The organism is Symmachiella dynata (assembly GCF_007747995.1).
GTDB classification, from domain to species: domain Bacteria; phylum Planctomycetota; class Planctomycetia; order Planctomycetales; family Planctomycetaceae; genus Symmachiella; species Symmachiella dynata.
Window position 1 is genome coordinate 4792837 of the sequence record NZ_CP036276.1, and the last position, 230686, is coordinate 5023522.

Below are 230686 nucleotides of genomic sequence, written 5' to 3' on the forward strand. Positions count from 1 at the left end.
ATCGCTTGGAAGTTCGGTAGACATGCTTTGTTTCTAGTAAGCGGTGGACAGTAACCAGTAGGCAGTAGGCAGTAGGCAGTAGGCAGTAGGCAGTAGGCAGTAGGCAGTAGGCAGTAGGCAGTAGGCAGTAGGCAGTAGGCAGTAGGCAGTAGGCAGTGGGCAGAAAATCTGGGTGCCGCTGGCGGCTTGTCCGCCAGTGCGGTTGCAAACAGTTAAGAAGTGTGATGTTAGCGTTTTATTTCAACGACCGGTTCATCCTCCGCCGACGAGGGTGACGATTTCTAGTTGATCGTTCGGCTCAAGCGTGCAGGTTGCGTGATCGCCGCGGGGGATGAGTTGCAGGTTGCGTTCCACAGCCAGATACTTCGGCTGTAATTCCAATTCGCGTAACAGGTCCGCAACCGTGATCCCGGCGGCGATTTCACGCGTTTCGCCATTGATGCTAATTTCCACTGTTGCGAATTCCCACAGGACGTCTCGACTTCAAGCGATAATCAACGAACGGGGCTGCAAAGCCCGTTTTCGAATGCGGCAGCGTATGCAGACGCGCCGACAAGCGCAGTTTAGAGACCGATGCCTTGAAGCGTCAACCAATTCGCATTCCCGCTGTTGTTTGCCCCACATGCTTCAAGGTTGCTGGTTTACCCAGCCTGGGCTGCGGCAATGTAACATCAATATTCGCATTCGCTGTCGCAGCAATTCATGCAGTAGCTAGAATCAGCGCTGCGGATTCGCTAATTTGTGTTCCTGAATCGCATTCTCTCCGGCCTCATTCGTGAAGGAGTCACGCCGCATGACCAGTACAACTGTCGAACAAATTCTGGTGGTTCCCACGTCGTTGTTTCGCGAAATCGGATATTTCGAGGGACTCTCCACCAACCTTCAGCCGTATTTGGAAACGTTGCTCGACCCGATTCACACCAGCTATCAGCCGCGGGATGTGATGGAAGCGGACCCGGAATTTAAGCAGTTGATTCCGTACTGCATTTTCCAGCATGCGGGGGAGATTTTTTACTACACCCGTGGCGGCGGACAGGGGGAGAAGCGGTTGCACGCCAAACGCTCCATCGGCGTCGGCGGGCATGTTTCTTCCGTCGATGAAAACCAAGCGGATTCGCCTTACCTGGAAGGGATGCGGCGGGAGATTGAGGAAGAGGTGCATGTCGAGGCCCCCTATACGGATCGTTGTGTGGGCATGCTCAACGATGACAGCAACGATGTCGGCAAAGTCCACCTGGGAATCGTGCACGTTTTTGACCTCGAAGAACCAAAAATCCGCCCGCGTGAAAAAGACATGCTGGAAACCGGTTTCGCCTCACCGGAACAACTGTTGGCGGAGATTGATCAATTCGAGACCTGGTCCCAAATCTGTCTCAAAGCACTGTTTTCGTAGTTCCGCCTGCTGGATCCCGACAAAGTCACCCCATGCTTCACGCCAGCCAAACTCCAAAGCGCTGTGAAATCTCCACCGAGCAAATCCGTTTGGTGTGCGAACTGACTGCCGACCGCTGGCAACACACGTTCTCGGTCTCCACGGGGGGGAAATGGGTGGACGTTTTGTCCTCCCTCGAAGGGTCGCCTGAAGACGAATCGCCGGCCAGTCCGGTGTTTCAGGAACTTTTGCTGGATGAGAAAAACGCGCAGTTGACCGAAGTCCAAATGTTCGGCCGCTCCGGCAAATGCCTGTATGCCGTGGCTGTGGGCATGAATACCGAGACAAAAATCCTCGATTTCGATGTCTCGGCGCGGTTTGTGGGAGCTGAGATGCCCAAGCGGGTCACCAGTTCCTACGCTGGGGGGGATTGGGCCGTTGCGGAAACATCGCCCCCTGTTGCGACCGAGGCACAATCCGGCTTGCAGTTAGCGATTCTGGACGTTCCGGGCATGCCGCCCTGTGAAGCCCATTGGTTCCCAACAACAGGCCTGAAAATAGGTTACGGGGACCTTTCCGGCGTTCCGACAACAACAGGCGGAACAACGATCCGCTGGCAATACCAGGTTTCCTGGGCCGCGCTCTCTTGATTTCAGGCGGCCGATACTTCAAAATTCCCGCACGCGTGTTGAAAACCTAATATCGCGACACAGGTTTCGACTGATCGCCGCCAAGGGATGGCGCCACATCAGTCCGACAGAACATATTGAAGGCAGACAATGACTATTGAAGCGGCCGAGCAACTCAAACGGGAATTCACCGACAAGTACGTTGTTGTCGAAGCAGGCGTGCCGGAATTATTGCGGTTCGCGTCACGGACAGGTCTCGTCAAAACGGTCAACATGAGTGGCCGCGCACTGGTCGAATTCGACGGCGGCGAGGATATCACCTGGTACGATATCGACCCCAGCTATCTGAAGGTCGTGGACAAGCCCGAACCCAAAAAAGCCGCTGCCCCTGCGAAAAAAGCAGCTCCGGCCGGCAAAGCCGCTGCGGCGAAACCAGCCGCCAAGAAGGGCATGAGCCCCTTGGAAATGGCACGCGCCCAAGGCGCTGGTGGAAAAGCTGCTGCTCCGAAGGGTGACAAACCGCTCTCACCGCTGGAACGCGCCCGCATGGAAGGTGCCGCGGGCGGGGGAAGCAAGACGGCCGAGAAAAAGCCGGCTGCAAAACCAGCAGCCGCTGGCAGCGACAAACCGCTTTCCCCATTGGAGCGTGCCCGCATGGAGGGCGCAGCTGGTTCGGGTGGAAAAGCTGCTCCGGCCAAAAAACCAGCTCCGGCCGGCGACGGTGGGAAACCGCTCTCCCCGTTGGAACGGGCACGGATGGAAGGGGCCGCTGGATCGAAATCCAGCGAACCGGTCGCGGAGGAAGCCCCGGCTGCTGAAGCAGAAGAAGTCAAAGCCCCCGCCGCCAAAGCCCCCACAACAGGTGCGGACGGTAAACCGCTCTCCAAAATCGAACTCGCCCGCCAACAAGGCGCGTTTAAGGGTTAGGTCCGCGCCACAGCTTGATTTGGGGAGTTGTGTGACATTTGGCTTTGCCGGTGCAAATCCAAATCTGGATACCACCGACAAAACAATGGCAAAGCCAGTGGCACCCCACGGCGAGCCCTCACGCAACCAATGCACGCGGCGCTCCGCAGAGTCTCGTGGGCAAGGACAGCTGAAATTGCTGCGTCTTGTGCCTACGGCACACCGATTGCCGTTGGCAATCGCTGCCACCCTGTGATTGTTTCCCCACGGCGGCGAAATGCAATTTATTGCTCCGGGAACGAGGCCGGGGGTGAGGGCCCGCTAACCCAAACGGGGCCCCACCAATAGCTCGTCATGCACGGAACGACTATTTCGTTGTCGTCGTTTTTTCAGCGGAGACTTGTCGCAGTTTTTGGTGCATGCGCAAGGCGGTCCGCAAGTTTTTCGCATAGCTTTCCGATTTTTGGTAGCCGACGATGTTGGCCAGCATATCGGCGTCGGAATTGACGACGATTGTTGCCGGCAGCGATTTCACCTTGAGGATTTTAGCGGCCTCCTCGTCCTTTTCCAGATCCAGCTTCACCGCGATAAAGTTGCTGTTGATGAACTTCGCCATATTGGCTTCGTTCAGCGTCTCTCGTTCCAACTTGTGGCAGAAGAAACACCAATCGGCACCGAAGACCAACAGGATCGGTTTGCCGGTTTTGAGAGATTGCTTGTGCGCTGCCGTGAGGTTGGGTTGCCAATCCACTTTTTTGGCCGCTGCTTTATCAGCGGCTGTAACGGCGGTGGTCGCGGTCAAGCAGACGAGTAGTGCCAAACAGAATTTGGCCAGTGGGCGTCGATCCATGACAGTCATCCCCTGGGTAGGTCTCAACGAAGAATAAATATCGGTAAGCGCCCCTCGGCCCGCGCGGCATCTCATTTCGCGACAGTGGTGGGGACATGCATTCCGGTTATGCACTCTATATCGGTGCGCACGGTGGCAAGGCTGTGTGAGAATCTTCACCAAGAGGGTGGGAAATGCGGAAACAGGGCGAAAAGCTGGTGATCTTTGGAGAAATCACCTCGGTTGCCAACGTTTTAGGAGGGAGCGGCGATCGCGTGCGCTTATCCTAAAATGTGAGGGTGCATGCGCATCTGTCCTCTAGCGGAGTCGGAAGTTGCGAGGGTAGGCGCGGGGTAGCGTTTGCCCGACGGAATGTGCCAGCCTAAACCTCAATCCCCAAATCCTCAATCTTGCGATACAAGCTCGACAGTCCCAGCCGCAGTCGTTTGGCGGCTTCGCGTTTGTCGGGGCATTGGCGTAGGACTCGGGAGATGTGGAGGCGTTCGTAGTGTTCGCGGGCCGAGCGGAGGTCGTCGGTGGCGGGCAATAGTTGGCCCACGCCCAAGAGATCCGGCGGCAGGTCCTGCGGGCGGATTTGGGTCCCTTCGCACATGATCACGGCTCGTTCGATGGCGTTGTCGAGTTGCCGGACATTGCCTTTCCAGCGGGCCGACATCAGTAGCCGCATGGTTTCGCTGTCGACGCCGCTGACCCGTTTGCCCATTTTGGCCGTATGTTTGCCGAGAAACGAATCGACCAGTTCGGGGATATCGTCCAGGCGTTCGTGGAGCGGCGGGATCCGCATTTTTACGCCATTGAGTCGGTAGAACAAATCTTCCTGAAAGCGCCCCTCGGAAACTTCCTGGGCCAAGTCGCGGGTTGTGGAAGCGACGATGCGGGCGGAGATGGATTGCGGTTCGACGCCGCCGAGCGGAACGACTTCTTGATGTTCGATCACGCGCAACAATTTGGCCTGCGTCCCTAAAGGAAGTTGGGCGACATCATCGAGAAAGACGGTCCCTTCGCCGGCGTGGTGGAACACGCCTTGTTGGTCGGACTCCGCTCCGGCAAAGGCGCCTTTGCGATGGCCGAAGAGTTGGCTTTCCAGCAACTCAACCGGCATGGTTGCGCAGTTGGCAGCCAGGAAACGTTCCGAGGCATTCGGTCCGGCGCGATGGATGGCGCGGGCAAAGAGTTCCTTACCCGTGCCGCTTTCTCCCTCCAACAGCACGTTGGAGCGCGTGACCGCGATTTTACGGATTGATGCCTGGGCTTCGCGGATGGGGATGCTGCTGCCGACGATTTCGCCAAAGGAGTCTTGCCGTGATAATTCGCGGCGCAAGGCTTGGTTCTCAACGTACAACTGCCTGAACCGAAACAGCCGGTCGATTTTGTGACGCAAGTCCTCGAATAAGACCGGTTTGACGAGGTAGTCGGCTGCCCCGGCGTGAAACGCCTCGACCGCATTTTCGACGGTGGCGTAAGAGGTGATCACCAGCACAAACAGGTTGGGATCGAGTTGTTGCAACCGCCTGAGCAACGCGATGCCGTCGCCGTCGGGGAGCTGCACGTCGCACAGCGCCACTTGAAAGTCGCGTTGCTGCGCCAGGGCGAGTGCCTCGCCGACGTTGGCCGCCTCAGCTACGTCGAATCCTTCGCTGGTGAGAAACTCGCTGAGTGTCGTGCGAATCACGACCTCGTCTTCGACGATCAAAATTGCGGGTAATTTTTTCACGGTGTTGTCATTTCCGTTCTAACGGCTTCTGATTCCAAGACATCAGGATGCGCGCGGACGACTTCGCAGGTCACATACACGACGAATGTCGTTCCCGCCGAAGAACTCTCGCGCAGTTCAATCCGTCCCTCGCCGGCCTGCTCAATGATTCCGCGGCAAACAAATAATCCCAAACCGGTGCCGGTCTCTTTGGTCGTAAAATACGGTTGAAAAATCCGCTGTTGGTTCTCCGCGGAAATTCCATGACCGTCGTCGCTGATGGCAACTTCGATTGTGCCATCCTTCAGTTGTGTGGAGATTTCGATCGTCCCGCCCTCGTCGGTGGCATCCATCGCGTTGAGGATCAAATTCAACAGGATTTGCACCAATTGATCCCGCGCTGCCCGCAACAAGGGGATCCCCTCAGCGTAGCGAGTAACGATCTTTTTTCCTTTTTTGCGTTTGTAGTACTTGGCGATATTTAAAGCGGCATCAATGATTTCGTGGATGTCGCATTTCGATTTTTGTGTGGTGGCCGGGCGGCTGAAATCGACCAATTCCCGCAAAGTGCGTTGGATCCGTCGCAATTGATCATCGACCAGGCTCAGTTTTTCGCGGGTGTATTCATCGGTCGGTCGACGATTGAGCATTTGCACTAACGAACTGATGGCCGCCAATGGGTTGCCGACTTCGTGCGCGATGCCCGCTGCCAACAGGCCGAAAGCGGCATGCTTCTCCTGCTGGACTAATTGGGCCTGCGACTCCTGGAGTTCCTGTGTCCGCTCGGCGATCCGTTGCTCCAGCAGCAATTGATTTTGCGTCAATTTGTCGTTCATCTGCCGGAGCCGGCCGCCGGCGTTTTGCAATAATCCCCCCAACGAGGTTCCCGCCCAAGTCACCCACCCCATGAAAATCAACATCAACAACAACGTTTCGCCAGACCCAGCCACCAGATGCATGCCCCCATCGGGACCGGGAACGCGATTGACCAGGACCAGCGTCGCAAAACTCAAACTGTGTAGCGTAAAGGTTGAATAGGTCAGCCACCGCGAATAACGCAGGGCGAAAACCAGCAAGGACAAAAAGTAGTAATACCGGAAGGGACTTTCGGCCCCTTGATCAAAATAACACAGCAGGCCAATAAAAACGGCTTCCATCACCGCCACGATCAAGGGCGCCCTGCTGAGAAAGACTCTTCCGCGAATGCTCCAGACGGTATCCAACAGCGCATAGACGGCCCCCAGCGTGAGGATGGCGTTCATGACCGCGTGATTGTGGATATCCCGTTCCAGCACGTTCACCAGCGCGTACCCCACACACAAACCGAACCAGCGAATGCGGACGGTGATCGTCTCGGCGGCTAGATCCCACCGGGGAGTATCGTTGGATGTGCGGCCCAAGGCCTCGTCGTGACTCAAAACAGCTCCAGATTTGTGCGGACAAACTCTCCTATTTTTTTATTATAGATGAGTCGCCATCGGTTGGTAGCGTTAAAAGAGGGTAGTTTTAGGCTTCAACTGGCAGTCCCGGCAGAATAGTCGGCGCTGCGACGTTCTGGTAAACTCCCGCTCGCACGATGCTACCGTTTCACTTCTCCGAGAAATTGATCGATGAATATCGTAATCGCTACGTCAGAGGCCGTTCCCTTTGCCAAAACGGGTGGATTGGCCGATGTGACCACGGCACTGGCCAAGGCGTTGCAGGAATTGGGGCATGATGTCTCGCTGTTCTTGCCCTATTATCAACAAAAACAATCCACCGGCGCCGCTGCGGACTTTCCGATGACCTCGACAGGATTCGACTTGTCGGTCCCGATTGGCGGAAAAACTCGGGGCGGACGGGTGCTCCGCACAGAGCTGCCCGACTCCGACGTCGGTGTGTACCTCATCGATCAACCGCTCTATTTCGACCGTCCAGAACTGTACACCGAAAATAATGCCGACTATCAGGACAATTGCGAACGGTTCGTCTTCTTTTCTCGTGCGGTCCTGGAAGCAGCACGCATGCTCGATTTGCGGCCCGATGTCGTGCATGCCAACGATTGGCAGACGGGACTGATCCCAGCGCTGCTCAAATTGGAATACTCCAAGACTGCGGAGTTCGCACAAACCGGCTCGGTGCTCACGATTCACAATTTGGCCTTTCAAGGGCAGTTTTGGCATTGGGACATGCTGCTGACCGGATTGGACTGGAAGCATTTCAATTGGAAGGAAATGGAATTCTACGGCCATCTGAATCTGCTAAAAACCGGCATCGCCTTTAGTGACTACATCACCACCGTCAGTCCCACGTACGCGCAGGAGATTCAAGGGGAAGCCAACGGCGCGGGGTTGGATTCGGTTCTCACGCATTGCGCCGACCGATTGGTGGGGATCCTCAACGGGGTAGATATGTCGCAATGGAATCCCAAAATCGATCCGCATCTCGCGCAGAATTACGATGCCGCAACCGTCGCCGACGGGAAACCCGCCTGCAAAGCCGCTTTGCAAGAACGGATGGGACTGCCGCAGCGGGCCGAGACACCGGTCTTGGGCATGGTGTCGCGGATGGCGGACCAAAAAGGATTCGATATCATCGCCGGTTGCATCGATGACATCTTGGCCCAGGATCTGCAATTGGTATTTTTGGGCACCGGCGATGCGAAATACGAGGAGTATCTCACGCAACTGGCCGCGAAGTCTCCCGACAAGGTCGCCGTGACGGTTGGCTTCAACGAAGCACTGGCGCACCAGATCGAAGCGGGCAGTGATATGTACCTGATGCCGAGTCGGTTTGAACCGTGTGGGCTGAATCAGATGTATAGCTTAGTGTACGGCACGGTCCCGATTGTTCGGGCTGTGGGGGGGTTAGCGGATTCGGTCGTGGATGCGACGCCGGAGAACGTGCGGTCCGGCACCGCCAACGGGTTTTCGTTTGTGGACTATCGCCCGGAGGCGCTCGCATCGGCGCTGCAACGTGCATTAGCCGCCTACCAGGATCGACAACAATGGCGGCAATTGGTCGCTACTGGGATGTCGGCCGATTGGTCTTGGCAAAACAGTGCTCGTCGCTATGTCGACGTCTATCAACAAGCAATCCAACGTCAGGGGATCATGGCTGCGACAACGGCTGAATAGTCGACAGGCCCCACCGATTCGGGTATCGTGATATATTGATTCCCCCCGAAGGGCTACCACGGCCTTCGACACGATAATCCCCCGATTGAGGACTCTCATGAGACACAGCCAAACCTCGCGCCGCGATTTTCTGAAAACTTCTGCTCTGGGAACCGCCCTATGGGTCAGCGGGACTCAAGGGCTGCAAGCTGCCAAGTCTCCGAACGAAAAGCTCAATCTTGGTGTGATCGGCGTGGGCGGTCGTGGCCGAGCGAATTTGAACAACGTGGCCACTGAAAACATTGTCGCCCTGTGCGACGTCGACGACACACGGTTGGGGCAGGCGGCGGAAAACCACAAGTCGGCCAAGAAATATGCCGACTACCGCGAATTGTTGCAGCAGGAAGATCTGGACGGCGTGGTGATCGCCACGCCGGACCATCACCACGCTCCGGCCGCCATTCGTGCGTTACGACGGGGGCTTCCCGTCTATTGCGAAAAACCGCTGACGCACACCGTCCGCGAAGCCCGTTTGCTGACCGAAACCGCACGCAAGATGGGTGTCGCCACGCAAATGGGGACGCAAAATCACGAACATCCCGGCTACGTGAAGATGATCGATTTGGTGAAGCAAGGCACCATCGGCCCGGTCCGCGAAGCCCACGTCATCACCGACCGTCCGGGCCGATGGTGGAAACAAGGACAAACCGTCCCGCAAGATCAGCCGGCGGTTCCCAAGGACCTGCATTGGGATCTGTGGTTGGGACCGGCAGCGGAACGGGCTTACAGTCCCGCCTACGTCCCCTTCGCTTGGCGGGGTTGGTGGGATTTTGGTTGCGGTGCGATTGGCGACATGGCCATCCACCTGATGGATCCGGTCTTCATGGCACTCAATCTGGGCGGACCGGTCAAGGTGACGTCGACGGGTCCCGCGGTGTTGCCTGCCAGCGGTCCGACGGAAATGATCACCAAGTTTGAATTTGCCGCCCGGGGTGATCTGCCCCCCTGCACCATCTATTGGTACGAAGGTGAAGCCCGGCCGACCGGTGAGGTCGCAGAACGGTTGCCGATGAATGGCAGTTTGCTGATCGGCGACGACGGACAAATTGCCTGCCCGCATGGGAAATATCCGACGTTGTTCACAGGGGATGAGAAGAAAGACCTCACTCCGGAGAATGCCGAGACGTTCTCCCAGACGCACCATCATCAACAATGGATTACCGCCTGCAAAACCGGCAGCCCGACCGGCAGCAACTTTGACTACGCCGGCCCGTTCACCGAAATCGTGCTGTTGGGTAACGTGGCTTACCGCACCGGGGAAATGGTTCACTATGACCCGCAGAGCATGAAGATCACCAACAACGCGCAGGCGAACGATTTGTTGGACAAGGAATATCGTGCGGGGTGGGAAGTGTGATTTAGTAGGCAGTAGATTATTGCTTTTATCATCAAATACCTAGGGATTAATTATTATGTTCAATCGCCGTGAGATGTTGGCTGCTACGGCGGCTGCTGCTTCGACTTATGGGTTGGGATCGTTTCCCGCTGGATGGGCGGATGACAAAACAGGCAAGCGCCGCAAAGTTTTGATGTATACCCGTAGCGAGGGTTACCAACATGCATCGGTCAGCCGCGACAAAGCGGAGTATGGACCGGCGGAATTGGTGTTGATGGATCTGGGCCAAAAACATGGCTTTGATGTTTATGCCACCAAGGATGGTTCGATTTTCACCCCCGAGAATATCGCCAAGTACGACGCGTTTTTCTTCTACACGCAAGGGGACTTGAGCCAATCCAAAAGCCGCGACGAGTCCCCGCCCGTATCGGCGGAAGGCAAAGCGGCGTTTTTGCAGGCGATCAAGGATGGCAAAGGCTTTGTTGCCACGCATAGCGCGTCCGACACGTATCATTCGCCGGAGCACTACGGCAAAAACCAGTTCGTCAACCAGCCGAATCGCGATCCGTATATCGAAATGATCGGCGGCGAGTTCATCAAGCATGGTCCGCAACAAGTCGCCAAAATGGTCATCGCTGACCCCAAGTTCCCGGGACTGGAAGACCGCAGCAAATCGTTCGAGATGCATGACGAATGGTATAGCCTGAAGAATTTCGCTGATGACCTGCATGTGGTCTTGATTCAAGAAACAGCAGGCATGAAGGGCAGCGATTACGACCGGCCGAACTTCCCCGCCACCTGGGCGCGGAAACATGGCAAGGGCCGCGTATTTTATTCTTCGATGGGACACCGCGCCGACGTCTGGACGAATCCGATTTTCCAGAATTTGATACTCGGCGCACTCTCCTGGGCCACGGGGAACGTCAATGCGGACATCACCCCGAATCTCCGCCAAGTCACGCCGGAATTTGCCACGATGCCTCCGGCCCCGGCGAAAAAATCGTAACGACGGCGCAACAGTCGCCGCCGAGAATTCAACCGCACTCCAAGCCGATGGTGACAACCGTCGGCTTTTTTTCCATGAGGTAGCTCAAGTGGGCATTTATGAAGACTTAGGAGTCACCCCCGTCATCAACGTGACCGGCGCTGTCACACGACTGGGAGGTGCTCCGATGCCGCAACCGGTGCTTGACGCATTTGTCGCAGCGGCCGGTGATTGCGTGTCGTTGGAGGAACTGCAAGCAGCCGCTTCCCGGCGAATTGCTGCTGCAACCGGCGCGGAGGCGGGGATCGTTACCGCCGGCGCCGCAGCAGCATTAACCTTGGGTAGCGCAGCCATGATCACCGGCGACGATCTGGGCAAAATGGAACGTCTGCCGCACTGCGATGATTTTGCCTGCGCTGTTCTCATCGCCCGCGAACAGCGCAGCGGCTACGACCATGCCGTTCGCGCTTCGGGGGCGCGCTTGGTTGAGGTGGGCTTCAATGAAATCGTCGCCAATGCCGGTGTACGGCGGACCGAGGTTTGGGAGTACGAAGCGGCGATCACGCCGCAAACGGTGGGGATCATCTATTCCTTTTCGCCGACGTCGCGTCCCGATTTGAGCGAACTGGCTGCGATGGCGCATCGCCACAAATTACCGGTACTCGTCGATGCTGCTGGCGAATTGCCGCCGCGCGTGCACCTCACCTCGTTGATTGCCACGGGCGCGGATTTGGTTGCCTTTAGCGGCGGCAAGGCGATTCGTGGGCCGCAGTCGACGGGCATCCTGGCTGGACGGGGTGATTTGATTCGTGCGGCGGCGCTGCAGTTTCTCGACATGGACGACCATCCCGAATTGTGGGACCCGCCTCCGGAGTTGATCGACCGCGACAAACTTCCCGGCGTACCGCGGCATGGATTTGGCCGTGGGTACAAAGTCTCCAAAGAGGAAATCGTCGCCCTGCTCACCGCACTGGAACTCTTCACCAGTGGGGCGTACGACCGATGGCTAGAAGACGACCACCGCCGTCTACAAATCATCGCCGACTCCCTCGCCAACGCACCATGTGCCTGCCGATTGCATACAAGCAGCAACGGCGAATCTGCACCGCAGTTGGAAATCGAAATCGACGAATCGACGCTCGGCAAAACCGCCTTCGATGTTTGCCGTGAATTGCGAGCCGGCAGCCCACGGGTCTTCGTGGGGCATGGGAAACTTCGCGAAGGGGTGTTGGTGATTCAGCCGCTGCATCTGACGGATGATACGGCGACAGCGGTTGGAGCGGCGATTATACATTGTTTGGGCGGGCATTAGATTTACCGCAGAGTTCGCAGAGGGCCGCAGAGAATGATTTCAACACGTGATCTGACGGGATTACCTGATGTGTCGAGTTTGCGGCGACTACTTCAATCGCTGGCAATGCTAGATGCGATACTAAGTCCTGATTGGCAATACCGTTACTATTCTTTCAATTGCCATTGGGCTTTCGGTGAGGAATGGGGTTCGATGCGCAACGGTTCTGGAGACGAATTCTATGCATTGTTTAACCAACACGGCTGTTTCTTAAAGGGTTTCGCTCACGAAGCTTTAATGACGCCGTGCCGTGACAATCCGCCTAAGCTCTGGCCGGGATTGTTCTCGAACGTCCCACCCGAGTTCTCGGAATGCTTAAATGAACCTGCGTTTGATATTGCCAGCACGACGTTCTGTATTTGGAGATACCACGACGGCCGTGAATGGCAACTTGACGACTTGAAGTTCCCCGCTGGCAGCGACCCCGATGGTTCGGGAGATTTACTTTCCATTCTCGATGGTACTCCCGAGACATACTATGTATGGGCGGAAGAATATTACCAAGAGGCGTGGAATGACACGTCCGGCTTGACCCGCGACGCGGTAGCGGCGGTCTATCGCCATCAGCCGTTATCAAATGAATTAGTTTCGGCGATCAATTCAAACTTGAGGCTCGAAGATTTGGCCGATGATTTGCGCGACATCGGATATCCTAATCAAAAAAAGCCGGCGTAGGGCTATTTTTACGGGCCGCGGTTTTCCTCGGTGGTGAAAATTAACAACGCGCAATTGGAGCCAGAATTCGCACTGTCATGCACAGCATGACCTACGAGTTTCGGCTTATTTTTTTGAGTCTGGCTTCGCGGTTTTTGCGTTTGCGTCTTTCGAGAGGCTGCGGGTGTAGGCTCTTAGTCGCTGGCGGTAGGTCAGCGGGACTTTCTTGCGGGTCTTGGCGTCGAATTGTTTTACGCGTTGTTCGTTTTCGGTGGTACTCGATCGCTTCTTGATTTGCGTTTCTGGATTTAAGTCCTTGAGCATCTCTTCGAATTGCCGCCGTTCGGCAATCGCAGCGGGGGTGTCGCTTGGTTTTTCTTCCAGTCGCTGCAACTTGTTTTGCATCCGGTCGGAGAATTCTTGCAACTGTTCTTCGGTCCAGCCGAGTTCTTCCAGCAGTTTCTCGTCGACTTCGCCCCGCTCAATATCTCCTTGGATTTTGTCGAGCACCAATTCCGTGGCCTTTTTGGTGTAATCCAAATTCGCCTGTTCGCCAGAAGCAGGAGGTTTGGATTTTTTTCCTTCGCCTTCCCCTTTTCCGTTAGCTTGATCTCCATCAGCTTCGCCATCGGCACCGGCATTGGCATTGGGTGCGTCTTCGTCCGATGCAGCGTCTCCCTGGGGTGCAGATGAGGCACCGCCGCCGGTTTCGCCGGACGGGGATTCGGATGCCTTTCCTGGTTTTGAACCACTTTCTTGTCCCGATTGGTCGGACTCCCCATCCGGTTTCTTGGACGACGACTCACCCGGTTTGGCCGATTGATCGCCGCCTTTCTCTCCCTCGGCTCCACCATCGGATTCGGAACCGGGTTGGCCTTCACTGTCAGAGGGTTTCCCCGCTTTGTCACCCGGTTTATCTCCCGGGTTGTCTCCCGGTTTACCATCTGGACTTTCTCCCGATTCCCCTCCCGGTTGATCACCACCCTGTCCTTCGGGTTTGTCGCTTGGTGGAGTCTCGGGGGTTTCGGCCGGTGGGTCTTGAGGTTGTTTACCCGGTTGGGGTTGGTCGCTCGGTGGGGCTTCGTTGGGTTGTTCCGCTTTCTGCGCATCGTCAGCTTTCTGCGCATCGTCAGCGCTGTTCGGCTGCGGTTTTTCGGGGGCTTTGGCGTTCGGTTCGGTGGGTTCGCCCTTTTTCCCAGTGTTTCCGTTTTCGGCTTCCGGCACATGCTCCTTCTTCTCACCTTGGCCTTTGGGGTCTTCTCCTATGGCGTCCGATTTTTGTTCCGGTGGCGACTCCGTGCCTTCGCCAGGCTTGGCCTCCGGTTCATCATTGTTATCCTTTGGCTCTGAGGATTTGGAGTCGCCCGGTTTCGGTTTCGCCTGATCAGCAGCGGGGTCGTCGGGATCCCCCTGTTCATCGGCCTGGGGTTTGGCATTGGGATCGCCCGGTTTGCGGCCGGCGTCGTTTTTCTCTCCTTCGCGATCGAGTTTTTTCTGGGCCTCTACGGCATCTTGGTCCTCGACCGCTTTGCCTTTTCCAGTTTCTTCTCCGGTGGCATCGGTTTTCTTGGCATTACTGTCTTCAGCGGCAGTTTCTTCAGTCCCCTCGACATTGTCGACTTGTTGGCCGGGATTCTTGGGATCAGGCTCATCGTCGGTTTGAGTTCCGTCGCCCGAATCCGCATCCGGTTTGGGCTGATCGGTTCCCTTGCCGGGAGAGTTGCTGTTGGAATTCGGATCGTTCTCGGGTTGCGTGTTGTCGCCGGGATTCTCATCCGTGTCGCCGTTTTCGCCACCGGGATCGCCTGCTTGCGGCTGGTCTCCTTGGGGCTTGCCTTGGTCCTGGGAGGAGTCAGAGTTTTGGCTCGGATCACCCGTTTGCGAGGAATCCCCATCCTGCTGATTGGATTGGTCGCCCTCAGACTGTTCGCCAGGCTGCGGCTGTTTTTCGCCCTCTTGTTTTTCGCCCTTCTCGTTGGGTTTTGGGTTCGACTGTTTTTCTTGTTGTTCTTTTTCCTTTTGGCGATCGAAGATCCTCTTCAGGGCTTCTTCTTGGTCTTGTTGATTTTCCGGATCCAAGGGACGTTTCTGTTCCCCTTCTCCCGAGTCTCCGGAATCGCCGGAATCTCCAGATTGAGTATCTGAGGATTGATCCCCAGAGTCGTCTGCGTCCGACTTTGCGTCTCCCCCCTGGCCCGATTCGGATTGCTCGTCCGAGGGTTTCCCGTCTTCGCTCTGTTCATCACCGGGATCGCCTTCTCCCGACTCCCCTTCCTCCGGATCGCCTTGTTCCGCTGCGTCTTGGCCCTGTTCTCCCTCTTCGGGCTGCCCCTCTTGCTTGGGCTGCTCTTCTTGTTGTTGGTCTTGCTGTTGTTCCGCCTCTTCTTGCTTTTGCTCCTGCTCCTGCTGTTTTTGTTTTTCTTCTTCGAGTTGTTGTTGCGCTTCTTCCTCGGTGACCGGCTCGATAATATCGACGTTCAATCGGGTGGTCTGATTCGTGTTCGCCAATGGCGTGCGGTTATCCTTAGCCTGCAGATAAAACGTCAACCGCTCTCCGGGGGTGAGCTTGAGCGGCTCCAATTTCCAATCAAACCGGCCTTGCAGGGTCTTGCGGGGATTGTCTTCGTCCATCAGCGGATCAGAGACAATCACGCTGCCATCTTTCATTGCGATCAGTCGGACCGAACGCAGGCGGAAATCGGGATCGGCAGCGCGAAATGAGAGCGGAATAATCCCATTGGCCGGCATCTGCAAGTCGCGTTGCGGCGCCAACAATTCCACCAACGGTTCGAGGTCGGGTTTGATGACGACGTTGTAGCGTGTCGGATCGGGATCGGCGCGGCCGTCTTCGGTTTTGCATTCAATCCAATAATGGGGGGCGAAACTCCCGTCGTTGCGGAATTCTAATTTCCACTCCGCCGACAATTGCGTACCGTCGGTAATCGTCACGCGGACTTCTTCGCCGGTCGGCTGGTCGCCCTCGACGAAGACGACTTTTGCGGTCGACACCGGGATTGTGGCTTCAGCCTTGATGCGCACCAGCGTTCCCTCATGCGCGCTGATATGCCCTGTTGGCTCGGTGCGGTTTTCCATTTCCATATAGGAGGGAAATTCATACGCAACCGAATTGACCGTCGCTGAGGGTGGTTTGACCACCGTGATTTGGAAATCCTCGGTTTCCGCGTCGCCGGCGACGATGCGGTAGGTCATGTTCTCCAGCAGTCCGCGTCCGTTTTCGCCGGACAATTCTGCGACGAATGCGGGCAACTCTGCATCGGGTTGTTCCATCGGCACCGGTTCGTCGACGTACTTGCGGTCGCTGGTCGAATAATAGAGCGTCACATGCTCCGGCGTGCGGCCGCCGATGTTGGCCTTCACCGTCACGCTTTCGCGGGCGACGACGGTGACGTTCCCCGGTTCGACATCGGTTATGCGCGTTTGCGTAGGGGGAGCCGTCGCCGAAGTCGGTAACAGGGCTCGCTTCACCGAGGCGAGGATATCCTTCGGAGAGAGCAAGGCATACAAACAGCATGCGAACACGATCACCAGCAACAAGTAGGAGACCCGCATCAAGGGGCGACGATCGACCGCTTGATCGATGTCGACATGCGACAATTCCAAAGCGGCATGTTTTTCGATGGCGATTCGCACATGTTCGGGAATCGGCTTATTGGTATTTTGTAGGTCGACCAGATTCACAAGCCCCCCTTTGAGCGAGGGGGTCGACTGTTCGATCTGTCGGGCTGCGTAAAGCGAATTGATGCTCCGCATGTACGGAACGACGACCCGCCAGACAAACCAGCCGACTCCCACCGTAACTGCGGTGAGCAAGAGACTAATGCGGGCGAATCGGCTGAAACCACCATCAATGAACCAATGGTCCAGGACGGTAAAGATCAGCAGATAGCCCAATCCCAGCGTCCCAATCCAACCCAATGTCGTGAGGATTTCGGTGGATTTGATCCCGGATTGCGTGCGCGACACGTGGAATCCGACATATTCGTCAAAATCGACATACTGCTGAGGTTTGTCGACCGTTGAATGTTCTGTCGTCGCCATAGTTCACCCGGTTGAGATGTGCGAGCGTGGCCCAGGTCACATGACGGGAGCCCCGTGATGTGCCTCACAATGTATTATATCGTACCTGATGGGACGACAATCAAGCCCAGAGAGTTCCCGCCGTCTCAATCGTTACCGGGAAACCCCGAAATTGGCACAAGCAGGCGAATTCCGAAATCGGCCCAAACTGCCCACAATCATGCTCATGCTTGCGCTCAATCCTGGCCGGGAATCCACAATTTCGACTTTTCCTCGCCGGACTGGTCGCCTGATTGGGCGCCCGGCGTCCAGACCTCTCCGCCAGCTGTGCCACTGCCATCGGGCGATTGAATGATTCCGCTCTCCCAGGGAGGTTGAATTCCGGTCGTTTCGACCAGTGTCTGCAGGACATTCTTTAAGTAGGGCAATTTGACGGATGTTTCTTCCCACAAACGCTTGAGGATTTGCGGGCCCCGGGAATCTTCGAGATCCCACAATCGTACCGTGGCTTCCCGCAGGTCCCACATGGCGAGTGTTTCGATCGATTCATTGCGGTTACGATCAAAGTCCCGTCCTTTTTCGATCCATTCCAACGCTTCTTCACGGTTGAATTTTGTGCGTGCCAAACCAACCAACTCAGAATAGACGGCACTGGTATCAGCTTCGCTGAGTAATTCCGGCCGGGTGAGTATCTCCGTAAAGACCTTGTAGGATAGCGAGCAAAGTTTCGTCACAATGGCCCGCCGCAACACGTGGGTCAATTGCGTGTCGGTCAACTCGGAAATCGTCAGTCGCCGCAACTCAGCAAGTGTGAGTGTCGACAACACGGTCTCTTCGCCGATCACCAACGGAGTCGGTTCGGGGACCTGCAGTCGTTCCCGCAATGGTTGCGGGTCAAAAAAGTATTCCTGTTGATCGCAAATGGCTTCGAGCGAGTTGATGGCGGCCGTCAATTCGAGCTTCGATTCGTCATCGCCGACCGTTTCCAGCGGAGTTTTTCCATCCAGCGCGGACAACGGCAGATTCGGCCACACCTCAGCCAAAATCCGCTCCCAGCGTTCGCGCGATAAGCGGTGCAATGCATGCAACGGGGTGGCCGGGGCGACGTACCAGTTGTGGTGCAGGTCATGGATTTCTGTCGGCATCGTGGCGACGATTTCCGTTTTCCCGTCAAGCTCCAATTCGCCCTGAGCCGCTTCGGTCAATAACGAGATCTGGGAATCGAGTTTAGCCTTGCCGTAATATTCAAACAGCACTTGAGCCGGGCTGTCGGTGTCCGCATCGGCGTCGATGACGGTGATGTCGCCAATCAAGTTGGGCACCTCCTCGACACTCATGTTCTCCAACTCAGCCTGCGGCACCTGCGGGCGGTCGATGAGTTGCAGTTTGGCTGCGTAGTTCTCTTTCTCTTCGGGAGATAATTCACCCGGGACAATGTAGGGACATTCCTGCCAATGGGTGAGCAATTTGGAGACGGACTTCACTCGAAACAGCGTTCGTGAAACCTCGATCCCCTCTTCGGGATCAAGCAGTTCCAACATTTGGCAGATGGTTTCGCAGGCGACCGCATCGTCGAAATTCGTTTCGGTACGGGCAGCTTCGCCGAAGGCTTCGATCGCTCCCGGTTCGTCGCCAGACCAGGCCAAACAGAGTGCGGTGTTGTACCACAGACCGGAATTTTCCGGATCCTTGTTGGCGATTGCTTCAAATGCAGTGGCGGCCAATTGGTAACACCCACAGCTCTCCAGCTCCGCCGCGGCTTGGTATTCCTCTTTCAATTCTTCTGCGACATCGACCGATTTCATAAAGTAATCGGAGCGAAACCAAAATGGCAGCGACTGGTTGCCGTCAAACGCAGAGAGTTGTTCGACAACCGGCGCTGGATCGACTGACATTCTCAGCGACAATGTCAAATGCTGCCGGGCCGCCATGACTTTGTTGGCTTCCATGAAATGCTGCGCCAGCAAGGATGCCAAATTGGCGATGAGGTTTCGCTGTTCGACGGCTGACTGCTGCAAGGCGCGGTTCACGATGTCCTGGGAGGCTTGGTACCCGTCGGCCAGGACTGAGGTGATCGCCGAAAGTGCCAACAATTGTGGATTGTCCGGCAGCGACTCGAGCGCTTCGGCGACGGCGGTTTTGGCCAGATCCAACTGATTGTCTTCCAGCAGGATGGTGGCCTCGGTCGTGCGGACCCAGACCTCGCCCGGATGCCCCGCTTTGAGCGACTTCCGCAAACGGCTGAGTGATTGCAGCGCCATGTGCAATTGGTTGTTTTGCCGCATGGACAAGATTTTTTGCATGTCCTCGACGATGTCGTTGCAGCAGAACTTAATTTTCTTGCCGCTGCCGCAAGGACAGAGTGCATAAGGGTCAATGGCCATGTGAGACATCCTTTTCGCCGGCGGTGACCGGCGTGTATTCCGTGCGAGATCGCAGTCCCGCTCTAACGACGGCATAAACGCTCAAAATCGAGATCGACGATCTTGATTCGCTAATGTTTCTAAGAAGCTGTGCTGTGGATATTAGCAAAACCGTGCGCAATTGGCAGGCAACTGGAGTAATCGCTGGCAAAAATGACCTGGCCGTCAAATTGTCCCAAACTTTCCTACGCGTCACAGGCAGCACAAATCGGAGATTGACTGCTCGCCGGAAAATCCGACTCTCACCAGTCGATAACGAATGAGCACAGGCAGGCGCCTGAATGCGTGCTGTCCCCTCCCCTCTAATCCCCTTGAGTACCCCCCGATGTGCGGAATCCTGGGAATCGTTGCCCAGCCGGGTGAACAGGTCGACATTGACCGCAGCGCATTGACAGCCATGCGGGACGAAATGCTGTCTCGCGGTCCCGATGGCGCGGGCATCTTTGAGAACCGCAATCTGGCATTCGCGCATCGCCGCTTGGCGATTCGTGATCTGACCGGCGGCCATCAACCCTGGGTCTCCGACGACGGCAATTGCGTGTTGGTTTACAACGGCGAAATCTACAACGACGACGCATTACGAGACGAATTATCGGCTGCCGGGCATCGCTTCAAGTCGCGGTGTGACACCGAAGTGGTTATGGAGGCATATCGTCGCTGGGGGATAGAGTGCGTGCAGCATCTTCGCGGGATGTTTGCGCTGGGGATCTATGATTTCCAGACGGACCGTTTGTTTTTGGCGCGCGACCGATTCGGTATCAAACCGCTCTATTTTTCCATGCTCGGACGGGACTTGGTCTTCGCCAGCAGTGTCTCAGCAATTCTCCGGCACCCCCGCGTCTCGCCGATGCCCAACCTCAAAGTTGCCAGTCACTACCTGACGACGTTTCGCGTGACATTGGGCCGCGAAACAATGTACGACGGCATCCAGCAATTGCAACCGGCGGAGTATTTGATTGCCGAAGCGGGGCGTAAGGAGATTGTTCGGTATTGGCAGCCGCCGCAAAAATCGCAAGACCCGATCGACTATGAGTCAGCCGCCGCGGAATTAGACTCCACGCTGCAAGAATCGGTACGCTGCCATTTGGCGAGCGATGTGCCGGTGGGGGCATTTGTCAGCGGGGGCGTTGATTCCAATACCATCCTGTCGATGATGCAAACTTCGCAAACGAGCGGGCTCAAAGCATTTTGTGGAGGAGGCGATGAGGCTTCGCCCGATTTCACATACGCCCGCCGCTGCGCCAGCCATTTCGACTGTGACTACGACGAAGTCCATGTGGATGCGGGGGACTACTTGGAGAGTTGGCAACATCTGGTCGCACAACAACGCCTGCCCCTCTCGACCCCCACGGACGTGATCATCAATCGTCTCGCCGAGCGGATGAAACAACATGTCGGTGTCGCTCTGGGGGGTGAAGGCGCTGATGAACTGCTCTGTGGCTATGCCGTGCAACATTGGTCGGGCCGCGATTTCACAGCGGGGCAATCGCTGCAGGCGGGAAGTTACAAAGGGACGCCGCTTGAGGCCGACCAATGCCGTGAGTCGTTGATGCAGCAGTACGGACGATTGCAGTTTGGTTCAGAAGGGGACCATTATTTGGCGCTCAACAGCCTGATCCCCACCACGGTCAAACCTCAACTCCTGCAACCCTGGGCCTGGAAGCTTGCCGAAGACGATCATTGTATGCGCGGACATTACGACCAGATGTTTGGGGATCGGGATGGGGAACATTCGCACCGCAAACAGGCAGCGGTGATTCATCAGGTCAATTTAGAAGCTTTGCTCTCGCGTCTGGACCGTTCGACGATGGCGGCTGGGTTGGAGGCACGTGTCCCGTACGCCGATCACGTCTTGGTGGACAAAATGTTCCGGTTGCCGATGCGCTACAAAATCGATGTCGCCGAACACGAACGCGCGCCGCACCTCTCCTCAGCGTCGCTGCAACAACGCGGGAGCCTCCGCTCGAAACGCCTGCTACGGACGATTGCGCAGCGCCGCTTGCCAACAGAATTGGCCAGCCGCAAAAAAGCGAGTTTCCCCACGCCGGTGGCCAACTGGTTCGCAGGAGCGTGGCAACCATGGGTGCAACAAAAACTCATGACCAGCCCCTTTGCGCGAAACCTGTTTCAGGCCGAACCACTGGCCGAATTGGCCTCGAACCCAGCAGCGGCGGGAATGTGGTTGTGGCCGATCGTCAATCTGTCGGTGTGGGGCGATCAGGAATTCGCCGCTGCATAGCGTGTGATGATTCCGTCGATATTCCGCCGCGAGGCCTTGGATTTTGCTGATCCATGGTTGAACAATCGCCCGACGGTCTATAATCGATTGTCCCTGCCGATGATTCGATGTCCTACGCGAGAAAGGTGCGTCGCGACGCACCCTACGACTGGGGAAAAGGCCTCACGCAAAGTCGCTAAGATCGCAAAGGAGTTTGCAATGTCAATAAGGAAGGCATCGACCTGCGTAGGTTACGTTGAATGTAATCAAAGAAAACTGACTTCAAAAAGATATCCCCAACGATCCACCACCATTCATAAATTCATTTGTCCCGGTGCCCCCTTTGCGGTCTTTGCGACTTTGCGTGAGGCTTTTTTTAACTACGTGAGACCTGAATCCCCGAGTTGCACAAAACCTGAGAGCGAGTACGCGTTGAGTGCCACACAGCAGCCATTACCTAGCAAGGAAATAGTCCCTCGTGACGGATGAATACCAAGCCATTTTAGTTGTGTCGTTCGGCGGTCCCGAGAAAATGGAGGACGTGATCCCGTTTCTCGAGAATGTGCTGCGGGGCCGCAATGTGCCGCGTGAACGTTTGCTTGAAGTGGCGGAGCATTACGCACATTTTGATGGGTACAGCCCGATCAACGATCAGTGCCGCGATTTGATTGCCGCTCTGGATCAGGAATTACAACGTCACGATATTGAGTTGCCGATCTTTTGGGGCAATCGCAATTGGCATCCGATGTTGGCCGACACGATGCAAAAAATGGCCGATGCAGGAATCCAGCGGGTGTTGGCTTATGTCACAGCGGGTTACGGTGGATACTCCGGCTGTCGGCAATATTTAGACGACATCGAACAGGCACGACAAACCGTGGGAGAGGCAGCGCCGGTCGTCGATAAAATCCGGCTGTTTTATAACCATCCGCTGTTCGTCGCAGCCAACGCCGAAAATCTGCGCGCCGCCTTGGCCGAGATACCGGCCGCGGAGCGTGACGTCTGCCCCATTGCCTTTACCGCACACAGTATTCCCCAAACCATGGCTGATACATCGAATTATGTGCAGCAATTGGAGGAGAACTGCCGGTTGGTGGCGGAAGAGTGCGGTGTTGATGCGGCGCGGTGGCAATTAGTCTATCAAAGCCGTAGCGGCCGCCCGCAAGACCCGTGGTTGGAGCCGGACATTTGCGATCACCTGCGGACGCTGCATGCAGACGGCGCGAAACAGGTCGTCGTGATGCCGCTGGGATTTTTGTCCGATCACATGGAAGTAATTTACGACCTGGACGACGAAGCGGCCGGAGTGTGTGCGGAGATCGGATTGAATATGGTGCGTGCCAAAACAGTCGGCACGCACCCGTTGTTTATTCAGATGATCCGCGAACTGATTGAAGAGCGGATCGATCCTAACAGCGAACGTCGCGCGGTGGGGCAATTCGGCCCGGCTGTCGATCAGTGCCCGGCGGATTGTTGTCCCCGCCCGCAACGGCGTCCGACGAAATAGCTGTTCGCAATCCCCGCACCGATGCCGAATCAAACACGCCACCACTGTGTCATGCCGGCCCAGAGTTGGCCGAACCAGCCCAGGCAAACGTGCGTGGATCCGCTGATCGTATATCGCCAGACGGTCTCCTCATCGTCGACCCATCGCGCGCGGCCTTTTTCAATCAACCGCTCGGCGCGTTCGCGCTGAATGTTCAGTGCTGCCTCGTCGCCGGTTGATTCCTCGAAGGGTAGGACCATATCGACTTGGGTGTCCAATCGCTTGCGATGCGCCGCGATCAGCTTTGCCAACCTGACTTTGACGACCCGTTTGGTCTTATACAAACCGGAGGGGTCTCCCTCGTCAAACCCGTCGGTCGTGACGAGTACGTCTCCATTTTGCAATCGGGAGTGAATCCACGTCTGTTTGGTTGTGGCTCCGGCGACTTTGCCGTGTCCGCAGGAAACGAGAAAATCGCGATCCGGTGAAAACCAAAATGCAACGACAATGTCGAAACGCGTATGTTTGTGAAGACTCAATTCCCGCAAACCGCACTCCACCGCATCGGTTCGAGCAGCCACCAAATAGCTGCGGCCTTGCGGAAATTTTCCTTCGAGCGGTGGGCCGTAGGCGATGATTGGATGCTTCTCCCACATCGACACGCTAAACAACAGCAACATTACCCCGGACACCCACGCGAGCGCTATCCACGGATCAAACATGTTTGGCGAGCCCTTTTTGCTGTGACATCATTCCAGGTGCAAATCTAAAACAACTCGCGCACCGCCGTCCCCGTGCTCAACGGCAGCGGGCGGCCTTGGGCGTCGTGCATGAGTTGCTGTGGGTCCAGTCCCAGAGCGTGATAGATCGTCGCTACGACATCGGGCGGACTGGTGGGGCGAAGTGTGGGATAGGCGCCGATTTTGTCCGAAGCGCCGACGATGTTGCCGCCGCGGACGCCGCCGCCGGCAAACAATACCGAGCCGCAATGGCCCCAGTGATCGCGTCCGCCGTTGCGATTCACCTTCGGTGTCCGACCGAATTCGCCCATCGTGACCACCAGCGTTTCCTCCAGCAAACCGCGCTGTGCAAGGTCGGCCAGTAACGCCGCCAAGCCACGATCCAGCGTGGGAAGTAATTCATCCTTCAAACAGCCGAAGTTGTTTTTGTGCGTGTCCCAACCGTCGCACTTAGTCATGTGATTGAAGTGGACTCCCACGAATGACACGCCTCGTTCGACCATCCGTCGCGCTAACAGTAGACTTTGCCCGAAGCGGTCGCGGCCGTAGGCATCGCGCACAGTAGCGGGTTCGGCCTCCAGGTCGGTGAGACTGCCGCCTGCTGTTGTGCGGCTCACTTGGAATGCAGTTTCGCGACTGGTTAGGTACTCCCGGGTCCGCAACGATTTGGGAGGTTGACCGTCGAGAATCGCCAACAGTTGTTGCCGTTGCTGAGAACGTGATGCGGAGACGCCCTGTGGAAGATCCAGTCCCGGCAACGGTTGCCGGGGATCGTCATTGATCGCCAGCGGATCGAACCGCGGCCCTAAAAATCCCGAGCGGCCGCCGCCGGAGACCAAAGCGGGCGCCATGCGGACTTGGACTTCGGGAATCGCCACATAGGCCGGAATGTGCGGCGCGGTGTGTTTGAACTTAGCAACAACCGCTCCCATGTGTGGATAATCACTGCGAGACGGGGGCAGGACAGTATTGGCTCCCAACGGCACCGGCGAAATGCGACCGGTCAGCGTGTGGTAGATCATGTAAGGATGATCGTGATTGGGATAGGTCAGCGACCGCAAGACCGCCAGTTTGTCCGCCTGTTGGGCCAAGCGGGGGAGGTGTTCGCATAATGTCAGCCCGGGCACGTTGCTGTCGATTCCGGTAAATGGCCCGCGCACCTCAGCGGGGGCTTGGGGTTTCAGGTCGCACATATCTTGATGCGGCGGCCCGCCGAGCAGATAGACCAAGATGCAGTTTTTCGCGCGGCCGAGCATTGATGTCCCACCGGCCGCCTCTCCCCGCGCTAAGGCAGCGCCGCTGAATAGCGACATCGTCCCCGCTTGCAGCATCGCTCTGCGGGAAACGCGCGACGGATGGGAAATGGTCATAACCGGACACCGGTGGTTTGCGAAATGGGCAGTCCCCCCTATGATCCTCGGAGAGCCGGCGCAGTTCAAGGAGGAAATGCGAAATTCGGCCGTCGCGAGTTGAAGCGTATTCTAGCGAGGCGGGGATGAGTTTTTCGATTTGGGATTTGGCCATCGTGACCACCGCGGCAGCGGCGATTGGAGGCGTGTCCGGTTTCTTTGGAGTCGGGGGCGCTTTTCTGTTAGTGCCTGTACTGAACATCGCATTGGGTATCCCGGTGGAACTGGCCGTGGGCGTGTGCGCGTGTCAGATATTGGGGTTGGCCACCACGTCGATCCTGGCGCGACGAATCGACATTTCGCAATTGAAATTGCCGTTGATCCTTTCCGGAGGATTGTTCTGCGGTGTTTTAGCGGGCGCACGTGGATTGCACTGGGCCGATTCGCTAGGACGGGCGACATGGTGGGGGCGCGACTTTGAAGTTTCCGCTGCGCTGGTCCTGTCGCTGTATTGCCTGTTGCTGACCAGTTTGGGTTTTTTGTGCCTGAAGTTGAGCCGTCGCACCGACCTCTCCTCCCGGACCGGAGACCGTGTCTTCTGGTTGTCGATTCCTCCTTACACGGAAATCGACGAATCTGGACCGGTTTCGATTGTGGGACTGACTTGGCTGGGATTGGTGATTGGCGGACTCTCGGGATTGTTAGGGATCAGTGGCGGGTTGATCTTGTTGCCCACCTTGACCTATCTCGTGGGGATGAGGACACACGAAGCGGTGGTTGCCTCGCTGGTGATTGTGTGGATCACGACTGCTCAAGCAACGGCGGTGCACGCGTGGAACGGCAATGTCGATCTGGCGCTCGCGGCTGCTTTATTGTTGGGCGGAACGTTCGGCGCACGAATCGGGTCGGAAATTGGACTGCGTGCGCGGGGCGCGCAGTTTCGTCGCTGGTTCGCCTACCTGTTGTTATTGACCGCGGCTTTGTGCGCTTCGCGACTGGTATGGATGTTCCGGGCGGACGCCTAAAAAACCTTTGATAAAGGGTGCCACGGGCTTTGCCAGTGCAATTTCAGATGTGCCATTTCCTACAAAACACTGGCAAAGCCCAATACTGTCCGGGAAATTATTAACGAGATCTTAACTTGCGCCAAGTGTGATGATTTGTTATTTGTTTTCGTATGGCAAACGAGCGAAGCAATCATCAATCGGCGGTGGACCGGGAATGGCCGGTGCAGGTGATTGGTGGAAAGTACGTCCGATTGCTCGCTCGGTACCTGCAAAAATTGCGAGATGAAGACGCACACGGGAATCGACGATTGTATCTGGACGATGTGTTTGTCGCCTACCTGTTGGCCTTTTTCAATCCGTCTATCCGTTCGCTTCGAACCGTGGAAGATTTTAGTCAGACGCGGCAAGCCCAACAGCACTTGTCGGTCCGGAAAATCTGCAAAAGCACTCTATCCGATTTCAACAAAATCGCTGACCCGCAGCGGCTGGAGCCAATTTTACAAGCACTGCGTTGTCAGCTGACTCGCAAGCACCACAGTCGCTCGAATTCCGCGGACGGTCTTTCCGAGATGCTTGAGCGGACGGTCGCGGTTGACGGAACATTTATTCCCGCAGTCGCTGAGGTCGCCTGGGCGATTGCCAACTCGAACAATCATGGAACAACACGTCATCGAGCGCGGTTGGATGCTCGTTTGAACGTAGCAACCTGGCTTCCCGAAGCACTTGTGGTTCCCGCTGTGGGCCAAAGTGAATCGGACTCGGCGATTGAGCATTTACAGGAAGGTTGCATTTATCTCTACGATCGCGGCTACATGAGTTTTGCGTTGCTTGCGGCGCATTATCACAAGCCGCATACCGAAAAGGCCGTAGTGAAATCCTCGTTCGTTGTGCGTTTCAAACCAGCGGCAGGTAATTCTCCGGACTTGAAAGACGCGACCGATTGTCCGCTCAGCGATGCCGACCGTGCTGCGGGAGTCGTCAGCGATCGTGTCGGCAATTTCATCTCGGCCACTGCGCGTCGCACCGGTATCTCGCGACTCAGGCTGCGCGAAGTGATCGTTACCTATGAAGAACAAGGACAGCCAAAAACACTGCGTTTGATCACCAATTTGCACGACGTTTCTGCAAAGACCATTGGACTTCTCTACCGGCATCGCTGGCAAGTGGAATTATTTTTCCGCTGGTTCAAATCGTTCGGCAACTTCGGCCACTTGATCAGCCACCAGCGCGAAGGCGTCTTGGCTCACCTGTACGTGACGATCATCGCTGTGCTGCTGATGTATCTGCACACAGGGTATCGCCCTAGCAAATACCTATTCGCATTGGTCAGCCAAGTGGCGGTCGGCGGCGCCACACTCGAAGAAATCCTGCCGATTCTCCAAGAGCGCGAACGCCAAAATGAACTGGCTCGCCAATCAGCCGCACGAAGGCGTGCGAAAAAAGGGCGGTGATTAAATCCAGGGCCGCAGTGCAAGCATTGCGACGCCCGCGCCCCCACATGCGCCGGCAACCCCCCCGAGTAGCCGGTAAAGCCGCGCCCCCCTATCCCAGCCCCCCCGCCAACACAAACACATATCAACAACTTGCCCCCAACCCATTTCCCGGACAGTATTGGGCAAAGCCAGTGGCACCCTCGTGCTTTTCAATTGATGATGCACTTGATCATCGTGATGTCATCGTCACGTTCGTGCAATCGCCTTTTGCGGTGCAAAAGGACGCCTCTTTTGAAAGCCGGCTTCAGGAACCGCGGCTGACCAACAGCCAGCAGCACTCAGCGATGCGCGTGCAAACAGCCATAACGGCAACCACAGATGCTGTTTGCGGGGGACGATCGTCGTGGATTGGGTTCGCAGCGGCATCCTGCTCGGCGCGAACGCAGACCTCTTCCATCACAGCGGGGTCGGGAATGTCGAATACCATGGCGCAAATCCAGGCGTGGGAACTGTTCAATCTGCAAAGTATTCAGCACGGACACTACCATTTCCCGCTGGGTTCACTACAAATCCACCGATTTCGGGGTGAAATTGGCCGAGTATTTGCGTTCTAGGACTAAGACGTCCATAATCATCCCTCACATTGAACTCTGCGGAATCGGGATACGACTGCATGAAATTGTCGCTATCGGTGCGGATTGCTGAAGCGCCCTGTAAAACGAAACTGAACGTTCCTTTTGCTGACGTGGTGGGATTGGCCCGTGAATTGGGCTATCGCGCTGTCTGTTTGCGGGCCAGTGCCGGAGGGGTACAAAGTCCCCCTGTGCAATTGGCGGCCATGCGCAAAGAGGTTCAGGACGCCGGATTGACCGTATCGATGGTCACGGCCGATTTTGATGTCCCGCTCAATAACGAGCAAGGCCCCAATAGTCTCCGCGATATCAGGCCGAGTCTCGACGTGGCCGAGGCGTTTGAATGTGATCTGATTCGCGTCTGCATGAAAACCCCCGAGGATATTCGGCACGCCCGAAACGCGGCCGACTTGGCGGCGGAGCGTGGCATCCGTTTGGCGCATCAATGTCATACCACATCGATCTTTGAGCAAGTCGAGCCGATGCTGTCGGTATTGCGTGAAATCGACCGTGAGAATTTCGGTTTGATCTACGAGCCGGCCAATCTATTGCTCACTGGTGAACCGTACGGGACCGAGACGCTGCAAAAATTGAAGCCGCACCTGTTCAACGTCTATGTGCAAAACCACAAATTGGATCCCAACGGTCCGGTGGAATTAGAAACGTGGTGTCGTGGGATGCAGCGGTTTCACCACATTCCGATTTGGGAAACCGGTGGGGTGGACTTTGCTGAGGTCATGGCGGGATTGCAGGCGGTTGGTTATGACGGATATTTCACTGTCCACCAAGCTTATGCGGAAATCATGGGACCTCGCGAAGCGGCGGTGGAAAGCTACCACTATCTCACCAGCATCGCCGAATTCAAATAGTCTATGAATGCCGTCATCGTCAGCTTTGAGCGTTTGCCGTTGGGATTGCTGGGTTGTTATGGCAGTCAGCATGTTCAAACGCCGAGTTTCGATCAGTTGGCGACCGAGTCGATTGTGTTTGACCAGCATTTTGGCGAAAACTTCGATCCCCAAGCGGCCCAGCAGGCGTGGTGGACAGGCCAATACCACTTTCCCCGCAGCGACGACCAGCAGTCAGCCTCGACGAACATTTTCGAAACGTTTCGCAGCCGCGGCATTGAAATGCACTTGCTCGATTTCGATGCAAGCCATTCGGCTGAGGACGGACTCCGCGCGGCGCAAACAATTTTCGACGGTTGGAACGCCTCGGGGGATGCGCAGCACCTCCTGTGGATTCAATGCACCGGAACGCAGCTTGCGGGATCCACTGAGTGGGATGTAGGCGTCGAGCAGTGTGCCGAACAAGTTGTTGCCTGTGATGCTGTGTTGCAAGCAATCCTCGCACAGGTCGCCGCATTGCCTGGCGAGCCGCCGTTACTGATCCTGACGGCCGCCGCTGGGGAAATTCTCTTCACGCGCGATTCCGTAACCGAGGCGGACCATGATTCTCTGTTACACGAAGAACGCGTCCACGTTCCGCTGATTGTTCGTGTCCCAGACTCCGACCAACAGGGCAGCCGACGGCAGACGTTGACGCAAGCGATTGATATCGCTCCCACGTTGGCTGATTGGTTCGACATTCAATTCGAGGAGTCGGAACGTACAGGAAAAAGTCTGCTGCCGTTGATCGATGGCCGAACCACGGCGCTGCGTGAGCGGGTCTTTATGGGACATGCGGCGACACAGGCGGTCCGCGACGCTGATTTTTGTTTGATTCGCTCCGAGACGGCGCCGCCGCAGTTGTTTCTCAAGCCGGAAGACCGCTACGAGCAGGCCGATGCTGCGCGGGAATATCCCGATGTTGTCGACGCGATGGAGTCAGCATTGGATGAATTCCTGGTCGGTTTCGGGTCCGTGTAAGAGCGTTCCGTGAAAAATCTGGGGGACGGAAAACAAAATCCGACTTGCGTAAACCCATGCGCTATAATAGTTTTTGTTCTACCAGTCAGGGATGTACGGTCGAACGGACTCGAGGCTTGGGGAGAAGTGAAGATCTGATGAACCCACCAATGCTTGGCAATCCGCGCTGCCGACAGACCTGTGAACATCGTAATCCCGGTCGACTTTGTCAAGATTTCCGGTCGCTCCCACCTTACCGGCTGCGTAAGATGGTAAGAGGCGTGACGCAGTTTGTCATTCCGACGCTCGAGTTGTCCGTCCGGCAATTTCGACGAACTTCAACACTTACCGACTTCAAAAGAACGGCGCAATAATGGCAGAACCCACCTCGGGCGGCGATGGAACCGCCGCGGTCGCCCAGATTCAGGCGGCCTACCAGCGAATACGCGAACAGATGTCGCAAGTCATCGTGGGGCAGGAGCATGTGATTGACCAACTGCTCATCGCCCTGTTCAGCCGCGGACACTGCATTTTGGAAGGTGTTCCCGGGCTGGCCAAAACCTTGATGATCAGCACGCTGTCGCGTTGTTTGTCCATGAGTTTCAGCCGCATCCAATTCACCCCCGACTTGATGCCGGCCGATATCACCGGCACCGAAGTGCTGGAAGAAAACCGCACGACCGGCAAACGGGAGTTTCGGTTTTTGGAAGGTCCGCTGTTTTACAACGTGGTCCTGGCGGACGAAATCAACCGGACGCCCCCCAAAACACAGGCGGCACTGTTGGAAGCGATGCAGGAACGGCAAGTGACCGTTGGTCGGGTGCGGCATGAATTGAGCGACCCGTTTTTTGTGTTGGCGACGCAAAACCCGATTGAACAAGAAGGGACCTACGCACTTCCCGAAGCGCAACAGGACCGGTTCATGTTCAAGGTGAATGTCGATTACCCGAACTTCCGCGACGAGTTTTCGATTGCCAAGCAAACGACCGCTCTGCAAACCGATAGCATTCAGCCGGTGCTGAGCAGCGAAGAGATTATCGCACTACAAAAAGTTGTGCGTGAAGTCCCGGCCTCGGATCACGTGATCGAATATGCGTTGGCACTCGTCCGGCAAACGCGCGTTGGAGAAGAAGGTGTTCCCGATTTTGTGACCGACTGGCTCAGTTGGGGAGCGGGACCGCGGGCCGTTCAATATCTGCTATTGGGAGGCAAGGCTCGTGCGCTGCTCAATGACCGCAGCTACGTTGCCACCGAAGACATTGCCGCCTTGGCAAAGCCAGTCTTGCGGCATCGGATCGTGACCAACTTTTCGGCCGAGAGTGACGGAATCACCCCCGACCGTGTCATCGACCGGCTCCTTGAAGAAACTCCGTCTAAGGAAGGTGCACTGACGAGTGACCCAAGATTCCAGAAGATTTTTGCAGCCTGAGGCGATTTCGCGCATCGCCCGCCTCGATTTGCAAGCCCGCCACATCGTGGAAGGGTTTCTTTCGGGTTTGCACCGTAGCCCCTATTTCGGCCAATCGATCGAATTCGTGCAACATCGCGAATACGTCTCCGGAGACGATCCGCGCAACATCGACTGGAAAGTCTGGTCCAAAACCGACAAGTACTACATCAAGCAGTTCGAAGAAGACACGAATCTGCGATGCACGCTGTTGGTCGATGCCAGCGAATCGATGCAATTCGGCAACGGGCCTTTGAATAAATACGAATACGCTTGCGCCGTCGCTGCCAGTTTGGCGTATTTGTTATTGAAGCAACAGGACTCGGTCGGCTTGGTGGCGTTTGACGGACAGATCCGCGCGCAGACTCCGATGCGGAGTTCCAACAAACACCTGCATGCGATCATCGCCGGTTTGGATGCCGGAGAACCTTCCCGCAAAACCGAGATGTACGACGTATTACGACGTGTGGCGGACGAACGGTATCGCAAAGGGATGATCATTCTGATTTCCGATTTGTTCGCCGACCGAGACAGTTTGTTTCGCGGCTTAAAGCTACTCAGGCATCGCGGGCATGATGTCATGGTGATTCATATTCTGGACGATGAGGAACTCGATTTTAACTTCACCGGCACGACACGTTTTGAAGGACTCGAAGAGACGGGTGACCTGGTCTGCGACCCCCGCTCGCTTCGCGAAGGTTACTTGCAAGCGATGGGAGATTTTCTTGATGACATTCGCCGCAGATGCGCTAAAAACGTGATTGACTACCAAACGATCCGCACTAGCGAGCACCTGGATGCGGCGCTGGCGCATTATTTAAACCATCGGTTGGGGATGGGGCAGTCGGTGCGGAATTAGGTAATAAGTGGCCGGTTGCCGGATTTAGTAGGCAGTAGGCAGTAGGCAGAAAAAACGATACTTGGGTTGGTTGGTTTATTCATTTGGTTTTTGAAGTGATTTGACGATGGAAGCTTGGCTTTCACAACATTTTATAAACTCTTCGCTGATCGCGGGCGGCGCCCTGTTGGTTGGTGTGCCGATCATCATCCATCTCATCAATCGGATGCGGTTTCGCCGCGTGAAGTTTGCGGCGATGGAGTTTCTGCTCAACAGTCAGAAGAAAAACCGGCGACGGGTGCTCCTGGAACAGCTGTTACTGCTGCTGTTGCGAATCTGTGCGGTCGCAGCTGTGGTGGCATTGATTGCTCGACCGATTCTTCCCAAAGACCTCCCCTTGTTCGGTGAACAGGAAATTCAACACGTGGTCCTCATCGACGACAGCGGTTCGATGCGCGATATGCTGGGGGAGACCACCGCGTTTGATGCTGCGAAAAAGATTGCCAAGGAGATTGCCTCCGAGGGGGAGCGGCGCCCGGAAATTCACAAGCTCACACTGATCCTGGCTTCACAGCCATCGCAACCGGTGTTCACGCTGCAAAACCTGGATTCAGAATTTCTGGCGGAGATGCAGTCCCGCTTAGAAACGATCCAATGTTCCCACCGACGATTTAATCTGGTCGATGCGGTCAAGGCGGCTCAAGAGATTCTGGTTGAACAAAAAGGTTCGGTGCTGAATTTCCATTTCATTTCCGATTTCCGCGATCCCGAATGGACCGAGGATGCGGCCTTGGCGACCACCGTGCATGACATGGCTGCGGCAGGTATCTCGACCAATCTGGCCCGTACCGTGCCGGAACGACATGCGAATTTGGCCGTGACCGAATTGACTGGTCAACTGCAAATTGCCGCCGCCGAAATCCCGCTCAGGTTGCGTGTGAAAGTGGAAAGTTTTTCTGACCGCGTGGTAGAAAACGTGCGTGTAGCCCTGACCGTCGACGGAACCAAGCTGCCGCGGAATCTTGTGATTCCTAAGTTAGAGGCAGGCCAGACAGCCACGCAGGAATTTGACGTCACCTTTCTCACCGCTGGTCCGCACGACGTAAGTGCACGCGTTATTGGAGCGGAGGACTCGTTGGAGGAGGACAACACGCGGTTCCTAGCGGTCGATGTTGCCGCCCAACACCGCGTGCTGGTGATCGACGGACATGTCAATCGTTCATCAGCTGAGTATCTCGAGGATGCGTTAGAACCGGCTCCGGGGATTACCGGATTCGATGTGCTGTCTGAAGATGTGGAATACTTACGGCGGAATCCTCTCAATGGATTTCGCAATATCGTGTTGCTCAACGTGGGACAACTGCCGGCCGACTCCGTGCGGTTTTTGGAGGAGTACGTTGCCGCCGGTGGCGGACTGGCATGGTTCATGGGGGATCAAGTGCGTCCCGCGTTTTATGACGATGTGCTTTACAATCAAGGCGAAGGACTCTTTCCGGTGCCGATTACGTTCATTAAGGATTTGCCTGAAGACCTGGGCGAATCGACGGAAGACTTTCGGTTTGAGAAACATCCGCTGTTCACCAATTTCGAGGGGCAGGACAATCCTTTTTTGGCTGATGTCCGCGTCAATAAATATTTCGCCATCGATGAAGAGTTCGAGCCGGGACCGAACACCCGCATCATCGGCCGCTTCCGCGACGGAGCCCCGGCGTTTATTGAGCATCGTTTTGGCCGTGGCCGAATCATCACGTTTTTGTCGTCAGGCGGCCCAGACTGGACCAACTGGCCGAGAAATCCTAGTTACGTAATTTTTCAATTGGAACTTCAGAAGTATCTCGCCGAATCGGCCGCAGCCGAAGCGAACTATATCACCGGCGAACCAATCACAATCCCCATCGACCCTACGTTACACACAGGTGAAGCGGAGATCCGACTTCCCTCGGCCGGCGGAGCGGATGTGATTCGACTACGGGGCGGCGAGGCACGGGCTGCGGACGACCAGGCTGAGAACACGACTGCTCAGAACGGTACCATCACTTATACCGATACCGATCTGCCGGGGATTTATGAGATCACCCGAACGCATCGGGACCAAACCACTGATGTGCGACGAAAGACGTATAATTTCCCGACCAGTGAGGAAAGCCCACTGGCGCTCGCGGAGACCGACGTGATGAAATCTCGGATCGGCAATGATGTCGAAGTCCACGTGCACGACGTCGGCGCATCGGGTTGGATTGATGGCGAGGAGGCGGGGCAGGAAATGCGCAACTGGCTGTTGCGGATTTTGGTGTTTGTCTTGTTGGCCGAACAACTGTTGGCCAAACGGCTCAGCTTTCATTCGACGCAATCTGGCGTCGCTCCACTGCGTGGCAATCGCCCGACACCCACAAGCCGACCGCAACGAACTGCCGCGGAACCCGCGCCAACGACGGGAGCCTCCGCATGAACGAAAACTTGCTCAATTGGTTCAACCAAGCGACCAACTACTGGAATCGATTGGAATTCGGCCGCGAAAACAAATTCGCCTGGGTCGCCGCATTCGCCGCTGCCCTGCTAGTGGCTGTCTGGATCTACCGGCGCGACGCGCAGGAAGTGGGTCGCATTACGAAAATCTGGTTGATGTCATTGCGACTCTCGGTGCTCGCCATTTTGCTCGTGATCGCGCTGCAACCAGAAATCCCGGACAACAAGATGTTGGTCAATCCTTCGCACGTGGCGGTGGTGATCGACACATCACTCTCGATGAGCATTCCCGACAAGGTCGTCCCCGATCCTGTGGAGGCGCCCACAACCACAGTCCGTCGCCCGCGTGAAGAACTCGTCAACGAATTGTTCGCCAATTCTGATTTGATCGAAGACCTACGCGCCCAACACGATCTAACGATTTACACGTTTGACTCCAAACTGACCGAGCAACAACGGCTAGCACGGATTCCGGCAACACAACCCGAGACGACAGCGACCGATCCTACGATTGCCGAAGGCGAAGTCGCCGAGCCGATTTCGATTGACTGGCCGGCGATTTTGAAGCCGCGCGGGTTGGAAACGCGGATGGGTGAAGCGTTGCTCGAAGCGATCCGCCGTGAAGCGGGACCGACGCTTTCGGGATTGGTCATCGTGACCGATGGAGTTTCCAACACAGGCGTGGAACCGCCCAACGCGATCAAATCGGCCGCTGCTGCGGAAGTCAAACTGTTTTCTATCGGCGTGGGCAGCACGGAAAAACCGGTGAATCTGCAAGTGGCTGACGTGCAAAGCCCCACGACTGTGCATGTGCGTGACGGTTTTTCTATTACGGCGCACATTCGTGGCGAAGGGTTGGACGGCAAAGATGTCCGCGTGGAGTTACTGTCCAAACCCGAAGGTGCCGAAGGGGATCCGGTGTTGGTTGAGGAGGATGTGCAACCGCTTCCCGAAGACGGCCAACCGATTACGTTCACATTCGACTACACGCCCAGCGATTCGGGTCGCCGCGAATTTTTCATTCGCGCTCGCCCGGTCGAACCGGTTGAAGAGATCATAGCCGAAGACAATGAATCGAAGGTGACCGTCGAAATCAATGAACGCAAGGTGAAAGTCCTACTCGTAGCCGGCGGTCCTATGCGGGATTATCGCTTCGTCCGCAATTTGCTGTTCCGCGATTCTTCGATAGATTTACACGTCTGGCTACAAACTGGTGAAATCGGCATCAGTCAGGAATCGGATGAGTTGCTGTTTCAATTCCCGGAAACGCGCGAAGCTCTGTTTGGTTACGATGTGATCATTGCCTTCGACCCCGATTGGAGCAAAATCCCGCCACCGCAGATCGACAACCTGATGGATTGGGTGTTTGAACATGCGGGGGGGCTCATGATTGTCGCTGGTGAGGTCTATACCCCGACCGTCGCCTCTCTGGAATCGGACGACCCGCTGGCCAAGCTCAAGGATTTGTATCCGGTCGAATTGGAACCACGGGTGTTCAATTCTCCATTGGCCGGCGAAGAGTTCACCCAGGCCTGGCCCCTGAGTTTTACTCCCGAAGGACTGTCGGCCGGGTTCTTGCAATTGGACGACAACCCCGCCTCGTCGGCGAATCTGTGGAATGAATTTTCCGGTGTGTTTCGCACCTATATGACCCGCGGACCAAAGGCCGGCGCGACTGTGTTTGCGTATTTCTCCGATCCCCGCTACGGCGAAGGAAACGATCGCCCGATTGTGCTGGCTTCTCAGTTTTATGGGGCGGGTCGCGTAATCTATTTGGGTAGTCCCGAAATGTGGCGGCTGCGGGCTTCGGATGAAGATTTTTATGAACGCTTCTGGGTCCAAGCGGTCCGTGAAGTCGGCCAAGGCCGCTTGTTGCGGGGGACGACGCGCGGCGTGTTGCTCCTGGAACGGGACCGTTATCCCCTGGGAAGCACGGTGCAGGTCAGTGCCCGCGTGTTGGACGCTCAACTCAACAAACTGACCGCAGACAGCGTGGCGCTGGAAGTCTTCGATCCCGATGGCAAACCGCTCACCCCGGTCGTGCGGCTCAATGGCGAACCGTCGATGCCCGGTTATTTCAAAGGGGGCTTTCCCGTGACCCGTGCGGGAACATATCGCATGGAATTGCAAGTTCCCGAATCCAAGGAACAGATCGTCAAACGGATCGAAGTCAAATTCCCCAACCTCGAACGGCAGCGACCGCAACAGGACGTGCAACTGCTGCGATCGATGGCCCGCGACACAGGAGGGGAATACCTGCCGATCGCTGAGGCGGCCGAGCAGTTGCCTCAATTGCTCAAAGACCAAAGTATCACCACCGTGCAAACCGGCTTCCCCGATCCTCAATGGGACGAAGCTTGGGTGATGTATTTGCTCGTTGGTTTACTCGGCTTGGAATGGCTCACACGAAAATTGTTCAAACTGGCATAGTGACAACTTTTTGCATCCTAAGATTTCATAAAAACTGCGTTGATTGATGGCTGACAAAACATCTCACGAATCACTGAGACCGGAAATCCCCGCCGTGCTGACGCGGCTGCAGGGACGAATCCGCCGCTACGTCTTTTGGGAAGGCATGGCGACGGTGTTGGTGGTGTTGAGCCTGTTTTTCTGGGTCAGTTTGGCTTTGGATTACGGGTTTTCCGTGATTTTCAAAATGGAATTCTCGCGCGATTTTCGGGTTGTCATCGCACTGATTGCCATTGGATTGGCGGTGGCAGCGCTGGTGACGCGCGTGCTGGCCCGCATGTTCCGCGACTTTCACTACGAGGCGTTGGCGCTGGTCCTCGAACGCCGTTTTCCACAACTGAATGACCGACTGATTACCAGTGTGCAACTGGCCAAACCGACGGCAGATCGTTCGCCGCTAACCGATGACATGCTGCATCGTGCGGTCGATGAAGTCGGCGACATGGCCGATGGGTTGCCGCTGCGTGATGTGTTTGATTTTAGTCCCCTGAAAAAAGTAATGGCAGCGGTCGTGCTGCTGGCGGCCTCAATCATCGGATTTGCGATTGTTTTTCCCGGCGCGTTTACAACGTGGTACCACCGCAACGTGCTATTCGCCGATGAATTTTGGCCCCGCGCATCGGAGTTGGAATTGGTCGTCCTGGCCACCCCCGGCGAACGGGTGCGTCCGTTCCGCGATGGCGTTTACAAACATCCCCGCGGCGCGGATTTGACGTTACTGGCCAGCGTGCCGACGGGCAAAACCACTCCCGAGCGCGTGCGGATGAATTACCGATTCAAAAACCGTAGTGGCGGCGGGGACGGTTACTTTTCACAGTTGGGCGAATCGCAATTTCGCATGACCGTCAAAGGGCTACAACACTCCTCGGAGCTAACGATCACCGGTGGCGACTACTACAATCGCCGTCCCTATGTGATCGAAGTCGTCGATGCGCCTGTCGTGGATCGCATTGTCTTGGACAGCCTTTACCCTCCGTATACGCGATTGAACGAGGTCAATGCCGATGGCACGGACTTTGTCCGCACGCCGGTCGCTGTTCAAGCAACGCGGCACGCATTGCCGGTGGGGACCGATGTGATCTTTCGGGCCGATAGCAACAAGCCGTTGACCGCCGCCCGCATCCAAACCGCATCATTCACGCTCGACATCAATCCCGAGCAAGCCACGCTGATGATTCCATCCACCACCGAACAAGCTGATCAAGTGATCCCCATCGCGGCGGACCTTGCGAGCACATTTATTGACTCAGAGGGCCAACGCATCGCCATTCCGTTGATCATCACCGGAGAAGCTGCGCCGCAGTTATTGACGGCGGAGGGGGAAGTCCGCTGGCCGTTGCCACTGCCGGTCGAATCGTCGCTGCTGATTGAACTGACCGACCAAGATGAAGTTGTCAGCCAGCAGCCAACGCGATTGGATCTAAGCGGCATCGTCGACGAGCCGCCGGTGGTGGAGACACGTCCTAAAGGAATCCGCAATGCGATCACCCGCCAAGCCGTGATTCCCATCGAAGGCAAAATCACCGACGACTACGGAATTGCCGAAACCAGGTTTGAGTACACGATCAACCAAGAGGCAGAATTTCGCCAACACCCCTTCAATTCCTCAGCCAATATGGACCGCGAGTTCGACGTCGACGAATCGTTTGACGTGCTGAATCTGGATTTGGCCTTGGGACAAAAACTAACGTTATCCGTGGTGGCGACCGATGGGGACAATTTGAATGGCCCCCACGAAAAACGGAGCGAAGCGACGGTCTTTGAAATCGTCAGCCCTGACGAATTGCTATCGCTGATCAGCGCCCGAGAATTGAATCTGCGGAATCGTTTTGAACAAATTTTGCGAGAAGTCCAAGCACGGCGAACCGATCTGAGTGCTCACCGGGCAAAACTGCTCGCTGCCGAACCGTTGCGGGGAACGACTCCGCCGCCGGAACAGGCTGACGAGGTCCGCAAGCAACTCCGCGAACTAGACATTTCGGTGGAAACTGTCGCACAGCGTTCTCTGTTGGACATTCGAAAAAACGCCAACGAAACAGCTTCGATCGAAGAGGCTTTTGCGGATATCCATGCGGAATTGATCAATAACCGGGTCAAAGCCCAACGAATGCTGGACCGTATCGAAGAAGGCATCTTAAAACCTCTTAACCTGTTGAACACATTCCACTATAATAACGTGGACGAGTCGTTGGGCCTGTTCAAGCTCGCATTGGAACGCCAGCAAAGTCCTTACGAACCGTTGGATAAGTGCATCGCCGATTTGGACAGCACGATCGCTCAGATTGAAAAGATCTTGGCGGCAATGCTCAAATTGGCGACAATCAACGAAGCCCGAGAACTGCTGCGGGCTATACTTGAAAAACAAGAAGAACTGAAAAAGCAAACCGAACAAGAACGAAAACGTAAGTTGATTGAAAGTCTGAAATAAAACTCTCGGTGTGCCGCGACGAACTAATTTCCCCGCCTCGGCCACTTTCACGTGATGGCGACACTTTACGTTTAAAGGAAGTGTCGAACGCACCTGACGCATTAGAGCGGAGCAATTCCCATGCGATTTCGCCACTTCGTGCTGATCGTGGCGGTCATCGCCGCTTTCCAGGGAACGTTCCTGGCCAAGGAGGGTCGGCAGGCCCGCGTCCACGCTCAGGAAGCCGCCTCAGAGCCGGCCAGCGATGAAACAACGCAGAACAACGCCGGCAGCAGTTTAGATTCGACCCAGCAAGCCATTTCTCGGCGCTACAAGCGCTTTGAAGAAACGTTGCTGAAGATGGCCGAGTTGATGCGCAAGACCGATCCCGAACGCGCCGAGTTACTGAGGCGGGTGATCGGCAAAAGCAAAGAGCAATTCATCGCCATCCGGATGGATAAACTGGTCGAGCTTTTGGAAAAAGAAAGCTTCGGCAATGCGATCGAACAACAAGACGAACTGGTGCTCGAATTGACCGCCCTGTTGGACTTGCTGGGCAGCGAAGATCGGGCCAAAGAGATTGAAGAGGAAAAAAAGCGTCTGCAGGACTTAATCCGCAATGTCGATGCACTCTTGGGCAAACAAAAAGGCCTCCGCGCCGACACCGAACGGGGCGCGGGCGAAAAAGGGTTGCAAGAACGCCAGCGCGATCTGGAAGAACGGACCCAAAAGTTGGGCGAGAAAATTGATCGGCAAGATCAGAAAAAAGCTCAGGACTTACAGGGAGACCAGGAGCCCGGCGGAGAAAAGTCCGACGGCCAGAAAACGGATGCAGAAAAATCCGATGGGAAAAAACCCGACGGTGAAAAACCTGACGGTGAAAAGTCGGACGGTCAAAAATCCGATGGGCAAAAATCCGATGGGCAAAAGTCCGATGGGCAAAAGTCGGACGGTCAGAAGTCGGACGGCCAGAAATCCGACGGTCAAAAGTCAGATGGACAACAACAACAACAACAACAACAACCTTCCACGCCGGGTCGCCAAGAGGTCGAACAGGCGCGGAAGGCTATGCAGGATGCTTTGGACAAGCTCAAAGAGGGTCAGCGCGACGATGCCTCGCAAGACCAGACGGATGCCATTGCCAAATTGCAGCAAGCCAAAGAGCGGCTTGAGGAAATTCTTCGCCAATTGCGGGAAGAAGAACGCGAGCGGATGTTGACGAAACTGGAAGATCGTTTCCAGCAAATGCTAGCGGTGCAGATCCTGATTTATGACAACACGGTCCCCTTGGGAAAAATCCCCGAGGATCAACGCGAAACGCGGCATATCTCCAAGGCCAAGGAACTTGCCCGCAAAGAAGCGGAACTTGCTCTGGAAGCCGAAAAGGCGTTGACGCTTCTCAAAGACGAGGGCTCTTCCGTCGCTTTCCCCGAAGCGGTCGAGCAGATGCGCGACGATATGCGAACCGTGACGACGCGGCTCGAAGCGGCTCAGGTGGGCGAACTGACACAGGGGATTGAACAGGACATTATCGAAACGCTGGAAGAATTGGTTGAAGCACTTCAGCGAGAAATTGAGCAAGGCAAAACCAAACCGCAGGATCAAAAGAAACAGCAGCAACAAAAACGAAAAGAGGAGTTGCTGAATAAACTGGCTGAACTCAAAATGCTGCGTTCGCTGCAATTACGCATCAATCGCGGCACCAAACGACTGGGACGGCTGTTCGATGGGGAACAGGCCGAACAGCAGGATATTCTCGACCAACTGCGGATTCTCGGCGAACGTCAACGTCGTGTCCAAAAAGCGACGAACGACATCGCCACCGGAAAGAATCAATAGTTTTCTGTTTTTCTTGGAAATGCATATGAAATCACGAATCGCGACATACTGCATCGCATTGACTGCCGTATGGGTTCTCGTACCGCGGCCGGTTATCGCAGTCGAAACGCCGAGCGTTGCCGTCTTAGCCGCTCCCGCAGCTGACGTGGTTCAGCAACGCGTGCAAGATTGGCTGAGCACAGTCAAAGACCTGCCACCGGAAACGCAGCAGCAGATCGATGCCTTGTGGCGAGTTGAAGGCGAACTCCCCGCGGAAAAATTATTAGAGCGGGTCATCGCCACCTTTAGTCTCGTCGACGCGCCGACGAAAGCGCTCGTCGAGGCCTGCCGCTTTCAGGATGTGGGCGTCCATCCTCCCGACGCGGAGTTGTTGGACACTGAGAACCTCGATTCGTTTTACACCAATAACCTGCGGTTGTTCTACGGTCGTTACCTCACACAGCGGCGGATGTACGAAGAAGGCTTGGCCGTTTTCGACAACATTGCCGTGACAGAGGTTGTCGATCCGGCGACCTATTTGTTTTTCAAAGCCGTCTGCCAACATCATCTGCTGATGAAGCAAGACGGACTAAAAACCATCGAACAATTGACAACGCGCACTGAGGGCGTCCCCTCGCGTTACAGCACCGTTGCGACGCTGATGCAGTACGACCTGGAAGGGCTGAAAGAGAAATCGCTCGACGAAATCTCTCGTAAAATGCTCGACGTGGAGCGGCGTCTTGACCTGGGACGGTCGGGGCAGAAGGTTCAAAAAGTCGAAGAGGAAATCATCGCCGGCCTGGATGAGATCATCAAGAAAATCGAACAGCAATCCGGCGGGGGCGGAGGTGGTGGCGGCCAGGGTGGCAACAGCAACAACCCCGCAAACGGGGCTGACGATAGCAGCGTGAAGGGCGCAACCGCACCGGGCACCGTCGATCCCAAGGACATTAAAAAAGGGGGCAAATGGGGCGGCCTGGATGACAAGGCTCGTTCCCGGATCAAGCAACTGATTGGCCGCGATTTCCCCAACCATTACCGCCGCGCAGTGGAAGAGTATTTTCGCAATGCCGCCAAACGGACGGTGCCGACCAATAATTGATGCCTCGTCCCCGCCCCTACCGCCCTTGACCCTGATGCCCCTGTGATTGAACTCCCCCCTCGTTCCATTAGTGTATTGAAGAGATTATGAGCGTTTGGTTCCTGCTTACGGCTGCAGTCCTGCTACAACAACCCCAGGTGGAATTGCAAACACTTGAGGGCGCTCCCCAGATCGGGAGCTTGTCGCAACTCACTGCCGATGGAGCAGTTATCACGACCGGTGAGGGAGGAGCAACCGTTAGTGCAGAGGACCTGTTGGAAATCCGTTTTCCGGGACGAAAACCGATACTCCCCTCGCGGGATTCCATTCATGTCACATTGACCGATGGATCGCATTTCGCATGCAAGTCGTTCGCACTGGCCTCCCAAAGAGCACAGCCAACAATCGAAGGCCTTGAGCCGTTCAGCTTTTCGTCGCGGTCATTAGCAACGATCCGCTTAGCGCCGGCCGAGGGTGCGATTGCTGAACTGTGGAGCGACATGCAAAAACGCGATTTCGAGACCGATGCGCTCATCATCCGCAAAGGAGATATTCTGGACTACTTGACCGGTGTCATTGGCGACATCGATGACAAGACCGTGAAGTTTCTCATCGACAATGACGAATTGGAACTTCCCCGCGAAAAAGTATTCGGCCTCATTTTTTATCACCGGACGCCGCGTAAAACGAGATCTGCCTGCGGGATTTCCCTGACGGATGGCGGATTGTTATTGGCCCGTTCGGTCGAATTGATGGAATCAAAACTGAACGCGCGGCTCTCGGTCGGCGGCTCACTGGAGCTGCCGCTCAGCAAGATTACCAGCCTGGATTTCAGCAACGGCAAAGTGGTTTATCTCGCCAACATGGAACCGCGCGACGTGCAATACGTCCCCTATTTCGACATCACTTGGACCTACCGTCGCAACAGCAACCTGGATGGGGGACCGATTCGCCTGGACGGAAAGACCTACTCCAAGGGGCTTTCGATTCACAGCCGCACGACATTGAAATATCGACTGCGCGGCGACTACCGGCGATTTCGCGCTGTGATGGGAATCGACCAAATCGTCGAAGGTCGCGGAAATGTGAAGGTAGTCATTTCGGCTGACGACAACGTTCTATTGGAAACAACAGTCAAAGGAACCGATAAACCGCAACCGCTGGACCTGGACGTGAGCGGCGCGCGGGACCTGACGATTCTCGTCGATTTTGGCGAGGACCTGGATATCGCCGATCATCTCGACCTTGCGGACGCCCGGGTTACGAAATAACGTTGAAGAGAGGGGGGTGGCACGATCGCGCCGCCCGACAATTCATCCTACACGGAAACAGAGATGCCCATATTTTTCACCTCGCTGATTGCGGCCCTGTTGCTGATTGCGCAAATCCCGGCAGTCCCGGCCCATGCTGTTGAGCCGGCAGTCGCGCAAGCGGAACAACAACGCATCGAGGTAATGGCCCGTGCCGCTTCGACGGTGGTTGCCGTATTCGGCGCCGAAGGGGCTGGCGGCGGCTCAGGAGTCTTGATCACGCCCGATGGTTATGCGCTGACGAATTTCCACGTAGTGCAAGGCGCCGGCAATTTCATGAAATGCGGTTTGGCCGATGGAATCCTGTATGACGCCGTGATTGTCAGCATCGATCCCACAGGCGACGTGGCCTTGATCAAACTGCTGGGGCGGGACGATTTCCCTGCTGCCCCAATGGGCAACAGCGATTTGCTCCATCAAGGAGACCCCGTGTTCGCCATGGGCAATCCCTTCCTGTTGGCGACCGATTTTCACCCGACGGCCACGTTTGGCATCGTTTCAGGCATTCACCGCTACCAATATCCCTCGGGCACGATTTTGGAGTACACCGACTGCATTCAAACCGACGCTTCGATCAATCCGGGCAACTCCGGCGGCCCGTTGTTCAACATGGCTGGTGAAGTGGTGGGAATCAACGGACGTATCTCTCTCGACAAACGCGGCCGCGTCAATGTGGGGGCGGGCTACGCCATCTCGATCAATCAAATCAAACATTTCATGGACCACCTCCGCAGCGGACGCATCGTAGACCATGCCACGTTGGGCGCGATCGTCTCCACAAATCAGGATGGAGCGGTCATGGTTGATAACATCTTGGAGGAGACACCGGTCTATCGTCGGGGCTTGCGATTGGATGATGAAATCGTTTCGTTTGCCGGGCGACCAATTCGTAGTGTGAATCAATTCAAAAACATCCTGGGGATCTACCCCAAAGGGTGGAAGTTGCCGCTCGCGTTTCGTCGGGAAGTCGACGGCAATATCGAAACCCACGAGATCATCGTCCGCTTAGAGGCATTGCACCGTAGCAGTGAATTGACGCTCGACAAACCTGCTAAAAAACCGCGTGGCCCCCAACTGCCTAAAAATGAACGAAAGGAACCACGACCGGACCCGGCAAAGACATCGCCGGAACTGGCAAAATACTATCAGAAAAAACCGGGGTTCCTGAATTACTATTTCAATGAACTCGAACGCGACCGCGCGCTGCGAGGGCTGGCCGATCTGGGTGATTTTTCCGAGACAAGCAGTCGCTGGATCGTCACCGGCAAGACGGAAACCAGTGAAGATTTCCGCATTGTCTTCGCCTCCACGGGAATGGGAATGCTCCTGGGCGAGAACGCCTACTTACAGCCGTTGGGCGAAGATGCCGCGACCATCGATGAACCGCCGGGGAGCGGCGGGTTGTTGGCCGGTTTGAACCACTATCGTCGACTACTGACGATGGGAGCTGCCGGTTTTTCTGAGTTCTATTACGTCGGCAGCACCCCGCTGGATGGTGTGGGTGAGCGTGTTGATATTGTCGAAGCAGAATTGAATGCCGGGCGTTCGCTGTGGTATTTCCACAAGGGGACGGGCGAATTGATGGGGTTTGACTTTTGGATCCATGACCAAGCCGATCCTTGCGAAGTTCGTTTTTCGGGCAGGCGAGACTTCCAGGGACGAATCTTACCCGCACGGTGGACCGTCAATCACGCCGACAAAACTTTCGTCACATTGAATATCGAAAACTGTGAGTTTCCAACGTCCGACGATGAGACTGTCAAGGAGGTGGGCCGATGAAACATCTCTTGCGTAGCTGCATAATGATTTTGCTGGTTTGTGGGAGCATGCCTCTCGCAAACGCCCAAGACGAGTTGTCACCCATCCAGGAAGTTCAAACACGACTTGTGAAAATCTTCGGTGCCGGCGGCATTGGCGGACTGCATTCCTATAGCACCGGTTTCATCATCTCACCCGACGGATATATCGCCACGGTCTGGAGTCACGTGTTGGATCCCGACGTGGTCACGGTCGTGCTGGGCAACGGACTCAAACTGGATGGCCGCATTGTCGGGGCCGAGCCGCAATTGCATTTGGCGATTCTCAAAGTCGATGCCGATGACCTGCCTTATTTTGATTTAGACGATGCTGCCTCCGCCGGGACCGGACAGCGCGTCCTGGCCTTTGGCAATATGTACAAAGTGGCCACCGGCGATGAACCGGTCTCGGTCATGCAAGGCGTGATTGCCGCCAAGACGCGGTTGCGTGCGCGGCGGGGCGCGTTTGAGGTCCCCTTTGACGGGCCCGTTTATGTCGTCGACGCCATCACCAACAATCCCGGTATGGGGGGCGGCGTGTTGACAACCCGCGACGGCCGGTTGCTGGCGATGATCGGCAAGGAACTGCGTAATGCCGAAACCAATACCTGGATCAACTATGCCATCCCGGTGGATGAGTTGGCTGATGTCGCCCATCAAATCAAATCCGGAACATTTCGCCGCAGCGATACCCCCAAAAGCCGAACTGCTCCTCCGCAAAACTACCGCGCGATCGACTTTGGCATCGTGCTAATTCCCGACGTGCTGAACCGCACGCCGGCCTATATTGATAGCCTCCTTCCCGGCAGCGATGCCGCCCAACAAGACCTACGCCCCGATGATCTGTTGCTGTTCATCAACGGCGAACTCATTCAGTCCTGTAAGGAGTTGGAGGCAGAATTGGGTCGGCTGGAAGAGTCGGATATTGTCCAATTGGTCGTCCGCCGCGGAGACAGTTTAGTCTCTGTGGAGTTAGAAGCCCCTGAAAAAGACGAACCGTAGTCCAACGAATTTGGGTGGCGCTGAAGGATCGTCCCGCATTGCATACTGCTATTCACGCCACCAACAGTTCGTGCCTCATTAACAATCGCTGAACCACACAATCATGCCGAATCATAAACCACGGCTGACCATTCTCGCGCTATTGAGCAGCGCCCTCCTAATAAGCGTGGCGTCGACAGCCGCAGCGCAAGCGGACGGTAAATTGGCTGTCTTGGAAGAACGCGCGCTCAAACAAGCTGCGGCGATTGTTGCTCCGTCGATCGTGCGGATTGAAACCGTCGGGGGTTTAGAGCGCGTCGATGAAATCCTGGCTGGAACGGGACCGACCACAGGTGTGGTGGTTTCGGCCGACGGGTATATCATTACGAGTTCCTTCAATTTCGCTGCCAAACCATCGTCCATCTTGGTATCGTTGCCCGATGGTCGCCGCTTTGCCGCGCGACAGGTCGCATCCGACAATCTCAAGATGCTGACCTTGATCAAAATCGACGCCGAGAATTTGACGCCGGCCCCTGCCGCCCCGCGCGACAGCGTCCGTGTCGGACAATGGGCCATCGCCCTGGGGCGAACTTATGAAACTCCGTTTCCCAGCATGTCGGTGGGCATCGTCAGCGCGCTCAATCGGATCTGGGGCAAGGCGATTCAAACCGACGCTAAAGTCTCGCCGGTGAATTACGGAGGCCCGTTGGTCGACATCGAAGGCCGCGTGCTGGGCGTGTTGGTTCCACTCTCACCGCAAGGAAAATCTGACGCCGCAGGTGTCGAATGGTACGATGCCGGGATCGGCTTTGCGATTCCCATGTCCGACATCTATGACGTTCTCGATCAACTCAAAGCCGAGAAAGATCTGCACAGTGGTTTGTTGGGCATTACGTTTCAAACCAAAGATCTCTACAGCACGCCCCCGATGGTCGACCACGTCTGGTATAACTCCCCCGCACAGAAAGCCGGGATCAAATCAGGTGACACGATCGTCGAGGTCAATGGTGCGGCGACGACACGAATTTCCCAAGTTCGACACGCACTAGGCAACGCCTACGCCGGAGATAAGATTGCCTTAAGCGTCGATCGCGACGGTGAAACGATCAAGGTGGACTTCGAGTTGGCCGCGAAATTAGAGCCCTACGAATCCGCCTTTTTAGGAATCTTGCCCGAACGTCTTTCGACCGTCGAACCGGCCGAAGCCGCAGCGCCCGCTGGCGTGGGAGTACGTTACGTCTATGCCAACAGCCCGGCAGCTGCCGCAGGACTACAGCGTGGCGATCGCATTACGAAATTCAATGACGCACCGCAAAACTCCGCGATCGAGTTACGCGACGCGCTCAGCCGCACGCGTCCGGGCGAGAAAGCGGTTCTCACTTTTCTGCGCAACGGGGAACCTCAAACAGCTGAGGTGGAATTACAAAAGATCACCGCTGAGATTCCGGCAGACTTACCACGCTCTCCCATTCCTTTGCCGGCAGAGAAAAACGATGATTCTGAAAAAACAGGACGGTTGGCCGAGACGCTGGAAACGCATGCGCACGATTTGTGGGCCTTCGTTCCGGATGATTACAACCCTGACTACCAGTACGCACTCTTGGTGTGGATTCATCCGTCGCGAAACACTATGGAAGCTGAGATGCTTAAACGTTGGAAGCAGATTTGCCGAGAGCGGGGTGTGATTCTGTTGGCCCCCAAGGCGGGTACGGCTGAGACATGGACGCCTAACGAAATCGGCTTCATCAAAGCGGCCGTCGAATCGTTTGTTGAGCGATATTCCATTGACCCACAGCGGATCGTATTGCACGGTTTCGAAACGGGTGCAGCCTTAGCCCAACAGTTGGCCTTTAAAGAACGCGAACTGTTCCCGGCCCTCTGTCTCGCCGGAGCCCCGCTAGCCATCCAGCCACCTGAGAATCGACCCGACTTCCCCTTGCAGTGGGATTTCGTGTATGGCGAAGACGACCCGCAGGGCCGCAAAATCGAGGCCTCAATCAAGGCCCTGGAGAAAATGCGGTATCCGGTCAGCCATCGCGCTGTGCCGGGATTGGGTCAAGACTATCCGCCGGAACCAGCCATTGAAGAGGTCGGACGCTGGATCGACGCGCTGGACCGCATCTGAAAGAGCACCCCGACCAGCGGTTGACTGAGTGCCGAGACGGCCAAATGCGCTCTGGGCTGGTTTTCTTCGCAGAACCGCTTTGCTAAACTTTGGACCACCGTGGAATCTGTGATTCCCCAGTCCCCTGGTTCTAATCTTTATCTCGAAAAGCATTTCATTCCATGAGTAATAATTCCCTGCTGCAAAGTTCCATTCCCGGTATGAAAGCCCACCAAGGCAAAGTCCGTGATGTGTACGAATTTGGCGATAAACTGTTATTCGTTGCCACCGACCGCATTTCTGCCTTCGACTGGGTTCTGCCCACCGGCATCCCGGACAAAGGCCGCGTGCTGACACAAATGAGCAAGGTCTGGTTCGACCGATTGGACGTACGCAACCATCTGATCAGCATGGACATGGGGGACTTGGATCTGCCCGATGGCGTTGACGTCGAGTCACTCGACGGACGAAGCATGGTCGTGCTCAAGACCGAGGTATTTCCGGTCGAATGTGTCGTGCGGGGCTATCTGTCAGGCTCGGGCTGGAAGGAATATCAAGAAACCGGTCGTGTCTGCGGCATCCAACTTCCGTCGGGAATGAAGGAAAGCGACAAACTCGCCGAGCCGATCTTTACCCCCGCCACCAAGGAGACCAGCGGACACGACATCAACATCTCCTTCGAACAGATGTGCGAAATCATCCCAGCCGAGACAGCAAAGAAGCTCCGTGATTTGAGCTTCCAGGTGTATCAATCGGGTGCGGACTACGCGGCGAAGGAAGGGATCATTATCGCCGATACAAAATTCGAGTTCGGGCATCTGGATGGTGAGATCATTCTCATCGACGAAGTCCTCACCCCCGACAGCTCACGGTTTTGGCCGGTCGATCAGTACGAACCGGGCAAGTCGCAACCCTCCTTCGATAAACAATTCGTGCGGGATCACTTGGTGGCGTGTGGCTGGGACCGCAACAGCGAACCCCCGGCTCTGCCCGATGACATTGTCGCCAAGACGCGTGCGAAATACGTCGAGGCCTATGAAACATTGGCAAAATCTGAGTTCCCGTGGAAGTAATTCTCCGCATGAAGCTTTCCGCGAGGGCGAGGCTCCTGCCGAGCTGCATTTGACCAAAACGCTTGCCCTGGTTCACAACCACAGGCTGCGTGCGGACATCGCCCCGCGGCGCTTCGTGTTGTTGCTGAATATGGTACAATGCCGTATTCGTGCAAATTCGCAGGGTGCCACTGGCGGCTTGTTCGCCAGTGCGGTGACAGGGCGAGCCTTTCATTCTAAACGCCGCCAAGCGATGTGCGCACTGCTGGACAAGCCAGCAGTGGCACCCGACCTCCGCACGTCAGGCAAATTAATTTCGCGTGGACGTATTCAGCCATATCACAATTCAGGGCGCACATGACGGGCAATTCTTTTGGACAGGCATTTCGGATCACCACCGCAGGCGAAAGCCACGGGCCGGGGAATGTCGTGATTATTGACGGTGTTCCACCGGGGTTGGAGTTGTCGGTTGAGGACCTGATGGTCGATCTCGATCGACGTCGTCCCGGGCAAAGTAAAATCGTCACACAGCGCAATGAAGCCGATCTGCCGGAAATTCTCGCGGGCGTCTTTGAGGGGCACACCACTGGTACCAGCTTGGCGATCCTCATCCGCAATACCGATCAACGCAGCCGGGATTACAGCGACATCCAGGACAAATACCGTCCCGGCCACGCGGACTATACCTACGACGCCAAATACGGTTTTCGCGATTATCGCGGCGGAGGGCGTTCCAGCGCCCGTGAAACAACGGCCCGCGTCGCTGCCGGTGTTGTTGCCAAAAAACTAATCGCTGCTGCATTCGGCGGACAGGTCGTCGGTTATGTTTCACAGGTCGGCGACATCCGCGCCGAAATTCCCGACCCGGCGGCGGTCACGCTCGATGCAGTAGAAAAACTGCCCGACGGGGAACCGAATATCGTCCGCTGCCCCGACATTGCGGCAGCGACGAGGATGATCGAGCTGATCGAATCGATCCGCAAGGACGGGGATTCGATCGGCGGCGCGGGGGAAATTGTCGCTTCGGGCGTTCCGGCAGGATTGGGAGAACCGGTGTTTGACAAAATCAAAGCCGATCTTGCCAAGGCACTCTTCAGTTTGCCGGCCGTACTCGGAGTAGAATACGGAATCGGCTTTGGATGCGTCGGAATGCGGGGAAGCGAGAACAACGATCTGTTCACCGCAGGCCCAGCGGGCCACGAAGCGGAAATCACAACCTCGTCGAATCGTCATGGCGGAATGTTGGGCGGGATCACCAGTGGACTGCCCATCGTGTTACGCGCCGCTGTGAAACCGACCAGCAGTTTGCCGATCGCACAAGAGACCGTCACGCGTGACGGCCAACCGACCACGATTCAAACCAAGGGCCGCCACGACCCGTGTCTACTACCGCGGTTCATTCCTATGGCTGAGGCAATGGTGGCAATCGTACTCGCCGACCACTGGCTGCGGCACGCCGGGCAAAACTCGCTCGACCTCTAGCTAGTTGCCGTCGGGTGCATCGCGACGCACCTTTCTGGGTAGGACGGCTGATTCACCCAACCAAACCGACTCGGCATAACTTCACCCATGCGCGATGGGATATCGCTTGGTGTGCGGAAACCCTCACCCCTGCCCCTCTCCCAGAGGGAGAGGGAGTTGGTTTTGGAGTGTCTTGATGACGGGAGGGTTTAGTTTTGCTCGCCGAAGATCACGGTGGCGGTTTCGCGACTGAGTGGCTTTTTCATTTGGTCGCTTTGCACTTGGACGTGCAGACGCGTGTCGCCGGGGGCCGTTGCCTCTAGCAAGAGGTCGACGGCGATATGCTTGTTGGGGGCCAAATCGGCGATCGGACTGAAGTCGATTTGCTGCTCAGTTTGCTGGTGCTCCAAAGGTCCTTTGATGCTGATCATCTTCATTTCCTCCGGCAACAACGTCGAGACCAGCACCCCTGTCGCCGCTTCGGTGCCGCGGTTTTGGATTTCAATGCGGTAAGAAACACGCTCACCAATCACCACAGGTTGATCGGCCTGTGAGATTTTGATGTCCAACAGTGCGAATCCACGGATCGCTGTCTCAGTGGTCGTCGATCCAATCTGTCCCGACTCGCCGAAAACACGAATCAAGCTTTCTTTAGTTCCGGGAACCTCAGGCAGCAGCATCACACTGACATCTTCGGATTCTTCTCCGGCAATCTGTCGAATATTCCAGGTCACGGTTTTCTTCCGGGGATCAAACGTTCCACCCTGCGAGGCTTTGAGGAACTTCATGCCTTCGGGAATTTGTTCAACAACCACAATGTTCTGAACGGGCGATTTGGATTTATTGCGGATGGAGTTGGTGAACGAAGTTGCGCGGCGCAGTAGGCGACTTTTCGGGCCCACGCGACTGATTGAAACCCCTTGGTCCAGGATTTTCACTTCGGCTTCAGCTTTGATGGAAATGTCCCCATCGGCTGTGACAATCGCTTGATTGACCCCTGCACCGACCTCGGCGGCTGTGAGCGTGAGTTGCACGTCGCGTGTTTGCCCACCCGCCAGATCGCCAATTTCGTATTCCAAATCCTTTCCGCCGGGATGCGTGAAGTGGCTCGGCAGAATGTCTCGCAACACGACCTTTTTAGCGACCATCGTCCCCAAGTTGGAGACTTTGAATTGAAACACAACCGGTTTGCCCAGCGGTGCCTCTTTGGGGGCATTGATGGAGACTTTCAGTTCCGGTTTTTGCACCACGGTCTGGGCGGCGACTTCCGCCACGAAATTGACGGTTGCGACGCTGCCAATCGGCCCTTCGGCAATCGGGATCACGCGGATCGAAATCTTACGTTCCTGATTCGGCTGCAGCGTACCGAACTTCCAGATCAGTTTTTTACCAACCAACTCAGCTTGGGGAATCGTGCCGGTCAGTTTGGCGCCGCGGGGAATTTCATCTTCCACGGTCACGTGGCCCGCGGGACTTGACCCCACGTTTTTAATCAAAATCGAATAGATAAACGGTTTGCCCAACACCGCTGTGGGGGGCGATTGTTTATCAATGGTCAGTTGCGGCCGTTGCTCGCCCCGCGGGGAATCTGCGTCGATCGTCCCGTCGCCGATGACATCCTCGCTGACGACATCCTCATCGGCCGCGGGCTGAGATTCGACCGTCTCGGAATCGGTTGCTGGAACGTCCTCGTTCGGTGCACGCGCCGGTACCGGTTCGGCGGGTAATAACTCCGGTTCTGGTTCAGCGACCAATTCCGTCGTCAAATCTTCAACAGGCTCTTCGGCCGGTTCTTCAAGAGTTTCCGTGAAGGTCTCTTCAACCTCGGGTACGAGGGTCGGCTCAGTGTCGGGAGCAGCAACAGGTCCTTCTTCGCTGTCGGTCGATTCCGTAGCGACTGGCTCGGTTTCGTCGGTGAGCATTGCCTCAGGTTCAAGGACGTCTGTCTCGGGAAAACTCGGCAGCGGCGGCGTTTCGTTGACAACCTCTTCCGTGGCCAGTTCGCGTGCCTCAAACGGTTCTTCGACAATGACGGCAGGTTCTTCCACTGCCGGAAGAGTTTCGCTGAAATCGTCGGCCAACATCTCCTCCGGTTCAATAGCCTCAATAGCCGGAGGGTCTTCGTTGTATTCAAGCGTTGTGTCGCCAGCTGGTTCTTCCAGTGCCGGCTCTTCGATGAGCGGTTCTTCGGCAACAATTTTATCAACGGCTTCTTCAAGTGGAAGCTCAGTCAGTTCCGGCGACTCTGGAGCGGCCTCTGCAGCTTCGATCTCTTCTGGAGGCGTCAAAGCCTCCGGCTGGAACGGCTCAATCACCTCGATGGCGTTGTCTTCTGCAAAATCGTCACCCAGCGGAAGCAATTCTTCTGTTTGTTCTTCAAACTCCGTTGCATCAAGCTGCACCTCGTCGAGCGGGGCATCCTCGTCCCCGGCGGTTGGCAGGCTGACATCGCCTGCAAACGGATCCGTTTCTTCAGATGTAAAATCAAACAACTCTGTTTCAACAGCCGGTTCCGTTTCAACTGCCGGTTCCTCAACTGAAGAGGCTTCGAACGGGTCGATTTCGGTGATCGCTGTCTCGGTTTCAGCTTCAGCCGGCATCGCCAATGGCTCGGTCGACTCGTCCAGAAAAAAATCGTCATCCGTGGCCGGTAATTCCTCCGGCACGATTTCTACAATCTCTTCTTCGTTGGAGAATTCGTCGGCGGCAGATTCCTCAGTGGCAGCTTCCTCCGTGGCAATTTCTTCCGTAGATGCCGCGGCGGCCGCATCAAAAATACCGATGGAGCTTTCCACTTCGGTATCGTCAAACGCAGGGATTTCTTCCAGTGGTTCTACCACCTCGGTATCGACTGCGACTTCCGCCTCAGACGGGTCGTCCCACAACTCAGGGACGGCATTTTCTGCTTCGACGGCGGTCCCGGCAACCGGTTCGTCTTGTCCCGACAGTGGCAGCCCTTCGTCGCCCAGTGGTCGCGGTTCGACTGCCTCATTCTCTCCGAAAGGATCTTCCACAGGTACCGCTGCTCCCGTTTGAGCCAGATGCGGATATTCTGTGGAATCATCGTGGACGTGCGGCACACGCGCGACCGTATTGCCGGTATTCTCATGCGGAGTCGCCGCGGGTTGAGCATCCCCAAGGATCACTTGATTAGATTCGCCCTCTGAAGGGTCTTCTACTTTCGTGTCCTCATTTTCCGCAACGCCTTGAGACGAATTGGTCATGTCCTCGCGAGCATGATCGATGACCAATAGGCAGAGCGCGACGACGCCGGTAATAACGGCGAGTTTCCACAAGGAACTTTGCATGGGATTCCTTTCCCGGTCGACAACGACGCTCTCAGAGTAGAGAGCGGGGGGAATTTGAACGATAACTTTCAGCGCATCGCGACCCAGAATCCCGTCTTGGGGAACTCGATGACGATGCACGCTACGTTTCTTAGCAAATTCCGCCGAACCGGGAAAGGGGAGTTTGAGATAAGTACGCGAAACCTACAGCGATTCACGGCATCTCAAAATGAACATAGGGTTTCCATTCACTTTTTTTCATCCTTCTGCTTCTTCACAGGAATCAATTGCACCGCATCGATCACAACATATCCGTTGGTTCCCTGATTTGAGATGGTTACGCTTCCCGCTTCCCCCGCTTTGAACTCAAAACGGCCGAGCGAATTAAATGCGCCGCTCCGGGGCGGTTTTCTCTGATTCAATGTCAGGGATTTTTCCCCGGCGGCACTTTTGACGACAACAGGGACGTTGCTGGCGCGGTTGGAATTGGGTGTATAGGCAATGCGGACTTCATACGTTCCGCTGCGAGGAATCATCGGGCGAAACACTGCCGACATTTCGCCGTTCCGCTGATCTTGGTCATGCCGATAACCAGTCCCCACAAATTCGCTGACCGATCGACTCGGCTTCCAAACGCCCGTCACCTGAGCATCCAAGTCGTCGACGACGATTCCCGGCAGCGTACTGGGATCAATCGGCGGTTTGCGACGCGGACCGGTCCAGACGAGAACCTGTCCATCGGCCAACAGTTTTTCTTTCAGCTTCGCATAATCGACTTTCTGCACACTCACTCCTTGATCGATCGCCTGACAAGCCGCCGTTGCCGCCGACTGCCCTAAAACCATGAACACCGGTTCCATACGAATCGAACCATAGGCGATGTGCGAAGCGGAGAGCGCGACCGGGGCCAACAGATTGTCGCACTCGGCTTCTCGGGGGCGAATCGAACGATAGGAAATCGGATAGGGGGAAAATCCGCCGACTTGCACATCCCCTTCATTGACCACCTGGCCTTCGCGCACATACCGCTGAATGTTGTGCGAATCCATCGTATAGGCGGCCAATCCAACGGCATCGTCGACAGTGCGCGTGCCAATACAATTATTTTCGGTCATCACATAATCAGAAATCATGCGGCGGGCTTCACGGATGTAAAGTTGATGCGGCCAATGCTCGGTCTCCACAAATTCATCCTTGGCCAATCCCCACGTTTGAAATTCCTGGCGAATTTCCGCAGGTACGCGGGGGTTGTTGGCCAGCGTCCACATCAGACCTTTTTGATAGTCGAGATGTGCTTGAATGATCTCCGCCCGCCGTTGGTAATCCCCATCGGGATAGTCGTAATTGGCGCCGATGTAGTCGGTCGAAATGGCGAAGTTGTTATTCACATCGGTTTTGCGATTGGGCATCGGCGTCGGATGCCAGGGGACGCGATGATCACCCGCTTCGAAATTGCGCAACAGCAACTCATAATCCAGCGGATCGTACCCGTCCGGCTTGGTCCACGGCACGCGGTTTTCTGGAATATCGGTGGTACACATCCGGAAGCAGTAGGCCTGCACGCCACGATCTCCCGCCCCTTCTTGGCCGGGACCATCGCTGGGAATTCCCGGCAATAACCCACTGGAAGGGTCACCTGGTTTGATGTAGGGGTCGACCGGTTTGACAAATTGATGATGGACCGCATTGCGGGTCTGCACGCCGTTGATCGTCTCGCCGTAGGTCGCATTGCTTTCGCGTCCGACGTGATAGGAGACGCCGGCGACGGCCAACAGGTCGCCTTCATAAGTCGCATCAATGAACATGTCAGCAGCAACTTGCAGTCCGCTTTCCATCACGATGGTATCAATGTGCGAGTCGGTTTTGTTTACGCCGTTTTTCAAATCCAACCGCTCTTCGAATCGCACGGGGATTTTGTATTCCGCCAGCCAATCGCGAAACGTTTGCTCGGCAACGTGCGGCTCAAACGTCCACATTTCGGTTTTATTTCCCTTGCGACGGCTACGAAACTCTTCCCGCTTTTGCCAATTCCAAGACTCCGGCTGTGCGTAGTGCGCCCCCAGCTTGCGATAGAAATCGCGTGACAACCCGCCGATGGCCGCTTTATTGCCAATGTCGGTCGCTCCCAGTCCGCCGGCGGTCAATCCGCCCAGATGTCGGCCCGGTTCAATGAGCAGCACCGATTTGCCCATCCGCGCCGCCTGCACCGCAGCAACCACACCCCCCGACGTTCCGCCATAGACGATAACATCGTACTTCTCCACCGGTGCCTCCACCGGCGCGTTCGCCCCAACGAGCAATATCGCAGCGAATAATAATCCAACAATCCCTAGACCAGTTTTCATGTTGTGTCTCTTTTCGTGTTTTTCCGTGCTACTAACGTTTCAATGTTTTGCATGTTGCGCAAATTTTTGTGTGGCGAGGCCTTTTGATGTTCCGGTGCATAGCGGTCATTTGAAAAATCGATGCTGAACGATCCGACAGGTTGTTTTGCGTCGGAAACATTCGGCCACCGTGCTCGACAAGGAGCGCCGTGCACGACGGCAAGCTGTCGGTTTGGGACTTAGCAGTTTCACGCCCGCGAATCTGTGTTTGATCTGTGTTTGATCTGTGGCTAAAAATATCGTCGTTTGGGTTGCGGCTCCGCTGCGCTGGGTTCATCCGTGGCTATTTTTTTGTTTTCGGTAGGGGCCACTTTAGAATCTGGGCATCGGCGAGCAATCGTTTTTTCAATTTTGCATAGTCGACTTGCCCAACGGTTACATCGTCGTCGATGGCGATGCAGGCGGCGGTGGCTGCGGACTGGCTGGTGACCATCAATACCGGTTCCATGCGGATACTGCTAAAGGCGGTGTGGCTGGCGGAGAGTGCGAAGGTGACCAGCAGGTTATTGCATTCCGCGGCTTTGGGAATGATGGCGGCATAGCCGATCTGGTACGGCCCAAAGCCACCGCGGCCGGTGGCGGTCTTGCCTTCGCGGGTGACGACGCCATCTTTGACGATCCGGCGAATCTCGTGCGTGTCGGTCCCGTATGATCCTAGTCCAATCGATTGCGAAGCGATCTTTCGCCCGAAGGTGTGATGTTCGGTCATCACAAAATCGCTGACCATGCGCCGGCCTTCACGAATATAAATCTGGTGCGGCCAGCCGCCGTTGTCCGTAAATTCATCCGACGGCAAACCGAACCGCCGCATGTCGTCGCGGACTTTCTTCGGTACGCGCGGATCGTTTGCCAGAAAATAGAGTAGTCCGCGGTGATAGTGTTCAATCTGGCTGGCGATCACGGCTCGCTCGTCGTAGCTGGCCTCGGGCCAACCCCAGCTGGCGCCGGGTAGATTGCCGCCAAACGTCGCTGTATTGAAATCCCATTTATCATTGGGGAGTGGGTCGTGTTTGCTAAACCAGCGGAGGTCCATGTCGTCGCCGTTGGCCAAACAAGCTTTGATGAATCGCACGACCAACTCATATTGTTTCGCGTCGTAGTTTGGTGGCGGTTCGATCGGCAGGCGGTCGGCGGCGGTCGTTAAGCAGAGCCGAAAACAATAGGCCTGGATGCCGGGCGCCGGGTCTCCCGGCACGCCCGGTTCACCAGCTTGCACCAACGGGAGCAGCCCGCTCGACGGATCGCCGGGGACGACATAGGGATCGAGCGGAAAATCACGGTCCCACGCCCCTTGCCCACCCGCAACACGTCCATTGGCTCCAGGCACTTTATGGTTCAAGCGCGGTTTGTACCCAGGGCTATAGTAAATGCCGTTGAATTTTTCACCGTACTTGGCATTCCCTTCGCGCAGCAGCGTATATTCCACACCCGCAGCCGCCATCAAGTCGCCTTCATACGTTGTATCTATAAAGACTTTCCCACTGATCGTGCTGCCATCCTCGAAGCTCAGTTCGTCGATCCGCGCGCCGCTTTTGTGCACGGCTTTGAGTCGCAAATTGCGCAGAACAGTTACCCCGGCTTCCCGCGCCATGTCATCGAAGACGCGTTCGCCGACGTGCGGTTCGATCGAATACGCCCCTCCGGTGGCGGGGCCTGAACCTTTTTTAAATGGTTGGTCCCAGTTGAGTTCTTTTCCATAACGGGCAACCAGCCGGGTGAAATACTCACGGGTTACGCCGCCGATACTCCGTGGATCACCAATGTCGACGGCGCTCAGACCGCCGGAGGTCATGCCGCCTAGGTGCGCGCCCGGTTCGATCAACGCGACGGACTTACCCATCCGCGCCGCCTGCACCGCCGCCATCACGCCCCCCGATGTCCCGCCATAAACGACAACATCGTAGCGCGCCGGCGGGGCTTCCGCAGCACAGAGCTGTGTGGCCACCAACAACAATCCGACAAACCAACCGCAGAGTTTCATGCTGCGAGCTTTCCTCAATGCGAACCGAAATTTTCTGCGAACGCTTCCCCACACTTTGCGTTCGCTTCCGATCACATTGTATCAGCCGTAGGTTGAGCGCGGCTACCAAGCGGGGGGAATGGCGTGCGCGAGCGGCGCAATTTGCCATTCAGTCCGGCAGCAATGTGCGGTCGGACTGAATCGGAAAGCCTGTTGCGTCAGTTTGGCTTTTGGTCGCCATCAGCTTGTGGAGACAAAGACGTTTACAGCGCCATAGTCATGGGCGGAGTCTTTTGTCCTATGCGAGCAAGGTGCGTCGCGACGCATCCAACGTTCTACGGATTCATCAATACCAGGTGGCTGGTGGATTTTCCGTTGGTTTGGCGGCGGACTTTTAGCAACAGTGGTTTTGATTCGCTTGTTTGCAGTGCTGTTTGAAAGGCGTCGACCGAATCGACTGACTTGCGGGAGACCTCTTCGATGACGTCATACAACTGCAGGTCAGCGGCGGCCAACGGGCTGTCGGCATCGACGTTGAGGACCAGCAAACCGGCCGTCCCCGTGCCATAGCCCAATTGGTCGGCCAACGAATCGTCCAGCGGTTGCAGCGACAATCCGAGGTCAACTTTCGGAGCTTCTTGGCCGGGAATCACGGGAGTCGACATTTCGGCGCTCCGATGCGAGCGGTCCAGGTCGATTACTTTCAACTCCGCACGCACCCGTTTGCCCTCGCGAAAAACGACGAGGTTTACCGAGGTGCCAATTTCTTTGAGGCTGATCAAATTGATCAGGTGATTCAGGTCATGCACGTCGACGTCATCCACACTAAGGATCACGTCCTCACGCTGCAAATTAGCATCCGAAGCGGGCGTATTGGGATAGACGATCAACACATGCGCGCCGCGGACACGGTCCAATTTCAACTTGCGGGCGACGTCGATATCGAAATCCTCGTTCAGCCGGACACCGATGTAGGCGCGACGGACTTGTCCATATTCCAACAGATGCGTCACTACGCGGCGGACCAAACTGCTGGGAATGCTAAAACCGATTCCTTCGTTTCCACCACTGCTAGAAGCAATCGCCGTATTGATCCCCACGATTTCGCCGCGGAGATTCACCAACGGGCCGCCGCTATTTCCCGGATTGATGGCAGCGTCGGTTTGCAAAAAGTTTTGATTCAAAATGCGGGATTCTTTGCCAAGATTCAACGACCGGCGCGACTTCGCGCTAACAATACCGAAGGTCACCGACTGGCTGAGTCCAAACGGACTTCCCAGGGCTAAGACCATGTGCCCGATATCCAAGACTTCGCTGTTGCCCCAACGCGCGGTTTGCAGGTTGTCGGCTTCGACTTTCATTACGGCAATATCAGACCGTTCATCGCTCCAAACTTGCAAGGGCTGCAATTCGCGACCGTCGAACAGACGGATGTGAATTTCGTTGCGAGGCGTTCCACGAATCACGTGTAGGTTGGTGACCACAAAAGTCCCCCGCGCCTTGGTCGTGTCATTGCGGATAATGACACCCGATCCGGTTTCCTCAACGGTGCGACCGCTGACGTGCCGCACGCATTGAATGTGCACCACGCTGGGCATCGTCAATCGGGAGACCTCGGCGATCCGTTCGCTACCCTGTAGAATCGGGCTGTCGGTTTGGCTCAATTTTGCGTAGGTCTCATCCGCCGTCAGATAAATCGGCGATTTGGCCTGCAGCGAATTCGAGGGTGCCCAACCGTTGAAAGAAGCGCCCACAATGATGCCGCTCAACAGGCAACCGATGCTCGCGATGATACAGGTGGATCGTTTCATAATACCTCGCCCGAACTCTAACCGGAAAAGTGACCGCGTTGTTTTTGAATTGCTTGTCGGTTCGCTGCGCAAGTCGCAAACGACGTGACCAACCGTCATGCACAACAGATCGAAAAGGTGTCTCACTTGGCGAACAATCATTCGCTGCTGTCAGACAAGCTGTCCTCAAACGCCGATGTCGTACTAAAAATCAGATGCAGGATTCTTAACAACTGCAGTATACATTCTGACGTGCGACGGGCGAGAATAACAGAGGAATCTTGCGGAGACTACCACGATCTGTGCGAGAATGGACGTTATGACCAAGGTAATCGGCAAGCGACCGTAACATATCCACGACCGGCACAGTCGCCCGTTTCGCCAAAAATTCGCTGCAACTCAAGGCCGTTTGAGTCACCATCCAATCAGTCCGTTTATCGCGCAGCCTCGTTACGACTTCGCTAGTGTGCATGCTCCTCAATGTTTGACAGATTCACGGCGATTCGCAAAACCCGCCCAACCGACAGCTTTCCACGATACGTCCATCCGAGCTGCATTTATTCTACAAGTAGTTTCAAAACCCTCTGACGCATTCCACTGACACTGCTCTGTAAGTTCCTGTAACAAGCGCAACCGGGTTTTGAAACTGGTTCTAGTCAACGTGAACAATCGGAGGCGTCGCGTCGGAGACTCTCCAAACGCGAGCGCGGACTCTCCACGCAATGCAGAACCGGTTTGCCGCATCATTTCAAATCTAAGTCGCTGATCGACAAATCACGATCTTTGTTCGAACCCTCGAGTTCAAACACGGATTCCCAATCAGCGTCGAAATCATCGAAATCGGTGCCGAGCAATTCGCGTTTACGTTGACAATCTATACACAACGGTGTGTACGGCAATGCTTTGAGGCGTGCGACAGGAATCTTCGTTTCGCAATCCTCACACATCCCATAGCGTCCCAAGCGAATGAGCTTGATCGCGGTTTCGATTTGCGTCAATTCGCGACTTTCTAACGCAGCCAGTTGGGAATCGATTTCTTTTTTCGATCCCTCCGAAGCTTCGTCACAGATGTCGCCCGGCGACGTCGAGGGCCCCAGCGAACTGAGATCCTCGGCTAACTTTTCGCGGAGGTCATCCCGTTTCTGCATCAAGTTTTCGTGCAATCTAAGTAGTGCGTCTTTGCGAGTCATGTCTAGTCTCTCCCAATGTGGAGAACAAGGTAGCGCGGATACGTTCCTACTATGCATACGTCCGGCCACCCCAAAACGTTAGTTTCCTGTTCAAGGTGTATATCTTCGCAAACTATAGCTCCGATTTATGCAGCCGTGGGGAACGACATGAAACAATTTAAAACGTGTGCTATGTTGCGCGGGCGCGCAGGGGGAAACGCCAACCTCTCTGCGCACGCAAACGCATTGGCAGCAAAGAGTTGCGACTGAAGCTCATTGCAGGAGTTGCAGAGCGTCGAAAACCGCAATCAAATCCGCACGACCGGAATCGCTAATACATAGCGAACAGGACACACCCAGAAATTACGGCCCTGTGTAGCGAAATTGAGCGTTATTCAGAAACCTGTTTTACCAACCGACGGATGCCCCCCATCACGGTCTCTTCCACCGATGGAGTGAAGGGAGTCGGCGTGAGTTGATGCACAATCCCCGTCCGCCCCTCATAGCCCCCTTCGAGCAGCACACGCTGCGAAGGCAGATACGCGAACACATCGGTGCAATAACCGGCGACCCAGACCATCGGTCCGGCGAACTCCAGCTTCGAAGTGCGGGAATAGTCCACAACCGTTTCGCCGCTGATGGCAACGAACAGCAACTGATCGCCGAACCGCGCCACGGTCAATGGACAGGGCTGTTCGGTCATCACCTTCCCGTGGGTATCAAGTTCGTTGAGCAGGTATTTTGCCTTGCGCTGCTTATAGGCATTTGCGGAGGTCGCCTCGCGTTCGAGTTGTGCTCGCGGCGGCAACGGCTCTAAAGCCAACGGCACCGTTTCATGCGCCACCCGCAACGGACCGTGCACTTCGATCGGCTCGGCTTGAATGGCGCGTTCCACAGCATCGGCAAGTTCCCGTCCGTGTTGCCGACAATACTCCAGCCCTTTCGGTCCATGGCGGGGATAGGGATTTTGATCTCCGCCGCAGCCCATCATGAACAATCCAATCGCCCCGGGGTGCGCCGCCTCGACATCGTACTGAGCAAAGCCCGCATAGTCGCCGCAATACTTGTAAAAATCGAGCGTCGTATTGTGGCAAGCATAGCCGAACATCACGGCCCGCAACTTGCCATCCGGGGCGACAACTTGCATGACCGGGACATCATCGTCGGTCACTCCCTCGTCGTTCTGGCGGTTGACGAAGCCATCTTCGGTTGGAAATCGCCGGGATTTGCCAAAGCTCGCGGTCGATTGGCTGACCAAGATCTTTGCCGGGCTGAGGTCGTCGAGCGCTTGGCCAACCAGAGTCGTCAACTTGGGAACCAATTGCTGTTCGATGTAGTCCACAATTGCCGCTTCGGATTCGTCGGAGAGGCTATAAAACACAGGGCGTTCGGCGGCGATTTCCGGCGCGCAGTGCGTATGCGATACATTGATGATTAGATTGGCTTGCGGAAGTTGATGTTGCTTTTCGATCGCCGCAGCCACCGGACGCACGATCCCGTAATGCATGGAACCCAAGTCGCACGTCACCAACACCAACCGCGTCCCGTCACTCGATTCAAAGGCCAACGCCTTGGCGTACAAATCATGCACCTTCCCTTGTGCCGGTTTATAGCGACTGCCATAGCCCGACAACCATGTCGGCGATTCGGGGGTAATTACGATTTTAGAAACGCCCACGTTCCACTCAGCCGCCTCGGCCGAGCAAGTTGTCGTGACAAGTACCAATAAACCCAACATCAATGAACGATACATCGCGTTTCCCTTACAGTCTCGTGGGTGAGATTTCCAATTGCTTTACCAGTTACCAGCACACAGTGGCGAGCGACACGGGTCGTCTACGTTCCCAGTCGCGCCGTCGGATCAGAGAGCAGGTTGGGATGCGGGGCGTGTGGGTAATCGACCGGTTGATAACTGATCGCTAACTCGGGCGTCTGCAGCCGTTGATGATCCTGAGCCATCGACGTTAATGCTCGGTCAAGAATTCCGCTGGCCAGCAACGTCCGCTCGACTGGGTAACTGGGACGGCCGGTGTGCATCATCCGCTCGATTCCTTTGAGCAAATACGCAAAGTGCGGATGCCGCGGCTGCAGCCGTTCTTCGAAATTCGTCGCTAGCGGTTTGGCTTGCCCTTTGAGTTTGACCGCTGCGGAAATCCCGCCTAGATAGTCGGGCAGCATGAACACCGCGCCTTGAAAACCATCGGTATAATGAAACAAGAACAATGCCGCGCGCTCGCTATTGCGCAGCTTGGGCGACGATTGTTTTGGCGTGACCTGCATTGCGGCCTCCAGCACCTCTTTTGAGACCGTGCCGTCATCGACCGCCTGCCACATCGCCGGCCCCTGCAGGCATTGCACCCACTCCACACCAACTCCGCCTCCGCGGCGGCGTTCGACCAACGACTGTAAGCAGTCCAAGGTGTGGCTGCCGTAGATGTCATTTCCCGAATACCCGACGGCGACAGCGGCCTCGATTTCACAATCCATGGGAATAGAAATATCCGGCCGACGATAACTGACCGGCAATGACGAACCGGCCATGAAGGGGATTTTCATTTGCCGGGCGCGATCGTACATCCACTTCGCATCGTCCCATTGCGGCCCGAGATGTTTGTCGTTGAAGACCGGAACGACACGGTCATGTTTTTCAAACGTATCGCTGATCTCTTTGAAGAATCGCCGACGCGGATAGAGGTGCTGTCCTTTGTCGTTCCACGGATAATCACCATGTTCGCCAATGCTAATCACGCCATCGACCGTGATTTCATCGCCGCCGGTGGTGACTGCTTGCTCAATCGTGTCGAAAATCGGGATGTTGTATTTCTCAGCCATGGGCCGCGCGAGATCGCCGGCGGGGAATTGATCGACATACATCCCGGCAAGTTTCAGCGCCGGTCCCGGACCGCCATCCTGCTTCCAACCTTCCAGAATTTTTCCGATCAACACATCGGCGTGCAGTCCTTTGCTATAGGCAGTGAGAACCGCGACGACCGACTTGGGTGGGATGGCCTCGGATGACGTAGCGGCACGGGAACCATAACTCAGACTCCCGACCATTGTTCCTGCGGCGAAGGCTTTGAGGCAATCGCGTCGCGTAATCCGTCCGTTGTTCGTCATTCCAATCCTCGCCGATTGTTTTACAGTCACCTTAGGTCGCGCATGCCTCCCGAATCCGCCAGCAGAAACAGGCGGGTTCGAAAGGTCCCTGCATTCTAAACAGCGAAGCCGCGGATTTCATACCGTCTCTGCGAAACGAAAGCCTCCTCCGCGCATGCAGAGAGGCCGCCCGATTTGATCCGGGCGGCCTCTATTTATGATGAACAGCTTGAGCTGGTTATTGTGACCGTTCCTGTCAGTCGCGTTTTAGAAACGAATGTTGAATACCGGACGCGGCGGTACGATGGCTCTGTTGCGAAACTTACGTTGGCGATATTCATAGAAAACCGGGGTCGGCACCATGTGCAGGTCCTCTTGCAAGTGATGCAACGTAGAATTGATCCGGCGTAACGTCCGACGCAGGTGGCGAGTTTCCGCACGTCCTAAGGTGTACGCATTGCCGCGGTATCCGTGGCGGGCCCGGTATTTGGCGACACGGTCCATCTCGTCGACAAGTCCTTCGACGTGGTGGTAGATTTTATCCAGTTGAGCCAAGTCCAAGATAATGTGTCGCCGAGCAGACGTGTGGTGTGCAACAGTGTGAATGTGACGAGCCAGTCGTTGCATTTTACGAGCATCGTTGGCTAAGTGGCGATAACTTGGGGTCGAACGGAAGTGATGCTCAATTTCGTCCCCGAATTCGGCCGTTTCACGCTGCAGCTGAGCTGCCAAATCATCGATATGTAAATCGGAAGCAGCACTGGCCGTCCCGGTGAATAGGCCCAAGGTCGCGATTGCAAAGGCAAAGGTAAGAGTTGTTTTCATTTCAAAAGTCTCCTGGGCAAGTGGATATTCGTGGGATAAGTTTCATTCGCATCTGCAGTGAGTAAACGCACTTCGCGTGCCAAACCGTGAACCAAACCAGTAAAAATCCACACAAACACTTACACACAAAAACTTTACAAATCCAACCAATCCCCGTGGGCCCTTAGATGTATTGAGCATCCACAAGCCAGGGTGTCCACATATTGACACACCGTAAATCACAACGACGACACCCAGTCCAGCACGGCATTTGTGGAATTTGGGTTTGCAAGAACGTTCCACGTTCGGCAAAATCTAAGCTGTGCTTAGGAATTATCCATTTGTCGATTGACCGCCAAGGAATCTGTGATGCGCTTTGCCTGGGGAGTGGTGATCGTCCTCGTCGTCTCTTGTACGGCCAGCCCGTGCCTCGCACAACGTGGCGGGCCTTCGCCTGAACGATTCTTTCGTATGCTCGACAACGATGGAGACGGCACGATTCGTGGCAGCGAATGGGATCGCATACCGCGGCTGCGGGGCATGCTGGAAGATATGGAGATCGACCCCGAACGCGGCGTGAAACTGGAGGAATTTGAAAGCCTCTCCGGCGAAATGATGCAACGTATGCGCGACCAGGGAGGTTTTCGTGGTCGCGGTCGGCGTGGGGACCGTGATGGCGACGAGGGACGCGATCGTGGCTATTCCCGAGGACGCTCGGGAGAATCAGATTCGGACGGAGACAGACGCGACTATGGACGTCGCGGAAGATCGCGTTTTGATCGGTCGTCGCGTGATAGCGATTCGAATGACGAGGAGGACAGGGACTCGGGACGACGTGGTTTTGGTCGCCGTCGCTCAGACGGCGGCGATTCCAGCGATGACAACAGACGCTCGCGAGGCTCTCGACGTCAGGAAAGACAAGACCGTAACGCAACGAATCGCAGTAGCAGCAATCAGCGCAATTCCGGGGACGAACCAAGACCGCGTGTGACCCTGTCGCTTCCAGCCGAGTATGCCTCCCGAGACCAAAACCGCGACGGTCAACTCGGTTTGTATGAATGGCCGCAAACGGATTTTTCGGCATTCGCCCGCTTAGATCACAATGGCGACGGATTTTTAACGCCGCGGGAATTGCAACGGTCTGACCGGCCAACCAGCAATCCCTCTGTCGTGAGCGTCGCCGCTCCACCGGCCCGCCCAAGCCGCACCGTAGCAAAGCCAGCTAGCGCATCGAGTTCGGACCAAGATGGTTCGAAATACCAAAAGTCAGCAGAATATGCGTTCCGCGCGCTGGATCGCGACAAGGATGGTGTGGTCGCGGTCGAGGAATGGAAACGGAGCCGATCCACACGGCCGCTGTTTGAGAAGGGGGGCGTGGACATTTCGCAAACCATGTCCCGCGAAGACTTTATCGCAAATTACATCCGTTTGCGTTCTCAGTAAGACGCCTTCTCAACGACTCGCTCGGCTTGGCCCAGAAAACGCTGCTTTTCGCAGCTGCTGCGCGGTATTATCGCCTGTACACAGCTAAATCGAAAAAAAACGATGTCAGGGCGACTTATTCTTGGTTTTTGCCGACCGGATTACCCCGTTGCGGTGTTGAATCTTAGTGACGTCCGAGAAAAATCGGAAAATGCGTCATAAGTTATTCGGAGGCAACGAAGTAGGGCTCACGGCCACACACCCTCTCTTGTGCCTGCTTTTATGCTCCCGGTAAAATTCCAGTAGTCCATGATTAGTCATTCCGAGCAACACACGCCGAAAGGCGACAGCCGTCGTTCGACTCGCCCTTTGTCCGAAGGCAATATTTTAATGCGCGAATTTTCAACACGACTCACGATCCTGATGGTGCTGGCGTTGTTCCAGGTACTGGCGTCCCAAACGATCGAGGCTCAGGAACGGGGCGGGCGGCGCGGGGGCGGATTCAATCGCGGCGGCGGAATGGGCCGCGGAGGCTTTGGCGGCGGCCGGAGTGGATTACTCGGCGCATTGTCGCGGGAAGAAATCCAGACCGAAATCAATCTCACCGCCGAGCAATCTGAAAAGTTCGAAGCACTCCGGGACAAGGTGAGCGAGCAGAGTCGAGAACTGTTTTCCGGTATGCGTGACGCTTCACCCGAAGAACGACAAGAACTCTTTGAGAAAGCACGGACCGCAGGGCAAAAACTGCAGGCAGAGGCCGATGCCGAATTAAAAACGATTCTGACAGCTGACCAAGCGACGCGGCTGCAACAAGTCTCGTGGCAATTGCAAGGGGCACGGGCGCTCGACAACGAGGAAGTGAATTCCCAATTGAAATTGTCGGCGGAACAACTCAAGCAGATCTCCGCCATTGTCGAGGAAGCCAACGAATCGCGCCGCGGCTCATTCGGTGGTCGGCGGCGTGGTACGGGCGGAGACCGTCCCAGTCGCGAAGAACAGCGTGCTGAGTTGGACGCCAAATTGGTGGCCGTCTTGACGCCAGAACAGCAACAACAATGGACGGCGATGCTCGGACCGACAGTCGAGGGTTTGAACGAATCCCGCAGGCGCGGTGGCAACTCCAGGAGAAACCGATCTGATCGGGACCGGTCCGAGGAGAAACCGGACAAGCCGAAACGGACTCAGACAGAAGCCGCAACACCTTCGAATCTCGCGCCCACAGACGGGACCGTCGTGGCCGACCTCTCCGCTGCCCCGAAGACACCGGAAGTGACGGAATCGGCCCAGCCTGCGGACGACGAGAATTTGCTGTCGTTTAATTTCCGCTACGCGCCGTGGGAAATGGTGCTGCGACGATTTGCCGAAGAAGCACAACTGAACCTCCAGATGGATGTCGTGCCGCCGGGGACGCTCAACTATTTTGACAAGGGGCGTTATACGCCGACTCAAGCGCTGGACGTGCTGAATGGATACCTGTTGCAAAAGGGGTACTTGCTCGTCAGACGGGATCGCTTTCTGGTGGTCGTCAACATCGACGACGGTATTCCACCGAATCTGGTGCCGCAAGTGACGGTCGAAGAGTTGCAAAACCGCGGCAACAATGAGTTGGTCTCGATCGTGGTTTCCCTGCCGGGGACCGATACGGAAACCGTGTCTGAAGAAGTCACTGCCATGCTGGGACCGCAAGGCAAAGTGGTTCCCATGGCGAATCTGTCGCGGTTAGTCATCACCGATACGGGTGGAAATCTGCGACGTATCCACCGCTTGTTGGTGGGAGACAATGACGGGCCGAAAAAATCGCAGAAGTTCCGCGCATTTCCGTTGAAATACGTCTCTGCCATCGATGCGGATAAGATTGTGCGAGATTTGTTTGGCTTGCCCGCAAGGGGATCGGCCAATAACGTCAGTGCGGCAAGTTCCTCAAACTCCGCCAGCGATCGTTACAGCCGTTTTCGTGGCTCACGGGATCGCGGGCGCGACGATCGTCGTGAATCCTCCCGAACGCCACCAGCGCCGGCATCAACAACCGGCGATGCCGTCCGCTTGGCGATTGACGAACGAACCAATAGCCTGTTGGTCACCGCATCGCCTGAGAACTTGCTGATCGTTGAAGAGGCACTGCAATCGGTCGACGTTGGAGAAGGTCCGGGGGGCGTGGCCATCGGCGGCAGCTCGAACCGGCCCCAATTAGAAGTTTACGAAGTCCAATCGGCCGACCCGCGTGAAGTCACGAAAACACTCGATGCACTGTTGCCGGGTGTGGTGGTGAATGAAGATGGCCGCGCGCGTCGCATTCATATTCTGGCCACTCCAGATGAGCATCGGCAAATTCGCGCGATCATCGATCAACTCGATGGAGCGGGGAGCGGACAAGGTGTCACGGTTGTCAACCTGACTCAGTTGGATCCCTTGGCGGCTGCTGGAACGTTGCGGTCGTTGTTTGAAGGAGATGGGGACAGCATCCCGACCATTGAACCGGATCTTGCCGGTCGCCGGCTGTTGATCCGCGGGACGACGGAGCAATTGGCGCAAATCAAAACGTTGTTGGCACAATTGGGCGAGGATGGGACGCGACAAGTTGGTACTGGCTCACCGGATCGCGGACCGATCCGCACGATTTCTCTTGGCGGCCGAGACGGCGGGGAATTGATCAAGCTGTTGCAACAGGTTTGGGGAGAATCCAGCAAGAATCCGATTCGCGTGGTCGTTCCCTCGGCAGTCGCACCGACGATGCGTTCAGAATCACCTGAGCAATCGAAACGGAAGCCGGTGCAACCAGTTGATGTGGAACCGGCAGTCTTGCGTCGAGAAAGCACTGAGGCCGACGTGGATGAGTCGTTGGAAAATGAATCGTCAGAGAGTGACTTGGACGAGGACCTCGATGCCTTTCTCGACGAACTGGAAGAAGGCGTGGATGCCGAGTTCAATGATGCCGAGACCAATGACGAAGTCGCTGTCGCACCGACCATGGAAGAATCAACAACCCAAACGGGCGCCCCCATCGTGATCGCCCCTAACGGCGGGAATTTGATCATTGCTTCGGAAGATGCCGAAGCCCTCAATCGCGTGGAGAATTTGATCGAAGCCTTGGCGCGTGCAGCTCCTCGCAAACGACAGTGGACGGTGTTCTATCTCCGTTCATCAGATGCACTCGAGACTGCCAGTACATTGGCTGAGTTATTCCCGGCTGGCTCGGTGGCGGCTCCCGCCGCTGGTGGGGGGACGAGTCTGGTGGGCTCGCTTTCATCGCTGGGTGGAAGTTTGATGGATATGTCCGGTCTATCCTCGCTGGGAGCGGGAACCGAATCGTTGCGAATCATTCCTGAACCGCGACTGAATGCCCTGTTTGTCAGCGGGCCGGCTGCGCAAATTGATGAAATTGAAAACGTGCTTAAAATTCTCGATGGGGGCGACTTGCCCGAATCGCTACGGGAGCGTCTGCCCCGACGGATCGCGCTGGAACACGCCGACGTCAATGAAGTCGCTGCGATTGTCCGTGAAGTCTACAAGGACTACATGGAAGAACCGGATCGTGGCAGACGAGGGGGTGGCGGTGGCAATCCGCTGGCCATGATGCTCGGGGGTGGTCAACAACAAGCCTCCGCACCGGGGGCAGGAATCAAACTCACGCTGGGTGTGGATGCCCGGACGAATACTTTGATTGTGGCTGCCAGCAACGCGTTGTTTGAGCAAATCGCAGAGATGGTGGAATCGATTGATCAATCGGCCGCCGATGCGCAGCAGACGGTGCGTGTGGTCCCGATCGACGCCAATAGTGCACCGTTGATTGAGCAATCATTGGGATCGCTGTTTGGGAAAATCAAAGTCAGTACAACCACCGGCAGCGCTCGCGCCTCCAAACCGGCGGAATCGACGAAAAGCTCGTCGTCAGGCTCTGCCGATGAGCAGCGCAGCAACGAAATTCGCCAATTTTTCGAGCGGCGCATGCGGGAACGCATGCAGGGTGGAGGCGACCGTGGGCGAGGAGGTCGCGGGCGGCGATCTGAAAGAAGCGGAGGCAGGGGTGGTTTTTCTGGCGCACGTGGCGAACGAAGTCGTTAGAATATATTGATCCGGCCGACGAATTCCAAACAAAAGTCGCCGTTCAGGAGATCTTATTCCTGTGGGCCAACGTGCCCAAGGCGATTCGAGTCAGCCGTTAAAATGCGTTCTCATTATCTCAGTCGAAGTTGAAAGTCATTCATACCGTCATTCCTCCGCGACCTTGCCAGCGTATCGGCGTTCTCTGCTCCGCCGAGCCTCAGGCTGGTGATCACGTCACGGAAAAGTTTCCCTACAAGTCGTTTCAAAACCCTCTGACGCGTCTCACTGACACTGATCTGAACGTTTCGAAAACAAACACAACCGGGTTTTGAAACTGGTTTTAGACAATCAAATCGCGATGTCACCGCGGAAGTCCGCTCGATGTCGTCCAACAAATCGGGGTTTGTGTTGCCACCATGGATATTGGAAACATTCTAGTCGGTCACGGATTGCTCAGCGACAGCCAACTCGAAACCGCCACAGCACAAGGGGCGGGCCAGCGCGTGGACCGCGTCGCCGTCGAGATGGGATTTGTCAGCGAAGAAGATGCGCTCAAAGCGTTCGGCGACGAGTTGGGCATGCGTTTTGTTGACCTAAAAAAGGTCGAGGTCGATCCCGAGTTCTTGGCCGGGTTTCCCGCTCGCGAAATTTTCCGGCACACCGTCCTGCCGTTGGAACGCGAAAATGGGCACGTGTTGGTCGCCACCAGCGATCCGTTCGACTTGGAAGCGATTGACGAATTCAGTTCGGCCTCGGGTTGCCGTATCGAACCGGTCTTGGCCCGTCATGCGGACTTGTTGGAATTGATCAAAAGCAACCTGGGAGTCGGCGGCGATACGATTGGTCAGTTGGTCGCGCAGCGCAGCACCGAAGAAGTGGAACTGCTGGAAGGTATCGAGGAGGACGACAGCGAACTCGCGCAAATGGCCCAACAGGCCTCGGTGATCAAGTTGGTCAATGACCTGCTCATCGATGCGCTGGATCAGCACGCCAGTGACGTGCATCTGGAACCGACCGAACAGGGGTTCATCATCCGTTGCCGTGTCGACGGCATGTTGCGGGTGCAACCTGTTCCGCCGGAGATCAATCAATTTCAAGCCGCCATCATCAGCCGTTTGAAAATCATGGCGCGGATGAACATTGCCGAGAAACGTTTGCCCCAAGATGGTCGGATCAAGTTGCGGATTCGCGGACGCGAAATCGACGTGCGGGTTTCGATCATTCCCATGATGCATGGCGAGGGGGTCGTGTTGCGGTTGTTGGACAAACAGGCGATGACCTTCGACTTGGGTCACGTCGGTTTTCCGGAAGATTTGCACGCGATTTTCAAAGACATGATCAAACTGCCGTACGGGATTATTCTCGTGACAGGCCCAACCGGGAGTGGTAAAACGACCACGCTGTACTGTGGACTCAACGAGTTGCGTAGTACAGCGACCAAAATCATTACAGTCGAGGATCCGGTGGAGTACCACCTGCCCGGCGTGAATCAAATCCAGGTGCATGCCAAAATTGGTATGACGTTCGCTGCGGGATTGCGGAGTATTTTGCGACACGATCCGGACGTGATTCTCATCGGCGAAATCCGCGACGGCGAAACGGCCAACAGCGCAATTCAAGCGTCGTTGACGGGGCACGTTGTGTTCAGCACGCTACACACCAACGACGCTGCCAGCGCCTTTACGCGATTGGTCGACATGGGCGTCGAACCGTATCTGGTCGCGAGTACAGTCGAGGGTGTGTTGGCCCAACGTTTGATTCGCAAGTTGTGTCCGCTGTGCAAAGTCGCCTATCGACCGGACCCGGAGGAGATCCCCAGGGATATGGCGGCGGGGATGCCGGAAGAGATCTACAAACCTGCCGGTTGCCGCGAATGTCGCGACACGGGATATTCGGGCCGGACAGGTATTTTTGAATTGCTCCGCAGTGACGTGGGCGTGCGGCAATTATGCGTGGAACGCGCCAGTTCCGATCAGATCCGGCATTATGCGATGCAAAATGGATTTCAGACATTACGACACAGTGGATGGCAACGCGTGTTCGACGGAACGACCAGTATTGAAGAAGTGAACCGGATTACTAAAGCCGACCCTGTGTGATGCGAACAGTGTTGGCGATTCGCAGCGGCGGACACAGCGACGCTTGCAGTTGAGAATAATTTTGTCGGGACGATATCACCGGCCCTGTGCCATGTGCATTTTCATGAACCATTATGCCTGAATTCCAGTACATTGCCCGAGAGTTGAGCGGAACGGAAGTGACGGGTGTCATTACCGCCGCGAGCGAACATGAAGCTGTCAGTTCGCTGTCTCAGCGTGCGCTGTTTCCCGTTCAGGTGAATGCCACCGAAGATGCATCGAAACGCAAACGGGGTTGGGGCAACAAAGTTCGCAATCGGCATTTGGCGATGTTGTTTTCGCAACTCGCCGACTTGTTGCATTCGGGCGTGCCGCTGCTGCGATCACTTGAGATTTTGCAGCAACAAAGTTCACAAGCCGCGCTCTCGGCCGTGCTGGGGGATATTCGCGAGCGGGTGGCGGACGGAACGCCGTTGGCCGATGCCGTGACCGCGCATCCGGATGTGTTCAACGACTTAACGGCCAGTATGATCCGTGCCGGTGAGGAAGGTGGCTTCTTAGAGGATGTGCTCAAACGGATCGCGCAGTTCACCGAACATCAAGAAGATCTGAAAAGCCGCGTGGTGGGGGCGATCGCGTATCCCGCTTTCTTGGCCGTGATGGGATCGATCATTGTCACGGGGATCATCGTCTATTTTGTCCCCAAATTCGAACCGTTGTTTCAACGGCTGAAGGATCGCGGTGGACTCCCCTGGCCGACGACAGCACTGATGGCGCTCAGCGATTTTCTGGGGAGTTACGGGTTGTGGCTGATCGGAGCGATTGCGATCGTGGTTTGGTGGCTGAATCGCTATTTTGACACCGAAGCGGGCCGGCGGCGGATGGACTATTGGAAGCTGCATGTCGTCGGCGCCGGGCCGATCATTCGCAGTCTGGCGGTCTCCCGTTTTTGTCGTATTTTGGGAACCCTGCTGCACAACGGCGTACCCATTCTGCGATCCCTGCAGATATCGAAAGACGCAACCGGCAATGTGATACTCAGTGAAGCGGTTGGGTTGGCGGCGGAAAACATCTCTGCGGGAAAATCGCTGGCGCAACCACTTAAGAAAAGTGGTCAGTTTTCGACGGAGGTCGTGGAAATGATCGCTGTCGGTGAAGAGGCGAACAGCTTAGAAACCGTGCTCGTCGACATCGCCGATAACATGGAACGACGCACGAACCGGCAATTGGAGTTGTTCGTGCGACTGTTGGAACCGGTGATGTTGTTGGCCATGGCCGTGGTGATTTTATTCGTGGTCATTGCATTGTTACTGCCGGTCTTCAAAGGGGCGGGCGCGCTACAGTAAACTGTCATTTCGGTAAGTGGCAGCGGATACGAATACAAGATCGGGCACTCTGCCCTCTAGATAAAAACAATCAATCGGACAAAACAGACAATCAAACGTATTGATCACAGTACAGGAAAAGGAACAGTGACGATGAATTCCCCCAAACAAATCACGATCCAGCAACCACGTCGCGGCTTCACGTTGATCGAAGTCTTGTTGGTACTGGCGATCTTAGGCGTGATCATGGCGCTGGTTGTCCCGCAGCTGTTGGGCACGCAGCAACAAGCAAATATCGACGCGACGAGATTGAGTATCAAAGGTGTCGAACAGGGATTGCAGATGTACGCTCTGGATCACGACGGACAATTGCCGACCACCAGTGAAGGGTTGCAAGTCCTGATCGAGAATCCCGGGAACGACACGAAATGGAAAAAGCCCTATTTGGATGACACAACCATGTTGCCCAAAGACGCCTGGGGCAATCCGTTTCAATACGAGTTTCCCGGCCCCAACCATCCCAACAATTTGAAGGCCGACATTTGGTCGTTCGGCCCGGACAAACAGGACGGCACGGATGACGACATTGACAATTGGACGGTACAATCCGAGTAATTGTGATCGGAATCCCATGCTGAGACCCCGCTACCACCAGACATCCCGGAGGCACCGCGGCGGATTTACGTTGCTCGAAGTGTTACTTGTGCTGACGTTGCTGATTGTGATTTCGGCGGTGATTTGGCCGTCACTGGGTCGCATGTTCAGTCGTCAGAATATGGAACGTGCCCAGAGTGACGTGCAGGTCCTGTTGGCCGCCGCGCGGATCCGCGCCACCGAAGCGGGCGCCTCGTACCAATTTCGCTACGAAGTTGGTGGGCGACGGTATGTGTTGGTTCCGGCCGATGGAGCGGAATTGGTGGCGGTCGCCGATACACCAGGAACCGACCTCGCCACGGCGGCAAGTGAGGCCTGGAAGCGATCGGGCGAACTTCCCGAATCGGTGACCTTTCAACTACCAGCCGGATTATCCACCGACGCCGGCGGCGAACCGATCTCTGCGGAATTGCTGACTGGACTGCTCGATACCGATGCATTGTCGCGGGTGGCATGGGGACCGGCGATCTTGTTTCATCCCGACGGCACGGCATCGGACTCGATTTTTCTGATCGTTGATGATGTCAACGACGAGTCGACGACCATTACAGTGCGCGGTCTGACCGGTGCTTCGCATGCGACGGCGACACTCGTGGAGGAACAATAGATCATGCGATCCGCTTCCTCACAATTAGTGCTGCCCACAGCCAACCGCGCACCACGCAGCGGATTGACGTTGTTCGAGGTGTTGTTGTCGTTGGCGATTCTGGCTGCGGCCATGGCGGCGATCGCACAACTGGTCTCCAGCGGTGTCCAAGCTTCGGTGCGAGCGCGGCTGCAATCCGAGGCGATTATTCGTTGCCAAAGCCAATTGGCGGAGCTGATCGCCGTTGGGGATCCGCTGTCAGCGGTCGCCGATCAGCCGTTTGCCGACGATCCCGCATGGACGTGGAGCATCAGCGCCGCGGAAACCGATCAACCTGGTTTGGTGCAACTTGTGATGACCGTCACGCATGATCCCGGAGACGGTTTTGGCGACGTTTCGTATACCATCCCGCGGTTCTATCGCGACCCGATTGCCGCAGCCAGTCTGGCCGTCACTGAGCCTGAGGACGATACGGGAGAGACGCCATGATCCGTTCTCCCCATTCCCATAAATCGCACGCGCGTTCGGCTTTCACGTTGTTCGAAGTGTTGGTCGCTCTAGCATTGAGCACACTGTTGATCGCGGCGGCCTATGCGGCGCTCGAATTGTATTGGCGGCTCCGCACCGCCAGCGAAGACGAGGTGGAACAGGCGCAAGTCGCGCGGGCCGTAATGCAGCGTATCGAAGCGGATTTGTTGGCAACGACCTTTCAAGCAACCGCAGCCGGGGACACCACCACGCAGGCGGATTTGTCCTACGACGATGAGGACGCTCCTTTGGTTGAGGTCATCGATCCGGCGGACTCCAATGACGGCGGCAATAGTGGGCTGATTGGGGACGCGACGAGTGTCGTGTTAAGCGTGAGTTTGCCGCGATCACATGCCACGTATGCGGCGGTCTCCGACGGACCCATCGGCTTGCCGACCAGCGACCTAAAATCGGTGACCTATTTGTTAGCCGGCCCAGGTATGAGCGCATTGGCGCAAGCGGTGGCGGACCGTTTTCCGGATTCCAATTCAGGCGGATCGACCGTCGTCGGATTGTCGCGTATCGAGGGGGATCGGCTGATGTTGGCGCAAGCCGATGCCGTTGCCGATGTCGAGACGATTGCCTCAGAAGCGCAGTTGCTCGCACGGGAAATCAAATCGCTGCAATTTCAATACACCGATGGCTTGGATTGGTATGACAGTTGGGACAGCACGATTTACGGCTCACTGCCCCGCGCGGTGCGGATCACGGTTAGTTTTCAAGAACTGGATACCGCAGCGATTTCGGGAGGCAGCCAACCGGCAAAGTTGTATCAACTGGTCGTGGTCTTACCGCCGTCTGATCCGATTTCTGGTGGGGCAGCGAGCGATTACGAATCGGAGGAGGAAGACGATGCGGAGTAATCACCTGAATTTCACGCGCTGTGCTCAGTCCACGCCCCACGGCGGCCAACCGGCGGGCAGCGTGTTGTTGATTGTGCTGGTGGTGATCGTCTTTTTATCACTGGGCGCGTATACGTTTTCGGAGATGATGCTGATCGAAGCACAGTCGGCGAATTTGTATGGCCGCCGGGTCCAAGCCCGCGCCTTCGCCGATTCGGGGTTGGATTATGTCACCTCGCTTTTGGATAACGACCTGCCGGTCGGCACTTTGAATACCTATAACGACGCGACTCTGTACCGCGACATCATCGTGCAACCCGGCGATACTCCTCGAGCCCAAGGACGGTTTTCGATCATTGCCGCTTCGGAAGCGGATCTCTCACGCAAATCGATTCGGTTTGGATTGATGGATGAGTCGGGAAAACTCAACATCAATGCGTTGTCGCAACATAGCACGAGCACCGCCCGCACGATGCTGATGGGGATCCCGAATATGACCGACGAAATCGCTGATTCCATTTTGGACTGGACCGACCAAGACGATACACCGGGCGACTATGGGGCGGAAGAAGATTATTATCTGGCACTGCCGACTCCGTATGCGATAAAGAATGGTCCGCTGGAATCGCTCGATGAATTGTTATTAGTAAAAGGCATGACGCCGCAATTGTTGTACGGAGAAGATGCCGACCGCGACGGCATGCTGGATTCGGGAGAAGATGATGGTGACCTCTCGCATCCACCCGATGATGCCAACGGTGAGTTGGATTTGGGGTTTTCGGCATTCTTAACCGTCGATAGCCGCGAAGCAAATCTCCGGTCCGATGGCACACCACGGATCAACATCGCCTCTGACAAATTGGATGAGCTGTACGATCAATTGCTGGAAGAGTTTGATGAGGAGACAGCAAAATTTGTCGTCGCCTACCGGTTGTTTGGTCCCGCGGTTGATCCGTCGTCACAGCGCGGCGGAGGGTCCAGCGGGGGACGGACAGCGTCGAATTCGAAGAGCACAAGCCCCGGCGTGGGAACCGGTTCCTCCGACGGAGCAGACACGGCACAGACACTACAGCAAGACGATGTCGTGGGCACCGGGCAGTTGGGCGGACAAACGGGTGAACAAGGGGCGTCAACGGGTCAGTCTGGCGGATCGTCCTCGAAAAGCGGCGCCGTTGCGGCCGGCAAAGCGATCTTTGGTGGGCAGGGACAAGTGACTCGTGGCGGGATGGAACTCAGTGGCGGAGCAAAGTTTCCCGTGCGGTCGATCTTCGATCTGGTGGGAGTTTCGGTCAACGCACAAATTGATAAGACGCAAAAGACACTGGAAAGCCCTTGGGCGGATGATCCCGGCGAGATGCGGGACTATATCTCGGCGTTGGACGATACGGTGACGACCTTGAGCGAAGAGAATCTTGCGGGACGTATTAACATTAACGAAGCGTCAATTGAAGTGATGCGAGGCTTGCCGGAATTCACCGAGGAATTGGCGTATGACATCATCTCACGACGCAAGACCAGTTTGGACGGGCAATCGCTTTCGGCTTTGGCACAGGGCCGGGATTCGGTCGGCTGGCTGTATACCGAGAATGTGGTGGACCTGGAGACGCTGCGAAAAATCGCGCCGCTGCTGACCGGCGGCGGAGACGTCTATACAACACAGATTATGGGCTATTTCGATGCCGGCCCTCCGCTGGTGAGAATTGAGGCGGTGATCGATGCGACACAAAAACCAGCGAAGGTGATCAAAGTCCGCGAAATGACTCCGCTGGGAATCGGATATCCGCGGGACCTGTTTTCGACAGCGGAGTAGAGGAATGTTTGCGTTGTAACGGTCGCACGGCTCATGGGGGCGGTCTTGCGGTCGGTGGAGCGGTCGAGTTTTTGGCCCGCTACAAGCGTTGCCCCATCGCCACGGATCTGGCAGTAAGATTTTTTTGGGAAAGTGGTTGCCCGCGGTCGACCGGGCGGCGATGATGGAATGAGTCGCGGAGTGATTTTATTCCGCCGACGATGCGCTCAGTTTGAAAAGTCAGGGGAGCTATGCCCGATTTATTGGCGTTGGAATTCGAATCGAATAAAGTCCTGGGGATCGATGCGCAAGTCTCACCGACGGGCGTGCGGATCCGCAAATGCTTTGAATTGGAAATTCCTGAGTCGCTGGATCTCGCCACCAATCCCACGGAGGCGGGGGAGTGGCTGAAACAACAACTCAAAGACTTAAACGTGCAAGCCACTCAAGCGGTGGCGACGCTTCCACGTGAAATTGCCGTCGCGCGGCATATCGCGATGCCGGATGTGCCGGATGAGGAATTGCCCGAGTTGGTGAAATACCAAGCGGGTCTGAAGTCGGCCTTACCCTTGGACCAATTGGCGCTAGATTTTTTACCCTTGCCCAAAGCCGAGGGCGACGACGCCCGGGATGTGTTGATTACGACCGTGCCGAAACAAGCACTGCAGGAAATCAAAGCCATCACCGAGGCGGCGGGGTTGCAGGTCACCAAAGTGGGGCTCAGTCCGGTTTCGGCAGCCGAGGTGGCCTTGCGATCGGCTGACCATTCGACAGATACAGCGACGGGATCGCTGGTGGTCACCCGGCACGGGCCGCGCGTGGAGATTTCGATCGTCAAAGGGGCCAACGTCGTCTTCTCGCATTTCACACAAATTGCGAGTCCGACCGAGTCGGATGCCAACCCAGCCATCATTGCGGCAATCGCCCGCTCGATGATGGGACTGACTGGTCCGATCACCAGCCAGGAAGTCGCACATGCGTGGTTGCTCGGTTCGCAAGAGGAATTCGGAGCGTTAGCGCCTGCCTTGGAAAAACGGCTCAATCCCAGCGTGCAGATTCTCGATCCTTTTGAGACATCGGGAGTCACCGTCCGCACGGAGCTACCCCTCAACCGGTCGGCGTATTCGGCTCTCGTTGGAAGCTTGCTGGCGCAATCGCAACCGCTGGCGGCTCCGGTCGACTATCTCGCACCGCGTCGTCCACCGGTCAAACCCAATCATGCCCGACGCCGCGCGATTATTGGAACCGTCGTTGCAGCCTGTCTCGCTATCGCGGTGGGCGGGACCATGTATTTTAAGATCAACAAGTTGAATAAAACGATCGCCGACATGCGAGCTGACAAGAAACGGCTCGACGAACTTGCGGAACGTGGGGAGCCGATTTTAGAAAAGGTCCAACTCCTGGATGAATGGACGGCCGACCGCCAACTTTGGTTGGACGAGATGGCCGCGCTCAACAGGTATTTGCCTCCCACAGATCGGGCATTTTTTAATCAAATCCAATTCAACTTAGGGACTGGCAACAATCCTCCCAAGATTTCACTGGACGGATTCTCCCGCCAGCGCAGCGATGCGATTGAATTGGGTGAGCGGATAATTCGACATCAAGATCAGCGGTACGGATTGTTTCAAGATGGACAAAAGCCGGACGACAAAGATCCTTATCATCCGTGGAAGTTCGACATGGAACTGCTACTGAATGAGGATGCCCCGGCGGTGAAACTGACGACGGCAAAACCGAAAGCCGATTCTAAGACCGAAGCGGTTACCCCGAAGACACCCGCCGACGCCCCGCCGAGCGGTCCTGCTGCTGAAGAAAAAACGGAGGAAACCGCATCATGAATCGCCGCGAGAAAATATTAGCGATTGTTTTGCTTTCCGCCGTCGGCTTGTGGGGCGCCCGCTCCCTGATCTCCGATGTGCTTTTAGCACCGATTAACAACCGGAAAGCTGAAATCACCTCACTGCAATCGCAGATTGACAAACAAAACGACCAGGTTAATACCATCCTGGCAGCCACGCGCAAATTGGCCAACTTGAAGCAACAAAGTTTGCCACCCGACCATTACGAAGCGGCTGCGCTGTATAAAAACTGGTTGCTGGAGCAGGCGGAACAGGCGGAATTTAAGAACATTCATGTCACGAGGACTCGTATTGTCCCCACCAAAGAGACGTACGCCATCATCGGCATGACGGTCGCTGCTCAAGGCACCTTGAAGCAGGTTGCTGATTACTTATTCGCGATCCAGCGGGCGGACTTATTGCAAAAGGTCCGCAAGGTCGACCTGCAATCCGACAAACACGAAGGGGAGCCGGCACTTGAAGTGATGATCGTGATTGACGCTTTGGCCATCAATGACGCAACACCGCGCGAGACATTGTTTGAAGAAGGACGTGCTGAAGCGGTCTCGGAACTAATGGATGGTAAAACGCGTGAACAGTATGCGTTGATCACGGATCGCAATCCGTTTGTCCGCGGCTACAACGGACCTCCGCCTCCCAAAGTCGTCGAAAAGCCGCCGGAAAAAGATCCAGAACCGGAAAAGCCGGGCATCGATGCGGCGGAGCATGTCTATCTCGTTGGCACGGTGGCCAAAGGGGACCAATGGGACGCCCTGCTGTATGATCGCACGACCAACAGTCGTACATCGTTGCTCGAAGGGAAAGGTTTTGAGGTAGCGGGAATTAAGGGGACCGTCTTAAAAATTGGTTCCGATTATCTGACCCTTCAAATCGACGACGCTGTTTGGCGATTGGAATTGGGACAGAACCTGCGGCAAATCGAAAAAGTCGAAGCCGTGGAGGCGAAACCAGAAACGCCGACGACCGCGTCCGTCGAGTAAATCCGCGCTGCCCGGTCCCAGGCTGCGATTCTTCGCATCTTGAATTCGGGCTGCTGCGCGTCTTGAAATCCAGTTGTTGCTCAACTGTTGACCCCAGCTTCGCATCGGGTCTGCACGCGCGCCTTTTTACGGCTGCAATTGTGCGATTTTGCCTCTCTCAAATCCGTCTCATTTCAGGAATTCGTACTGGGAAACTGTTGTTTCCTCATAAGCCTGGCAAACTTTGACGATAATAACGTTAATCCCGATTGTGAGGATTGTATGTCCGTCCGAAGCGCCATTGCTCAATCGGCTCGTTTTCGATTCAGCGCGGCGGGTATCAGTATCAACCGGAGTCGTTTCCTTGACCTTCTCAAAACTCAAACTGCCGCTCGTTTGTGTGATCACCCTAGCAACAGCATCATGGCTGCTGCCTTCCTGGGCTGTTTTGGCCGCGGAAAAAGAGGGAAAAAGTCCGAGGACGCGTGAAAATGCACTTGATGTTGCGCGCTCGTTTCAGAACGAGACGGTCACCGAATCCGAGGCCACAGTCCGCCTGTTCTTTCTCAATGAGAAGTGGGAAAAGGTCCTCAGGGACGTGGCGAAATCGATGGATAAAACGTTGGTCGCCGATCAGGTGCCCCGTGGTTTTTATTCCCGTCGCGATGGAAGTATGCACTCACCCGAAACGGCGCTGAACATCCTCAATCGCGCGTTGACAAAAAAACATTTCCGGTTGGTGATCAAAGGTGAGTTTTTGGTGCTGTTGGACAAAAACTCCATCCGCAAAAAATACCGCCCCGCCACCGTGCCGGAGTATGATCCCGATACGGCCGAAGAAGCGGTCGCACCACAGAAACCGACGCCCATCCGCCGGATCAATCATGAAGAACCAGTCGCACAACCGCTGTTCGACGACTATCAGCCGGAGGCGGCTGCCGAGCCAACCGACGACGAACCGCAGATTGAGTCCGTCGCCATCCAACCGGGACGACGCCCAGCGGTGGGAATTGCCCGTGCAATTTTCAAAGCCTTCAAACCAGCGGCGCGATTAGTGGACGCCGGTCCCTCGGGCTTGCCTGGTTTTGTGGTCACGCACCGCGTCACACAGGCATCACGCACCGGGAAACCACTGAAAACCACCGACCTGCGACTCGCTGTGGGGATTGATGCCACGCAGAACGAACTGGTCGTAGAAGGTCCACCGGAACAAGTCGAATCGATGTTGGATCTGGTCGATCAATTGGACGAACTCCGCCTGCGTCGGAATGAAACCGTCCGACTCGTGGCCGGCACCAGTGATATGGGGCAAGTCAAACGCTCTTTGCAGCCAGCGCTGAAACGCTTGATTGCCCAAGTCGATCAGAATCCGGCCGACGATGCAAACAACAACCAACCGCCGCAAGACCCGCAACCGGGCGATGTTCCGGAGGAAGGTCAACCGGGCCTTTCGGACTTGGTGGGCGGACTAAAAGGAGACGTCGCCGTGGAATCGGTTCCCGGCATGGGGATCCTGATTCTCCGCGGGAACAAGGCCGACACCGAAGCGGTCATGCGGATTATTGAAGAGATTCAGCGACTGGGCCAAGGCGCTGCCCCGGACATCCAGGTGCTCACCTTACGACACGTTCGTTCCAAGGCACTCGCAGATCTGTTGACACAATTGTATGAGAAATTGCTCAGCGGTCGCGCTGAGACGGCGCAAAAACTACAGCCGGCTATCATCCTGCCAGTGGTGACCCCCAACTCGATTGTCATTCTGGCTCCAGCTGCCGACATGCAATCCATTCTGAAATTAGCCAACGAACTGGATCAACCAGTCGCACCGGGATCGCAGTTTCAAGTCTTCCGGTTGAAAAGCGCCGTGGCCTCGCAAGTGGTCGAAATCGTGAATGAGTTCTACGCCGAACGGGGTGGACTGGGTCCGGAAATTAAAATCACGGCTGACCCGCGAACCAATGCAGTCTTCTTGTTCGCCGGACCGCGCGATATGCAGGAAATTGGTTCGCTCATCGTCGAGATCGATAAGGAAGACTCCGATTCCATCAACCAAATGCGTTTGTTCCGCCTCGAGAACGCCGTTGCCGACGAATTGGCGGAGACGCTGAACACGGCCATCCAGAGCGCGCTCAGCCCGCAAACAACAACCGGTGGTGGCCAAGGTGGTCAGTTTGGCGGACAAGCTGGTGGCGGAGAAGGGACGCAAGAGATTCGCGGCATCCGCTCGACAATTTTGCAGTTTCTCAAAGTAGAAGAAGGACACGAGGAGCTGATTCGTTCGGGCATTCTTAGTGACATTCGCATCACAGCCGATCCGCGGACGAACAACCTGATGGTTGTGGCTCCCGAAGCCAGCATGCCGCTATTGGCGGCGTTGATCAAACGATTGGATCAACCTTCGCCATCGGTTGCGGATATTAAAATGTTTAAAATGATCAATGCCGACTCGACAGCCGTGGTGCAGATTCTGGATACGCTGTTCCAAGTGCAGGAACAAGGGCAGGATCAGCAACTGGGCATTCAACTGGCCGGAGCGGAGGGAGCGGATAGCAATTTGATTCCGCTGCAATTCACCGCCGACGCCCGGACCAATACGATCATCGCCCGCGGCGGGAGTGAGGCGTTGCGTGTGGCGGAAGCCGTGATTTTGCGGTTGGACGCCGACAAGATCCGCGAGCGGGAGACCAGTGTCTATCGCTTGAAAAACAAACGAGCTGAAGACGTGGCAGAAGCCATCAACGAATTCCTGGCCGAACGGCAAGTCGTCGAAGAGGAACGGACGGAGTTGGGAAGTTTGTTTGCTCAAATCGAGCGCGAAGTGATCGTCGTGCCGGAACCGATCAGCAATACGTTGATCATCAGTGCCACGCCACGGTATTTCGAAGACATCAGCAGTCTCGTGGTGCAGTTGGACTCGCAACCCGAGGAAGTCATCATCCAAGCCTTATTGGTCGAAGTCCAACTCGAGAACACGGATGAATTTGGTGTGGAACTCGGCCTGCAAGACTCACTGTTGTTTGATCGTAGCATCATTTCTCCTGATGACATTACGACGATCACGGAGACATTTGCCAACCCGGGTACTGGTGTGACGACCGAAACCCAACGGATCATTTCTCAAGCGAGCACCCCTGGATTTCCGTTCAACAATGGCAATCAATTGGGAAACAATACGATCAACCCTGCGAGTGTGGGAACACAGGGGCTGAGCAACTTTGCCGTGGGACGCACCAACTCGGAGTTGGGCTTCGGCGGCTTGGTGTTGTCGGCCAGTTCTGAAAGTATCAGCGTGTTGATTCGTGCCTTATCGGAAGTCCGCAATGTTGAGGTGCTCAGTCGGCCGCAAATCCGCACGCTGGATAACCTGACCGCGGAAATCCAAGTCGGTCAAGACGTGCCCATCATTCAAGGGATCAATCAAACCGCGTTGGGGGCTGCCTATCCGATCGTCCAGCAGGACCGGGCAGGTATTATCCTGAGCGTCAAACCCCGGATTACTCCCGAGGGGAACGTGGTTATGGAAGTCCTGGCGGTCAAGAGTGCGTACGATCTGACCCCCGGCTCAGGCGTGCCGATCTTCACCGATGCCACAAATGGCAACGTGGTCGAATCCCCGGTGAAGACGATCACCCAAGCCAGTGCGGTCGTCTCCGCCAAATCGGGACAAACCATTGTCCTGGGTGGCATGATTACCAAAGACACGTCCCACATCGAACGCAAAGTGCCGTTTTTGGGAGACCTGCCGTTGTTGGGTAACGCCTTCCGGTATGAATTCGATCAGAACCGCCGAAGCGAATTGTTGATCTTCCTGACCCCGCGGATCATTCACGACGATTCGACCTCGGAATGGATCAAGCAGGTCGAGGCAGAACGGATTCACTTCTTCACCGAAGAAGCAGAAGCGATTCAGGGTCCGCTCTACGCACTGCCTGAAGAAAATGCGATCTGCGAACCGGAACTCGGCCCGACTCCCGACCATCAACTACCGCCGGCCGTACTGCCGCCACCCGAAGCGATCGATGAGGAAGGCGTGCCGACGACACGTATGCCGAGCCGATCCGAAACGATGAAATATGAGGATGCCTACAGCGAGGCCCCGCAGATGTTGCAGGTGGACCAGGAGTTCTCGGATGATGAGATGTTAGAATTCGCGAATTAACTGGCTGAAAACCGCTAAACCGGACGGGCCGGTTGCCCATTTCAATTTTCCATTCCACCGTTCAGGTGATCGATATGACGCACTTCAAGCCGCTCTTTACCGCGATCGCTATCCTGTTACTTTCAATAACTGGATGCGCTAGCCTCGGATCCTTCTGGGAAAAAGCGCCCGCCTATCCCTTGGCGACCAAGGAACGTCCGGCGACACAAATCATCGCCATGTGGCGACCGTCGAATGGTACACACGACGGACGTCCCACGCGGGGATTTGCCGGGAACATCATGTTCTTTACCTCCAAGGATACCATGCCGGCGTTGGTCAACGGCACCGTCCGGGTCTACGTGTTTGATGATCAAGGAACGCCCGAAGAACAAGCGAAACCGATTCGGCAATATGATTTCCCTGGGCCAGTGTGGAATACGTATGCTGAACTCAGCAAAATTGGACCGGCCTACAACCTGTTCATTCCTTATCCACGACCGGGCAATCACGAAGCGACTTGTACGATTTCCATGCGGTTGATTCCCGACGATGGCGGACCGGCCTTGTTCTCTGAAGAGGCGCATATCACGCTTGACGGGAATCGAAATCCCGACAAACTGATCTCCCGCACATCAAGTCGCGTCAAGAGCAAACCTGCAGACAAAGAGACTCCCGTCGTGGAACAATCGTACTCCGTGACGAGCAAAACCATCGTTCCCAAGCGTATCCAACAGGCCTCGGCAGAATCGATCACTCAGGGAAACAACATCCAGTTTTCTCTGGCACAAGAAGATGCGGATATCCCCCGGGATGATTCGATCCAGCAGGTCGACTTCGAATCGATCACAGCCAACAGCCAGGCCGGCCAGGAACGCAACGAGCGAGCACACTTTGTCCGCTCGCGCGTTGCCGCACAACGGGCCAAGCGCCGCAGTCTGGCCAACAAGAAAACAGCGGCATCCCGGAACCGGCATCCATTGGACCAAGCCATGGATCCTGTCGATTTGCAATACGAGGATAACGATGAACTGCTGAACAACGACGACTTTGCTGTTGTTGATGACGATGACTATGAGCGTGATGAATTCGACGAGTTATTGCGGAAGCGCTCGCGCAGCAGTCGTGCTAAGAAAAAGTCGAACCAGCACCCATTGGACAACGACGTCATTGCGGTCGATATGTCGAGCCTGCACCAGGTTTCCGCACCGCGCAACAAGCGTACAAATCGTCGGCAACGGCAAATGACTTCACGGCAGCGACATCCCTTGGCTGAGTGGGATGACGATTTCGAATCGAGCCGTGGCGAGGATTTCTCGGAATTCGAAGATGACGAAGCGGATGAGGTTTTTCCGTTGACTCAATAAGAATCGCGGTCTCGCCATCATTTTCGCATTGCCGAGCCACTCTGACGACGATATCATAGAGACCAGCGGTGCTGCCGTTTCGGACAGGGACCGGCAGTACGATCACCAAGTGCTCCAGGGGAATTTCAGATGATGTCCATCTTGCGAAGCGGCGTCGGATTACTGTGCGCAGCGGTCCTCTTTTTGGCGGGCAACTGCGAAGTATTAGCGCAGGCGCAATCGCTGTACAACAAACAAGGTCCGGTGCGCGGTCAAACCAATTCGTTGCTGCCGCAAACCTCATCCAGCGGTGCGGGAAGAGCCGGAGCGGCCGGAAGCGGTTCGACGGCCTATGGGGGCCAAACGGCTGCGGCCTACAGTGGGACCTCGGTATTGCAACGGGGAAGCTTTGCCGGATTGGAAGATTCCCAATCGTTTGTCGGTATCGACCCCAATGCCTCGCAAGCCAATGGTAACACCCGCAATCGGAATACTGCCCGTAACCGGAATACGAATCGCGGTAATGCCAACCGGGGCAATGCCAACCGGGGCAATGCCAATCGCGGGCAAGGCGGAAATCAGAACTACCGGCGCGGCAATCAGGGTTCCAATAACCGTCGCCGCGCGATCCGTCCTCAACAACGGGTCAATTTTACTTTTCCCGCGCGTCCAAAATCCGAAGTGGTCACCGCCTTGCGCAGCCAATTCGCGGCACACGCTGAACGCTATCCGACCTTGGCCAACATCACCGTGCTGGAGGATGATGGCCGTATCGAACTGTTCGGCGAAGTCGACTCGCCTGAGCGCAGTCGATTGGCGGCGATGATTGTCCGCATGGAGCCGGGTGTAAGACAGGTCGTCAATCATTTGACCGTACAGTCGCCGCCAGGCCCCACGTTAGAGTAGACTATTCGTGGGCCGGGATTCCATCGTTGTTCCGTGAGTGGACGACGGGGACGCCGCGTCGCGACGAATGGTACATTTCCGACTGATTCGCCTGGGGAGCGCACGTATGCAACGCCGATTGAGGAAGTTGATCGCATTTACTGTCGTCGCCCTGCTCTGCTCAACATCGCTCTACAATCGGCTCTCTGCCGAAGAAACAACCGAGACCGTTGCGCCGCCACCCGAACAGCCCTTTGCCATTGTGGCTGTTGCCAGCATTGAACGGATGTTGAATGCACTCGATTTTTCCTTCGAAGCGGCCGACCGCATGGCTGCTTCCGAGGCAATCGGCGGCTACATGGAGAAAGCCGGCGATCTTAAAGGGATGGACCAGCGGCAAGGCTTTGGCGTGATGATCTTCCTTGCCGGAATCACCCCCCAACCGATTGGTTTTGTTCCTGTCGAGAACATCAACGATCTGCTCAAGACGATCGAAATCGGCCCGTTTACCAGTAAGAAAATCGACGACGAACATTACGAACTGAAACAAAATGGCGAATCCATCTTTGTGAAGACAGTGGGCCGTTATGCATTCTTCAGCAATGATCAAACAGCACTCGACCGCGAATTCCCCGACCCGGCCCCAATGACCGCTGCACTGGCGGCCGAATACGACGTGGCGGCCATGCTGAATTTGGCGAGCTTGCCGGATGACAAACGGGATATCTTTGCCACGCTGCTCAAAGCGAGCGCTGATACCAATCTGCAGCGCCGAGACAACGAACCGGAATCGGCGCACCGGGTTCGCAAAGCGCTGGGCGAAAACAATGCGCGGTTGTTGGAACAAGTCCTGCGCCAATCGCAGGACCTGACGGTGGGCTGGAAAATGCTACCGCAACAACGCAAAGCGGCTTTAGAAATCCGCATCCGCGCCCGCCCCGGCAGTGAGTTGGCAACGATTTATGAAGAACTGCAAACCGGCCGGTCGCAATTCACCAACTTTCTTAAAGGGGATGCGCCTCTGACTTTTGCGTCGACCTGGAAATTAGACAAGCCGGGGCAGGAAGCCTTTGCCGAGATCGTCCAGGTGCTCGAAGATTCGATCCCGGCCGCCGCAGAGGAGGATGCTGCCGACGATCCCGTAGCGCGGCTGTTTCGCGCCGCCCGAGGTACCGTTGCAACCGGCCAGTTGGATTTCGCATTGCGGTTTTTGGGTGAGCCGGGAGGCCCGTTTGTATTGGCTGGCGGACTGAAGGTGAAAGATGGCCGCGCGATGCGAGAAGGGTTGTCCGAATTGTGCCTGTATTGGTTAGAAACGGGCGCATTCTCCGACGTGGAAATCGAGGCTGATGAGCACAACGGAATTCAGTTTCACCGGTTGGACGTTCGCGAAGGGGGCGGTGGAAGTGAACGTGTTTATGGGGGACCACCGAGCATGTATCTCGGTGTCGACGACACAACACTCTGGATGGCTATTGGCGGTGATACTGCGCTGCCGCGCTTGTTTGAACAAATTGACGCATTAGCCGAGCCGGTCGAGCAACCGCTGCCCGCCGTGCCGCTGCAATTTGTGGTCAACATCGCCGATTGGACCAGTCTGCGGGGCGACGATGAGGACGGCGAAAATAACCGGGGCGGCCGGTTTTTCGCGCGGGTCAATGAAGCTTTCTCTCAAGACAACGCCGCTTTGCGTATCGACATCAAGTCAATTCAAGATGGCGCGCGGCTGCGGTTGGAATTCGAAGAAGGCTTCATTCGCTTCTTCGGCATGTCCGTCGCACGCCGTTTGATGCGAGAATAAATCTCCCGTAAGGCACGTCGCGACGCACCTTTCGATGCAGGGCGAGAGAAGAACCTCTTAAAAAAGAACTCGCGCAAAGACGCAGAGCCGCAAAGAAGAAAAAGAGAAAGCTGTTGAGAACCCGTGTAGATAAATCAATAGCACTAGTTTCCAACCAAGCCGCAAGCGACTCCTCAATGTGACACAACATCTTACTCTTTAGAAAGATAACCCTCTGCGTCTCCGCGCCTTTGCGTGAGGCCTGTCTTTCGTAGGGTGCGTCGCGACGCACCTTTCTCGGATAGGACGGCAGACGTACCTAATTGCGCCTTGGGTCCGCCTCAACACCCGGACATATCCGAAACAAATTCCTCACGCAAAGCCGCCAAGGCGCTGAGAGCTAGAACCGACTGCTTTCCTTTTATGACGGTCCTTCGTTGCTACAAACTTGCTCAATTTAAGTATCGCAAAACAATAAGAGCCTCGCCTTTCTAACTGGAATGGCGAGGCTCCGCGATGGATACGCTGCGATGAGCTAATACCTACGAAAACTGCGTGACGCCCGGCATGGCGATCGGGGCGACGTCCATGGAGACCCAGTCGTATTTCGGCGGGGTGAGGTTTTCCTTGGAGTTCATCGCATCTTCCCAAGTGATCGTCTTGCCCGTATAGGCGGACATGCGGCCCATGATGGCCAACAGGGTGCTGCGGGTCATGTACTCGCCGTTGTTGATCGGCGCGTTGTTGCGGATGCTGGAGAACAACTCTTCATGTTCGGTCTTGTACATGTTGTTGTTCTCGCCCTTGTACTTCCACAGCGGCTTACCGGCGAGGTCGACCGTCTTGTGGCCAAACACGTTGCAGATACCTTTGCTCCCCATCACAAAGTCGGTGACGTTGTTGTCGCACCCGTTTTGTTGACGACAGGAGGCAAAGCCTTTCACGCCGTTGGGGTACTCGTATACGGTTGAAAAGTGATCGTAGACGTTGCCGTATTTGGGATCCGTCCGTGACAGGCGTCCGCCGATACCGGTCGCTTTAATCGGCGGCTCATCCCCCATGGCCCAGGCCATTTTGTCCAGACTGTGGATGTGCTGTTCGTTGATGTGATCGCCCGACAGCCACGTGAAGTACAACCAGTTGCGAAGTTGCCATTCCATGTCACTCCACCCCGGCTGGCGATCGTGATGCCACAATCCGCTGGTGTTGTAGGTGCACTGGATCGAGACCACATCGCCGATGCCGCCGGAGAGTACCTGATCGAGTGCGGCACGTTTGCCGTAGTGGTACCGCCAGCAGAGCCCGCTGACGACCGACAGGTTCTTTTCTTTGGCCTGTTTGCAAGTTTCCATCACCGCGCGGACACCCGGTGCGTCGACGGCCACCGGCTTTTCGGCAAAGACATGCTTGCCGGCATCGATGGCGGCTTGCAGTTGTTGGGGGCGGAAGTGCGGCGGCGTGGTGAGTAATACCACATCAACATCCGTCGCCAGCAATTGCTTGTAGGCATCGAATCCGACGAACTTCATATCTTCGGCAACATCGACCCGGTCGGCAATTTTCTGTTTTTTCAACTCGGAAAGTTTGATTTCGATCTTATCAGCGAACGTATCGGCCATCGCCACCAATTTGGTATTGGGGTCGGCGCTCAATGCGTCCTTAGCGGCTCCCGTGCCTCGTCCACCACAGCCGATCAAACCGACTTTCAAGATATTCGATTCCCCGGCATGAGCGCCGGTGGGAAGCATCAAATTTGCGGCCAACGCACCGGTCGTGACGGCGGCGGTTGAGGTTTTCAAAAAACTGCGGCGGGACGGCTGTGCGGAGCCGGTGTGGGAGGCGTGGTCACTCATTGAGTTTTCTCTCCATTTGGATTTGCGGACAACCGGTTGCCGGGGCAACCGACCCGAGTCCGAAAGTGGCGGGCAAAATCACTGCTGATGGGGAATCAGCAAAGCTCATTTTATTTTACAAGAACTGTGCGGGGCTTTTCTACGGTAATTGTCCGTTTTACCTTCTATTGCTGCGACTTCTTCGAGACAGGGACTTGATCTGTCAGAGCGAGTCTCCAACAATTCCCTGGAATTGTGTAGCAAACAGATCTATTTCCCTGATATCGCCTAAGCCTTTCAAAGATCGACATCCGAAATATGAGCATTATTGACACAACGACGAAACTTTGGATTTTCAATCGCGAGCGAACGCTGGCCACGTTGGACACAATTGCCGAACTGGATGATCCCCAAGGAGCATTGAGCTATCGTCCCGGCACGGGGCGGGCTCACATTGCCTGGCAATTGATGCATATTGGAGTCACTGAGCAAATTTTTGCCACGGAACGATTGAAAGGGACTCAGCCGAATTTCGCCGATTTGATTCCCCGCTTTCGTGGTGGAAGCACGCCGGATGATATCATCCCGACTTTAGATTCCATCCGCGAAGTCCTCTCCACCAGCCGCGAACAATTGCTGGAAACCGTCTCGGAAATCAGCGAAGACGATCTGGAGACGATTCCCGAGGCATTTCAGGATCGAGGCTGGACGCTGGGGACAATCCTGCAAATCGTCTCCTGGCACGAATGCCATCACCAAGGCCAAGCGCATCTGACTTTGAACTTGTACAAGGCAGAGCAATAATCCCTGTCGACAGATTTGCCGTCACAGAGGGTTCAATCAATCGGTAATGCTCCACCGCGCCTGTCGCAACACCGCGTTGGGCGAACCTTTCATCAGTTCGTACCACACGGTGAGCAGCGTTCCGTCGTCGAGTTCGACCGTGGAAGGATATCCCAAATCGCCGCCGAGACCATCGGCGCTGATCGTCATCGGTTCCGACCACGTTTGACCATTGTCGCTACTGATGCGGGCTTGGTTGCCGTACGGTTTGCGGCGATAACCATAGGTCATCAACAACCGGCCATCCTTCAACCGCAACAAATGCGAGGGGAGTCCCCACACGCCGATCGTATGGGGAACGGTCCAGGTTTTTCCGCCGTCACTCGATTCGCATTGCAGCGTCTCACGGTGATTGGTTTTGTTGTGATTGCGAATCTGGACGATGATGGTTCCATCAACTGCTTCGACACCATGCAGCTCATGGTAATTCTGCGGATCGTCGCCGGGGCGTGTGGGAATGTCGGAGAGGAATTTCCAAGACTTACCGTCGTCGGTCGATTCGGCAACCGCCACACGAGCATCGGGCTTGAGGACTTCTTTGCCCGGATACAACAACCGCCCGTCAGACAGCAAAATTGGTCCGTGGGGGCTGTCGACCAAACAATTGGTGCGTGCCGAAAACGTCACGCCGCCGTCGTCAGAGCGGACCATCCACCGGCCGATATCGTTTTTGCGCTGTGCATCGGAAATCCGCTCATGGGCGGCTTGCCAACGGGCCAGCTTTTCAGCCGACATCGCGCCGGCCTCTCCCGGTTTGGCTGCCAGCGCCCGCTTGAGAATCGGTTCATAGGCCAGCGAAGTGAATGTGGTGATCAGAATCGATCCGTCAGCGGTCTCCACAACGCCGGCGTCGCGATCATCGATCGGTCCGTCCAGGACCACGCGCGGCCAACTCCAGGTTTTGCCCCCATCGTGCGAACGCATCAACTCGACACGTCCGAACGGGCAGACATGGTGTTCACGCCCCCCGGAATAGACCAACAGCAACTCCCCGTCGGCTCGACGCGCGAGCGTGGGCCAGCCATGATAATACTCCGGCGTCTTGCTGATCACTTCGGTCGACTCGACAACCGCTTTCGGTCCGGCGAATGCGGAATTGCTCAAGCCCCAAACCATGGCCAATGCCAAAATGCCGGCGGTTTGCAGCATGCGGCGTCGCGTGAACTCCCCTGTCATCGTCAGGTCCCTTTAGCGAATGAGATTCTGTTCGTCAGTGGTGTTTGTCTAGAATCCGTTTCAAAACCCGGTTGAGCCTGTTCTGGAAAGTTGCAGACCAGTGTCTGCGGGAAGCTTCAGAGGGTTTGGAAACGACTTACCAGACTCACCACAGCCTATACGGACTAACACGGGATGAAAAGCCTGCCCACTCAATTGTTCACACAAACACTTAGGTGACGAACGGATACCGCGCGTTGTTCGAAATTTGCGGGACGCGTATACTCAATGGAAACATAACGTTGGGCGACAATTCAGACTGAAGGAATACAAAAAATGGGCGAGGCACAACCTCGAATCGGATTCATCGGCGCGGGGCGAATGGCGACCGCGTTGGCAGCCGGATTTACGGCGGCAAAAATCACCGCTGCCTCGGAAATCATCGCCAGCGACGTGCTGGCCGAGGGACGACAGCGATTTTCCGACACGACCGGCGCAGCTGTTACCGAATCGAATGCCGATGTATTCGCTGCGGCGGATATTATTTTTGTGGCGGTCAAACCGCAGAGTTTGCCGAGCCTGCTCAACGAGATCCAGCCGTTTGTCAAACCGCAACATTTGTTGATTTCCATCGCCGCGGGCGTCGCAATGGAGACATTCCTTGGAACGTTGGGAACCGAAACGCGGTTGGTGCGGGTGATGCCGAACACTCCATGCCTGGTCGGCACATCAGCATCGGCCTTCGCACTGGGAGGGGCTGCAACGGCCGCGGATGGCGAGTTGGTCCAACGGCTCTTGTCGGCAGTGGGCGTCGCTGTGGAGGTTTCAGAAAGCCTACTGGATGCCGTGACCGGGCTTTCGGGAAGCGGTCCGGCTTACGGGTATTTGATGATCGAAGCCCTCAGCGACGGCGGCGTTCGCATGGGCTTGCCCAGGGATATTGCGACTACGTTGGCGGCTCAGACGTTGCTGGGAGCGGCAAAAATGGTTCTGGAAACGGGTCAGCACCCCGGCGCGCTCAAGGATGCCGTCACCAGTCCCGGCGGGACCACGATCGCCGGTTTGCATGCTTTGGAAAATGGGGGACTTCGCGGCACCGTTATCAACGCCGTCGAAGCGGCAACACGGCGGTCCCAGGAACTTGGGCAGTAATCTTTTTTCAGAGGGGCAACCCATGCAGGTGGAACATGTGGCAATTTTGGGCGCGGGGGCAATGGGCCGGGGCATTACCGAAGCGGCTGCCGTCCACGGCGTCCAGATCACTGTGATCGAACCGGTTCAGGAACAGCGCACGTTAGCGGCCGCCCATATCAAAAAATCCGTCGAAAAGGGGATTCGTCGCGGGAAAGTGTCCGCCGAGTCACCAGAGGAAGTCCTGAAATGTATCCGTTGGACTGATCAACTTGAGGCGGCTCATGAAGCGGATTTTGTCATCGAAGCCGCTGTGGAACGGGAAGAAATCAAGACCGAATTATTTCGGAAACTGGATGACCTCTGCGGTCCCGACACGATTTTAGCGTCCAATACGTCCAGCATTTCCATCACGCTTTTGGCCGCTGCGACGAAGCGCCCGGAACAGGTTGTGGGAATGCATTTTTTCAATCCTGTGCCCGTGATGGCGCCGGTGGAAATTGTCCGTGGACTGCAAACCAGTGCGGAGACAATCGCGACGACAAAGACGCTGGCGGAAAAAATGGGCAAACAGGCGCTCATCGTGGCGGACAGTCCGGGATTTGTGGTGAATCGGATCTTGATGCCGCTTATCAACGAAGCCATCTTCACGCTGCAAGAAGGAATTGCCGACGAACAGACAATCGATTCGCTAATGAAATTGGGTTGCAACCACCCGATGGGTCCGTTGGAATTGGCCGACTTAATCGGCCTGGATGTTTGTCTGGATATTTCAAAAGTTCTTTACAAAGAACTGGGCGATCCCAAGTATCGGCCTTGTCCATTGCTGGCACGGATGGTCGCTGCGGGGCATATCGGCCGAAAATCGGGGCGTGGATTTTACCGGTATTAAACGCTCGCGTGACATCGCCTCTTAAACCATCAACGGCGAACATGCGTGCATTGTGTTGAGCCTCGACCGATCAAATTTTCGAAAAGAAAAAAGGGCATGCGTATTTTTTCGCACCGATGCCAATCAAGTTCGTGTTCCCATTACGACTTACAACATGATCACTCATATCGATTGCGCGGCTTTGTGATGCGAACGTTTTTTAGAATTATCAATTGTTAATTTCGGTAACTTGACTTTGCATCTGTATTCGATAAAACGGGATTCCTGAGAGGCGATCGTGTAACGGAGGCAGTTAAGTTCGGTGTCCTTATGGGACATGGTAGGACCCCCTCTCCTTTTGCCGTTTCTTTCTCGCGCGGCACACGCTGAACGGCACAACTGGGCACTGAATACCGGTTGATGCACTGTTCCACACAGCCTCACGCTGTGCGTTGATTGCGAAGGCTCGCTGTGCGCTGGACGCGAATTTGTGGGAACGGAGTCCCACTCACGCGGCATTCCCGACTCCCCCACTTGCGTATTCAAGTCTTTGGGTGCAACGCATTCTGATCGGGGAATTTTTCGTCCTCTGCGGAAAGGTGCGTCGCGATGCACCCTACGGGGACGTGGGATAATATCGCCCTAGCTGCGCCAATCGATGCGATCAAAGATGGCCTGTAGCTTGCGTCCGCGATCGGGATGGATGCTCTGGACATGGCCGATGCGACCGCGCAGGTGCGCGGCAAAGTCCGCCCGCTGTTCACGGTTTTGCGTCGCTGCTCCGTGCCGGACGCAGTTCGTCAAAATCGCTTTGAGACGGTCGTAATCTTTGCGAGAAACATTCAGCCGCTCATTGACCACCACACCCGTGACACGTTGCTGTTGATTATTGCGAACAACTTTCCGTTTTCCGGCGTGAACGGTAAAGCGTTCGGACCGCACGATCTTTGTGACCAGCGGAATAAAAACATTCAGACTATCGATTAGGTGTTGATCGCCCGAAAAGGTGAGGTCGTCGGCGTAGCGGGTGTAGGTGGCACCGAAAGCGCGGGCCATGCCGGCCAAACGCAGGTCCAATGCATAACAAGACAGATTGGCCAATGCGGGCGAGGTCGGGGCGCCTTGTGGCAAATGTCGCGATAAATAGGGACGGACCACGCTCCGATCACCGCCCGGCGCCGGCAGGCGCTCAGGTGGCAACGCAGTGGTTAGCCGTCCTAGCCAAATGGCTGCCTCGCGAGAAAATCCAATGCTGCGAAAAATAGCGACTACGCGTGAGAAGCTAACGTTGGCATAGAAATTCTCGAGGTCGAATTTCAAAACCACGCGCTGCCCCACGTGCGGTTGGGCATTGGTACAAATCGATCGGCCGGCGACAAAACCATGTGCTGCGTTGTGTAGTGGAATCCGATCAAGAATTTCACGAAGGATTTTTCGTTGGATCGCCTTGAGGATCGGTTTGGGCGCCTCAACGAGCCGATACCCACCGCCCCGTTTTTTTAACCAACTGTAATGATAATGGGCCTGCGGAACATGCGCTGCGCGGCCACCATCGTCAAAGCGATGAATCAGCCATGCCAAGCGGCCGCAGGGCATCTCCAGCCAATTAGCGATGTCGCTGGGCGTGCAAAGCTGGGGCAAGCCGAATTGGTGGAGACGTTCGGGGTTACTATCTTTGCTGAGATCGCGGTATTCGCCGTAACCTCCAAAACGCGCAAAGCGGTAGGGAGATTCGGCGGATTCCTCACCAGCATCCTCTGCTGGATCTGTGGCACGCGGGCCTTGCCGGCGACGCAAGGGGACCATGTAGATGTGTCCCAAACGGCCGCGACGGCGACGGAGTTTCCCACGCCGTTCATTAGCGCGATCCTGCCCCGTGGGGGGCGTTTTTTTCAATCCGAGCCAGCGGAGAATGGAATCGAAGAAGCTCATATGCAATTACGCCGCCGTTACTCGTGCCCGGTGCGGACGAATGATTCTCCAACGTCCGCAAGATAACAGCCCGGCCGACGAATCACTGCCTGGTGACAGTCGGAAGCGACTGCCGGTGTTGATTCTTGACCATTCGAGAAATTTGCGCCGGAGGCGAATGTAGGGATTGTTCGTTGCACGATGTGCGAAACGCACGTCCTTGGACGCGGCGCCTGTCTCCTCAATGGGAACTTCGACTTCAAAAACTCCAGCCATGAAAAAACCATGACCGGCGGGCGGAACAACTGCTTCCTGTGGCGAATCGTGACTCACGTGCAATCCACGTGAGTCACGATTCACGATCGAATGTGAAACAATGTGGCTTCCGCGGGGTAGCCCCGCAGCAGACCGACATACCGGTCAAGGTAGGGCCGGCCAAATCTTGTGCAACCCGCCGGTCACAATGAAATATCGTAACAGCCCCCCGATACGGGTCAATGCTCAACCTGAAAAACCACCGCCCCGCGGTCAAACCGGTGCAACCCACTTTGACCGGATCACCCTTGTGCGATCAAGTGAACCCCATTACAAATCCACGACGGATCAGGCGAAGTTCTTCCGAAGACGCGCTGAAAGGAATTCCATGCTGGGCAACGTCGAGCCAACACAATATGACCTGCGGTTTACGATTTTCGGGATCCCGGTCCGCGTCCATCCGCTGTTTTGGGTGTTGTCAATCATGGTCCTCAGAGGATGCGAAGAATTGGATTTAATCTTCGTTGGGGTTTGCTGTATTTTTCTTTCGATTCTCGTTCATGAATTGGGCCACGCATTGGTGACCAAATGGTTTGGCTGGTCTCCTAATATTGTGCTGTATTATTTCGGCGGAGTAGCACAATTCCTACCGGATCGCGGATTTACTCCGCTACGGTCGATCCTGATTTCCCTGGCCGGCCCTTTTGCCGGGTTTCTGTTGTGGGGTCTAACGTGGGCTGGCGTCTTTGCCATCGTGTTGTTTGGGGTAGATCACCACATTTCCCCAGCAGGCAACTTCGCATTGAACTTTCTGATCTGGATCAATTTATATTGGACGTTATTCAACTTGTTACCCATCTATCCGCTCGACGGCGGACAGGTCGCCCGCGCGCTCTTTAGCTGGATGATGCCCAATCGTGGGTTATCGGAGTCCTTAAAATTGTCGATTCTGACCGGATTTGGAGCGGGCGCATTTTTAGTTTTGAATGAATACTATTTCGCGGCGCTCTACTGCATTGCTTTTGCATTGGTCAACTTCCAAGAGTTACAAGAACGCTCCCGCTATGGATAGCAGTAGAGTGATTAGCTCTTACGAAATCACCGCCACGCGCAGATCCATTACGTTGGTATGCGTCGGACCCGTTTTGATCAATCCGCCGCAGGCATCAAAAAACGTATACGAGTCGTTGATAGCCAAATAGCTGCGCGGGTCCAGGTTATTTTCAACAGCCTTTTCCAAGATACCCGCATCGGCCAACGCGCCAGCCGCATCGGTGGGGCCGTCTTCACCATCCGTCCCACCGGAAAGTATCGCGATTCGCGGCAACCCGTCGTGCCATAGCACATCCAACGCGGCCAACACCAGTTGTTGATTGCGGCCGCCCTTTCGCGGTTTGTCCGTTGGCACCACATGCACGACCGGCTCACCACCGCTGATCACGCAGACCGGCGGAGCGACGATTTGGTGGTCGTCGCGAATGGACCGGCACAAGTTCGCTAATTCGATACCACATTCGTTGGCTTCCCCCGCATTGTCCGAGCCGAGATCGTGCACGGCATAACCCAACTCCCGCGCCCGCGCCGCTGCAGCGGCAACCGCCATGCGGTTATTGCCGATGACGTGATTCGTGACCGGCGACAAGGCCGCGGCGTGCGGTGATTTTTCTGTTTCGCTTTGTTTCAAATAGTCCAAAACAGTCTGCGGCACGTCGGGAGGACTGCCGGCGTATTTTTCTAAAACGGCAATTGCATCGGCGGCCGTGGAATGATCTTCGACCGTTGGCCCAGAGGCGATGATGTCCAACGGATCGCCAATCACGTCGGAAATCAGTAGCGAAATCGTTCGCCCCGCCCGGCAATGCCTGAGTAGGCCGCCCCCTTTGATCCGGGACAACTGTTTGCGGACCGTGTTGAGTTCATGAATCGTTGCGCCGGCATGCATCAAAAAGCGGGTCACGTCTTGTTTGTCAGCCAGCGATATCTCAGGTACCGGCGCCGGCAACAGAGCGCTTCCTCCGCCGGAAATTAGCACTAAGCAAAGATCACGGGGCCCCAGTTGTTCAACAATCTCTAGAATTTGGTTCGCCCCGGCCACTCCCTCTGCGGTCGGTTCGTTCACTCCTGCGGGACGCGCCGCATGCAGGTGAATTTTGTGCAGCGGCCGCACGCAATCGGCCGGTACGTTGATCCAGCCAGTGACCTTCTCATCGAGGAGCTGCTGACCCAACACGTTTTCGAGGGCCGCCGCCATTCCCGCCCCCGCTTTGCCGCCGCCAACGACGGCAATTTTTCCGATATCGGGCAGCGAAAATTGTTCGTCACAAATCGCAATTCGATCGCCTTTGCGACGGACGGCGGATTGCAACAAGCGTTCGGAACGCACCGCATCGACGCCGGACAGCCAGATTTCGAGTGCTTGTCGGCCAAGAGGAGTTGGATCCATGAGCGGCGAACCTTGTCTCGTTTATGCGAGGCGCGCGGGCAAATCGTTGCGGCTCATGACCATTCTAACCGCATCCATGACGCGCTGCGACGACAATTCACGCAGACAAGCCATTTGCTCCGCACCGCGATGCGGGCAGATTTTTTGATAACTTCCCGCGCAAGAGACGCACGTGGAGACCAGCTGATGCTGCGGTCCCGGTGGACCGGAACGTATCGGGTCGGTGCAAGTAAAAATCCCCACCACCGGGGTTCCCAATTCCGCGGCCAGATGCATCGGACCGGAGTCGTTCGACACAACCATGTCCACCGACTGCAATACGGCGGCCAACTCTTTGAGCGAGGTTTGTCCCGCCAGATTGCGAACGTTGTTGGCGGTTCCAGTCGCAGCGACAATCCGACTTTCTACGTCCGCCGCCAACGAGGCTTCATCGCCGCTGCCCAGCACTACGATACCGGCGGCGTTTTCTGACATTGCCGCGCAGGCGACCTCTGCAAATTTTTCGGTTGGCCAACGCTTTGTGACCCAACGTGCCCCGGGATGAATGGCGATCAACGGTCGCGGTAAGCCGCCGAGCAATCGCGCCGCGGCGGAAATATCGGCGTCGGAAAGGGACAACTGCAATTGCCGGGAAGCATCGCCAACCCCAAAGGCTTCGGCCACACGCCAATAACGCGCATGGGCCGGCATCAGCCGTCCGGTGTCTGGGATTGTTATATTACAGGCTAACCCCGCTCCTTCGCGAGCCGTCTCCAATCCAATCCGAATCGGCGCCCGTGTGGCGGCGCACATCACGCCGGTTCGCAACAATCCTTGTAGATCCATGACGACATCAAATCGAGCCGCGTGGAGTTGCCGCAGCAGCTTGCCCCAACTCGACAATCCCCCGTGCCGGTCAAAGGGAATCACCTGATGTAAATCTGGCTGGTCCGTCAATATCCCGGAGAGTCCACGATTGACCACCCAACTGATCTCCGCTTCCGGAAATCGCGTGCGAAGCGGGGGCAGCAACGGCAACGATTGCACAATGTCACCCAGGGCACTGGGTTTGATGATGCAAATTCGTCGTGCGTCCAACGACGCAAGTTGGGAGAGGGACATCCGTTTTCACTCTGGACCATAGGCAGAACTTGGCGAGCGCGGATCATATCGCGTCTGCGCGATTTGCCGCAAGGTTCATTTTCGCCGTAGCCGGGCAGCGCGATGTGATTTCCGGTCAAGTCGCGTATAATGCAGGGTGTCCGATAATCGCCCCGGCATTTTAAACAAGGTGAGAGACGGTATGCGTTACCTGTTGATTGGGATCGTCGTCGCTTGGGGAATCTCCCCTGTCAGCGCAAGAGCCGCGGAGGAGGCCTCAGCCGAGCGTCTGCATTTGCAAAAAGGTCGCTATGCCGAAGCATTAGAAGCTTACGACGCACTGCTCAAGACCGAGAAGCTCACCCCGCAAATCGCCATTGGCCGCAGCCAATGTTTCCAGGCCCAGGGAAAATGGCAGGATGCGACCGAGGCGATTGAGGCTGCTACGAAGGCGTTTCCCGAGGATGCCGACGCGTGGGCCCGGCTGGCGGAAGTGCAATTTTTGCAGGGCCGTTATGATCAAGCGACTGCTGCGGATGAAAAATCACTGAAAATCAATGAAGACACCCCGCTCGCCCGCATGATCCAGGCGGAGTTGTTGGCCGAAACGGGAAAAATCGACGAAGCGGACGCCGCCTATCGCTGGTTTGTGCAATATTACAACCGCGTGCAACCGACCGATGCGGAAACATTGGTGCTCGTCGCCCGCGGAGCAGCGCAATACGCACGGTGGAACAGCGTGTCGCAGATTTTCAGTTTCGTTATCAACACCGTCTGCCCCGACGCTCTGGAAGCCGACACCAATGCTTGGCAAGCGTATCATTTCTCCGGCAGTTTGTTGTTGGAAAAATACAATCGCGGGCAAGCCGTGCCGGAATTTCGTAGCGCATTGGCGATCAATCCTCGCTCGGCGGATGTCTACGCCGAGATGGCTCGCGCGGCGGCTCAGGATTTCGAACTGGATGAAGCCCGGGAATTCGCCGAGCGGGCATTACAGATCGCCCCGAATCATGTGGCTGCACTGCAAGTCCGCTCGGAAGTGGAATTCAGCGAAGGCAAAACCGAAGCCGCCTTGGCGACGCTCCAGGAGGCATTGCAGGTCAATCCTCGCGATCAAGAAACGCTTGCACGGACAGCCGCCTGCTATCTGATGTTGGACGGCTTTCCCAGTGATGAATCGTTGACAGCGTTGCTGGCTGCCTTTGACGCAGAAAAACCAGCCGACATTAAAGAAGAAAGTCGATTCGGCAAATTGGTCATCGAACTGGCGACGGTCAATCCTCGACCGGGCAAGTTTTTTACGTTGCTGGGCGAACAGTTGGAGTCGAAACGAAAGTTCGCGCTGTCGGAACGTTGCTACAAATTTGCCATGCAGCGCATGCCGATGCTGGCAGAACCGCAAACCGCGCTGGGTATGTTGTATATGCAAATCGGCCGTGTGGATGAAGCAGGCGCGATCCTGGACAAGGCCTTCGATCTCGACCCGTACCATGTCCGCGTGAGTAACATGCGCAAAGTCATCAAGGTGCTTTCAGGTTACGAAACGATCACCACAGACCACTTCGTAATTCGCGTCGACTCCGAATTCGATAAAGTCCTCGGCCGGTATATGGCGGAATACTTGGAGGAGGAATACGGCAAGTTGGTGAAACAGTTCGGCTACGAACCGCCGACGCGGACGCATTTTGAGGTCTACAACAAGTCGCAAGGGCTCTCGGCGCACCAATGGTTCAGTGCGCGGATGGTGGGATTACCGTGGATTCAAACGATCGGCGCCTCCACAGGTTTGATCGTGGCACTCGCCTCCCCGACGGCGGTCGAAGAACCATTCAATTGGGCCCGCGTGTTGCGGCATGAATTTGTGCACATCCTCACGCTGCAACAAACCCATTTCAATATCCCGCACTGGTTCACCGAAGCATTGGCGGTCCGCAACGAGGGCTATCCACGTTCGCAAACCTGGAATCTGATGTTGGCTCGGCGCGTCCCCCGCGACGAAATCATGACTCTGGAGACGATCAATCAGGCCTTTATCAAACCAGAGACTCCCGAAGACTGGCAGATGGCCTATTGCCAAAGCGAGATCTACGCCGAATACATGGTCAAGTTGGCCGGTGAGGAATCGCTGGGAAAAATGCTCAATGCCTATCGAGACAATCTCGACACAGCCGCCGCCATTCAGCGTGTGTTTGGCATGGATCAAGCCGCCTTTGAAAAGGGCTACCGCACGTATCTCGACCAGACCGTCGCCGCTATTCCACAACCGGCAAACGCCGATGACGTGCAGCCCAAAACACTCGCGGAATTGGAAAAGGCATTTCGCGCCGATCCGGATAACGCGACCACGCGCGGTGAATACGCCGCCGGACTGTTGGAAGCGGGACAATTCAAACAGGCGCGGAAATTCGCCAACTCCGCGCTGAAAAAGAATTCCGCCGAACCGCAAGCCGCCATCGTGTTGGCGCAATTGGAAATCAAGGGGGCCAACCCCGCTCAAGCGATTGAATACCTGAACCAGGCCTTAGACGAACAGAATCCGCATCCCGGCGTGGTGAAATGGTTGGGGCAATTGCAATTGAAGGCCCAAAACTACGCCGAAGCGGCCCGCGTTTACGAATTGATCCGCAAGGAGGATGCAGAGAATGTCGAGTGGGTCAAAATGCTGTCGGTCGCCTATTTGAATTTGGGTGACACAGAAAAGCTCAAACCGCTGTTGAAGCAATTTGTGGAATTAGAATTCGACCAAATCGCCCCCCGAAAAAAATTGGCAGCGGTCTACCTCTCGGAAAAGAACTACGAGCAAGCACTGCACTATGCCAAAACGGCGCTCTATATCGACGTGTTGGACGTGGAAGTACACCGCCTGCTTGGCGAAGCCTATGCAGGGAAAAAACAATACGACCGAGCCATCGAAGAATTCGAAGTCGCCTTGGAACTGAAACCTGAGGACGCCGACTTGACCTATGCACTCGGCGCAGCCCAACACCAAGCGGGGGACAACCCGGCCGCGGAGAAAACATTGCGCGGATTGCTGCTCAAACATCCCAAACATACTGCCGCTCAAGAGTTGCTGAACAAATTGTAACCGGCCCCGAATATGCAGCGGTGAAATCAACGATGCGTATGCGAAGTGATCGACGATGGCAGAGAGATGTCCGATTCACCGGGAACTTGCTATGATGGGCCACCGCGGCTCGCCCAGCTTCGTGATGGATCCGTTTTACTTTCAGCCGGAAAGTTCAGCCGATGAGAATTGTTTTAGCCGTCTTAGCATTGCTCCTCGTTCCGCAAGTGGCCCAAGCCGAACTGAAGCCGGCAGAGATCGGCATCGTGGCGATGCGTAACAGTCGGCAGTCTGTGGAATTGGCGGAGTATTACGCCGAAGCGCGCGGCATTCCGCTGGAGCAAATTTGCCTCATCGACAGCAAAGCGGGAGAAGAGGTCTCCCGCGAAGAGTGGGAAATGGGGATCCGCCCGCAGATTCGCGGTTGGATTGTCGAAAACAAACTGGCGGCCAAGCTTCGCTGTTTGGTAACGGTCTGGGACGTTCCGCTGAAGATCGGCAAAGAGGACCCGGAATTCCCCATCACCGTTGATCGCGTGGCCTATTTGAAAGGCGAGCGCGAGAATCGCATTTTTCGTTTGCGAAGCTTGATCGCGGCCATCAATGAACTCCTCCCCGGCCCCGACGGGCCGCCGCCCATGCCGGCCGAATCCACAGACGTCAAAGTCCTCATCAAAGACTTTCAGTCGGCATTTGGCGCAATCCGTGACCGTATGAAACCGGTGGCCGATACGCCCCAGGGGCGCGAGGCCAACGAAAAACTCTCCGCTATTTTCACCGCCGGCGGAGGATTGGTGAACGTGGTGCGGAACATTCAGTCCCAAATCCAACAGCAACCCAACAACAACGCGCTAAAAAATTCGATGACCAATACCCTCGGTCGCATTGCCGGTTTGACCGAAGGCCGCGCTGCGCTGGAACGACTGTCCGATGGCATTGAAAAAGACGAAGCGATGCTGTCGTTGGTGGAAAAAAGTGACGGCTTGCTGGGGTCGCTCGCCTGGATCGATGGACAACTAAAACTGCTGAAGAAAAATGAGACCTATGCCAGTTTCGATAGTGAACTATCGCTGCTGTACTGGCCGTCGTACACATTGGGACGCTGGCAACAAAATGTGCTCAACTATCGCTACGACAATTCCTACACCCGGCAACTACGGGCGACACTCATGGTTTCGCGGATCGAAGCTCCCACGTTTGAGCTCTCCAAAAAACTGATCGACACAGCCATCGCTGTTGAGAAAACCGGATTGGAGGGCAAGGTATACCTCGACTCCCGCGACCGAGGCAAACTCGGCGAAACCGCCCCCCGCGGTTCGATCAAAGATTTTGACTCCCAACTCATGAGTCTGGCAGCCTTTCTCCGCAAGGAAACCGACCTGACCGTCGTGCTGGATGAAGTCGATGACGTCTTTCAACCCGGGGATTGCCCGTTGGCGGCGCTCTATTGCGGTTGGTATTCGTTGGCCAACTACATCGACGCCTTCGAATGGCAGCCCGGCGCAGTCGGGTATCATCTCGCTAGCGCCGAAGCAACGACGCTCCGCAAACCGACAAGCAAGGTCTGGTGCAAACGCATGTTAGAGGATGGTGTCTGCGCGACGATTGGCCCGGTCCAAGAACCGTATCTGGCTGCGTTTCCCCGGCCCAATGAATTCTTCCTGCTCTTGCTTTCGGGGAAGCATACGCTGGTCGAATGCTACTATCGCTGCAAGCCTTACAATTCCTGGGTCATGGTGTTGGTGGGGGATCCGCTCTACAACCCGTACAAGGCCAACCCAAAATTCGTAGGAAAGCCACTGCCGGCGGCAATTGAGAACCTGATCAACGGGCCGGCCGCTGAATCGGAAATGCCGTAAGTCAGGCGCGTTCTTGAAATCGTTTGCGCAGAGCCTCGGGCGATGCTGTGCCGGTCACGCCAATTTGCTGCACGGTGATCGATGCCACCAAACAGCCAATTTCGGCCGCCTCGACCGCAGTCGCTCCCGCTCCCAACGATGAAACGATCCCCGCCGTCGTGCTGTCACCCGCCCCCACAATATCGATCTCACCGGTCACCGGCACGGTCGGTATGTGCGTCGTCGTGTCCGCATCGCAATACAGGATGCCCGCTTCACCCAACGTCGTATAAACGGGCCGCCCGGTGGTTTGCGATAATTTTTTGCCCGCAGCCGCAATCGCGTCACGGTCTTCTGCTCGACTGGAGGAGACTCCGATCGATTTCAACAATTCGGCGTTGTTTGGCTTGGTGGTCACGTGGCGATACATCCGAATTTGCGAACGGCTGTCGGCAAAAATCAACTTGCCGGGATGTTCGCTCCCCAACCGGGAAATATGTTCCCGTACCGCATCGGTGACGACACCGTTGTTCCGTTCGTCGACTTGATCCATCACGACGAGCGCATCGACCTCGCCGAACACGGCATCAATGTGGGCAATCACCTGCTGGTCGATTTCGCTACCTTGCGGGACGCGATTTTTGATGTCGATCCGGTTCAGTTCAACTGCCGGCCCTTCGGATTGTGAGAGCATTGGCTTGGTATAAGTGGGGGTCATCCGGTCAGCACATTGCACGACGTGCGTACTATCAACGTTGATCCGCTCCAAGCCGCGCAACAATTCATAGGCGCCGCCGTCGCAGCCGACGACCGAAATTGCCTTGAGCGTCCCCACCCCCAGCGCAGCTAAATTGTTGAGGACCGTTCCCGCAGCACCGGGATAACAACGGTCGCCGACGACCTGATAGGCATCGAGGCCGGTTTCCACCGATTTTTCCGTCAAACCTGCATCAAGATCGAGGTACCGGTCCAGAAACAAATCCCCCACCACGGCGATTGACAGCGTGGAGAACTTACCGAGGATATCTTCAAATTTAGCGGGGGTCAGTTGCATAAGAGGCGTGCCGGGAATCTGTACGGATCAAAATTTCAATCCGACATTTAAGCAGACACAGCCCGCTATGTCACGCTCACCCACACCGCGCCGTCCTCAATTTTGACCTCGTAGGTCGGCACAGCTTCAAATGCGGGCATGCAGACTGCCGCGCCGGTTGTGACATCGAAGCGGGCGCCGTGCCGCGGGCAGGTGATTTCGTTGCCTTCCAGCGGACCATCGGTCAGCGGCTGCCCATCGTGCGTGCAGACATCTTCGATACAGTAATAGTTATCGCCGACGCGCAACACCAACACGGGGACCTCGTCCACGATTGCAGCGATTCGCTCACCGGGGGCAATATCGTCTACGGACGCCACACGCTGAAATTCCGACATACTAAAAAGTCCCTATGACTCGCGACTCCGCGCGTGATTGATGTGCTACAAAATCCGTCGGCTGACTTCGATGTTTCGCCTAACGGCCCGAGCAGAGAGGGTGCCACTGGCAACTTGTCCGCTAGTGCGGTTCGTGAGCCTGAAATACAGTGCTGGACCAGCCAGCTGTGGCACCTGACTCACGGGTTATTTCCGGGGAATATCTCTATTTCGGCGAGCGGCTTGATCGCTCAACTCGTTTAAAGTCGACCGATGCCCAGTTTTTTCTCCACAGCTTGACTGAGCGTTTCGCGGACCATTTCCATCGGAATGCGGTCGTAGACGCCGTGGAAAAAGCCTTCGACGATCATATGCATCGCTTCGTGCTGCGTCATGCCGCGGCACATGCTGTAAAAGATTTGCTCTTCATCGACTCGTCCAGCGGTGGCGCCATGCGTGCAACGCACATCGTCCGCTTCGATTTCCAGTCCGGGAATCGCATCCGCGCGGCAGGTCGGTGTGAGCACCAAGCTGTCGTTGCGCTGATAACCGTCGGTTTGTTGCGCTTCTTTCTCAACGCGAATCATACCCCGCCAAATCACCCGCGAACGATCGCGGAGCACATCTTTGTACAGCAAGTCGCTGTGAGTGTGCGGCGCTTCATGGGCTTGTTTGGTGTAGTAGGAGAGTACCTGCCGATTGGTGGCAAAGGTCACGCCGTTGACTTCCGCACTGGCACCGGTGCCTTTGAGGATCACGTCTTGATGCACGTGAGCTAACTTCGATCCCAATGCTGCCACGGTCCATTGCAACGAGCCGCTTTGCTCGACAAGCCCCGCTTGATGGGCGAAGTGCCACGTCTTTTGATTCCAGTTCTGCAATTGTACGTATCGCAAATTGGCCCGGGCACCAACGATCAACTCTACGGCGCCAATGTGCAATCCCGGAGCGTCGGTCGTCGCCGAAGCGGTCTCTTCAAGCAACGTGGCTGAGGCCCCTTCTTCGAGGATGATCAACGTGTGACTCAACTCAGCAGCACCGGCGACCGATAAGCCAATCAGGCTGTGCAGCGGTTCTTCCAAATTCACGTTGCGGGGGACGTATAAAACCGTCCCGCCCGTCCAAAATGCCGCGTGCAATGCGGAAAAGCGATCTGTCTCCGGATGCACCGCACGGGTCATCAAATGTGGTTCGAGGATGTCACGGTGTTCGTGTACCAAATCGGCCAGGCTGCCGAAGATCACGCCCCGTTCGGCCAACGATTCATCGACGCGCTGGGCGGTCGTATTGCCGTCGACATGCGCGACGTCGCCGGCATAAGTCGCCCGGTCGTGCATCAGCGTTTCGAACTCAGCAGCTGTGTCGGCTGTGGGATGGACCGTGAATGCCGACGGATCAAAGCCGCGAATGTCGACCCGTTTCCATTCTTCGGGATCGAGTTCCTCTTGCGACTTTTGGCAATACAGCTCAAACGCCCGGCGCCGCAATTCGGTGACCCAATCGGGTTCGTTGCGTGCATCTAAAAAACGGGCAAAGGCCGCTTCGTCAAATCCGCCGTCGGTCTTCGCGGGAGATGTCATCGTGTCCACTGGTGAGTTCATGTCTCGTGTGCGCAATATGTGTGTGTTGTACGGTGATGTTTTCTATGAGCGCCGGTATACCGTGCTCTAACCCCCCGACAAAGCCGGGGGCTGAAACGGTTGGTGCGTGTCAAATGGAATCCATCAGCCCCCGGCTATGCCGGGGGGTAACGGCAACATGGATTGACCATCGACCCAAAATCAGCCGACGGAGCCTTCCATCTGCAGTTCAATCAACCGGTTCATCTCCACGGCATATTCCATGGGCAACTCTTTGACGAGCGGCTCGATAAATCCGGTTACGATCATCGATGACGCCTCCGCCTCGGAGAGGCCGCGACTCATCAGATAAAACAGTTGTTCGTCACTGATCTTCGACACACTCGCTTCGTGCTCGATCGTGACGTCGTCATCGTCGATTTCGATATAGGGGTAAGTATCGCTGCGGCTGATGTCGTCGAGGATCAACGCATCACAAATCACGTTCGATTTGGAACCGTGTGCTCCCTTAGCCACCTTGGCCAAGCCACGATAACTCGAACGGCCGCCCCCTTTGGAGATACTCTTAGAAATAATCCGGCTGTACGTGTCTGGGGCACAGTGCACCATCTTCGCACCGGCGTCTTGGTGTTGGCCATCGTTGGCAAAGGCGATCGACAACGTCTCACCGCGGGCACCCGGTTCCATCAGGAAAATGGCCGGGTACTTCATCGTCAACCGCGAACCGAGGTTGCCGTCGACCCATTCCATCAGCGAATCGCCATAAGCCATCGCCCGTTTGGTGACGAGGTTATAGACGTTGTTTGACCAGTTTTGGATCGTCGTGTAGCGGAACCGGCCTCCTTTTTTGACGATGACTTCCACCACCGCCGAGTGCAAGCTTTCGCTGCTATAGGTCGGAGCGGTACAGCCTTCGACATAGTGCGCCGAGGCGCCTTCGTCGACGATGATCAACGTCCGCTCGAACTGACCCATGTTTTCCGAGTTGATGCGGAAGTAGGCCTGCAGCGGAAATTCGATATGCACGCCCGGCGGAACGTAGATAAACGATCCCCCCGACCAAACAGCCGAGTTCAAGGCGGCAAACTTATTGTCGTTGGGCGGAATGACCGTGCCGAAGTATTCACGGAACAATTCCGGATGATCCCGCAAAGCAGAATCGGTATCGGTGAAGATCACCCCCTGCTTTTCCAGGTCTTCTTGCAGGCTGCCGTAAACGACTTCCGACTCGTATTGCGCTTTCACGCCGGCGAGATATTTCTTTTCCGCTTCGGGAATTCCCAGACGGTCGTAGGTCTTCCGAATGTCATCAGGAACGTCATCCCAACTCCCTTCGGGACGGTCCGATGCGCGGACGTAGTAATAAATGTCCTGATAGTCCAACTGCGACAAATCGCCGCCCCATTCCGGCTGCGGCTTATTGAAGAATGTCTCCAGTGCTTGCAACCGAAAATCGAGCATCCATTCCGGCTCTTTTTTCATCTCGGAGATTTGCCGGACGATTTCCTTATCCAAGCCTTTACGGCTTTTGAAGACGTACGCCTCTTCCGAATCGTGAAATCCGTATTGGTATTCACCGATATCGGGCTTGGCTGTGGTTTGTGTGTCGAGTTCGGTCGTCATGTCGTTATCGCTCCCAGCGTGAATTGAACATCACGCGGTTTTCTAAGCCCGTTTCAAAACCCGATTGCGCTGGCTTGCGAGGCTGTTACACTCAGATTTGCAAATGCGCCAGACAGGTTTGAAGCAACTTGATATTCAGCCAGCAACTTGTTCAGTGACTTCTTCGGCAGCCGCTTCAGGATGACGTTCGCGGACACCAGCATAACCTTGATTGTGCAATTCGGCTGCCAACGATGCGTCGCCGGTTTCGACGATGCGTCCCGCTAGCATCACGTGCGTGAATTGCGGCGTATTGAATTCCAACAAACGTTCGTGGTGGGTAATGATCAACACACCCATCTCGGTACTGCCGGACAGACGAGCCACACCTTCGCTCACAACGCGAACGGCATCGCTGTCCAACCCGCTATCGGTTTCATCCAAAATCGCGAATTTGGGGTTGAGCATCGCCAGTTGCAGAATCTCCATCCGCTTCTTTTCGCCGCCGGAGAAACCGTCGTTCAAATAGCGTCGGGCGAATTCCAGATCCATGCCCAACTCTTCCATTTTGCCTTTCAGTTCCTTACGGAACTCCCGCATCGGAATCAGGTTTTCGCCTTCTTTACGATCCGGATTCCGGACGTTGGTCACCGCATGCCGCAAAAAGTCGGCCACTTTGACGCCGGGGATGGTTACCGGGTATTGGAATGCCAGAAACAGACCGAGCCGCGCCCGCTCGTTCGGATCCAAATCGACGAGGTTCACGCCGTCGATTTCTACCGTGCCTCCGGTGATTTCGTATTTGGGATGCCCCATCAATGCGAAAGCCAGTGTGCTTTTCCCTGAGCCGTTGGGGCCCATCAGAGCATGAACTTCGCCTTGGCGGATGTCGAGATTGACTCCCTTAAGAATGGGAGTGCCATCAACGCTGACCCGCAGATCTTCAATTTTCAGTAAACTGCTCATTCCGGATTCGCTAACTTGCCTTTCAGCATTTTTGGTTTCATGAGTCCCTGGTGGTTGCAACCAGGGTTCGTCGCTCGTGACTCGCGGCGTGGCGAATCAGACTTCCAGAACTTCGGGAATCGCCACTTGGCCACTGTGATGCGGCACCGGCAATTCGTCGATTGCCCCTTTGGCAATACGCTTGGCTTTGATTTTATCCTGCACCCGCATCAGGCCTTCCAACAAGGCTTCGGGACGCGGAGGGCACCCGGGGACATAGACGTCGACCGGAACAACCAAATCGACCCCCTTGACCACGTGATAACCATATTTGAAATAAGGACCGCCACCCACCGTGCAAGCGCCCATGGCGATGACGTATTTGGGGTCGGGCATTTGTTCGTAAAGTCGACGCACGCGGCTGGCCATCTTGTGGGTCACCGTGCCGGCAACAATCATCAGGTCGGCTTGACGCGGAGTTGCACGAAACGCACCCGCTCCAAACCGATCCAAGTCAAATCGGCTGGCTCCAGCGGCCATCATTTCGATGGCACAGCAAGCCAACCCAAACGTCATGGGCCAAATACTGGACTGCCGCGCCCAGTTCATCCCTTGTTCCAACGTAGTGACCACAACGTTTTCTTCAAAGCGTTCGTCGATCCAGGCCATTTGAGGTTGTCTACTTTCGAATGTCTACGGAACTAAAGTGGCTTGAACAATGCATTTGTGTCCAGCCAGGACAAGTCGGCGTCTTTGTGAACCGCCGACCGATTATGTCCACTTTAGCAACTCTGTCCTCTATCGCAATCCATGGGGACTACCGAGAATCTGCTGCGTTATTAACAGGGGGAGAAGCCACTTCTGCCGGCTCAAATTCGCAGCAGGAATGACCATCTAAAAAACATTGGGAAAGCCTGAGCGGCACACCCAAAACCTTTTCGAAAACTTCTTCTTCCATTTCGCAAATCCCGCGATCGCTATCCGCCAATTCCTGGTAGGGACAGTTATTTTCGCGGAGTACCGGTAACTCGGACGATTGATCGACTTCGACGTCATATCCGCGTTTCGCTAAGACCTCACCCAACTGCTGGAAGCGATCTCGCAACTGCGGACTGTTGACCGCATGTGCGTATTGCGAAACCATCGCATCACGGATCCGCGATTCAACCTGAGCACGGACTGCTTGGTCGGGGATACTCTGCAATTCCCGCCAAAGCACTAGTGCCAAATCGCCGTAATTGTCCCCCAACTCACGTTGTCCCGCCTGCGTGACGCGATAAACGTGATGCGGACGACCGCGCCCTTCGCGGACAAGATCACGGCCCACAAATCCCAAACCCTGTAGCCGAACCAGCCGGTGGCGCACGGCGGTTGCCGTCACCCCCAACTCTTTGCAAACCTCCTGCACGGTTCCGCAGCCGAGCCGCTGCAACCGTTCCAGAAACTCGCGATCCTGACTCTCAAGTGTTTTCTTCATAAGGATTTACAGCCGATCATTTGCGTTGCTCAGGCAGGAAATACACCCTCGCTACAACGTTATCCTATACATTTCAAGTAATATTGACAACTAAAAATGCGAAAAAGAATATCAAGGCGTCCCAATCGATGTCTTTGGCATAAGAATCTAGCGAATCGCGTCCCAAGAGTAGCCAAGGCTCAACTCCAATTATTGCGATCGAATATATTGTGAGTAACTCAGGTGAAGCTTCAATCGCTATCTCAAAATCATCCCGTCAAACCCTCGTTTTGTAACTCGACAATTGAGATTTGGAATCCACTGGAGCCTCGCAGCAGCAACGGCACGGTGTGTTGACTGGCACAATCACAGTTTCTTCATAAAGATGGGCCTGTTATATTCGTTCGAGCGCGGTCCCCTTTGGGGCCTGCTGCCGGTCACCACTACCTGGAACCGAAGGGGAAATAAGTTCGACATGCGCAAAACCTTTTCCTGCGTCATCGTGGCCCTCGTCGCGGCAACGTTTTTCGCCTTCCCCCCACCCTCCTCCGCTCAAGAGACCCCCTCACCATCGCCTAGCGAATCGGCCGCTGAGGCCAATGAAGCGACCGAAACATCCCCAGCTGAACCTAAAACGTGGATCGACAAGGTCGACGAGTTTTTTGGGAAGTACCTCGTGGCGCCGGTCGCGACCTTCGCGTTTTACCCCGTGCCCTATTACGACTTTTACGCCGGGGAATGGCGGCCCTATATTGATCCGGCCACAGCCGACCTGCCCCAGGACCAACAGGTACTGATCGGCACCAAATTGCCGGTGGTCGTAGTGTGGCTCGTCGTCGGGGCGATCTTTTTTACGATACGTATGGGCTTTATCAACATCCGCGGCTTCTGGCATGCGGTGCGGGTGGTGAAGGGGGACTACGACGATCCCAACGACGTGGGCGAGGTCTCGCACTTTCAGGCGCTCTCCTCCGCACTGTCAGCGACCGTTGGTTTGGGAAACATTGGTGGCGTGGCAATTGCCGTCGGCACCGGCGGACCGGGTGCTTTGGTCTGGATGCTTGTCGCCGGCGTGCTGGGGATGAGTAGCAAATTTGTGGAGTGCACGCTGGCCCAATCGTACCGGCACGTCGATCCGGACGGGCAGGTTTCCGGCGGTCCGATGCGGTATTTGGCCGATGGTTTGCGAGAAAAAGGGCTGGGAGTCCTCGGCAAATGCCTGGCAGTCATGTTTTCGATCTTCTGTATAATGGCCTCATTCGGCGGCGGCTGCGCGTATCAGGTGGACCAGTCGTTGGGCGCGATTAAAACGAAGTTCACTTGGCTTGATGGAAACGAACCCGTATACGGTTTGGTCATGGCTGCGGTGGTCGGTGTCGTGATTATTGGCGGCATTCGCCGGATTGCCGCGACGGCCGAAAAAATTGTCCCGCTGATGTGCGGAATTTATATTCTGGTCGCGCTCTACATTCTGTCCACCAACTTCGAACGTATCCCTTGGGCGATCGAAGAGATCTTCCGCACGGCCTTTCAACCCGACGCCGCTAAGGGCGGCATCCTGGGCGTGATCGTCATCGGCTTTAAGCGGGCTGCGTTTTCCAATGAAGCAGGGACCGGTTCGGCCGCCATTGCCCATGCTGCCGCAAAAACCAAAGAACCGATTCGTGAAGGAGCGGTGGCATCACTGGGGCCGTTTATTGATACGGTTGTGGTCTGTATGATGACCGGATTGGTGATCGTCATCACGCAAGTCTATGATGCGGCGAAGTATCCGGAATTGCAAGAATACGTAGTCGGCGATAATGGAGCGGCGCTGACTTCCGCAGCGTTGCAATCACAGGTCTCTTGGTTCCCCTATCTGCTGGCGGTGGCGGTCGTTCTGTTCGCATATTCGACAATGATCAGCTGGTCTTATTACGGCGAACGCTGCGCAACGACGTTGTTTGGTCGCAGGGCGTCTCTGCCTTATAAAATTGTGTTTTTGGTATTTGTATTTCTTGGGTCCATTGTGTCGGCCAAGAATGTATTGGAATTTAGCGACCTGATGATCCTCACGATGGCCTTCCCCAATGTGTTGGGCGTGGCACTGCTCAGCGGCAAGGTCCGTAAGGATCTCAACAACTATTGGCGGCGCTACAAGGCGGGCGAGTTTAAGAGACACAAATAGCAGAGCCTGATCGAAACAATCAAAATCTATCGCAGCGAACCTGCGAGACCACGGCAGTTAGCCACGGATGTTACGCCCCTTAGTGCGACTCGCCGAATTCACAATTAAGGACACAGAACCATGTCATGGCTCCCCAAACGTAAGGTCGTGATCCCGGTCGATTTTTCTGAGACGTCTCTAGAGGCGATTTCCACTGCCGTAGAAATGGCCGCCAGTCCCAGCGATGTGCATGCTGTGCATGTGCTGATTCCGCTGGAAGGGCTTTCTCCCGGTGTGATCTGGGGCGAAGTCAACGACGAGTCACGGGAAAAAGCTGTGCGGAAGACGTTCGCCACCTATGCCCACGAACATGGATTGGATGGCGTCCAATTCGACGTAAAATTTGGTGATCCCGGTTTCCTGATCACCGAGTTTGCCGCGGATCTTGCAGCAGACTTGATCGTGATTTCGTCACATGGCTATGGTGGATTCAAACGGTTAGTATTGGGGTCGGTTGCCGAACGGGTCATTCGCCACGCACATTGTCCCGTACTGGTTTTACGCCGCAGCGACGCCGAGTGAACGACGGTTTTCACCGAATAGGTAACGAAGAAATGTCCAGCGAATTGATGCCCCTGAATCTAAGCAGCCAAGACGGCAATCTGATCATTGTCTGGAACGACGGTGTCCGGATGGAGTACGCGGCGTCGCTCTTGCGTAACAGTTGCCCCTGCGCGACATGCCGCGCAAAGCGGGACGAACCTGCCCCGGACCCGCTGGGTCTGCCCGTGCTATCGATTGAAGAAGCAGCGCCGACAAAGGTGGCGGGCATGAAACCGTTGGGCAACTATGCGTACAACATCGCCTTTAGCGATGGACACGCAACGGGTATCTATTCGCTGGAGCTGCTGCGGGAATTGGGGACCGCCACGGTGGAATAAGCCACCTTGGAATAAGCCACAGTGGAATAAGTCGCGGCGAAATGCAACGATGCTTGGCAGCCGCTACTTCAGCGGGCGTTTCCAAAAATTGCGGAAGCGGACTTCCGCCCCTTCGCTTTGCAGAGCGATAAAGCCTTTGGTTGGCATGCAGCCTTTTACGACGCCAAAATCCTGGCCGTTGATTTCTAAAGAGATCGTGTCGCCACGGCAGGTGACGACACAAGTGTTCCACTCACTGGCCGGTTTCTCCAACATCTTACCGGGAAGTTGCGGGTCGCACGTCGCGTCCTTCATCGGAAACACGCTGCCGACTTTGGGCCGGTGAAATTGAATCTGAATCGACTTGGGCCAGATCTCGTCTTTGCCAACACCATACACCAAGATGCCGCTATTGCCGTTTTCATCCTTGGGAAACCGCCATTCCAATCCAAACTGGCAATCCTCGTAGATTTCCTTAGAGCGTAAATATCCGAACGGCTTTCCGGTGCAGAGCAAAACGTTATCAATTTTTTCGACCGTCTGTCCGTTCCTCTCCACCGTGACCTTTTCCTGGACAATCCTCCACACGTCTTCCAGTTTGGTTCCCTCTTCGGCGGAGTAGTGTTCCCAGGCTTCGAAGAACTTGGGCGAATCGAGCAGGCTCGGCGGTTGACCGTCACCAGGTTTGGCCGGTTGTTCTTTGTCGGACTCCTCTTTAACTGGTTCTTTTTTAGCCGGTTCTTCTTTAGTTGTCGCGGCCTTAGCCGGTTGCTCTTCTTGCGCTGCAACCATCAACCCGGTTAGCAAAACGCCCAACAGCGTCACAAAGAATACCTCGGCCCGCAACCGCCCAGCAGGCTGGCGCAGGCTTGCAATTCTCTGTACGGGTTGAGGAAGTCCGAAATGCGATTTCATGGAAAAATTGAACTTGAATCAAGACGGGATAATGACAAGCAATGAGAGTTGCGAACGAATGGGGAAAAACCCTTGGCCCGTTCCTCAATTCTAAGCCTCCCGCCCCGCGCATTCAATCGCCTAATCCGCATCCAGCAGCGAAACCCCAAAAAACCAATCCAGCTCTGCAGGCTAGGTTTAGGCGGGAAAGTACGACGGTTCGTTGCCCGTTTTCCACTTAATATTGCAGCCAATGCTTGGTTTTTGCTCGCCAGGAATCGCTTCGCCAGCCAGTAGGGCATCGAGCGCTCCACGCAAGTCTTCGCCGGTGACAGGGATCCCGCTATCGGGCCGACTGTCGTCTAATTGCCCTCGATAGACCAGTTTGTGATCGGCATCGAACAAGAAGAAATCAGGCGTGCAGGCGGCGCTGTAGGCCTTGGCGACCTCTTGGGATTCGTCATAAAGATAGGGGAACGTATACCCTGCACTGTCCTTTTCGTCACGCATTTTTTGGGGGCTATCTCCAGGATGCGTTGAGACATCATTGGAACTGATCCCCACCATAGCGACACCTTTGCCTTGATATTCGCTACCCAACTTCGCCAAACACTCCCGCACGTGAATCACAAACGGGCAATGGTTGCAGATGAACGCAACCAACAACGGCTTGCCGGAGAAGTCTGCCGATGACACAGTGTTTCCATCCGTGTCGGGAAGTGAAAACTCAGGAGCAGCAGTCTCTAACGGCATCATCTGTGACGGGGTCATTACCATGATTGAATTCTCCTCAATAAGTAATCTTGTTTCGCCAGCGCGAGCAATGTTTGTTTGAAATCGTTGGGGATGAACAGCCGGTTGCACAACGAACACGGGCAGGCAGCTTCACCCAAAACTGAGAGCGAAGTTTCTCTCGCCCGACAGTGAACTAGTTCTACAGTAAACCAGTTGTAGTACAACTCATCGACAAGGAACGGTCAACTCTTCGGGACCGATTGCCCAAATTTCGCCAATAACGGGGCGACGACAGGTTCGGGGACGAACTTGCGCAAGCTCTCCATATTTGGCTCGGCTCCCATTTTGGCAATTTGCTTGATCAGGGAACTAGAGACATGCGAGTAATTCTCACTCGCCATTAAAAACATCGTCTCAATCTCTGGAGCCAACGTGCGATTCGCCAACGACATGGTGAACTCCGCCTCCATATCTGAAAGCGTCCGCACGCCGCGAAGCATCACCACGGCCTGGTGCTGCGCGGCGAAGTTCACGGTTAACCCCTCAAAAGCTTCGACGGTGATGTTCTCGTAATCGGAGACCGACTGCTTGATCAGCGCCAAACGTTCTTCGATCGAAAAGAGGGTCTGTTTCTCAGGATTGACGCCAATCCCGACGTACACATGATGAAAGATCCGCGCCCCGCGCTTAATGATGTCGACATGCCCCAAGGTCACCGGATCAAAACTGCCTGCATAAACTGCATTGCGCGGTTGTGGCGACGAATTCATATCAGCTCTCGACCCATTGGTGATTTTTAAAAAAAGCCGGTGAACGGCGTCACGGCTGTTGAGAGATGTTCAATAACGGTGAAGTGTATCCGAGCAAATCCGAAGATTGCCCGCAGCAAAGCTCTTGAGACAACGTTCACCTGGCATCATATCGCTCACGGCTGTGAGAACAATGCCTGCCAACGGCGCGATAAGGTTGAAACGGCGGCCTGCCAATTTGACGGCCAATTTGACAGTAGATTCTCTCCCCCCATCTCACTGCCATATTGACAGGAGCGTGTCTTCCTGACAACATCGACTTAAGTCCTTTTATAAATTGAGATTAAACATGCCCGGCTAATCTTGGCCCTGTAGTTTACCCACGGCGCGGACTTCCGGTACGAGGTTTGCATTATGAACTATGACCTGAGCCACTGGTTTTGCCGAGACAAATGACCAGAACCAGTGTGGCGGAATTGTTTGTATGCGCGAGGAGTGTTGAATCATGCCTGTTTTTCAGTGGCGTCAGAGTTGGGATCAATTTCGCGACTTAGAGCGCGAAATGGACCGGCTGTTGGAAAGCATCAAACTACCGTTCCACAATCTGCGGCAGCAACACCAGTTCCCAGCGGTGAACTTCTACGAGTTGGATGATAAATATCTGTTGGTTGCCGAAATGCCGGGGATCGTTGCACAGGATGTGGAACTGACGGTTGCCGGTGGGGTGCTGACGCTGGCTGGAAATCGGACCGCACCGCCGGACGTTTCCGACGACGCGTTTCGCCGCCGTGAGCGTCCGCATGGAGCGTGGCAACGTTCGTTGTCGATTCCGGAGCGCGTTCACGAAGATAAGGTGACAGCCGAATTCAGCGAAGGTGTGCTCTCGGTGCATTTGCCCAAGGCGGACGACGTCAAACCCCGGCAGATTCCCGTAGCAACCAGTTAAAACATGCAACGCCGAGTGTCAGATTATTGCAATGCGAATCTGATTCCGGACGGATAATGATAGAGGCGCAATACCATGTCTCAAGAAATTCGCAAAACCAGCGAAGAACAAAATGAACAGCAGCCAACTGCCGGCGACACGGCGCCCCCATCACGCGCCGTCGTCACGGCTCCGATTGATATCTACGAAACTGAAGAGGGTTTGGTTTTGATGGCCGACTTACCCGGCGTCACCACCGACACTTTGGAACTGCAGGTTCAGGACAATAAGCTGACCATTTTTGGGCGTGTTACTCCGGTCGCCCCTGCGGGAGCACGCTTGCTACATCGCGAATATGAACAAGGTGACTTTTTGCGCTCATTTATCCTGAGCGACGAAGTCGACTATGATGGCATTACCGCCAAGTTGAACAACGGCGTATTGGAAGTCAATTTGCCTCGCATGCCCCGCGCGGAGCCGCGACGGATACAGGTGGACGGCGACTGACGAACACAGCGGACCACGGTCCGTGACGAAATACTTCACAAGCAGGAGACGAACATGTCGAGCACATCCACGGATCCCTTCGAGCCGCGACAAACCGGTGAAAAAGTTCGCCAAGAATTAGAAAAGTTGGTCGAAACGGTCTGGTCCGGCAGCGAGCGCGCGTTGGGAGCACTGGGCTTGAGCGGATTGACTGGGCATGAAATGCATCCGCGTTTGGACATTACCGAAACCGAAACCGCGGTAGAAGTTGTCGCCGACATCCCCGGCATCGATCCAGAGAACGTCAATATCTCTCTCGCCGGCAACATGTTGACACTTTCTGGAACCCATCCGTTGCGGGCCCCTTCAGAACATAGCGTCGTCCACCGCCAAGAACGTTCGGCCGGCGAGTTTTCGCGTTCCGTTCCGCTCCCCTGCCCGGTCAATGCCGACGACGTCAGCGCCACGGCCAAGAACGGAGTCTTAGAGATCACCCTCAAGAAACCTGAGGCCGAGCAGGTCCACCAGATTCAAATCCATGTGAAGTCCCACGAAACAGACCCCGTCGGCAATACAGAACCCAGCTGATGTTCGCCAGCGAGATGGCGGACGGCAATTGCTGCCACACAGAAAATTGAATTCGGTTGGTAAAAGCCTACCGATTTTGCGGCATTGATCACCACTGCCCAAAACGCGCTGTGCACTCCCCTGCCCCGGCGCGATGATCGACCGCAAGGTCTGCCTGAATTGCCCAACAACGACAAACGGCAGGTCGAATTCGGTAAAACGGCAAATCAAAAACCAATCGACCGCCTGCTGGACGTCTATGTGTCAGAATGGTGTGTAGCATTATTTTCCCCTGAAGAAAGCCGCCGGGATGGTCCCAGCGGCTTTTTTTATGCGCGATGCGAATACTTTACCGGGAAAGCTTCGACAGTCCTGGGCGACCAGAATGCCACCATACCGGAAGTGCTCTATTCTGATACAATACCTGTTCTTGCTTGTCCACCTTTTTGTAGCAAATAGGAAGTTAGTTCCTCACTCGTGGAATAGGTGGCGATTATGAAGTGGTCAGTTCTATGCGCCGTATTATTGCTTTTGTCAATCGGCTGTCAGGGGCAGCCAGATATAGGAGACTTCCAGATGAATCAGGATGAACAAGCCATCCGCCGTTGGTTCGACGATTGGATGCAGGCCACAAAAGAAGGTGACCTCGAACTCGCGAGGAATTTAATCGCGGACGATGCAATTTTCCTCGTGCCGGGATCGGGCCAAATGGACAAGGAGAGTTTTGCCGCTGCTGCGACTGCTACTGACCCTAACACTGAATTTGAACTGGATTGCTCAATTCAGGAAATCCAAGTATTTGACGATCATGCTTGCCTGTTGACTACGATTTCTCTCGAAATGACAGATAAAAGCACAAACTCACGATCTTTGATGAAGGGCGATTCACTTTCCGTCCTGAAAAGACATGGCGATGGTTGGGTAGTCATTCGGGACGCAAACACAATGGTTCCGGTTGATGAGGACCAATGATGCCAATCTATCACATGCACTGGAACCGCTCCAGGTGTTTTCACATGGAGCATCGAACGTGCGGACGACTATTCGCAAGGGCGAGACGTCGAGCCACGATGCCATCAAAAGTTTCGGACGCGACCGAGCTAAAGCCGTGCGATTGATGACATGGTGGCGTGGTCATTGGAAAATCGAAAACCGAGTGCACTGGATCTGCGATGAAACCTTCGGCGAGGATCGCTGCCGCGCAGATTTTGGCGGAGGTGAGAAATTTTGCAATGAACTGGTTGCGAAACCAAAGAATCGGAAATCTCGCCGCAGCTTTACGCCAAAACGCATGGAATCCCGTGCGCCTCTTCACCCAACTCGGCAAACCAAACAATTGAGCCGCCCTGCTCAACAACCGAACCAACGATGCAATTCACTCAGCAGGCAACTACAATACAGGGACGTCCCATTCTGTTTCCTTCCCTGTTCGTGTTGCTATTCCGTCATGCTCAAATTGACACCGATTCGCATTCTCCCGTGGGTGATTTGCTGCGTTTTGTGGGCGGGGCCTGGGTCTTCGATTTTGGTCGCTCAAGAGTTTCAAAAGGGCGATCCTGTCACCGTGACCGCCGAGTCTGCCGAATTGAAGGCGGGAAAAACGGTCGTCGCTGTGATTCGGCGGGGAGAAAAGCAAACTGTCGAACAAGTGAATGGCAAATGGTTGTTGATCACGGTAACGATTGACGGAAAGGCCCAACAAGGTTGGATCAACGCCAAGGATGTGGCGCCCTTCAAGCCGACTCCAACCCAGCCAACGACGACAAAGCCCCCTGCCAAACAACCGTCGACAATGCGCGCCCGTACCCCCCAGCCGAAGAAAAACGTTCGGCCAAGAAGCTCGACAACGCCGCTGTTTAACCAAGTTGGAACGCTCCGCGGACATACCGAGGATGTCAATTGCCTCACGTTTTCAGCCGACGGTCAAACGATCGTCACCGGCGGTCGAGACCGCAATATTATCGTGTGGGATGTCGGTGATCACAAACCACTCTCCATTTTGACCGGGCACAAACGCCGCATCCGCTGCCTGCAATTTTCTCCGGTGATGGATGTGATTCTTGCCAGCGGAGGGGGCGAAATCTCCCATGGCGAGTTGAAACTGTGGAACCTCAAAGAGCAAAAGCTAGTTGCCGACTTGCCTGTGGGTGACACGGAAGTCACATCGCTCGGTTTTTCGCCGGACGGGACACGGTTGTTCACCGCTGGATGGAGCCAATCGGTTTCGGTATGGGACGTGATCACCACGCGCCGCCGCGGAGCCGCGCGGACTTCCTTTGGCGAAATCGTAACCTACCTCGCGGTTTCTCCACTTGAGGAGATGATCGCCGTCGACGGAAAACAGGGGCTGGTGTACCTGCAAAACTCGGAGAACCTACTGGAAACCGAAGGCCCCTCAACAGCCACACAGCACATCTTATCGGACCACAAGAAAGACATCACTGCCCTCTGCTTTTCAGGCGACGGACGCCTCTTGGCGACGGGTAGCGAAGGCCCATTTGCCATCGTCTGGGACCCCAAAACCGGTGAACCCGTGCGAAACTTCGATACGCAAAACGGTCCGATCACCGCGGTTGGACTTTCGTATGACGGCAAATGGTTGGCGACGGCAAATCGGCCAACGGATGCTCCACTAAAAATCTGGGATGTCGCTACTGGACGGCTTGTGGGAGAGCTCGACGCCGGATCGGTACGCGCCGTTGCCTTTTCCCCAACCGATCCGTTGTTAGCAACCAGCGACGGCGCCGAGGTACGTCTGTGGTCGCTACGGCCGCCCAGGGTATTAAAATCGCGTTGATGTTTCTGTTTTTAAACACGATTTATTATCGCGACGAAGAGAACCGGTAGGACTCTCGACGGTTCACGACCGCACTGCTGGACGAGCCAGCAGTGGCACCCAAGCTTAGGGAGATTTTTGGGGGGGTGACCGGCTATTCAGTCACGTTCTTGGTGACTGTTAATTCTTGACCGCCGAATTTTCCGAACACACCGCTACGCTGGATCACTTGTCCGCTGCGTAGAGCATCAAACATTGCGCGAGTGATGCGGGCGACTTGGGACTTTCCGCCCGCTTGACGCAATGTCAATTGGTCTGGAGTGGCGGTGATTTCAAAAGTGATCGGGCCGGCTTTCCACTCGGTATCGAGGGAGACTTGTCCCGGCAACGTCAATTGATAGACGCGGCCGTACTCCTTCCATTTGTCGTCTTCGTTCAGAAAACCATAGCTCGGATCGTAGGGAGTCGATCCTTTGGAGGAGGTGGAGACGAACAGCGAATCTCCCAGCGGGATTAAACCTGTGATGCGGTGTCCCCAGCGATTCAGTACGTGGCCCAATTGCGTCGCTTCCTTTTCGTAGGGATGCACTTGCGCGTCGGTGAGCGGTGGATGCGTGAACATGCGGCGGCTGAATTTCCATTGGTGCGAGTTGCTGTCCAAACGCCACAACTCCGCCCAGGGCCAGACGCCGACATACAGGTCGCCGCCATAGATCGCAGTCGTTTGTGCTTCGCGTGCTGCGTTGGAAACGCCGGGCATGACCGGGGGTTGGTCCTGCAAATGCCGCACTTCTTGGCCATCGTATTCAAACAGGTTGCCAGTCGGGTACTGCCCCAGCAACAGGCGGTCGTAGTAGGTGATCATCGTATAAACTTGATAGCTGACGTCTGCAATCGGCTCGACAAGGCATTTCCACTCTTGCCCATTGAAGCGGTAGACGCCGCCGGTATTTGTGGCTGCCAGCACATCGTCGCCCAACTGCCCGTAGGAATAAATGAATTCGTAAGGCATCCGCATGGGAATTTTTGGGGCGGCTTGGTAATCAATTTCTGCCGATTGCGACGGACGCCAAGGGCAGGCGGCGATTTCGTTCACCCCTTTGCCATGGACACGCACAAACAAATGGCCGCCGGCATAATAATACCGCGCGATCCCCACGTCTTTGCCGGTCAAATCGAGGATCGGCTTCCCGCCGTACAACACGCGGGGCGAGACGACCTCCATGACTTTGTCGGCGACATAGGTGGCAAAGGGGACATGTTTTTCATCGGGCACCCAACGTGAGTCGTCCCAAGCCATCAACCGCCGATCTTTTCCACCCGAGGCGCTTTGTGCCTGCAATCGCCCATTGAAATCCGCCAGATAGACACCCGCATCGGTCGTAGAACGGGGCAGCGGTTTGACGTCGTACTCAAGTGGTTGGCCCGGTGTTTTCACAAACAACTGCAGCCGACGACGATTGCCGCGGCCGGTCGTGTTATACACCCCCTCAAACCCCGCTCCGCCGACGACCTTGCCGTCGCGATTCTTAATCTCAAAGAGCGACCCGTAATTTTGTCCGAGGTCCTCTCCGAGATTCACGACAATCGTCATCCGCAGCGACGCGGGCTCATCAGCTGCGCGTGCTGAGGCGGCGAACAGTGCCGAAAGCAGGATCACAAACCCAACAGCCGCGGTGAAGATCTTTGTCATAATCAAGAAGCTTGGAATGTGTTCTGTGAATGAGAAAAGTCTTGGCCATCCCCCGCAAACGCGTTACTCGGTTGTGACGGGACAGACAAAATCAGCCGGCTTGACGGCGAGAACCGAGCAAGGGAGTTCGGGCAGAATCCGCTCGGCGGTATTGCCCACGAGAAATCGCGTCAAACCAGCGCGGGCGACCGTCCCCATGACAACCAGATCGATATTGTGCGATTTGATCAAATCGATGATCGCGGATTCGGGAACGTCGTCGGACAAATGGACCTGCGGAGGTTTTGCTAAACTCTCAACGCCGTCGTTTTCCAGTTGCTGTTTCAGCGTCTCTTCTGCCTTGGTGCGGACATCTTCCCGATACTTCTGGATTTCTTCGGGCGGGGTTTGCGAAAGACGTAGTGGGCGTTCCAACGGATATTCCACCGCATGCACAACATGCAATGCTGCCTCCTCAGCTTTGGCCAAGTCGACACCGATCTGGACCGAGCGTTCTCCCACCGCAGTCAAATCGGTGGCAACCAGAATCGATTTCGTATCCGTTTCCGATTCTGCTTTCGTCACCCAAACCGGGCAGGGGCAATAGCGCAGTAGCTTCATGGCGGTGCTACCCATCAACATCCGCTTGACGCTGGACAGATTCCGTGTGCCAATGATGACGATGTCATAGGGACGAGCGAGCACTTCGGTGATGATCTCATGCCAGGCTGCACCGTACGCTAGTCGGCAGTCGGCCTTGATCCCCTGTTGCTCTGCCTGCTCGACGAATTCATTGAGCACGCCTAAGGCGGCGTCGTCGACGTCGGAAAAATTACGCGGGTCTTGTTGAATGAGATGTTGTGTGTGCGCCGACAATTCCAGCGCGGACAAAAACGTCAACTTGGCTCCAGTATGCTCGGCCAGCCAGAGGGCCTTATCGATTGCATGCCGGTTGGAGGAGCTGATGTCTGCGGCGACAAGTCGATCCGCTTTCGAAAGGTCAATACCGACCAAAATACTTTGAACCTGGGTCATTCGCTCAACTTCCTGATAGAGTGGTTTCACCATGGCGGCGCGGTGCCGTCGTTATGGTAAGACAAACGCCCGACGAGGGGAAGCGCGCCAGCCGCACAGCGAAATTGTGTAGCGCTTCGGCACAAACGCCCACAGGCGAAAATGACCGCCGCGAGCGACCCCAGCGCAAAAAAAGCCGCGCGACAACTGAATGTCGCGCGGCTGTTCGTCATGTTCATCATGGCCGGTTTCACGCGGCGCTCGCTTTTAGAATAATCCGGCGATGAAGTCGATCAAGGCACCCGATTGCACCACGGAGTCGGGGTTGGAATTGCCCCACATGGTGCGGACGACGTCGAACATCATCAACAACCCGGCGATCATCGTCAAACTGCCGATCCACAAACCAATGTGTGTCGCCATGCCCCATTCTTGCTCAACAGGACGGGAGAGTCGTCCGGAGGGGACGCCCAAACCAGCAGCACTTTCGCCGGTCAGCATATCATCGTCGAAATGCTCTTCATCAGCGCCGATCAGGTCCACGGCATCGCTGGAACCGAGCACGTCGTCATCCAGCCCGTCGTCCCCGAAATCAAGTTCTTCACTGTCTTCGAAGACAGCCGATTCAACACTTTCTTCTTCGTCGTCGTCCAACGTGATCACGCTGGTTTCGCTATCGGTGTCGAGCAAATTGGTGGAGAACTCGAAATCGCTCTCTTCGTCCACAACCGCCGGAACATCCAGGTGAGTATCATGGCCATCGCCGCTGTCATCGTCGATGACGGAAAACGCTTCGGTTCTGTCCGTTCCACCATCCAAGGAGATTCCGCTATCGTCCGGCCCCGCTAGGGAAATGCCGCTATCGCCGGCCAAGGACAATCCGCTATCGTCGGCAAGCGAAATCCCGCTATCGCTGGCCAAGGACAATCCGCTATCAGACTCCAGCGCGATGCCGCTGTCGGAATCGAGTGCGATCCCGCTATCCTCATCTAGGGACAACCCGCTGTCCTGGGCCATCACTGAACTCCCTTCGGAGTCCTCTGGTGCGTCGCCACCCAAGCTAACGTCGTATTCTGAGACCAAATTCGTGGGCGGGGCGACGAAATTCTCGGCTTGATTTTCCGATGTTTGAATCAATTGCACATCGCTGTCGCTACCACTGCCGCTGCCTTCGTCGGAACTGGAACCGACGAGACTCACGTCACTGTCACTGCCGCTGCCCAGCTTTTCGATTTCAACACTCGAACCCCCAACGAGTTTGACGTCACTGTCGCTACCCGCATCCAGGGAGGAATCGGCTGAGAGGCGGACATCGCTGTCGGACTCGTTGAGTGGGGAAAGTGAGATTTCCTCACTACTGCCTCCGTCGGACATCAAGGCATCGTCAAACACCAATTTGACATCGCTGTCAGAACTTGAGGCATCCCCTTCGCGGCGGCGAACGATGGTACTGTGCTCGTCATCGTGGCTGTCTTCGCTGTCGTCAAGCACCATGTCGGCTCCCGAATCGCCGAGCACGATGTCCGCACCGGAATCGCCATCAGCAAACGTAGCTCCAAAGTCGGCTTCGGAGTCATCCGAGGCATTGGAGAGGTCCGCCTCTTTGGACGAGTCGACCTGCATGCTTCGTTTGAGGTTCTCTACGTCTTCTGGGCGAAACTTCCAAGATCCACGATCCGAAAACGCACGAATCCCCCGCTTTTCGCGTTTTTGGTTCAGTGCCTCGGGTTCAATTCCCAAAACCTCAGCGGCTTCTTCAAGACTCAAATACTTCTTTGCCATAGGTCGATTTCTCCGGAGGTTGCCTAATGCCCGAGTGTTCGCTCCGGCAAAATTCCCCGCGTGATCCGCAACGACGCTGTAGGGGGGAACCGGACAAGCAATCAGTTAGGTGCGTACAAAACAGCCACGCGCGATGGTGAGGGTTGAAAGCAGGGTGTTGTTATCAAGTTGTTATTGGTTTTGCGATTCCGTACCGCCAACCACGCAAGGAAATGGACCAAGCGAACCGTTCCTGTTTATTAAAACGAAAAACGATACGATTGTTATTCCCGCGCCAATCGATCCATCCCGCAGGTTTGAATACACAAACCGATGCCCGACAGGTTGTTATGTCGAGACAATTACCTAGCAATATTTATTCTAAACGTCGTGGGACGCATTGCAAGTGGATTGCTACCGAGGATGCACAGATTTTTCAGTTTGCACAACCCGCGCAGAATAGGAGTAGGCAGCTGACAGGATTGAATCTTGCCCTCCGACGCCCTAAAACGGGGCGGAATCCGCATTTTGCAGCTCCACACGACAAACTCTCCGAAAGACAGGATCACGAATCCGATGACACGTAATGACGGCCGTACGATCGACGCGCTGCGTCCCATCTCCATCAAACGGGGTTTCACCCGCTCCGCACCCGGCAGCATCTATATCCAAGCTGGACGGACCACAATCCTGTGTACCGCGAGCATCGATGATGCTCAACCACCTTGGATGAAGGACGAAGTCTCGGGTTGGGTCACGGCCGAATACAATATGCTGCCCGGCAGCACGTCGCCCCGCAAACGGCGCGAACGCGGCAAAACCGACAGCCGTTCCACAGAAATCCAGCGGCTCATTGGACGCAGCCTCCGTGCAGCCGTCAACATGCAAGCTCTCGGACCGCGGACAATCACCGTCGATTGCGATGTCTTAGAGGCAGACGGCGGAACGCGGACGCTGGGAATCACCGGCGGCTGGTTGGCGATGGCTGACGCCGTTGCCAGCATCGCAGGCGACTTGCCCGATGCCGGGAAAGTCTTCCGCTCCAGCATTGCCGCCGTCAGTGTGGGCGTGCATGAGGAACGAGTGCTGTTGGATCTCGATTATTCCGAAGACAGCACGGCGGAGGTCGATTTGAATGTGGTCATGACCGGCGAGGGGGACTTCGTGGAAATTCAGGGGACCGCCGAAGGCCGCACGTTCGGTCGCGAATTGTTGGACCAGCAACTGGATGTTGCCGCCGCCGGCATCGCACAGTTGACCGCAATTCAACGCGAGACACTCGGCGACGCCTGGCCGCTGGCAAACTGACTTCCCCTTCTCTCCAACAAAACGAAGATCGCCCACTGCAGTGTCGTCTCCTGACATAGCACCAGTTAACCGGCCCAACGGGTTGCAAGACGCCCGTTGGGCCGATTGCGTTCGTATTGCAATACCTCAATCTTTTCGTAGAGCCGACGCGCATTGCCGATCGTGAATGTCTTACCCTTCACACAGCACATTTAATATTTAGCCGCAAACTGAATTCTACCGCGCCGTCGATTCCATCGTGAAACAGACAAGGGGCCGCGTGATGGCGGCCCCTTGTTGATTATCATGGCGTACTGTCCGCGGACAGTACACATCTTTCACATTCAGTGATGAGCTGGTCCTAGAACTGCAAGAGTTGGAGCAACATCAATGACATTCCTCCGGTCAATCCTGCAGCAATGACGGACCGAACGCCCGACGTGATTCGAGCACGACGTTCTTCTTGCTCGACTTGGGCAACTTGTTCCCGTAGCTCATCGCCAATCCAACTGAGGACCGAAATACTCAGATCGGTCGCTGGAAACGATTTCATCGGGTTCTCCCTATTATTGTCGATGCCAGCCAGCACGCTGCCAGCTGTCATCCACGATTTCCGAAGTAGAAACTTCAAAGCTGACATCCAAACCCGTTGCCGCAATGTTCGGCTCCCCGGAATTCCGAGGAGACCCCCAAACACCGCTGGGTTTAGAAGGTGTTGCTAGTCCACCATTTCGCCGAAATTGACGCTTAGACCAATCCGCGGCGAGCACGAATTCCACAGGGTTTTGTGTGGAATCAGCAAATGGCAACACAACCATTTCAAAAGGTTGTGCCACTAGCGAACAGTACAAGTATCGACCCGTTTTGAGACGCGACTGCGGCACTTTCGAGACGTTGGTTGGGAAAACCGGGGAATGGGGTGAAGGCACACAGGTGTTACGCGTTGTTCCGATTGCGACCAGTCGCGCGCCTTTATCGGCTTACGACCTGCACAGCCGTCAAGCTTTCGCGTTGCCATCACTCATTCGCAACTCATTCGTAATAAGAGGAGCATCTCCCAGAACTGAATCTGTCGCGCAGCCTCTGCCAAGCTATCGTCGCTCTCAGACTGCTCCTCGCAAAAATCGATGAATGCGAATGCATCCCAATCGCGCGGTGTTCGCAATTTTTGACGTTGCCGTTCGGCAGCGGCGGATTTCTGGGCGGTCAAGATTCGGTCGGCGTGCTGCGCCAATTCGGGAAACAGCGGAGACTGACCGATGCGGCGATACCAATACTTCGCATTGGAATAATCAGGCTCGCGGCGATGCATAATACCGTGCCAATGATCCCCCAACGCGGTGTCTTCCATGTTCTGTGAGACGGAATGACTTTCGTCGAGGTAATCGTGCACCTGTAACAACCCCGCCAACAAAGCCGATCCCGCAGGCGCCGCTTCGCAAAGGCGTTTGTGGAGCCAATCGCGATCCGGTAACGGTTCCTCCGGTGCCAATGCTGGGAGTTCCAATTGCCCTGCCGGTAGGACGGCATCGCATTCGCAAATGGCAATCGCAGCGGGTCTCGCCTGCGCCACGGTCATAACCCAATCCCAAAGCGGCTCGTCCACGTCACGGAACGGGCCGAATTTCGTCAGGGCCTCCTTGCGAAAGAGTGCCGCATGAAACGTCGCTACCGGTTGAATCAATGTTGCCAGATCTGCGGGAAACTCCTCCCAAATCCACTTCGAGATCTCATCGCCTCGACCAACAGGCAGCACGGCTTGCAGTTCCGCAGTTGCCTGCATCCGTTCACCAAGTTGCTCCAGAACCGCCGGGAACTCCTCGGGCGGCTCGGATACGAAAGCCACGAATTCGCTGTGCGATGCCTCGACGAGAGCATTCAACTGCAGCCCACCGGTGAAATCTGCTCCAGCATCGACAATCTGAAATTGCGGCGCTACTGCATTCCAAGCTGCAGTCTGGCGGTCGCCAAACACAAACACATCGATCGGGGCTGTCATGTAAGTTCCCTTAACTCATGTCGAAAAACGCAATTTTTGGGCGACGGCAGCGAATAACGGACGCAACCGGGCCTGCGGGGGGGGTGGAATTGCAACGAGTTTACAAAAACCACCAAACAATCGGGAGTTTCGTAAAAATGTGGGGAAAATCAAGCAATTATGACGGTGACATTCGTTACGACCCAAAACCAGTGAAATCCCAACAATTTCTCGAAGCGATCCCCCGTTCCCCTTGGCGAAATGCCATTGACTGCCGTATCCTTACGCTCAGTAGCTGTGGAACGGGACTGGGACTCCTGCGTACCGGCTACTGTGGGTCAATTACATTATTTTGGCGATCGACCTCAGGATGAGTGTTTGTTCGCCCTTACTGGGTTAGGACGCAGAACCGTATGCGTTACGGCGGGGGTTCCCCTGTCGTGACATGTATTCGGATTACTGCGCGGCTGAGGTATGGACGAGATCCTCACCGGTTACGACGTGAATGAACCTACGTGGTTCTACCTGTCGTTTCTACTGATCACCGCCGTATTCTTCAAGTTCGGGCGGATTTGGTCGCTGCGCAATATCGACTTGGTATTGCTGCTGCTCATTTCGCCCGGCCTACTGATCCTGCAGCGCGGTGACGATATTGGCGATGGCGCGTTGAAAGATTACGGGTACGTGTGGATGTTCTCCATCACGGGCTTGCTACTCGTTCGCATGTTCTTTGACACCACACTGACGCGCCGCCCGCAATTGGGGCAAAATCTAAATACGGCGGGGATGTCGTTTCTGTGTCTGGCGACGTTTTTGTTTTTGATGACAAAAGCCATGACTGAGGAGCCGGCCCCCTCGACGCTTCAATCGATTCACCGCGCTCAAAAAATTCTGGAACGACAAGATACGTCATTGGCCGATGATCAAGAACGCGATGCCGGACCGGCAGCCGATCTGCTCAACACCGGCGCCGCCGTTGCCAAAGACGTTCTCGAAGAAGGCACCGGCGACGGGGAGCGCGTAGCCGCAGTGATCATGGCCATTGCCGCCCACTTGGCGGTCGTGCTCGGGTTGCTGTTCTTAGCGCGCTTGCACTTCGGCAGCTTGGAACCGGGCTTGGCGATGGTCTGTTTGTATTTGCTACTCCCCTGCACCGCGTATGACGTGGGCAACGTCGTGCATGTCCTGCCGCCGGCGCTGATCATCTGGGCTTTGACCGCCTATCGTCGCCCGTTGGTTTCGGGGGCCTTAATGGGGTTGGCGTGCGGAACGTTGATCTTTCCCATTTTCCTACTGCCGATCTGGTTGGCCTTTTACGGACGCCGCGGTGCGTTGCGATTTACGGCCGCACTGGGACTGATTGCTCTGTTACTGCTCGGGACGCTGGCGGTGACTTCGGTCGACATGCATTCGTTTATGGAAAAAGCCTGGGGGCAACTGGGCGTGAGTCAAGGATTATTGACCAACCCCGTCGCCGACGGGTTCTGGGAAGCACGTCTCTCCGCCTATCGGATTCCGGTAATGGTCACCTTCGGCGTGATGGTCGCTTCGATGACAATTTGGCCGCGGACCAAAACCTTAGCGCACTTGATGTCCTATTCAGCGGCCATCGTGGTGGGGACTCAGTTCTGGTATCCCAACGAAGGGGGCATCTATGTGCTGTGGTATTTGCCACTGCTACTGGCCGTGATGTTCCGTCCCGCGCTACTGAAAGAAACGCCGCCGGAATTAAAACCGCTGCCATGGTTTAAGAAATCGCGGCCAAAGTCGCGCGACAATGCGACGCCAACCACCGCACATCCCGCTGCCAAAGGGAGCACGCAAGCACTGGCCACCGGCATGATCCGCCGCCCGTTCTTGCGCTAACAACGTAGCGACGAACGGTCTCTGCTTGCTGCCGCCAACGTCCTATTGCTGGACGTCATACCAGACTTCGCGATCGTATTGGACATCGGCGTTCGAGCCATTCCAAATACGAATATTGTTGATGCGAAATCCACTGCGGATATGGCCCCGCGGACCGGGACTGCGATAAGGCCGACGATACGCCGACTTCGCTTTCGGAGCGATCCCGTATTGGTAGCCCGGACTGTCGGCGTGACTGTAATAGGACTTAGCAAAGATCCAATCTTCAGCCTGCACACCGCTTGCGGTTACAACAGTGAAGGCCACTGCCAAGCATCCGCCGCACAACCATTGTTTGATATTTTTCATCACCTTCACCCACTTGCCGACATGATGCCAGCAATCCACATCCGTCAATGTTGTCATCTTGAAACTGTCTATTCATCACAACACAATGTTGAGCAATGTCAATACGTTTCAATGTTGACGAATATGCGGGCGCAGCGACTGCCGTCGAAAGTCGCTGTCACAAGTGGAGTTAGGGCAATTCAACCCGCAGGAAGAACTGCTCCGCTGCCCATTGACGAAACCAGTCGCCCAGGTCCGCGGCGAATTGCTGGACATCGTCTTCGTAGAATTCGGCCGCTTGGGCGATCGCGTCGCCGACTGTCTCGCCGGCAACGATGCATTGCAGCAACTCGAATTGCGCGCGATTCAAATCAAACCGCCGCACGATGTACTCGCGACGACTGATGGCCAAAAAGCTTGCCTGTGGATCAGGGATCGGTGTCGTCGCATCACGGCGTTTGGCGGTAAAGAATTGGCTCACCGGATGCGAGAACTGCATCAACCGCAAGGAAGGCACGACCGCGAGTTTGGCATCGGGCCATTGAGCGGCAGGCACCTCACGTAATTGTTCGGGAGAAAGTTTCGGATCCGCTTCGGCGCCCGGCCCGTCAAACACCTCGTTAAAGGCCCATTCCAAACGAGCTAAGTCGATCACAAATTCGGCCCATTGCGTGATCTGCCCCTCATCGCGCGGAGAGGTCTCGGCGAGGTAATTCGCAAAATTTTCTCCAAGATGGCCCAGCGAGTAACTGCGGGAAGGATAAGTGTTCAAATACCCAACCACGAACTGGTCAAACAATTCCTCTCCAACCGTCGCCTGCGTGACAGGAAATTCACCCCGCATGCATTCCAACAATCGCGCGAAGTAAGCCCCGGAGTAAACCTCCATACGGTGCACCGCATCAAGTTTTTCCGAGCGGTTCACGACTTGTTCGATCTCGGCAGCCGTAATCGCAATCTGCTCCTGCGCCGCAGACGTTTCCACCCCAGCCGTCACCCCGCCGGGATAGGAGATCACCGATTGCATCCAGCGTTGAATTGTGGCGAGATCGTATTGGGGGGCGGTCATGATTCTCTTTTTTTGCAACGCGGAAACCGAAAGCTCAACGGATCACTAATGTGATGGTATCGAGATGCAGGCGGATTCTAAAGGTTGCCAAAATTGTATCGCATTGACGAAACGCCATCGGGGGCCAGGAAGTCAGATGTAGCTGCTGCCGCTGGACGTGGTGGCACCTGAATCGTTTTTAGTCCATTTCATGCTGATTGAGTTGCCATTCTGCCCAAGATAACCCTGACACTGAGGAGCGGGAGCCAGTATTTGTCGCAAGCACTGCACTTGGGTCAGAATTCGCGTCACCAAGCAGCGTCCATCCCACACCCAGCTTCTGCCCCATACTCAGAACTTCAACGACTAAATCTCCCCACCCCATTTTGTCTGAATGATAAAGTTCAAACACGGCCAAGTAGCCACCCTTACTATATGGTTTGACGGTGGCGTCCATCGGTAAGCGACCGATAGCCATGATACAACGATTGAAAATCTTCTCGGCTTGCTCTTGTCTCGAGGCGTTTAAGTGAAGCTTCCAATTGGACCGGGGCATATTTCAAAGTGAAATCATGAAAGAAATCGCCAAATCGATGACTGCCTTCATCTGCTTGGCTTGTTATTGGGAATTCGCGGGGCAATCGTATTTGGACATTTTATATACCAATCCGGGCCCTCGCAGCTTCAGTCTGTGCCTAGGCTGAACTTTGACCGATACATCGTAACTCGGCCAGATTTCTGGCACTTAAGACGTTAAACAACCGGGAAACGTGCAACAAATTCCTGCAGAATTAAGGACTTGTGCACAAAACATTCAGTAGGAGTTCCGCAAACCAATTCGGTTCGCTCATCTTCAGGGGCGAGCAGACAATCCCCACTAAGTCGTGAGGCTAGCCGAAATCAACGGCGAGGTCGCCAACCGCAAGCCGCGTGCCTGTGCGGCTTCACCCAACCAACGGCCGAGAAGTGCGACATCATTGGGCGGTTGAGTTCCGTCGAGGTCATTAAGAAATGCGGTCCGGACCAAGCAGAACCGCGGTTCAACGGCAGCGATGCAACGTGGTTTTAACCAGAGCGAAAACGGCCCAGGTGTCAATGCATCGCGCCCCCGTTCGGGGCAAGCATAGACGCCGTCCGCGCCGCGAATTTCTCCAGCACCAATCACGATCCCCGCACGATTCACAATTCGCCCCGATAGCAACGCGACATCCGCATGAAGTTCAAACAGACCGATCGCTTCCCAGATTGATTCCTCACTCGGCGACACGTCGTCGGCAGAAATGACCACAAACTCAGCCTGTGAGTTGCGCGCCGCATCGAGAATTACAGGGGTTTCACTGGCAACGACTTGCTGAGCATTGAAAGGAAATCCCATCTCCCCGCGTGGAGTTGCGTGAGAGGCAGTGTGACAGATCCAGTCAATTGCGGGTGGATCAATCGGCTTACGGGTGATCGCCCATTCTTCACCTCCGCGATTTAAGGGGAAGGGGCGGACCTCGTATCGTTCAGGATGCGGTTGCGTAGCAATGTGTGTTTCCAAGACGTGTTGTTGGGATTGCACCGAGCCGGGATGAGGTTGGCGACGATTGGTGTGTGATACGGCGTGCGTCCGCCAATGATAGAGGATCTCCGCCACATGTTGCGGCGAGTGCCCGCCACGGGCGAAACGAAAAACTGAATCCCAGTCATGGCAGTAGTTGCTACCTGCGTCGCTATACACACCGAGATCGAGTGCCGCTTGTCGGTCAAACGCGCAGAGATGCCAGATGTAGGAACCCGCTTGGTTCAACACCGGGTCCCAAGCGGGACGCTGAAAGGGCGCAAAGGGACGTCCATCGGCAAAGTGGTCTTCGTCGCTGTACAAAAACGCCGGCGCATCGTGGTCGGCGATGGCCTGCGCAAAAACCTGCATCGCGTCGGGAAATAGCAAATCGTCCGCATCGAGCGGAATCACATAGGTGCCCGTCGCTGCCTCAAGGCAAACACGCATGCCGCCGATGATGCCCCGGTTCTCAGCCAATTCAATCAGCCGCACGCGCGGGTCGTCAGCGACGTCGGCGATCACGCGCTGTAAGGTTTCGGGAATCGCACCGTGAGCCAGCAGCACCCATTCGAATTCGCAGGAGGTCTGCGCGAAGAGAGCGGCAGCCGTTTCCTGAAATAGTTGTGGCGGCGTTTTCTCATACACGCCGGTCAGAAACGAAAACTGTCCCGGTGCCGCCTGTTTTTTCAATCGTCTCTGTCGCTGAGCGACGTGTGTTTCCAGCCAGAGTGGATAGTCGAAGCGCCGCTCGCTCAGCTTCTCGCGCACCCGCCCGACCCAACGACGCGCCGTCCGACGTGCGCGGTGAACCAAAGGGGGACGCTGAAGGGAGTTGGAGAACGTCATGCTTACATCGCCCCCTGTGCGAAGATTTCCGCTTCAACGTGTTCCACTACCGCCGGTTGATACGCGCGGCTGACATCACGGTCCAGCTCCGCGGAGTAATATCGCGTTTCACCGGGCGGGAGTTGTTGTTCGAATGTTGACGGCATTTCCACTGCGTGCGATTCGTATGACGTCGCTGATAAAAATGGAGAGTAGACCACCCGTCGTCCGCTACGAGCCGCACGGGTTGCAGCGGCGTAGCCGAGTTCATCGAGCGTCATCGGCGGTTTTTGTGTGTCACGGATGAGCCCGGACAGAAAATCGGCTGCGAACACACAGAAACGAGGCGACACGGCATCGACGGTTCGCTGTTTCCACATCTGATGAAAATATCCAGGATCGTCCCCACTGCGGCCAACATCGGGACAAGCGAGGCCTTTACCACAGCCCCGATAATAACCCGCACTCATCACTCGCTGCCGCCGATCCAATATCCGTCCGCCGACCATGCCAATATCGGGATACCGTTCAATGAGTCCCAGCACTTCCCAAGCCCACTCGTCATTATCGATCGCTAACGTGTCATCCACGAAGGCGACAAGACCGTCGGCTGCAGCAACGTTGGCGATGCGGTCCTGCAAAATCGCTGGATCGGCTGCGCGGGGTATGGCGATCGTTTCTTCACACGGATAATCACCGGTGATAGCGGCGGACAGCGCGGGGGGACGATGTTGGTCAGCGGTTGTCACGACTAACAGCAAAGGACGCGGGTCGACATGTCGACGACGAATCCACCAATCGGGGGTTCCGGTGAACAGCGGGCTGTGGATGATTTCATGGCGGTCCGCCTCACCCCGGTTGTTTAGATAGCGGGAGAGCATCGCGCGGTGGGAAGCGGAGACGTCGTTTTTGCTATGCATGTTGGCCGACGTCGATCCGGCATGCATCCGCCAACTGTAGAGGATCTCCGGAATATGAACGGGCACATGCCCCGCCATCGAAAACCGCAAAAAAGCATCCCAATCGGGGCAACTATTGGTATCGCTGTCGCCGTAGACATCCAGCTCCAAGGCCAACCGGCGATCCATCACCCCCAAGTGCGCTGTGTAAGCGGAATTGAGAAACAGCACCGGATCCCAGTCCGGTTTGAAGTAGGGCAGCAGCCGGTTCTGGCCGCAGATGTGGTCTTCGTCACTGTATAACAGCGGCGGATAATCGTGTCGTTGGATATGGTGCGTCACAATTTTTAGGCAGTCGGCATCCAACCGGTCATCGTGGTCGACCGCCACAACATATCGCCCGGTCGCTTGCTCTAGGCAAAACCGCATGCCGGCGACGATGCCCTGGTTGGTTTCAGAACGGAACAGCCGCACGCGCGGATCGCGGGCAAGCACATTGCGCAAAACCACAAGCGTCTCGGGATGCGTTGTGCCGTTATCGAGTACGACCCACTCAAACGGTTGATCACCCGACTGCTGCAACACACTGGTCGCCAATGCGCGAAGATACTCCGGCGGGGTATTCCAAACCGGCGTGATCAGAGACAGCAACCCCGGTTCAGTTGCGTGAGCATACTCGTCACGGCGTTTATGGAGTCGCGCGGCGATCCAATTTTCATAGTGCGGATCAGCAGGGGGAAACCATTTGGTTGCTGTCGCTAGAAGCGGTGCAGCCAGCGGAGCCTTCAACAACCGCCGCAGCGCGGGAATCCGCTTCGCGCGCAGAACACATTGCCGGGCCCAATTGCCGATTCTCCGTGACACTGACGCATCCTTGCCGTCTGTGTTGAAATCTAATCAAAAACCGAACGACTTTCCGGGAGGGCGAGGCGCCCGCCGAGCCGCAATTGCGCGCACGTGTGATCGTATAGCGTGGCTCAGCAGAAGCTTCGCCCTCCCAACCCGCGTCGCAAACCGGGCGGTACTGTTACACAAGGCCCCATATGCGTCAAGCGGGATTTTGAGATGCCGCTTCCCGAGCGACGCGCATCCGGTGGCGAATGACATAAAAGCCGATCATGAACACCACTGCCGCCAGGATTCCGGCGGTGATCAACTTCTTGTGCTCGTACCACAATTCCTTGGCGGTCTCCCCGAAGTAATACCCGGTGAGCGTCAAGATGATGACCCACAACCCGGCTCCCAGTCCGGTGAACAGGCAAAACCGCGCTAAATTCATGCGGGCCAGACCGGCTGGAATACTGATGAGTTGTCGGACAGCGGGAATCAAGCGACAAACAAAGGTCGTCATTTGACCATGCTTGTCGAAGTAGCCCTCGACCATCAACATTTTGTCCTGCGGCACGAAGAAATATTTGCCAAACTTCAACAACAGCGACCGCCCCAACGAAACGGCCAGAAAATAATTGATCAGTGCGCCGGCAATGCTGCCGCCGATACCGGCCACAATACAGCCCCACAAATTGAGATCGCCTTGGGCAGCGGAGTACCCGGCGGGAATCATCACGACTTCGCTCGGAAAAGGGATAAATGAACTTTCAACCGTCATCAGGAGAAAAATGCCCCAATAACCAAGGTCTTCCAGTCCGCCAACCCATCCAACAACAATTTTCTCGATCAGGTCCGTAAGTTCGTGCACGCCACTGTTCCTCGCAACAAATTTCTCAATGCAGTGTTGGAATGGGTTTGGTCAAGATTCGCGAATCTAGGGAGGATAGCTGAGAACTGTCAATGCGGGAATCCACATTCGTAATCGATCCCGATTTGACGGCGCGGGCTGGAACTTTTCTGCGGTAGACACGATGATGTTTACGGGTGGCAGTTTTCAAAAACCATCGTTTCGGCGAACAGGGAGTGATACGATTAAAGGTCCAGGATTAAAAATTAGCCTCGACGTCCGTCGGCAATGGCAATGTCCGGCGTGTGATTATCGGGCAAAAATGCCGGGAAACCGTGTCGCCGAACGCTGCCCGCATTGCACCGACGTGGTCTGGCTGCAGTTGGTGGAGAAACAACGGGTCTGGAAAGAATTCACCGTTCCGCACGCCACCGATATTGAAATCGATCTCGATGACGAAGAGGAAATCGCCGAGTCCTCAGCAGAAACAACGACCCAAACCGCTGTCAGCAACGAACCGCCGGGGGAAGCCCCCGCGGTCGAGCCAACTGCCAGTGAAACTGCAAAAAGTGAAACCGAGCCGGCAACTCCCGAATCCGTCGACACGGTTGAGTCGGTAGTTGAAGTCGAAGTCGTGACCGAGAAAATCACAGTCGAAGTTGTTGAGAAAGTGGAACCCGAACCGGATGCGAAATCGCCCTCACCAGTCGAAGCATCTGGCGAAACTGCGAAACCTCGCAAAAAACGCAGTCGCCGACGCCGCCGGCGCAAAGGAAATTCGCCGCCTGACGGGGCCACACAACCGACAGCCGAATCGGAGTCCGCACCGCCACAGGAACAGTCCCAGGCCAAACATACGCCATCTTCCGAGACGCCCGCTGCGACTGAACCACCCAAGCCGAGCCAACCCGACGCTGCGAAACCTGACTCAACCCAAGAGGAAGGTTTCGGATCCGGAGTTTTTTAAGAGAGCTGCGGACGTTTTTCAAGACCATGCCCGTCGGATGCCGATCCCGCTAGAACGATATCACACTCGCGGATGAGTCCGGCAAGTCGATTCTTACAGCGAATAGTTACTGAGAAATCTCTGACAAGATATTTTGATCGTTTGGCGAAAAGAGAAGTGTCATGGCAACATTCGCAGTCATCTTGCCGGCGGCCGGGCAAAGTTCCCGGTTTCAACATCAACAGCGCAAAAAACCGTTCGCCGACTTGAAGGGCCGCGCGGTCTGGTTGCGGTCCGCTGAGCATTTCACCAATCGGGACGACGTGCTCCAAACGATTGTCGTCGTCTCGCCCGATGACGAAGAATGGTTCAAAGAGAAGTACGCAGCCAATCTGGCGTTCATGAATGTGGATATTGTCACAGGGGGAGACAGCCGCGCCGCTTCTGTGAAAAATGGTCTCGCCATCGTCAAACCCGAAATCGAGTACGTCGCCGTGCATGATGCGGCACGTCCACTGCTGACCAAACAGTGGGTGGATCAAGTCTTCGCCAAAGCCGCCGAAACCGGGGCGGCCCTCTTGGGCGTGCCGGTCGCCAGCACCTTGAAAAAAGTGGCCGACGGACAGATCACGGCAACGGTCTCGCGCGAATCTTTGTGGGAAGCACAAACGCCGCAGGTTTTCCGCCGTGACTGGCTGGAGGCGGCCTATGCAAAGCAGGGAAAGCTAGAACCGACCGACGAAGCTCAGTTGGTAGAACAGACCGGAAAACCGATCTCCATGGTTGCCGGGTCGTCGCTGAATTTTAAGATCACGACCGCCGACGACTTCCGCCTTGCTGCACTGGCGCTCGATGCACTTCCCAAGGCCGCGGGCTTGCGCGCATTGCATCCGTTTCAAGATGAAGATCCGCGCCTTATTTGACGAGCTGATGTCCGGTCGAACCTGCGAACTTCAGGAAATCTGGGACATTACCCACACTTTCTACCTTGCGGATACGGCACAATGATCCGATTGCGCAAAGCAGACTTAGGGGAAATGCTTAAATCCCCTATCGCTTGACTAGAGAAGTTCAAGTCAACTCAAGGGCGACCGTCGTTCATCCGATTGACAATCTAAGAGATCTACTGTTTAGGGGATTACCCGAATCAGAAGACCGAGATTGTAAAGCCATCGAAATCCCAACGGCGCAATCGCTGCGGAATCATGAGGCAATCATTCCTCATTTCTCTGGAATCCAACGCAAAGTAGATTCTAATCCGCCACATAGGTTGCGTTGAAAACGGAAACGAAGTTCTTCCCCCATTCTCAACCACCGAGGGCCCGGTGGCCGAGACTTATCGCCAACAATTCGCTTTTTCTAAATGGATCTGCCGTGGCTCTTAACGCACCAGCCCTGAAAAATTCATTCCAGGCGGTCGCGCCACGTGCCGACTATTTAGCGGACCGTTTTTACAGCCAATTGTTTCTGGATTACCCCGAGCAGATCGTTCGCTTTAGCGGAACCGATTTTGCCGACCAGCAGCATAAGCTCATCGGGGCACTCTCGGCGATCATTCGCCAACTCGACGATGAGACCGCATTGGTCGAATTCGTAACCCGGTTGGGCCAGCGGCACGCCTCCTATGATTTGTCTGAACATGACTATTCGGCTGTCTCTGAGACGCTGATCAAAGTGTTGGCCGAGGTGTTGGGTTCTGAATTTTGGAACAACGAATACGAAGACGCATGGCGTGAGGCATTGGCAACAATCTCTCAATTGATGCAAGAAGGCGCTCGCACGCAAGATGCAAAGCAAGTAGCAGTGGCGACAATGGTTACGGAGTCGACGACAATCGACCTCAATTCCAACGGCGCCTCGACTGCTGAGAACTACACACCCTATTCCGATGAAGCAAATTCTCCGGCACCCCTGCCCGGAACCCCGGCGGTAACATCCGAATCCACCCCCCCCGGACCGGCACGGGCCGCGGGTCAACATACTGGAGAAAGAAAAACAATGATCAGCACGGCACAAACAGACGGACGCATGGCGACAGATTCTCAAGGCGACGCGAGCCAAGACCAGCAACAGTTCTTAGAACTGGCTGCTAAGGTCGATGCCATCAGCAAATCGCAAGCGGTGATTGAATTTGAGTTGGACGGTACGATCATCACGGCCAACGACAATTTCTTGAACACCCTCGGATATTCATTGAACGAAATTCAAGGCCAGCACCACAGAATGTTCGTCGAGGACGCCTATGGTAAAAGCAATGAATATCAGCAATTCTGGGGCAAGTTGAACCGTGGCGAATATGTTGCCGACACGTTTAAACGCCTTGGTAAAGGGGGCACCGTTATTTGGATCCAGGCCTCGTACAATCCGATTCTGGATCAGAACGGCAAGCCGTACAAGGTTGTCAAATTTGCCGTGGATGTCACCGAGCAAATTGAAATGGCCCGGATGAAATCCATGGTTGAGGAAATGCCAACCAACGTGATTATGGCAAACTCGGATCTTGAGATCACGTATATGAATCCGGCGTCAGTGAAAAAACTGTCGGAGTTGCAAGAATTCCTGCCTGTCAAAGTCAACGACATCATTGGTCAATCAGTCGATATCTTCCACAAAAATCCCTCCCATCAACGGGGGATTTTAAACAACCCAGACAATCTGCCCTACCGAGCCAGCATCAGCGTTGGCCCCGAGACGCTGGACTTGCTGGTGAGCGCCGTTCGGGACGTCAACGGTGATTATATTGGACCGATGGTGACCTGGGAGGTCATCACAGAAAAGCTGCGGTTGGAACAAGAAGCAACGCGTGTCCAAAACATGATGGACAGCATTCCGATCAACGTCGCGCTGGCCAATCGCGATTATGAATTGGTGTACATCAATCCGGCGTCGATGAAAACGCTCAAGTCTGTCGAAAAGCTGCTGCCCATGCCGGTGGAGCAGTTGATGGGACAGAAAATCGACATCTTCCACAAAGTGCCTGAACACCAGCGTCGAATCGTGGATGACCCCAGCAATCTTCCTCACCGGGCCAAAATCAAACTTGGCGAGGAAACATTGGATCTGTTGGTCTCCGCGATCTACGACAAGGACAACCAATACATCGGACCGATGATCACCTGGTCAATCATCACGGCCCAGGAAAACATGGGGGCCAATGTCTCCGAAGTGGTCAAAGTCGTTTCCGCATCAGCATCGGAGCTGCAAGATGGTGCCAAGAACATGGCGGCCACTTCCGAGCAAACAGCCCGGCAATCGCAAGTTGTTGCGGCTGCCAGCGAAGAAGCAACACGCAATGTGGAAACGGTCTCTTCTGCCGCCGAGCAATTGACGGCCTCGATCAGTGAAATTTCACGCCACGTGCAAGATGCTTCAAAGATCTCCCATCAGGCCGTACAAGAAGCGGCCTCGGCCAATACGACGGTCCAGGAACTGGGCGAATCCAGTACCGAGATCGGCAAGGTGATCAAGGTCATCACGTCCATCGCCCAGCAGACAAACCTCTTGGCTCTCAACGCGACCATCGAAGCCGCACGGGCTGGCGAGGCGGGCAAAGGCTTTGCTGTCGTCGCTAACGAAGTGAAAGAACTGGCACGACAAACCGCAAAGGCCACCGAAGAGATCAGCCAAAAGATCGAAGCAATCCAAGGCTCCACAAACGTAGCCGTGAATGCCATCGGGACCATTGGCGAGATCATCGGCCAGATCAACGAGATCTCAACGACAATCGCCGGAGCGGTCGAGGAACAGACCGCTGCCACCAACGAAATTTCCCGGAATGTTTCAGAAGCGGCCCGCGGTACTGCCGAGGTGACGCAAAACATTGCCGGAGTTTCACAAGCCGCCGATGAGTCCGGTAAGGCTTCCGGCGACATGCTGGCCGCCGCTGATGGACTGGCTGCCGAAGCGGATCGCTTGCAACAAATCGTCGAAGAATTCCTCGCCGATTAATTGCTCGCCCACTGACCAACTCGTGAACACGCCAATGCCACTGACGGAGCGATTCCGTCAGTGGCATTGTCTATTGTGGGAGACCGATTCGCCCTGTATTCCACACGCAGCCATTTGACCACCCTTTGCCACTCCTCTAAGATCGAGGCCGCCTAGCCTCCCCCCAACCCAACGACGGTGCATCCCCCAGTGGCGGAAGTCGACCTGCAGCACGTTTCGAAGACCTACGACGGGAACATCCCCGCCGTGGTGGATGTGTCATTGACCGTTGCCGACCAGGAATTCCTGGTACTGGTCGGCCCTTCAGGCTGTGGAAAATCGACATTATTGCGGATGATCGCCGGCCTGGAAGAGGTTACAGACGGCACGATTTGCATCGGCGAGAGACCGGTAAACAACGTCCCGCCCAAAGACCGCGACGTGGCGATGGTCTTTCAAAACTACGCGCTCTATCCGCACATGACCGTCCAACAGAACTTGGCATTCGGTCTCAAACTCCGCAAGCTGCCCAAAACACAAATCGCCGAGCGAATCCAACAGGCCGCTGCCCTGTTGGGAATTGAGGAGTTACTCCAGCGTAAGCCGCGGGAACTTTCCGGAGGACAACGGCAGCGCGTCGCCGTCGGGCGAGCCATCGTCCGCAAGCCGGCCGTGTTTTTATTCGACGAACCACTCAGCAATCTGGATGCACGGCGAAGAACAGAAATGCGCCGCGAATTGGCAGATCTGCACCGCAGGTTGGAAGCGACAATCGTCTATGTCACGCACGACCAAGTCGAGGCGATGACATTGGGGGACCGAATCGTGGTCATGAACGAGGGCCAGGTCCAACAAATCGGCCCACCATTGGAGTTGTACGACCACCCCGCCAATCGTTTCGTCGCTGGATTCCTAGGAACGCCATCAATGAATTTCTGGGAGGGCGAATTGCGCGTCACTGCAGAAAGCGTTTCATTTCACAGCGGCGACATCACGCTGCCCTTACCGAGGAACCCCCAGGATCAATCGGTGGCCCTGGATAAACAACCGGTGACTCTCGGCCTGAGACCCGAGCACCTGAGCATCGTCAACCACGACATCAACACAGCGACATTTCCAGCCACCGTCGAAGACATCCAACCGCTGGGCGGCGAAAGCCTGATCTATCTAAAAACCGGCAAGCAAGAATTCATTCTCCGCGACCAAACACATCAAACGCCCCAGCGCAACGAACAAGTCACCCTAAAACCCAACCTAACAAAAGCCCACCTGTTCACCCCCCAAGGAACCATCCTACCCACCACCCCTTAACCACCGCCTACCGCCTACTCGCAGCTAGCTGCTGCCGCCCCTGCCCAACAATATCCATCCCCACCAACTCACTCCAAGCAGCAAGCAACCGCTGCGCGACCGGTCCCACGGCGCCGTCACCGACAACCAAACCATTGAATTGTGTCGCCGGCATGATGCAATACGGAGTACTGGTGAAGAAAATCTCATCAGCGGTGTAGAGGTCGTAGGTTTGCAGGTCCATTTCGCGAATGGGAATCCCGCAGGTTTTCGCCAATTCAAATATCGTAGCTCGGCTGATCCCGGCCAGGGCGTTGGCGGTTGTGGGTGTGCGGATCTCTCCCTCGCTGACGAGAAAGACATTCGCCCCTTTGTTTTCCGCCACGTTGCCGTGAATGTCTAACAAGATCCCCTGTGCCGCCGGGTCGACGAGTTTGACCTCCGCTTCGGCCAGGGTATACGCCATGCGGCTACGGTTTTTGATGCGGGGGTCGAGTGCTTGCGCGGGGACCGCCCGACTCATGGCGGTGACCGCATGGCACCCAGTGGAGTAAAATTCGGCCCAATCACGTAGGTCCAAAAACGAGGTGAAGATCATGATCGTCGCCGGGGAAACCTGTTTGGTGGGATCAGCGCCGGCGACCGATATGCCCCGTGAAATATTGTGCACCAACCAGCAATCATTCTCCGGCCCCAACAACGGAAGATTCGCCTCCAACACATCGCGTGAAATTTGCAGCATTTCTTCCGGTGAATGGCCGGGATCGATACGGGTCACTTTCAGTGACTTGTACAACCGCTCAATGTGTTGCTCCAACTTGAACGGCTGGTGGCGAAACGTCCGCGTCGATTCGGTGACCGTGTCTCCCAACATGACGGCGCTGTCGAAGATCGAAATCTTCGCTTCGGACTCGGGAACCATATCACCGGAGATGTAGATTTGACGAGCGGGCATTGTTGAGCCTCGTTGGGGGTCGTGGGATTCCTGGTTCCGAAACTCTGCTTCGGCTGTTATTGCAAAACGTGGTGGGGAATTCGTTGATGATCGAGCGAAGCGGAGCTTTGCAGTGGTTGCGTTCCCAAACGGAGTTTGGGAACGAGGGGGGGGGTGAGAGCGAACTTAACGCGGGGAGTCGCCGGGCACGATTCGCCAAAACTGGTTCCAGTCCTGGACGCGGGTTTGGTATTTCAACAAGTAGGCGCGATTTTCCGGCGTTAAGGGATACGTCTCGTCGTCCCGATAAGGATAGCCGCTCATCGCGTTAAACGGTAGCGGCGCGACGTCTTGTCCATAAGCGGTATTCAGATTGGCATCCTTGTCCCAGCCGACGTTGTGCATCACAAAATCACGTTTCCACCCCGGCGGCGGCGCGTCTGGTGGGAGCGCGAATTTCAATGTCATTTCATCCCCGCTGCCGATGATCGCCATGCGGTCGTCGGTGGCGGTTAACAATTCGCTCACATCGCCGTACCGCGTAAAATGCCCGCGCATCGGGGGCCAGGTAAAATCTTTTTGGAGTCGCCCATAAAGATAACGATCCGGACCGTAACCGGTCGGATGTTCGATTTCCGAATACCCACGATAGTGCAGGTCAGCCGATTGCAGTGTTAGCTCTGTCGTACGTATCTCCGCTGGCGGTTCGTCCGTCGTGATGAACACAGCATCCCAATAGAACTCCATATTGGTCGCCAACCGCAGGCGAAAGTCGTCGGTCAAGAATGCATCGGAGATATCAATAGCAATCGTTTTCGTCTTTCCACCGGGGAATCCGGTATACGGCATCGTTTGCTGCCACGTTCCCTCTGCATCCGGAACCCACAACGACGGGGGTCGCGGCGAAGGCAATTGTTCGTTGCGCGACAAACGGATATTCAACGATGTATCAGTCGGATAGACCCAGCCAGTCAAATACAACATGATCTGCTTCGCCCCGCTGAGGTCCCCCAAGTCGAGTTCCAGATAATGATCCTCGACAAGCCCCTGTTTGATTCGCTGCTCAAACGGTTTGGCAAAGTCACCGTCGATAAGACTTAATTCTGGCAGTAGATCGTGGCCCCGTTTGTCGTGGGCGGCGACCGGTGAGCGCGGGTTGCGGACAGTAAAAATCTTGTGTTCAGCCATCGAAGCGGGTCCGACTTTTTCGTTGGTGTAGATTTCAACATCGGCGGGATGGTCGACGGCGATCAGGCTGATGCGATCGAAATAGGCCGCCTCCCACAATTCCTCGGTGACCTGCAATTGATAACTGCCGTCGCGCGGCTGTAATTGATCCCCGTCAACCTTCAGATATTCCCACGCACGCGATGGGGCATAAACGTCGTCGGCGAATTTCAAACCCAACGGAGCCGCCCAACACAGGTCGGTGGCAAACACAAACTCTTCGCCATTCCACGTGTAGAGATACGGGCAAGAGCCCAGTAACAATTTCTGGTCACAAATATGCGCATCTGCCTCGGGCGCGATAATGTTCTGTGGAAAACCATTCGCCCACACGATCCGCACCCGTTCGACCTGCGGTTGGGGACCGAGACCGAAGTGCGTGACCTGGCCGGTAACAATTTGCGGGATGTATTGGTTACCGCGCCGCAACTCCAACAAACTGCCAATGCCATGATAATTCACCCGACCACCGGGATCGGGCGACGCCCCGCCCTTCTCTTGTTCAGCCAGAAGGCGAATGTTCAACCAATGGTTTTGGTTGCCTCCTTGGTTGTCATAAATGCTGATTCCTTGCGACGTGGCGATGAGCAGATCCAAATCACCGTCCGCATCGACATCATCCACACGGCATTGCCGGATATCGGTGGGAGAAGCTTCTATGATGTCCTCTTCCAATGAAAATTCACCATTACCGACGCCGCGATAGATCTCCAACCCTTGCCGGTTCCACGCCAATAAATCGGATCGGCCATCGTTGTCGTAATCCCAAACCAACACGCCGTCGGCCGCTGTTTGAGAAATCCGAGTCATCGCGATTTCCTGCACGATGCCCGCGTTGAGCGTCGCCGTGCGAATCAAGGTGACACCGTCAGCTCCGGCCGTCACAATGTCCCACGATCCATTTCCATCGGCGTCTAAGACGGCAAGAGCTACGGCCGGCGGAACTTGAGAGAACTCTTGCCCCAATGATTCCCGCGAAAAACGTCCGTGGCGATGATTCCGTAAGATCTCCACCGTGGGAGCTTTCTCACCGGCCAGGATCACATCGACATCAATATCGCGATCCCAATCAACAACCGCCATCGCCCGCGGAACCGGGGTCTCGTCATCGACGCTCAGCGTTTGTAACAACTGAAACTTGAGCCCGCTCCGATTCTGCCAAACTTGGATTCCCGCGTCGCCTGCCAGAACTAAGTCCAACAGCGCGTCGTGATCGACATCAAACAACACGGCTGCGGAAATATTTTTAGCTTGCGCGAACGCCGGTGTCTGTTCGATATTTACTAGTGCCCGTTGGTTCGTGGCGGTATCCAAAACGTTCTCAAAAATCACAACCCCGGAAGTGCCATAGACCACAACATCCAGGTCCGTATTATGACAGCGGACCGTTTCCGGTGTCGCATCGACGGTCACATCTTCGTCGAGGTCCGCTGTGAGTAGATGCTGCATGCCGGGCGGCACCGCTATTTCACAGACTTTCGTCCAGGGTGCCGTGTTGTCAGGGCGGGCATAAACTTCGATGCGGTTTTCGAGCAACACAATCAGATCGCTCCGCTCGTCCAAATCGAAATCTGCGACCACGAAATCAATGACAGCGTCTTGCAATGGCAATTGTGGCAGCGCGGGTGATTCGGCAAATTTGACAACGATCCGCGTTTCGTCATCCGGTGCGTCCGCGGTGGGACGCGGTTTTTCCCAATTCGCGTAAAACTCAGGCGTGAAGTCCTGCAAGACGTACGCCAACGGATGTGGCGAAGCCCGCAAACCGTCGCGACGCGCGAAAGGATGCGCCTTGATTACGTTCGCCACAATGAACGCATGCCGGTACAGATCATCCGTGCGCCCAACATCCGCTGCTCGCAGCGCATCGTCAATCTCGCGCAACAGATCCACACCTGCTTCAGTCGCCTGTGAGGTGATCGGTGCCACCAACGGGCGGGCCGCGCGCATCGTTTCCACAATGGCGGCCTGCTGCCCATCCGCTTGGCTTTGCAGCAGATTCCACAACACGGCGAGATTGTCAGGGGCCAATTCAAAGGCGTGTTGAAACGATGCCGCTGCTTGGCGTCGCACATCAGCTTCGGGGGAATCTCGCTGCAATCTCCCCAATTCAAACCACAAGGTCAATTCCTGAGGCGAAGACTGCGTCGCTTGTTGCAGCCGCTGTATGGCAGTTGCTGTATCGCCGCTTTGCGCCAACACCTTTGCCGCCAAGATTGATGTCGCGACCGCATCGGGTTGTACTTTTTCGAGTTCCGCTACGGCGGCTTGGGCTGCGTCGGCGGTCGCGGGGTTGGTTTCCAGGGCCAACAACAGCGCAATCACCGAATCCCGTGGCCCGAGCGGATCATCCGGCAGTGCGGCGGATATTTGCGACAGCGGTTCAATGGCACTGGCGTATTTGTGGTTTTCGAGCAATCCCACGCCGCGCTCTTTGAGTTGCCACAACTCCAACCGGCCGGCATCCGTCAAACCCTCGTTGGCTCCGGGCTCGACCGGGGGTTGGGCCAATTGTGGCGCGGCCGGTTTCTTTAAGAACAGCCACCAGCCAATCCCCAGCAAAATGGCGAGAACTAGACCGCACAACAACACGGTGCGTGGAAGGTGAGACGAATCGTCGTTCTGAGTAGGCATAGATTTATCAGCGTTGGAAACAATGGGGGGAACGTTCCCCGATTCTTGAACGTCTGCTGCCGGGACGCAAGCGATCCGCTTCGAATTTCACTGTAGGTTTGAGGGATTTCGGCAACACCCTCTGTGGTGAAACGGCAACATGGATGCGAAGGGGAATCGGTGAAACCGTCACAAACCATACTGCAAACAGCTGTGAATACTGAAAATCAGCTGTTCGACTCCGTTGGCATGCGGTTTGCAATTTGATGCAGCGGATCGCTGTTCTTTGAGCGGTCCATTCACGCACCGATACGTTCTCATTGACTAAAACCAGTTTCAAAACCCCGTTGCGATAGTTCCAGAAACGGTCCGATCCGTGTCAGCGGGGCGCGTCCAAGGGTTTTGAAACCACTTGTACAGACGAAACGAATCCATCTTGAGCATTCATCAAATCACCGAATTCGCGGCAATGATCGCCGCGCAGAGTCGTTCGTTCATCGAATTTCCGCAACCGCTCGGCGACGAGCAACTGCAAGTCTGCTGGCAGGCAACGCGGTGCCGATTGATTGACGAACTACGGCGGATCGATGCCTGCATCGAGGAGGAGACATCTCCTGAAAACGATGCGCATCCCAACGAATCATTGTGGGACCGTTTGGGACCGCTGCTCGAGGAGGTGTTTGCGACGGAGATGCTGACCCGCGTCTGGAGCGGTGTGTTGGCCGCGCGGGATCGGCTGCACCCAACGTGCGGTTATGGTGCTGTGGCCCTCAATATCTTGGTTCTACAATTGAAGGTCCGGCAACGAGCCTTGCGGCTATTGGTCGACGGCGCCGCAAACGACAAGGATGTCCAACGCATCGCCGCCACGGACCGTACGCGGCGCAAGCTCGAACGTTGGACCGATTTGCTGTTGGCTGAGATGGTGCTGCGAGATGAGGTGGTCGACTACGCGTGCGATGCGCGTCGTGCCCGCGAATTTGGTGTTGATTATTTCCAAAATCAAACACACACCACTTACCACGCGACCTGGACCCTGCTCATCGCCGGCATGCGTGCGGCATTCCCAGCGGCCGACGAGGCAAACACGGACACCGACTCGCTCCCAGAAGATCTGTTTCGCGCCATCTTAGCCTGTCTACCGGTCGATGGATTTCTTGAGGATGGGCCCTCGTTGTCGCTGCGTTCGACACGCAACAAACGCATCCACCTGAAGTCCGATCGCTTTCCGTCGGACGCCATCGCGGGGATGACACCGAGGATTACGAAACCGCGCGCCCCAAAAGTTTCCCGACCGGCCGATGGAATCAGCTTTTCTCAACTACGACGTCCCCAAGATTGAGTCAACGATCTTGACCGACGGGTGGCAGTCCCTTAATAATGGGGATCCACCGGCAGAAGCGCGTGGTTTTGCCCTTTGTTTTGATGAGGGCAAACATCGCCACACGCCGGTTTTTTAACCGGCAGTAGACTGCCCTAGCATTTTCGTACACGATTCGCCAAAATACCCGTTCGTCGCAACTGCGATTGAATTGACACAATTTGAAAATCCCGCTGCCCAAGGAACAATTGCTCCTTGGGCAGTTTGCTATCTATCACAGATGTTTTTGCGCCGTGCACTCGCACAATGACCGCGAGTCGTGCGGCCTGGAGTCGGAGGCGGTGGCATCGCCGACCGCGCCGGCAAAATTTCGAATCTTGCAGTGAGTAATTGTTATGGAGAAACAACCGATTTCGCGTGAGGGTTTTGACAAAATCCGCGAGGACGTGCGGCGGATGGAAGAGGAAGAAATGCCTTTCATCGCCGAAAAAATCGCCGAGGCCCGCGCCGAAGGAGATTTGAGTGAAAACGCGGAGTATCATGCGCAGCGGGAAGCACAAGGGCTTCTGCAGGCCAAGATCAATCAACTGCGCACAAAACTCGCCGATTCCTATATCGTTGATAAAAGCAAGTTGCCCAAGGGGATTGTCACGTTTGGCTCCGTGGTGACGATCAAAGACCTTTCCGACGACATGGAAGAAAAATACGAATTCGTCGGCCCCGGTGAAGACGACTATACGGGTGAGATCATGAAAATCCTCACCAGTAGTCCGTTGGCAACCGCGCTCATGGGGAAAAAACCGGGCGACAAAGTCGAAGTCCCGCTCCCGAAAGGGACAGCGGAGTACGAAGTCGTTGCCATCGATGATTCCGACGACTAAGCCGCAGAGAATCGTCGCTCCAGGACGCCGGCGCACGCGGTCTGTACCCCAGTCTCCCACTGAATTGCTCTCCATGAAGTAAGGAAACGTCGTTCCATGTCGCCTGATTTTCGTCCGTCTGAAATGATTCGACCACAGCGGAAGCTGACCGGTATCTCCGCAATCTTGCTACCGTTCACCGAAGCGGGTGATGTGGACTGGACCGCGCTGCAAGCGCATATTCTCCGCACGGCGGAAACCGGTTTGATGCCCGCAGTCAATATGGACACCGGGTTTCTCAACCTAATCGACGAACCGACAAAGCTCCGCGTGCTGGAAATGACGCGGGAAGTTCTGCACGGCGCGCCGTTTTGCGCCGGCGCCTATTCCGCCGATGAACCGGGCGCTGCTTGGTGCGCCGATGAATACTTACGGCAAATGGAGTTGATTCAGCAACACGGCGGCATGCCGGTGATTTTTCAATCCTACGGACTGACCGGTCAATCCTCGGCAGAGATCGTCACCGCCTATGAACAACTCGCCGCCGGTTGCGACCGTTTTCTGGCCTTCGAACTGACCGAGGACCTGCTGCCGTTCGGGAAGACTTACGATCTCGAAACCTATGCGGCTCTGTTAAAGATTCCCCAATGCGTGGGTGCAAAGCATTCCTCGTTTCGCCGTGAACCGGAATGGCAACGCCTCAAATTGCGCGACGAATTACGTCCTGACTTCAAAGTCTACACCGGCAACGACCTGGCAATCGACATGGTGATGTACGGCAGCGATTACCTGTTGGGCTTAAGCACATTTGGCCCCGATTATTTCGCCCGCCGCGATGCCTATTGGTTGGCGGGAGACGCGCGGTTTTATGAACTCAATGATTGGCTGCAGTATCTGGGAATGTTTGCTTTCCGTGACCCCAGCCCCGCTTACAAGCATTCCGCGGCACAGTTTTTGAAATTGCGAGGTTGGATCCCCTGCGATAACACCTGCCCCGGCAGCCCAACCCGCCCCGATTCGGATGTGCCGATTTTGGCCGAGATCATGCGAAAACTCGATGCCCTGATTGCGTAACGCCCAGGCTGCCGCTCGTTTCCGCTTTGGCAGCTTCTGCAGCTATCGTCTGGTCGACGTGTGAACTTCCTGTTTGCTTATAGCTGAGAAATCAACACCGGCGCCAGAATCGTCATCAGGATCAGCGCCAGCGGATAGACGGCGGCGTAGCTGGTCGAAGGGATACTGGAATCGACCATCGACGTGACCGCGCCCAAGCCGGGGGTCGACGTCATCGCTCCGCAGATACCTCCTGCGGCTTCCAGTCGGCCGAGGCGGCATACATATTTTGCCAGCAGAACGCCCACTGCGAGGGGAACGATCACAATGATCACCGCCCCCAACGGCAGAACGACTCCGTATCGCTGAATCACGGAGAATAACTGGCCGCCGGCTTGCGCACCGGCCTGAGCGAGGAATAGCGACAGCCCGATTTCCGAGAGCAGAAACCGTGCTGCGCGAGGCATCCATCCCGCAATCGGCCCAATGTGCCCCATGTGCCCTAACACCAACCCGACGAGCAATGGTCCTCCGGCCAAACCGAGGGATACGGAAAGTGTGCCAAATGCAAAATTCACATGCCCAACTAAGATTCCCAATGTCAAACCCAACAGAAGGCTGATCAGGTCGGTCTCCTCCAGAGTTCGCTCTCGATGCCCAGCGAATTCGACAAACTGTTCCAGTCCTCTCAACTCTCCCACAGCGGTCAAAGCATCGCCAGATTGTAGGATTTCCGAGGGACTGGGAACAAATTCCACATCCTGCCGAGTGATCCGGGAAATGGTCACACCAAATTTCGAAAGCAGGTGCAGTTGTTTTAGCGATTGGCCAATGACGTTTTTCGAAGTGACGACGACACGGCGGTGTTGCCGTTCAACATCCAACACATAATCCACATCTTGGCATTCCTGCCCCAACACTTCCACGACTTCAGGGATGTGGCATTTGGCACCCACCACGAGAATCCGCTGTCCTGTTTCCAATTGAAACGACGCAGGTGGGGGCTGCAGTTTGTCATTGACCATGACTCGCGAGATTTGACAATTGGCCTTGGCAAAAATAGCGAGATCGCGTGATCGTTTGCCGGCAACGTTTGGATTGGTCACGTCCACTAGCACGCGCGTAATGGAGCGGTCCAGCGGTGTGTTGCCATTGATACCATACGTGGAACTGGATCGATCGGGCAGCAACCGCGGCAGGATGTTGATAAACAACACGACTCCCACAACCCCAAACGGATAGGCGATGCCGAAGCCAACGGCTACCTCTGTATCCAACGGAAGTCGTTCGGAGGCAGCGGCGAGCGCCGGCGTACTGGTGAGCGCCCCGGCAAATAATCCCGCAGCCAGTCCCGGACTGAGCCCCAGCATTTCGGCGACGCCCCAGGCAATCAGGCCCGCTGAAATGATCATGCAGACAGCCAGCATGATCAGTGACCGACCTCGCTGTAAAAACATTCCGAGAAAACTGGGCCCGGCACCGATTCCCAGGCAATAGACGAATAACACAATCCCAACGGTGCCTGCGGTCTGTGGGACAGCGTACCCCAAGTGCCCAGCCGCTAACGCGACGAAGACGACGCCAGAGGTTCCCAGCGAAATCCCTCGCCAGGTAATGCGTCCCAGCATCAATCCGAGGCATATCACCCCGAACAAGGTGACTATCTCTTCTGTTGACTCACTCACAGTTGTCGGCTCCATCATTGTCAGTAGACAAAGTCCGCAAATGACGTGCCGCGGTATGGCGTTCCGCCATCAGTTTTGGCCTGCCACAATATTCGTCCCACAGATACACTGGTTTCAGCACGAAGAAACTAACGCCATTTTTCTCTGACTCAACTGTCGGCTGATGCTGCCGCTCTTAGTGAAAACAGTATGTGCGCAGAATTTGTGCAGATGTCTAGTCGTCCTTGAAGAAACTTTGGTACTCAAATTCTTCGCAAACCTAGCTGAGACTAGAAGGACTATCGGATCAATGCGCTGTTTGCCTGTAATTTCCGAGTCTTACTAAATTTTTGAGGAACTGTTTCATACGGATCATCGTCTCACTCCTCGAAGTTGCTGGTCACATCACTTCAGCACGTTCTCCCAATCCGCTCACGGAGGTGAAGCATGTTGCGCTATCGTAGTCTCCCGTTCATCGTCGGCCTGATTTGTCTGTTCGCCTCAGCCAGCGCAAATGCCCAAGTGATCGTGATTAACCCCGAGCGCGATCGGGTTGCCCGCCCCAGCCCGCGGCCGATCCGGCAGGACTACGAGATCAAATCGGTCGATATCCAAGCCGATATCCGCGATCAGGCGGCCGAGGTTCAGGTCTCGCAAATCTTCGCCAATAAAAGCAGCCGTACCTTGCAGGCGACTCTCTTTTTTCCGTTGCCCGATGAGGCCACGATCAGTGGATTGACGTTGATTGTCGACGGAAAAGAATTGCCCGGTCGGTTATTACCCAAGGATGAAGCGCGGCGGATCTATGAAGACATCGTCCGCCGCAGCCAAGACCCCGCTTTGCTGGAATATATGGGCCGTGGATTGTTTCGCACGAGCGTATTTCCCGTCCCCCCCAATGCCCAGCGCAAGGTCGAGATTCGTTATTCGCAATTGCTCAAAAAAAGCGACGGACTGGTTGACTTCTCACTGCCGTTGGGCAACTCCAAGCACTCCACCAAACCAATCAAACAATTGAATCTCACAGTCCGCGTGCAGGCGAACGAGGGGATCAAAACCATCTACAGCCCGTCGCACGATGTGAACATCGAGCGTCCCGAGTCCAAGCGGGCGGTTTGTAAAACCACGCTGACCGACGTCGCCGCTGCTGACGATTTTCGTCTGTTGTTCGGCACTGAGAGTGGGCCGGTCGGAATGAACGTAATCAGTTATCGCCCCGACAAGTCCCAGGACGGCTATTTTTTGCTGTTGGCTGCGCCGGAAATTGCCGCCGCCGATGCCCAAGTAGTCCCCAAAACGGTGGTGTTCGTCGTGGATCGTTCCGGGAGTATGAGCGGACAAAAATTTGAACAGGTTCGCAAAGCTTTGCGCTTCGTCCTGGATCGACTCGGCCCCGAGGACCTATTCAATATCGTCGCCTACGATTCCAAAGTCGATGCCTTCCGACCGGAATTGCAACGGGCGGACGAAGCGACGATTGCGCAAGCCCGCGGTTTTGTCGATGGGCTTTATGCCGGCGGTAGTACGAATATCGATGGGGCACTGCAAAAATCACTGGAGATGCTCACCAACGCCGACCGCCCGAACTATGTTTTGTTTTTGACCGATGGTCTGCCGACGGTCGGCGAGCAGAACGATGTAAAAATTGCCGCAAAGGCCAAAGTGGCCAACACGGTTCGCGCTCGGATGTTCAACTTTGGCGTTGGTTTCGACGTCAATAGCCGCCTGCTGGATCGACTGTCGCGTGAACAGCGCGGACAATCGATTTACGTGCGTCCCAACGAAGACATCGAAGCCCAGGTCGCCACGCTGTATAACCGCATCGCCGCGCCGGTACTGACCGATCTGGCTATTGAATTTTTATTCGAAGCGAAACCCGATCCGGCAACAGCAACACCCATCGCCCGGACCTACCCGCAGGAGTTGAATGATTTGTTTCGCGGCGAGCAACTGATCTGGGTCGGACGCTATCGCAAAAGCGGCGCAACCAAGGTCAAACTGACAGGCAAAGTCGGTGCGGAGCCACGCAGTTTTGAATTCGATGCCGCTCTGGTCGAACATTCGGGAGACGAGACAAACGGCTTTGTCGAAAAGCTGTGGGCATTGCGGCGGATCGGTGAGATACTGGACGATTTGGACCTCAACGGCCAGAACAAAGAGCTGGTCGACGAGCTAGTCGCCCTCTCTATCAAGCACGGCATATTGACCCCCTACACATCGTTTCTAGCAGATGAGGAAACCGACTTGATGCAGCATCGCCAGAATGCTCAGCGAGCAGAGGACAATATCGATTTGAAATTTCGCCGCAGAGTATCAGGAAGTGACGCCTTCTACGGTCGCCGTGGTAAGGCCGCACTAAAAACAGCCAACCGGCTTCCTGGAATACAGCAGAGAGGTGGGATTGGCGGTGGCGGCGGGTTTGGCGGTGGCGGTGGGATTGGTGGCGGAATTGGCGGGAATTTACCGAGCTTGGCACCCTCTGTCGACCGGCGAAATACACGGCGAGCAATGCCTCTGGATGGCGAATCCGATAGCGAGTCGGCAGATGCAGCAGAAACCGTCCGCAACATCGGTCAAAAGACATTTTTCCAACGCGACGGTCTGTGGCGGGATTCCACAGTCACGGCCGAACAGGAAAAACAAGCCAAGAAAATCGTGCAGTTCAGTACCGAATACTTCGATCTGGCAGCAACGCACGGCAAAGAATTGGGCAAGTACCTGGCATTTCGAGAGCCGGTATTGATTAACCTGCGAGGGAAAACTTACCGCATCGACCCGCCGGGGGATGCGAAGTAGCAGTTTGCGGTTAGCTCAGATTGACGAGGTTACTATTCGCCGACTCGCACAGCGGCTTGCTGCCGTTCGAGTCAGCCAAGACCTCGGCCAGTGTGGTGTTGGCAAATGCCTGCTCGACCGTCTTAATGGCATTGTCCATACGGCGATGCAACGGGCAAAGCCGCGTTCCGTGGCTCGCAATATCCAGCGGGCAGGTCTCGATGCGACGAATCGGGTCGACTGCGTTGACGACTTCCAACAGCGATAAGTCTTCAGGATTTTTGGCCAAGGTGAATCCGCCATTGGGTCCGCGCTGCGAGTGAACCAACCCAGCGCGATTCAAACTCGCCATCACCTTCGACAGATAAGCGGCGGGTACCTTGGTCACTTTGGCAATCTGCACATTGGTTTGTGCGGCGGGCGCTTCATTCGCCAAACTGACGATCGCCCGCAGAGCGTATTCAACCGTTTGCGATAACATCCCGTTTCATCCCTTTCAAGCGCTGGCCCGGCATACCTAGTGCACAATGCATCCCCATCGATGAGGTGTGACGCCTTAGCGCCTCAGTCTGTTCAGCAGTTTGGGGGGAAGTTGCCGCAAACTCGTTTTCCATGTCTCCCTCTCAAGGAGATCCCCCCGCCTTTACAAAAACGATCTTAGACAGTCCCCGGTAACATGAAAAGCCCGAGTGACGGACCCACTCGCTTTGCAACAGCCCCCTACTCCACAGCACCGGCCCCCCCCGTGCCAAGCCGACTCAGGTAACCGTCTTTCCGTATTGCAAACGATCAGCGTTTTTTGAATGGTGCGGAATAAATTTAGCCACAGATTGAACACAGATGAAACACGGATAAAAAGACAAAAGTAAAAAACTATACCATCTGCCTTTCATTCCCATACGAAGTTGGGGAACGAGGAAAAACATCTTTTTCAGCTTGATCTGTGTTTCATCTGTGTTCAATCTGTGGCTAGATAACCTCCATACCACGCATCTCAAAGCCGGCTAAAAGCCGAAATCGTATTCATCGATATTCTCTGCTGTGAAGCGGATTGGGTCGGAGAGGATGATGGTTTGATCATCACGCGGGCTGAAGCGGAGGTTGCCGTAGCCGGGGATGTCATCCCCTTCTTTGAGTTCCTGCCCTTCCACGGCTGCCTTGGCGATGCGGACGGTCAGTTCGCCCAGGGCGTTGGGATCCCAGAGGAAGAAACTTTCTAAGACCCCCTCTTTAATATAGGGCCGCATTTTTCCGGGGGTCGAATTGCCGGTGAGAGCGACTTGGCCGATCTTGCCGGCGCGTTTGATGGCTTCGGCGGCTCCGGGAACGGAATTGGAATCGAAAGCGATGATCCCTTTCAGGTTCGGGTGCGCGTTTAACAGCGTGCCGACTTTTTGCGCCGCTTCGGTTTCGTTCTCTTTGGTGATGACGGTTTCGACCAATTTCAGTTTGGGATATTTTTCCGCCGCCCGGGCTTCGGCATAGCTGCGCCAGGTATTTAAATTGGCAGCGTCGAGACTGGCGATCGCAATGGCCCACTCCCCTTCCTCGTTCATCTGCCGAGCGATCTCATCCATCAGCGATTCACCCAATACCTTGTCATCGACTTGATTGACCATGTACTGCCGACCGCTATCAGGCGCGTCGCTGTCCCAGGTGAGGACCGTAATTCCCGCAGCCCGCGCTTTGTCGACGAACGGCTTGATCCGTTTGGGCTGATTGGGCGCAATGCAAATTGCATCGACGCCGTTGCGAATCCAGGTATCGATATAATTATTCTGCTCTTCGCCGCTGGGCGTGGCGGGGCCGTCATAGATCAGCTTGACCCCCAAATCATCGGCCGCCTTTTGCGCTCCTTTTTCGCAAGCCACAAAATAATCGATGCCCACCAACTTGGGCATCATGGCGATGACGATTTCGTCGGATTGGTCGTTCGAGGCTGCGCCATCTTCAACCGATTGCCCGCAACCGATAGAGAACAGGGCTCCCAGAAAAACCGTGGCGACGATCTGAAAAAAACGAAGCGGCAATCGAGAAGTGTGATGCATGGGAAGTCGATGAATCCTGCGAGACGGGAAAGAGGACGACGTAATAAACGGCTGCTGCGATGTACAACCAGCTATACTATTACGGATATCGTGTCGATCTTTCCACCGTGGCGCGCAGGACGATCGCGGAATCTCGCAAATGAAACGGGGGCGTAGTTGGACGGCTCGACTACTTCGCTTCGGCCGGTTTCAACACCGTCAGCCAAGGTGCTGCGGTCGTCGCCGTAAAACCGGTGATGGTTGCTTCGGCGGTGCGGCTGAGCGGTGTTTCCCCGGCCACCGTCCCCACAATACGAATCGGGCCGCTGACCGGTCCGGTTGCCGAAGTCAGTTGCAGCTTGACCGACTTGGCCGTATCCCCTTTTTTCTTTGAGACGACAGTCGTCGCTGTCACGCCCTCGGGAAGATCAACAGCGGTGATGCTGATTTCGCCCCCGTAGCCATGCAATCGCCCCACAGTCACGGGAATTTCTAATGCTGTTCCCGGCGTGAGCGTAAAGGCATCGGCCGCGAGCTTCAGATTGAAGTCGGCCTGTGGAAGGGTTCCACTGAGACGATAGACGTAGCGAAATCCACCATCACGATTCAGGTCGCGAATCATCAAGCGATAGTCGCCATCGGCGGGGATCGTATGAGACAAGACCGCATCGCGCTGGCTGCGATTAATGTCATCCACCTGCGCCAGTCGTTTGCCGTTGGCGTCGGTGAGGCGAATCAACGGATCCAAGGGAAATCCCAATGCCCACGATTCGGCACGGAATTCGACCTTTTGACCTTTCTTGGCGGTGAACTGATACCAATCCTCGTCCCGTTCTTCGGAGATGGATCCGGAAATTGTCATGGGAAGCTGAATGGGTTGGGGATGCCCAGCATCGTTTACGGCTGACTCGACCGTTACGGCATGCGGAACGGTTTTGATCAACGTGGTATTCCCCAATTCCGGATGAAAGAGCGGAGCAACATCCTCATGGTTACTGGATAATGGCACGGTGTAAAATCGAACCGGCTGCGGAATGTTCCAGCCCCGCAATTCGATCTCGGTGGGATGATTTTGTGAGGCAGCCAACGGAAATGCATGATCCACAAACGCCGCCGTCGTGAGCGTCAATCGATAGACATAACTGGCCGAAGCGGAAAAACTGATCGACTGATTCGGTTTCGAAGGAAATGCAAACGTACGCACCAGATACGTTCCCGCCTCCTCTGCCGTGAACACGACCTGCGGGTCGAGGTTATACGTATCGTGATTGAACGCCAGACGAAAACCATTGGGCGAGGTCACTTCTAGGATTGCATCCATCGGGGAACCAAGCACTTCATTGGCCGCCATCGAAGCAACCAGCGTCTGCCCAGCGGCGAGTTTTACGGCGAAGGTGTCGACGTCGCTTCTCCCGTTGATCCGTCCATTGACAATGACAGTCGTGGTTTCCAGCAGTTGCGGTTTGCGGTAGTCGTTGTTCGGTTCTTTCTCATTCATTTCAGACAGCGTACCGACGACAAACGGTCGCAACGGCGAGGCGCCTTCGTCGTTATGCAAGCGAACCCAATAGACGCCCGGAACGGCGTCTGAATCGACGGTGATTTTGAGTTTGCCTTTGTCCTTTTCAGGTTCGACGGTGATCCCCGCGCGATCGGTTAACACTTGCGGCGGCCAAGTCGCGTTTTTCCCAGCGGCTTCGACCGAAACCGTCGTTCCCCGCTGCGCACCGGCGGGGTGCAAATAGCTCAACTCCGGCTTCGCTGCGAACAAATCCGCAGAGGCAAATCCGGTCAAAAACAGGACCAGGATGAACGATTGTCGCCAAAAACAAAGTCGCATACCGCTGTCTTTCAATAGAGCAATATTCATTTTCGAGAGTCGGGGCGGGTCGCGTTTATACCCACATACAAGTAATTTTGACGCCCCAACGCTGCCGCATAAATGAGGCATCGATTTGAGTGGTCTCAGTCTCACGGTAAACTTCAGATCCAGGGTGGCTGGGGACGAGTGCAAACTCGCCCCCAGGTGATTTGGCATCCCCGCGTCTCATGCACTGGGTGCGGACTACGTCCGTCCCCGACCACCCATCGTCTCTAATCTTTACGTAAAATTCGACGCTGACGAATGACGAGAACCAGTCGTCGCCGCGACCAACGCAGTCATCAATCCTTAAACAGAAATTCGGGCGTGTTGAGCAACGCCCATGCCAAGTCCTCGACCGCTTTGCGACGATCGTTTTCGCTGATCAACTTGCCACCGAACTGCAATTCTTCTTCGCTCGGATTACGACCGTAGATCAACAAGTAAAGGTCCGTCACAATCTCTTGCGGCGATTTTTCCGAAGCCGCCAACTTGGCCACCCGGCCGTCATCACTGGTGACTTTCTCGTGCAAACGGGGTGCATTCATCAGATGCAAGGTCTGCACCACGGTCGTGTCGGGTGTCCGTTCACAAGGGGGATCCTGGTTGGGATCGGGACGGCCAAAGGCATCCAAAAACAGCGAACCGACACGATGCGACCAAATCTGATTGGCGCGCGAACCGGTAGGCATCGCTGAGAAAGTCTCGGGAACATCGGTGATATCACACACCGCATCCAACAGTACCTCCGCCCGCAACCGTTTGCGGTAATACCGCGAATAGTTCCGCGTATCGGCCACGTTGCGTTCGCCGGGCAATGAACTCAAACCGTACACATGCGACGTCGCGATGCTGCGGATCAAATGTTTGATGTCGTAATCGTGTTCGCGAAAGTCCTCGGCCAATGCGGCCAGCAGCGCCGCATTTGTGGGAGGATTCGTGCCCCGTAGATCGTCGACCGGTTCGACGATACCACGGCCCATCATGTCGGCCCAAATCCGATTCGCCATGACTTCGGCGAAGAAATGATTTTCATCCGAAGTGATCCAACTGGCCAATGCCTCGCGGGGGTCGCCGTCGGGGTCGATCTCTGGGGCTTCGCCAAACAGCGGACGCGGCGGCATCACCGCTCCCGTGAGTGGATGCTTCACTGCCCCGCTCTCTTTCGCATAGATCATCTCTTCACTGCCGGAAATCGGCGGTGACAAGCCTGTCCCTTTGTGTCCCACCTTGGCGAAGTAGGCGGCGAAACTGTAGAAATCGTCCTGCCCCCAGATTTCGAAGGGATGGTGATGGCATTTGGCACATTCCAGCCGGACCCCCAAAAACAACTGGCTGACAATTGTGGTCAATTCATCGGGAGAACGGCGGTCGCGAAACATTGTGACCGCTCCGTTGCGAAATGTGCCACCCCGCGCGGTGAGCAGATCCCGCACGAATTCATCATACGGTTTGTTTTTAATAAACGCATCGCGAATCCACGCATCGTAATTCATCACGGCTTTGATACCGACACGATAAGGATTAGGCCGCAGCAAGTCGGCCCATTTGTTGGCCCAATGGTTGGCATATTCGGGTCGCGCCAACAACCGGTCTACGACTGCGACCCGTTTGTCGGGTGACGAGTCATTTAGAAAGTTGCGAATTTCTTCCGGTGTCGGCACACACCCGATGATGTCCAGATAGGCCCGCCGCAAAAACTTGGCGTCCTCAGCCGGCGGCGACGGGGTGATCCCCAACCGCTGCAATTTATTCCAAACGTGCTGGTCGATGTAATTGTTGCGAGGCAGCTGTGCATAAAATTCCGGCGGCACATCGCCCTCGAGCGGAATCATGATGTCGGCAATGGCAATCTCGCCCATATACCGTGCCATGATGGCCGCTTCGCCGGGAATCGGCCCTGCTTTGACAAGGCCTTGTTCATCGACGCCGACCACAGCCCCCTCGTTGGATTGAAATTGAGCCAAGCGCGTGACGTCACGGGTCGAACCATCGGAATAATGTGCGGTGACAATTAACTGTTGCTCCTCCTCAGGCAGCATCTTGCGTTCTGTTGGGCTGACAGTCACTTTTTTCAATACAGGATCATCGGCTGTCGAACGTGGCAATCCAGCCGCGACCCAACGAGCGAACATGGCAAAATCATCCCCGTCGGGATCCAACCGTTTGCCGCCGCCATGCGGCTCAATCGCCGCAGCCTTGCGCAACAGCAAGCTAGATTCGGGAGCGGCCAAGAACAATCGTCGGCCGCGTGCCTCGGCTTTTAAAGCGTCGGAATCAAAATCGGCATCGAATCCCAGCAAGGAGAGCTGAAATCCGTTTTGACCGCGTGCTTTGCCATGACAGGCCCCCGCATTGCATCCGGCGCGGGTGAAAATCGGGATGATGTCGAGTTCTAAGGTTGGGGTCGGTTGCGCGTCGGCGTTCACAACCTGCACCGCGACTTCCACTTTGTGTCCGTCTCTTTGGGCGACGACTTTGCCAGTGCCATCCTTTAAGCCGGTGACGATCCCCGCCTCGTTGACCTCCACGATTTCGGGCGTCAGCGAAAGAAACTCGACGTCACGGGTGAGGTCCTGTTGCTTGCCGCCGGTCTCGCCAGCCACAATCAACTGTTGGCGAACACCCCGCCCACGAAGGACGACCTCACTGGGTGCGATTGACAAACCAGACGGTTCATCACTGGCCGTTGCGGTCAACGGAACCGTGGCTGTGAAAAGGATCAGTCCGGTGAATAGGTAGCAAAATCGTTGCATGGTGGGATCACCAATGGTTGGCTGTGGGGTGGGAAATCAGGAGGGAGGGTCGCTATGATGTCCTTCAAGCGTGGGATCCATTTTAACAGCACTGGGGAGGCAAAAGGAAGAGAAACTGCCGCAACGTGGCAAATTGGCCCCAAAACCGACTAGGATTAAGAAAGGCATGCATCTCATGCAAATCGAACCACTTGAGGTCTACTGCAGAGATTCGAATTACGCCATTGTTAAGCCTCCTGGACGCAAATTTCCGGGTGCAGTCATTCAAGGCGATTCGCTTGCCATTCTAGCGTATTTGGCAAATCAAATTGCCATGGCGGCCGCAGAAAACCGTGCGACTGGGGATACTTTTCTCGGGCATGTGGAGGAACTCAACAATTTGTTGGTTGATCGGATTCTTCACTACCAAGAAGTCCTCCAAAACCACGAGATTGATTTCCCCCATTCCCCAAAAATCACCCCGTCGCAACTCGTTAACTTTTTCCCTTTAGATGACGAAGAGACCGTGGCTACTTAACGTCTGATATGATTCTTCGTTCTCCCATGTCACTCAATTTCCTTAGAAAACAGGCCCGAACGTGTCTTCATCGTCTTCCTCAGGGTTTCCCGGCGTCCGCATGCGGCGGTTGCGTACTCATCCTAAATTGAGGGATCTCGTCCGCGAGACGCACCTGCGTCCGGATGATTTTATTCTCCCGCTGTTCGTGCGGCACGGCGAAAATCAGCGTGTGGATATCTCATCCATGCCGGGGCATGCACAACTGACCACGGACCTTTTGGCTGACGAAGTTGCTGAAATCGAGGCATTGGGGATTCCGGCGATCATTCTGTTTGGAATTCCCGCACACAAAGATGCGGTCGGTAGCGACGCCTTCGATGATGTCGGCATCGTGCAACAGGCGGTGCGGGCGATTAAATCCGCCGGGTTAAAATTGTTGGTCATGACTGATGTCTGTTTCTGCGAATTCACCGATCACGGCCATTGCGGCATCATTAATGAGAAAACCGGCCAGACGGATGTCGACAACGATGCGACTTTGGAAATCTTAGTCAAACAAGCGGTCAGCCACGCGCGGGCCGGTGCCGATGTCATCGCTCCCAGCGGCATGATGGACGGGATGATCGTCGCACTGCGGCAAGGACTGGATGAAGCCGGTTTTACACACCTGCCGATTCTCAGCTATGCAGCCAAGTATTCGTCGGGGTTCTATGGTCCGTTTCGCGAAGCGGCCGAAAGTGCTCCGACGTTTGGCGACCGGCGTACCTATCAAATGGACCCGGCGAATGGCGCCGAGGCACTGCGTGAAGTATTATTGGATGTCCAAGAGGGTGCGGACATGTTAATGGTCAAACCGGCGCTTAGTTACCTGGATGTGATCCAAAGTGTGAAACAAGCGCACCCCAGCGTTCCACTAGCGGCGTACAACGTCAGCGGCGAGTTTGCGATGCTCAAAGCGGCAGCGGCCAATGGTTGGATTGATGAGCAGCGTGTCGCGCTGGAGGTCCTGACTTCGATCAAGCGCGCTGGTGCCGACATGATCCTGACTTACCACGCCAAAGACGCTTGCCGCTGGCTGACCAATCCTGGATAGCTATCCCCATCCAGGTCTGGCAAGGACATAGTAGATTATCCTATGTAATAACCGGTGAACGCTCCGTATCATTTCTATGTACGGACCAGGTCCAATTGCATCACGGAGGATACACAACTCGCTCTTCAAGTGGGAATACCTAGTATACACGCCGGGAAATTCACGATTAGTGCTCATTCGCTCACTAGTGAATACCCGCGACCAGTCACTACACTCCCGCAGGAATCAAGGTTATTTTGCCCTCTAGGTATGGATTTAAGCTGGCACACAAACAATAAGAAAGCGAATGATGGCTAAGAAAAAGAAGAACTTGTCGGTTACTGATTTAGAAAACCTACTACAACAGCGGATGACGCAGTTGGAAACTCTGATCGAGAAGCGGCGGAATCTGCAAGATCAGATCGCCCAGTTGGATCGTGAAATCCACAGCGTCAATGGATCGGGTGCAGGGCCTGGTCGCGTTTCCAAATCGAAAGTCGTGGCCAAGCCAAAACGCAAACGCCGCCGCGCACGCAACTCGGTCTCATTGACCTCCGTCGTCGCCGCCGTGCTCGCTAAGCACAAAAAAGGGCTTCCGACCGCTGAAATCGAAAGCGCCGTGTTAGCCACCGGCTACAAGACCACGAGCAAAAATTTTCGTCCCATGATCTATCAAACATTGGCGAAAATGAAAGAAGCCAAGGACGTCGTCTACGATGGGGACGCCAAGCTGTATAAGTTGACGAAATAGTTTGTCCAACTCTGGTTGATGTCTTGTCCTGAGGAAATATGATTGATTGCGGGTGCCGCGCAATGGATCAATCTCAGCTACATTCAACCCCAGTTGTGGACACAAACGGGCCGTGACCCGTTGATTCACGTGAAAAACGGTGGGACTCGACCCGCCGTTTTTTTTATGACTCCACCCAACCAATTGAAACCTGCAATGGATGCTCCAGCTATGTCGTCCCCTTCGATAAAAATTGACAAGAAAAATGCCATCGATCTAGTCATGCAGTTGATGGCCATTCCCGGAAAGAGCGGTGAAGAATCGCTGGCCGCCGATTTTATCATCGATCAACTACGCTCAGCCGGCGTCCCTGCGAGCGCGATTACCGCCGACAATACGCACAAAAAAAGCCCGATCGGCGGAGAGCGCGGAAACCTGATTGTCAAACTCCCGGGAACCATCCGTGGTCCACGACGGCTGCTGATGGCGCATATCGATACGGTTCCGCTCTGCGTCGGCGCGCGGCCGGTGCGCAAAGGGAATTTCGTGACCTCCCGCGATGCGAGTACGGCACTGGGGGCTGATGACCGTGCCGGCGCCACGGTTGTGTTGAACACAGCCATCGAATTGATCAAACAAAAATTACCACACCCCCCGTTGACCCTCCTGTGGCCTGTTCAAGAAGAAATCGGCTTGTGGGGCGCCCGCAACGCAAGCCTGTCCAAATTGGGGAATCCCAAACTCTGCTTCAACTGGGATGGCTACGCGGCGGAGATGGTCTGTATTGGGGCGACCGGTGATTATCTGATCGAAATCCAGATAGAGGGGATCGCCAGCCATGCCGGCGTTCATCCCGAACAAGGGGTCAGTGCGGCGGTCATTGCCGCCAAAGCAATCGCCGATCTTGAAGCCGGAGGATGGTTGGGCCTCGTGCAAAAGGGCAAGCAGGCCGGGACCAGCAACATCGGTGTGATCGAGGGGGGCGCAGCGACAAATGTGGTGATGCCCACATTATCAATTCGCGCCGAAGCCCGAAGTCACAACCCGAAATTTCGCTCCCGAATTGTCAAAGAGATCGAACAGGCATTTCGCCGCGCCTGCCGGTCCACCAAGAACGATGCCGGCAAAACTGGCCGCATCGAATTCCAGTCGGACCTCAAGTATGAATCATTCCGACTCGACGAAGAGACCCCCGTGGTCCAAGCCGCCTACACGGCTCTGGAGTCGGTTGGACTGCAAGGTCAGCCCCGGATTGCCAACGGCGGATTAGACGCCAATTGGCTAACCGCGCGGGGATTGCCGACCGTCACCTTCGGCTGTGGACAGATGAACCCTCACACAGTCAACGAAACTTTAGACGTCGCTGCATTCTTGGATGCCTGTAAAGTGGCACTGGCGGTAGCAACCGAAGCTCAAGCCTGACAGGGCGATGATGGACTGACTGTAGGGACGAATCGCGTCGTTTAGCGACCGAAATCCCCAGTTTTCAGTAGATCCCTCTTGCGTAGAAATCGGCGGACGCTTACTTTGTATCACAAAGTACGGTTAACTCTCCGTGCGAAATCCGGGTGTGTAGTTTGTGCGAATCCCGTAATCGGACATTGTTCTGAGTGGTTACCCGAAGTTTCCCGTCGACTCAGTTTGCGTTGGACACCCTAAACTGTACAATCTCAGATGGTTATCTCAGCCATGATTGCGGCACGATTTAAGAATGAAAGCGCCCATCGTTGGAGTCCGGAAAGGATTCCGAGTGTCCTACACGGGAACGTGAACGCCCCTATGGCCAAATCGGCAGTATTACTCCACGAGTCTTGGAACGCACTTCGATCCGACGTCGAAACTGCTCTCGAGCAGTACGTTGAGAGTGCGCCCGACTGTCCTGAGCAATTGGCGCAGGCCATGTCCTACAGTCTGATGGCTGGGGGAAAACGACTACGTCCGATTTTGGTATTGTTAGCCTGCGAAGCGTGTGGAGGCGATTCGGCTGTGGCCATGCCGGCAGCCTGCGCGATCGAAATGGTGCACACCTATTCGCTGATTCATGATGACTTACCCGCAATGGATGATGACGATCTACGGCGCGGTCGACCGACCAATCACGTGGTCCATGGAGAAGCCACCGCGATTTTGGCCGGCGACGCATTATTGACATTGGCATTTGAAGTGCTGGCCAGCGACATTCAACCGCCGCGCGTCGCAGCCGCCTGTTGTGCCGATCTGGCCTCTGCCGCCGGACGTGCTGGCATGGTGGGAGGCCAAATTGCTGACTTGGAAGCGGAAACCCTGGAATCACCGACCCTGGAACAATTGGAACAGATCCACCGCCGCAAGACCGGCCGCTTGCTCACCAGCGCACTCACGCTGGGGGGACGCATTGCCCAGGCAAACGATGACGCATTCCAGGCTCTGACAACCTACGGACAATGCCTTGGCTTGGCGTTTCAAATCACCGACGACCTGTTGGACATTGCCGGAGACGCAAAGACCTTAGGCAAAAGTACGGGCAAAGATGTTGCACAAGGAAAATTAACCTACCCGGCACTCTTGGGTGTCGAGGAAAGCCAAAACCGGGCTCGCAGCCTCATCAACCAGGCATGCCGCAATGTGGAAATGTTTGGTGATCGTGGCCAGCGATTGGAAGCATTGGCCCGTTTTGTTTTAGAAAGAGATCATTAAAGCGATGCCTTTACCTAGATGGGTCGGATCCGAAGAACGATAAACCGGGCTCGATGCTCGTATCGGATTTTTCACTGATAAACTGGAAACCCCAGACGGACGATACACTTGATGAATGAATTGCTTTCTACGATCGATTCGCCGAAGGATTTGGCCAAATTCAGCGACGACCAATTGACACAATTGGCGGCTGAGATTCGGGAAGCATTGTGTACGGTCGTATCTGATCGGACCGCTCACTTTGCCAGCAATTTGGGTGTCGTAGAACTGTGCATCGCCCTGCACTTGGTCTACGACTTTTCACAAGACCGGCTGATCTGGGATACCGGCCATCAGGTGTATCCACACAAATTGATCACCGGCCGTTATCATGAATTCCCCACCATGCGCCGCAAGGGGGGATTGATGGGATTTCCCAATCCCCACGAAAGCCCCTACGACCTGTTCATGACCGGGCATGCCGGGAGCAGCGTTTCCACCGTATTGGGCCTGAAAACCGGCGATGATTTGTTGGGGCATGACGAGCGCAAAGCGGTCGCGGTGATCGGCGACGGGGCGCTCCCCTCGGGGATCGTGTTCGAGGCAATGAACAATGCCGCCGAACTCAAAAAAGATATGTTGGTGATCCTCAACGACAACGAAATGGGCATCTGCCCCCGCGTGGGAGGATTGGGCAAAACACTGGACAAAGCCCGCACCACGCCGTTGTATGGTGAATTTAAAAAAGATGTTTCCTGGATTCTGAACCAAATCCCCTTGGTTGGTGGTTCGGTGGAAAAAGCATTGGTGCAAACCAGGGACGCGATCAAGGCGTCGCTGCATGGCGGCATGCTGTTTGAGGAAATGGGTTTCCGGTACATCGGTCCGATTGACGGGCACGATTTGGCCACCTTGCGGGAATACCTGGAGATGGTCAAACACCTCAAAGGTCCCGTGCTGTTGCATATCTTCACGGAGAAAGGGCACGGGTTCAAACCGGCTGCCGAAGATCCCGTGATGTTTCACACTCCGCCCCCCTTTGAACGCAACGGCCACGATAGCGTGGTCTCGGTCAAAAAGAGCAGCAGCCGCGCCTATACCAATGTGGCTAGCGAAGCCATTCATGCTGCCATGCGTCGTGACAAACGTGTCTCGGTGTTGACGGCCGCGATGTGCGAAGGAAACAAATTGGGGAAGGTCCGCTCCGAATTTCCCGACCGATTTTTTGACACTGGCATTTGCGAAGGGCATGCGGTGGCCTTCGCTGCCGGGATGGCCAAAGCTGGAGCACGGCCGGTTGTTGACATCTACAGCACATTTCTGCAGCGCAGTTTCGATCAGATTTTCCAGGAAGTCGCCCTGCAAAATCTGCCGGTCACATTTTGTCTTGACCGCGCCGGACTCTGCGGGCCCGATGGTCCCACACACCACGGGGTGTTTGACGTAGGATATATGCGTCTGTTCCCCAATATGGTCGTGATGGCGCCCGGCGATGAGAAGGATGTCTCCGCCATGCTCGACTTTGCATTGGATTTCGACGGTCCTGTTTCGATTCGCTATCCAAAAACCGGCGCGGATCTTGTGGAACGTCCGCTTGCTCCCATTGAAATCGGACACTCCGAGATTTTGGAATGGGGAGAGGACGGCACGATTGTCGCCTTCGGAGCAACTTTGGCTGCATCGATTCAAGCAGCGGCGCGACTGCGTAAAGAAGGACTCGAAATCGGCGTGGTGAATGCACGATTTGTGAAACCACTTGATACTGCAACAATCCTCCGCGCCATCGACGAGACGGGCTTTGTGCTGACTGTCGAAGAAGGCGTCCTTGCGGGCGGGTTTGGATCGGCTGTGCTAGAAGCGGCCAATGCCGAGGGACGCCGCACCGATCATATTCATCGCCTGGGAATTTCCGATCAATTTGTCGAGCATGGTGACCGAGGCGAGTTGTTGGCCGATTTGGGGTTGGACGCCGAGGGAATCTTCCAAGCCGCCCTCCAGCAAGTCGAACGCGCCGGTGCCACCAAGGACTGGGGAAACAGACTAGAGCACCCCGCTTGATTGCTGTTTCCCGCCGAATTTCTTGTGCAGTGCCCTTTTGCATGTGACCGGTTCAATCTCATCGGTTGATCAACCGGTCACAGAGCGCCCGACAGTTGCTTCGAGACGACAATTCTCGGCTGTCCCAAGCGGCTGATTGATCTGTTTCAGAACACAGATCGTCAAATCTTGCCTGATCTTCCGCGATTGCCTACAATCGTAGTGATGTCGAGGTGTGCCGCTTGCACAATTGTGTGGCGTCCATTTTCGATGATTACAACTCCCAGGCCACTGGGCGTGGGGAGTGCTCTTGCCATCCGATTCGGAGGTCCGGTGAATGCGTTGTCAGTCATTAATTGTCGCTTGGGTATTGGTTTTGAGCACCATGGCACTTGGTGGCCCGGTCTCTGCAGACGAACCCGCGAAAGAGGCGGAAACAGCCAAAGAGATCAAAGACAAAGACTATGAGATGTTCAAATTGTTTGTCGACAGTTTTGAACAGATCGATCGAAATTACGTCAAGGAGGTCGACCGCCGTGAGTTGATGGAAGCGGCCATTCAGGGCATGCTCCGCAAGCTCGACCCCTATTCGAATTATATCAGCCCGGAAAACCTGCGGGCGTTTAGCGATTCGGTCGAACAGCAATTCGGCGGAATCGGGATTCAGGTCACGCTCGACCCAACAACGCACCGTTTGACTGTTGCCGCCCCGTTGCCCGGCGCTCCGGCGCAAAAAGCGGGTGTCAGACCGGGAGACGTCATTACGGACATCGAATCGGAATCGACTGAAAACTTTGACATCGAGGACGCCGTCAAACTTCTCCGCGGCCAACCGGGCGAACCGGTCAAAATCAAAGTTCTGCATCGCGGCGAAACCGAACCGGTGGAAGTGACCATCGTCCGCGACATCATCCGCGTCGCCACCGTGCGAGGCCTGAGCTACAAAGAGGACGGTAGCTGGAGCTATTTTGTCGATGAAAAACACAAGATCGCTTATCTGCACCTGACGACCTTTAGCCGTAATTCCTACGAAGAACTCAAAGAGACGATGGAAACATTGTCTGAAGAGGGCATCAAAGGCTTGATCTTGGATCTGCGTTTCAATCCCGGCGGGTTGCTTTCCGTGGCGACGGAAATTTCCGACATGTTCGTCGAAGAGGGAAAAATCGTTAGCACCAAAGGCCGTAACACGCAGGAGCAGGTCTTCTCGGCGAAAAAGCAGGGGACGTACAGCGATTTCCCCATGGTGATCTTGGTGAATCGTTACAGCGCCTCGGCGAGCGAAATTGTCTCCGCCTGTCTTCAAGACCACAAACGCGCGTTGATCATCGGCGAGCGGACTTGGGGCAAAGGGAGCGTGCAAAACGTCATCAATCTTGACTATGACGATAGTGCGTTGAAACTGACGACGGCCAGTTACCATCGTCCCAGCGGAAAAAACATCCATCGCTTCCCTGGTGCCAAGGAGGAAGATGAATGGGGCGTGATGCCGGACGAGAACTATAAGATCCGCCTGGGAGACCGGGAAATCGGCAATTTACATAGCCATCTCGCTGAACGGGAACTTTTCAAACCCAGCGACGGCGAAGACAAAGATGAAGAGCCGAAAGAAACATTCGCTGACCGGCAACTCGAAGCAGCAGTCGCCTACTTAGCAGCCAAGATCGACGGTGTCGAACCACCGAATCCGACGACGCCTGCTAAAGAAGAGGGTGACAACGACGAAGTCGCCAAACAGGACGATGCGAAAGTGCCCGAGACGAAAGAGGATCCTAAGCCGGAACCGGAATCCAAACCAGAACCGGAATCCAAACCGGAATAACCGGGGAAATCTTCACCGGCGACTTTCCCAGCATGTTTCTCCAGCAACACACGACCGCGGAGGCCCCATCAGGTTCTCCCGGTCGTTTTTTTAGCGCGGATACTTAAGTGCAGTGACCGATAATTTGCCATCCGATGAATCTGGTGCCGGTGATCGGCGATTGATTTTAGCCATCGAGTCTTCGTGCGACGAGACGGCGGCTTCGGTCATCGATAGCGACCTGAACATCCTGGCCAATGTCGTTGCCTCCCAAACGGATCTGCACCAACGCTTTGGCGGGGTGGTTCCGGAAATCGCTTCGCGGGCGCATGTCGAAAACATTCTGCCAGTGATCGACGAGTCCTTACGGCAAGCCAATGCCACGCTACAGGACCTGTCGGCAATCGCCGCAGTGACGCACCCCGGCCTCGTTGGCTCACTTTTGATTGGATTGACCGCGGCTAAAACATTGGCTGCGGTCTTCGATCTTCCGTTGGTGGCCGTCGACCATCTCCAGGCGCACATTTTTGCCTGCCGTCTGGCCGCTGGCCGTGATGTGTTTCCCGCCGTGGGATTGGTCGTCAGCGGCGGGCATACGAATTTGTATGACTGCCAAGCGCCATTGGAAATGGAGTTGTTAGGCTCCACGATCGACGACGCCGCCGGCGAAGCCTTTGACAAGGTGGCGGCCATGCTGGGGCTGGAGTATCCCGGGGGCCCCTCGATTGAGCGGGCCGCACGCAACGGCAATCCAGCGGCCTATGATTTCCCGCGTTCTTTTATCAAACAAGATCGACTGGAATTCAGTTTCAGTGGGTTGAAGACAGCTGTGTTGTATCGCGCTGCAGGGCAACAGGCAAAAACCGTTGATCCCGCATCGCTATCCCGGCAGCAAATCGCCGATATCGCTGCAAGTTTTCAAGAGGCGGTCGTTGATGTGCTCGCGGCAAAATGCGGGCAAGCCTTGCAGCAACTGGGCTATCGCACACTCTGCGTGGGAGGCGGCGTCGCAGCCAACGGCCGACTGCGGGAAAAACTGACTGACGTAACGTCACAATGCGGCGCGGAATTGATTATTCCGCCCATGGAATTGTGTACCGACAATGCGGCGATGGCGGCGATTGCGTGGGAATTGCTTGCCCGCGGCGAAACGGTCGCCTTGGATGTGGGTGTACAACCCGGTCTGGTGCGTAAGAAATAGCTGGAACGCATTTTTGTCGTTCGCTGCGATTCGGGTGCCTCAATTGCCGCTGCCGGTGTTGAGGAAACTAAAGGTGAACACATCGGTGACCTGTGAAAATGTGGGCGTGAGTCGCATGCGAACATAGCGGCGGTCCGCAGAAATGACGGCCGACGCTGACAGCGAAGAGCCTTCGGGAATGACAGAGATCACCGGTTGATACCCAACGCCCGCGCGGCGGTTTCCGCCGGGTTTTGCTAAGCGGCGCGTTCTTAGAAAGTCGTCGCGGGCTTGTCGACCTTGCGCCGACGCTTGCACAATGCGGCTGCGATTGCGGACCGGAACCGGCGGGCGGGCCATGTGAGGCACCGCAGAGATGGTTACTGGTTGTGTACGACGTCCCTGTTTGAGTTGCACGCGTACGACCGTCTCCTCATCGGTCAGAGCAATCACCTGTGTCTTGGTTGTTTCCGAGTCGGTCCCCTTATACTGCGTCACTGTGAGCAAGGCGCGTTTGGCCACGACCCGGCCCCAGACATGTTGGATCTTGATGCGATAGGTGCCGGTGAGCGCTTGTGGATAGACAATCTCTTCGTAGGTCTCCGTTTGTCGCGGTCCCATGCCGTCGTGCAGCAGGACGCCGCCTGCCGGAGACTGTGGGTGTTGCAACGAGCAGAGCGTGCCATTGGGTTCCTCAATAATCAGATCCAAGTCCGCTTCTCCCTGCCAACGGAGAATGATCTGCATATCGTGGGTTTTAGCTGCGGCCATTTTCTCAGCAACGGCTTTCGCCTCGGCGGTCTTTCCGACTCGACTGAGCTCTTGTTCCAAATCGAGCAGCGCGTTTTCTGCTTGGCGATGCAGCAACTGGTGATCGGTGGTCCAAACGTGCGACAAGATACCCAACGCGGCCCATTGCACAGCATCGTTATCTTTAAGTTTTTTTGCCAATCGCAACCCCAAGGCGTATGGTTCAGGACGCGCGGGATTCAGTGAGGATGCTTGCCGGTACAAATGCAACGCACGGGGCAATTGTTGAAACCGCACAAGGTACGCGGCGGACAGCATCATGCTGGATTGGTCGACGGTACGAAAATCGGACCGGGACAGCATGGCGCGTTCGATGTCGTCGGTCGAACGTTCCGCCAATTGCATCTCCAAGGGGAGCACTTCATACATCCACGTGCGGCCCTGTCCGTGCCGAATGGCGGCCTCTAAAAATGCGATCGCTCCCTCATGGTCCTTCAATTCAAAAATCGCTTTGAAGGGTGCGTGAAACTCGATCGGCTGCGGTGTATGCGTGGCAAAAAACTTGTCCCAAACCTCAACCGCATTGCCCTGCACGGGAATCGCCGGGAAGGGAATCGGCTTGAAATCTGCGGGATGTGGAGCCGAACTGGGGTCGGTTAATGCCGAAGCGGAGCCGGGATCTGCATCCCGACTCCGCTTCTTTTTTGACAAGCTAGGTTGTTTGGCGGAACTATCCGTAGAGGCTTTGGAGCCCTTAACGGCGTCTTTGCCTTTCTGACGGCCCTTTACGGTTTTTTTTTCTGGGCATCAACAGCTTTGTTGTCAAATTCGGCCGGTACGTCTTCCGCGGGGACATTGAACTGTCCACCACCAAAGCCACCACCACCGCCACCGAATCCGCCACCACCGCCACCGAATCCACCACCACCGCCGCCAAATTGTCCACCGCCACCACCAAAGCCACCACCACCGCCTTGCGGGGTTTGAATCGGAATCACCAAGTCGCCGACAGGATAGACGCGGATCTGCAGGATTTCCTCAGCAACCCGTTTTGTGGTGATCTTCATGACTTCGTCTTGGACGACGTACGTCAGCTGCAACGGTTCCAGCATCAACTTCAACGCGTTTCGAAGTGAGATCCCGGCGAGTGTCAGGTTGATGGGCGAATCGGGAGAGATGCCTTCATCGTTGAGGGCCACGTCATCGACCACGATCTGAATATTGTGCAAGTCTTTCAGGTACAAAACCACATCCGTCAACGGCTGGTCTTGGAAGTCGACTTCGGTGTTCTCATCCAAGGCTTCGTAGATGCGATCTTCGATCGGGCTGAATTTCTTCAAGTCGACCGACGCCCATTTCTTACGGTTGATAGTCAGAGCTTCCCAAACTTCGGCCGGCGGATAAACGATCGGCGGCTCATCCGGGAACGGAACGTGCGACAGTTCCACCTGATACAGCGTTTCCAAGAAGCGGTCGTATCGCAGGTACTGCAATCGCAGTGCTTTGTCGAGTTGTCCGGCAGCTTCAGCAACGAATACAGCTTGCGCGGTCACACCGGTGTAGGGTTGCAATTCCCAGGCAGCCCGCGCGACAGCTTCGGCTTTTTCAAAGGCGTCGCGGTCGCCACGATAGCCTTCGTAGATCAACACACTGACTTGGTCGATCAACTGCTTCAAGGTGTCTTCGTCTTCGGCAAGCTGATCCAGCAGTCGCCGTTGGGCTTCGATTTGCGATTGACGCTGTAGGTCTTGACGTTGTGCCAATTCCCGCTGATCTTTCAGTGTGGAGAGCTGTTGAATCGCTGTCCGCAATCGGGCCCGCAGTGATTCGCGAGCATTGATGTCCACATCAGTGGCAGCGCTGACCGATCGCAATGTGCCTTTGAGTAACGAAATTGCCGCACCGGGATCAGTCATTCGGGCATTTTGGGCATGTTCCAAGTCGGCATTGACCTGGCTTTTGAGTCGCTCTGTGCGAACCTCCCGCAATTTCTCTTGGCGATCCAGCAGGTCGACCTCGCCTTGGTCTTGTTCGCCTGCAGCCGGAAGCGGCGGAGCTGCATCGTTTTGTTGTGCCACCTTCAGCACACGATGCCCTTTTTGAGCATTCGTTACCGTGGAAAAGATGACTTGTGCTTTCACATTCGCGGGATCTAAGCGTTTGATTTCACCAGCGAAGAGATCTGCTTGTTTCATTTGTCCGGTCGCGACGGCATGTTCACCGAGGTCGACCAAATTGGCGATGTGGTTCTCATGAGCTTCGCGGCTGACATTCAGCAAGTTATTGCCTGCCAACGGAACCGACAGGCCGTCATCGCGATTTGCCTGCGACCACAATGCTGCCAGAAACGTGTTGCCCGGTTGCTGGTCGATGTTGCCGACAGTCCAACGCTCTTGACGATCGCCGATGGTGACCATGATTTCCGGTGTTTGAGCGATGTCCCCTTTGCCGATCAAAATCGTTTCGCGATCGCTACGCAGCGGCGGCAAAACGGCCGGATAGACGCGAGCACCGACCGGGGTCATGCTGTAGCTCGTGGGATAGTAAATCGGAGCATTCGCGGCGGCAATCAATGATTCGCCGACTTGTTGCGGGTAAAGTTTGGACTCGACTTTCTTGGCATCATCAATCACCACGACACCGCCTGTGTGCTGGGCGATGACACCCAACAAACGCAGGTCGGTTTGCGGTCCGATTGCGAAGCTATGCATGGCGATACGTTGTTCACGCATATCACCAAGCATGCTTCGCATGACTTCGGTGCCGATCAAGTCGGCAATACTGAGTCCGTCACCGATGTAAGTGATCGAGGCGGGACGGTCGCCGCTGACGGCTTCCATCGCGGTCCGCACGGCCAACCTCATGTCGGTGGCTCCCAGCGGAGTCCGCATGGACAAGCGATTCACAGCGCTGTCCATTTTCGCTCCCGTAGCGGGAATGAATTCTTTGGTGTAGCGTTTGGTTTTGACATCGACCGCAAACAGGCAGACGCGATCTTCGTCCGACATCGCTTGCAGCATGGCAGACAGCACCGCCAATCCGCGATCGCGATAAGCGCCGTTTTGACTGGCTGAGGTATCAAACAGGATGACGTGGTCGCGCGGCTGAGCCGGCGTCTGCTGGGGGTCGACCTGCAATCCGAGAGCGAAATACGATTCTCCATCTGGAGCCGTATAGGCCGTCATGCTGGCCTGGTGGTCGGCCCGCAGATTGTCTGCTGCTGTTGCTTGCGAAAGGGAATAACTGCAAACGCAGACCAATGCGAACGCCGGCGCGAACCGAACGCTACTTCTCAACGTGGAGATCATTTTGCGACTCCGAGAACTCTGACACTGATACCTGGAACTGCCGCGAGGCGTGATTCCTGTAAATTGATTTCATCAAATGACGTGCGACGCTGAAGCTGACAGCGGATAACTCCGCTCACATTTCCGACGTCAAATCCCTCTTCCGGAGACATCGAATCGATTCACCCACGATGAACGACTCACCCGAAAGGAGATTACCTATTCTATAACGGGCAACCCGTCTTGCCCAAGAAAAAAACCATAGAAATTCCCCAGTTTAACAGAATTCCCGATTGTTACAAGCTTCTGCTCTCTGTGTCGTGTCACAATCTCGCTGAGATTTTCGCTCACCGCACTGCTGGTCATCGCGTCAGTATTAACAACGCAACACCCACGAAGAGATTTACTGCCATTGTCGGAAAAGTGTGAAAAAGTGGAAATTCAACGAGCCGGACGGCCCAAATTCGATGTCCCGGTGTGCACGCCATCCCATCAGCGCGTACACTTCGGCACGCTGGCAATGCGATCCCTCGTAATTAAACATCGGTGCAAGCAGGCCTTTGGTTATCGCAAAACTCTCCTCTTGAGATGAAAACCAGCGTTCCCAACCTCCGTCGCCCCGCTAGGACGGTCCATCCGTACTTGGCGGACAAACGGGAGAGTTTACCGGTGTTTTGCAATCCGGCGCAGCAGGCGGAACAATTCCTAGAATTGGCACAACCGGGCCGCGGCGACGCGGTTGATGCTCCGTGCAGCCGAATCAGGATTTCGAATTGTCTAACCAACTAGTCCTCGGACGCTGCCGGTGGGTCGGATTTCTCGTCGACTTCAACAACACTGGCCAACGCCCCCCGTTTGCCGTGTGTTCGTTCTTGGTGAATCCAATAAACCGCGGCGACGATGGCGGTGATGCCGCAAACTCCGGCCAAAAAGCCAAAAGCGGACGACCAGCCGTATTCGTCAGCGATTTTGCCGATGCCCTTCCCTGAAATATAGGCGCCGAGATAACCAGCGCTGTCGAGCAGTCCGGCCGCCGTCGAACTGCCTTTTTTGCCCCCGAGGTCCATGGCGATGACCCCCGATAGGAACGAATAGGGCGCGATCAAAAAAAACGATACCAACGACAATAGCAGCAGCGCTAGATAATACTGGTTAGACATATTTACAAACGCCAACACACATAGCGCGGCCGTCAACAATACGATCGCCGGGAAGATCACACGACCATGTCGTCCGTCGAAACGATCCGACAATGACCCCGCAGTCAGCGCCGAAGCGGCGCCCACTAGCGGAAATACCATACTACCGATCGCCGCTCCGCTATTGCTTGCACCGGTCACTTCCGCAAGGAAGGTCGGCGACCAGAAATTGAATGTTTCACGAATCAATGTCAGCCCAAAATTGAGGGTTGCGCAGATCCAAAAGACTGGACTGGCCAGCAGTGGCCCGATTAATTTCAGAAAGCTGGGAGGCACCGGGACATTGCCGGTCTCCCCATAGACGTTGGCTGCGTTGGCATTGGGTTCCTGCAATCCGACTTCTTGCGGGCTGCCCTTGAGCGTGAATAACGACACAACCGCGATCACTCCGACCGTTGCCGCCGCAATAAAAAACAGCCCCCGCCAACCAAAGCCCGCTTCGAGAAACAGACCCAAGTACCCCCGCGCAAAGGCGTCCCCTAACAAATAGCTCATGGAGAGCACGCCCATAATCGTGGCGTACCGCCGCAGCGGAAACCAGCGTGAAGAGACCTTCACCAATGAGACCCAGCCGCCCGACTGCACGTACCGGTTGATTGCCCAAATCACAGTGAAGGCGGCCAATCCGACTGACAGACCAAATGCAACGGTGCACAGCACCGAGGCGACCATCCCGCCGATGAACAACAAACGTCCGCCGACAAAGTCGGCCAACAGGCCGTTGGTGATTTTTCCCAAGGCGTAGAACAGAACTCCGGCTGAGGCGACGCTGCCGATCGCTTCTTTGTCGATGCCCACATCCTTGAATTCCGTCAAAATCAATGGTGTCGCCACTGAAAAATTTGACCGGCAGATATAATATCCTGCATACCCCGTGAACAGCGTGGCCATCGTGATGTACTGCCAACGGTTCAGTTTCGTATCATCCATGTGGCGAATTCAACAATCAATGAACGGGGAAGGGAATCTGTATATCGCCCGCGCGGCGAGGCAACGTGGCACTACTGTCGCAGTCACTCGGCGGTAATGCAAGCGGACCCAGCGGGCAATCTGAGCAACTGTGAAGAATGTGTTAAGGAGGGTGTCATGAGAGAGATCATTCCAGGCTGGCTGTGGATCGCTAACTCCCGAGCCGCAAATGATATCAGCAGCGTGTTGAGCGTGGGAGTGAAAGCGGTCATTGATTTGGCGATCGAAGAACCGGTGATCGTTTATCCGCGCGATATCATCTATTGCCGATTGCCGTTGGTTGATGGGGAAGGCAATTCGCCGAAGCTGATCAATATGGCCATCGACTTGGCCGCAACATGTCTCACTGATCGCATCCGCTTGCTCATTCGATGCAGCGCGGGAATGAGCAGGTCTCCGTTGATTGCGGCAGCCGCTATAGCGCGCGCGCGACAAATCCCCCTGGAGGAGGCATTGACCGAAGTCGCCCAAGGAGCGCCGCACGATATTTCCCCCGGCATTTGGGTGGAGGTCGAACAGGCGCTGCAACTCCGCACGTCCCTCAGATGACCAGATCGCGCAGTCTTGGCCATCCTGGGGGCTTGTGCTATCGTCTTGTAGCGCGAAACGGATTTTTCACCTTATTAGAGCAATGGTGGCCCATGGCGGATGGATTTCTCGGTTACCCGACTTCGTTGATGTTGGATTTTGTCGTTTGCGCGCTGGTCTTGATCGTGCCGCTACTGCTGTTCAGCATTTATCTGGTCAAAATCAAACACAACTACCTGCTGCATCGCAATATGCAGATATTGCTGGGGGTGACGCTACTCGCAGCAGTCGCCGCCTTTGAAATCGATATGCGGCTGCAAGGAGGCATCGAGGAGATCCTCAAGAAACGCGCCACTCCACTCACAGCAGCGCAGCTCAGTTTCTTCTGGAAGGTGATGTACGTGCATCTGTTTTTTGCCATCACCACCGTTCCCTTATGGGCCACCACGCTGATCCTGGCCTGGAAACGATTCCCCTCCCCGCCGGTCCCCTCGGAACACAGCGGCCTACACAAACCGCTGGCATGGCTGTCGACGATCGACATCACGATGACCTCGGTCACGGGTCTGGCGGTTTATTACTACGGTTTCATGGTGTGACGATATTGTGGTTCCCGGCGCGATCTCTTCACAGTTTCGCCTCTTCCAATTCCAATGTCGTCGGAAAGAACAGCTCTTCGATCGTCAGTTGTTTCTTGGAAAGCCCTTGTTCGAACGAATACAAAAACAGCGCCTCCAACGCCTTGCGATTCGGCTTGATTCCGTAAGGCCAGAAGTTCTCACCCATCAGGTCAAGCGTCTCCTCTAATTCTTTTCCCGCCCACGGTAATGACATCATGAATGCGGTTTGCTTCTGCAGATTGCTATACATCAGGTGTTTGGCCTGTGAATAGGCATTGAACACTGCGACGGGCAGTTGTGGAAATCTTTTGACGACGTCACGGCGAATTGCGACGGCATGCATGATCGGGAAAATTCCGGTCTTTGTGAAATAATCGCGTTCAATTTTCCGGTAGTCGCCGAACAGGCGTTCGACATTGGGATCGCCGTCGATATACGCCTTGGGTTCCAACGCGTGAAATACGGCATCCACATCTCCCGATCGCAACAAATCGGATTCATCCTGACCCGCGGGCCCGGGGACAATTGGCACATCTTGGGGGAGGACAGATTCGTTTTTCGACACGGCCCCTTGATCCGAGCTTTTTGTGGTCACAATCCACTTCATGTCTTCCGGCAGCACACCGTATTCGTGCTGCAGGAATCCCCGAATCCACGTCAGAGAGCTTTGTGAATAGCCCGGCGTAGCGACGGTTTTTCCACGAAGATCGGCGGGCGTTTTGATACCGCGGTCTGTGCGAATGAAGATACTGCGGTGGCGAAACATGCGAAGTGGAAACACGGGAACGAGCGCGTAATCGCGAAACATGTCGTTGGCATAGGCCAACATATAGGGGTGCAATCCAATCTCTTGCACACTCCAAGTCTGTTTGCCGCCCATCGCATTGGCATTGAGAGTATAAATATCGGCTTGGTCAAAATTCGTCTGAAACCCTTTCACCGGAACGCGACCGTCGACCAATCCTAGAACCCGATCGTAAGCATAACCTGCCAGACTGAGCATGGGCTTATTTGCGGTCGGCGCCTTGGTTTGGCTCCAAACCGCGTCTTCGGCGAGTACCACACTTGCCAATGCGCCGGCGGCGATGAATTGTCGACGCGACGCTTTGACGCTGGGTTTTGAATTTACCGATTGGCTCATGAGGTTTTCACTGCTTTCACAATTGGAAGTTAGTGAGCGATGACTCTATTCCAGCAGTTCGTTTTTGAGTTGATTAAGCAATTTGTCGTCAACGCCCAGGCCTTTTCGAATATAGATTTGCACCGAGCCATACTGTTTGATGGCTTCGTCAAAGGAGGCATCGATGTATTCACCTTTCAATCTGTAAAACGCTTCAAAGTTAGTCATGTCCACCTTGTCAGGCGTCACACCTTGATTCTGCGCCGCTTGTTTTCTGAATTGCTCCAGACGTCTTTCGACTTCTTGTCGACGATAATCGTTAGACAGCAAATAGTCCTGCCTGACCGTTTCCCAAGGTACGCCAAGTGCTGATAGCACGATCGCGGCGGCTGTCCCAGTCCGATGCACGCCGTGCGAACAATGAAAAACTAACGGGCGGTTGTCGCCATCGGCCAAATCGCGCAACAAGGCACTGTACTCGTCTCGCGCGTCTCGGCTGAGCAAGCGGTGGATGTCGCTGTTCAGACTGGGGGGCACCTTGGAAAAATCTGCCGTTTGACGAGCCTTCAGAATCTTTACGGCGAGCCCTGTATCTGAATCAATCGGACGATGAACCTCACGGACGTTCTGCGGAAGTCGGTCTGGCCCACCGGCTTGGATTTCTTTTTCCGTCAAAAAACTGATGACGGTTTTTACATTCAATTCCCCCAAGCGGCGAACGTCATCGTCACTGAGCCGGGACAAATGTCCGGAGCGAAATATTTCTCCCCATTTTACACTGCGGCCCTCTAAGGTTTTGTACCCGCCGATATCGCGAAAATTGGACTGGCCCTGTAAGACAACGTGTCGTCGGTCGTCATCGCTTCCATTCTGTGCGTCGGCATCTGCGGCTTTGAGCCCCCCGACGGAAACGCTAATGGCGACAAAGGCCGCCCATCCGGCCGTGCGATAACGCGTCAACATGATCATCTCCACCCCCATTTCGAGCCGCCGCCCCGCCGGTGATTTGACGGGGCGGCGACGCGCGAAACTTCTAACTATCGTTCACCAAGACCAGCGTCGAGTTCAGAGTCAAATGGCAGATCGTCAAGATTCTCGACGTATTCCAAGGGATCAAACGGCAGGTTCTTCAATGAAGCCGGGGGCTGCGAGAGAGCCTTGACTTCTGGGGGCGCGTTCTCAATACCGGTGAAAGGCACACCGTGCTTTTCGGTCTGATCCGGGTAACGCTTTTTCCATAACTCGTGCCGTACCCGCATGCGGTTGAAAGGGCTCTTGAGATGGATGAGATTGACAAGCATGGGCGACTTTTCACGCGGATCCGAAGGTAAGAAAAAGAAACCGGCCGGAATACCGCTTGCCTCACCGATCGGGTCGGATGAAATCCAATGCCGCTTAAAGTTTCCCTTAACCGTTGCGCCGAGATTGGGGCCGGCGTAAATGAATACATAATCCCGGCGGCTGTGCGTGTCGCCGTTCAACAACAGCGCCGTTTGATCAATGCCATCAACGATGCGGTCGGTCGTGATGTGTTGTGTGGCGCCGCCAAGACGGGCAAACGTTGTAAACAAGTCCGTCTCGTGCAGAATGTCACCCGCCAAACCTGGCTGGATCGTGCCGGGCCACCAAGCTTGAGCAGGGACCCGCACTCCCCCTTCCAGGAAGTCCCCCTTGCCTCCGCGGAAAATTGTCTCCGCAAAACCGCAACCAGGGGGCGGATTATGCGCCATTGGCCCGTTATCGGCCATCGCCACCACGAGAGTGTTCTCGGCAATGCCGAGTTCATTTATCTTGGCGAGCAACTTGCCAATAAATGGATCGATGTTGCCCTCAAGGCCATCCTGTAACAAGCTCCTCGCCACAGAAAACTTATCAGGTTGCGGCAAAAAGGATGCCATATTGGGCCAGTTAGCGACATAAAACGGCTGACCTTTCTTCGCATTGCGTTCGATAAATTCGAGCGTCCGTCGCTGCGCTTCTGGATCAATCTTCATGTAATTGTCGTGACTATTGTCGCCCCACTGCCGTGTCGCTCCGCCCTTGGTGCCTTCAGCAATTTGCACCCAGCCTTTGGTGACGAACGTGTCGTCCAATTTGTAGGGATCATTCGGCAACATGTCCTCAAACAACCCGATCGTCGCATTGCCGGCTTCGCCCTTGCGGGTCCACAACGACAAGATCTGGTTGTAACAGGTGAAAAACGCCTCATCGAATCCTTGGTTGTGCGGATAGCTTTCCTCAATGTCGCCCAAGTGCCATTTTCCATGAAAGGCCGTGGCATAGCCCGCTTGGGAGAGGACTTCAGCAATCGTAAGTTCTTCACCGCGCAGCCCGTGCATTTCGCGAAGCATGCCGATGTTGTACATCGCATTGCGGACCGGATGTCGACCCGTCATGCAAGCCGCCCGACTGGGCGTGCAACCGACTTCCGTGTACATCCTTGTGAACATCAGCCCTTGGCGGGCCATTTCGTTCAGATTGGGCGTTTTCAATCCGCGAACCATTTGAATTGCGGGAATCCCCACGTCGCCGTAGGCGGTGTCGTCCCACATAACGTGAACGATGTTCGGCGGCCGGCCATGTTTCTTACGTAATTCTGCCAAACGAGCATCCAGCCCCTCATCCTCGGCTGCCCATTTGCGTCCGTTTTGCGCCTCGAGTACGTAGTACTCCGCGTCATGAACGATGTGATCCTGGGCATAGACAACAGCCGTCCCTAGCCCCAAGCACTGAATGAGTGCCGCAAATACTGCGATCCGGAACATCTACTGCCTCCTCCAAAATATCGACAAAAACCAAGTATTTTCCCGTGTGATTTCTAGATCATGTTATAGTGAGGCAAAGAGCGCCGACATCAAAAAACCGCAACGCGAGTAAATCACGGCAGTTTCGATAGGGCGATCATGGTCGAGCCGCAGCAGTTTTTCATTCACCGAATCTTCGATGACTTTGACGAATTGACGGAGGAGGCTCGACATTGGGACCTCGACTTTCGCCAACTTGAAAACGGCAATTTCCGCGGCCGATTGTTGCAATTCTCGACGAACCAAACAGTTCTCGCACACGCGCGATTCAATCGAACCTTGTTACAGCAAGGCACTCCCCCAGCAGGCATGCGCACCTTTGCCATCCCATCGCGTCGGCATCGATGTTTCCAATGGCGAAGACACACAATCTCGGATAATGATGTGTTGATTTTCCCCGCTGGCGGAGAACTTCATAGTATTTCGCGCGCTGACTTTGAAATCTTTACCTACTCCTTCACAGAGGAACAGCTGGAACAAATTTGCAGAGAACTCGAAATCCCGGAATTTCTGGAATCACTGAACGGTGCCGAAGTCGTAACGTGTCCTCCTGTGCAGATTGCCCACGTGCGTGCCAAATTGTCGAGACTCTGCAACTTCGTCGAAGCGTATCCGGATCGTTTGAGTTGCTCTTTTGTAAGGTATGAGATGGAGCACGAATTGCTGGGCGATCTCGTCAAGTTGATCGCGGCATCGCGTTCGTCATCAAAATGCGATGCACCGGGTCGACGGAAACGTGCAATCAAACAGGTGGAAGACTATGTTTTTCAGCACAGCAACCAACCTGTCATGGTCGATGAGTTGTGCCAAGCTGCCCAGGTCAGCGAGCGGACTTTGGAATATGCATTTCGTGAGCATTACGGCATGACTCCCAAGGCGTTCGTCAAAGCAATACGGCTCAACGGTGTCCGGCGGGAATTGCGGTCGCAAATTTGTAAACTCAAGAAGATCAACGACATCGCCGGCCAATGGGGATTCTGGCACATGGGCCAATTCGCAGCCGACTACCGCCGATTGTTCTCTGAACTCCCCTCAGCAACACTCCGGCGCCGACGTAGCGGAGGGTGACGACGAAGGTTTCGCCCGCAATTGAATTCGCGTAGGCTGGTGTGGCAGATTTCAAATGCCTCCGCCACATATCAGGAACACCGCATGCCTGCAGCCGCTGCCGTCAATCTCGCTATTGTCGTCGCCTACCTCTTCGCGATGCTCGGGGTCGGTATGTGGCTGACGCGGTATGTGCGTAGCGAGGATGACTATTTCATTGCCGGGCGGTCGCTGAATCGTTGGGCGATTTGTGGGTCGGTGATGGCGACCAATGTGGCCGCTGTCTATCTCGTCGGGCCGGCAGGGCGGGCTTATTCCGGCGGAGCGGCACTGCTGCTGATGGCTTGGACCGGCAATATGTTGGCGGCGATTAGTGCGGTCACGTTCTTGCCGCGATTTCGCCGGTTGGGAATCACCACGCTGTCGGAATTGCTCCAGCGGCGTTACGGCTCTGGAATTGCGATGGCCATATCGTGCATGTGGATGTTGTTTTATGCGCTGTTCAGTGGCGTGACGATGCTGACCTGCGCCACGGTACTAACAGGTGCGTTCGGGGGCGGCGAATATTTCGAAAGAGTGCTGATCGGCGTCGCTGCTGTGGTGATCATGTATTGCTTGTTCAGTGGGTTGTTGGCGGTTGTCTACACCGATTTGTTGCAGGCCTTTTTGATCATCCTAGGAGCAGTGATCTTATTGCCTTTGGGACTCAAGGCGGGCGGCGGGATTGAGGTGCTGTTTGATCCGGCGAAGATCGCTCCCGAAAAATGGCTAATGTGGCGGCCCGCCGGACAGCCGGATGATTACCTGACGATGTTGATGTTGCTCGTGCTCGGCTTGCCGTATTGGTTTACGTCGCAATACATGCTGCAGAGGAGCTTCGCCGGACGGAACGTCGAAGAGGCGAGCAAGGGGCTGCTGTGGGCGGCGCTGCTCACTGGGCCGTTGACGCTGTGTTACATCGTGCCGGTGATGGTGGCGGGAGTGAATCCGGAACTGCAACCGCCGACCGGTTCGGCCGACTCGGTTTTGCCGATGCTGGTGCAGAAACTGATGCCGATTGGATTGGGCGGGATCTTTTTGGCGGCGCTCGTGGCGGCTTCGAACTCGACTGCTTCGAGCTACCTTAACAGTCTGGCGACATTGTTCGAACGTGACCTGTATCGCCCCGCTAATCCGGATCGCTCGACAAAACACTATCTGCTTGTCGGCCGTGTCGTGACGATGTTGGCCGGCGGCATGGGGTTGGTCTATGCTGTGCTGTGTCACCGCTCGGAAATGAATCTTCTGGACTCCGCCTGGATGATCGGTAGCATTTTCCAACCGGCCATTTTTGTGGTCATCGCCGGTGCACTCTTTTTCCGTCGCGGCACAACGGCCGGAGCCTGGGCCTGTCTGGTAATTGGCATCGGCTATGCGGCGGTTGGAGCGTTTGGTGGCTGGGCGGCGATTGGTGATGCGCTGCAGCTGAGTCATTGGCCCATCTTCGCCTGGGACCACACCAAGGCGCCGACCCGCGCGCTGGTCGGAATGCCTTTGAGCGGCGCCGTGTTGATTCTCGTTAGCTTATGCACCGCAAAATGGGCCTCCGATGAAAACCGGGCAGCGGAGCATGCGGTCTGGTTAAATCGCATGCGGTTTACACCCGGCGATTGGACCCCGCGTCGGCGTGCGGGGTTTGGCATGGGAGTGGTTTGCTTATTAGGCATGATCGTGGCGGCCATTTTTGATCGCGACCTACCGAAGCCGTGGAACGTGCCCATTTTTCTGGGTCTGCTGAGCGGATTTGTCGCGGGCGTGTTATTGGCAGCGGGCCGATTTCTGCCGGCCGAGGAAACCGAGATGCACACCCGCGCCGCAATCGAAGATTCCCGCTTCGCCCGTTACCTCGCCACCGGCTGGACCTGGGCAGCGGTGTATACGGTGGCAATAGTGTTGGTGGTCGTGTTGTATTTCACAGGGTAAGACTTACCTGGAATTCGCAAATACTTAGAAGATGCAAGCGAATTCAGTATTTCGGTAATAGAATCCGGCTTTGTATTCCACCAATTCCGTTTCGCCACCTAACCACGCCTCAAGATATCGGTCGTAAAAACTGTCGAACGTTGGATATTTCTCGCCCGGAAGCACGAGTGGTTCATACAACGGATCAAGCCAACCAGAAACCTCTAGGTTGACATATCCCTCTGCATAAAATCGCGCGTAGGGCCCCGCCGACAAAGGGTAGGTCATTGCCAAACACAGAATCGCGAGCAGTCCATAACGCCATTTCATCGCAGGTGCTCCTGTAGTAGAGACGTCTCTACGATATCGACTTGAAGTGAATCGTGCGAGAGAAGTTTTGTCAGTGAGCGAGCAGGCCTCTTTACTGCACGTCAATGCGAGCCGTCAGCCTATGTACCGCAAAATGGGCCTCGGATGAAAGCCGGGCAGCGGTGTATGCCGTGGCAATGGTGTTGGTGGTGGCTTTGTACGTGTTATTGTAGGGTGCGTTCGGTAATGCGGCTTACCCTCCCGATGTTGCGTACTCGTTTGGAACCGCGTTTAATAACGTTCGCATCTTTCTCACCCCCAGGAGCCAAAACGATGACCACTACCGGACAAGTCGCCGCGTTTACCGGAGTGCGCAAGCCGTTTGCGCTGCGGGAATACCCGGTCCCTGCACCGGCGGCTGGGGCGGTGCTCGTTAAGGTGCGGATGGCGAATGTCTGTGGCAGCGACCTGCATATTTGGCGGGGGGAATACGATGTCTCTCGCGGGCATACGGAACCGTTTTGCCTTTCCATTGGGCATGAAATGACCGGAGAAGTCGCTGAGTTGGGCGAGGGGGTGACGCATGACTCGGCGGGGCAACCACTCGCGGTCGGGGATCGTATTGTCTATCAGTACTTCTGTCCCTGTGGCCGTTGTCGCAGTTGTTTGCGGCGCAGTACGCCGCGTTGCTCCGAGGCGCTGCGGTATCGTTATCCACCGGATGAGTATCCGCACTTCAACGCCGCCTATGGGCAATACTATTACCTGAATCCCGGCCAAGCGGTTTTCAAGGTTCCGGCGAATGTGTCGGACGATTTGGCTGGTCCGGCGAACTGTGCGCTAGCGCAAGTTATCGAGGCCTTTCGTCGCGGCCGTGTTGGTTTGGGCGATCATGTTGTGATTCAAGGGGCGGGAGGATTGGGCATTAACGCCGTGGCTGTCGCTCGGGAAATGGGTGTCGCGCAGATTATTGTCATCGACGGCATCGAGTCACGGTTAGAGCTCGCCCGCGCGTTTGGTGCGGACGAGACCTTGTTGCTTGCCGACTATCCGCACCCCGACGACCGTGTGCGGCGCGTAAGGGAATTGACCGACGGGTGGGGGGCGGATGCGGTGTTGGAGGTTTCGGGCTTGCCGGCGGTGGTTCCCGAAGGATTGGCCATGCTGGCCCAAGGGGGCACGTATTTAGAGGTCGGCAATATCAATCAAGGCAAGCAGGTCGAAATCGATCCGTCGGTATTGGTGCATGGCGGCAAGTCGCTGTTGGGCATCATGTGGTATGATCCGGACTGCTTGAAAGCAGCTCTCGACCTATTGAGCACCAAGGCCGACGTCTATCCGTTTGAGCAGATTTTGTCACATCACTATCCACTGAAACATATCGACCAAGCCTTTGCCGACCAAGACAGCGGCAGCGTTCAGCGTGCGGCGTTGTTGCCCTGGGCGGATTGATTTTGAGAGTATCAGAGACACTTGCCACGAGGACTGCGAGCTTTTGCGACCTTAGCGGCTTTGCGTGAGGTTTTCTTTTTTTAATGACTTTTTGTCCTACCAAGAAAGGTGCGTCGCGGCGCACCCGACAATTGACGATTACGGAACCGAATTGTGAATGAACCGACTGAGACGTTGACGTTGGCGGAATTGCAGCAACTCATCCAACGGATGTATTCCTCGAAGGATGAAGCGCGGGGGGTTGATGGGACCTTTATGTGGCTGATGGAGGAGGTAGGCGAGTTGGCGGCGTCGCTGCGTGAGGGGACTCCGGCCGAAACGGCGGCGGAATTCGCCGATGTGCTGGCTTGGCTGGCGACGATTGCCAATGTGGCCGGCATCGACCTGCAGCGAGCGGTGTTGGAGAAATATGGCCGTGGTTGCCCCGGCTGCGGGGCGATGGTTTGTGCCTGCGACACGGCGGAAAAGCCGTAACAGCGGCCTTTTGTGCCCATTTTTTGCAAAAAAACGCGCCAGGCGCCCCCGGCTGGCCAATTTCGGGCGTAGAACCGTTGTCGGGACTTCCGCTTTGGTTTGCCAGATCGCTAGGATGAGGCCTATTCGGCGGCGGGCACCCTTGGGAAACGGCTGGGGTCGATTCGGTAATTTGGCCCCCAGCGGTTGGTTGTGTCCGTTTTGTCTGCCAAAACATCTCACTACAATACGAAATCCTGCGAATCAGCGTCGCTGCTGAGAAGCGGCATTTCTTGTTTCTCCTACTAACGACGGCATACCAAAATTGCGATTTCCGCCATTTCTAACGTCTCTGACCGCTGCCACCGTTTTTTGTTGCCTGTTGCTAGGCAGTGCGAGCACGCGCGTCGTTGGTGCTGAAGAACCATCGCCAGCGACGATCGATGATCTCGCTGTCGGTTTTGACGGTTATTACAAAGTTGGTGAGTGGAGTCCGCTGTTTGTCACGGTGAGTGCGGCGACGGATTGCTCCGCGCGATTAGTCGTCAGCGTGCCTGACATCGATGCCGATATGTCGGTGCTCACGAGCGAAACCGTTGAGCTGGCCGCCGGCAAACCGTTCCGCTTTGAAAGCCGCTTTAAAACAGGGCGTGCCAACGGGGAATTGAGGATCCGCGTCGAAACCGATGCAGGGCCAATTGCCTCGAAATTGCTGAGGGTCTCCGACGAATCCCCCCAATTTCGCGAAGGGTTGCTCCCCGCACAACAATTGTGGGTCGCCATCGGCGATCCGGCCGGACTGGAGACGCCGTCGGTCGAGGGTGCTGTTGAAAGTGAAATCACAGTAGAAGTCGGCAAACCGGTGATTGCACACATCTCGGTTGAGAACTTGCCCTCGATTTGGCAGTCGTACACCGCGATCGACGCACTGATTGTGGCGGCCGCGGCAACAACGCCTGAACAGAAGCCGTTTCCGGCAGAGATCACCGAACCCCAAAGTGCAGCCGTGGCGCTGTGGGTTCGCTGCGGGGGATATCTGATATTTTCACTGGGCCGCGATGTTGAAGCGTATGACAAAAGTCCGCTCGCCAAATGGATGCCGGTCAAAGTGATCGGCCAAGCCGAAACGCGTCAGCTGGGCGACGTCGAATCGATTGCCGGGCAACGCGACCCGCTGCCACGCTTTCGCGGCGTCAAAACAGCGGTCATCAGCGAAAACGAGGCAGACTTTGACGGCGTGGTTGTCAAACGCGGACGAACCGGACCGACGTTGCTTCGCATGCCGTATGGGCTGGGACGGATCGTCTTCTTCACAATCGATGTCAACCTGCCGCCGATCAAAGGTTGGAAAGCGGCAACCGCGTTGCTGGAAAACCTTGTGAACGGGGAGACCCGCTCCGACCTTCAGTCACAGCAAACAGCGTCCGGCCAACTCTCCAAACGGGGAATCACTGATCTTTCGTCGCAGTTCCTCGCCACCCTTCAAGACTGGGATAATGTCCCGCGGATATCGGTTTGGACCGTGCTGGGGTTGATTGCGCTCTATGGGTTGCTGATCGGTCCGCTTGATTATTGGATTGTGCAAAAAGTATTCAAGAAACCCGAATTGACTTGGGTCACGTTTCCGTTGTTTGTGGCGCTCGCCGGTGGTTTGGCCATCTGGATGAGCACCGCCTCACACAGCAAAACAGTCCAGGTCAAACAAACCAGCTTCATCGATCTTGATACCTCCACAGAACAATTGCTGGTGCGAAGTTGGTTTGGTGTGTACAGCCCTGAGAACAAGCTCTACACAATCGAGGCACAGCCCGAACCGTTTGCCGATGACAAGACGGCGCCGCGTGAGATTGAGCTATCGTGGTTGGCCTTGGCTGAGGACGCAGTGGGGGGGCTGAACCGCCAAGGTGGAATTCATCTGACCGACCGCACGTATGATTACGGCACCGATGAGGTGACGATGAAAAACGTGCCAATCGGACATTGGTCCGCCAAAAGCTTCCTCGCTCAATGGGATACGACACGCTCGGGATTGGTGGACAATCAATTAGAGAGTTCCGGAATGGGGCGTATGCGTGGTCGGATTTCACATTCGTTTCCGGTGCCGTTGCGGGATTGTGTCCTGGCTTATGGGGGACAGGCTTATCTGATTGATCAATTGGCGCCCTACCAACAATGGCGACCGAATGCCCCGCAGTCGCGGGAACTCCGCTCGTTTCTGACTGGTCTCGTCGCCAAGCAAAAGACCATGGATGACAACAAAGCGTCGTTCGATGAATTTTTTGAAGAGCGGACGACTTACAATCCTGATGATCGCGATCTGGAAAACGTCTCGCGGATGCTGACGTTCTATGAGACTGCCGGCGGCGCCGCCTATACCGGTTTGGCGCACGATGTTTCGCCCGAATTGGATTATTCCAAGCATCTACGGCTCGGGCGTGCGGTCTTGCTGGCTCGCATCGATCTCTCACCAACGACGATCCACGTCGACGGTGTCACTCCGGAGAACACGCAACAGGAGACGTTTGTCCGCATCCTACTTCCAGTCAGAAAGACAGATGTTTCTGGAGGACGCCGTACGTTGCCCACAACCGATGTCGCTCCTCCTCCCAGGCCAAAGCGTTAGCGATTGATTTGAGTTTCAACAAGCGGGGCCATTGCCGCTGACACCAAATGACTGCGAGAAGATTCACGTGATCAAGACCGTCAACCTCACGAAAAAATATGGCGACCTGATCGCCGTCAATCATCTCAACCTGGAACTCGACCAGGGGGACGTCTTTGGGTTCATCGGCCCCAACGGCTCGGGCAAGACGACCACCATGCGGATGATCGCCACGTTGCTCAACCCCGATTACGGCGAAGCCTACGTCTGTGGAAAATCGATCTATACCGACCCGGAGGAAATCCGCCGGCTGGTCGGTTTCATGCCGGACTTTTTCGGCGTCTACGACGATATGAAGGTCATCGAGTACCTGGAGTTTTTTGCCGCAGCTTACCGAATTAACGGACCGGGCCGACGGAAGATTTGCGAAGAAAAACTCGAACTGGTCGACATGACCTACAAACGCGATGCGATGGTCAACCAGCTTTCCCGCGGACAAACCCAACGCATCGGACTGGCCCGCGTCTTGCTGCACGAACCGGAAGTGTTGTTGCTCGACGAACCGGCCAGTGGTTTGGATCCCCGCGTGCGGATCGAAATCCGCAACCTGCTCAAACGCTTGGGAGAATTGAACAAGACGATCATCGTCTCCAGCCACATTCTGCCCGAATTGGCCGACGTCTGTAACAAAGTCGGCATCATCGAAAAAGGAGAACTGCTCGTCAACGGGTCGGTCACCGACTTGATGAAGCAGGTCCGGTCGGCCATCTTGTTGAACATCTGCGTCGCCAAGGACACAGAAAAAGCCGCCTCGCTGATGGAACAACACAGCGAAGTGGACGAAGTCAATATGCGCGGCGACGTCATCGTGGTCCGCTTGCAGCCCGAGGTCCGGGACTACAGTTTTCTGCCGTCGCTTTTGATCGAAGCGGGTTATAAACTGACGCTGTTCCGCGAAGAGGAACTGAACCTGGAAACCGCGTTTATGGAACTGACCCGCGGTCTAGTCCAGTAGCCCGATTTTGTGCTGCGGAGTTTTACTGGTTCTAAAACTCTGTTTGGGAACCCAGCATCGCAAAGCTCCACTTCGCACCGAAAACGGATTTCCGTGGTCTCGTCGATAACCACGGGGATCACGGCCGAAGCAGAGCTTCGGGAAATTGGTTCCCAAACAGAGTTTGGGAACGAGTCGTCGGCAGTCTTCACGAATTGTTGTTGCCCTATCACTCTCCCTGCTGTTCGCTGTATGTCAGAAATCCGTAAAGATCCAATTGTCGACCGCTGGGTGATCGTGGCGACGGAGCGGGCGGCTAAGCCTGTTGAGTTGGTCCAACAGGCGCGGACAGAAGCCCTGCAGACTTGTCCGTTTTGCGAAGGGCATGAAGACGAAACCACGCCAGAGATTCTGGCCTATCGCCAAACGCCCGCAGCCACCGATGGTGGCGGTTGGTACGTGCGGGTGATCCCCAACAAATACCCGGCTGTCACCGCTCAAGGAAACTCTGAAACGGCGGGTAGCGGGTTTTATCAGCAAGTGCGCGGCGTCGGTTCGCACGAGGTGGTCATTGAATGTCCACAGCACGACACCAACCTGGCTGAACTCTCGACGAAGCAAGTCGGCGATGTGCTGACCGTTTATCGCGACCGCTTACGCGGCCTGGCCAGCGACGAGCGGCTTGCCTATGCGCTGGTGTTTAAGAATTACGGCGCACTGGCCGGGGCCTCGATGGAGCACTGCCATTCGCAAATCCTGGCAACCCCCAACGTGCCGCTGCTCGTGGCGGAAGAATTGGCCGGCAGTCTCCAACACCACAGCCACAGCGGCGTCTGCCCTTATTGCGCGCTGCTGGCTGAAGAACTTGAAGTCGGCAGTCGTGTCGTCTTGGAAACCGCACAGTTTGTGGTGATCTGCCCGTTTGCGTCACGGTTTCCGTTTGAGATGTGGATTCTGCCACGCACGCACGCCAGCCACTTCGAGGAGCAGAACGAAACCGAGTTGACGGAGCTGGCGGCGAGTTTGAAGTCTGCGCTGCGCCGGTTGGGCGCTGTGTTGAACGATCCGGCCTATAACTATTACCTGCACACCGCCCCACTCCGCACGGCAGCCATGCCACACTTTCACTGGCATCTGGAAGTCTTCCCGCGTCTGGCGCAGTTGGCGGGATTCGAACATGGCAGCGGCATGTTCATCAATCCGATCCGCCCCGAACATGCGGCTGAGTTGTTGCGAGCAGCACTGGATTAAGCAAATCACCATTTCGGCCGATCCGGCTGGCAATTTAGGCAGCAACGGCAACTACGACGATATTTTTCGTTTCGTCACAGTTCTCCGGGACACCAGCATCATAATTTTGTGAATTCGCCTCTTCATCCATAGATCACCTAAAGCTTCGGTGTTGACGGGTGTCTCAAAATGGCAAGAATTCGGGTATCTGTCGATTCTGCCCGCGCGCGTCGTTTGATTCGTTGATCTTTGTGCGGAATATAGCGATGTCGCTTGTCGACAGGGTTCGGAACGCCGAGAATACTGCCCAGGTGCATAGTGCGAATTGTTCGTGAATCGACGGTTGGGCGTTCCCAACTCAAAATCGTACTTGTGCTGATGTCACCCGCGATAGTTTCGCGGAAGTCACTGTTTTCATTTGACGTTGCGTGAAATCGGAAATTCACTCATGAGTGGTCCACTTCGGCTCGTACTCGCCCTGCACAATCACCAGCCGATCGGCAATTTCGACGGTGTCTTCGAGGCGGCATTCAACGATAGTTATGCTCCCTTTCTTGAGGTCCTCCGCGACTATCCGGATCTGCCGATTGCGCTGCACACCTCCGGCAGTCTGCTGGAATGGTTGGTCGAAGCGCATCCTGAATACATCGACAACGTGCGGATGTTGGTCGAACGGGGACAAGTCGAGATCCTCGGCGGACCGTTTTACGAACCAATTCTCGCCTGCATCCCCCGCCGCGACCGCATCGGACAGATTCGCGCTTACACGCAATATCTGGAAAACCTGTTTGGACAAACGGTCCGCGGCATGTGGGTCCCCGAACGGGTCTGGGAACAATCCTTCACCGGCGACATTACCGAAGCGGGAATGGAATACACCCTGCTGGACGATTACCACTTCCGCGGCGCCGGCTTAGAAGCGGACCAGCTGCACAACTTTTATCTCAGTGAAGATGAAGGTCGGCTGCTGAAGATTTTCCCCGGCAGCGAACGTTTGCGATACACAATTCCCTTCAGTGAACCCCACGAGACAATTGACTACCTGCGTCAAGTCGCCGAGCGGCATCCGGGGAGTGCGATTGTCTTCGGCGACGATGGCGAAAAATTCGGCACCTGGCCCGGTACAAAAGACCATGTTTACGAAAATGGTTGGCTGCGACGGTTCTTCGATGCGTTGCGGGAAAATGCCGAATGGCTGAAAGTCTCGACGTTGGCCGAAGTGGTCGACGAAGTGCCGCCTGCGGGAAGCATCTATTTGCCCGATGCCAGTTATCGCGAAATGACCGAATGGGCGCTGCCCACAGAACGACAAATTGTGTTGTCGCGCATGACGCACGCCAAGGAATCGGATCCGGATTGGCCGCAACTGAAGCAGTTTCTCCGCGGCGGCTTTTGGCGCAACTTCCGTGTGAAGTATCCCGAGAGCAACGAGATGTACGCGCGGATGCTGTTAGTCAGTAACCGCCTGGACGAGTTGGCAGCCAGCCCCCAAGGAGAAGAGCGCCGCGATCTGCTGGCGCAGGCCCGCACATTTCTGTATCGCGCACAGTGCAATTGCAGCTATTGGCATGGGGCCTTTGGTGGATTGTATTTGCCGCACCTGCGCAACGCCGTCTATACCAACCTGATCGCCGCTGACAACGTGCTGGACAAAGTCGCCGGACGGACCGGTGCCTGGGTGACGATCGACGCCGATGACTACGATCTGAATGCCCGCAAGGAAATCCGCATCGCCGGGGATAAGCTCATTGGCTTTGTCGCACCGAACGATGGCGGTCACCTGTACGAACTGGACATCCGCAGCATCCGCCACAATCTGTTGGCCACGCTCGATCGCCGTCCCGAACCGTACCACGACAAAGTCCGCGCCGCCGGGGACCAACAGCATCAGCAGTCCGAAGTCGCCAGCATTCACGACATGGTCGCGTTCAAACAACCCGATCTGGACAAGAAAATCCAATACGATACGTGGACGCACAAAAGTCTGGTGGACCACTTCTTCCAACCCGGTCTGACCTGGGAACAGGCGCAAAACGGCGTTGGGGAAATGGGCGACTTCGTCTCCGGTGTCTATGAAACGATGTTGCGGCGTTCCCCCGAGCAAGTCCAAGCCCGCATGTGGCGTTTGGGACGCATGGGACAGTACGAGGTCAAAATCACCAAAACGATTTCGCTCGACGTGCACGACGCCGGACAGTTGGACGTGCTTTACGAACTCGAAAACTTGCCGGCTGATCTCCCGATTCATTTCGGCGTCGAATTCAATTTCGCCGGCATGGCGGGCGGTGCTCCGGATCGTTTCTATTACGATGCAGACGGTGCGCAATTGGGGCAACTCGATTCGGTCCAGGACCTCCACGATTGCGGCCGCATCGGCTTGGTCGACGAATGGCTGGGTATGGATGTCACGCTAGAGACCTCACAACCGAGCTCCCTGTGGGCCTTCCCGATCCAAACCATCAGCCAATCCGAATCCGGATTCGAAATGGTCCACCAAAGCTCAGCAGTCATTCCCCGCTGGGAAATCCTCAATCCCCCCGGTGGTTGCTGGAGCGTGAAGTTATCGATGAACGTCGACACCTCAGCAGCGCAAGCACGGATGTTGAAAGAAGCAGCACTGACCTCGTAGTCGTAGGTCAGGCAGCCACCTGACGCGGGTTACGTTTGATTTCTGAATATCCAGGATTCAATCAGAGAACGGAGCCTTAAAAAACATGTTGCGGAGTGAAGCGCGGATTCCGGTCTTCAACGTGTCACTGATGGTGGGGATTCTGCCCATTTCCATCGCCTTCCCTTACTGTCTTCCGGTCGACATTCGCGGATCGTGGGGATTGGCGTTTAGCGTCATGTTGCCCACAATGCTACTATTTTGTCTGACGTTGCGTGAATCGCATCGTCTGCAATCCGCTGTCGCTCATGGGGCGAGCGATGTGGAGGAGACCCGCGACGTCAAGTATTTCTATTTCTGGACGCTGCTCGCTTGGTTGCCGATTCCCATCTTCTCGCTGTTGATGATCATCACGGTAGCAACGGGTACCTATGACCCCGTCCGGGACGATAGTTTCCAACCAGAACGGATGCTGGGTTGGTGGATAGCAAACCTCGCCCAGATCGCGATCGCCGCGACGACCTGTCTCTTACTGCTCAATCAATTTTTGCGTGGTTCGCGCAACTTGAGCCAGCGAGTGCCGATTTACAATGTGATTTCCTGGGCCTTGCAGTTTCCTGCAATGTTGTTGTTCGCAATCTAGTCGGTGTCGGTCAGGCAACCGGTTGACACGGGTTACGTTTGATCGTCCAATAAATGAGGCGATTGAGCGATCCGACACGACGAATTACGTCGTCAGCCAACGCCTGATTTCACATGGAACAACCGCCATGTCGCCGCGAATCCATTGTCGCCTGATCGTTTATGGCCCACTGTTGATCGGCATGTTCGGGATTCCGCTGTGTATGGTTTCGTCCGAATCCGTGTGGTGCCTGATCGTGTTGGGCGGGATCGCCGCGGTCTATGTGCTATTCTTTCGCAGATTCGTGCCCGCCAGGTGCCCTCTTTGCGGTAGTCAGGCTTGGTGCCGCTTTGCTGTCAAAATCAAACTGCGAGGCGCAGCCCAGCCGTCATTTTTCCGCTACGACTGTACTGGTTGCGACTACTGCGGTTACCCAAGATGGATCAAGAGTTTTGCCGGCGGCATGGTGGGGGTGATCATGGGACTTTTTTTCTCGATCATGATACTCTTTTCGATTCCAATCGAAAGTGAAATCGAACTCACTATGTTTGGCTTCGTAATGATTACCCTCGGACCGATGTTGCTGGGATTGATTCTTGGTGGCAATGTTGGCGTGACGAATGACAATTGAAATCACTCAATAGCAGCCAGAGTGATCCAATCAATCTCCCCCAACCGCGCGACATCTTCCGCATTGTTGTGCCGCAATATCGCCAGCACCGGGACTTTTGTGAACCGGGCTAAATCGGCGGCGTTGGTTTCAATCGAACAGTCGTCGACTGTCGGCACTGCCTCGTTGAGTACGATACCGGCGACGGTCAAACCACGTTGCGCCGCTGCTTCGAGCGTGAGTAGCGTGTGGTTGATCGTCCCCAATCCGAGTCGTGCTACGACGATCAGTGGGTATCCCAAGTCTTGGGAGATATCGGCGACCGTCTCTTGTTCAGCGATGGGCGACAACAGCCCCCCTGCCCCTTCGATCAGCAGAAAATCGCACTGCGTCCTCCACCAGTCCACTCCGCTGCGAAGCAATGGAGCGTCGACCGTCCGATTTTCCGCTCTGGCGGCCGACGGGGGTGCTAAGGGGGCGTTGAATCGCTGCGGGCAAATCCGCTCGCGAGGAAACTGTTTACCCGTAGCGGCATGCAGCTCTTCAATGTCAGCCCAAACAGACTGCCCCGCCGCATTCTGCCCTGCTCCACTGACAGCCGGTTTGTACGCGCCCACCACATGGCCACCCGCGACCAACCGGCGGGCGATGTGGCACGTCACATAGGTCTTCCCGATGTCGGTGTCGGTACCGGTGATGAACAGGCCTGGAGGGGGCATAGAATTATTTCAAGATAAGAATTAGTCGACACGCTGCCACGAGGGTGCCACTGGCTTTGCCAGTGTTTCACAAGTATCACACACGCTTGAACTTGCACTGGCAGAGCCAGTGGCACCCTCGATCTCACATTTGACGATGCATTAGTTTATCCCCAACGTCGGCGGATCGCCATTCGGGCGTTAAAAGATGAAACGGTTCCGGGAACAATGCAAAATCCCGTCTATCAGCACGTTGGCGGTCGCGCTATAATCCGCCGCGCGCCGGGACTTGACGGCGACAGTTCAGCTATATATTGCTCCTAGGGTTTGCGTGATGATCAAAATTCTCTGCCGCGGATGTTTGCTGTGTTTGACATGCGCGGCCATGGGGTGCATCTCTTCTGAGACACAGACGCCCGACCTGTTTCGCGGGCAATTGCCGCGGGAGCATGCGGCGACGCAGCGGCAGGGATTTGAGATGTACGATCCGCTTCCCAGTGATGCAGGCCCGTTCACTGATACCCGTCCCCGAGCTTATAACCAGCAACGTTCGATGTCGCGGCGCGCTAAGGACAACTATTATCCGCCCGGTGGCTACTTGCCCAGTAACGGAGCTGTCCCGCAATCGTCGCGGCCGAATGATTTTTCCGGAACGGTGGATACCAACTAAGGGCCGTCTTCGTTTGGCCGTTAACGAATGACGTCGCAATCAGGGCGAGCCGCCGCAAAATCCTCCGCACCAGCCGATGTGACGCGCGTCCCTTGCACGTGCAACAACTTCAGCTTGGGAAGATCCAACAGCGGAGCTAAGCCCCAATCGCTGACTTCCCGGCAAAAATTGAGATAACAATCTTCTAATTTGCTGAATTCGGCGATATTCGTCAGGCCTACGTCGGTGACCTCAGTCGTACTGACATCCAACCGCCGCAGCTTTGGCAATTGTTTGAGAGCGTCCATTCCCGAGTCGGTGACCTGCGTGCGACCGAGATTCAGTTCTTCCAGATTCTGGAGCGGAATCAATTCTGCAATTCCAGCGTCGGTAATTTCGGCGCCGTGGATACTCAATTGCTTGAGGCAGGTCAGGTGGCTGAGATGCCGCAACGTCTCATTGGTCAATGGCGTCCACTTAAAATCGATCGCCACAATATCGTCGCCTTCACAAGCGTAGCTCACGCGTGTGGGTGCGAAATGATTGGGACGAACGTCCCATAGAGAATCCAGAGCTTTCGCAAGATGGCCGTCGTGCGCGTCGAGCGCCTCTAGAAACACATCCTCAGATCGGAGCAACGTCTTCATGTTTCCCTCCCAATCCTGCATAAGCAATAACGGCGAATAAGTGATTGCGATTATACCTGTTTGAAACGTAAATCGCAAAAATATTGCTAGAGTGGAGGGACTCGGAAACGACGTATACGACCTATTCCGCCTAAACCAAAGTAGATCGTCGAGCGAATATGCAAAGCCTCACGCCGCGTGGAGAGAAACAAACGCACATAAACCATGCGATGCCAGTGCTTTACGCGCCAGAAAAATTGATCCGTACTAAGGCATCGCTGGATTCAAATAATCGCGACCGCTTCGAATTCAATTTCCAGGCCGGGAATCGCCAATTCGGTTGTGCCGACCGCTGTTGAGGCGGGGTACGGTTTGACAAGATAGTCCTGACGGACCTTGCGGTAGATTGGCAGGTCGCGGAGTAGGTGCACGAAGAACGAACGGATGATGACCACGTTTTCGAATCCGGCGCCCGCCTCTTTGAGAATCAAACCGATCCGGTCAAAGGTCTGCCGCATCTGAGTTTCCATATCAGCATCCAAGTCCTTCGGCCCCTGCCCCGAGACGAAGACCAACCGTTGGCCTGTGGCGAGGATGCCGGGTGTGTATCCCACGTCGGCTGAAGGCGCGCCGTCGGGGTAGAGTCCCGTCCGCTTGGCGGTTACGTCAGCTGCGGCTGCGGATTGCGGTGACAAGGCGGCCAACGACCCGCCGGTCAGGCCCAAGACGGCTCCGCTCAAAAAGTCGCGACGAGGATTCTCAGATGGTTGTTGCTGCTGCACGGTCAATCTCCGCTGTGAATGGATGGGGGTGGTCTGATTATTTCTCGTCGAGCTGAATCCATGAGCATTGGGTAATGAACTGATTCAGCGAGGCATAGGAAATATGGGCGTTGGTGGCATACCGCGGCGTATTGTTTGCCGGGAAGGTGGCCAAGGTCGCATCGCCCACTAAAAAGACGTTGAAGTCGCGTGAGAGGTTTTCGTAACCAGCGGTTGTCGAACAAAAACACATGTCCGTAGCATAACCGGTCAAAATCACATGCTGTACGCCCTGGGCTTTGAGAAAGTCCCGCAGCCCGGGATAACCATCATTGTCGTAGTAGACCACGTCGTCCAGATCCACATCGACGGCGCTGCAGATGGGGATCGGGAGATCCCAGAAGCCCTCGTGGTTGTATTTCGCCGCCGCATCGATCCCGGGGAACTGCTGAAAATAGTCCTTAAAGACATGGTCGCTGGAAATGGCGATTTCCGCGGGCAACGGTTGGCCGCTGTAGTCGAAGTCCTTGAGAATTTTCCGTAAGGCGACCATGCCGGCGGCGTGTTCTTGAGCGGTCGGGCGATGTCGGATGCTGCGGTACACCGGCGTGTGCGCCGGGTGCTCACCGCCGCGCATACTATAGAGCACTAAATTCACGCGGTCGCGCAACCGTTTTAGCAACGGATTGACGACCTCTGCGGTATGGCGGCCGGCGAGTTCGTTTTTCTCCACGGTACAAAAGTCAGCCACGCCAGCCGGCTCAGGCGTCTTCCAACCCTGTCCATCGTCGATTCCCCAAGGATGGACCATGATCACAGCGGTCCGTTCGGCACGAATTCGATTCGGGACTTCCACAATGCCACGGGCGTTGTAGGAAAATCGCCAGGCTCGCACTGACAAGTCCGCGCCGGGTTCATCGATCAAGATGGGTGCCTCGAACCGTCGGGACTCGATGACCGGTTCGACGTATTCAGGATAGTCGGCCAACAGTGGCTGCGGATCTTCCAACGGCGTGAGTTGATTACGGTAGGTTCGCGTCTCAACCGGTTGGGTTTCTGACGCGTTGGCTTTGACGACAGTGGCGGGTGGATCGGCGGAGAGGCCGACTTGTCGTCCGGCGCAAAAAGCGGCGACAAGCAACAAGCCGCCCACGATGGATGCTTTGTGAAAACCAGTCAGGGGAGTTCGCATTATTTTTGCTCCTGCAGCTGAGTCGGCGTCTGTTCTGAGGCCGGTGTTTGCGATGTGATTTCGATTTCCACAACGTCCTGATCGGGCTGCACTGTGACCGTCGGATAAACCATTGGCAGCGGATCGGCATATTTCATTCCAGCATAATGGGTTTTGGTCTCCACGAAACCCCGCTCGTCAAAGTTGCTGATCGTCCCCGTTGATATTGTCACCGTCGTTCCGTCTGGCCAGATGAATGTATTCCCTTCGCGCACCGGTTTTCCAGCCAGCCACCACGTGAGCGGTTTGGTCGTTTGACGGCGGATACTCAAACGACCGGGCCGGTGCAGTTCGATATTCTGCTCGCCGATCCCCGCAGCTTTTGGTCCCACGCAGCGGATTTTTGCCTGTCGCCCGTCGTCAGCCACCAGCATTTCTTCGATTGGTTCCGCGGGTTTATTAATGTCGTTGGTCTGAAGCATATCGACCAACACCGGCCGCCCCCCGGCATGCACGATGAGGCCCCCTTTTTTAAATCCCACGACGATATCTCCGGCGGTGTAGGAATCACGCAGGTAAGCCTCGTTGACCTCCGGTTCAGGGAACTCGAAGGAGAGCGGTAGGTTCTCTTCAACAACAGCCGTGATGTTTGGGTCGTACCACAGGTAGACGTATCCGCCGAAACTGAACAGCAATTCTTCTTTTTTGGTCGGAGTGATATATCGCGAACGTTGTAGCCCGCCAAGTGATTCATCCCAGCCCGCCAAGTACTGATAGATCGGCCGTTGTTGCTCGCGGGCCAGAAAGACCAACACGGGGGACCAATAGTCGAGCTGCCCATACGATGGCCCAAACAGCACGTTGCGATTCGATTCGTTGTACGGTGCGGTTTGCTTTCGTGGTTGCTTCCCGGCGATGGCTGCCAGCGCCATGCGGCCGGGAGTGGAATCGGGAAATTCACGAAACAGGTCCCGCCCGGTGACGCGCCGCAGCGCGTCCATGAAGAAGATGCGATAGTGCAGTGTGGAGGCCCAGAAATTCGAGGTCTGGTCGCTGGTGCCGCTGGGCGTGAGTGCGTGCGGCAATAAGTAATCAACATGCTTTTGAATCATTTGCTCGAGCCACGCGTCGGCTGCGGGGACTTCGCCCAACAGTGCCAAGGCGACAATTCCTTGCGGAGCGGCATCGACGCTGCCGTGATGTTTGTTGTACCCCGCACCGGCAGCGACCGGGTCTCGGAAAAACTCGAAATAGGCGCCGCACACGGCGGTCAAGCAGTCGCGGACCTCTTGTCGTTCCGCAGCAGTCAATCGGTCGTAGAGCAGGTCGTAGCCAACGGCGAGACTTTTCATCACCCGCAGCACGGCGTAGGCTTTGCTGGCATCGGGTTTGTTGTCGGCTTCATGTTTCCAAACCCGGCTACCAGCCAGTAACCACGCCTTGGCCGATTCGAAATAGGGATCATCGTCCGGATCGGACAACACCGACGCAAAGGCTAAATGCTCGATGATCGCCATGTCATGCATGGCGGCATAGAAGCGGTCGTACAGGTTTTCGTATTGGGGATCGTCGGCCAGCGTGGGAATCCACTCTGTGCGGGGAGGTTGTTGCCGACACCAATCAGCGGAGCGAGTCAGGTTGTCCCAGATTTTCGCGTGCATCCCCGCTTCGCGCAGCTTGCGCAATCGCGGTAGGTCGGCCGCGGTGAAATACAGCCGTGGGTGCTGCTTCAGTTTTGGTTCAACGGCTCGCGACCAAGACGTTATCGTCAAGCAGATTGTGATTGCGAGCAGGACAACCAGGGAGTTTCGCATGAGGATGCGGCCCCTTAAAACATAGTTGGCGGGCGATAAACGGCGGAAGCTTTGACTGGGTTCGATCGTATCGCAAGGCTCGATGCCCTACCAGTTCTCCGACACCAAGCGTGGAATCACTGTTTTCCGTCAATCGCCCGCTGGAGCAGATTGTGTGTGATCTGTTGGACGCGGGGATCGGGACCGTGGGGGCGACTAAAATGCGACCAGGGGAGCGTGTGTCCCGGCGGCGAGCTGAGGCCTTGCGCCCAAAAAATGGTGGCGGCGTTGAATACGAAATTGTCTTTGGGACCGGGATAAATCGTGGCTGTCCACTGTTGTGGATTCTCGCCGCCTTGAAAAGCGGTTCCTGCGGCGACGATTTCCAAGCCGGGAATTTTGGCCGGCGCGCCGTGGTATTCCCATCCAATCAATCCTGGAATGCGGTCGCCCGCTTTGACGTTGGTTCCGGCAAAGATCCAATGCTCGGGTTTGGTAATCGTCCAGTCTCCCCCGCCATTCACTGGTTCGACATTGCGGGCCCCCATCAACAGGCCCTCGTCCGGACCGTGTTCGGGAAACGGGCCGTGTAGTCGCTCGCGCAGGAGTGCGTAATCGTTCTTCGCCCCGTAGGGGCCGCCGCGAAAAATAATGCGATTCTCCCGCCCATCGCTGCTGGCCCGAAATGGTGTGACCCAACAGATGGAATTGCCCGAAAGGAACAACAGATTCACGCCGGCGTCGCGCATCTTCTCGACACTGCGAAACTGCCGAATGTCCCAGTATTCATCGTGCCCGACGCTGATAAAGGACTTGCATTTTAAGCCATGTTCGGGGGTGAGCATGTTGCTGTTACAACAATAAGTCACATCGTAGCCATGCTTTTCGAGCCAGTAAGCGAGTGGAAACTCCAAAGGCAGAAATTCGCCCGATCCGAATGTCAGCGGATCATTCACCACGCCGTTGTATTGCGCTTCGCGGCCGTAGGGACGATCGAAACTGACGTCGGCCCACGGGCCTTGGACGCCTTTGGGATGCGTATAGATCGAATAATTGCTCGGCCATTGGTTGTAGGCTTGCCAGGTGTTGTCGGAACATTGAAACAGGACGTCCGCCGGGCGATCGTCGCGAACGACGAAGACAATGTAACTTTGCCAATACGGCCGGTCCGCTTCGGAAGGGAGTGTGGTCAAGCGGCCCAGATAGACGCCGCTCAACCAATCGTCGGGAATCGTCAGTTGCGTGGTCGCCTCCCAGCGGCATTCATGCAGGTATTTTTCTCCGGGTGCAGGGACGGGCTGCGTCTGACCCTCAAACGGGCCGAGCGTGGTCATTAACCTAGCACCACGTCCGCCATAATAGCCCATTCGGAAGACTTCGATTTTGAAAGGCTGCGGAGGATCGCTGGAGACCATGATGTCGATCGACTCGCCCGCTGTGACGCTTTGTCGCGAGCAGTACCCCTCGATCCAGGGCGTACGATGGCCCTTATTGTCGGGGCGGACGCGGGTCAATTGCCAGTCGGTCGCGCCGGGGAGTTTGTTTTCTTCGACGATTAACGAGCCGCGCTTTGCAGCCTTTGGTGTCTCCTGAGCTTCGGCGGGCAGCGTTGAGAACAAACCTCCGAATAGGCACGAAATGCTCAGCATGGAAGAGATCAGTTGACGCATGGAAGTTTGCTCCAGGGTGTTTCCGTTAGTTTTGCATAAGATCGTGGGCCGTCTGGTTGCCGAACTGTGCTCGCCGTTATTTTTTGGGCAGCCCGACTAGAAACTCCAACAAGTCGGCCATTTGTTGCGGCGAGATTTTTTTCTCCAAACCTTCGGGCATTAGCGACACGCCGGAGCTGGTGATCTCGTCGATATTTTGTCGCAGGATGGTTTCCTGTTGCCCCTCGGCGCGGCGGAGGGTGATGCTGGTGGCGGTTTCGTTGACGATGATGCCCGTAGTGGTCCGTCCATCATCGGTGACGACGATGTAATCCAAAAAGTTCGGTGAGACCTCGCGATTGGGGTCGAGCACGTGCACCAAGATCTCTCCTGCCGTGCGGTTTTTGATCGTTGCCAAATTCATTCCCACATCATGCCCTTGGTTTCCCAGGCGATGACAGGTGGTGCACTGGCTGCGAAAAACCGCCTCGCCCCGTTTGCTGTCCGCCGGCAAGCTGAGAGCGGTTTGGTAGGCGGCAATCACTTCGTGCCGTGGACTGGGTTTGTCCTTGGCGAATAACTTTTCGGCGCGGGCCTTGATCTCCGCATTGCGATTTCTCAGCAGCAAGCCACGGCGAATCGGCGGGATCTGCGCCAGCGGTATGTGGCCTTGCTCCAAAGCGTCCAACAACGGGCCAATGCGTTCTGTGCGGGAGGAAAGCGCACCGACGACTTCGTTGCGGACCGACGGAGTCAGCTGCTTAAAACGTTCCAGCAGAATGCCGGTGATTTGCGGATCGACAAAACCGGACAACGTCTGCACCGCCGCCATCTGCAGCGACAACGGTTGCCGCGGGTCGATCAACTGCTCGAGCACCGGTTTGACTTGCTCGAACTCGCCATAACCCAACAGCCGTACGGCCTGAATGCGTTGCTCGACCGTCGCATCATCGAGGACCGCAATTTTTTCCGCGTCGTCGAACAGTCGCGCAATCATTTCGCTGGCTGGTTCGTTTTTATCTTTCCTGTAGTCTCCCAATCCAGCACGCGACCGTTTCAGGCCACTGCCCAGTGACGCGACCGTGTTGAGAGAAACGGAATCGGCAGCCGAACCAGTTTCCTGCGACAATGCGGCCAGTAGACGGCGGACCTCTTCGGGACGATTGCGGGCGCCGATAATCTCAGCGAGTTGCCCAATCAACGGCGCGCCGTTGCCGGCAGCGAAATCAGGATCGGCCAGCAGGTCGACCAGTACGGTAATTTCCTGGCCGGACAGTGACGACAGCACCGCTGCACGCGTCCATGGGTCTTCGACATCGCGTCTCGCGATACGCTCTAAGGCGGCGGTGATGCGGGGATCGGTTTCCGCTTCTCCCAATGACAGCGCCGTCTGGAAGCGGACGCGGGCGTCATCATCGTCGGCAACTGCCAAGACCTGCGTGAGTAGTTTCGTCGAGCTTTTCAATCGATTCTCTGCCAGCAGCACCGCTTGCTCGCGTACGCGGGGTGAATCATCAGTTAATCCCTGTGAGATGTCGTCATCGGTCAGCGCCTCTAATCCATTTAGTGACCACAGTGCGTGCAAGCGGACGAGTGGTTTTTCACTTTCTTTGAGCATGTTGCGGAGCGGGTCGATGGCGGCCTTGTCCTGGCGTTCAAATATCAGCCGATGCGCCGTTTCCCGCCACCAGGAATTGGGATTCTCCAATTCCGCCACCAATTGCGTCGTCGTCGCAGTCCCCAGTTGCGGTCGCCGAGTGACATCGTGGCCCGGCGGGTATTTTGGGGGAGCGAGGCGATAAATCCGGCCGCGATCGCGTCCGCTCTCTAGGTCGAGATGGGCTTTGATGTCGTCGGGAATCGACCAGGGATGCTCGATCGTTTCCCGATACATGTCGAGCACATGCAATGTGCCATCGGGGGCGTTGACGAAATTCACCGGCCGGAACCAGTTGTCGGTCGATGCTAAAAACTCGACGTCTTGATTGGCGCGCTGGGCAACAAACGTTGGCCCCGCAGCAGAGAGTCGGTAATGCATGACCAGATTGCCGGCGACTTCGGCGATGAAGGCGTTTCCATAATATTCCTCGGGATAGGCGGCTCCCCGGTAGATGGTGATGCCGCTGGAGGAGGTCACAAACCCGGTGGCGACGCTTTCGCTGCGAGGGCTTTTGCGGTTGGTGTCGGCGGCGAGACGCCCGGCATTGATCACCCGCCACGGTTCAGGCGGGCTGATGCGAAACACCTCGATGGCATCGCCGGCAATCGCCGCATCATTGACCGCTTGTTGGACGGCGAGAAACGGATTGCGTGCCAGATAACGCCGCTGCAACACAATGTGCTGCGCGGGATTGCGAATGTTGCAGATAAAACGGTTGCCGAAATCATCAAAGCTGTTGCCAAACCGCGCTCCGCCCGAGATCACCTCGAAGGCGTCGTTGACCGGATCGAGCCGAAAGTCGTTGCGACGCAGTGGTACCGGTTGGGCCGTCGGTTCGTCCCCCGGTCGAATATTGCCTCCATTGCTCGAACCGGCGGCGTAGATTTTGTGATCTAGCCCCCAGGCAAGATTGTTCATGACCGCTTGCACGTTGAATTTGCGAAAGCCGGTGAATACCTTACGACGAACATCGGCCTTGCCGTCGCCGTCGGTGTCCTTCAAGTACCATACGTCCGGCGTCGCGGTGACGAACACGCCCCCTTTCCAAAATGCAATTCCGGTCGGCCAGGAGAGGTCTTCGGCAAAAATCACACTCTTGTCGAACCGGCCGTCACCGTCGGTATCTTCCAGGGTCCGCACGCGGCCGATCGGCAATGACGTTTGTTCTTGCCAAGCAACGTCTTTGTCGGTGCCGGTATACGGGTAGTCGCTCATCTCGACGACGTAGGCCTTACCGTTTTCGTCGTATTGCATGGCAACCGGATCGGTGACGAGCGGTTCGGACGCTAGCAGTTCGAGGCGAAACCCGTTCAGCAAGCGAAAGGTTTTCAGCGCCTTATTCGGCGGCGTGGGTTGAATCCGTGGTAATACCTCGGCCAGTGCCGGCGGTTCATCGGCGTTTAGTAATAATCTGCTTCCGCACAATGACACGGCGGCCAACAGCAGGCCGCAGGTGATCAGTTTCGAACGGCTACGTGTCATCAGCAGTTTTCTCCAATCAAACGTGGGGAACGTCAGTCTCTCGTCACGGTTTTGCGAGCCGCCATGCGTTATTCTGTTTTCGCCAGCAACCTGTGCGGATTGTCCTCGCAGATCGCCTTGAGTTGAAACCAACCCAGCTCTGATTCTTTGAGTTTGAGCAGGGCTGCGTCGAAATTGAAAAAGGGGAAATGCGAGCCAAACAACACGCGACGCAACGGAACTTTTTTGAGCAGTTTTTCGATCCCGCCCGCACCTTCCAGCATGGCGATCTCGAAATAAACATTTTCTGCCGCCGCAAGTTGGTCGATTTTTGCGAGCGGTAAACTGCGAAAGGTATTGAGCATGACCAAACGCAATTTCGGCAGTTTCTCAAAGAGCCCTGCCAGCGGGGCGGGATCGACGTGCGGAACTTGCAGCAAGGGATGTTGCGTCCGTTCGTCTTCCATGCTCAGCGCCAACTGCACGATTAATTCTCGTTCCGTAGCAAGTTTCAACAACTGCGCGAACCGCGGGTCATCGAGTTTGTAACCGTGATAGTTGGGATGCAAACGGATCCCCGGCATCTGATAATCCTCAGCACAGCGTCGCAGATCCTCTTGCCAATCGGGCAGCGTGGGATTGACCGAACCGAACGGCAATAACAGTCCGTCGCCGTGGGCCTGGCACTCATCCACGAGTCGTTGATTCACACCGGCGATATCGTGATGTAGCAATCCGTCGAAACTGCCGGCCCAGGCTTGTGTCACTCCTTGGCGTCGCAGCTTAGCAACAAGCTGCCGCGTCTCATCGCCCGGCAACCGGCGAAACGGCCAGCGCGACAGGTTCACATTCGTATCGACCAGGGCATTCTTCAATTCGCACGCCCCTTGGTTTTCAGAATGGGGGTCAGCAGTCGCTTAAGATTGCCGCTGAGAATCAATTGCCGCTGCGCGTCGGTGAGGTCCGCGCTATAGACTTTTCCGAGTTGTGAAGCAAAACTCCGACCGCCGGCGTCGCTGCCATAAATCACACGCTCCGCTCCCAATTCACGGACCGCCATCTCAACCAGTCCCGCTGTGGGATCACTGCCGGCCGTGCCGAGCGAAACATTGGGAAAAGGTCGTACCGCCCGAATCCCCTGCTCCCAATTGCCCCCCGCGTGTCCGCAGATGAACTGCGCTTCGGGATGCCGCGCCGCCAGCGTCGTCAAATCGTCCGGCGTCGATTCGCCCGGGAGATTTCCTGTGGTTTTGATCCAAGTATGCTGAAACACGACGGCGTTCAGCTCAGAGGCCAATTCAATGATCGCATCCAGGGACGCGTCATCGCACTTCCGCGCCACCCACAATTTGATGCCCACCATCGGACCATTCTCGATGCAGCGCCGCATCTCGCTGAGGCTCATCTCGACATGGTTGGGGCTGACATAGGCATAGGCCAACGCTCGTTCCTCGGAGCCCTTGATGGCTGCCAGCACCTGATCGTTTTGCCGGCGTAGTTCTTCGGCAGTGGGATCGGTCTGAAACGGCCAGCCCATATAGACGACCACCCGTGCAATGCCCAGACGGTCGGCGAATTTCAGCAGATTGGCCATCCGCTCCGGCGGCGTCTTCCCCTCAACCCCGGACAGATGACAATGATTGTCCCAGATCACCGGCGACTCAGAAGTTTCGTCGCCGCGGACACGTTCACCCAACGAAGTGCCCAACGCTGCTAGCGCCCCTAATGCCAAGCATTCCCGCCGCGTTACGCCACGGTGCATATCGTTGGGGTGGGGTTGTGACATGGGCATCGTACAACAATCGTGCTTTTCATCGTGACCGGAACATTATCTCAAACAGGCCCGTCAGCTGCCCAACTATCGATTCCAATGGGGTGCCACTGGCGGCTCGTCCGCCAGTGGCGGGTCAGGCTGAGTTTTCTCTGTCCAGGGACGTCGGTTCACGTGCGCACTGGCGGGCAAGCCGCCTGTGGCACCCGACCTGCGGATGTTCCTTGGGGTTCTCTACGGGCTGTTACAGCGCCAAATGCGCCATCGCTTCTTCGGGCGACATGATGTAGCTGATGTAAAACGGGCCGAATTCGGCGTACTTGGCTGAGGCTTCATCGAACCGCATGGTGTAGACGATCTCTTTGATGAATTCCGGTGTGCGGCCCCACAGAGTGACGCCCCATTCGAAGTCGTCCAATCCGGTCGAAGCGGTAATGAGTTGTGTCACCTTGCCGGCGAACATCATTCCGCTGCGGCCATGCTCGGTCATCATCTCCATGCGGCGGCTGTAGGGGAGTGTGTACCAATTGGCCTGCGGGTCGCGGATTTTGTTCATCGGATAGAACGACATCACCGGCCAGGGCGGAATCTCCGGAAACAGCCGTTGCTTGCGCATGGCGACTTCGCGTTGCTCATAGGCTTTGAGCTTTGCCCCATACTCGGGACTGTCCGCCGCTGTTCCTTCGGCAACCAGTCGCTGGCCGTACTGTTCGAGCGTGGGAACGTATTCTGAAACTTCCGTGATGGAAACAAACGAATACGCTGCTTCCAGGGCCGTGCCGAACGTCGAACTGCGGATTTGGTGTTGGATGGAATCGATCACCAACGGGTCGGGATCGAGGATCATCAGGCCCAGGTCCGCCTTGTGTCCGGAGACAATCGACGTGACCAACCGTTTCGGCGCCCCCTCACGGTCGGGATTAAGGATTTCCGCCAATTCGCGGCGGCCTTCGGCGCGTTCTTCTTCGTCAAAGTCCGCCAACACGTTTTGATCGACGATGTAATACAAATGCAGGCAGTGCCAGCCATCGCTCATCAGGATGGTTGGTTCGGGTTGCGGAGCTGAACCAGGACGGGAAGGACGATTCACGGTGGTCTCAATCTATAGAAAAAGGAACGTTGGTTTTGCAAAGGTTATACGTGAGCCCGTTTTCATGTGCGACGGTCTCCCAATCTCGCACCGACGGCAAAGCGTTTATTTTAGGTCGCTCACCGCAGGTCGGCAACCAAGCCGGCGGCGAACTGTTACACGCGGCCGATATCCGTCATACTAACAAGCAGCATTTCACATGAAAAACCTGAGCCAATCCTACCGCCCAATTGAATTGAACATAAATCGAGGAAGCAGCCATGCGACGCACATTTGTCTTAGCTTTGACCGCAGCGATTTTGGGAATAACCGCAGCTTGCGGCGCGGCTGAGGAAACGCCGAAGTTGCAAAAATCATTGCACATGGTGCCAATGCGCGACGGAACCCGCCTGTCGACCGTCGTCTACCAACCCGCCGACCAAAAAGGCCCGCTGCCGGTCATCTTCATCCGCGGCCCCTACGGAAAACTGCCGCAACAAGCCGCTGCGGGAATGTGCGCACGCGGGTATGTCGTCGTGTCGCAAGACGTGCGGGGCCGCTTTGATTCCGAAGGAAATGATGCCATCGTGTTTCACAACGGCGGTTGGAGTGAACGACGGGATGGGCATGATTCGATCAACTGGATCACCGAACAGGAATGGAGCGACGACAATATCGCCTCCTGGGGCGGTTCGGCTTTGGGAATCACGCAAAACATGCAGGCGGTCGATGCCCCGCCAGCTCTCAAAGCACAATGGGTCATGGTGGCTTTCTCCGACATGTATTCACAAGGTTCCTACCAAGGCGGCGCGCTCCGCCAATCGCTAATGAAAACCTGGTTGAAGAAACACAAGTTCGACCCGCGATCATTGGAGACATTCTTAGCACACCCCAAGTACGACGAATTTTGGGAGGAAGTCAATCCTGAAGCGCGCGCCGCGGACGTACATGCCCCGGGGATTTATTTCGGCGGCTGGTATGACATTTTTCTGCAAGGGACGCTGAACTCGTTTGAAACGATTCACAATCATGGCGGCGACGGCGCTCGCGGCAACTGCCGCTTGATCGTAGGTCCCTACGCACATGGGGGTTTCACGGAATTGACCTACCCGGAAAACTCCGCCATTCCCAATGCTCCTCAGGCGGGCGATGCGTTGCGGTATTTTGATCACTTTATCAAGGGAATCGACAACGGCGTCGAGAACGATCAGCCGGTGCACTACTACGTGATGGGCGATCCCGAAGACAATACCGCCCCGGGGAATTTCTGGCGTTCCGCCGACAATTGGCCGCCGCCTTCGCAACTGACGCCGTTTTACTTCCACCAGAACCATCAACTCTCGCAAGCTCCCCCGACGACCGATGGCAGTTTGGAGTACCAATACGATCCGGAGAACCCCGTCCCGACTGTCGGCGGTCAAAACTTGTTCCTGGATCGGGGCCCCAAAGACCAGCGAAAAATCGAAAGCCGCGACGACGTGTTGCTGTTCACCACCGACACGCTCACCGAACCGGTAGAAGTCAGCGGCCGAATTCGGGCGACCCTCTTTGTTTCCTCCGACTGTCCCGACACCGATTTCACAGTGAAATTGTCGGATGTTTATCCCGATGGACGCTCGATGCTGGTGACCGACGGCATCCTGCGAGCGCGGCATCGCATCGGTTTTGATCGTGAGGATTTTCTCAAACCGGGCGAAGTCTATGAATTGACCGTTGATCTGTGGAGCACATCGCTGATCTTCAATCGCGGCCACAAAATCCGCATCGCGGTCTCTTCATCAAACAATCCCCGCTTCGACACCAACCCCAACACCGGCAGCCCAATCCGCGCCGATGACAAAACCCGCGTCGCCACGAACAAGCTGTATCTCTCACCCACACACCCCTCTCACGTGACCCTGCCGATCTTCACCGCCCCCGCAACGACCGGGAAATAGATTCGACCTCGGATAAATTCTCAGAATCTGGAATAGCATCTCGGAAAATCTACTTGCTCATAAACTGGCTGACCTCATGACCGCACCGTTATTACACATGACCGGCATCTCCAAACGGTTTGGAGCGACGCAGGCGCTCAGTGATGTGACCATTGATGTCCGTGCGGGTCGGGTGACGGCGTTGATCGGCGAGAATGGCGCCGGCAAAAGTACATTGATGAAGGTGCTCAGCGGCGCACATCGGACGGACTCCGGAACGATGACCTTGGCCGGTAAGCCGTATGCTCCTCAGGGACCGCACGATGCGCGACTGGCGGGGGTGAGCATGATCTATCAGGAACTCAACCTGGCCCCCGAATTGAGCATTGAAGACAACATCATGCTCGGCCAAGAGCGGAAGCGGCGCGGCCTGCTCGATCGTCCCGCACAACGACGCATGGTGCGTGAAGCCTTGGAGTTGTTGGGACATGCGGATTTGCGGCCTGATATTCCGGTCCGCAATCTTTCGATCGCCATGCAACAACTTGTCGAAATCGCGCGGGCCTTGGTCATCGACGCCAAGGTGATTGTCTTCGACGAACCAACCAGTTCGCTCACGCGGCACGACGTGGAACACCTGTTCGGGGTGATTCGCAAGCTCAAAGCTTCGGGGATCGGTGTTGTCTATATCAGCCATTTTCTTGAAGAGATTCGCGAGGTCTGCGACGACTATGCGGTCTTGCGTGATGGCCGTTCGGTGGGTCATGGTAACCTGTCCGGCACAACGGATGACGATATTGTTTCGCTGATGGTGGGACGCAGCGTCGAAGAACTGTTCCCCTCCGTGCCGCACGAACCGGGTGAGGTCATTTTGTCACTCGACAATTTGAGCGGAAAGGTAAGTCCCCAGGAGGTATCGCTGCAGTTACGGCGGGGGGAGATTCTGGGAATCGCGGGACTGGTCGGAGCGGGGCGGACGGAGTTGTTGCGGTGTTTGTTTGGACTGGATGCGGTCACCAGCGGCAAGGTAACTATTGGCGGTGTCTCGCCCCCACACTCCCCGGCAGCGCGGATCCGCGCGGGACTGGGACTCGTTTCCGAGGACCGCAAAGCAGAGGGGTTGGCACAAAGCCGCTCGATCGCAGACAACGCAACCTACAGCCAGTTGCAGCCCTACAGCCGCTTTGGCTGGTTGAATCTATCTCGCCGCCGCGAAGCGATGCAACACTGGATGACTAGGTTGAACATCAAAGCCCGCTCGCAGGATCAAGCGGTGCAGGATCTGTCGGGCGGCAACCAACAAAAAGTCGCCATCGCCCGCGTGCTTCACCAAAACGCCGATGTATTGCTACTGGACGAACCAACCCGCGGCATCGATGTCGGCACCAAAGCGGAGATCTACCGCCTGATGGGCGAAGCCGCCGCAGCGGGCAAGGCGGTGATTTTCGTCAGTTCCTACCTCACCGAATTATTAGCCGTGTGCGACCGCGTCGGCGTGATGTCTCGCGGCCGGTTACGGGAGATCCGTAACGTTGCCGATTGGACCGAAGAAGACGTGATGAGCCAAGCAGTCAGCGGGTAGTATTCTCTTAGATTATGCATAGAACCAGTTACAAAACCCGGTTGCGTTTGTTCTCGAAACGTTCAGATCAGTGTCAGTGAGACGCGTCAGAGGGTTTTGAAACGACTTGTAGTAGAACGCGGGCATTGGAAAGGTTTTCCATGATCGTTGGACTCGACCACCTGCAGTTGGCAATGCCCGTTGATGGAGAGAAAGCGGCACGACATTATTATGGCGAATTGCTGTCGCTGAAGGAAATCGACAAACCGCAGCCACTCAGGTCACGCGGTGGGGTATGGTTTCAAATTCCTGATGGGCGGCAATTGCATTTGGGAGTCGAGCGGGATTTTCGGCCGTCAAAAAAAGCGCATCCCTGTTTTGTTGTCGGCGGTGATTTGAAAGATCTTGCCCAGCGACTTGAGGAGGCGTGCTACGACGTCCAATTCGACGATCTCAATCCCCCCGCACGTCGTTTCTATACGCACGACGTGTTCGGGAATCGATTGGAATTCACCGATCGGATGAGCGCGGAATAAGCTAAAGCGCTGCGTTACGCCGTGACCAACAATTCCAAAAACGGCGCCGCATCCGCGAAATCTTTCACCAACAAATCGGGTTTTGCCTCGCGCAATGCCTCCATATCGTGCGTGCCGGTGGCGACGGCAATGGCTTGAGCGCCGATCGCACGCGCGCAGCGGATGTCGAGCGGCGTATCGCCGATAACGAAAATCCGGTCCGCTTCGATGCCGTTGTCGAAACGAGCGTGGACTTCGGCCAAGGCTAGGCGGGCTACATCATCACGATCAGTATGGTCGCTGCCGAAACCGCCGAAGGTGAAATGGTCATTGAGCCCGTAGTGCCCTAATTTGTGCTGCGCTGCCGGGTGGGAATTGCCGGTCAACAGGCCCAACGTCACGTCGTCCCGAGCGGCAAGCGTGGCCAGCAATTCCGGAATGCCGGGCAGGACACGCCCCTGACATTCGGCCAACGAAATCGGCAGATGTTCCAAATAAGCGGCGAGATAGACTTCCCAATTTTTATCGCTCCGCTCGACGTCGTGCAGTTCGAACAGTTCTTCGACAATCGCCCGATCCGTGCGGCCGGTCGTGACGACTTCGGTCGCCGAGGCATCACAATTGTGCACGCTCAGCATCGTCGTCCGCAAGGCAGCAAGGCCTGCACCGGCCGTATGGATCAACGTGCCATCGATATCGAACAAACAAACGTACATCCCTCTCCTCACTCGAAATAAGAACGGTCTGGACCGTTCGCATTGCAGCTCTCAACGGTCTTTCGCGTATTGCTCACTCCTGGTTATCGAAACCAGCTTGAACCAAGCGAACGCGTTCAGCCTGTGCATTTATCAAGGATTCTACATCCACCATTCGCACCGCTTCCAAATATTCCTGAGGGGGAAGGTATTGGTGTTTTTCAATGTAATGGATAATCATCGTTGGAGCAGCATACCAGACTTGACCACTTGGTATCCATATCTCGGCATGGCCAAGGACATGCTGTTTCTCGTCTGGTCCCATGACTAATGAGTCGAAACCACAAAAGCCACAGGCATGAATACCTCTCAACACATTGACAAGTAAATCACGGCCCTGTCTTTGAAAAAAGAATATCTCCCACAACTTCGAAATAATCTGCTTAGGCACTGGTCCCTGGTTAAAGTCCTCAGACGGGTCAAGCCAGCCGATTGCCAATACCGTTTCGAGCTGGATAGGTAAGTTGTAATTATATTTGTTCAGATCAGGAATGTGCATGCGCTGCCTCCTGGGCATCGTAAAAACCGCCTGACAATGGTCGACTTGACGGGGGTAGGAATAGCTCACAACCGTAGGTGGAAACGGATCTGTTCTTCTTCCCCCTGTACGCTGGCGGCCCGCATCACAAACGGATGGCCGCTATGGGATCACCCAAACATTTCCGGCACGTAATCGGCCGATTCGGGGACCAAGGGGATTTGGCGGTTGCCGCGGTCGGTCAGCGTGGCGTGCGGGTCGATGCCCAGTGCGTGGTAGATTGTGGCGAGCAGGTCCTTGGGGCCGACGGGCCGGTCAATCGGATCACCGGCGTGCCGGTCGGTCGCACCGACGACGTTGCCCCGCGCGATTCCGCCACCGGCAAACATCACCGAATAGGCGCGTGACCAGTGATCCCGTCCGCCTCCTCGGCCGGTGCTCAATTTGGGCGTCCGGCCATGCTCGCTGAGACAAACCACCAACGTGTCGTCCAACATGCCCCGCTGTTCCAGATCCAAAATGAGTCCGGAATAGGCGCGGTCAAATGGCGGCAAAAGTTGATCCAACATGCGTGGGTAGTGATTCCAGTGCGTATCCCAGGCGTCGCCGGCTAAACCGTACTCGTCCCAAAAGACGCTGACCAACTTGGTGCCGGCTTCCAACATCCGTCGTCCGGCAAGACAAGATTGACCGAACAACGTCATGCCGTACAAGTCGCGCGTCGCTTGCGGTTCGCTGCGAATGTCCAACGCACTGGAGACTTCGCGCGATGTGATTAACGAAAACGCCATCTCCTGGTATTGCGACATGGCCAGCGCGTTGTTGTTCATGTCGATTTGTTTGCGCGAAGCGTCGAATTGCTCCAACAATGTGCGACGTCGATTCAGTCGATCCAGTTTCACCTCGGGCAACGGTTTCGTGGTGGCCAGCTTGAAATGGCTCTCCAAATCGCAGCCGACGTACGGGTCGTGACAATCGATTTTTCGATCCGCCAACGTCTTGACCACCGACCGCGTTGCCTTGCCTGTGTATTCTGTGTAGATCGGGTTGTAGCTGGCGCCGAGATACGAGGCATAAGGCCCCGCGCGGGCGACTTCGCCGACGCGTTGACTGCTAAAGGGAAATGGCAGCGCTAAATTATCGGGAATGCCCGTTGCCTGGCCCTGCTTTTTTTGCCGCTCGAAATATTCAACGACCGAGCCAACGTAGGGATGATGCCGTTGGTCGTACGGGCTGAGTTCCATCGCCGTTTCGATCGAGGGAATCCCGGTCGTGGCGAAGGCAACACCGTGCACGGGATGGGCGTGCGTCACCGAGCGGACGACCGTCACGCGGTCCATGATCTTGGCCATCTCCGGCAGGTGCTCGCAGACGTCGAGACCAGGCACGACCGACGGGATTGGCTTCATCGTCCCGCGGATTTCGACCGGGGCGTGCGGCTTCATGTCCACGGTCTCTAGCTGGCTGGGTGCCCCATAGAGATACAGGAACAGGCAACGTTTGGCGGAACCGAACCCAATGCCTTGCGGTGCCGTGGATGCCGCAGCAAGCTTTTGCGAGGCGAGCAGTTGCGGCAACGAGAGCCCTGCCGCTGCGAGGCCGCCGGCATGCAACAATTCCCGCCGCGTGATATCTGACGGACTGTGCTGGCCCAAAATCGAAATCGGTGATCCGAGAACCCGCAGCATCGACCACTCCTGGAGAGGCTAAATTGCCGAAGTACCTACGGATCAATAATACTGGTCGGCAGCGGTTGCCACAAGACAGGTGTGTTGCCAGCTAACAATCGGCCGTTGGTGCGAAAATTACGATCAACGCGACAAGTCAGTTCGACGTCATGTTGATGTCATATTCGTTATGACCGGAATTCACGATAAATTTCAATTCGCTTTCTGAAGAGTATCTGGCCGGCACGTTTTTGATTCCCAAGCTGGGATCGAAACTGACCCGCGCAGTGCACGGTCCGACTTTCACGCCTTCGAGGTCGACGAAGTACATCGCCTTGTAGAATCCTTCAGAATCAGATCTTGCGAAAGAGTTATGCGTTTCGTCTGTCTCGAAGCGGATCAACATGTTGGGAAGTGGTTTTCCATTCAAGCTGATTTTGCCGTGCACAGTTCCCAATTCAGGTGTTGCCCGCGCACTGTTGCCACATCCAATCAGTGTCGCCAGCATCGAGGCCAACAATCCAACCAACAAGAGCGCTTGACGTGCCATACCCTGCCCATCCTTTTTTTATTCGAGTCGCGCACGCAGCGTCCATACGGATTCACACGCTCGATTCCGCGGAGACTGCCAATTCGAAATATCCGAAAACCACGATGGTTCTCAATGAAAACCACCGTGGTCAACAAGTCGAGTCCGCCAAACTGAAAAGCTCAGCAGGTCCTTGGGAAATTGCTACGGTTGCATCACGAACCTACTCGAAGCTGACGATTTCCCCACCGGCGATGGTTGAAAACTGGCGATATTGTGTGAGGTCGATGCTATCGTTGACGAATCGAACCGAACCATCGGCTAACAGGAAAAAACCACCTCCGGTATGGGCACTTCGAAAGTTGCTCATCCAGTGGGGGCCACCGTTGATGCTCGACCGGCAATCCAACAAGCCAGCCACAATGATCTCCGACGTGGTCACGGGATTCTTGTTCAGCCTCTCCACCGTACTGCAGAACACGCTCGCGGTATGCAGTCCCACTGTGGTTGTGTAACCGTCATTTGAAGGTTCTGGGCTGACCCAAAAAACATCGGCATTGCGATTCACGCCCGGATTGAGCGGCGATTGAGCGGTCGTTGGATCCGTGCAGCCAACGCCGGTACACAGTGGAAACGTTTCTCCGCCGGCGCCTTCCCCCATCATGAATGTGTTCGAGGTACCGTCCGTGATTTTGGCAATCCGTGTGGACTGGTCGAGGTTGAACATGCCTCGTTCTGAACTGGGGATATTGCCGAAGGCCGCCGGACCATAAACCGGATGACCGCCTTCATAACAAATGGCGTCGTTGATTCCTTTGGACAACATGTAGTGCGTCAATCCCCCTGTCCCCAGCCCAGGCAGCGCGAATTCAAGAACCGGATCAAAAGCCGTATTCTCGGTCGGGACTGACGGGCAGATCAAACTGTTGATCGGCGTCGCCTGCACACCAGCCGGCTGATCGGTCCATTGCAGTGAGTAATCGTAGAGATTCTCTAGGTTGCCCTGGTCGAAGTACGGAAGCGAGGCAGTCAAGGCTCCGCTAAACACGTTGCCATCCAAGTCGGAAATGCCACCGATTGGGAACATCAAAAACACATCGTGGTAGTTGTGCATCGCCAATCCGAGTTGTTTCAGATTGTTACGGCACTGGGTCCGGCGGGCCGCTTCGCGCGCCTGTTGCACTGCCGGCAACAACAGCGCAATCAGAATCGCAATAATGGCAATGACCACCAACAACTCGATCAACGTAAACGCGCGTCGCTTGTGTGCAGAAAAGCTGAGTCTCATCATTGAACCTTTCGGTACGAGAAAAAGAGACAGAGAACATCACACTCTCAACAGCCGTTCTGGCTGCATGCGTGATTGTCGATTCCTGGAAGCTCAATCGTTCGCGGACGATCTTGTTGGTCTATCAGTCAGCAACTAGAACAGAGCCAGTGCGCTTTGTCAATTTTTTTCGGAGTCGGTTCGGAACTTTCTTACTGCCTCGCATGCCTTGGTGAAAATTACGATGAAACCTAGCCCTAACATTTGGGTCCAAGGAGTAGCTCAAATCGTTGGGAGAAATTGAAAATGACCGATTGGGCAGACAACAAGAATTGATGGCTGGTGGGTGGGGTGCTGGTGATCAGTGAATCGCTCGGAATGGAATCGAACGGCCCAACGAAAAAAGGGTGCGGAGATGGATAATCTCCGCACCCTGCGAGTCGACCTTGTCGTCTACTTTGGATTAGAACTGACCGTTCACTTCACCACCTTGGCGGGTAATCAGTGCAGCTGTCACAAGCGGGCTGAGGCTCGCATTGAGGAACTGGACTGAACCATCGGCCAGCAAACTGAATGTACCACCGGTGTGCCAGGAGTATGCACCAGCACCAAGACGGTTGGAGCAGTTGATGATACAGGGTCCACCACCGTCACCTGACGCGATGTCGGTACCGTCAGCATTGGAACCTTTGATCCAGTTCTCATGCCACGGATCACCCCAGCCACCACCACCGAACAATGATTGACCGATCGCTTCGGGATCACCACTCGAGACAGGAACCAGGGTCCGGCCGCGATAGAACAAGTTCTTACTGGCTTGTTCGACAAGCATCAAGGTGTTGGAAGTACCATCTGTGATATTCCGGATTTTCAAACCATCGGCACCAGCTGTCGGCTGGCCAAATACACCGTAGATCGCCGGCGTATCGACGAGGATGACATTCTGTTCCATGATGGCATCGCGATCGGCTGAGTAGCGAACACCGCCATTAGCGGGAGTCACGGAGAAATCATAGAATCCCGAGCGATAACCCGAAACGATTTCATAGTCAGAACGACCACTTCGCATGGTCCATTCACTGGCAGTCGGAACACCAAGTCCGACGTCGGTTCCGGCAGGAACAGACGCTTCGACAATCGTGTTGCCATCCGGTGTTGTCGGGCAAATGAATCCCGGAATCACCGTCGCGTAAGCTGCCGCTTCAGCACCACCGGCCAGAACGTTGGCAAAAGGACTCAAGCCATTGTTGACCACTTTGTAGATATTGCCACGATCGATGTAGGGCAATAGTGGTTGCTGCCAACTGTGGCTGGTCAGCGACTCAATGGACGCACCAGTGCCGTTGGTCGTGATGACCAATTCCGGGCACTCGAATTGTCCGTAGACATCATGATAGTTGTGAAATGCCAATCCAAGCTGTTTCAAGTTGTTGCGGCACTGCGTCCGACGAGCCGCTTCACGCGCCTGCTGAACTGCCGGAAGCAGCAGCGCGATCAAGATCGCGATAATCGCGATAACGACGAGCAGCTCAATGAGCGTAAACCCGCGTTTGGACTTACGAGAACGAGACATAATCAAACCTCCATCTAGGAAACAAGGAACGAGAACGAACACGATTTACCGGCAAGAAAGCACCGGCCATTAAACCAAAAATTATATAAATGTGAGTCCGTAACGGCTCACTCAGAAGTCAGCTCAATCGTACCGAGATCGATACTCCCTTCGTCTCCGGTGATCGTCACCGAAATTTCAGAAGTCTCAGGATCTTTGTACTTCTCTTTCAAATCTCCGCCCCGGAATGAACCATTCATGAGCGACCGCTTACCAACTTCAACCGTAAGTTTGTACGTGCCAGCAGGGACACCATCACTGCCATCATAAGTGCCAATTTCGAAAGTTGACCCATCCGGGGCACTCCAGGAAGACGGCTTGGGGATATCCTTAGGCAATTTTTCCTGAGTCGGAGCATCCGGATGAAGGATGATACGCCCCTGTTGCGGATAGACAAGGGGCTTGCCATCAACCAAAATTTTTCCAGTGACAGGCACCACCGGGACTTTATTGCGTACGTCAACAAACCCCTCTTCCTTACATCCGCTTACCAATCCGACGAGGAAAAGGAGAGAGAGCAGTCCCAAATGTTTTCTAAAGCTGCGAGTCATGTTCATTGAGTGAGCTACCTGCAAATGGACCTTCTTGCCAAATCTGGACAAAATGGCCCGTTTGCCTTCGTATCTGGTTATAGACTGTAGTAATTCCACAAAAGTTAAGCTTTCACGTGCAAGTAGCGTCCTAGAAAAGCCGTTGCCTGACACGTTTCTACAACACGAAAGAATTTTCAGTGAGATTAGCAGTGTAAAGATTTCGTGACGAAAATTATGACCAGATCAGCCAAATCACCCGTCACGTCAGAATGAATCGATAGGAACGTAAGACCGACAAAATCTTGTCAGCCCTGCCACAACGCCGATGAGCTAGAAGGGGACACGACCAGCTGATTTCAATACCGCTGGAGGTGTGAAGGCCCGTTGAAAATTGTTGAAAATTTAATTTGCTTCGTGGTATTTATAACTAGACCAAAGCAAACACCCCTTGTCAAACGTATTTCCCTGCCTTGTAAGGACTTTTCTTAGTAGATCGCACCATAGACCATCTTTAGCGATCGTGGCGAGAAGAGGGTATTTTCAGGCTATTTCCAAGCGATTTTTGACACGATTTTGGTGTCTGCCCAGCTCACCCGTCGTACCGGTAACCCACGCCATGGACTGTCCGGATGAGCACGGGGTTGTTGGGGTCGATTTCAATCCGTTTCCGCAACCGCGAGACATGTTGGTCCAACGTCCGGCTATTGGGGAAATAGTCCTCACCCCAAACCCGATCGAAAATCGTGGCACGGTCCAAGACTTCGCCGCGATGATCGTGTAGCAATTGCAATAACCGCACGTCCCGCAAGCTCAACTCGATCACCTGCTCGCCGCGACGACCGCGCAATTCGGACGTATTGATGTCTAGATCTAGCATTTGAAAACAGCCGCCATTCTCTGATTGAGATCGGCGATAGCAGCGGCGTGTGATCGAGCGGATGCGCGCCACCAATTCCTTCACGCCAAACGGTTTGACGATGAAATCATCGGCGCCCAACTCCAACCCCACGACTTTGTCGACCTCCTCCGACTTGGCGCTGATGAACACAATCGGCACCTCCGCATCCGCGTCGCGCAACTTGCGGCAGACGTCGAATCCATTCACTTCCGGCATCATCACATCCAGACAAACAAAGTCGGGACGATACTCGTGAAACAGCGTGAGCGCCGTTTGTCCGTCACTTGCCTGAAGCACCTGATAGCCTTCCTCGGCCAAGACTTCGACCACGGCGCGGCGAATCAATGTGTCGTCCTCGGCGACTAATACTCTCATCGGCGGCCTCAACTCTCACTGCGTGGTGTGTGTAACGTTACGCGAAACCGCGCCCCCTGATCCGCTGCCTCCCATACGACATCGCCGCCATGGTTGCGGGCCAAATCACGGGCGATCGATAATCCAATTCCTGTTCCTGGTGAGTCTTCCAAAGCATGCGAAACACGATGAAACGGCTCAAAGATCCGCTCACGTTGCCCCGCAGGAATGCCTGGTCCGCGATCCTCGACAACAATTGTCGTGCGGTCGCCTTCTTGGCTGCTGGTAATTTTAAGCAGTTTTCCTGCGGCGGCGTATTTTTCGACGTTGCTGAATAAATTCACCAGAATCTGTTCCAGCACATCAACATCGACCAGTACACGTTGCGGCGCATGCGCGTCGAATTCCACAACGATCTGTTTGTCGCGCAGCGGCGGTGCAAACCGTTCCAAACAAGCGGTAATCAGGTCATCGATCTTAGCCGCCGAACGGCGAACCGAAATACCGCTCCGTTGTTGCCGCGCAAATGTTAGCACGTTGGTGATCAATCGACTGAGGCGTTGACTTTCACTGAGAATCACCCCCAGTCGGCTCGTCGCAGATTCAGTCTCTTCGGGCGGCATCCCCTCCAAGTCTCGCTCCAACAGATCGGCATACATGCGGATATTGGTCAGCGGTGTTTTCAGTTCGTGCGAGACCTGATTGACGAAATTAACGCGCTGGGTCGCTTCAGCTATTTCACGGGCGTATTCGCGGTAAAACACAACCGCCAGCAACAACAGCACCACACCGCCGGCAACAAGACCGGCCAGAATATTGAAATACTGCGACCCCGGCTGCGCCGTTGCCAACCACGATTCGGCCACTAGATATTGCAACCGCCAGGAACTGAGCGGACGGCTGATCGATAAATCGACAAACGGGAGTTGATCTTCGGGCGGTTCGTAGCGGCCCCACTGATAGACCACGCTGCCATCGGAATCGACCAGCCGAATCCGCGCTTTCTCATCAAGCCGATTGAGTTCGCCCGACATTCCCGTTTGGGGAAGAATTTCGATGAGGTCCGCCATCCAGCGAGCGCGTTCGAGGAGCACGCCCACGATTTCGCCCGATTCACGACGATGCCAGAAAATGAGATTCACGCCGCGCCCCCAATAGAGCGCGTACCAGCCGTGGGTCCGTTGAACCTCCTCCTCTCGACCGCTCGATTCTCCGGGCGCATCGTTTTGCGCGTTGGCCAGTCGCACAAAATCGCGGTCGTTGATCACCGGTGTGATCTGCACCAAAAACCGCCGTTCCGCAGTGTTCAGCGACGAACCGGGCAAGGGGTGCTTGATCCGGCCTTCGGAATCGAGCACAAAGATCTGCTCCACGCGCGGTTCACGACGAAGCCGTTCGCGAATGCTGCCGGGTGTTAGCGGGACCCGACGAGCCAGTTCGAGCAACTCGCGTTCGCGGTCCTCAAAATACGTGGCGATGACGCCGTCGGTCTCGTGAAGTTGCTGCCGAAAGATCTCCTGAAATCGCTGGCGAATGTGCGTCTCTTCATCGCTCGCCAAACGCCACCCCAGAACCGCCAACAACGCCAGCGGCACCGTAGAGATGAGGATCAGCAGCAAAACTTGACGACGAGCCACACGCGCCTCGAGGTTCCAGGTTTAAGGTGCAGCGCTATTGTCACGCCTACAAGAAGAACACGTCAATAAAAAAGCCCTGGTAGGTGCGTCGCGATGCACCATTCTAAGTAGTCCGAGAGTCACACAAATTCAAAAACAGTGCCATAAAAATTCCGCCTCTTGAAAATCCAACAACTCAACCAAGACAACGAAAGGGTTCGGCAGCCCGGACGCGAGCGCGATCCGGGTGCCTGCCTTATCCCTCTATTAAGGCCTCATGCCAATTCATACTCTCAATACTTCTGTTGCGTTTGATCTTTATATTGTAAACGCCGCATCTGCTTACGATTGAATTTCCAGTCCTTTTCATCCAATTTTTTGGATTGTTCTTTATTGGTGACACAACGAAACATCAGCAGTTCCGACCCCAGTAGTTCGCCATTTTCACCCAGGTAAGCGCTATTCCCGAGCAGTACTTGCCGCGCACCTTCGATATCTCCCTGGTCGCGCAGTTGCGTGGCGAACCCATTGGCCCGATTGGCAACCTGCAAGACCGCTTGCTCCATCACGTCACGGTTGAGCGATTTTTTCACATCGGCGATGTTCTCAGAAAAATTCACGCTGACTTCGCTCGACAGACGATCCGTCGTATTGGTCTGCATATTGGCGTAGGAGACGTTGACAGCTGCGACTTTGAGCGTCTCCTCCGGCTTGGCAGCGGGGATCTCGACTTCCAACAAGACATATTTTTCCTGCTCGCTGTAAATCTGATTTATGCCGACCACGACCGTTTGGCCGTTGATCTCCGCATCGCCGTTGAGCATGCGGACCGGGCGGACACCGTTTTCGCAGGTGATGGTGATCGCGACTTCCTGCGCAACGACCGACAGCACGTCGTCGAATTCATAATTGAAGATCTTCACCAAATCGGCAGCGTCTTTGATGAAGATATGATTGCCGTCGCTATTTTGTGCCAACTGCACCATCAGGTCTTCGTTGTAATGCAGACCTAGTCCCATCGTGCTGACGGCAATTCCCTCTTTGCCGAGTGACCGCCCCAAGTCTCCCAATTCGCTCGGCGATTTGGGACCGACATTGGCCAGTCCATCAGACAGAAGGATAATGCGATTGACCCGTTCGCTGTCCAAAAATTTGCGCAGTTCGCCCGCCCCTTTGCTCACGCCGGCGAACAGTGCCGTCGAACCGCCCGCGCCAATCGATTTGATCTTTTCGATGATTTGCTTTTTGTCGGTCAATTTCGTAGCTGGGACCAAAACGTTCACGGTCGCGTCGTAGGTGATCACCGAGACAATATCGTTCTTGTTGAGTCGTTCAATCGCGCTGATCGCCGCTTCGCGCGCTCGATTGATTTTTTCACCCTTCATCGATCCCGACTTGTCCAACACCAACGCCACATTCACACTCGGGCGTTCTTTGTCGCTTTGGAATTTGAATCCAGTCAGCCCCACTTTGAGATAGGCGGTCTGTTTCTTACCGGCAATCAACGTCGGTTGCGCCATCGAGACGTCGAGCTTAACTTGGCCTGCTTGGACCGTTGAACCAATCAGAGTCACCGCCGCCACGAAGGCGGCCAGCATGCGAGTGCACAGGGACATGACAATTGCTCCTTGTTTGAGTGATACGTGTCCGATCAAATGTTCGGCAGCCGGTCCCATCCATATTCCCGGCCCATGCATGCATTATTCACGATTCTCAATCGTAGGTGGTCTGATCGGTGTCACAAGTTTGTAACAAATTTGTAACACCCCCTTATTTGTCGGGTGCGTCGTGAGACACTTTTTTTCCAAAGGGCAACAGATTCCCCTAATCAAATCAGTGCGATTTGCCAAGTGTCGATTGTGTGAACCCAATAGAATTCAAGATCTCACGCAAAGCCGCAAAGCTCACCAAGGAATTGCTAGGAAAATCATCAGGCTCAAGGATCGTTTTCTGATTGGGATATCGTAGAAATCGTTTTTCTATTCATTTTGGATGCCTTGTTGAGACATCGTCCCCATTCATCTCAACGAAGCACACTTCTTTGCGAGCTTCGCGGCTTTGCGTGAGGCTTTTTTTACTTGTCGGATTCGTCACGACGCACCTTTCTATGTAGTCCAAACGATCATCCTAACGAACCAATACACCGCACACGTATTGACGAAATAATTTAGCCACAGAGCACACCGAGGCCACAGAGAAAAAAGTGTTGTGGTTTACGGACTTGATTCGCTGGTTGAATTCTCACAGCGGCAGTCGGTTGGGTCGGACGCTGCCATTGATTACTATGGAACCCGTTACAAAATTGTGCGTTGAATTTCCACAACCTTTGCCGAACGACATCCCGTGACCAAACCACAACCCCAAGGCGTCCTGCCCGTTTTTCAAACACCGTTTCACGACGACGAATCACTTGATTTCGACACACTCGCCCGCGAAATCGACTGGCTATTCGAGCACGGGGCCGATGGCATCGTGATGGCGATGGTTTCTGAAGTTTTGCGGCTCTCTGATGCAGAGCGGCGGGATTTGGCAGTCCGCGCTTGCCGTTGTGCTGAGGGCTGCGGGACGGTCGTGATCAGCGTCGGGGCGGAGAGCAGTTTGCTGGCCGAGGAATCCGCACGGCATGCTGAGAGTGTCGGCGCGACGGCTGTGATGGCGATTCCTCCGATTTCGGTGGCGCTGGATGACGGCGAATTGCGGCGGTATTACGAGCGGATTTTGAGTGCGATCTCGATTCCCGTCATTGTGCAGGATGCGAGCGGATATGTCGGACGGCCGATGTCGATTGACATGCAAGCCGGGCTGTTCGCCGAATACGGGGACCGCGTGATGTACAAACCCGAAGCCAATCCCATCGGTCCGCGACTGACGGCGCTCAATGAAGCAACGGGCGGCAAGGCTAAGGTCTTTGAAGGGACCGGCGGGATTGCTCTCGTCGAAAGTTACGCACGCGGAATCGCAGGGACAATGCCGGGCGCGGATTTGATTCGCGTACTCACCGCACTATGGCGCGCCTTAAACGCCGACGACTTCGAAACCATCAACCGCTTGCATCCGCCACTCTGTTCGATGATTTCCCTACAGACCAGCCTCGATGCATTTTTAGCGATCGAAAAATACCTGTTGGTTAAACAGGGGATTTTCAAAAACACTGTTACCCGCGGCCCGGTCGGTTATCGATTGGATGCAGCCACTCAGGCCGAGGTGGATCGGTTGTATGAGCTGTTGATGGCTGGTTTATGAGGTTGGAGACGTGTGCGATGATTGCCGATTTGCCCGAAATCGCCGGGGGTTGGCGGGTAGAGCGAATCCATGTCGGACAGCATGATTTTGAAATCTGCCGCCCCGCCGACCCCGATGCACTATTGGACGTGGCGACCGATGACAACATTCCCTACTGGGCCTATCTGTGGCCGACGTCCTACGATCTAGCGGCTTGGATTCTAAGTACTGACTGGCAACCTCTGGGCGCGGTGCTGGAGCTTGGTTGCGGCATCGGCCTGGTCGGAGTTGTCGGATTAGCAGCCGATTGGCAGGTCACGCTCAGCGACTACGAACCGTTGGCGGTACAAGTCGCCCTGGCTAATGCGCGGTTGAATGGTTTCCCCGACGCGGCGGGCAGCGTACTCGATTGGCGCGAATCCCCACCGCAACAATATGCGACCATTGTCGGATGCGATGTGACATACGAGCGCGCCGAACATAAACCGCTGCTCAATTTCCTCGACAC

Annotated in this window: 171 protein-coding genes (2 of these 171 running past the window's edge); 93 read left to right on the plus strand and 78 right to left on the minus strand. The window is 55.6% G+C overall.

Going from position 1 to position 230686, the window contains the following annotated elements:
- Together Mal52_RS18205 and thiS are read right to left on the minus strand one after the other, a co-directional pair.
- Positions 1-24 carry the start of a thiazole synthase gene (locus tag Mal52_RS18205; protein WP_145377742.1) on the minus strand. Its footprint begins 804 nt before the window's first position, so 24 of the gene's 828 nt are visible here — the first part of the coding sequence; it begins with the start codon at positions 22-24; its stop codon lies off the left edge, out of view.
- Positions 25-252: 228 nt separating this feature from the next.
- Positions 253-453 (minus strand): sulfur carrier protein ThiS, encoded by a 201-nt coding sequence (thiS, locus tag Mal52_RS18210; protein ID WP_145377743.1) that lies wholly within the window; start codon positions 451-453, stop codon positions 253-255.
- A gap of 340 nt (positions 454-793) precedes the next feature.
- Here thiS and Mal52_RS18215 point away from each other — a divergent pair, with 340 nt between their 5' ends.
- The 3 genes from Mal52_RS18215 to Mal52_RS18225 all read left to right on the plus strand — a co-directional run bounded on the left by Mal52_RS18215 (position 794) and on the right by Mal52_RS18225 (position 2928).
- Positions 794-1393 carry a phosphoesterase gene (locus Mal52_RS18215; RefSeq protein ID WP_145377744.1) on the plus strand — a complete coding sequence of 200 codons (600 nt, stop codon included), beginning with the start codon at positions 794-796 and terminating at the stop codon, positions 1391-1393.
- Between the two features lie 32 nt (positions 1394-1425).
- Entirely contained in the window at positions 1426-2022 is a 597-nt protein-coding gene (locus tag Mal52_RS18220) for a hypothetical protein (protein ID WP_145377745.1), read from the plus strand.
- Positions 2023-2151: 129 nt separating this feature from the next.
- Positions 2152-2928: a hypothetical protein gene (locus Mal52_RS18225; RefSeq protein ID WP_145377746.1), complete on the plus strand. Its 777-nt coding sequence runs from the start codon at positions 2152-2154 to the stop codon at positions 2926-2928.
- Between the two features lie 346 nt (positions 2929-3274).
- On the opposite strand, the gene Mal52_RS18230 is transcribed toward Mal52_RS18225, so the two are convergent.
- From Mal52_RS18230 to Mal52_RS18240, 3 genes are all read right to left on the minus strand, one after another.
- The gene (locus tag Mal52_RS18230) at positions 3275-3757 is read right to left on the minus strand and encodes a thioredoxin family protein (RefSeq protein WP_197533287.1); all 483 of its coding nucleotides are present in this window, start codon (positions 3755-3757) and stop codon (positions 3275-3277) included.
- 361 nt (positions 3758-4118) lie between these two features.
- The gene (locus Mal52_RS18235) at positions 4119-5471 is read right to left on the minus strand and encodes a sigma-54-dependent transcriptional regulator (RefSeq protein WP_145377748.1); all 1353 of its coding nucleotides are present in this window, start codon (positions 5469-5471) and stop codon (positions 4119-4121) included.
- Complete coding sequence (locus Mal52_RS18240) at positions 5468-6868, minus strand: sensor histidine kinase (RefSeq protein WP_145377749.1); 1401 nt, start codon at positions 6866-6868, stop codon at positions 5468-5470. The genes Mal52_RS18235 and Mal52_RS18240 overlap by 4 nt, the downstream gene beginning before the upstream one ends.
- 192 nt (positions 6869-7060) lie before the next feature.
- Between Mal52_RS18240 and glgA the strand changes: the two genes are divergently transcribed.
- The 5 genes from glgA (at position 7061) to Mal52_RS18265 (ending at position 12952) form a co-directional block, all read left to right on the plus strand.
- The gene (glgA, locus tag Mal52_RS18245) at positions 7061-8566 is read left to right on the plus strand and encodes a glycogen synthase GlgA (RefSeq protein ID WP_145377750.1); all 1506 of its coding nucleotides are present in this window, start codon (positions 7061-7063) and stop codon (positions 8564-8566) included.
- Between the two features lie 97 nt (positions 8567-8663).
- Positions 8664-9962 carry a Gfo/Idh/MocA family protein gene (locus tag Mal52_RS18250; RefSeq protein ID WP_145380703.1) on the plus strand — a complete coding sequence of 433 codons (1299 nt, stop codon included), beginning with the start codon at positions 8664-8666 and terminating at the stop codon, positions 9960-9962.
- A 55-nt stretch (positions 9963-10017) separates the two neighbouring features.
- Complete coding sequence (locus Mal52_RS18255; protein ID WP_197534305.1) at positions 10018-10947, plus strand: ThuA domain-containing protein; 930 nt, start codon at positions 10018-10020, stop codon at positions 10945-10947.
- An 88-nt stretch (positions 10948-11035) separates the two neighbouring features.
- Positions 11036-12238: an aminotransferase class V-fold PLP-dependent enzyme gene (locus tag Mal52_RS18260; protein WP_145377752.1), complete on the plus strand. Its 1203-nt coding sequence runs from the start codon at positions 11036-11038 to the stop codon at positions 12236-12238.
- Between the two features lie 33 nt (positions 12239-12271).
- Entirely contained in the window at positions 12272-12952 is a 681-nt protein-coding gene (locus tag Mal52_RS18265; RefSeq protein ID WP_145377753.1) for a hypothetical protein, read from the plus strand.
- Between the two features lie 105 nt (positions 12953-13057).
- On the opposite strand, the gene Mal52_RS18270 is transcribed toward Mal52_RS18265, so the two are convergent.
- The gene (locus Mal52_RS18270; RefSeq protein WP_145377754.1) at positions 13058-16990 is read right to left on the minus strand and encodes a DUF4149 domain-containing protein; all 3933 of its coding nucleotides are present in this window, start codon (positions 16988-16990) and stop codon (positions 13058-13060) included.
- A 215-nt stretch (positions 16991-17205) separates the two neighbouring features.
- Positions 17206-19353, minus strand: a complete 2148-nt coding sequence (locus Mal52_RS18275) for a tetratricopeptide repeat protein (RefSeq protein WP_145377755.1) — start codon at positions 19351-19353, stop codon at positions 17206-17208.
- Between the two features lie 364 nt (positions 19354-19717).
- Between Mal52_RS18275 and asnB the strand changes: the two genes are divergently transcribed.
- Together asnB and Mal52_RS18285 are read left to right on the plus strand one after the other, a co-directional pair.
- Positions 19718-21631 carry an asparagine synthase (glutamine-hydrolyzing) gene (gene asnB / locus Mal52_RS18280; protein ID WP_197534307.1) on the plus strand — a complete coding sequence of 638 codons (1914 nt, stop codon included), beginning with the start codon at positions 19718-19720 and terminating at the stop codon, positions 21629-21631.
- 457 nt (positions 21632-22088) lie between these two features.
- The gene (locus Mal52_RS18285; protein ID WP_145377757.1) at positions 22089-23117 is read left to right on the plus strand and encodes a ferrochelatase; all 1029 of its coding nucleotides are present in this window, start codon (positions 22089-22091) and stop codon (positions 23115-23117) included.
- A 29-nt stretch (positions 23118-23146) separates the two neighbouring features.
- Here Mal52_RS18285 and Mal52_RS18290 read toward each other — a convergent pair whose 3' ends face one another.
- Both Mal52_RS18290 and Mal52_RS18295 read right to left on the minus strand, forming a co-directional pair.
- Positions 23147-23776, minus strand: coding sequence for a hypothetical protein (locus Mal52_RS18290; RefSeq protein ID WP_145377758.1), 630 nt, complete (start codon positions 23774-23776; stop codon positions 23147-23149).
- A gap of 86 nt (positions 23777-23862) precedes the next feature.
- Positions 23863-25206 carry a DUF1501 domain-containing protein gene (locus Mal52_RS18295; RefSeq protein WP_145377759.1) on the minus strand — a complete coding sequence of 448 codons (1344 nt, stop codon included), beginning with the start codon at positions 25204-25206 and terminating at the stop codon, positions 23863-23865.
- 125 nt (positions 25207-25331) lie between these two features.
- Here Mal52_RS18295 and Mal52_RS18300 point away from each other — a divergent pair, with 125 nt between their 5' ends.
- Positions 25332-26210, plus strand: coding sequence for a sulfite exporter TauE/SafE family protein (locus Mal52_RS18300; RefSeq protein ID WP_145377760.1), 879 nt, complete (start codon positions 25332-25334; stop codon positions 26208-26210).
- A 152-nt stretch (positions 26211-26362) separates the two neighbouring features.
- The gene (locus Mal52_RS18305) at positions 26363-27643 is read left to right on the plus strand and encodes an IS4 family transposase (RefSeq protein ID WP_145377761.1); all 1281 of its coding nucleotides are present in this window, start codon (positions 26363-26365) and stop codon (positions 27641-27643) included.
- 286 nt (positions 27644-27929) lie between these two features.
- Here Mal52_RS18305 and Mal52_RS18310 read toward each other — a convergent pair whose 3' ends face one another.
- On the minus strand, positions 27930-28112 hold the full coding sequence (locus tag Mal52_RS18310; RefSeq protein WP_145377762.1) for a hypothetical protein: 183 nt from the start codon (positions 28110-28112) through the stop codon (positions 27930-27932).
- 186 nt (positions 28113-28298) lie between these two features.
- Here Mal52_RS18310 and Mal52_RS18315 point away from each other — a divergent pair, with 186 nt between their 5' ends.
- The 15 genes from Mal52_RS18315 to aroC all read left to right on the plus strand — a co-directional run bounded on the left by Mal52_RS18315 (position 28299) and on the right by aroC (position 51355).
- Positions 28299-29126 carry a sugar phosphate isomerase/epimerase family protein gene (locus tag Mal52_RS18315; protein ID WP_145377763.1) on the plus strand — a complete coding sequence of 276 codons (828 nt, stop codon included), beginning with the start codon at positions 28299-28301 and terminating at the stop codon, positions 29124-29126.
- A gap of 3 nt (positions 29127-29129) precedes the next feature.
- A complete protein-coding gene (locus tag Mal52_RS18320; RefSeq protein ID WP_145377764.1) occupies positions 29130-30125 on the plus strand; it encodes a sulfatase/phosphatase domain-containing protein in 996 nt (331 codons plus the stop codon).
- A gap of 352 nt (positions 30126-30477) precedes the next feature.
- Positions 30478-31533, plus strand: coding sequence for an AAA family ATPase (locus tag Mal52_RS18325; RefSeq protein WP_145377765.1), 1056 nt, complete (start codon positions 30478-30480; stop codon positions 31531-31533).
- Positions 31499-32410, plus strand: a complete 912-nt coding sequence (locus Mal52_RS18330) for a DUF58 domain-containing protein (protein ID WP_197532842.1) — start codon at positions 31499-31501, stop codon at positions 32408-32410. Before Mal52_RS18325 ends, Mal52_RS18330 begins: the two co-directional genes overlap by 35 nt.
- Before the next feature lie 106 nt (positions 32411-32516).
- Positions 32517-34838 carry a BatA domain-containing protein gene (locus tag Mal52_RS18335; protein ID WP_145377766.1) on the plus strand — a complete coding sequence of 774 codons (2322 nt, stop codon included), beginning with the start codon at positions 32517-32519 and terminating at the stop codon, positions 34836-34838.
- Positions 34835-37285 carry a hypothetical protein gene (locus Mal52_RS18340; protein WP_145377767.1) on the plus strand — a complete coding sequence of 817 codons (2451 nt, stop codon included), beginning with the start codon at positions 34835-34837 and terminating at the stop codon, positions 37283-37285. Before Mal52_RS18335 ends, Mal52_RS18340 begins: the two co-directional genes overlap by 4 nt.
- A 46-nt stretch (positions 37286-37331) precedes the next feature.
- Positions 37332-39752 carry a hypothetical protein gene (locus tag Mal52_RS18345; RefSeq protein WP_145377768.1) on the plus strand — a complete coding sequence of 807 codons (2421 nt, stop codon included), beginning with the start codon at positions 37332-37334 and terminating at the stop codon, positions 39750-39752.
- 120 nt (positions 39753-39872) lie between these two features.
- Positions 39873-41570, plus strand: coding sequence for a hypothetical protein (locus Mal52_RS29895; protein ID WP_197534308.1), 1698 nt, complete (start codon positions 39873-39875; stop codon positions 41568-41570).
- Between the two features lie 25 nt (positions 41571-41595).
- Positions 41596-42651: a hypothetical protein gene (locus Mal52_RS18355; RefSeq protein WP_145377769.1), complete on the plus strand. Its 1056-nt coding sequence runs from the start codon at positions 41596-41598 to the stop codon at positions 42649-42651.
- Between the two features lie 86 nt (positions 42652-42737).
- A complete protein-coding gene (locus Mal52_RS18360) occupies positions 42738-43901 on the plus strand; it encodes an NPCBM/NEW2 domain-containing protein (RefSeq protein ID WP_145377770.1) in 1164 nt (387 codons plus the stop codon).
- 63 nt (positions 43902-43964) lie between these two features.
- Positions 43965-45719 carry a S1C family serine protease gene (locus Mal52_RS18365; protein ID WP_145377771.1) on the plus strand — a complete coding sequence of 585 codons (1755 nt, stop codon included), beginning with the start codon at positions 43965-43967 and terminating at the stop codon, positions 45717-45719.
- Positions 45716-46738: a S1C family serine protease gene (locus Mal52_RS18370; protein ID WP_145377772.1), complete on the plus strand. Its 1023-nt coding sequence runs from the start codon at positions 45716-45718 to the stop codon at positions 46736-46738. The genes Mal52_RS18365 and Mal52_RS18370 overlap by 4 nt, the downstream gene beginning before the upstream one ends.
- Before the next feature lie 103 nt (positions 46739-46841).
- Positions 46842-48842, plus strand: a complete 2001-nt coding sequence (locus tag Mal52_RS18375) for a PDZ domain-containing protein (RefSeq protein WP_145377773.1) — start codon at positions 46842-46844, stop codon at positions 48840-48842.
- A gap of 161 nt (positions 48843-49003) precedes the next feature.
- Complete coding sequence (locus tag Mal52_RS18380; protein WP_145377774.1) at positions 49004-49894, plus strand: phosphoribosylaminoimidazolesuccinocarboxamide synthase; 891 nt, start codon at positions 49004-49006, stop codon at positions 49892-49894.
- A gap of 336 nt (positions 49895-50230) precedes the next feature.
- Positions 50231-51355, plus strand: coding sequence for a chorismate synthase (aroC, locus tag Mal52_RS18385; RefSeq protein WP_145377775.1), 1125 nt, complete (start codon positions 50231-50233; stop codon positions 51353-51355).
- 188 nt (positions 51356-51543) lie between these two features.
- Here aroC and Mal52_RS18390 read toward each other — a convergent pair whose 3' ends face one another.
- From Mal52_RS18390 to Mal52_RS18425, 8 genes are all read right to left on the minus strand, one after another.
- Positions 51544-54642 (minus strand): DUF11 domain-containing protein, encoded by a 3099-nt coding sequence (locus Mal52_RS18390; protein ID WP_145377776.1) that lies wholly within the window; start codon positions 54640-54642, stop codon positions 51544-51546.
- A 227-nt stretch (positions 54643-54869) separates the two neighbouring features.
- Positions 54870-56966 carry an FAD-dependent oxidoreductase gene (locus Mal52_RS18395; RefSeq protein ID WP_145377777.1) on the minus strand — a complete coding sequence of 699 codons (2097 nt, stop codon included), beginning with the start codon at positions 56964-56966 and terminating at the stop codon, positions 54870-54872.
- Between the two features lie 322 nt (positions 56967-57288).
- Positions 57289-58986 (minus strand): FAD-dependent oxidoreductase, encoded by a 1698-nt coding sequence (locus Mal52_RS18400; RefSeq protein ID WP_145377778.1) that lies wholly within the window; start codon positions 58984-58986, stop codon positions 57289-57291.
- A gap of 314 nt (positions 58987-59300) precedes the next feature.
- Positions 59301-60776: a trypsin-like peptidase domain-containing protein gene (locus tag Mal52_RS18405; RefSeq protein WP_145377779.1), complete on the minus strand. Its 1476-nt coding sequence runs from the start codon at positions 60774-60776 to the stop codon at positions 59301-59303.
- Positions 60777-61498: 722 nt separating this feature from the next.
- Positions 61499-61945, minus strand: coding sequence for a TraR/DksA family transcriptional regulator (locus Mal52_RS18410; RefSeq protein ID WP_197534309.1), 447 nt, complete (start codon positions 61943-61945; stop codon positions 61499-61501).
- A 370-nt stretch (positions 61946-62315) separates the two neighbouring features.
- Positions 62316-63677, minus strand: coding sequence for a neutral/alkaline non-lysosomal ceramidase N-terminal domain-containing protein (locus Mal52_RS18415; protein ID WP_145377781.1), 1362 nt, complete (start codon positions 63675-63677; stop codon positions 62316-62318).
- Positions 63678-63760: 83 nt separating this feature from the next.
- Positions 63761-65041 (minus strand): hypothetical protein, encoded by a 1281-nt coding sequence (locus Mal52_RS18420; protein WP_231962387.1) that lies wholly within the window; start codon positions 65039-65041, stop codon positions 63761-63763.
- 246 nt (positions 65042-65287) lie between these two features.
- Positions 65288-65845, minus strand: a complete 558-nt coding sequence (locus Mal52_RS18425) for a hypothetical protein (protein ID WP_145377782.1) — start codon at positions 65843-65845, stop codon at positions 65288-65290.
- 348 nt (positions 65846-66193) lie between these two features.
- On the opposite strand from Mal52_RS18425, the gene Mal52_RS18430 reads away from it, so the two are divergent.
- The 15 genes from Mal52_RS18430 (at position 66194) to Mal52_RS18500 (ending at position 90083) form a co-directional block, all read left to right on the plus strand.
- Positions 66194-67267: an EF-hand domain-containing protein gene (locus Mal52_RS18430; RefSeq protein WP_145377783.1), complete on the plus strand. Its 1074-nt coding sequence runs from the start codon at positions 66194-66196 to the stop codon at positions 67265-67267.
- Between the two features lie 369 nt (positions 67268-67636).
- The gene (locus Mal52_RS18435) at positions 67637-71308 is read left to right on the plus strand and encodes a secretin N-terminal domain-containing protein (protein WP_145377784.1); all 3672 of its coding nucleotides are present in this window, start codon (positions 67637-67639) and stop codon (positions 71306-71308) included.
- 398 nt (positions 71309-71706) lie between these two features.
- On the plus strand, positions 71707-73389 hold the full coding sequence (locus tag Mal52_RS18440) for a GspE/PulE family protein (RefSeq protein WP_145377785.1): 1683 nt from the start codon (positions 71707-71709) through the stop codon (positions 73387-73389).
- Between the two features lie 113 nt (positions 73390-73502).
- The gene (locus Mal52_RS18445) at positions 73503-74714 is read left to right on the plus strand and encodes a type II secretion system F family protein (protein WP_145377787.1); all 1212 of its coding nucleotides are present in this window, start codon (positions 73503-73505) and stop codon (positions 74712-74714) included.
- A gap of 132 nt (positions 74715-74846) precedes the next feature.
- A complete protein-coding gene (gene gspG, locus Mal52_RS18450) occupies positions 74847-75308 on the plus strand; it encodes a type II secretion system major pseudopilin GspG (protein ID WP_145377789.1) in 462 nt (153 codons plus the stop codon).
- 16 nt (positions 75309-75324) lie between these two features.
- On the plus strand, positions 75325-75954 hold the full coding sequence (locus Mal52_RS18455; protein ID WP_197534310.1) for a prepilin-type N-terminal cleavage/methylation domain-containing protein: 630 nt from the start codon (positions 75325-75327) through the stop codon (positions 75952-75954).
- Between the two features lie 3 nt (positions 75955-75957).
- Complete coding sequence (locus tag Mal52_RS18460; protein ID WP_145377793.1) at positions 75958-76422, plus strand: prepilin-type N-terminal cleavage/methylation domain-containing protein; 465 nt, start codon at positions 75958-75960, stop codon at positions 76420-76422.
- Positions 76419-77324, plus strand: a complete 906-nt coding sequence (locus tag Mal52_RS18465) for a prepilin-type N-terminal cleavage/methylation domain-containing protein (RefSeq protein ID WP_145380706.1) — start codon at positions 76419-76421, stop codon at positions 77322-77324. The genes Mal52_RS18460 and Mal52_RS18465 overlap by 4 nt, the downstream gene beginning before the upstream one ends.
- On the plus strand, positions 77314-79113 hold the full coding sequence (locus tag Mal52_RS18470; protein ID WP_197534311.1) for a type II secretion system minor pseudopilin: 1800 nt from the start codon (positions 77314-77316) through the stop codon (positions 79111-79113). Before Mal52_RS18465 ends, Mal52_RS18470 begins: the two co-directional genes overlap by 11 nt.
- A 230-nt stretch (positions 79114-79343) precedes the next feature.
- Positions 79344-80933, plus strand: coding sequence for a type IV pilus biogenesis protein PilM (gene pilM / locus Mal52_RS18475; RefSeq protein ID WP_145377797.1), 1590 nt, complete (start codon positions 79344-79346; stop codon positions 80931-80933).
- A complete protein-coding gene (locus Mal52_RS18480; protein ID WP_145377799.1) occupies positions 80930-81934 on the plus strand; it encodes a hypothetical protein in 1005 nt (334 codons plus the stop codon). Before pilM ends, Mal52_RS18480 begins: the two co-directional genes overlap by 4 nt.
- Positions 81935-82277: 343 nt before the next feature.
- The gene (locus Mal52_RS18485) at positions 82278-86072 is read left to right on the plus strand and encodes a secretin N-terminal domain-containing protein (RefSeq protein WP_145377801.1); all 3795 of its coding nucleotides are present in this window, start codon (positions 82278-82280) and stop codon (positions 86070-86072) included.
- Positions 86073-86146: 74 nt separating this feature from the next.
- Complete coding sequence (locus Mal52_RS18490; protein ID WP_145377802.1) at positions 86147-87418, plus strand: hypothetical protein; 1272 nt, start codon at positions 86147-86149, stop codon at positions 87416-87418.
- 129 nt (positions 87419-87547) lie between these two features.
- Positions 87548-88303, plus strand: a complete 756-nt coding sequence (locus Mal52_RS18495) for a BON domain-containing protein (protein WP_145377804.1) — start codon at positions 87548-87550, stop codon at positions 88301-88303.
- Between the two features lie 106 nt (positions 88304-88409).
- Complete coding sequence (locus Mal52_RS18500; protein WP_145377806.1) at positions 88410-90083, plus strand: hypothetical protein; 1674 nt, start codon at positions 88410-88412, stop codon at positions 90081-90083.
- Between the two features lie 521 nt (positions 90084-90604).
- On the opposite strand, the gene Mal52_RS18505 is transcribed toward Mal52_RS18500, so the two are convergent.
- Complete coding sequence (locus tag Mal52_RS18505; RefSeq protein WP_145377808.1) at positions 90605-91915, minus strand: Gfo/Idh/MocA family protein; 1311 nt, start codon at positions 91913-91915, stop codon at positions 90605-90607.
- 297 nt (positions 91916-92212) lie between these two features.
- Here Mal52_RS18505 and Mal52_RS18510 point away from each other — a divergent pair, with 297 nt between their 5' ends.
- Positions 92213-92698, plus strand: a complete 486-nt coding sequence (locus Mal52_RS18510; RefSeq protein WP_145377810.1) for a DinB family protein — start codon at positions 92213-92215, stop codon at positions 92696-92698.
- A 36-nt stretch (positions 92699-92734) separates the two neighbouring features.
- Here Mal52_RS18510 and Mal52_RS18515 read toward each other — a convergent pair whose 3' ends face one another.
- Positions 92735-93913: a sialidase family protein gene (locus tag Mal52_RS18515; RefSeq protein WP_145377812.1), complete on the minus strand. Its 1179-nt coding sequence runs from the start codon at positions 93911-93913 to the stop codon at positions 92735-92737.
- A gap of 315 nt (positions 93914-94228) precedes the next feature.
- Between Mal52_RS18515 and proC the strand changes: the two genes are divergently transcribed.
- Positions 94229-95044 (plus strand): pyrroline-5-carboxylate reductase, encoded by an 816-nt coding sequence (gene proC / locus Mal52_RS18520; RefSeq protein WP_145377814.1) that lies wholly within the window; start codon positions 94229-94231, stop codon positions 95042-95044.
- Positions 95045-95066: 22 nt separating this feature from the next.
- Positions 95067-95915 carry a 3-hydroxyacyl-CoA dehydrogenase family protein gene (locus Mal52_RS18525; RefSeq protein ID WP_145377816.1) on the plus strand — a complete coding sequence of 283 codons (849 nt, stop codon included), beginning with the start codon at positions 95067-95069 and terminating at the stop codon, positions 95913-95915.
- A gap of 621 nt (positions 95916-96536) precedes the next feature.
- Here Mal52_RS18525 and Mal52_RS18530 read toward each other — a convergent pair.
- The gene (locus tag Mal52_RS18530) at positions 96537-97826 is read right to left on the minus strand and encodes a reverse transcriptase family protein (RefSeq protein ID WP_145377818.1); all 1290 of its coding nucleotides are present in this window, start codon (positions 97824-97826) and stop codon (positions 96537-96539) included.
- Between the two features lie 622 nt (positions 97827-98448).
- Between Mal52_RS18530 and Mal52_RS18535 the strand changes: the two genes are divergently transcribed.
- Entirely contained in the window at positions 98449-99132 is a 684-nt protein-coding gene (locus tag Mal52_RS18535; RefSeq protein ID WP_197534312.1) for a site-2 protease family protein, read from the plus strand.
- An 18-nt stretch (positions 99133-99150) separates the two neighbouring features.
- On the opposite strand, the gene Mal52_RS18540 is transcribed toward Mal52_RS18535, so the two are convergent.
- Together Mal52_RS18540 and waaF are read right to left on the minus strand one after the other, a co-directional pair.
- Positions 99151-100503, minus strand: coding sequence for a glycerate kinase type-2 family protein (locus tag Mal52_RS18540; RefSeq protein WP_145377822.1), 1353 nt, complete (start codon positions 100501-100503; stop codon positions 99151-99153).
- 21 nt (positions 100504-100524) lie between these two features.
- Positions 100525-101604 (minus strand): lipopolysaccharide heptosyltransferase II, encoded by a 1080-nt coding sequence (gene waaF, locus Mal52_RS18545; RefSeq protein ID WP_145377824.1) that lies wholly within the window; start codon positions 101602-101604, stop codon positions 100525-100527.
- 181 nt (positions 101605-101785) lie between these two features.
- Between waaF and Mal52_RS18550 the strand changes: the two genes are divergently transcribed.
- The gene (locus Mal52_RS18550) at positions 101786-104668 is read left to right on the plus strand and encodes a tetratricopeptide repeat protein (RefSeq protein ID WP_145377826.1); all 2883 of its coding nucleotides are present in this window, start codon (positions 101786-101788) and stop codon (positions 104666-104668) included.
- Positions 104669-104829: 161 nt separating this feature from the next.
- Positions 104830-106506, plus strand: coding sequence for a TIGR03790 family protein (locus Mal52_RS18555; protein WP_145377828.1), 1677 nt, complete (start codon positions 104830-104832; stop codon positions 106504-106506).
- Between the two features lies 1 nt (position 106507).
- Here Mal52_RS18555 and Mal52_RS18560 read toward each other — a convergent pair whose 3' ends face one another.
- From Mal52_RS18560 to Mal52_RS18590, 7 genes are all read right to left on the minus strand, one after another.
- A complete protein-coding gene (locus tag Mal52_RS18560) occupies positions 106508-107539 on the minus strand; it encodes a bifunctional heptose 7-phosphate kinase/heptose 1-phosphate adenyltransferase (RefSeq protein ID WP_145377830.1) in 1032 nt (343 codons plus the stop codon).
- Between the two features lie 65 nt (positions 107540-107604).
- Positions 107605-107916 (minus strand): non-heme iron oxygenase ferredoxin subunit, encoded by a 312-nt coding sequence (locus Mal52_RS18565; RefSeq protein ID WP_145377832.1) that lies wholly within the window; start codon positions 107914-107916, stop codon positions 107605-107607.
- 239 nt (positions 107917-108155) lie between these two features.
- Positions 108156-109496, minus strand: a complete 1341-nt coding sequence (gene sufD / locus Mal52_RS18570; RefSeq protein WP_145377833.1) for a Fe-S cluster assembly protein SufD — start codon at positions 109494-109496, stop codon at positions 108156-108158.
- 180 nt (positions 109497-109676) lie between these two features.
- Positions 109677-111098, minus strand: a complete 1422-nt coding sequence (gene sufB, locus Mal52_RS18575; RefSeq protein WP_145377835.1) for a Fe-S cluster assembly protein SufB — start codon at positions 111096-111098, stop codon at positions 109677-109679.
- 135 nt (positions 111099-111233) lie between these two features.
- Positions 111234-112043 (minus strand): Fe-S cluster assembly ATPase SufC, encoded by an 810-nt coding sequence (gene sufC / locus Mal52_RS18580; protein WP_145377837.1) that lies wholly within the window; start codon positions 112041-112043, stop codon positions 111234-111236.
- Positions 112044-112139: 96 nt separating this feature from the next.
- The gene (locus Mal52_RS18585) at positions 112140-112691 is read right to left on the minus strand and encodes an NADH-quinone oxidoreductase subunit B (RefSeq protein WP_145377839.1); all 552 of its coding nucleotides are present in this window, start codon (positions 112689-112691) and stop codon (positions 112140-112142) included.
- 148 nt (positions 112692-112839) lie between these two features.
- On the minus strand, positions 112840-113499 hold the full coding sequence (locus Mal52_RS18590) for a helix-turn-helix transcriptional regulator (RefSeq protein ID WP_145377841.1): 660 nt from the start codon (positions 113497-113499) through the stop codon (positions 112840-112842).
- 454 nt (positions 113500-113953) lie between these two features.
- On the opposite strand from Mal52_RS18590, the gene Mal52_RS18595 reads away from it, so the two are divergent.
- The 3 genes from Mal52_RS18595 to Mal52_RS18605 all read left to right on the plus strand — a co-directional run bounded on the left by Mal52_RS18595 (position 113954) and on the right by Mal52_RS18605 (position 116565).
- Positions 113954-115645: an alanine/glycine:cation symporter family protein gene (locus Mal52_RS18595; RefSeq protein WP_145377843.1), complete on the plus strand. Its 1692-nt coding sequence runs from the start codon at positions 113954-113956 to the stop codon at positions 115643-115645.
- Between the two features lie 120 nt (positions 115646-115765).
- Positions 115766-116206: a universal stress protein gene (locus tag Mal52_RS18600; protein WP_145377845.1), complete on the plus strand. Its 441-nt coding sequence runs from the start codon at positions 115766-115768 to the stop codon at positions 116204-116206.
- A gap of 32 nt (positions 116207-116238) precedes the next feature.
- Complete coding sequence (locus Mal52_RS18605) at positions 116239-116565, plus strand: DUF971 domain-containing protein (RefSeq protein WP_145377847.1); 327 nt, start codon at positions 116239-116241, stop codon at positions 116563-116565.
- 63 nt (positions 116566-116628) lie between these two features.
- Here the strand turns inward: Mal52_RS18605 and Mal52_RS18610 are convergent, their stop codons facing one another.
- The 3 genes from Mal52_RS18610 to coaD form a co-directional block, all read right to left on the minus strand.
- Positions 116629-117459 carry a 3-keto-disaccharide hydrolase gene (locus tag Mal52_RS18610; protein ID WP_145377849.1) on the minus strand — a complete coding sequence of 277 codons (831 nt, stop codon included), beginning with the start codon at positions 117457-117459 and terminating at the stop codon, positions 116629-116631.
- Positions 117460-117636: 177 nt separating this feature from the next.
- A complete protein-coding gene (locus Mal52_RS18615) occupies positions 117637-118215 on the minus strand; it encodes a thioredoxin family protein (protein ID WP_145377851.1) in 579 nt (192 codons plus the stop codon).
- 200 nt (positions 118216-118415) lie between these two features.
- Complete coding sequence (coaD, locus tag Mal52_RS18620; RefSeq protein ID WP_145377853.1) at positions 118416-118943, minus strand: pantetheine-phosphate adenylyltransferase; 528 nt, start codon at positions 118941-118943, stop codon at positions 118416-118418.
- A gap of 484 nt (positions 118944-119427) precedes the next feature.
- Between coaD and Mal52_RS18625 the strand changes: the two genes are divergently transcribed.
- The 6 genes from Mal52_RS18625 to Mal52_RS18650 all read left to right on the plus strand — a co-directional run bounded on the left by Mal52_RS18625 (position 119428) and on the right by Mal52_RS18650 (position 123697).
- Positions 119428-119868 carry an Hsp20/alpha crystallin family protein gene (locus Mal52_RS18625; protein ID WP_145377855.1) on the plus strand — a complete coding sequence of 147 codons (441 nt, stop codon included), beginning with the start codon at positions 119428-119430 and terminating at the stop codon, positions 119866-119868.
- Positions 119869-119943: 75 nt separating this feature from the next.
- Positions 119944-120354: an Hsp20/alpha crystallin family protein gene (locus tag Mal52_RS18630; RefSeq protein ID WP_145377857.1), complete on the plus strand. Its 411-nt coding sequence runs from the start codon at positions 119944-119946 to the stop codon at positions 120352-120354.
- A gap of 54 nt (positions 120355-120408) precedes the next feature.
- Complete coding sequence (locus tag Mal52_RS18635) at positions 120409-120921, plus strand: Hsp20/alpha crystallin family protein (RefSeq protein WP_145377858.1); 513 nt, start codon at positions 120409-120411, stop codon at positions 120919-120921.
- Positions 120922-121005: 84 nt separating this feature from the next.
- Positions 121006-121359: a hypothetical protein gene (locus tag Mal52_RS18640; RefSeq protein WP_145377860.1), complete on the plus strand. Its 354-nt coding sequence runs from the start codon at positions 121006-121008 to the stop codon at positions 121357-121359.
- Positions 121360-121476: 117 nt separating this feature from the next.
- Positions 121477-121872, plus strand: a complete 396-nt coding sequence (locus tag Mal52_RS18645) for an SgcJ/EcaC family oxidoreductase (protein WP_197533293.1) — start codon at positions 121477-121479, stop codon at positions 121870-121872.
- Between the two features lie 475 nt (positions 121873-122347).
- Positions 122348-123697, plus strand: coding sequence for a hypothetical protein (locus tag Mal52_RS18650; RefSeq protein ID WP_197534313.1), 1350 nt, complete (start codon positions 122348-122350; stop codon positions 123695-123697).
- A gap of 133 nt (positions 123698-123830) precedes the next feature.
- Here Mal52_RS18650 and Mal52_RS18655 read toward each other — a convergent pair whose 3' ends face one another.
- The 3 genes from Mal52_RS18655 to Mal52_RS18665 all read right to left on the minus strand — a co-directional run bounded on the left by Mal52_RS18655 (position 123831) and on the right by Mal52_RS18665 (position 128144).
- A complete protein-coding gene (locus Mal52_RS18655; RefSeq protein ID WP_145377866.1) occupies positions 123831-125369 on the minus strand; it encodes a hypothetical protein in 1539 nt (512 codons plus the stop codon).
- A 63-nt stretch (positions 125370-125432) separates the two neighbouring features.
- Entirely contained in the window at positions 125433-126383 is a 951-nt protein-coding gene (locus Mal52_RS18660) for a universal stress protein (RefSeq protein ID WP_197534314.1), read from the minus strand.
- Between the two features lie 246 nt (positions 126384-126629).
- A complete protein-coding gene (locus tag Mal52_RS18665) occupies positions 126630-128144 on the minus strand; it encodes a hypothetical protein (RefSeq protein ID WP_145377869.1) in 1515 nt (504 codons plus the stop codon).
- A 555-nt stretch (positions 128145-128699) separates the two neighbouring features.
- On the opposite strand from Mal52_RS18665, the gene rph reads away from it, so the two are divergent.
- Entirely contained in the window at positions 128700-129431 is a 732-nt protein-coding gene (rph, locus tag Mal52_RS18670) for a ribonuclease PH (RefSeq protein ID WP_145377871.1), read from the plus strand.
- Positions 129432-129771: 340 nt separating this feature from the next.
- On the opposite strand, the gene Mal52_RS18675 is transcribed toward rph, so the two are convergent.
- Both Mal52_RS18675 and Mal52_RS18680 read right to left on the minus strand, forming a co-directional pair.
- Positions 129772-129963 (minus strand): hypothetical protein, encoded by a 192-nt coding sequence (locus Mal52_RS18675; protein ID WP_145377873.1) that lies wholly within the window; start codon positions 129961-129963, stop codon positions 129772-129774.
- A 468-nt stretch (positions 129964-130431) separates the two neighbouring features.
- A complete protein-coding gene (locus Mal52_RS18680; RefSeq protein ID WP_145377875.1) occupies positions 130432-131409 on the minus strand; it encodes a hypothetical protein in 978 nt (325 codons plus the stop codon).
- A 453-nt stretch (positions 131410-131862) separates the two neighbouring features.
- Between Mal52_RS18680 and Mal52_RS18685 the strand changes: the two genes are divergently transcribed.
- Positions 131863-133254 (plus strand): hypothetical protein, encoded by a 1392-nt coding sequence (locus Mal52_RS18685; protein ID WP_145377877.1) that lies wholly within the window; start codon positions 131863-131865, stop codon positions 133252-133254.
- 42 nt (positions 133255-133296) lie between these two features.
- On the opposite strand, the gene Mal52_RS18690 is transcribed toward Mal52_RS18685, so the two are convergent.
- From Mal52_RS18690 to Mal52_RS18710, 5 genes are all read right to left on the minus strand, one after another.
- Entirely contained in the window at positions 133297-133659 is a 363-nt protein-coding gene (locus Mal52_RS18690) for a hypothetical protein (RefSeq protein ID WP_145377879.1), read from the minus strand.
- Positions 133660-133771: 112 nt separating this feature from the next.
- Positions 133772-134650 (minus strand): HvfC/BufC N-terminal domain-containing protein, encoded by an 879-nt coding sequence (locus tag Mal52_RS18695; protein WP_145377881.1) that lies wholly within the window; start codon positions 134648-134650, stop codon positions 133772-133774.
- 856 nt (positions 134651-135506) lie between these two features.
- Positions 135507-137018 carry a glycosyltransferase gene (locus Mal52_RS18700; RefSeq protein WP_145377883.1) on the minus strand — a complete coding sequence of 504 codons (1512 nt, stop codon included), beginning with the start codon at positions 137016-137018 and terminating at the stop codon, positions 135507-135509.
- Positions 137019-137020: 2 nt separating this feature from the next.
- The gene (locus Mal52_RS18705; protein WP_145377885.1) at positions 137021-138760 is read right to left on the minus strand and encodes a glycosyltransferase; all 1740 of its coding nucleotides are present in this window, start codon (positions 138758-138760) and stop codon (positions 137021-137023) included.
- Positions 138761-138944: 184 nt separating this feature from the next.
- Entirely contained in the window at positions 138945-139595 is a 651-nt protein-coding gene (locus Mal52_RS18710; RefSeq protein ID WP_197534315.1) for a DedA family protein, read from the minus strand.
- Between the two features lie 163 nt (positions 139596-139758).
- Here Mal52_RS18710 and Mal52_RS18715 point away from each other — a divergent pair, with 163 nt between their 5' ends.
- From Mal52_RS18715 to Mal52_RS18730, 4 genes are all read left to right on the plus strand, one after another.
- A complete protein-coding gene (locus Mal52_RS18715; protein ID WP_145377887.1) occupies positions 139759-140541 on the plus strand; it encodes a hypothetical protein in 783 nt (260 codons plus the stop codon).
- Between the two features lie 161 nt (positions 140542-140702).
- A complete protein-coding gene (gene ispD, locus Mal52_RS18720) occupies positions 140703-141443 on the plus strand; it encodes a 2-C-methyl-D-erythritol 4-phosphate cytidylyltransferase (protein WP_145377889.1) in 741 nt (246 codons plus the stop codon).
- 451 nt (positions 141444-141894) lie between these two features.
- The gene (locus Mal52_RS30400; protein WP_197534316.1) at positions 141895-144468 is read left to right on the plus strand and encodes a methyl-accepting chemotaxis protein; all 2574 of its coding nucleotides are present in this window, start codon (positions 141895-141897) and stop codon (positions 144466-144468) included.
- Between the two features lie 189 nt (positions 144469-144657).
- On the plus strand, positions 144658-145758 hold the full coding sequence (locus Mal52_RS18730) for an ABC transporter ATP-binding protein (RefSeq protein ID WP_145377893.1): 1101 nt from the start codon (positions 144658-144660) through the stop codon (positions 145756-145758).
- Between the two features lie 7 nt (positions 145759-145765).
- On the opposite strand, the gene Mal52_RS18735 is transcribed toward Mal52_RS18730, so the two are convergent.
- Together Mal52_RS18735 and Mal52_RS18740 are read right to left on the minus strand one after the other, a co-directional pair.
- The gene (locus Mal52_RS18735) at positions 145766-146692 is read right to left on the minus strand and encodes an aminotransferase class IV (RefSeq protein WP_145377895.1); all 927 of its coding nucleotides are present in this window, start codon (positions 146690-146692) and stop codon (positions 145766-145768) included.
- A 165-nt stretch (positions 146693-146857) separates the two neighbouring features.
- A complete protein-coding gene (locus tag Mal52_RS18740; protein ID WP_145377897.1) occupies positions 146858-150532 on the minus strand; it encodes a CRTAC1 family protein in 3675 nt (1224 codons plus the stop codon).
- A 415-nt stretch (positions 150533-150947) separates the two neighbouring features.
- On the opposite strand from Mal52_RS18740, the gene Mal52_RS18745 reads away from it, so the two are divergent.
- The 3 genes from Mal52_RS18745 (at position 150948) to Mal52_RS18755 (ending at position 153766) form a co-directional block, all read left to right on the plus strand.
- Complete coding sequence (locus Mal52_RS18745; protein ID WP_145377899.1) at positions 150948-151853, plus strand: hypothetical protein; 906 nt, start codon at positions 150948-150950, stop codon at positions 151851-151853.
- A 374-nt stretch (positions 151854-152227) separates the two neighbouring features.
- Positions 152228-152713, plus strand: coding sequence for a transcription elongation factor GreA (greA, locus tag Mal52_RS18750; protein WP_145377901.1), 486 nt, complete (start codon positions 152228-152230; stop codon positions 152711-152713).
- 96 nt (positions 152714-152809) lie between these two features.
- Positions 152810-153766 (plus strand): dihydrodipicolinate synthase family protein, encoded by a 957-nt coding sequence (locus Mal52_RS18755; protein ID WP_145377903.1) that lies wholly within the window; start codon positions 152810-152812, stop codon positions 153764-153766.
- Between the two features lie 77 nt (positions 153767-153843).
- On the opposite strand, the gene Mal52_RS18760 is transcribed toward Mal52_RS18755, so the two are convergent.
- Positions 153844-155430, minus strand: a complete 1587-nt coding sequence (locus Mal52_RS18760; protein WP_197534317.1) for an aspartate:alanine exchanger family transporter — start codon at positions 155428-155430, stop codon at positions 153844-153846.
- A gap of 426 nt (positions 155431-155856) precedes the next feature.
- On the opposite strand from Mal52_RS18760, the gene Mal52_RS18765 reads away from it, so the two are divergent.
- Positions 155857-158205, plus strand: a complete 2349-nt coding sequence (locus tag Mal52_RS18765) for a VIT domain-containing protein (RefSeq protein ID WP_145377907.1) — start codon at positions 155857-155859, stop codon at positions 158203-158205.
- Between the two features lie 10 nt (positions 158206-158215).
- On the opposite strand, the gene Mal52_RS18770 is transcribed toward Mal52_RS18765, so the two are convergent.
- From Mal52_RS18770 to Mal52_RS18785, 4 genes are all read right to left on the minus strand, one after another.
- Positions 158216-158665: an RrF2 family transcriptional regulator gene (locus Mal52_RS18770; RefSeq protein ID WP_145377909.1), complete on the minus strand. Its 450-nt coding sequence runs from the start codon at positions 158663-158665 to the stop codon at positions 158216-158218.
- Between the two features lie 523 nt (positions 158666-159188).
- Positions 159189-160232: a substrate-binding domain-containing protein gene (locus Mal52_RS18775; protein WP_145377911.1), complete on the minus strand. Its 1044-nt coding sequence runs from the start codon at positions 160230-160232 to the stop codon at positions 159189-159191.
- A 169-nt stretch (positions 160233-160401) separates the two neighbouring features.
- Positions 160402-162081: a PPC domain-containing protein gene (locus Mal52_RS18780; RefSeq protein WP_145377913.1), complete on the minus strand. Its 1680-nt coding sequence runs from the start codon at positions 162079-162081 to the stop codon at positions 160402-160404.
- Positions 162082-162374: 293 nt separating this feature from the next.
- A complete protein-coding gene (locus Mal52_RS18785; protein WP_145377915.1) occupies positions 162375-164828 on the minus strand; it encodes a DUF1549 domain-containing protein in 2454 nt (817 codons plus the stop codon).
- 175 nt (positions 164829-165003) lie between these two features.
- On the opposite strand from Mal52_RS18785, the gene Mal52_RS18790 reads away from it, so the two are divergent.
- The 8 genes from Mal52_RS18790 (at position 165004) to tsaD (ending at position 174823) form a co-directional block, all read left to right on the plus strand.
- Positions 165004-165345 (plus strand): DUF6959 family protein, encoded by a 342-nt coding sequence (locus tag Mal52_RS18790; protein ID WP_145377917.1) that lies wholly within the window; start codon positions 165004-165006, stop codon positions 165343-165345.
- Between the two features lie 100 nt (positions 165346-165445).
- Complete coding sequence (hemB, locus tag Mal52_RS18795; RefSeq protein ID WP_145380708.1) at positions 165446-166420, plus strand: porphobilinogen synthase; 975 nt, start codon at positions 165446-165448, stop codon at positions 166418-166420.
- Between the two features lie 286 nt (positions 166421-166706).
- The gene (locus Mal52_RS18800; RefSeq protein ID WP_145377918.1) at positions 166707-167150 is read left to right on the plus strand and encodes a hypothetical protein; all 444 of its coding nucleotides are present in this window, start codon (positions 166707-166709) and stop codon (positions 167148-167150) included.
- Positions 167151-167360: 210 nt separating this feature from the next.
- Positions 167361-168551, plus strand: a complete 1191-nt coding sequence (locus Mal52_RS18805; RefSeq protein ID WP_145377920.1) for a M20/M25/M40 family metallo-hydrolase — start codon at positions 167361-167363, stop codon at positions 168549-168551.
- Between the two features lie 357 nt (positions 168552-168908).
- Positions 168909-169805, plus strand: a complete 897-nt coding sequence (locus Mal52_RS18810) for a polyprenyl synthetase family protein (RefSeq protein WP_145377922.1) — start codon at positions 168909-168911, stop codon at positions 169803-169805.
- Between the two features lie 111 nt (positions 169806-169916).
- A complete protein-coding gene (dxs, locus tag Mal52_RS18815) occupies positions 169917-171842 on the plus strand; it encodes a 1-deoxy-D-xylulose-5-phosphate synthase (protein WP_145377924.1) in 1926 nt (641 codons plus the stop codon).
- A gap of 316 nt (positions 171843-172158) precedes the next feature.
- On the plus strand, positions 172159-173643 hold the full coding sequence (locus tag Mal52_RS18820; protein ID WP_145377926.1) for a S41 family peptidase: 1485 nt from the start codon (positions 172159-172161) through the stop codon (positions 173641-173643).
- A 112-nt stretch (positions 173644-173755) separates the two neighbouring features.
- The gene (tsaD, locus tag Mal52_RS18825; RefSeq protein ID WP_231962389.1) at positions 173756-174823 is read left to right on the plus strand and encodes a tRNA (adenosine(37)-N6)-threonylcarbamoyltransferase complex transferase subunit TsaD; all 1068 of its coding nucleotides are present in this window, start codon (positions 173756-173758) and stop codon (positions 174821-174823) included.
- Between the two features lie 39 nt (positions 174824-174862).
- Here tsaD and Mal52_RS30660 read toward each other — a convergent pair whose 3' ends face one another.
- The 3 genes from Mal52_RS30660 to Mal52_RS18840 form a co-directional block, all read right to left on the minus strand.
- Positions 174863-176263: a YfaP family protein gene (locus Mal52_RS30660; RefSeq protein ID WP_145377928.1), complete on the minus strand. Its 1401-nt coding sequence runs from the start codon at positions 176261-176263 to the stop codon at positions 174863-174865.
- A gap of 74 nt (positions 176264-176337) precedes the next feature.
- Entirely contained in the window at positions 176338-178860 is a 2523-nt protein-coding gene (locus Mal52_RS18835; protein WP_145377930.1) for a vWA domain-containing protein, read from the minus strand.
- Positions 178861-179624: 764 nt separating this feature from the next.
- Positions 179625-180968: an MFS transporter gene (locus Mal52_RS18840; RefSeq protein ID WP_145377932.1), complete on the minus strand. Its 1344-nt coding sequence runs from the start codon at positions 180966-180968 to the stop codon at positions 179625-179627.
- Positions 180969-181124: 156 nt separating this feature from the next.
- Between Mal52_RS18840 and Mal52_RS18845 the strand changes: the two genes are divergently transcribed.
- The gene (locus Mal52_RS18845; protein WP_197534318.1) at positions 181125-181556 is read left to right on the plus strand and encodes a dual specificity protein phosphatase family protein; all 432 of its coding nucleotides are present in this window, start codon (positions 181125-181127) and stop codon (positions 181554-181556) included.
- 92 nt (positions 181557-181648) lie between these two features.
- Positions 181649-182134, plus strand: a complete 486-nt coding sequence (locus Mal52_RS18850) for a DUF420 domain-containing protein (protein WP_145377936.1) — start codon at positions 181649-181651, stop codon at positions 182132-182134.
- Between the two features lie 28 nt (positions 182135-182162).
- Here the strand turns inward: Mal52_RS18850 and Mal52_RS18855 are convergent, their stop codons facing one another.
- The 4 genes from Mal52_RS18855 to Mal52_RS29900 form a co-directional block, all read right to left on the minus strand.
- Positions 182163-183296, minus strand: a complete 1134-nt coding sequence (locus tag Mal52_RS18855; protein ID WP_145377938.1) for an ABC transporter substrate-binding protein — start codon at positions 183294-183296, stop codon at positions 182163-182165.
- 45 nt (positions 183297-183341) lie between these two features.
- Complete coding sequence (locus tag Mal52_RS18860; RefSeq protein ID WP_197534319.1) at positions 183342-184238, minus strand: tyrosine-protein phosphatase; 897 nt, start codon at positions 184236-184238, stop codon at positions 183342-183344.
- Positions 184239-184312: 74 nt separating this feature from the next.
- Entirely contained in the window at positions 184313-186040 is a 1728-nt protein-coding gene (locus Mal52_RS18865) for a sulfatase-like hydrolase/transferase (RefSeq protein ID WP_145377941.1), read from the minus strand.
- Positions 186041-186103: 63 nt separating this feature from the next.
- The gene (locus Mal52_RS29900) at positions 186104-186253 is read right to left on the minus strand and encodes a hypothetical protein (RefSeq protein ID WP_197533301.1); all 150 of its coding nucleotides are present in this window, start codon (positions 186251-186253) and stop codon (positions 186104-186106) included.
- A gap of 210 nt (positions 186254-186463) precedes the next feature.
- On the opposite strand from Mal52_RS29900, the gene Mal52_RS18870 reads away from it, so the two are divergent.
- Positions 186464-187147, plus strand: a complete 684-nt coding sequence (locus Mal52_RS18870) for a helix-turn-helix domain-containing protein (RefSeq protein ID WP_197534320.1) — start codon at positions 186464-186466, stop codon at positions 187145-187147.
- A gap of 84 nt (positions 187148-187231) precedes the next feature.
- Positions 187232-189088 (plus strand): sodium:solute symporter family protein, encoded by a 1857-nt coding sequence (locus tag Mal52_RS18875; RefSeq protein ID WP_145377946.1) that lies wholly within the window; start codon positions 187232-187234, stop codon positions 189086-189088.
- Between the two features lie 24 nt (positions 189089-189112).
- Here the strand turns inward: Mal52_RS18875 and Mal52_RS18880 are convergent, their stop codons facing one another.
- Positions 189113-189397, minus strand: a complete 285-nt coding sequence (locus tag Mal52_RS18880) for a hypothetical protein (protein ID WP_145377948.1) — start codon at positions 189395-189397, stop codon at positions 189113-189115.
- A 312-nt stretch (positions 189398-189709) separates the two neighbouring features.
- On the opposite strand from Mal52_RS18880, the gene Mal52_RS18885 reads away from it, so the two are divergent.
- The 8 genes from Mal52_RS18885 (at position 189710) to Mal52_RS18920 (ending at position 199968) form a co-directional block, all read left to right on the plus strand.
- Positions 189710-190828, plus strand: a complete 1119-nt coding sequence (locus Mal52_RS18885) for a zinc-binding dehydrogenase (RefSeq protein WP_197534321.1) — start codon at positions 189710-189712, stop codon at positions 190826-190828.
- A gap of 153 nt (positions 190829-190981) precedes the next feature.
- The gene (locus Mal52_RS18890) at positions 190982-191302 is read left to right on the plus strand and encodes a MazG nucleotide pyrophosphohydrolase domain-containing protein (RefSeq protein WP_197534322.1); all 321 of its coding nucleotides are present in this window, start codon (positions 190982-190984) and stop codon (positions 191300-191302) included.
- A gap of 304 nt (positions 191303-191606) precedes the next feature.
- Positions 191607-193904, plus strand: coding sequence for a hypothetical protein (locus tag Mal52_RS18895; RefSeq protein ID WP_145377952.1), 2298 nt, complete (start codon positions 191607-191609; stop codon positions 193902-193904).
- A 67-nt stretch (positions 193905-193971) separates the two neighbouring features.
- Positions 193972-194898, plus strand: a complete 927-nt coding sequence (locus Mal52_RS18900; RefSeq protein ID WP_145377954.1) for an ABC transporter ATP-binding protein — start codon at positions 193972-193974, stop codon at positions 194896-194898.
- A 231-nt stretch (positions 194899-195129) separates the two neighbouring features.
- Positions 195130-196128: a galactose-1-phosphate uridylyltransferase gene (locus Mal52_RS18905; RefSeq protein WP_145377956.1), complete on the plus strand. Its 999-nt coding sequence runs from the start codon at positions 195130-195132 to the stop codon at positions 196126-196128.
- A 427-nt stretch (positions 196129-196555) separates the two neighbouring features.
- On the plus strand, positions 196556-198736 hold the full coding sequence (locus Mal52_RS18910) for an alpha-amylase/4-alpha-glucanotransferase domain-containing protein (protein ID WP_145377958.1): 2181 nt from the start codon (positions 196556-196558) through the stop codon (positions 198734-198736).
- Between the two features lie 85 nt (positions 198737-198821).
- The gene (locus Mal52_RS18915) at positions 198822-199358 is read left to right on the plus strand and encodes a hypothetical protein (RefSeq protein ID WP_145377959.1); all 537 of its coding nucleotides are present in this window, start codon (positions 198822-198824) and stop codon (positions 199356-199358) included.
- 202 nt (positions 199359-199560) lie between these two features.
- Positions 199561-199968, plus strand: coding sequence for a hypothetical protein (locus Mal52_RS18920; RefSeq protein WP_145377961.1), 408 nt, complete (start codon positions 199561-199563; stop codon positions 199966-199968).
- Positions 199969-199970: 2 nt separating this feature from the next.
- Here Mal52_RS18920 and bioD read toward each other — a convergent pair whose 3' ends face one another.
- A complete protein-coding gene (gene bioD / locus Mal52_RS18925; RefSeq protein ID WP_145377962.1) occupies positions 199971-200666 on the minus strand; it encodes a dethiobiotin synthase in 696 nt (231 codons plus the stop codon).
- Positions 200667-200979: 313 nt separating this feature from the next.
- Here bioD and Mal52_RS18930 point away from each other — a divergent pair, with 313 nt between their 5' ends.
- Positions 200980-201315, plus strand: coding sequence for a hypothetical protein (locus tag Mal52_RS18930; protein ID WP_145377964.1), 336 nt, complete (start codon positions 200980-200982; stop codon positions 201313-201315).
- Positions 201316-201335: 20 nt separating this feature from the next.
- Here Mal52_RS18930 and Mal52_RS18935 read toward each other — a convergent pair whose 3' ends face one another.
- The 9 genes from Mal52_RS18935 to hemQ form a co-directional block, all read right to left on the minus strand.
- Positions 201336-201941, minus strand: a complete 606-nt coding sequence (locus tag Mal52_RS18935; protein WP_197534323.1) for a leucine-rich repeat domain-containing protein — start codon at positions 201939-201941, stop codon at positions 201336-201338.
- A 263-nt stretch (positions 201942-202204) separates the two neighbouring features.
- Positions 202205-202702, minus strand: coding sequence for a Rid family hydrolase (locus Mal52_RS18940; protein WP_197533306.1), 498 nt, complete (start codon positions 202700-202702; stop codon positions 202205-202207).
- 37 nt (positions 202703-202739) lie between these two features.
- Positions 202740-203873, minus strand: coding sequence for an isochorismatase family protein (locus Mal52_RS18945; RefSeq protein WP_145377969.1), 1134 nt, complete (start codon positions 203871-203873; stop codon positions 202740-202742).
- Positions 203873-205666 (minus strand): DUF4962 domain-containing protein, encoded by a 1794-nt coding sequence (locus Mal52_RS18950; RefSeq protein WP_145377971.1) that lies wholly within the window; start codon positions 205664-205666, stop codon positions 203873-203875. The genes Mal52_RS18945 and Mal52_RS18950 overlap by 1 nt, the downstream gene beginning before the upstream one ends.
- A gap of 116 nt (positions 205667-205782) precedes the next feature.
- The gene (locus Mal52_RS18955) at positions 205783-207315 is read right to left on the minus strand and encodes a N,N-dimethylformamidase beta subunit family domain-containing protein (RefSeq protein ID WP_231962390.1); all 1533 of its coding nucleotides are present in this window, start codon (positions 207313-207315) and stop codon (positions 205783-205785) included.
- A 76-nt stretch (positions 207316-207391) separates the two neighbouring features.
- The gene (locus tag Mal52_RS18960) at positions 207392-210436 is read right to left on the minus strand and encodes a PVC-type heme-binding CxxCH protein (RefSeq protein WP_145377973.1); all 3045 of its coding nucleotides are present in this window, start codon (positions 210434-210436) and stop codon (positions 207392-207394) included.
- 68 nt (positions 210437-210504) lie between these two features.
- The gene (locus Mal52_RS18965) at positions 210505-211290 is read right to left on the minus strand and encodes an amidohydrolase family protein (RefSeq protein ID WP_145377974.1); all 786 of its coding nucleotides are present in this window, start codon (positions 211288-211290) and stop codon (positions 210505-210507) included.
- Positions 211287-212207, minus strand: coding sequence for an amidohydrolase family protein (locus Mal52_RS18970; RefSeq protein WP_231962391.1), 921 nt, complete (start codon positions 212205-212207; stop codon positions 211287-211289). Before Mal52_RS18970 ends, Mal52_RS18965 begins: the two co-directional genes overlap by 4 nt.
- 223 nt (positions 212208-212430) lie before the next feature.
- Complete coding sequence (gene hemQ, locus Mal52_RS18975; RefSeq protein WP_197534324.1) at positions 212431-213276, minus strand: hydrogen peroxide-dependent heme synthase; 846 nt, start codon at positions 213274-213276, stop codon at positions 212431-212433.
- 260 nt (positions 213277-213536) lie between these two features.
- Here hemQ and Mal52_RS18980 point away from each other — a divergent pair, with 260 nt between their 5' ends.
- From Mal52_RS18980 to Mal52_RS18990, 3 genes are all read left to right on the plus strand, one after another.
- Positions 213537-215192, plus strand: a complete 1656-nt coding sequence (locus Mal52_RS18980; RefSeq protein ID WP_145377976.1) for a CocE/NonD family hydrolase — start codon at positions 213537-213539, stop codon at positions 215190-215192.
- Positions 215193-215268: 76 nt separating this feature from the next.
- Positions 215269-216753 carry a sugar ABC transporter ATP-binding protein gene (locus tag Mal52_RS18985; RefSeq protein ID WP_145377978.1) on the plus strand — a complete coding sequence of 495 codons (1485 nt, stop codon included), beginning with the start codon at positions 215269-215271 and terminating at the stop codon, positions 216751-216753.
- A gap of 140 nt (positions 216754-216893) precedes the next feature.
- Positions 216894-217268: a VOC family protein gene (locus tag Mal52_RS18990; protein ID WP_145377979.1), complete on the plus strand. Its 375-nt coding sequence runs from the start codon at positions 216894-216896 to the stop codon at positions 217266-217268.
- Between the two features lie 14 nt (positions 217269-217282).
- On the opposite strand, the gene Mal52_RS18995 is transcribed toward Mal52_RS18990, so the two are convergent.
- The 10 genes from Mal52_RS18995 to Mal52_RS19040 all read right to left on the minus strand — a co-directional run bounded on the left by Mal52_RS18995 (position 217283) and on the right by Mal52_RS19040 (position 228572).
- Positions 217283-217963: an HAD family hydrolase gene (locus Mal52_RS18995; protein WP_145377981.1), complete on the minus strand. Its 681-nt coding sequence runs from the start codon at positions 217961-217963 to the stop codon at positions 217283-217285.
- A 73-nt stretch (positions 217964-218036) separates the two neighbouring features.
- Positions 218037-218501, minus strand: a complete 465-nt coding sequence (locus tag Mal52_RS19000) for a DUF7919 family protein (RefSeq protein WP_145377983.1) — start codon at positions 218499-218501, stop codon at positions 218037-218039.
- A gap of 149 nt (positions 218502-218650) precedes the next feature.
- The gene (locus Mal52_RS19005; protein ID WP_145377985.1) at positions 218651-220168 is read right to left on the minus strand and encodes a DUF1501 domain-containing protein; all 1518 of its coding nucleotides are present in this window, start codon (positions 220166-220168) and stop codon (positions 218651-218653) included.
- A 136-nt stretch (positions 220169-220304) separates the two neighbouring features.
- Complete coding sequence (locus Mal52_RS19010) at positions 220305-220697, minus strand: hypothetical protein (RefSeq protein WP_145377987.1); 393 nt, start codon at positions 220695-220697, stop codon at positions 220305-220307.
- A gap of 202 nt (positions 220698-220899) precedes the next feature.
- The gene (locus Mal52_RS19015) at positions 220900-221967 is read right to left on the minus strand and encodes a DUF1559 domain-containing protein (protein WP_145377989.1); all 1068 of its coding nucleotides are present in this window, start codon (positions 221965-221967) and stop codon (positions 220900-220902) included.
- A 439-nt stretch (positions 221968-222406) separates the two neighbouring features.
- The gene (locus Mal52_RS19020; protein WP_231962392.1) at positions 222407-223558 is read right to left on the minus strand and encodes a DUF1559 domain-containing protein; all 1152 of its coding nucleotides are present in this window, start codon (positions 223556-223558) and stop codon (positions 222407-222409) included.
- A 65-nt stretch (positions 223559-223623) separates the two neighbouring features.
- Positions 223624-224112, minus strand: a complete 489-nt coding sequence (locus tag Mal52_RS19025; RefSeq protein ID WP_145377991.1) for a hypothetical protein — start codon at positions 224110-224112, stop codon at positions 223624-223626.
- 565 nt (positions 224113-224677) lie between these two features.
- Positions 224678-225361 carry a response regulator transcription factor gene (locus Mal52_RS19030; protein ID WP_145377993.1) on the minus strand — a complete coding sequence of 228 codons (684 nt, stop codon included), beginning with the start codon at positions 225359-225361 and terminating at the stop codon, positions 224678-224680.
- An 8-nt stretch (positions 225362-225369) separates the two neighbouring features.
- Positions 225370-226977, minus strand: a complete 1608-nt coding sequence (locus Mal52_RS19035) for a sensor histidine kinase (protein WP_145377995.1) — start codon at positions 226975-226977, stop codon at positions 225370-225372.
- A gap of 272 nt (positions 226978-227249) precedes the next feature.
- A complete protein-coding gene (locus Mal52_RS19040) occupies positions 227250-228572 on the minus strand; it encodes a vWA domain-containing protein (RefSeq protein WP_197534325.1) in 1323 nt (440 codons plus the stop codon).
- A gap of 727 nt (positions 228573-229299) precedes the next feature.
- Here Mal52_RS19040 and Mal52_RS19045 point away from each other — a divergent pair.
- Positions 229300-230199, plus strand: a complete 900-nt coding sequence (locus Mal52_RS19045; protein WP_145377997.1) for a dihydrodipicolinate synthase family protein — start codon at positions 229300-229302, stop codon at positions 230197-230199.
- A 17-nt stretch (positions 230200-230216) separates the two neighbouring features.
- Positions 230217-230686, plus strand: partial view of a class I SAM-dependent methyltransferase gene (locus tag Mal52_RS19050; protein ID WP_197534326.1) — the 5' portion only. The gene runs 181 nt beyond the window's last position; the window shows 470 of its 651 coding nt (coding positions 1-470); the start codon lies at positions 230217-230219; its stop codon lies off the right edge, out of view.

Bases quoted from the DNA above. Each gene is read 5' to 3' on its own strand.
- Mal52_RS18340 (WP_145377767.1), top strand. From the start codon at position 34,835: ATGAACGAAAACTTGCTCAATTGGTTCAACCAAGCGACCAACTACTGG.
- Mal52_RS18550 (WP_145377826.1), top strand. From the start codon at position 101,786: ATGCGTTACCTGTTGATTGGGATCGTCGTCGCTTGGGGAATCTCCCCT.
- Mal52_RS18960 (WP_145377973.1), bottom strand. From the start codon at position 210,436: ATGACACGTAGCCGTTCGAAACTGATCACCTGCGGCCTGCTGTTGGCC.
- Mal52_RS18930 (WP_145377964.1), top strand. From the start codon at position 200,980: ATGATCAAAATTCTCTGCCGCGGATGTTTGCTGTGTTTGACATGCGCG.
- Mal52_RS19040 (WP_197534325.1), bottom strand. From the start codon at position 228,572: ATGTCCCTGTGCACTCGCATGCTGGCCGCCTTCGTGGCGGCGGTGACT.
- Mal52_RS19015 (WP_145377989.1), bottom strand. From the start codon at position 221,967: ATGATGAGACTCAGCTTTTCTGCACACAAGCGACGCGCGTTTACGTTG.
- Mal52_RS18470 (WP_197534311.1), top strand. From the start codon at position 77,314: ATGCGGAGTAATCACCTGAATTTCACGCGCTGTGCTCAGTCCACGCCC.
- Mal52_RS18310 (WP_145377762.1), bottom strand. From the start codon at position 28,112: ATGGTATTCGACATTCCCGACCCCGCTGTGATGGAAGAGGTCTGCGTT.
- Mal52_RS18845 (WP_197534318.1), top strand. From the start codon at position 181,125: ATGAGAGAGATCATTCCAGGCTGGCTGTGGATCGCTAACTCCCGAGCC.
- Mal52_RS18335 (WP_145377766.1), top strand. From the start codon at position 32,517: ATGGAAGCTTGGCTTTCACAACATTTTATAAACTCTTCGCTGATCGCG.
- Mal52_RS18495 (WP_145377804.1), top strand. From the start codon at position 87,548: ATGATGTCCATCTTGCGAAGCGGCGTCGGATTACTGTGCGCAGCGGTC.
- Mal52_RS19010 (WP_145377987.1), bottom strand. From the start codon at position 220,697: ATGGCACGTCAAGCGCTCTTGTTGGTTGGATTGTTGGCCTCGATGCTG.
- Mal52_RS18270 (WP_145377754.1), bottom strand. From the start codon at position 16,990: ATGGCGACGACAGAACATTCAACGGTCGACAAACCTCAGCAGTATGTC.
- Mal52_RS18315 (WP_145377763.1), top strand. From the start codon at position 28,299: ATGAAATTGTCGCTATCGGTGCGGATTGCTGAAGCGCCCTGTAAAACG.
- Mal52_RS18785 (WP_145377915.1), bottom strand. From the start codon at position 164,828: ATGCAACGATTTTGCTACCTATTCACCGGACTGATCCTTTTCACAGCC.
- Mal52_RS18885 (WP_197534321.1), top strand. From the start codon at position 189,710: ATGACCACTACCGGACAAGTCGCCGCGTTTACCGGAGTGCGCAAGCCG.
- Mal52_RS18430 (WP_145377783.1), top strand. From the start codon at position 66,194: ATGCGCTTTGCCTGGGGAGTGGTGATCGTCCTCGTCGTCTCTTGTACG.
- Mal52_RS18665 (WP_145377869.1), bottom strand. From the start codon at position 128,144: ATGGCAAAGAAGTATTTGAGTCTTGAAGAAGCCGCTGAGGTTTTGGGA.
- Mal52_RS18530 (WP_145377818.1), bottom strand. From the start codon at position 97,826: ATGAGCTTCTTCGATTCCATTCTCCGCTGGCTCGGATTGAAAAAAACG.
- Mal52_RS18990 (WP_145377979.1), top strand. From the start codon at position 216,894: ATGATCGTTGGACTCGACCACCTGCAGTTGGCAATGCCCGTTGATGGA.
- asnB (WP_197534307.1), top strand. From the start codon at position 19,718: ATGTGCGGAATCCTGGGAATCGTTGCCCAGCCGGGTGAACAGGTCGAC.
- waaF (WP_145377824.1), bottom strand. From the start codon at position 101,604: ATGTCCCTCTCCCAACTTGCGTCGTTGGACGCACGACGAATTTGCATC.
- sufB (WP_145377835.1), bottom strand. From the start codon at position 111,098: ATGACGACCGAACTCGACACACAAACCACAGCCAAGCCCGATATCGGT.
- Mal52_RS18380 (WP_145377774.1), top strand. From the start codon at position 49,004: ATGAGTAATAATTCCCTGCTGCAAAGTTCCATTCCCGGTATGAAAGCC.
- bioD (WP_145377962.1), bottom strand. From the start codon at position 200,666: ATGCCCCCTCCAGGCCTGTTCATCACCGGTACCGACACCGACATCGGG.
- Mal52_RS18650 (WP_197534313.1), top strand. From the start codon at position 122,348: ATGCTCAAATTGACACCGATTCGCATTCTCCCGTGGGTGATTTGCTGC.
- Mal52_RS18255 (WP_197534305.1), top strand. From the start codon at position 10,018: ATGTTCAATCGCCGTGAGATGTTGGCTGCTACGGCGGCTGCTGCTTCG.
- Mal52_RS18780 (WP_145377913.1), bottom strand. From the start codon at position 162,081: ATGAATATTGCTCTATTGAAAGACAGCGGTATGCGACTTTGTTTTTGG.
- Mal52_RS18415 (WP_145377781.1), bottom strand. From the start codon at position 63,677: ATGTATCGTTCATTGATGTTGGGTTTATTGGTACTTGTCACGACAACT.
- Mal52_RS18480 (WP_145377799.1), top strand. From the start codon at position 80,930: ATGAATCGCCGCGAGAAAATATTAGCGATTGTTTTGCTTTCCGCCGTC.
- Mal52_RS18775 (WP_145377911.1), bottom strand. From the start codon at position 160,232: ATGCATCACACTTCTCGATTGCCGCTTCGTTTTTTTCAGATCGTCGCC.
- Mal52_RS18465 (WP_145380706.1), top strand. From the start codon at position 76,419: ATGATCCGTTCTCCCCATTCCCATAAATCGCACGCGCGTTCGGCTTTC.
- Mal52_RS18920 (WP_145377961.1), top strand. From the start codon at position 199,561: ATGGTTTCGTCCGAATCCGTGTGGTGCCTGATCGTGTTGGGCGGGATC.
- Mal52_RS18700 (WP_145377883.1), bottom strand. From the start codon at position 137,018: ATGACGTTCTCCAACTCCCTTCAGCGTCCCCCTTTGGTTCACCGCGCA.
- Mal52_RS18690 (WP_145377879.1), bottom strand. From the start codon at position 133,659: ATGACAACATTGACGGATGTGGATTGCTGGCATCATGTCGGCAAGTGG.
- Mal52_RS18915 (WP_145377959.1), top strand. From the start codon at position 198,822: ATGTTGCGGAGTGAAGCGCGGATTCCGGTCTTCAACGTGTCACTGATG.
- Mal52_RS19005 (WP_145377985.1), bottom strand. From the start codon at position 220,168: ATGCTGCGGGTTCTCGGATCACCGATTTCGATTTTGGGCCAGCACAGT.
- Mal52_RS18445 (WP_145377787.1), top strand. From the start codon at position 73,503: ATGCCTGAATTCCAGTACATTGCCCGAGAGTTGAGCGGAACGGAAGTG.
- Mal52_RS18820 (WP_145377926.1), top strand. From the start codon at position 172,159: ATGCGTTGTCAGTCATTAATTGTCGCTTGGGTATTGGTTTTGAGCACC.
- Mal52_RS18510 (WP_145377810.1), top strand. From the start codon at position 92,213: ATGAGCATTATTGACACAACGACGAAACTTTGGATTTTCAATCGCGAG.
- Mal52_RS18860 (WP_197534319.1), bottom strand. From the start codon at position 184,238: ATGTTGACGCGTTATCGCACGGCCGGATGGGCGGCCTTTGTCGCCATT.
- Mal52_RS18635 (WP_145377858.1), top strand. From the start codon at position 120,409: ATGTCGAGCACATCCACGGATCCCTTCGAGCCGCGACAAACCGGTGAA.
- Mal52_RS18275 (WP_145377755.1), bottom strand. From the start codon at position 19,353: ATGGCCATTGACCCTTATGCACTCTGTCCTTGCGGCAGCGGCAAGAAA.
- Mal52_RS18715 (WP_145377887.1), top strand. From the start codon at position 139,759: ATGATGTTTACGGGTGGCAGTTTTCAAAAACCATCGTTTCGGCGAACA.
- Mal52_RS18290 (WP_145377758.1), bottom strand. From the start codon at position 23,776: ATGTTGCTGTTGTTTAGCGTGTCGATGTGGGAGAAGCATCCAATCATC.
- Mal52_RS18980 (WP_145377976.1), top strand. From the start codon at position 213,537: ATGCGACGCACATTTGTCTTAGCTTTGACCGCAGCGATTTTGGGAATA.
- Mal52_RS18490 (WP_145377802.1), top strand. From the start codon at position 86,147: ATGACGCACTTCAAGCCGCTCTTTACCGCGATCGCTATCCTGTTACTT.
- Mal52_RS19000 (WP_145377983.1), bottom strand. From the start codon at position 218,501: ATGCACATTCCTGATCTGAACAAATATAATTACAACTTACCTATCCAG.
- Mal52_RS18375 (WP_145377773.1), top strand. From the start codon at position 46,842: ATGCCGAATCATAAACCACGGCTGACCATTCTCGCGCTATTGAGCAGC.
- Mal52_RS18610 (WP_145377849.1), bottom strand. From the start codon at position 117,459: ATGAAATCGCATTTCGGACTTCCTCAACCCGTACAGAGAATTGCAAGC.
- Mal52_RS18880 (WP_145377948.1), bottom strand. From the start codon at position 189,397: ATGAAATGGCGTTATGGACTGCTCGCGATTCTGTGTTTGGCAATGACC.
- Mal52_RS18905 (WP_145377956.1), top strand. From the start codon at position 195,130: ATGTCAGAAATCCGTAAAGATCCAATTGTCGACCGCTGGGTGATCGTG.
- Mal52_RS18615 (WP_145377851.1), bottom strand. From the start codon at position 118,215: ATGGTAATGACCCCGTCACAGATGATGCCGTTAGAGACTGCTGCTCCT.
- Mal52_RS18370 (WP_145377772.1), top strand. From the start codon at position 45,716: ATGAAACATCTCTTGCGTAGCTGCATAATGATTTTGCTGGTTTGTGGG.
- Mal52_RS18765 (WP_145377907.1), top strand. From the start codon at position 155,857: ATGTTGCGCTATCGTAGTCTCCCGTTCATCGTCGGCCTGATTTGTCTG.
- proC (WP_145377814.1), top strand. From the start codon at position 94,229: ATGGGCGAGGCACAACCTCGAATCGGATTCATCGGCGCGGGGCGAATG.
- Mal52_RS18395 (WP_145377777.1), bottom strand. From the start codon at position 56,966: ATGAAAACTGGTCTAGGGATTGTTGGATTATTATTCGCTGCGATATTG.
- Mal52_RS18390 (WP_145377776.1), bottom strand. From the start codon at position 54,642: ATGCAAAGTTCCTTGTGGAAACTCGCCGTTATTACCGGCGTCGTCGCG.
- Mal52_RS18995 (WP_145377981.1), bottom strand. From the start codon at position 217,963: ATGTACGTTTGTTTGTTCGATATCGATGGCACGTTGATCCATACGGCC.
- dxs (WP_145377924.1), top strand. From the start codon at position 169,917: ATGAATGAATTGCTTTCTACGATCGATTCGCCGAAGGATTTGGCCAAA.
- Mal52_RS18800 (WP_145377918.1), top strand. From the start codon at position 166,707: ATGATGGCTAAGAAAAAGAAGAACTTGTCGGTTACTGATTTAGAAAAC.
- Mal52_RS18230 (WP_197533287.1), bottom strand. From the start codon at position 3,757: ATGGATCGACGCCCACTGGCCAAATTCTGTTTGGCACTACTCGTCTGC.
- Mal52_RS18675 (WP_145377873.1), bottom strand. From the start codon at position 129,963: ATGAAATCGTTTCCAGCGACCGATCTGAGTATTTCGGTCCTCAGTTGG.
- Mal52_RS18790 (WP_145377917.1), top strand. From the start codon at position 165,004: ATGCAAATCGAACCACTTGAGGTCTACTGCAGAGATTCGAATTACGCC.
- Mal52_RS18625 (WP_145377855.1), top strand. From the start codon at position 119,428: ATGCCTGTTTTTCAGTGGCGTCAGAGTTGGGATCAATTTCGCGACTTA.
- Mal52_RS18865 (WP_145377941.1), bottom strand. From the start codon at position 186,040: ATGTTCCGGATCGCAGTATTTGCGGCACTCATTCAGTGCTTGGGGCTA.
- Mal52_RS29895 (WP_197534308.1), top strand. From the start codon at position 39,873: ATGCGATTTCGCCACTTCGTGCTGATCGTGGCGGTCATCGCCGCTTTC.
- Mal52_RS18460 (WP_145377793.1), top strand. From the start codon at position 75,958: ATGCGATCCGCTTCCTCACAATTAGTGCTGCCCACAGCCAACCGCGCA.
- Mal52_RS18985 (WP_145377978.1), top strand. From the start codon at position 215,269: ATGACCGCACCGTTATTACACATGACCGGCATCTCCAAACGGTTTGGA.
- Mal52_RS18355 (WP_145377769.1), top strand. From the start codon at position 41,596: ATGAAATCACGAATCGCGACATACTGCATCGCATTGACTGCCGTATGG.
- Mal52_RS18535 (WP_197534312.1), top strand. From the start codon at position 98,449: ATGCTGGGCAACGTCGAGCCAACACAATATGACCTGCGGTTTACGATT.
- Mal52_RS18225 (WP_145377746.1), top strand. From the start codon at position 2,152: ATGACTATTGAAGCGGCCGAGCAACTCAAACGGGAATTCACCGACAAG.
- Mal52_RS18910 (WP_145377958.1), top strand. From the start codon at position 196,556: ATGAGTGGTCCACTTCGGCTCGTACTCGCCCTGCACAATCACCAGCCG.
- Mal52_RS18305 (WP_145377761.1), top strand. From the start codon at position 26,363: ATGGCAAACGAGCGAAGCAATCATCAATCGGCGGTGGACCGGGAATGG.
- coaD (WP_145377853.1), bottom strand. From the start codon at position 118,943: ATGAATTCGTCGCCACAACCGCGCAATGCAGTTTATGCAGGCAGTTTT.
- Mal52_RS18325 (WP_145377765.1), top strand. From the start codon at position 30,478: ATGGCAGAACCCACCTCGGGCGGCGATGGAACCGCCGCGGTCGCCCAG.
- Mal52_RS18345 (WP_145377768.1), top strand. From the start codon at position 37,332: ATGGCTGACAAAACATCTCACGAATCACTGAGACCGGAAATCCCCGCC.
- greA (WP_145377901.1), top strand. From the start codon at position 152,228: ATGGAGAAACAACCGATTTCGCGTGAGGGTTTTGACAAAATCCGCGAG.
- Mal52_RS18410 (WP_197534309.1), bottom strand. From the start codon at position 61,945: ATGACTCGCAAAGACGCACTACTTAGATTGCACGAAAACTTGATGCAG.
- Mal52_RS18810 (WP_145377922.1), top strand. From the start codon at position 168,909: ATGGCCAAATCGGCAGTATTACTCCACGAGTCTTGGAACGCACTTCGA.
- Mal52_RS18875 (WP_145377946.1), top strand. From the start codon at position 187,232: ATGCCTGCAGCCGCTGCCGTCAATCTCGCTATTGTCGTCGCCTACCTC.
- Mal52_RS18655 (WP_145377866.1), bottom strand. From the start codon at position 125,369: ATGACAAAGATCTTCACCGCGGCTGTTGGGTTTGTGATCCTGCTTTCG.
- Mal52_RS18540 (WP_145377822.1), bottom strand. From the start codon at position 100,503: ATGGATCCAACTCCTCTTGGCCGACAAGCACTCGAAATCTGGCTGTCC.
- Mal52_RS18770 (WP_145377909.1), bottom strand. From the start codon at position 158,665: ATGTTATCGCAAACGGTTGAATACGCTCTGCGGGCGATCGTCAGTTTG.
- Mal52_RS18360 (WP_145377770.1), top strand. From the start codon at position 42,738: ATGAGCGTTTGGTTCCTGCTTACGGCTGCAGTCCTGCTACAACAACCC.
- Mal52_RS18850 (WP_145377936.1), top strand. From the start codon at position 181,649: ATGGCGGATGGATTTCTCGGTTACCCGACTTCGTTGATGTTGGATTTT.
- Mal52_RS18680 (WP_145377875.1), bottom strand. From the start codon at position 131,409: ATGACAGCCCCGATCGATGTGTTTGTGTTTGGCGACCGCCAGACTGCA.
- hemB (WP_145380708.1), top strand. From the start codon at position 165,446: ATGCGGCGGTTGCGTACTCATCCTAAATTGAGGGATCTCGTCCGCGAG.
- Mal52_RS18425 (WP_145377782.1), bottom strand. From the start codon at position 65,845: ATGAAAACAACTCTTACCTTTGCCTTTGCAATCGCGACCTTGGGCCTA.
- Mal52_RS18805 (WP_145377920.1), top strand. From the start codon at position 167,361: ATGTCGTCCCCTTCGATAAAAATTGACAAGAAAAATGCCATCGATCTA.
- Mal52_RS18525 (WP_145377816.1), top strand. From the start codon at position 95,067: ATGCAGGTGGAACATGTGGCAATTTTGGGCGCGGGGGCAATGGGCCGG.
- Mal52_RS18440 (WP_145377785.1), top strand. From the start codon at position 71,707: ATGGATATTGGAAACATTCTAGTCGGTCACGGATTGCTCAGCGACAGC.
- Mal52_RS18500 (WP_145377806.1), top strand. From the start codon at position 88,410: ATGCAACGCCGATTGAGGAAGTTGATCGCATTTACTGTCGTCGCCCTG.
- Mal52_RS18405 (WP_145377779.1), bottom strand. From the start codon at position 60,776: ATGAAACGATCCACCTGTATCATCGCGAGCATCGGTTGCCTGTTGAGC.
- sufC (WP_145377837.1), bottom strand. From the start codon at position 112,043: ATGAGCAGTTTACTGAAAATTGAAGATCTGCGGGTCAGCGTTGATGGC.
- Mal52_RS18645 (WP_197533293.1), top strand. From the start codon at position 121,477: ATGAATCAGGATGAACAAGCCATCCGCCGTTGGTTCGACGATTGGATG.
- Mal52_RS18735 (WP_145377895.1), bottom strand. From the start codon at position 146,692: ATGCCCGCTCGTCAAATCTACATCTCCGGTGATATGGTTCCCGAGTCC.
- Mal52_RS18835 (WP_145377930.1), bottom strand. From the start codon at position 178,860: ATGATCTCCACGTTGAGAAGTAGCGTTCGGTTCGCGCCGGCGTTCGCA.
- Mal52_RS18505 (WP_145377808.1), bottom strand. From the start codon at position 91,915: ATGAGTGACCACGCCTCCCACACCGGCTCCGCACAGCCGTCCCGCCGC.
- Mal52_RS18565 (WP_145377832.1), bottom strand. From the start codon at position 107,916: ATGTCGGAATTTCAGCGTGTGGCGTCCGTAGACGATATTGCCCCCGGT.
- Mal52_RS18955 (WP_231962390.1), bottom strand. From the start codon at position 207,315: ATGCGTCAACTGATCTCTTCCATGCTGAGCATTTCGTGCCTATTCGGA.
- Mal52_RS18950 (WP_145377971.1), bottom strand. From the start codon at position 205,666: ATGCGAAACTCCCTGGTTGTCCTGCTCGCAATCACAATCTGCTTGACG.
- Mal52_RS18855 (WP_145377938.1), bottom strand. From the start codon at position 183,296: ATGAGCCAATCGGTAAATTCAAAACCCAGCGTCAAAGCGTCGCGTCGA.
- Mal52_RS18265 (WP_145377753.1), top strand. From the start codon at position 12,272: ATGATTTCAACACGTGATCTGACGGGATTACCTGATGTGTCGAGTTTG.
- Mal52_RS18295 (WP_145377759.1), bottom strand. From the start codon at position 25,206: ATGACCATTTCCCATCCGTCGCGCGTTTCCCGCAGAGCGATGCTGCAA.
- Mal52_RS18400 (WP_145377778.1), bottom strand. From the start codon at position 58,986: ATGAAACTCTGCGGTTGGTTTGTCGGATTGTTGTTGGTGGCCACACAG.
- Mal52_RS18585 (WP_145377839.1), bottom strand. From the start codon at position 112,691: ATGGCCTGGATCGACGAACGCTTTGAAGAAAACGTTGTGGTCACTACG.
- Mal52_RS18365 (WP_145377771.1), top strand. From the start codon at position 43,965: ATGCCCATATTTTTCACCTCGCTGATTGCGGCCCTGTTGCTGATTGCG.
- Mal52_RS18935 (WP_197534323.1), bottom strand. From the start codon at position 201,941: ATGAAGACGTTGCTCCGATCTGAGGATGTGTTTCTAGAGGCGCTCGAC.
- rph (WP_145377871.1), top strand. From the start codon at position 128,700: ATGACACGTAATGACGGCCGTACGATCGACGCGCTGCGTCCCATCTCC.
- Mal52_RS18755 (WP_145377903.1), top strand. From the start codon at position 152,810: ATGTCGCCTGATTTTCGTCCGTCTGAAATGATTCGACCACAGCGGAAG.
- Mal52_RS18740 (WP_145377897.1), bottom strand. From the start codon at position 150,532: ATGCCTACTCAGAACGACGATTCGTCTCACCTTCCACGCACCGTGTTG.
- Mal52_RS18250 (WP_145380703.1), top strand. From the start codon at position 8,664: ATGAGACACAGCCAAACCTCGCGCCGCGATTTTCTGAAAACTTCTGCT.
- Mal52_RS18215 (WP_145377744.1), top strand. From the start codon at position 794: ATGACCAGTACAACTGTCGAACAAATTCTGGTGGTTCCCACGTCGTTG.
- Mal52_RS29900 (WP_197533301.1), bottom strand. From the start codon at position 186,253: ATGTCGAGCCTCCTCCGTCAATTCGTCAAAGTCATCGAAGATTCGGTG.
- Mal52_RS18515 (WP_145377812.1), bottom strand. From the start codon at position 93,913: ATGACAGGGGAGTTCACGCGACGCCGCATGCTGCAAACCGCCGGCATT.
- glgA (WP_145377750.1), top strand. From the start codon at position 7,061: ATGAATATCGTAATCGCTACGTCAGAGGCCGTTCCCTTTGCCAAAACG.
- Mal52_RS18300 (WP_145377760.1), top strand. From the start codon at position 25,332: ATGAGTTTTTCGATTTGGGATTTGGCCATCGTGACCACCGCGGCAGCG.
- Mal52_RS18695 (WP_145377881.1), bottom strand. From the start codon at position 134,650: ATGACCGCCCCCCAATACGATCTCGCCACAATTCAACGCTGGATGCAA.
- Mal52_RS19030 (WP_145377993.1), bottom strand. From the start codon at position 225,361: ATGAGAGTATTAGTCGCCGAGGACGACACATTGATTCGCCGCGCCGTG.
- Mal52_RS18660 (WP_197534314.1), bottom strand. From the start codon at position 126,383: ATGACCCAGGTTCAAAGTATTTTGGTCGGTATTGACCTTTCGAAAGCG.
- aroC (WP_145377775.1), top strand. From the start codon at position 50,231: ATGACGGGCAATTCTTTTGGACAGGCATTTCGGATCACCACCGCAGGC.
- Mal52_RS18420 (WP_231962387.1), bottom strand. From the start codon at position 65,041: ATGACGAACAACGGACGGATTACGCGACGCGATTGCCTCAAAGCCTTC.
- Mal52_RS18435 (WP_145377784.1), top strand. From the start codon at position 67,637: ATGCGCGAATTTTCAACACGACTCACGATCCTGATGGTGCTGGCGTTG.
- Mal52_RS18840 (WP_145377932.1), bottom strand. From the start codon at position 180,968: ATGGATGATACGAAACTGAACCGTTGGCAGTACATCACGATGGCCACG.
- Mal52_RS18555 (WP_145377828.1), top strand. From the start codon at position 104,830: ATGAGAATTGTTTTAGCCGTCTTAGCATTGCTCCTCGTTCCGCAAGTG.
- Mal52_RS18945 (WP_145377969.1), bottom strand. From the start codon at position 203,873: ATGCGAACTCCCCTGACTGGTTTTCACAAAGCATCCATCGTGGGCGGC.
- ispD (WP_145377889.1), top strand. From the start codon at position 140,703: ATGGCAACATTCGCAGTCATCTTGCCGGCGGCCGGGCAAAGTTCCCGG.
- Mal52_RS18455 (WP_197534310.1), top strand. From the start codon at position 75,325: ATGCTGAGACCCCGCTACCACCAGACATCCCGGAGGCACCGCGGCGGA.
- Mal52_RS18320 (WP_145377764.1), top strand. From the start codon at position 29,130: ATGAATGCCGTCATCGTCAGCTTTGAGCGTTTGCCGTTGGGATTGCTG.
- Mal52_RS18220 (WP_145377745.1), top strand. From the start codon at position 1,426: ATGCTTCACGCCAGCCAAACTCCAAAGCGCTGTGAAATCTCCACCGAG.
- Mal52_RS18630 (WP_145377857.1), top strand. From the start codon at position 119,944: ATGTCTCAAGAAATTCGCAAAACCAGCGAAGAACAAAATGAACAGCAG.
- Mal52_RS18685 (WP_145377877.1), top strand. From the start codon at position 131,863: ATGGACGAGATCCTCACCGGTTACGACGTGAATGAACCTACGTGGTTC.
- Mal52_RS18595 (WP_145377843.1), top strand. From the start codon at position 113,954: ATGCGCAAAACCTTTTCCTGCGTCATCGTGGCCCTCGTCGCGGCAACG.
- pilM (WP_145377797.1), top strand. From the start codon at position 79,344: ATGCCCGATTTATTGGCGTTGGAATTCGAATCGAATAAAGTCCTGGGG.
- Mal52_RS18970 (WP_231962391.1), bottom strand. From the start codon at position 212,207: ATGCCCATGTCACAACCCCACCCCAACGATATGCACCGTGGCGTAACG.
- gspG (WP_145377789.1), top strand. From the start codon at position 74,847: ATGAATTCCCCCAAACAAATCACGATCCAGCAACCACGTCGCGGCTTC.
- sufD (WP_145377833.1), bottom strand. From the start codon at position 109,496: ATGAACTCACCAGTGGACACGATGACATCTCCCGCGAAGACCGACGGC.
- Mal52_RS18560 (WP_145377830.1), bottom strand. From the start codon at position 107,539: ATGCAACTGACCCCCGCTAAATTTGAAGATATCCTCGGTAAGTTCTCC.
- Mal52_RS19025 (WP_145377991.1), bottom strand. From the start codon at position 224,112: ATGAACATGACTCGCAGCTTTAGAAAACATTTGGGACTGCTCTCTCTC.
- Mal52_RS18600 (WP_145377845.1), top strand. From the start codon at position 115,766: ATGTCATGGCTCCCCAAACGTAAGGTCGTGATCCCGGTCGATTTTTCT.
- Mal52_RS18605 (WP_145377847.1), top strand. From the start codon at position 116,239: ATGTCCAGCGAATTGATGCCCCTGAATCTAAGCAGCCAAGACGGCAAT.
- Mal52_RS18590 (WP_145377841.1), bottom strand. From the start codon at position 113,499: ATGAAGAAAACACTTGAGAGTCAGGATCGCGAGTTTCTGGAACGGTTG.